The 175,519-nt window shown below is 64.3% G+C and carries 155 protein-coding genes; 83 read left to right on the forward strand and 72 right to left on the reverse strand.

Annotated elements, in window-relative coordinates; genetic code table 11:
* The coding region (locus ABWY06_RS22455) for a retention module-containing protein (protein ID WP_353927811.1) at window positions 1-2,347 on the reverse strand (2,347 nt) is incomplete at its 3' end.
* A gap of 480 nt (window positions 2,348-2,827) precedes the next feature.
* Between ABWY06_RS22455 and ABWY06_RS22460 the strand changes: the two genes are divergently transcribed.
* From ABWY06_RS22460 to ABWY06_RS22470, 3 genes are read left to right on the forward strand one after another with little or no spacing between them, the layout of a single operon-like run.
* The gene (locus ABWY06_RS22460; RefSeq protein ID WP_353927812.1) at window positions 2,828-4,183 is read left to right on the forward strand and encodes a TolC family outer membrane protein; all 1,356 of its coding nucleotides are present in this window, start codon (window positions 2,828-2,830) and stop codon (window positions 4,181-4,183) included.
* A 4-nt stretch (window positions 4,184-4,187) separates the two neighbouring features.
* A complete protein-coding gene (locus tag ABWY06_RS22465) occupies window positions 4,188-6,383 on the forward strand; it encodes a type I secretion system permease/ATPase (protein WP_353927813.1) in 2,196 nt (731 codons plus the stop codon).
* A complete protein-coding gene (locus tag ABWY06_RS22470) occupies window positions 6,370-7,722 on the forward strand; it encodes an HlyD family type I secretion periplasmic adaptor subunit (protein ID WP_353927814.1) in 1,353 nt (450 codons plus the stop codon). The genes ABWY06_RS22465 and ABWY06_RS22470 overlap by 14 nt, the downstream gene beginning before the upstream one ends.
* Here the strand turns inward: ABWY06_RS22470 and mmsB are convergent.
* The 6 genes from mmsB to ABWY06_RS22500 all read right to left on the reverse strand — a co-directional run bounded on the left by mmsB (window position 7,672) and on the right by ABWY06_RS22500 (window position 14,806).
* Window positions 7,672-8,613, reverse strand: coding sequence for a 3-hydroxyisobutyrate dehydrogenase (gene mmsB / locus ABWY06_RS22475; RefSeq protein ID WP_353927815.1), 942 nt, complete (start codon window positions 8,611-8,613; stop codon window positions 7,672-7,674). The genes ABWY06_RS22470 and mmsB overlap by 51 nt on opposite strands.
* A gap of 130 nt (window positions 8,614-8,743) precedes the next feature.
* A complete protein-coding gene (dspII, locus tag ABWY06_RS22480) occupies window positions 8,744-9,847 on the reverse strand; it encodes an enoyl-CoA hydratase/isomerase DspII (RefSeq protein WP_353927816.1) in 1,104 nt (367 codons plus the stop codon).
* Between the two features lie 52 nt (window positions 9,848-9,899).
* Window positions 9,900-10,718 carry an enoyl-CoA hydratase gene (locus ABWY06_RS22485; RefSeq protein WP_353927817.1) on the reverse strand — a complete coding sequence of 273 codons (819 nt, stop codon included), beginning with the start codon at window positions 10,716-10,718 and terminating at the stop codon, window positions 9,900-9,902.
* Between the two features lie 50 nt (window positions 10,719-10,768).
* Complete coding sequence (locus ABWY06_RS22490) at window positions 10,769-11,932, reverse strand: isobutyryl-CoA dehydrogenase (protein WP_353927818.1); 1,164 nt, start codon at window positions 11,930-11,932, stop codon at window positions 10,769-10,771.
* 6 nt (window positions 11,933-11,938) lie between these two features.
* Window positions 11,939-13,186, reverse strand: coding sequence for an ABC transporter substrate-binding protein (locus ABWY06_RS22495; RefSeq protein WP_353927819.1), 1,248 nt, complete (start codon window positions 13,184-13,186; stop codon window positions 11,939-11,941).
* Window positions 13,187-13,312: 126 nt separating this feature from the next.
* Window positions 13,313-14,806 (reverse strand): CoA-acylating methylmalonate-semialdehyde dehydrogenase, encoded by a 1,494-nt coding sequence (locus ABWY06_RS22500; protein ID WP_353927820.1) that lies wholly within the window; start codon window positions 14,804-14,806, stop codon window positions 13,313-13,315.
* A gap of 222 nt (window positions 14,807-15,028) precedes the next feature.
* Here ABWY06_RS22500 and ABWY06_RS22505 point away from each other — a divergent pair, with 222 nt between their 5' ends.
* The 4 genes from ABWY06_RS22505 (at window position 15,029) to ABWY06_RS22520 (ending at window position 19,056) form a co-directional block, all read left to right on the forward strand.
* On the forward strand, window positions 15,029-15,910 hold the full coding sequence (locus ABWY06_RS22505) for an AraC family transcriptional regulator (RefSeq protein ID WP_353927957.1): 882 nt from the start codon (window positions 15,029-15,031) through the stop codon (window positions 15,908-15,910).
* 309 nt (window positions 15,911-16,219) lie between these two features.
* On the forward strand, window positions 16,220-16,861 hold the full coding sequence (locus tag ABWY06_RS22510; RefSeq protein WP_353927821.1) for a LysE family translocator: 642 nt from the start codon (window positions 16,220-16,222) through the stop codon (window positions 16,859-16,861).
* 52 nt (window positions 16,862-16,913) lie between these two features.
* On the forward strand, window positions 16,914-17,375 hold the full coding sequence (locus ABWY06_RS22515; protein ID WP_353927822.1) for a hypothetical protein: 462 nt from the start codon (window positions 16,914-16,916) through the stop codon (window positions 17,373-17,375).
* Between the two features lie 295 nt (window positions 17,376-17,670).
* Window positions 17,671-19,056, forward strand: coding sequence for a S28 family serine protease (locus tag ABWY06_RS22520; protein WP_353927823.1), 1,386 nt, complete (start codon window positions 17,671-17,673; stop codon window positions 19,054-19,056).
* Between the two features lie 39 nt (window positions 19,057-19,095).
* Here the strand turns inward: ABWY06_RS22520 and ABWY06_RS22525 are convergent, their stop codons facing one another.
* Window positions 19,096-20,016 carry a LysR family transcriptional regulator gene (locus ABWY06_RS22525; protein WP_353927824.1) on the reverse strand — a complete coding sequence of 307 codons (921 nt, stop codon included), beginning with the start codon at window positions 20,014-20,016 and terminating at the stop codon, window positions 19,096-19,098.
* Window positions 20,017-20,216: 200 nt separating this feature from the next.
* Here ABWY06_RS22525 and ABWY06_RS22530 point away from each other — a divergent pair, with 200 nt between their 5' ends.
* Window positions 20,217-21,071, forward strand: coding sequence for a type 1 glutamine amidotransferase domain-containing protein (locus tag ABWY06_RS22530; protein WP_353927825.1), 855 nt, complete (start codon window positions 20,217-20,219; stop codon window positions 21,069-21,071).
* A 31-nt stretch (window positions 21,072-21,102) separates the two neighbouring features.
* Here ABWY06_RS22530 and ABWY06_RS22535 read toward each other — a convergent pair whose 3' ends face one another.
* From ABWY06_RS22535 to ABWY06_RS22555, 5 genes are all read right to left on the reverse strand, one after another.
* Window positions 21,103-22,224 carry a tryptophan 7-halogenase gene (locus tag ABWY06_RS22535; RefSeq protein WP_353927826.1) on the reverse strand — a complete coding sequence of 374 codons (1,122 nt, stop codon included), beginning with the start codon at window positions 22,222-22,224 and terminating at the stop codon, window positions 21,103-21,105.
* Window positions 22,217-24,295, reverse strand: coding sequence for a LodA/GoxA family CTQ-dependent oxidase (locus ABWY06_RS22540; RefSeq protein ID WP_353927827.1), 2,079 nt, complete (start codon window positions 24,293-24,295; stop codon window positions 22,217-22,219). The genes ABWY06_RS22535 and ABWY06_RS22540 overlap by 8 nt, the downstream gene beginning before the upstream one ends.
* A gap of 10 nt (window positions 24,296-24,305) precedes the next feature.
* Window positions 24,306-25,721: a hypothetical protein gene (locus tag ABWY06_RS22545; protein WP_353927828.1), complete on the reverse strand. Its 1,416-nt coding sequence runs from the start codon at window positions 25,719-25,721 to the stop codon at window positions 24,306-24,308.
* A gap of 511 nt (window positions 25,722-26,232) precedes the next feature.
* Window positions 26,233-26,640 carry a PaaI family thioesterase gene (locus ABWY06_RS22550; protein ID WP_353927829.1) on the reverse strand — a complete coding sequence of 136 codons (408 nt, stop codon included), beginning with the start codon at window positions 26,638-26,640 and terminating at the stop codon, window positions 26,233-26,235.
* A gap of 84 nt (window positions 26,641-26,724) precedes the next feature.
* Window positions 26,725-27,591 carry an HDOD domain-containing protein gene (locus tag ABWY06_RS22555; protein WP_353927830.1) on the reverse strand — a complete coding sequence of 289 codons (867 nt, stop codon included), beginning with the start codon at window positions 27,589-27,591 and terminating at the stop codon, window positions 26,725-26,727.
* Between the two features lie 75 nt (window positions 27,592-27,666).
* Between ABWY06_RS22555 and ung the strand changes: the two genes are divergently transcribed.
* Window positions 27,667-28,386 carry a uracil-DNA glycosylase gene (ung, locus tag ABWY06_RS22560; RefSeq protein ID WP_353927831.1) on the forward strand — a complete coding sequence of 240 codons (720 nt, stop codon included), beginning with the start codon at window positions 27,667-27,669 and terminating at the stop codon, window positions 28,384-28,386.
* Here ung and ABWY06_RS22565 read toward each other — a convergent pair.
* The 5 genes from ABWY06_RS22565 to ABWY06_RS22585 form a co-directional block, all read right to left on the reverse strand.
* The gene (locus ABWY06_RS22565) at window positions 28,383-29,282 is read right to left on the reverse strand and encodes a DUF6279 family lipoprotein (RefSeq protein ID WP_353927832.1); all 900 of its coding nucleotides are present in this window, start codon (window positions 29,280-29,282) and stop codon (window positions 28,383-28,385) included. The two genes, ung and ABWY06_RS22565, sit on opposite strands and share 4 nt — an antisense overlap.
* Before the next feature lie 113 nt (window positions 29,283-29,395).
* Window positions 29,396-30,415, reverse strand: a complete 1,020-nt coding sequence (locus ABWY06_RS22570; protein WP_353927833.1) for an AbrB family transcriptional regulator — start codon at window positions 30,413-30,415, stop codon at window positions 29,396-29,398.
* Window positions 30,416-30,425: 10 nt separating this feature from the next.
* Window positions 30,426-31,934 (reverse strand): tripartite tricarboxylate transporter permease, encoded by a 1,509-nt coding sequence (locus ABWY06_RS22575; RefSeq protein ID WP_353927834.1) that lies wholly within the window; start codon window positions 31,932-31,934, stop codon window positions 30,426-30,428.
* 1 nt (window position 31,935) lies between these two features.
* Window positions 31,936-32,382: a tripartite tricarboxylate transporter TctB family protein gene (locus ABWY06_RS22580; RefSeq protein WP_353927835.1), complete on the reverse strand. Its 447-nt coding sequence runs from the start codon at window positions 32,380-32,382 to the stop codon at window positions 31,936-31,938.
* A gap of 105 nt (window positions 32,383-32,487) precedes the next feature.
* On the reverse strand, window positions 32,488-33,468 hold the full coding sequence (locus ABWY06_RS22585) for a Bug family tripartite tricarboxylate transporter substrate binding protein (protein WP_353927836.1): 981 nt from the start codon (window positions 33,466-33,468) through the stop codon (window positions 32,488-32,490).
* Window positions 33,469-33,902: 434 nt separating this feature from the next.
* Here ABWY06_RS22585 and tctD point away from each other — a divergent pair, with 434 nt between their 5' ends.
* Window positions 33,903-34,574: a two-component system response regulator TctD gene (tctD, locus tag ABWY06_RS22590; RefSeq protein WP_353927837.1), complete on the forward strand. Its 672-nt coding sequence runs from the start codon at window positions 33,903-33,905 to the stop codon at window positions 34,572-34,574.
* Window positions 34,567-35,979 carry a two-component system sensor histidine kinase TctE gene (gene tctE / locus ABWY06_RS22595; protein WP_353927838.1) on the forward strand — a complete coding sequence of 471 codons (1,413 nt, stop codon included), beginning with the start codon at window positions 34,567-34,569 and terminating at the stop codon, window positions 35,977-35,979. Before tctD ends, tctE begins: the two co-directional genes overlap by 8 nt.
* 26 nt (window positions 35,980-36,005) lie before the next feature.
* Here tctE and ABWY06_RS22600 read toward each other — a convergent pair whose 3' ends face one another.
* The 3 genes from ABWY06_RS22600 to ygfZ all read right to left on the reverse strand — a co-directional run bounded on the left by ABWY06_RS22600 (window position 36,006) and on the right by ygfZ (window position 38,791).
* A complete protein-coding gene (locus tag ABWY06_RS22600) occupies window positions 36,006-36,770 on the reverse strand; it encodes a substrate-binding periplasmic protein (protein WP_353927839.1) in 765 nt (254 codons plus the stop codon).
* Window positions 36,771-36,898: 128 nt separating this feature from the next.
* A complete protein-coding gene (locus tag ABWY06_RS22605; protein WP_353927840.1) occupies window positions 36,899-37,735 on the reverse strand; it encodes an HDOD domain-containing protein in 837 nt (278 codons plus the stop codon).
* A 114-nt stretch (window positions 37,736-37,849) separates the two neighbouring features.
* Entirely contained in the window at window positions 37,850-38,791 is a 942-nt protein-coding gene (ygfZ, locus tag ABWY06_RS22610) for a CAF17-like 4Fe-4S cluster assembly/insertion protein YgfZ (protein ID WP_353927841.1), read from the reverse strand.
* 118 nt (window positions 38,792-38,909) lie between these two features.
* On the opposite strand from ygfZ, the gene ABWY06_RS22615 reads away from it, so the two are divergent.
* Together ABWY06_RS22615 and ABWY06_RS22620 are read left to right on the forward strand one after the other, a co-directional pair.
* A complete protein-coding gene (locus tag ABWY06_RS22615) occupies window positions 38,910-39,164 on the forward strand; it encodes an FAD assembly factor SdhE (protein ID WP_353927842.1) in 255 nt (84 codons plus the stop codon).
* A complete protein-coding gene (locus ABWY06_RS22620) occupies window positions 39,148-39,600 on the forward strand; it encodes a protein YgfX (RefSeq protein ID WP_353927843.1) in 453 nt (150 codons plus the stop codon). Before ABWY06_RS22615 ends, ABWY06_RS22620 begins: the two co-directional genes overlap by 17 nt.
* Here ABWY06_RS22620 and nadB read toward each other — a convergent pair.
* On the reverse strand, window positions 39,569-41,185 hold the full coding sequence (nadB, locus tag ABWY06_RS22625) for an L-aspartate oxidase (protein ID WP_353927844.1): 1,617 nt from the start codon (window positions 41,183-41,185) through the stop codon (window positions 39,569-39,571). The genes ABWY06_RS22620 and nadB overlap by 32 nt on opposite strands.
* 364 nt (window positions 41,186-41,549) lie before the next feature.
* On the opposite strand from nadB, the gene rpoE reads away from it, so the two are divergent.
* From rpoE to pdxJ, 11 genes are all read left to right on the forward strand, one after another.
* On the forward strand, window positions 41,550-42,131 hold the full coding sequence (rpoE, locus tag ABWY06_RS22630; RefSeq protein ID WP_353927845.1) for an RNA polymerase sigma factor RpoE/AlgU: 582 nt from the start codon (window positions 41,550-41,552) through the stop codon (window positions 42,129-42,131).
* Window positions 42,132-42,163: 32 nt separating this feature from the next.
* Complete coding sequence (locus ABWY06_RS22635; RefSeq protein WP_353927846.1) at window positions 42,164-42,769, forward strand: RseA family anti-sigma factor; 606 nt, start codon at window positions 42,164-42,166, stop codon at window positions 42,767-42,769.
* A gap of 7 nt (window positions 42,770-42,776) precedes the next feature.
* A complete protein-coding gene (locus ABWY06_RS22640) occupies window positions 42,777-43,727 on the forward strand; it encodes a MucB/RseB C-terminal domain-containing protein (RefSeq protein WP_353927847.1) in 951 nt (316 codons plus the stop codon).
* A 183-nt stretch (window positions 43,728-43,910) separates the two neighbouring features.
* Window positions 43,911-45,335, forward strand: a complete 1,425-nt coding sequence (locus tag ABWY06_RS22645) for a DegQ family serine endoprotease (RefSeq protein ID WP_353927958.1) — start codon at window positions 43,911-43,913, stop codon at window positions 45,333-45,335.
* 150 nt (window positions 45,336-45,485) lie between these two features.
* The gene (lepA, locus tag ABWY06_RS22650; RefSeq protein ID WP_353927848.1) at window positions 45,486-47,285 is read left to right on the forward strand and encodes a translation elongation factor 4; all 1,800 of its coding nucleotides are present in this window, start codon (window positions 45,486-45,488) and stop codon (window positions 47,283-47,285) included.
* Window positions 47,286-47,292: 7 nt separating this feature from the next.
* Window positions 47,293-48,147 carry a signal peptidase I gene (lepB, locus tag ABWY06_RS22655; RefSeq protein ID WP_353927849.1) on the forward strand — a complete coding sequence of 285 codons (855 nt, stop codon included), beginning with the start codon at window positions 47,293-47,295 and terminating at the stop codon, window positions 48,145-48,147.
* Between the two features lie 74 nt (window positions 48,148-48,221).
* A complete protein-coding gene (locus tag ABWY06_RS22660) occupies window positions 48,222-48,599 on the forward strand; it encodes a DUF4845 domain-containing protein (RefSeq protein WP_353927850.1) in 378 nt (125 codons plus the stop codon).
* A complete protein-coding gene (gene rnc / locus ABWY06_RS22665) occupies window positions 48,596-49,285 on the forward strand; it encodes a ribonuclease III (RefSeq protein ID WP_353927851.1) in 690 nt (229 codons plus the stop codon). The genes ABWY06_RS22660 and rnc overlap by 4 nt, the downstream gene beginning before the upstream one ends.
* Window positions 49,278-50,180 (forward strand): GTPase Era, encoded by a 903-nt coding sequence (era, locus tag ABWY06_RS22670; RefSeq protein ID WP_353927852.1) that lies wholly within the window; start codon window positions 49,278-49,280, stop codon window positions 50,178-50,180. The genes rnc and era overlap by 8 nt, the downstream gene beginning before the upstream one ends.
* A 112-nt stretch (window positions 50,181-50,292) precedes the next feature.
* Window positions 50,293-50,991, forward strand: a complete 699-nt coding sequence (gene recO / locus ABWY06_RS22675; RefSeq protein WP_353927853.1) for a DNA repair protein RecO — start codon at window positions 50,293-50,295, stop codon at window positions 50,989-50,991.
* Window positions 50,984-51,730, forward strand: a complete 747-nt coding sequence (pdxJ, locus tag ABWY06_RS22680) for a pyridoxine 5'-phosphate synthase (RefSeq protein WP_353927854.1) — start codon at window positions 50,984-50,986, stop codon at window positions 51,728-51,730. The genes recO and pdxJ overlap by 8 nt, the downstream gene beginning before the upstream one ends.
* A gap of 58 nt (window positions 51,731-51,788) precedes the next feature.
* Here pdxJ and cmoB read toward each other — a convergent pair whose 3' ends face one another.
* From cmoB to lon, 5 genes are all read right to left on the reverse strand, one after another.
* The gene (gene cmoB / locus ABWY06_RS22685; RefSeq protein WP_353927855.1) at window positions 51,789-52,748 is read right to left on the reverse strand and encodes a tRNA 5-methoxyuridine(34)/uridine 5-oxyacetic acid(34) synthase CmoB; all 960 of its coding nucleotides are present in this window, start codon (window positions 52,746-52,748) and stop codon (window positions 51,789-51,791) included.
* Entirely contained in the window at window positions 52,745-53,488 is a 744-nt protein-coding gene (cmoA, locus tag ABWY06_RS22690) for a carboxy-S-adenosyl-L-methionine synthase CmoA (RefSeq protein ID WP_353927856.1), read from the reverse strand. The genes cmoB and cmoA overlap by 4 nt, the downstream gene beginning before the upstream one ends.
* Before the next feature lie 68 nt (window positions 53,489-53,556).
* On the reverse strand, window positions 53,557-54,126 hold the full coding sequence (locus tag ABWY06_RS22695) for a hypothetical protein (protein WP_353927857.1): 570 nt from the start codon (window positions 54,124-54,126) through the stop codon (window positions 53,557-53,559).
* 86 nt (window positions 54,127-54,212) lie between these two features.
* Complete coding sequence (locus ABWY06_RS22700) at window positions 54,213-54,611, reverse strand: protease inhibitor I42 family protein (RefSeq protein WP_353927858.1); 399 nt, start codon at window positions 54,609-54,611, stop codon at window positions 54,213-54,215.
* 123 nt (window positions 54,612-54,734) lie between these two features.
* Complete coding sequence (lon, locus tag ABWY06_RS22705) at window positions 54,735-57,113, reverse strand: endopeptidase La (RefSeq protein WP_353927859.1); 2,379 nt, start codon at window positions 57,111-57,113, stop codon at window positions 54,735-54,737.
* 313 nt (window positions 57,114-57,426) lie between these two features.
* On the opposite strand from lon, the gene ABWY06_RS22710 reads away from it, so the two are divergent.
* The 7 genes from ABWY06_RS22710 (at window position 57,427) to ABWY06_RS22740 (ending at window position 63,906) form a co-directional block, all read left to right on the forward strand.
* The gene (locus ABWY06_RS22710; RefSeq protein ID WP_353927860.1) at window positions 57,427-58,179 is read left to right on the forward strand and encodes an AraC family transcriptional regulator; all 753 of its coding nucleotides are present in this window, start codon (window positions 57,427-57,429) and stop codon (window positions 58,177-58,179) included.
* A gap of 169 nt (window positions 58,180-58,348) precedes the next feature.
* The gene (locus ABWY06_RS22715) at window positions 58,349-59,044 is read left to right on the forward strand and encodes a methylamine utilization protein (protein ID WP_353927861.1); all 696 of its coding nucleotides are present in this window, start codon (window positions 58,349-58,351) and stop codon (window positions 59,042-59,044) included.
* Window positions 59,031-61,382 (forward strand): putative bifunctional diguanylate cyclase/phosphodiesterase, encoded by a 2,352-nt coding sequence (locus ABWY06_RS22720; RefSeq protein WP_353927862.1) that lies wholly within the window; start codon window positions 59,031-59,033, stop codon window positions 61,380-61,382. The genes ABWY06_RS22715 and ABWY06_RS22720 overlap by 14 nt, the downstream gene beginning before the upstream one ends.
* On the forward strand, window positions 61,379-62,239 hold the full coding sequence (locus tag ABWY06_RS22725) for a DUF3034 family protein (protein WP_353927863.1): 861 nt from the start codon (window positions 61,379-61,381) through the stop codon (window positions 62,237-62,239). The genes ABWY06_RS22720 and ABWY06_RS22725 overlap by 4 nt, the downstream gene beginning before the upstream one ends.
* A 2-nt stretch (window positions 62,240-62,241) precedes the next feature.
* Window positions 62,242-62,661: a group I truncated hemoglobin gene (locus ABWY06_RS22730; RefSeq protein WP_353927864.1), complete on the forward strand. Its 420-nt coding sequence runs from the start codon at window positions 62,242-62,244 to the stop codon at window positions 62,659-62,661.
* A 204-nt stretch (window positions 62,662-62,865) separates the two neighbouring features.
* Window positions 62,866-63,315 (forward strand): hypothetical protein, encoded by a 450-nt coding sequence (locus ABWY06_RS22735; RefSeq protein WP_353927865.1) that lies wholly within the window; start codon window positions 62,866-62,868, stop codon window positions 63,313-63,315.
* Between the two features lie 141 nt (window positions 63,316-63,456).
* On the forward strand, window positions 63,457-63,906 hold the full coding sequence (locus tag ABWY06_RS22740; RefSeq protein WP_353927866.1) for a hypothetical protein: 450 nt from the start codon (window positions 63,457-63,459) through the stop codon (window positions 63,904-63,906).
* Between the two features lie 129 nt (window positions 63,907-64,035).
* Here ABWY06_RS22740 and ABWY06_RS22745 read toward each other — a convergent pair whose 3' ends face one another.
* Window positions 64,036-64,407 (reverse strand): VOC family protein, encoded by a 372-nt coding sequence (locus ABWY06_RS22745; RefSeq protein WP_353927867.1) that lies wholly within the window; start codon window positions 64,405-64,407, stop codon window positions 64,036-64,038.
* Window positions 64,408-64,509: 102 nt separating this feature from the next.
* Window positions 64,510-65,199: a helix-turn-helix transcriptional regulator gene (locus ABWY06_RS22750; RefSeq protein ID WP_353927868.1), complete on the reverse strand. Its 690-nt coding sequence runs from the start codon at window positions 65,197-65,199 to the stop codon at window positions 64,510-64,512.
* Between the two features lie 341 nt (window positions 65,200-65,540).
* On the opposite strand from ABWY06_RS22750, the gene putA reads away from it, so the two are divergent.
* Together putA and putP are read left to right on the forward strand one after the other, a co-directional pair.
* Window positions 65,541-68,735 (forward strand): bifunctional proline dehydrogenase/L-glutamate gamma-semialdehyde dehydrogenase PutA, encoded by a 3,195-nt coding sequence (gene putA / locus ABWY06_RS22755; protein ID WP_353927869.1) that lies wholly within the window; start codon window positions 65,541-65,543, stop codon window positions 68,733-68,735.
* Between the two features lie 167 nt (window positions 68,736-68,902).
* Window positions 68,903-70,390 (forward strand): sodium/proline symporter PutP, encoded by a 1,488-nt coding sequence (gene putP, locus ABWY06_RS22760; RefSeq protein WP_353927870.1) that lies wholly within the window; start codon window positions 68,903-68,905, stop codon window positions 70,388-70,390.
* Window positions 70,391-70,649: 259 nt separating this feature from the next.
* Here the strand turns inward: putP and ABWY06_RS22765 are convergent, their stop codons facing one another.
* Window positions 70,650-71,459, reverse strand: a complete 810-nt coding sequence (locus ABWY06_RS22765) for a DUF1206 domain-containing protein (protein WP_353927871.1) — start codon at window positions 71,457-71,459, stop codon at window positions 70,650-70,652.
* A 278-nt stretch (window positions 71,460-71,737) separates the two neighbouring features.
* Here ABWY06_RS22765 and ABWY06_RS22770 point away from each other — a divergent pair, with 278 nt between their 5' ends.
* Complete coding sequence (locus ABWY06_RS22770; RefSeq protein WP_353927872.1) at window positions 71,738-73,171, forward strand: iron-containing redox enzyme family protein; 1,434 nt, start codon at window positions 71,738-71,740, stop codon at window positions 73,169-73,171.
* Between the two features lie 109 nt (window positions 73,172-73,280).
* On the forward strand, window positions 73,281-74,246 hold the full coding sequence (locus ABWY06_RS22775) for a methyltransferase (protein WP_353927959.1): 966 nt from the start codon (window positions 73,281-73,283) through the stop codon (window positions 74,244-74,246).
* On the opposite strand, the gene ABWY06_RS22780 is transcribed toward ABWY06_RS22775, so the two are convergent.
* Together ABWY06_RS22780 and ABWY06_RS22785 are read right to left on the reverse strand one after the other, a co-directional pair.
* Window positions 74,243-78,421, reverse strand: coding sequence for a CheR family methyltransferase (locus ABWY06_RS22780; protein ID WP_353927873.1), 4,179 nt, complete (start codon window positions 78,419-78,421; stop codon window positions 74,243-74,245). The genes ABWY06_RS22775 and ABWY06_RS22780 overlap by 4 nt on opposite strands.
* A 265-nt stretch (window positions 78,422-78,686) precedes the next feature.
* Window positions 78,687-79,241, reverse strand: coding sequence for a magnesium transporter (locus ABWY06_RS22785; protein WP_353927874.1), 555 nt, complete (start codon window positions 79,239-79,241; stop codon window positions 78,687-78,689).
* A gap of 442 nt (window positions 79,242-79,683) precedes the next feature.
* On the opposite strand from ABWY06_RS22785, the gene ABWY06_RS22790 reads away from it, so the two are divergent.
* Together ABWY06_RS22790 and ABWY06_RS22795 are read left to right on the forward strand one after the other, a co-directional pair.
* Window positions 79,684-79,908 (forward strand): VF530 family protein, encoded by a 225-nt coding sequence (locus ABWY06_RS22790; protein ID WP_353927875.1) that lies wholly within the window; start codon window positions 79,684-79,686, stop codon window positions 79,906-79,908.
* A 145-nt stretch (window positions 79,909-80,053) separates the two neighbouring features.
* A complete protein-coding gene (locus tag ABWY06_RS22795; protein ID WP_353927876.1) occupies window positions 80,054-80,569 on the forward strand; it encodes a hypothetical protein in 516 nt (171 codons plus the stop codon).
* 98 nt (window positions 80,570-80,667) lie between these two features.
* On the opposite strand, the gene ABWY06_RS22800 is transcribed toward ABWY06_RS22795, so the two are convergent.
* On the reverse strand, window positions 80,668-80,898 hold the full coding sequence (locus tag ABWY06_RS22800; protein WP_353927877.1) for a DUF3820 family protein: 231 nt from the start codon (window positions 80,896-80,898) through the stop codon (window positions 80,668-80,670).
* A 118-nt stretch (window positions 80,899-81,016) separates the two neighbouring features.
* Between ABWY06_RS22800 and ABWY06_RS22805 the strand changes: the two genes are divergently transcribed.
* Window positions 81,017-81,697, forward strand: a complete 681-nt coding sequence (locus ABWY06_RS22805; protein ID WP_353927878.1) for a TIGR04283 family arsenosugar biosynthesis glycosyltransferase — start codon at window positions 81,017-81,019, stop codon at window positions 81,695-81,697.
* Window positions 81,698-81,727: 30 nt separating this feature from the next.
* On the opposite strand, the gene ABWY06_RS22810 is transcribed toward ABWY06_RS22805, so the two are convergent.
* Window positions 81,728-84,829, reverse strand: coding sequence for a transglycosylase domain-containing protein (locus tag ABWY06_RS22810; protein ID WP_502948239.1), 3,102 nt, complete (start codon window positions 84,827-84,829; stop codon window positions 81,728-81,730).
* Window positions 84,830-85,434: 605 nt separating this feature from the next.
* Between ABWY06_RS22810 and ABWY06_RS22815 the strand changes: the two genes are divergently transcribed.
* Window positions 85,435-85,977 (forward strand): cysteine hydrolase family protein, encoded by a 543-nt coding sequence (locus ABWY06_RS22815; protein WP_353927879.1) that lies wholly within the window; start codon window positions 85,435-85,437, stop codon window positions 85,975-85,977.
* 147 nt (window positions 85,978-86,124) lie between these two features.
* Here ABWY06_RS22815 and metR read toward each other — a convergent pair whose 3' ends face one another.
* Window positions 86,125-87,045 (reverse strand): transcriptional regulator MetR, encoded by a 921-nt coding sequence (gene metR, locus ABWY06_RS22820; RefSeq protein ID WP_353927880.1) that lies wholly within the window; start codon window positions 87,043-87,045, stop codon window positions 86,125-86,127.
* A gap of 15 nt (window positions 87,046-87,060) precedes the next feature.
* A complete protein-coding gene (locus ABWY06_RS22825) occupies window positions 87,061-87,666 on the reverse strand; it encodes a hypothetical protein (RefSeq protein ID WP_353927881.1) in 606 nt (201 codons plus the stop codon).
* 92 nt (window positions 87,667-87,758) lie between these two features.
* Here ABWY06_RS22825 and metE point away from each other — a divergent pair, with 92 nt between their 5' ends.
* Entirely contained in the window at window positions 87,759-90,059 is a 2,301-nt protein-coding gene (gene metE / locus ABWY06_RS22830; RefSeq protein WP_353927882.1) for a 5-methyltetrahydropteroyltriglutamate--homocysteine S-methyltransferase, read from the forward strand.
* A 195-nt stretch (window positions 90,060-90,254) separates the two neighbouring features.
* A complete protein-coding gene (locus ABWY06_RS22835) occupies window positions 90,255-91,292 on the forward strand; it encodes an alpha/beta fold hydrolase (RefSeq protein ID WP_353927961.1) in 1,038 nt (345 codons plus the stop codon).
* Between the two features lie 14 nt (window positions 91,293-91,306).
* Here the strand turns inward: ABWY06_RS22835 and glpD are convergent, their stop codons facing one another.
* Both glpD and ABWY06_RS22845 read right to left on the reverse strand, forming a co-directional pair.
* Window positions 91,307-92,833 carry a glycerol-3-phosphate dehydrogenase gene (glpD, locus tag ABWY06_RS22840; RefSeq protein WP_353927883.1) on the reverse strand — a complete coding sequence of 509 codons (1,527 nt, stop codon included), beginning with the start codon at window positions 92,831-92,833 and terminating at the stop codon, window positions 91,307-91,309.
* Between the two features lie 161 nt (window positions 92,834-92,994).
* Window positions 92,995-93,753 (reverse strand): DeoR/GlpR family transcriptional regulator, encoded by a 759-nt coding sequence (locus ABWY06_RS22845; protein ID WP_353927884.1) that lies wholly within the window; start codon window positions 93,751-93,753, stop codon window positions 92,995-92,997.
* Between the two features lie 251 nt (window positions 93,754-94,004).
* Here ABWY06_RS22845 and ybaK point away from each other — a divergent pair, with 251 nt between their 5' ends.
* The 3 genes from ybaK to ABWY06_RS22860 all read left to right on the forward strand — a co-directional run bounded on the left by ybaK (window position 94,005) and on the right by ABWY06_RS22860 (window position 97,227).
* Window positions 94,005-94,475 carry a Cys-tRNA(Pro) deacylase gene (gene ybaK / locus ABWY06_RS22850; protein WP_353927885.1) on the forward strand — a complete coding sequence of 157 codons (471 nt, stop codon included), beginning with the start codon at window positions 94,005-94,007 and terminating at the stop codon, window positions 94,473-94,475.
* Between the two features lie 48 nt (window positions 94,476-94,523).
* On the forward strand, window positions 94,524-96,014 hold the full coding sequence (gene glpK / locus ABWY06_RS22855; protein WP_353927886.1) for a glycerol kinase GlpK: 1,491 nt from the start codon (window positions 94,524-94,526) through the stop codon (window positions 96,012-96,014).
* A gap of 142 nt (window positions 96,015-96,156) precedes the next feature.
* The gene (locus ABWY06_RS22860) at window positions 96,157-97,227 is read left to right on the forward strand and encodes a GGDEF domain-containing protein (RefSeq protein WP_353927887.1); all 1,071 of its coding nucleotides are present in this window, start codon (window positions 96,157-96,159) and stop codon (window positions 97,225-97,227) included.
* Here the strand turns inward: ABWY06_RS22860 and ABWY06_RS22865 are convergent.
* The 3 genes from ABWY06_RS22865 to ABWY06_RS22880 form a co-directional block, all read right to left on the reverse strand.
* On the reverse strand, window positions 97,209-98,318 hold the full coding sequence (locus ABWY06_RS22865; RefSeq protein ID WP_353927888.1) for an ABC transporter ATP-binding protein: 1,110 nt from the start codon (window positions 98,316-98,318) through the stop codon (window positions 97,209-97,211). The genes ABWY06_RS22860 and ABWY06_RS22865 overlap by 19 nt on opposite strands.
* The gene (gene argF / locus ABWY06_RS22870; RefSeq protein ID WP_353927889.1) at window positions 98,315-99,235 is read right to left on the reverse strand and encodes an ornithine carbamoyltransferase; all 921 of its coding nucleotides are present in this window, start codon (window positions 99,233-99,235) and stop codon (window positions 98,315-98,317) included. The genes ABWY06_RS22865 and argF overlap by 4 nt, the downstream gene beginning before the upstream one ends.
* 464 nt (window positions 99,236-99,699) lie before the next feature.
* The gene (locus tag ABWY06_RS22880; RefSeq protein WP_353927890.1) at window positions 99,700-100,278 is read right to left on the reverse strand and encodes a hypothetical protein; all 579 of its coding nucleotides are present in this window, start codon (window positions 100,276-100,278) and stop codon (window positions 99,700-99,702) included.
* Window positions 100,279-101,496: 1,218 nt separating this feature from the next.
* Between ABWY06_RS22880 and ABWY06_RS22885 the strand changes: the two genes are divergently transcribed.
* Both ABWY06_RS22885 and grxD read left to right on the forward strand, forming a co-directional pair.
* Entirely contained in the window at window positions 101,497-103,602 is a 2,106-nt protein-coding gene (locus ABWY06_RS22885; protein ID WP_353927891.1) for a molybdopterin oxidoreductase family protein, read from the forward strand.
* A gap of 98 nt (window positions 103,603-103,700) precedes the next feature.
* Window positions 103,701-104,027 carry a Grx4 family monothiol glutaredoxin gene (gene grxD, locus ABWY06_RS22890; RefSeq protein WP_353927892.1) on the forward strand — a complete coding sequence of 109 codons (327 nt, stop codon included), beginning with the start codon at window positions 103,701-103,703 and terminating at the stop codon, window positions 104,025-104,027.
* Between the two features lie 67 nt (window positions 104,028-104,094).
* On the opposite strand, the gene bfr is transcribed toward grxD, so the two are convergent.
* Both bfr and ABWY06_RS22900 read right to left on the reverse strand, forming a co-directional pair.
* Complete coding sequence (gene bfr / locus ABWY06_RS22895) at window positions 104,095-104,565, reverse strand: bacterioferritin (protein ID WP_353927893.1); 471 nt, start codon at window positions 104,563-104,565, stop codon at window positions 104,095-104,097.
* 200 nt (window positions 104,566-104,765) lie between these two features.
* Window positions 104,766-104,981 (reverse strand): bacterioferritin-associated ferredoxin, encoded by a 216-nt coding sequence (locus ABWY06_RS22900; RefSeq protein WP_353927894.1) that lies wholly within the window; start codon window positions 104,979-104,981, stop codon window positions 104,766-104,768.
* A gap of 252 nt (window positions 104,982-105,233) precedes the next feature.
* Between ABWY06_RS22900 and ABWY06_RS22905 the strand changes: the two genes are divergently transcribed.
* Window positions 105,234-105,836, forward strand: coding sequence for a peroxiredoxin (locus tag ABWY06_RS22905; RefSeq protein ID WP_353927895.1), 603 nt, complete (start codon window positions 105,234-105,236; stop codon window positions 105,834-105,836).
* Between the two features lie 70 nt (window positions 105,837-105,906).
* On the opposite strand, the gene rnt is transcribed toward ABWY06_RS22905, so the two are convergent.
* A complete protein-coding gene (rnt, locus tag ABWY06_RS22910) occupies window positions 105,907-106,581 on the reverse strand; it encodes a ribonuclease T (protein ID WP_353927896.1) in 675 nt (224 codons plus the stop codon).
* Window positions 106,578-107,624, reverse strand: a complete 1,047-nt coding sequence (gene pyrC, locus ABWY06_RS22915; protein WP_353927897.1) for a dihydroorotase — start codon at window positions 107,622-107,624, stop codon at window positions 106,578-106,580. Before pyrC ends, rnt begins: the two co-directional genes overlap by 4 nt.
* A gap of 128 nt (window positions 107,625-107,752) precedes the next feature.
* On the opposite strand from pyrC, the gene ABWY06_RS22920 reads away from it, so the two are divergent.
* From ABWY06_RS22920 to gloA, 3 genes are all read left to right on the forward strand, one after another.
* Complete coding sequence (locus ABWY06_RS22920) at window positions 107,753-108,721, forward strand: flagellar protein MotY (protein WP_502948240.1); 969 nt, start codon at window positions 107,753-107,755, stop codon at window positions 108,719-108,721.
* A gap of 116 nt (window positions 108,722-108,837) precedes the next feature.
* Window positions 108,838-110,055, forward strand: coding sequence for an argininosuccinate synthase (locus ABWY06_RS22925; RefSeq protein WP_353927898.1), 1,218 nt, complete (start codon window positions 108,838-108,840; stop codon window positions 110,053-110,055).
* Between the two features lie 89 nt (window positions 110,056-110,144).
* The gene (gene gloA / locus ABWY06_RS22930; RefSeq protein ID WP_353927899.1) at window positions 110,145-110,537 is read left to right on the forward strand and encodes a lactoylglutathione lyase; all 393 of its coding nucleotides are present in this window, start codon (window positions 110,145-110,147) and stop codon (window positions 110,535-110,537) included.
* 69 nt (window positions 110,538-110,606) lie between these two features.
* On the opposite strand, the gene ABWY06_RS22935 is transcribed toward gloA, so the two are convergent.
* Both ABWY06_RS22935 and ABWY06_RS22940 read right to left on the reverse strand, forming a co-directional pair.
* The gene (locus tag ABWY06_RS22935) at window positions 110,607-110,999 is read right to left on the reverse strand and encodes a hypothetical protein (protein WP_353927900.1); all 393 of its coding nucleotides are present in this window, start codon (window positions 110,997-110,999) and stop codon (window positions 110,607-110,609) included.
* A gap of 158 nt (window positions 111,000-111,157) precedes the next feature.
* Window positions 111,158-112,363 carry a benzoate/H(+) symporter BenE family transporter gene (locus ABWY06_RS22940; RefSeq protein ID WP_353927901.1) on the reverse strand — a complete coding sequence of 402 codons (1,206 nt, stop codon included), beginning with the start codon at window positions 112,361-112,363 and terminating at the stop codon, window positions 111,158-111,160.
* 214 nt (window positions 112,364-112,577) lie between these two features.
* Between ABWY06_RS22940 and ABWY06_RS22945 the strand changes: the two genes are divergently transcribed.
* Entirely contained in the window at window positions 112,578-113,963 is a 1,386-nt protein-coding gene (locus ABWY06_RS22945) for an aminotransferase-like domain-containing protein (RefSeq protein ID WP_353927902.1), read from the forward strand.
* A 17-nt stretch (window positions 113,964-113,980) separates the two neighbouring features.
* Here the strand turns inward: ABWY06_RS22945 and ABWY06_RS22950 are convergent, their stop codons facing one another.
* From ABWY06_RS22950 to metG, 9 genes are all read right to left on the reverse strand, one after another.
* Window positions 113,981-114,163: a PA3496 family putative envelope integrity protein gene (locus ABWY06_RS22950; RefSeq protein WP_353927903.1), complete on the reverse strand. Its 183-nt coding sequence runs from the start codon at window positions 114,161-114,163 to the stop codon at window positions 113,981-113,983.
* Window positions 114,164-114,267: 104 nt separating this feature from the next.
* Window positions 114,268-114,906, reverse strand: coding sequence for an endonuclease III (gene nth / locus ABWY06_RS22955; RefSeq protein ID WP_353927904.1), 639 nt, complete (start codon window positions 114,904-114,906; stop codon window positions 114,268-114,270).
* Complete coding sequence (locus tag ABWY06_RS22960) at window positions 114,903-115,568, reverse strand: Rnf-Nqr domain containing protein (protein ID WP_353927905.1); 666 nt, start codon at window positions 115,566-115,568, stop codon at window positions 114,903-114,905. The genes nth and ABWY06_RS22960 overlap by 4 nt, the downstream gene beginning before the upstream one ends.
* Window positions 115,565-116,203, reverse strand: coding sequence for an RnfABCDGE type electron transport complex subunit G (locus ABWY06_RS22965; protein ID WP_353927906.1), 639 nt, complete (start codon window positions 116,201-116,203; stop codon window positions 115,565-115,567). Before ABWY06_RS22965 ends, ABWY06_RS22960 begins: the two co-directional genes overlap by 4 nt.
* Complete coding sequence (locus ABWY06_RS22970; protein WP_353927907.1) at window positions 116,200-117,174, reverse strand: RnfABCDGE type electron transport complex subunit D; 975 nt, start codon at window positions 117,172-117,174, stop codon at window positions 116,200-116,202. The genes ABWY06_RS22965 and ABWY06_RS22970 overlap by 4 nt, the downstream gene beginning before the upstream one ends.
* On the reverse strand, window positions 117,158-118,423 hold the full coding sequence (gene rsxB, locus ABWY06_RS22975; protein WP_353927908.1) for an electron transport complex subunit RsxB: 1,266 nt from the start codon (window positions 118,421-118,423) through the stop codon (window positions 117,158-117,160). Before rsxB ends, ABWY06_RS22970 begins: the two co-directional genes overlap by 17 nt.
* Complete coding sequence (locus ABWY06_RS22980; protein ID WP_353927909.1) at window positions 118,420-118,989, reverse strand: Rnf-Nqr domain containing protein; 570 nt, start codon at window positions 118,987-118,989, stop codon at window positions 118,420-118,422. The genes rsxB and ABWY06_RS22980 overlap by 4 nt, the downstream gene beginning before the upstream one ends.
* A 291-nt stretch (window positions 118,990-119,280) precedes the next feature.
* A complete protein-coding gene (locus ABWY06_RS22985; RefSeq protein WP_353927910.1) occupies window positions 119,281-120,084 on the reverse strand; it encodes a DUF4349 domain-containing protein in 804 nt (267 codons plus the stop codon).
* Window positions 120,085-120,108: 24 nt separating this feature from the next.
* A complete protein-coding gene (metG, locus tag ABWY06_RS22990; protein WP_353927911.1) occupies window positions 120,109-122,151 on the reverse strand; it encodes a methionine--tRNA ligase in 2,043 nt (680 codons plus the stop codon).
* A gap of 161 nt (window positions 122,152-122,312) precedes the next feature.
* Between metG and apbC the strand changes: the two genes are divergently transcribed.
* Window positions 122,313-123,407 (forward strand): iron-sulfur cluster carrier protein ApbC, encoded by a 1,095-nt coding sequence (gene apbC / locus ABWY06_RS22995; protein ID WP_353927912.1) that lies wholly within the window; start codon window positions 122,313-122,315, stop codon window positions 123,405-123,407.
* 294 nt (window positions 123,408-123,701) lie between these two features.
* On the opposite strand, the gene ABWY06_RS23000 is transcribed toward apbC, so the two are convergent.
* The gene (locus tag ABWY06_RS23000) at window positions 123,702-123,911 is read right to left on the reverse strand and encodes a cold-shock protein (protein ID WP_353927913.1); all 210 of its coding nucleotides are present in this window, start codon (window positions 123,909-123,911) and stop codon (window positions 123,702-123,704) included.
* A 314-nt stretch (window positions 123,912-124,225) separates the two neighbouring features.
* On the opposite strand from ABWY06_RS23000, the gene dcd reads away from it, so the two are divergent.
* From dcd to ABWY06_RS23015, 3 genes are all read left to right on the forward strand, one after another.
* Complete coding sequence (gene dcd, locus ABWY06_RS23005; protein WP_353927914.1) at window positions 124,226-124,792, forward strand: dCTP deaminase; 567 nt, start codon at window positions 124,226-124,228, stop codon at window positions 124,790-124,792.
* Between the two features lie 157 nt (window positions 124,793-124,949).
* A complete protein-coding gene (locus ABWY06_RS23010; RefSeq protein ID WP_353927965.1) occupies window positions 124,950-125,192 on the forward strand; it encodes a hypothetical protein in 243 nt (80 codons plus the stop codon).
* 319 nt (window positions 125,193-125,511) lie between these two features.
* Window positions 125,512-125,742 carry a hypothetical protein gene (locus tag ABWY06_RS23015; RefSeq protein WP_353927915.1) on the forward strand — a complete coding sequence of 77 codons (231 nt, stop codon included), beginning with the start codon at window positions 125,512-125,514 and terminating at the stop codon, window positions 125,740-125,742.
* A gap of 4 nt (window positions 125,743-125,746) precedes the next feature.
* Here ABWY06_RS23015 and pdeM read toward each other — a convergent pair whose 3' ends face one another.
* The 7 genes from pdeM to ABWY06_RS23050 all read right to left on the reverse strand — a co-directional run bounded on the left by pdeM (window position 125,747) and on the right by ABWY06_RS23050 (window position 134,687).
* Window positions 125,747-126,403, reverse strand: coding sequence for a ligase-associated DNA damage response endonuclease PdeM (pdeM, locus tag ABWY06_RS23020; protein WP_353927916.1), 657 nt, complete (start codon window positions 126,401-126,403; stop codon window positions 125,747-125,749).
* A 46-nt stretch (window positions 126,404-126,449) separates the two neighbouring features.
* Window positions 126,450-129,032: a ligase-associated DNA damage response DEXH box helicase gene (locus ABWY06_RS23025; protein WP_353927963.1), complete on the reverse strand. Its 2,583-nt coding sequence runs from the start codon at window positions 129,030-129,032 to the stop codon at window positions 126,450-126,452.
* Window positions 129,033-129,127: 95 nt separating this feature from the next.
* Window positions 129,128-130,828 (reverse strand): ATP-dependent DNA ligase, encoded by a 1,701-nt coding sequence (locus tag ABWY06_RS23030; protein WP_353927964.1) that lies wholly within the window; start codon window positions 130,826-130,828, stop codon window positions 129,128-129,130.
* Window positions 130,825-131,865, reverse strand: a complete 1,041-nt coding sequence (locus ABWY06_RS23035) for a ligase-associated DNA damage response exonuclease (RefSeq protein ID WP_353927917.1) — start codon at window positions 131,863-131,865, stop codon at window positions 130,825-130,827. Before ABWY06_RS23035 ends, ABWY06_RS23030 begins: the two co-directional genes overlap by 4 nt.
* Before the next feature lie 92 nt (window positions 131,866-131,957).
* Entirely contained in the window at window positions 131,958-132,785 is an 828-nt protein-coding gene (gene nadE, locus ABWY06_RS23040) for an NAD(+) synthase (RefSeq protein ID WP_353927918.1), read from the reverse strand.
* A 10-nt stretch (window positions 132,786-132,795) separates the two neighbouring features.
* Entirely contained in the window at window positions 132,796-134,001 is a 1,206-nt protein-coding gene (pncB, locus tag ABWY06_RS23045) for a nicotinate phosphoribosyltransferase (protein ID WP_353927919.1), read from the reverse strand.
* Window positions 134,002-134,003: 2 nt separating this feature from the next.
* Entirely contained in the window at window positions 134,004-134,687 is a 684-nt protein-coding gene (locus ABWY06_RS23050) for a nicotinamidase (protein WP_353927920.1), read from the reverse strand.
* A gap of 116 nt (window positions 134,688-134,803) precedes the next feature.
* Here ABWY06_RS23050 and ABWY06_RS23055 point away from each other — a divergent pair, with 116 nt between their 5' ends.
* The 17 genes from ABWY06_RS23055 to ABWY06_RS23135 all read left to right on the forward strand — a co-directional run bounded on the left by ABWY06_RS23055 (window position 134,804) and on the right by ABWY06_RS23135 (window position 156,055).
* Window positions 134,804-135,499, forward strand: a complete 696-nt coding sequence (locus ABWY06_RS23055; protein WP_353927921.1) for an NUDIX domain-containing protein — start codon at window positions 134,804-134,806, stop codon at window positions 135,497-135,499.
* Window positions 135,500-136,071: 572 nt separating this feature from the next.
* Window positions 136,072-137,439 (forward strand): hypothetical protein, encoded by a 1,368-nt coding sequence (locus ABWY06_RS23060; protein WP_353927922.1) that lies wholly within the window; start codon window positions 136,072-136,074, stop codon window positions 137,437-137,439.
* Between the two features lie 761 nt (window positions 137,440-138,200).
* The gene (locus ABWY06_RS23065) at window positions 138,201-139,586 is read left to right on the forward strand and encodes a hypothetical protein (RefSeq protein ID WP_353927923.1); all 1,386 of its coding nucleotides are present in this window, start codon (window positions 138,201-138,203) and stop codon (window positions 139,584-139,586) included.
* Window positions 139,587-139,720: 134 nt separating this feature from the next.
* Window positions 139,721-141,052, forward strand: a complete 1,332-nt coding sequence (locus tag ABWY06_RS23070; RefSeq protein WP_353927924.1) for a hypothetical protein — start codon at window positions 139,721-139,723, stop codon at window positions 141,050-141,052.
* Window positions 141,053-141,159: 107 nt separating this feature from the next.
* On the forward strand, window positions 141,160-142,449 hold the full coding sequence (locus tag ABWY06_RS23075; protein WP_353927925.1) for a hypothetical protein: 1,290 nt from the start codon (window positions 141,160-141,162) through the stop codon (window positions 142,447-142,449).
* A 107-nt stretch (window positions 142,450-142,556) separates the two neighbouring features.
* Window positions 142,557-143,846, forward strand: coding sequence for a hypothetical protein (locus tag ABWY06_RS23080; RefSeq protein ID WP_353927926.1), 1,290 nt, complete (start codon window positions 142,557-142,559; stop codon window positions 143,844-143,846).
* Window positions 143,847-143,966: 120 nt separating this feature from the next.
* Window positions 143,967-145,250, forward strand: coding sequence for a hypothetical protein (locus ABWY06_RS23085; RefSeq protein ID WP_353927927.1), 1,284 nt, complete (start codon window positions 143,967-143,969; stop codon window positions 145,248-145,250).
* Between the two features lie 126 nt (window positions 145,251-145,376).
* Complete coding sequence (locus tag ABWY06_RS23090) at window positions 145,377-146,642, forward strand: hypothetical protein (RefSeq protein ID WP_353927928.1); 1,266 nt, start codon at window positions 145,377-145,379, stop codon at window positions 146,640-146,642.
* Window positions 146,643-146,754: 112 nt separating this feature from the next.
* Complete coding sequence (locus ABWY06_RS23095; RefSeq protein WP_353927929.1) at window positions 146,755-148,176, forward strand: hypothetical protein; 1,422 nt, start codon at window positions 146,755-146,757, stop codon at window positions 148,174-148,176.
* 89 nt (window positions 148,177-148,265) lie between these two features.
* Complete coding sequence (locus ABWY06_RS23100) at window positions 148,266-149,603, forward strand: hypothetical protein (protein WP_353927930.1); 1,338 nt, start codon at window positions 148,266-148,268, stop codon at window positions 149,601-149,603.
* Window positions 149,604-149,728: 125 nt separating this feature from the next.
* Window positions 149,729-151,036, forward strand: a complete 1,308-nt coding sequence (locus ABWY06_RS23105; protein ID WP_353927931.1) for a hypothetical protein — start codon at window positions 149,729-149,731, stop codon at window positions 151,034-151,036.
* A 15-nt stretch (window positions 151,037-151,051) separates the two neighbouring features.
* Window positions 151,052-152,524 carry a hypothetical protein gene (locus ABWY06_RS23110; protein ID WP_353927932.1) on the forward strand — a complete coding sequence of 491 codons (1,473 nt, stop codon included), beginning with the start codon at window positions 151,052-151,054 and terminating at the stop codon, window positions 152,522-152,524.
* 143 nt (window positions 152,525-152,667) lie between these two features.
* On the forward strand, window positions 152,668-153,018 hold the full coding sequence (locus tag ABWY06_RS23115) for a hypothetical protein (protein WP_353927933.1): 351 nt from the start codon (window positions 152,668-152,670) through the stop codon (window positions 153,016-153,018).
* Between the two features lie 31 nt (window positions 153,019-153,049).
* Complete coding sequence (locus ABWY06_RS23120) at window positions 153,050-153,667, forward strand: hypothetical protein (protein ID WP_353927934.1); 618 nt, start codon at window positions 153,050-153,052, stop codon at window positions 153,665-153,667.
* Window positions 153,661-153,948 carry a hypothetical protein gene (locus ABWY06_RS23125; RefSeq protein ID WP_353927935.1) on the forward strand — a complete coding sequence of 96 codons (288 nt, stop codon included), beginning with the start codon at window positions 153,661-153,663 and terminating at the stop codon, window positions 153,946-153,948. Before ABWY06_RS23120 ends, ABWY06_RS23125 begins: the two co-directional genes overlap by 7 nt.
* Window positions 153,949-154,004: 56 nt before the next feature.
* Window positions 154,005-155,393, forward strand: coding sequence for a hypothetical protein (locus ABWY06_RS23130; RefSeq protein ID WP_353927936.1), 1,389 nt, complete (start codon window positions 154,005-154,007; stop codon window positions 155,391-155,393).
* Window positions 155,394-155,578: 185 nt separating this feature from the next.
* The gene (locus ABWY06_RS23135) at window positions 155,579-156,055 is read left to right on the forward strand and encodes a hypothetical protein (RefSeq protein WP_353927937.1); all 477 of its coding nucleotides are present in this window, start codon (window positions 155,579-155,581) and stop codon (window positions 156,053-156,055) included.
* 216 nt (window positions 156,056-156,271) lie between these two features.
* On the opposite strand, the gene ABWY06_RS23140 is transcribed toward ABWY06_RS23135, so the two are convergent.
* From ABWY06_RS23140 to ABWY06_RS23150, 3 genes are all read right to left on the reverse strand, one after another.
* Window positions 156,272-158,770 carry a penicillin acylase family protein gene (locus ABWY06_RS23140; protein WP_353927938.1) on the reverse strand — a complete coding sequence of 833 codons (2,499 nt, stop codon included), beginning with the start codon at window positions 158,768-158,770 and terminating at the stop codon, window positions 156,272-156,274.
* Window positions 158,771-159,037: 267 nt separating this feature from the next.
* Window positions 159,038-159,235 (reverse strand): SEC-C metal-binding domain-containing protein, encoded by a 198-nt coding sequence (locus ABWY06_RS23145; protein WP_353927939.1) that lies wholly within the window; start codon window positions 159,233-159,235, stop codon window positions 159,038-159,040.
* 6 nt (window positions 159,236-159,241) lie between these two features.
* Window positions 159,242-159,739 carry an LEA/WHy family protein gene (locus ABWY06_RS23150; RefSeq protein WP_353927940.1) on the reverse strand — a complete coding sequence of 166 codons (498 nt, stop codon included), beginning with the start codon at window positions 159,737-159,739 and terminating at the stop codon, window positions 159,242-159,244.
* A gap of 335 nt (window positions 159,740-160,074) precedes the next feature.
* Between ABWY06_RS23150 and ABWY06_RS23155 the strand changes: the two genes are divergently transcribed.
* A complete protein-coding gene (locus ABWY06_RS23155) occupies window positions 160,075-160,641 on the forward strand; it encodes a hypothetical protein (protein ID WP_353927941.1) in 567 nt (188 codons plus the stop codon).
* A gap of 432 nt (window positions 160,642-161,073) precedes the next feature.
* Here ABWY06_RS23155 and ABWY06_RS23160 read toward each other — a convergent pair whose 3' ends face one another.
* A complete protein-coding gene (locus tag ABWY06_RS23160; protein WP_353927942.1) occupies window positions 161,074-161,556 on the reverse strand; it encodes a YchJ family protein in 483 nt (160 codons plus the stop codon).
* A gap of 5 nt (window positions 161,557-161,561) precedes the next feature.
* The gene (locus ABWY06_RS23165; RefSeq protein WP_353927943.1) at window positions 161,562-162,059 is read right to left on the reverse strand and encodes a DUF6231 family protein; all 498 of its coding nucleotides are present in this window, start codon (window positions 162,057-162,059) and stop codon (window positions 161,562-161,564) included.
* Between the two features lie 273 nt (window positions 162,060-162,332).
* Here ABWY06_RS23165 and ABWY06_RS23170 point away from each other — a divergent pair, with 273 nt between their 5' ends.
* Both ABWY06_RS23170 and ABWY06_RS23175 read left to right on the forward strand, forming a co-directional pair.
* Entirely contained in the window at window positions 162,333-162,611 is a 279-nt protein-coding gene (locus tag ABWY06_RS23170) for a DUF1145 domain-containing protein (protein WP_353927944.1), read from the forward strand.
* A complete protein-coding gene (locus tag ABWY06_RS23175) occupies window positions 162,604-163,368 on the forward strand; it encodes a collagen-like protein (protein ID WP_353927945.1) in 765 nt (254 codons plus the stop codon). Before ABWY06_RS23170 ends, ABWY06_RS23175 begins: the two co-directional genes overlap by 8 nt.
* 154 nt (window positions 163,369-163,522) lie before the next feature.
* On the opposite strand, the gene ABWY06_RS23180 is transcribed toward ABWY06_RS23175, so the two are convergent.
* The gene (locus ABWY06_RS23180) at window positions 163,523-163,987 is read right to left on the reverse strand and encodes a CopD family protein (protein WP_353927946.1); all 465 of its coding nucleotides are present in this window, start codon (window positions 163,985-163,987) and stop codon (window positions 163,523-163,525) included.
* Between the two features lie 101 nt (window positions 163,988-164,088).
* Here ABWY06_RS23180 and dinG point away from each other — a divergent pair, with 101 nt between their 5' ends.
* The 3 genes from dinG to ABWY06_RS23195 all read left to right on the forward strand — a co-directional run bounded on the left by dinG (window position 164,089) and on the right by ABWY06_RS23195 (window position 170,082).
* Window positions 164,089-166,233 (forward strand): ATP-dependent DNA helicase DinG, encoded by a 2,145-nt coding sequence (gene dinG / locus ABWY06_RS23185; protein ID WP_353927947.1) that lies wholly within the window; start codon window positions 164,089-164,091, stop codon window positions 166,231-166,233.
* A gap of 73 nt (window positions 166,234-166,306) precedes the next feature.
* The gene (locus ABWY06_RS23190) at window positions 166,307-168,892 is read left to right on the forward strand and encodes a beta-galactosidase (RefSeq protein ID WP_353927948.1); all 2,586 of its coding nucleotides are present in this window, start codon (window positions 166,307-166,309) and stop codon (window positions 168,890-168,892) included.
* 47 nt (window positions 168,893-168,939) lie between these two features.
* Window positions 168,940-170,082, forward strand: coding sequence for a serine hydrolase domain-containing protein (locus ABWY06_RS23195; protein ID WP_353927949.1), 1,143 nt, complete (start codon window positions 168,940-168,942; stop codon window positions 170,080-170,082).
* Between the two features lie 330 nt (window positions 170,083-170,412).
* On the opposite strand, the gene ABWY06_RS23200 is transcribed toward ABWY06_RS23195, so the two are convergent.
* On the reverse strand, window positions 170,413-171,162 hold the full coding sequence (locus ABWY06_RS23200) for a helix-turn-helix domain-containing protein (protein ID WP_353927950.1): 750 nt from the start codon (window positions 171,160-171,162) through the stop codon (window positions 170,413-170,415).
* Window positions 171,163-171,312: 150 nt separating this feature from the next.
* On the opposite strand from ABWY06_RS23200, the gene ABWY06_RS23205 reads away from it, so the two are divergent.
* From ABWY06_RS23205 to pdxH, 4 genes are all read left to right on the forward strand, one after another.
* Window positions 171,313-171,582: a YiaA/YiaB family inner membrane protein gene (locus ABWY06_RS23205; RefSeq protein ID WP_353927951.1), complete on the forward strand. Its 270-nt coding sequence runs from the start codon at window positions 171,313-171,315 to the stop codon at window positions 171,580-171,582.
* Window positions 171,583-171,592: 10 nt separating this feature from the next.
* On the forward strand, window positions 171,593-172,300 hold the full coding sequence (locus tag ABWY06_RS23210) for a PspA/IM30 family protein (protein ID WP_353927952.1): 708 nt from the start codon (window positions 171,593-171,595) through the stop codon (window positions 172,298-172,300).
* Window positions 172,301-172,909: 609 nt separating this feature from the next.
* Window positions 172,910-173,944, forward strand: coding sequence for an OmpA family protein (locus ABWY06_RS23215; protein WP_353927953.1), 1,035 nt, complete (start codon window positions 172,910-172,912; stop codon window positions 173,942-173,944).
* A 40-nt stretch (window positions 173,945-173,984) separates the two neighbouring features.
* Complete coding sequence (pdxH, locus tag ABWY06_RS23220; RefSeq protein ID WP_353927954.1) at window positions 173,985-174,629, forward strand: pyridoxamine 5'-phosphate oxidase; 645 nt, start codon at window positions 173,985-173,987, stop codon at window positions 174,627-174,629.
* Between the two features lie 15 nt (window positions 174,630-174,644).
* Here pdxH and ABWY06_RS23225 read toward each other — a convergent pair whose 3' ends face one another.
* Window positions 174,645-174,896, reverse strand: a complete 252-nt coding sequence (locus ABWY06_RS23225) for a hypothetical protein (RefSeq protein WP_353927955.1) — start codon at window positions 174,894-174,896, stop codon at window positions 174,645-174,647.
* A gap of 164 nt (window positions 174,897-175,060) precedes the next feature.
* Between ABWY06_RS23225 and ABWY06_RS23230 the strand changes: the two genes are divergently transcribed.
* Window positions 175,061-175,519, forward strand: a 459-nt coding sequence (locus ABWY06_RS23230) for an outer membrane lipoprotein (protein WP_353927956.1), incomplete at its 3' end; no start/stop codon positions are given.

A 175,519-nucleotide genomic window follows, 5' to 3' on the forward strand; every position in this document is an offset into this window, starting at 1 on the left:
TGTTAACGATCACGGTGCCGTTGGACGCCTGGGTGCCCAGGGCCCAGATATTACCGCCGTCAGCCGAAGGCGTGTCGTTGCCGGCCAGGGTGCCGTTAAGCACCTGGTCTTCAGTCGCTTGCACCGTATCGGCTACCGCTACCGGCAGGTCATTTACAGCAGCCACATTGACGGTGACCGTTGCGGTGCTGACGTCGCCATTGGCGTCGGTAAGGCTATAGGTAAAGCTATCCGCACCGTTGTAGTTGGCGTTGGGGGTGTAGGTGAAAGTGCCGTCGGCATTCACCACGACGATGCCGTTGGACGCCTGGGTGCCCAGGGCCCAGACGTTACCGCCATCGGCGGACGGGGTGTCGTTGCCGGCCAGATTACCGTTCAACACCTGATCTTCGGTGGCCTGGACGCTGTCCGCTACTGCTACGGGCAGATCATTGACCGGAGCCACATTGACCGTCACGGTCGCGGTGCTGATATCGCCATTGGCGTCGGTAAGGCTATAGGTAAAGCTATCCGCACCGTTGTAGTTGGCGTTGGGGGTGTAGGTGAAGGTGCCGTCACTGTTAACGATCACGGTGCCGTTACTGGCTTGCGTGCCCAGGGCCCAGATGTTGCCGCCATCGGCGGACGGGGTGTCGTTGGTTGCCAGGGAGCCGTTAAGCACCTGGTCTTCGGTGGCTTGGAGGGTATCGGCCACCGCCACTGGCAGGTCGTTCGGCGGAGTGCCTGGATTAACAGTCACGGTGACCGTGCTGCTGGCGGTGCCGCCTTTGCCGTCGCTGACGCTGTAGGTGATGGTGTCGTTGCCGGTAAAGCCGGTGCTGGGTGTATAGCTCAGGGTGCCGTTGGGGTTGACCACCACCGTGCCGGTGGCCGCACTGGCGCCGGTCACGGTCAGGGTGTCGCCATCGGGGTCGCTGTCGTTGTTCAGCACATTGACGGTCACTGGTGTGTTTTCGTCAGTGCTGGCGCTGTCGGCCACGGCGGACGGTGGAGTATTGGTCACAACCGGCGGTAGGCCTGGGTTCACCACAATGGTGACTGTCGCTGTGCTGACGTCACCGTCGGCGTCGGTAAGGTTATAGGTGAAACTGTCCGACCCGGAAAAATTCGGGTTCGGGGTGTAGCTAAAGGTGCCGTTGGGATTGACCACCACCGTGCCGTTGGCCGCCGAAGTGTTCAGCGTCCAAAGATTGCCGCCATCTGCCGACGGATTGTCATTGCCCGCCAGGTTGCCAGACACGATCTGCGCCTGGGTGGCCTGCACCGCATCGTCGACCGCCACCGGTGTATCGTCCTGAGCGCCGACATTCAGGGTCACGGTGGCGATGCTGACATCGCCGCTGGCGTCGGTCAGCGTATAGGTAAAGCTGTCCGTCCCATTGAAGTTGGGGTTCGGGCTGTAGCTGAAGGTGCCGTCGGGGTTGACCACCACAGTGCCGTTGGCGGCCGGTGTGTTCAATGCCCAGCGATTGCCACCATCCACCGAAGGGCGGTCGTTGCCTGCCAGGGTACCGCTGAATACTTGGTCTTCCAGCAGTTGTACGTTGTCATTGACGGCCAGCGGCACATCGTTGGCCGGGTTGACCGTGACAGTGACCTGGCTTTGGGTTACCCCGCCTTGGCCGTCGCTGATGGACAGCGTAAAGCTGTCATCGCCGTTGAAGTCGGCATTCGGGGTATAGATAAAGCCGCCGGTGCTGGTGTCGAGTTGCAGCGTGCCATTGCTTGGCGCACCGACCAAGGCATAACTGAGGCTGTCGCCGTCGGCGTCACTGGCCAGGACTCGACCCGCGATCGCCAGGTCTTCGTCGGTCACCAGGCTTTGGTCCGCGGCGGTCGGCGCGGTGTTGGCGGCCTGAACCGCAGGGTCGGCGCCATCGCGTTCGTCGCTGCTTTCACTGGCGAAGGCCAGGCCTTCGGTCTCGTAGCCGATAGTCGGGTCGACGTTGCCGGCGGTGGCATCCAGCAGCACGAAGCTGTTACTGCCTCCGCCATTGCCAGCACCGCCACCACCTGCACCCGGGCCTGCCGCCGTCGGGGCAAGGGTGGCCGTCGGGTCGGCGCCGGCGGCAATGGCGGCCTGGGTCTGTGCGACGCTTTGCAGCGTGTCTGCCGTCGGAGGCGTGACCCCTTGGCTGTCCTCGGAGGCGGACCATTGGCTGTCGCGTCCCAGGTCGAGGGTGCGGCCATCGGCCAGCTCGACGCTGATCATGCTGTCGGCGCCGGTGACGACCTGCTCGCCCAGGAAAATGCGATCACCCTCGATCAGCAGGCGCCGGATGCCTTCGGCCGATACCGCGAACACCTGACCGATTATGCTTTTGACGATCCCGACGACCTGATTCATGGGTGGCGCTCCGAGGGCAAATGCTGAATGTCCCTACTGCGGATAAATGCAGCTCAGGCCAGTGAATTTTGATGCGCAACCAAGACTAGACGATTCCAACCTAAAGAAAGGTTGACGTCAAAATTATGTCTTTTTATCGCTTCACGTAATAAAGGGTCAAAGTCTTGACCTGTTAACTTATATCCTAAACAATCACCTCGGCAATGTCACTTCGACATCACTGGGCGCAGCGAAGCGCCTGATATACGGTCATCGCGGAATTTTCTTTGCCCCAGGCTCCGTTGCATCCCATATGGGACTACCTTGTGCGAGGCCAATCGGCCAGACGATTGCGCCAGGCATACGGGTGGACTCGGACCGCTCAACCCGGGTTGCCTACGGACGTCCGGAAGCATGCATAGGCGCGATTGCGAGCAACGTCCACAAACACACTTGTCGGCATGGCTGAAACAGACCTGAATTACCACAAGGAACCTGAGTATGCGTTTTCGTTTTTTGTCATTGTTGCCTTTCGCGTTGTCCTTCAGTGTTCAAACCCATGCACAGAACCTGCAAGCCGCTATCCAAAAGGCTCTGGACACCCATCCTGAAATCCAGGCGGGCATGCACAGCCGTCTGGCCGCCGATCAACAACTCAAGGCTGCCCGTGGCGGCTACCTGCCGAAAGTGGACGTACTCGCCGGTTACGGGCGCGAAGGCACCGATGACACCTCCACTCGTGCCGCCGGTGGCAGCGATCATTGGCAGAACCTCAATCGCAGCGAATCGAGCATTCGTCTGCAGCAGATGGTCTTCGATGGTTTCGCCACGGCCAGTGAGGTGGGGCGTCAGGAAGCCACGGTCAATGCCCGGGCGTTCAGCCTGAAAGGCACCGCCGAACGCACCGCGCTGGACGTGGTCCAGGTGTACCTGGACGTGCTTAAGCGCGACGAACTGGTGCGCCTGGCGCAAGACAACCTGAGCAGCCACGAGCGGATTTACGATCAGATCACCTTGCGCAGCGAGCGGGGTGTGGGCCGCCTGGCCGACCTCGATCAGGCCGAAGCCCGTCTGGCCCAGGCCAAGAACAACCTGATCACCGAGCAGACCAACCTGGCGGACGCCCGCACCAACTATTTCAGCGTGGTCGGAGAGGAAGCCGATCAATTGGAGCCTCCGGCAGGCCTGGCAGGGCAGTTACCGGAAAGCCTGGCGGACGCGCGTCGTGAACTGCTCGAGAACAGTCCGGTGCTGCGTTCGGCCGAATCCGATGTGGTCGCCACCGAGCAGCAGTACGATGCGGCGAAATCGACCTTCTATCCCCGCTTCGACGCCGAGTTGTCACGCAACGCCGACAACAACATTGATGGGGTCGATGCACACTCCAACGAGTGGCAGGCCATGCTGCGCATGCGTTACAACCTCTTCAGCGGCGGCAGCAACAAAGCCGATCTGGAAGCCAAGTCCTACCAGATCAACGAGGCGCTGGATATTCGCAACAATGCGCTACGGACCCTCAACGAGGAACTGGGCCTGGCCTGGAACGCACTGGGCAATGCCCGCCAGCAGGTGCCGGTGGCTCGGCAATATGCCGACTACAGTGTTCGGGTACGCAACGGTTACCAGAAGCAGTTCAGCCTCAGCGAGCGCACCTTGCTCGACGTACTGGACAGTGAAAACGAGCTGTTTACCGCTCAGCGGCGCCTGACCGAATTGACCTACCTGGAGCTGTTCACCCAGTATCGTATCAAGGCGGTGACCGGTGCACTGCTCAAGAGCCAGTCGGTGGTCGCGCCGCTGGCCTCCAATGCAATGAGCGAGGTTCGCACCCGGGTGGCCTTGCCAGGACTGAAGTGAGCCAATGAGTTTGCCGCCCGACACAGAAGGTCTCGCGCCCAGTCCCCTGGATCCCACGCCCAATGTAGAGCGCAATGATCCGCGCGGCTGGCATGACGATCCCCTGCTGGACAGCTTGCTGATGCTCTGTGCGCTGCACGGCAAGGCGGCCAGCCGTGCCTTGCTGACGGCTGGCCTGCCGCTTCCCGAGCAACGCTTGAGTGCCGAACTGCTGCCGCGCGCCGCGGAGCGGGTGGGGCTGCAGGGGCGCCTGATGAAACGGGTGCTGGCCCGTATCCCGCAGATCGCCATGCCGGCGTTATTGCTGTTGCGCGACGGCCGTTGTGCGCTGTTGCTGGGCTGGGACGAGGCGGGCCTGGCGCGCCTGATGCCCAGCGAGACCGAAGGCGGTGAGGTGCGGGTTTCCCGTGCGACCCTGGAGCAGGATTACGCGGGGCTGGTGTTCTTCGCCCAACCGCGCCATCGCTTCGATTTGGGGCATCAGCGGCTGATACCCCGGACCCAGGCCTGGTTCCGCGACACGCTGAAGCTCTCGCGCTGGTTGTACGCCGATGCCGTGGCGGCCAGCCTGCTGATCAACCTTATCGCGCTGGCTACACCATTGTTCGTGATGAACGTCTATGACCGGGTGGTACCCAACCAGGCCGAAGCAACACTCTGGGTGCTGGCCCTGGGTATTTCCGGGGCCTTTATCTTCGACCTGATTTTGAAAACCTTACGGGCGCTGTGCCTCGACCTGGCCGGCAAGAAAACTGACCTGATCGTTTCCGCCACCTTGTTCGAACGGATCATCGGCATGGACATGCGCGGTCGACCGGCACGGGTCGGCAACTTTGCGCAGAACATCCACGAGTTCCAGGCGCTACGCGACTTCCTCTCGTCGTTGACCCTGACCAGCCTGATCGACCTGCCGTTCACACTGCTGATCCTGGTGGTGATCGGGGTACTCGGCGGGCCACTGGTGTGGGTCGCGGTGCTGGCTTTCCCGTTGACCCTGCTGCTCAGCTGGGCATTACAAAAACCCCTGGCCGAGACCATCAATCGCACCCTGGTACTGGCCGGCGAGCGCCAGTCGACGCTGATCGAAACCCTGGGCGGACTGGACGCGGTCAAGGTGAACAACGCCGAGAGCGAGCGTCAGCACCTGTGGGAACAGACCATCGGCACCCTCAGCCGCCTGGAATTGCGTGCCAAGCTGCTGTCCACCCTGGCGATGAACCTGACCCAGCTGCTGCAGCAAATGGCCGGGGTGGTGGTGATAGTGGTCGGGGTTTACCTGATCCTGGACAGCGAGCTGAGCGTCGGCGGCCTGATCGCCTGCTATATGCTCACCAGTCGGGCGCTGGCGCCGCTGGGCCAGCTGTCGGGCCTGGTCACCCGCTACCAGCAGGCGCGCCTGACCATGGTCAACGTGGACCAGATGATGGGCCTGCCGCAGGAGCGCCATCAGGACAAACAGCCGCTCAAGCGCCAGAGCCTGCAAGGCTCGGTGGAGCTGCGTGGGGTCGACTTCAGCTACCCCGGGCAACCCATGGCCTCGCTCAACGATATCAATATCGCCATCCGCCCCGGCGAGAAGATCGGCATAGTCGGCCGCAGCGGTTCAGGCAAGAGCTCTCTGGCCAAGTTGCTGGTCGGGCTTTACCAGCCCAGCGCCGGCAGCGTGTTGGTGGACGATGTCGATATCCGCCAGATGGATGTTTCGGACCTGCGGCACAACATCGGCTATGTGCCCCAGGATATCCAGCTGTTCAGCGGCACCCTGCGTGACAACCTGGTGACTGGCGCGCGTTATGTCGAGGATGAAACCGTGCTGCGCGCCGCCGAACTGGCCGGCGTGCACGAGTTCGTTCGCCTGCATCCCCAGGGCTACGATCTGCAGGTGGGCGAGCGCGGCCAGCAGCTGTCCGGCGGCCAGCGGCAGAACGTCGCCCTGGCTCGGGCGTTGCTGCTGGATCCGCCTATCCTGCTGCTGGACGAACCGACCAGCGCCATGGATAACGCCGGTGAGGACCGCCTGAAGCAGCAGCTGTCGCGTTACTTGACCGACAAAACCTTGCTGTTGGTCACCCACCGGGCCTCGATGCTCAGCCTGGTGGATCGACTGGTGATCATCGACAAGGGACGGATCATTGCCGACGGACCCAAGCAGTCGGTCATGGCCGCGCTGAAAAAGGGGCAGGTCAGTGTCCGTGATTAATGCCTTGAAAGCCTATTTCGCCGGCCGCGACGAGCAGAACGCCCAACCCTTGCCCGAGGTCAGCAAGGCGTTGATCGAGGACGCGCCACGGGTGGTGCGCCTGACCATCTGGGCCATGCTCGGGTTTGTGATTTTTCTGTTGGTGTGGGCGCATTTCGCGGTGGTCGAGGAGGTCACTCGCGGCGTGGGCAAGGCCATTCCCTCGACCAAGCTGCAAAAAATCCAGAACCTCGAAGGCGGTATCGTCACCGAGCTGTTCGTCCGCGAGGGGCAGATGGTCGAGGCAGGCGCGCCCTTGCTGCGCCTGGACGATACGCGCTTCGCCTCGAATGTCGGCGAGACCGAGGCCGATCGGCTGTCCTTGCTGCTGCGCATCGAACGCCTCAGTGCCGAGATCGAACAGCGCGAATTGAACGTCCCTGAAGAGCTACGGGCCAAGGCGCCTGGCCTGGCCGACAGCGAGCGGGCGCTGTTCAACAGCCGCCGTCAGCAGTGGCTCGACGAGGTGGCGGGCTTGCAGGAGCAACTGATCCAGCGCCAGCAGGAGCTGCGCGAATTCGCCTCCAACCGCGAGCAGTACCGCAGCAGCCTGGCATTGCTCGACCAGGAAATTCGCATGTCCGAGCCGCTGGTGGCCGAAGGGGCGATTTCCCAGGTCGAGGTGCTGCGGCTCAAGCGTGCTCAGGTGGAGAATCGCGGGCAGTTGCAGGCCATTACCCTGACGATCCCCCGTGCCGAGTCCGCCATCAAGGAAGTCGAACGCAAGATCGACGAAACCCGCGGGCGCTTTCGCAGCGAAGCCTTGACCGAGCTGAACGAGGCCCGTACCGACCTGAGCAAGACCGAGGCCAGCGGCAAGGCGTTGGAGGATCGGGTCAACCGCACGCTGGTCTCATCACCGGTGCGCGGCATCGTCAAGCAGTTGTTGGTCAATACCATCGGCGGCGTGATCCAGCCGGGCAGCGACCTGGTGGAAATCGTGCCGCTGGGCGAAAACCTGCTGGTGGAAGCGCAGATCCGTCCCCAGGACATTGCTTTTCTGCATCCCGGGCAGGAGGCGATGGTGAAGTTCACCGCCTACGATTACACCATCTACGGCGGCTTGTCGGCCAAGCTTGAGCAAATCAGCGCCGATACCACCACGGACGAGGATGGCAACAGCTTCTATCTGATCAAGCTGCGGACCGAAAAAAGCCACCTGGGCACGGCACAGAGCCCCCTGTTGATCATTCCCGGCATGGTCGCTTCGGTGGATATCATCACCGGCAAGAAAAGTATCCTCAGCTATCTACTCAAGCCCATCATTCGCGGCCGTGCCGAGGCGTTGCGCGAGCGCTGAACCGGCGCCGGGACTGTAGAGTTTCTGCACCGCGGAAAAGTCCAGCTGGCCATGACCCTGTTGCAGCAGTTCACCGTAGATACGCAGCGCCAGATTACCCATGGGGGACTGGCTGGCGCTGGCCTGGGCGGCTTCCTGGGCCAGGCCGAGGTCCTTGGCCATCAGCGCCGCCATAAAACCTCCGCTGTAGTCCCGTGAGGCCGGGGCGTTGGCCATCACCCCGGGCCAGGGGTTATAGCGTTCCAGCACCCAGTTACCACCTGAACTCTGGCGCATGATCTCGGCCAGGATCTTCGGCTCCAGGCCATTGGCCACGCCCAGGGCCATGGCTTCGGCAGTGCCGATCATCTGCACGGCCAGCAGTTGGTTGTTGCAGATCTTCGCCACCTGACCCGCGCCGTCGGGGCCGGCATGAAAGATATTGCTGCCCATGATGTCCAGCAACGGTCGCGCGCGGTCCAGTGCCGCGACCTCGCCGCCCACCATAAAGGTCAGGGTCCCGGCGGCGGCCCCGGCCGTGCCCCCGGATACCGGCGCGTCCAGCAATTCGACACCCAGCAGGGCTGCGGCGGCATGCACCGTACGCGCCGAGGCCGGGGCGATGGTGGAACACTCCAGCACCAGGCTGCCGGCCTGGATAAACGCCAGCAGACCATTTTCGCCCAGGTACAGCTCCTCGACATGGCGGCTGGCGGGCAGCATGCTGATCACCACCTCGGCGCCCAGCACAGCGTCACGGGCGTCGGTCGCGGCACGCGCGCCCTCTGCCGCCAGGCTGTCGATGGCGTCGGGCTGCAAATCGAAGACGCTCAGTTCGAAGCCGGCCTTGAGCAGGTTGCGGGCCATGGGCAAGCCCATATGGCCGAGACCGATAAACGCGATGCTTTTCATTGTTGTTTTCCTCGCATAAAGCGTCGATTGAGGGTGGCCTGTACCCTGCAGGCAGGCCGCCGTGGGTGAGCCCAGTGTAGAACCGTGCCTTTCTCGGGCCAGCCGTGGGCGCGCCGGCGCCCGGATTGCGTCAGAGCTCGGCCAAGGGGTGCGGCCCGTCCCAGGTGGGGGCGAAGTGCGCCTCGATCACCGCCTCCGGCAGGCTGGCCACATCCGGCCAGTGCCAGCGCGGGGCATGGTCCTTGTCGATCAGGCGCGCCCGCACCCCTTCGGGGAACTCGGGGTGACGACAGCAGTTCAGGCTCATCGCGTACTCCATGCGAAATACCTCGGCGAGCGACAGGTGGCGGGCGCGATGGATCTGTTGCCAGATCAGGTGCGCGGTCAGCGGGCAGCCTTCGGCCAGGGTCTTGCCGGCGCGAGCCAGCAGGCTGTCCTCACTGCCCTGCAAGGCGGCGAGGGCGCGCCAGGCGCTGGGCAGGTCGGCGACGTCGAGCAGCCTGTCGATCTGCGCCTTGCGCGGCATCCACTGGGCCTCGGGCAGCTGCGGGAGCGCTTCGTGCTCCAGGGCCTTGAGCAGGCTGTTGAGTTGCACGGCGGTCTGCTCCTGCCAGTTCAACTGCACCAGGCCCGCGAGCAAGGCGTCCTGCTGCTCGTCGAGCAGGAAGCGGTCGGCCAGGTCCAGCTGCAGGGCGTCGTTGGCGTTGATCTGGCTGGCGGTCAGTCCCAGAAACAGGCCCATGCGGCCGGGCAGGCGCGCGAGGAACCAGCTGCCACCGACATCCGGATACAGGCCGATATTCATTTCCGGCATCGACAGCCGACTGCTCGGGGTGACGATACGGATCGCGGCACCCTGCATCAGGCCCAGGCCGCCGCCCAACACATAACCATGAGCCCAGCAGATCAGCGGCTTCGGGTAGGTGTGCAGGCGATGGTCGAGGCGGTACTCGTCGGCGAAAAAACGGGTCGCCAAGGCCGGTACTTCGCCAGGTTGCTGCAGGCAATGTTGCGCCAGGGTGCGCACGTCGCCGCCGGCGCAGAAGGCCTTGGCCCCTTCACCGCGCAGCAGCACGCAGACGATGTTCGGGTCCTGGGCCCAGGCCGCCAGCCGCGCATCGAGTGCTTCGATCATCGGCAGGCTGAGGGCATTCAGGCTCTGCGGCGCGGCCAGGCTGGCGATGCCGACCCGGAAGCCATTGGCGCAGGGGATTTCTTCAAAGGTGACGTTCATTGGCAACCCCGAATCGGACGGACGGACGGACGCGGCGCACGCGCGCCGCCAGCTACTTGTTGCGCCACTGTGGGTCGCGTTTTTCCAGAAAGGCATTGACCCCCTCGCGGGTGTCGTCGGCATCGAACAGGTCGACGAAACATTCCCGCTCGCGGGGCAGCCAGCTATTGGGGCCACGCTCGCGCGCACCTTGCAGCAGCGGTTTGATGGTGCGTACCGCCACCGGGCTCTGGCGCGCGACCTTGGCCGCCAGCAACAGGGCATGGCCGCGCGCTTCGCCGCTGTCGACCACCTGTTCGACCAGACCGATGCGCAACGCGGTTTCGGCGTCGACCCGTTCGCCACAGAGGATCATGCGTTTGGCCCAGCCTTCGCCAATCAGCCAGGGTAAGGCCTGGGTGCCGCCGGCACAGGGCAGCAGTCCGACCGTGGCTTCCGGCAGGGCCATCTGGGCCTGGCGTTCGGCGATGCGAATGTCGCACGCCAGGGCGCATTCCAGGCCGCCGCCCATGGCGTAGCCGTTGATGGCGGCGATCGAGACGCCGCGAAAATCGCGCAGGGCCTCGAAGGCTTCGCCGAAGCGCTGGGCCATTTCCCGGGCGCGGGCCTTGTCGCCATCGGCGAACAGGTTGAGGTCGGCCCCGGCGCTGAAAAACTTGCCGCCCTGGCCGGTGATCACCAGGGCATAGATTTCATCGTCACGGTTGAGGTGTTCGACCAGTTGCTTGAGGCCGATCAGCGAGTCGCGGTCCCAGGTGTTGGCCGGTGGATGATCGATGGTCAGCAGGGCGGTGTGCCCGTGTTTCTCCACCGTCAGTTTGTGGGTCAGGTCGAACAGACCGGGCTGATAGGCTTCCACGGCGTGGCTCATAAGGGTCCTCTTTGGCGGCGGGCGCAGCGATTGGATAGGTACATCAGCGTCTACAGCAGCCGATCGAGCATGCCGCCTTGGTCCAGCAGGCGGCGGGCGATAATCACCCGCATGATTTCATTGGTGCCCTCGAGGATCTGGTGCACGCGGCTGTCGCGCACCCAGCGCTCGAGTGGGTAATCATTCAGATAGCCGTAACCGCCATGAAGTTGCAGGGCTTCGTTGCACAGCTCAAAACATTGGTCGGTGGCGAAGCGTTTGGCCATGGCGCAGTACAGGCTGGCTTCCGGGTGCTGGTGATCGACCTTGTGCGCCGCCAGGCGCACCATCTGCCGGCTGGCGGTCAGTTGGGTGAGCATGTCCGCCAGCTTGAACTGCAAGGCCTGGAAGCTGGCCAGCGGCTTGCCGAATTGCTTGCGCTCCTCGACGTAGCGCAGGGACTGTTCCAGGGCCGCCTGGGCGGCACCCAGGGAGCAACTGGCGATATTGATGCGGCCGCCGTCCAGGCCCTTCATCGCATAGACAAACCCCTGTCCCGCTGGGCCGATGCGATTGCCGGCGGGAATACGCACGCCTTCGAAGGTGATGGAGCGGGTGGGCTGGGCGCGCCAGCCCATCTTCAGTTCGTTGCGGCCGTATTTGACCCCGGGCGCGTCGGCCGGTACCAGGAAGCAGGAGATGCCCTTGGCCCCCTCGTCGCCGGTACGGGCCATGACGATCAGCACATCGGTCGAGCCGGCGCCGGAAATGAAACACTTGCTGCCGTCGATGACGTAGTGGTCATCCTCCAGGCGTGCCCGGGTACGCAGGTGCGCGGCGTCGGAGCCGGCATCTGGCTCGGTCAGGCAGTAGGACGCCAGCAGCTCGCCGCTGATCAGGCGCGGCAGCCAGCTGTCCTTGAGCGCCTGGTCGGCGAAGCTGGCAAGCATCCAGCTGGCCATGTTGTGAATGGTCAGGAACGCGGTGGTGGCCACGCAGCCGGCCGACAGCTGTTCGAAGATCAGCGAGGCCGACAGGCGCGACAGCCCGAGGCCACCGTCGGCTTCGTCGATATAGAGCGCCAGATACCCCTGGTCGGCAGCCTGGCGGATCACCTCCAGCGGAAAGTGGTGGTCGCGGTCCCAGTCGGCGGCATGGGGCGCCAGCTCACGGGTGGCAAACGCCCTGGCACTGTCGACGAGCAGGCGTTGTTCATCACTGAGTTCGAAGTTCATAAACCCTCACTGTAATAAGGTGGATTTCGCGGCGGCACGGCGTTCGCTATGCCATTCGTCCAGACTGGGTGCGGCCTGGGCGCCTTCCATACGATCGACTATTTCAAAATAGTCCTGCTTGAACGGGTCTTTCATCACTTCGCCGCGGGGTTTGACCTTCACCGCGTAGACGGTCTGCACGTTCTGGTGGTCGAACGCTCGCCATTCCTGGCGGCCCTTGAGCAGGCTGTAGCTGTGGCCTTCCAGCGCCTTGATCAGGGCTTCGCTGTCCAGGCTGTTGCTGCGCTTCGCCGCGTCGGCCCATTGGTAGACGATGCTGTAGGCAGAGGCGGCGGAGCTGGAGGGGTAGCCCTGGTAACGCTCGCTGTAGTTTTTCACGAAGGCCTGGCCCTCGGTCGATTTTTCCAGGGCCGGTACGCGCCAAGTCCAGGGTTCGGTGCCGATCACGCCGGCCATCAGGCCGGGGCCAGCCTGCTCGATGATGCTTTGCGTAAGGTTCGGCGCCACGATCTGCAGGCGTTTGTTCAGCCCGAGTTTCTCGGCGATGCCCATGGCGCGCACCAAGTCCTCGCCGAACAGCACCAGCACCAGCACATCGGCCTGGCTGTTCGCGGCCTGATCCAGCGCCTGCTGAAAATCCGCCAGGTGCGCGCCAGGGAAGGGCACCTTGAGCCCCGGATGGCGACTGCTGTCCTGGCTGTGGGTGGTCTGGCGCAACGAGCTTTCGGTGGTGGTGCCCCAGGTATAGTCGGCGGTGACGTAAAAGTAGTTTTTATTCGGCAGGGTCTTGTTCAGGTACTGGCCAAGCACGCGGGCGCTCATCCAGGCGTTGTTGCACTCGCGGAACATGTAGCGGTGGCCGTCCTTGCCGGTGGTGTCGTTGGAATAGGTCAGGGTGCCGAAGTACAGCAGGCCACGCTCTTTGGCGCGGTTGCCGGCGGCGATGGCCACCGCGCTGGAGGCGCCGCCAAAGAGCATGACCGCGCCTTCATCGGCCAGTTTGTCGACATTGCGCACGGCTTTTTCCGGGCGCGAGGCGCTGTCGCGGCTGGCCAGCCGCAGCGGCCGGCCGAGCACGCCGCCCTGGGCATTGAGCTCGTCGATGGCTAGCAGCGCACCGCGCATCTGGGCCACGCCTTCCTCCTTGTAGTTACCGGTGCGCGGGTAATTGAGGCCCAGGGTAATAGGCTCGGCAGCCAGGGCACCGGCGTTCAAACCGAGCCAGAGAACCAGGGCCAGGGTCTGTCGTTTCATGGGTGCTCTCCTTGTTGTTTTTGGAAAGGAGAACTTGTACGCCGCCGCGCCGCGCTGCGGCATCCTCTTTTGGTCGTACTGTGCGTCTTGTCGCACCTCGATTCCGTCAGCGCTGGCGTCACGGGCTTATTTCAACTGGATAGTCATGTTCGGTCCGCTGACTGGGGCATCGTCGAACCAGCGGCTGGTCACCGTTTTAGTCTCGCTGTAGAAACGCACCGCCTGTTTGCCATAGGCATGCAGGTCGCCATAGAAGGAGCCCTTCCAGCCGGTGAAGGAGAAGAACGGCAACGGCACTGGAATCGGCACGTTGATGCCGACCTGGCCCACTTCCACTGCATGCTGGAACTGCCGCGCCGCGCCGCCGGAGCGGGTAAACAGGCTGGTGCCGTTGCCGTAGGGGTTGTTGTTGACCAAAGCGATGGCCTGTTCCAGCGTCTCCACTTCCAGACAGATCAGTACCGGGCCGAAGATTTCCTCGCGATACAGGCTCATGGTCGGGGTCACGCCCCGGAACAAGGTCGGGCCCAGCCAGTTGCCGTCCGGATAGCCAGCCACGGTGCAATGGGAACCGTCCACCAGGCACTCGGCGCCTTCGGCCTTGCCGGCGGCAATCAAGTGCAGCACGCGCTGTTTGGCCTGCGGGCTGATCAATGGCCCATAGGCCGCCTGGGGATCCTGCCAGTGACCCGGGCGCAGTTCGGCCATCTGGCTGGCCAGTTCGTCGATCCAGGCGCGCGAGTCGCCGACGAAGACCGCGGTGCTGATCGCCATGCAGCGCTGGCCTGCGGCGCCGCAGCTGGCACCGATCAGGTTGCTCAGCACTTGGTCCTTGTGCGCGTCGGGCATGATCACCATGTGATTCTTGGCTCCGGCAAAGGCCTGCACCCGCTTCAGGTGGGCGGTGCCGGTGCGGTAGACATGCTGGCCGACCGGGACCGAACCGACGAAGGAAATGGCACGGATATCCGGATGGGTCAGCAGCGCATCCACTTGTTCGCGCGCGCCGTGCAGGACCTGCAGCACCCCCGCGGGCGCGCCGGCCTCGATAAACAGTTCGGCCAGGCGGTTGGGTGTCAGTGGGTCCTGCTCTGAGGGCTTGAGGATAAAGGTGTTGCCGCAGGCGATGGCCAGCGGAAACATCCACAGTGGAATCATCGCCGGAAAGTTGAAGGGGGTGATACCCACGCATACGCCCAAGGGTTGCATCCAACTGGCGGTGTCGATTTCACGGGCGACGTTCTCCATGGTCTCGCCCATCATCAGGCTGGCCACGTTCGCCGCGTGCTCGACCACCTCGATGCCACGCCAGACGTCGCCTTTGGCATCGGCCAGGGTTTTGCCGGTTTCCCGGGCGAGGATCTCGGCCAGCTCGTCATGGTGCTCCTTGAGCAGGTGCTGGTAGCGCAGCATCAACCGCGCACGCTCGGAAATCGGTACTTCACGCCAGCTGAGGAAGGCGTTCTTGGCACTGGCGATGGCCGCTTCGATTTCTTCAGGGGTGGCTTTCGGCGCCCGCGCCAACACGTGCTGGGTGGCGGGGTCGGTCACGTCGATCCATTCCCGCGAGCGGCTTTCGCTCCACTCACCGTTGATCAATTGCGGCAGTACCTTGGTCATCGCACCCTCCGTTCGCTGGGTTTTTATCGTTTATACCGGTTGGCCGCGCTGCTGTGGATTGACGATCTTGGTCAGTGGATGGATTATCTTGTGATTTAGTGCTTGGTCATCCATGCTCGCTGCCGCCCCTCAATTGCTGTCTATTAGCCAGTAGGCTGTGCATGCCGAGGTTGTACGGCCGGGTGACTTCGCCCAGGTGTTACCCTGGGATGGAGAAATGCCATAAGCGAATCGGTGGAAACCTCCAACTGGCCCTTGCCACCCCAAGGCGTGCGCTTTATCACAGCGCCGCTGTTGCGCCGTGACTTGTCGCAGCATCCGGTGGCGGCCGGCTGTTACCCCCTGGCCTTGGGCTTCTACCCCGAGGCGGTGGGTCATCGTATGCACCGCCCGGCGCCCGAGGATCATCTGCTGCTCTATTGTCGCGCCGGCCAGGGCTGGGTGCAGACCGACGAGGGGCGACTGCAGATCGGGGGCGGCGACCTGGTGCTGCTGCCCAAGGGCCGCGCCCATGCCTACGGCGCGGACCCCGACTCACCCTGGACGCTGTACTGGGTGCATTTCGCGGGCACACTGTGCGACGTCCTGTTGCAGCCGCTGGGCCGTGGGCCGCGCTGGCGGATCGGTGTGCTGCCACGGCTGCTGGCTGAATTCGATGCCCTGCTCGGGGTGCGCCGCCAAGGGCTGTCGTTACCGCATTTCATCCATGCCGCCCTGCAGTTGCAGACCTTGCTGGCGTCCCTGGCGGTGCTGCCGGTCAGGGCGCAGCTCAAGTCTGGACGCAGCCTGGATGTGCAGGCGGTGCAGGCGGTGATGCGTGCCCATCTGCATGGTGCGCTGAACCTGGATCAACTGGCGGCGCAGTTCAACTTGTCGCGGTTCCACTTCGCCAAGACTTACCGCGACCTGACCGGGCAAGCGCCGATTCAGGCTTTTATCCAGCTGAAAATGGCCCATGCCTGCCGCCTGCTGGACGAAGGCGGTCAGGCGGTCCGGCAGGTCGCCGAGCAGCTGGGGTATGAGGATGTCTATTACTTCTCCCGGCTGTTCCGTCAGGTCGTCGGCATGGCGCCCAGCCATTACCGGGCCTTGCACCGGGGATAGTGGCTGAAGGGGGGCCATCAGTGGAGTCTGGCTGAATACATCGACCTGCTGGTAATCGAACTGGCTCATGGGCGATGGACTGGCGGTGAAAAATGAGTGCCAACAGGCGCATGCCCGTTCAGTGCATGCACATGAATGCACGGTGCCCAGGCGCGGCTGCGAACGTGCTAGGGCCTGTGGAGATTGTGCGCACGGCTGCGCCTTTGACTAGTGTCCACAGGCCCTGAACGGTCGTGATTCTGCTGCTGGACAAAGCCAGGCGGGCTCGCGCATCGTGTCGTGGTTCAACCTGGCCAGGACCTGTGATCCATGAATCCCGATACCCTGCTGGCGTACACGGCCGTTGCCGCCCTGGCCATTCTCAGTCCCGGACCGGCCATGCTGCTGGCCTTGCGCAACGGCATGAGTTTTGGCGTGCGCTCGGTGGTCTGGTCATCCCTGGGCAATATATCGGCGCTCTTCTGTTTGTCCGCCGCTGCCATGCTGGGGTTGGGCTTGCTGCTCAAGTCGTCGGCGTTGCTGTTTGGCCTGGTGAAAATTCTCGGTGCGCTGTACCTGTTTTACATCGGTTGGCGACATTTGTTCGGGCGCGCCTCGGTGTTGGGTCACAACCCTGAGCCTGAGGCCGTGCCGCGGGTGCCCAGCCGCTATCGGTTGTTTCGCGAAGCCTTTCTGATTGCGGCCTTCAACCCCAAACCCATCTTGTTTTTCACCGCGCTGTTTCCCCAGTTCATTCAGGCGCAATCGCCGTTGATGCCGCAGTTTTTTGCCCTGACGGGCATTTTTATGGGGCTGTCCTTTGTTACCTTGCTTGGTTATGCCTCGGTTGCCGCGCGGGCTCGCCGTCTGTTGCGGCGCGGGTCTTTCAGCACTTGGTTGAACCGCGCGGTAGGGACGGTGTTTATCTCTTTTGGGGTCGGCTTGCTGACCCTGCGCCGCACATTCGGTTGAGGTGGGCAGGTCGTCCCGCCGCTATTTTTGTTCGATCCTCGAGGAGCCCTGCATGATTCCGCTTTTCTGGTACCGCTGGTTATTGGCTGCCATCGTCGGCGTGATGCTGTTCGGCCTGAGCATGCTACTGACCCCCAGTCTGATCCGGCAGTTTTTCAGCCTGCTGCTGTATGCCACGCCAGGGGCCATCGAGAGCCGTTTTGGCGGCGATGCCAATGCCTATATCCAACTGCTGCACGCCATACTGGGCGCGGTGTTGTTCGGTTGGGGCCTGGCCATGCTGCTGATCCTGAGGGGGCCGTTTCGTCGCGGCGACTCCTTTGCCTGGACGCTGCTAGCGCTGCCGTTGTTGGCCTGGTACCTGCCCGATACATTGTTCTCGATCGCCAGTGGGTTCTGGCAAAACGCGGTCTTCAATACCGCATTCGCCCTGCTGTTCGGCGTGCCGCTGGCCGCCACCCGTCGCCACTTCAGGCTAACGGCGCCACCCTTGGCGGCGGCCCCGGCCCCATAACGACTCGATTGGCGGCCACTGCTGGGCCGCGGCCCGGCATGGCCAGCGGCGCCATGGGGCCTGGACGCTTATCCAAAGTATTGGCTGCACGGACAGGATCCTCGTCTATGCTCCTGCCGCGCCTTCGGGTGCACGGAAGCCAGACCCCCTTACCCAGGGTGTCTCACTGGACTCCAGGCAGGGAGTAGCCACGCGGCCTGGTCGACCCGCAAGGGGCCGACGGGTTTGCCAACGCAGGCTGATAAAGGCTGCTGCGTGCTTGGATACGGACATCACCTCAAAAAGGTTATCAAGGATGCTTACAAGAAAGCCGTACTCGTTTTTCCTCGCCCTGATCGGTTCCCTGTTCTTCGCCTCTGTCAGCCAGGCCGCGCCGGACCCTTCGGACGGCATACTGGAGTACCTGCAGTCCGTGCCCGGCATGGAAGTCGAGGAACTGCGAAACCCGCCCACCGACTATCGCTACCTGCTGTTGCGTTACGAGCAGCCGATCGATCACCGCAACCCGTCCCGTGGGACCTTCAAGCAACGCATGGTCCTGCTGCACAGGTCGGCCGCGGCCCCGATGGTGCTGGCCACCAACGGTTACGATATCCCGGTCAATACCTATCGTTACGCCCTGACCCGGGTATTGGGTGCCAGCCAGCTGAAGGTCGAACACCGCTATTTCGCCGAGTCGACCCCAGTGCCCCAGGACTGGCGCTACCTGACCATTGAGCAGGCGGCCGCCGACCATCACCGTATCGTCCAGGCAATTCGTCCCTTCTACAGCGGTAAATGGATTTCCAGCGGCGCGAGCAAAGGCGGCATGACCGCCATGTACCACCGGCGTTTCTACCCCAATGACGTCGATGGCACCCTGGCCAACGTGGCCCCGCAAAGTTTCGGCCGCCTGGACGTACGCTACTCGCTGTTCCAGGAAAACGTCGGCTCCGCGGCCTGCCGCAATGACCTCAAGCAGTACCAGCGGCAACTGCTGACCCGTCGCGAGACCATGAAGGCCTATATCCAGAACTACGCGGTCGAAAACAGCAAGACCTTCAGCATGCCGCTGGACCGGGTGCTGGATCTCACCGTCGGTGAGCTGTACTTCCAGTTCTTCCAGTATGGCGACCTGGCCAACTGCGCGAAAATTCCCGCCAGTGCCGCCAGCGACAAGGAACTGTTCGACTTCATGGTGGCCTGGGGACCGTTATCGTCCATGGACGACGCAGGTCTGCTGCAATACGAGCCCTACTTCTATCAGGCGATTACTCAGCTCGGCTATCCGAGCCTGCTGACCCAGCACCTGCGCGACCTGTTGAAGTACGATCCGAACGATTACAGCGCCTATGTACGCGCCTGGCCGCGCCAGCGCTTCGACCATAATGCGATGTGGGACATCGCCTACTTCGTCGCCCAGGCGACCACCAACACCATGATGATCTATGGCGACATCGATCCCTGGACGGCCGCGGCGTTTTTCATGCCCAATTCCACCGCGCGCAACACCCGGACCTTTATGGTCGCTGGTGGCAACCATGGCGCCGACCTGCCGGCGTTGAACGAGCAGGACCGGCAGCAGGCCTACGGCATGCTGGAGCAATGGACCGGGGTCAAGCCTATTGCCCCGCCGATGATGCTCAAGCCCGAGTCGATTGGCGAGGAGTCCGAAGAGTTCCGTCTGCGTCGACCGCTCTAAAGCCTTACCGTCCGCACCGGAGTCACTCCGGTGCGGCGTCTATTCCCCGCCCGTCCGAGCGGACGTCTGGGTCAGCATAAAATCGATCAAACGGCGGGCTGCCGCGGACAGTTGCCGGTGCGGCGCGTAGAGGATCGAGAAGGGCCGCGAGCCACCCTCGAGCTGCGGCAGCACGCGTACCAGCCTGCCCTGGCGAATCCGCTCGGCGACGATAAATTCATAGGTCTGGCAGATGCCGAGCCCCGCCTCGGCCAGCGAGACCGTGGCCAATACATCGTCGAAAACCTGCACGGCGCCACCGGGCAGCCACTGCACCGCCTGTTCGCCCTCACCGAACAGCCAGGGAGCGACCTTGCCGGTGCTGGGCATTACAAAGGGCAGGCAGGCATGCTCGGCCAGGGCGGCCAGGTCCCCGGGCATACCGGCGCGCGCCAGATACGCCGGTGCCGCGACCAGGCACAGCGGTGCGTCCTCCAGCCGACGTCCCACCAGGCCGCTGTCGGGCAAGGCGCCGAGGCGGATCGCCAGGTCGACGCCTTCGTCCACCAGATCGACATTGCGATTGCTGATGCTGACGTCCAGGCGAATCCGCGGGTACTCCAGGGTAAAGTGGGCGAGCAGCGCTGGCAGCCGATAGTGACCGTAAGTGGTCGGTACGCTCAGGCGCACACGGCCGCTGAGTTGCCCCTCCTGGCCCTGGATTTGTCGTTCGGCCGCCTCGATCAGCGAGAACGCGGTGCGGGCCTGCTCCAGGTACAGCTGGCCGGCGTCCGTCAGGCTGAGACGGCGTGTGGTCCGCCGCAACAACTGGGTACCCAGACGGGCTTCCAGCCGGGTGATGGCCCGGCTGAGCACCGACGCGGTGGTCGCCAGTGCCACCGCGGCCGCGCTCAGCGAGCCTTTTTCCACGGCAGCAAGAAAGGCCTCGATATCGCCCAAGTGATCGAATCGTCGCGTCATCTTGGCCTCTGGAGAATAAGTGATTTGCAATTAACTGAGTTTATAGCCGTAAAAGCGGTAAATACACTGGGCCCTGGTCACGCACACGCCATGGTGAGTTCACCGTCATTCCCGCGAAGGCGGGAATCCGGGGCCTGCATGGTGACTGGGTGCTGGCTAAATGAAGCTGGAAACACCTTACCCGCTATCAAGGAATCGAAATGAACCCCCGTAACTCCCTAGGCCGCATGGCCCTCGCCACTGCCCTCGTCGCCGCAACTGCCGGCGGCGCCCAGGCCGCCAATGTGCTGGTCGTGCTGTCGGACGCCAGCGCGCTGGAGCTGCGCGATGGCCCGCTATTTTCCACCGGTTTTTACCTGAACGAGCTGATGCAGCCGGTCAAGCTGTTGCAGGACGCCGGGCATCGGCTGACCTTCGCCACTCCCTTGGGCAAAGCCCCGAGCCTGGATCGGGCATCGGTGGACGCAGCCTATTTCGCGGACGATGCGGCCAGCCTCGCCACTCACCAGGCATTGCTCGATCGCCTTAAACTGATCTCGGCCAGCGAGTCGCCGGTGATCAGCCTGTCGCGGGTCGAGCAGATTGGCTACGGGCAGTTCGACGCCGTCTATGTGCCGGGTGGCCATGCGCCCATGCAGGACCTGCTGACGAGCCGGCCCCTGGGCAACTTGCTGCGCGCCTTTCACGCGGCGGGCAAGACCACCGCGCTGGTTTGCCACGGACCGATCGCCCTGCTGTCCACCTTGGCGAAGGCCGACGACTTCACGCGCCAGCTGGCGCAGAGTGGGCGAGCCGAGGCACCCTCTGACTGGATCTATGCCGGCTACCGCATGACGGTGATCAGCAACCAGGAGGAGGAACTGGCCAAGGCGCAGCTCGCCGGTGGCACGATGAAGTTCTATCCGCAAACGGCCCTGCAGCAGGCGGGCGGCCACTACGGCAGCAATGCCTCGGCGTGGGCGCCCTTTATGGTCGTCGACCGTGAACTGATCACCGGGCAGAATCCGGCCTCGGCGCTGCCGGTGGCCAAGGCCTTGCTGGAACGCCTGAAATAAGCGAGCCCGGGGTGACCTCGGGTGGTCGCGTTCAGACGCGGGCCTGGCGCGCCAGCCAGAACGGTGAGTCTGGCCAACGGCGTTCCTGGCCATAGAAATAACTGCGCATCTGGCGGAACTGGTCATAACGCTGTTCGACCTGTTGCACGTAGGTTCTGGCGTCGCTGTCATCGTCCCGCATCCAGCCGGCGATCACCCCGGCGGCGGCCAGCCCGTCTTCCAGTGCCTTGTGCACGCCCCGCGCCATTAACGGGTCGAAGCTGGCCGCGGCGTCGCCCACCGCCAACCAGCGCGGGCCGATGAGGGGCTCCAGTCGACAGGACGGGGCGGTGCTGAGGATCATCTGCGCAGGCTGGAAGGCATGACCCTGGAGGTCGCGGGAACAGTGCCGAGTGGCCGCGAGCAGGTTCAACCAGCGCCGCCAATCGCGCGCACCCCGGCTGCGCAAGCTCGGCCGGTCGCAGGTCAGGGCGATGCACAGGCGCTCGCCCGGCAGGCTGGCACGGTACCACCAGCCATATTCCACGGCCTCGAGCAGGGTCAGGCGGCTGGCGGCGGTGTCGGCTGGACGGCTGAAGAAGCCCTGCAGACTGATCAACTGGTCGAGTTCGAGTTTCCGTGCGCCGAGCCGCCGTGCAAGGTGCGCCGGCTGGCCGCTGGCATCGATCAGGTAGTCGGCGCGCACTTCGTGACCATGGCGTTCGGGGCCGTGCAACACCACCCGGTAGCCATCCGCTGTGGCAGTCACCGCGCCCAGGCGGCTGCGGCTAAGCAGCGTCGCGCCCCGTGCACGTGCCTGCTCGCAGAGCCAGCGCTCGAAGCGCTGGCGGTCCAGGTGCCAGCCGCTGCCATGGGGGTTGCCGAGAAAATCGTTGTGGCCCAGCACGTCGCTGCCCCACAGCGAACAGCTGCCCAGGCAGCGCTCATGGCCCTGTTGCTGGAAGGCCGGCCACACGCCAAGGCGGTCGAGCAGCAGGCGGATATCGGGTGGCAGGCTTTCGCCCACCCGCGGCCGCCCATAGTCGCCGGCTTCGACAATCACCACGCCATCGATGCCCCGTTGCGCCAGCGCCAGGGCACTGGCACAGCCGGCCGGGCCGCCACCGATGATGGCCACCCGGCAGCGGACAGGCGCCGCTGGCGCCTCAGGCATTGCTCGACGGCGCCACGCTGTTGGGCCAGGGCACCACGGGGTCGCCGCCGTCATCCAGCTGGCTCTGCACTTCCAGGTAGTACTGGGCACTGAAGGGGCCGCCCTGGGCCGGGTCGATGGCCGACCCCTGGACCACGATGCCAATCTTGTGCCAGTTCTCCAGCATGCCGATGCGCTCCTGGTAGCGGCCCACTTCGGACGGGTCGAAAGGCTGGGTCTGGGTGCCACTGCCGCGCACCGAGAAACGTTGCGCCGGCAGGGTGCTGCCGGTCAGGTCCTTGGCCACGTAGACCGCCACTGGCCGCTGCGCCGGCCAGGACCAGTAGAGGGTGTTGTTGAACGCCGGCAGGGGATCCGGTTGGTGGGTGGCGCAGGAGTTGTAGTCGGTGTGCCAGGGCAGGGCCATGAACTTGGAGGCATCGCCCGGCTCCAGGCCCGGGCTGCCGGGCAGGGTGTCGATGGGACTGCTGTCGCCCAGCGGATTGTTCTGGATATTGGGCGTGTACCCGGCAGTGAGGAACGCCTGGCCGGTGCTGGCCTGGCTGTAATCCAGCGGCTTGGGCTGAATGCGGAAGGGCCCGGTGCCGGAGGTTTGCCAGTCCTGCACATAGAGCGCCGGATCGCGGACGATAAACGTCAGGTCGATGCCGGGGCTGAAGCGCCCGCCCAGGCAATTGACCAGCATGGTCTTGTCCAGGTATTCGCCCTCGTTAAGCGGCAAGGTCGCCGTCGGGCTGTAGGCCTTGGCGTTCCATTGGCTCAGGTAGAAGTACTGGGTCTTGCGTAGCACCAGGAAGGACTGGCCGGCGTCCCCCAGCGACAGCGGCATCAGGCGGCCGTTCTGCAATTGGTCCGGCTGGTTGGGATTGCGAATGAAACCCAGACCGCCCAGCACGGTGCTGGCCGGGTCATCGGTCGGCTGGATGTCGTCCACCGTGCCATGGGCGGTGGCGCCGGTGATGCTCAGGTTGGTGTTCCAGTGCTGCATGGCGGCGCTGCGAAAGATCGGAAAGACCTCGTCGGCGAAGGAGGGCTGATAACTGGTCTGGTACGCGCCATTGCTGAACAGGTTCGGTTGCAGCGCCAAGTGGCGAACCCAGACGTCGTGCAGGTCATCCCACAGCGACACGGCATTCAGGGTTTGCGGGGCATAGGCCGGGTCGGTGGCGGTGACCCAGGCGTGGCCCTGCACCGCCTGGGTGCTGCCGTCGCTGAACTGCAGCACGGCATGGACCGGGCCGTCACTGCCGTCGTCGAACCAGCCGTCGTTGTCGATATCGCTGCCCAGCGGATAGGGTTGGCCGGTCGCGGGGTCGAGCATGCCGCAGGCGCGGCCATAGCCACCGGTCACGATCAGTCGGCCATAGGCGTCGGTTTGCAGCTCGCCGAGGCTGTCGATCGGCCCGTCGGGGCAGTCCATATTGGCAAAGTGATTGGCCGGGAAGGATTGCGGGTAGTTCGGCCACCGCACCACGCCCTGTCCATCCACCCAACTGCTGGCCAGGGTGCCCTGGTTGAAGGCCACTGGCGCTGCATTGGCGCCCTGCACGGTGCGCGGCCCCGGGTCGATCACCAGTTGGGCGAGGCGTTGCGGGTCATTGATGTCGCTGGAGAAGGGCGCGGTGTCCTTGTTGCGCAGGGGCGGCACCAGGCCGTTTTTGTAGTTATCGATGCCCAGGTCTTCGGGAATGATGTACCAGTTGGATTTCTTGTTGGCCAGGTGTACGGTCCAGATAATGGCGCTGACCGTCTTGCCGTCGACGCTGCTGCCGATGCGGATCTCGGTGCCGGCGACGCCCATGGGATAGGTTTCGCTGGCCTGGGCCGGGTAGGCATAGATTTTGAACCGGGCGGCCTGGCGTTTCAACGCGCCGCTGGCGTCGCGCAGGTCAGCGGAACTGACCGGGTCGTTTTCACTGCCCGGTTTGACCGGCAGGCCACCGGTGGTCGAGCCACTGCCGCCCGGCAGCGGCAAGGCGGCCTGGGTCGTGGGTTCCAGGTAGAACTCGGCGCTGTTGCCGACCCGGGCGAAGCCGATCGCGGGATGAATGCGGAAGTTGCTGGTGCTCATGCTCGGCGCCTCAGGGGTTCGGCATGGCTTGCAGCCAGGCCTGGTAGTTGACGATAAAGTGCGACAGGTTAAGGTGCTTGCCGCTGACGCTTTGCCCGGAGGTGCCGACCGTGACCGTGTGCACGCCGGCGTTGTGGCAGGCGAAACAGTTGGCATCCTGGGTAAAGGTTTCCATGCTGGTATTGGCCAGTTGCAGCGAGCCGATCTGGCGGTTGCCCGGTGCCATGGCTGCACCGTTGGCGCCCGGGATATCGTCGTTGCCGGTGGTCCACTGGGCGCCGACCAACTGGTAATTGGCCCAGACGCTGCCCGATTGCTGGCTGGCGACGCTGGCGTTGAGGCTCTGGATATTGCCGATGTTGTCCGCGGTGCCGCCGCCGAAGGGCACCTGACGGCAGACGCTCACCGTCTGCAACGGGTTGTTCACATCGAACTGGTTCTGGATCGCCAGCGGGCTATTGGGCGTGTACAGCGACCAGGGCAGGCCACTGAGCGGATCACTGCCGCTGGCCGGCACCTTGCTGCAATCCGGCGCATTGGCCTTGTGCTCGAAGGTGGCCCAGATGAACTCGGGGTGATCCTTGACCACCCCGACCACGTGCATGCCGATCAGCGCCAGCTGGGCACGCTGGGTCTTGCCGGAGTTGTCGCTGATCTGGCCATTGACCAGGGTCACCACCGGCACCGCTTGCTCCTCGGTGTGGAAGTGCTGCGCGGCATTGGGGATAAAGGTCTGGGTCGGCTGGCCGTTGCTGTCGAGGAACGCCGCGACGCGCCAGGCCAGTTTCAACTCCAGGGTATTGATCGGGAAATCCTGCCCGGTCGCGACGCCCTTGAGCCCGGTGAGGCTGTAGAGCTGGTTGGCGGTGACGAAATTCCAGAAGTCCTGATTCAGCAGGCCGGTGTAGTAGACGACGTTGCCCGCCTGGTCGATCAGCACCTGGGCGCCCGGCCCGGCCTGGAAAATATCCTTCGCATCCACGCTCTGGCTGGATTTGGCGACCCGCGCCAGGATGCGCGGTTGCTCGCCGGCGGCCCGCCCCGGGTAGGGCGTGGCGCCGGGGCCACCCGGGCGCAGCAGGGCGGTCGGGCTGGCCAGGGTCTCGAAGTTCAGCGGCGCGCCGTCGGTGCCGCTGCTGGGTTGACCGAGCCACAGGAACATCTGATAGGCCCACTGATGGAAGGCACAGTTGTTCAGGGTGCCGCTGAGCGGAAAGGCGTTGCCGTCGGGGAAGGGTGTCTTCGGAAACCAGCCGGGCAGGGCCTCGCAACTGCTGGCGGGCGCCGCCGCTGTGGCAACGACGGCCGCGGTCGGCACCGGCGCCGGTAAATCGGGGGGCGTGCTGGCGGTGGGGCTGCAGGCCGCGAGCAACAGGGCTGGCAGCAGCCCGCTGACGCGGCGGGCACAATTAAGACGCGTAGGCATGACGTGCATTCCTCATGGCAACGGAACGAGGGCAGCGGCAGGTTGTGACGCTGCTGTCTGGGAGCGGCCGTCCGCCGGGTGACGGACTGGCGCTCGCCGTGGAATCAGACGAGCTGTCGAGGTGGGGATGTTCCGTGGGCGGCACGGCGGCGCTGAAGGCGCGGAGTCTTCGCGGTAAGCACGGGTAGAGCGGCGAGACGAAAGGCGAAGATGCAATCCTGCATGCTGTCTGTCCTTTACCGGCGCAGGTCGTAGGGCCTGTGCTCGAGATGCCGCGTAGGCGGCCTGGTCGGAACTCCACCAGGGGAGGCGAGAGGCGCACTTCCCAGAAGTGGCTGCGCCGCCTGCAACGAGTTGGTGGAACTTCTGGCGACAGGGGCCCGATCCGATCCAGCGTCCCTGCCTGAGGTCAAACCTAGCTGGCAATTGCACCTCGTCAAGCAGGCCGTGGGACAAAACGATGGGGAAATTTCGGGCCCGGGGCTGAGCGGCCCGCGCCCTTGCGCCAGGCTTAAACCCGGGCGATGGTGGCCAGGCCGGTGGCGATGATCTTTTCCTGACCTTCGCGCAGGGCGAACACATCGGCGCGCACCACCACCTGGCGTTGGCCGGCCTTGATCACATCGCTGCGGCAGACCAGCTTGTCGCCCAGGGCAGGGGCCAGCAGGTTGACCTTGTACTCGGAGGTGACCACGTCGCCGACCAGCGAGGCGGCGGCCCAGGCGCAGGCGCTGTCGATCATGAAACCAACCACCGCGCCGTGGACGAAGCCATGGTGCTGGGTCAGGGCCTGGCGCGGCAGGATGCTCATCTCGATATGCCCGGGCGCGAACGCATCGAGCTCGAAACCGATCAATTGGGCGAAGGGCGAGTGTTGCAGCGCCTGTTCCAGGCGCTCACGGGTCAGTGCGGTGTCCATGGCGATGCTCCATTGAGGAGCGGCCAGTGTTGGGCGCTCTTCGTTGGCCGAGCAATCAGTATCCAGGACCGTGATAGAGACGCATCAGGCACCGCGGGATTTGACACCGAGCAGCTTGAGCCAGAACGCCGCCTCGTCCAGCAGCTGCGTGCGCAGTTCCTGGTCGAAGCGCAGCGGCGCGGGCAGGTTCGGGAACAGCCGCAGCAAGGCTGGGCTGGCCGCCAGTTCCTCCGCCGGCAGGGCATCCTGGCGCAGCAGGCTGGCGACCTGTACCAGATCGGCCAGGCTCGCGGCCGCGGCAGTGCGCTGCCAGTCGGTGCGGTGACGGGCGACATCGATCATGCCGGAGGGTTGTTTCCAGGCGGTCAGCACAACCGCGCCGATCGGCCCGGACAGCTGGTCACAGAGCGCCTGCAGGTCGTCCTCGGCGCGGGAGTAGTTCGGCCAGCGTTCCAGTTCGGCCAACAGCGGCAGGCTGCCGATGTCTTGCAGCAAACCGGCCAGCAGCGCGTCGTCGACGCTGCACAGCGCGCTGCGGGCGGCCAGGCAGGCACTGAAGGCCGCGCGCTCCAGGGCCGTCTTCCAGCGCGCGCGAAACACCCGCTGCAGGGGCAGCTCCTTGCTGATAAAGAGGTTGCGTGCGCTAAAACCCAGCACCAGGTTGTTCAGTTTTTGCGTCCCCAGGCGCGCCAGTACGTCGCGCAAGTTGTGGCACGGCTTGGCACTTGTGAGCAGCGGACTGTCGGCGAACTGCATCAAATAGGCGGCCAGTGGCGGGTCGCTGGTGATCACCCGGCTTAATTGCTCCACCGAGGTGCGTGGATCGTCCAGCAGGCTGCGGATGCGCAGGGCATTCTCCGGCATCTGCGGCACCTTGGCTTCGCCTTTGAGAAAACGGTTGTAGAGCGTAAAACGCAAGGCGTCGGTGGTGAGGGGGGCGTCGGCGGCCATGGGCGATGGGACTCGGCAATTGACAAGCGGGCCAGGCTTTCCTAGGGTGCGGCGGCTATGTGCCGAGGACCCAAGATGACCATAGACAATGATCGTATCAAACTCGAGCCGGGCTGGAAGGCCGCCCTGCGCGAAGCGTTCGAAGCGCCCTATATGGCGCAGCTGCGGGCGTTTCTGCAGCAGGAAAGCGCTGCCGGCAAGGAGGTCTATCCACCGCGGCCGCTGATATTCAACGCGCTGAACCTTGCGCCGTTGGAGCAGGTCAGGGTGGTGATCATCGGTCAGGATCCCTATCACGGTCCGGGTCAGGCCCATGGCCTGTGCTTTTCCGTGCCGCCCGGAGTGCCCGCGCCGCCTTCGCTGGTGAATATCTTCAAGGAACTGAAACGCGACCTGAACCTGGAAATCCCGCGCCACGGTTGCTTGCAGGCCTGGGCCGAACAGGGCGTGCTGCTGCTCAATACCTCACTGACGGTCGAGCGCGGAGTCGCCGGCTCCCATGCCAAACAGGGCTGGCAGCTGTTCACCGACAAGGTGATCGAGGTGGTCAGTGCTAACCAGCCACGCCTGGTATTTATGCTCTGGGGGGCCCATGCGCAGAGCAAGGAGCGCCTGATCGACACCCACAAGCACCTGGTACTGCGCTCGCCCCATCCTTCGCCGCTGTCGGCGCACCGGGGTTTTATCGGTAACGGCCATTTCAGCCGGTGCAACAAGTTCCTGCAGCAGCATGGGCTGGCGCCGATCGACTGGCGTCTGCCGGAACCGGCCGCCGCGCAGGACCTGCCGCTTTAGAAGGGCAAGGTTTGGTCCTTCACCACCAGCGCCGGGCGGTCGCCGCAGCGCAGCTCACTGAAGTCCTGGCGGACTTGGCGTAGACGTGCGCGCAGGTGTTCGAGCTGGTCTGGTCTGGCGTCCTTGATCAAGTCACTGAACAGGCCGATAAAGGCTTGCCGGGAATGTTGGAAGGCAACCCGGTACTGGTCGTCCTGCAAGGTTTCGGGCTCCGCCAGCAACCGCTGCAGGCGCTGCGGGAAGTCCGCGGCCTGGCGTTGTTGCAGGGCTGCGAACAGTTCGGCCTGCCAACGGGCCCGATCCTCCAGCCACAGGCGGTTCTGTTCGCCCTGGCCCTGGGACCAGCTGCGAATACGTGTCTGCTGCGCCGGGTTGAGGCCTCCGAACCAGGGCTTCAGGCGCTTTTCCAGGCGCTCCTGGCGCTGTTCGATCTGTTCGGGCAGCGGGGGCTCCAGGTATTTGTCGCGCAGCTCCTGGTGCTTGTCGTGAATCGAGGCTTGCAAATCGGCGACCTGCTCGGCGCTTAAACCGCGCACCAGCTCCACCAGGGTCGGGCTAAGGCGATCGGCCACCCGCCGTTGGGCGCCACTGAGGGCCTCGAGCTGTGCGGCCACCTGTTGCTGGCCGGTGCGGCCGCTGCCCAGCAATTGATCTGACTGATCGAGCCAGTCGAGGTAGGCCGGCAGCTCGGTGCGGCAGTGCCATTCGAGGTGTTCGGCCAGGCGCTGGTCGAGCCAGTCCTTCTGCTGGGGGTCGAGGTCGACATAGTCGTTCACCCACCAGGGCACCAGGGCGTCCAGATTACGGTACGCCAGGCCGATCCGGCTGCAGCCGGTGACCAGCAGGCTGAGGCCAAGCAGGCAGATCAGGCTGTACTTCAGAGGGCGAGCAGGCATCGATACGGGTTCCAGAAGACTGCAGACCCTAGTTCAGAGCCCGGTGCTGGCGGAAAATTCGACCGGACTGCCGCGCCATCGGTCAAATGGCGACCCTGGCCCCGGCGCTGGGGTCAGTCGGCCAGCCATTGCCACAGGCGAAACAGCGGCTCGGCGAGAAACATTACCAGGAACAGGCGCAGCACCTGGACGGCGGTGACCAGCGCCACCGACAGCTGCAGGGCCTCTGCCGTCAGGCACAGTTCGGTGATGCCGCCGGGCATCATGCCGAGCATCAGGGCGCCGCGATGTTCCTCCAGCAGCCATCCCAGGAGCTGGCCCAGCAGCCCGGCGGCGAGCATGGCCAGCAGGCTGAACAGCAGCACACGTAGCAGAAAGCCCGGTGCGTGGCGAAAAAAATCCCGGTCGAAATGGCAGCCCAAGGCACAGCCGATCAGCCATTGGCCGACCTGGCCCAGCTCCGCTGGCAGCGCCAGGTCGAGGTCGAAGAGCACACTGGCCAGGGCGCAGAGGGTCAAGGGGCCGAGCATCCAGGGGTTGGGCTGGTTCAGCTTTTTCCACACCAGTGCCGACAGCGCACTGGCCGGCAGCAGCCAGGCCAACCAACGCCAGTCGGCCGGGGCGGCGGCAAGGGTTTCGACCGGCGGCAGGCCCCAGGTGAACAGCGCCGGAATCAGCAACACTACCAGCAGCAGGCGCAGGCTGTGGGCCGCGGCGACCCGGGCCGGCTGTGCGCCGTGGCGCAGGGCGAGGTTGAGCATTTCGCTGGCGCCGCCGGGCATGCTGGCGAAAAAGGCGGTGGCGCGATCGACCCCGCTGCGGCGCAGCAGGACGATGCCGATCAGGCTCAACAACAGAGTCGCGCAGGCGCCCAGCACCACCAGGGTCAGATGCTCGAGCAACTGCTCAAGCACGTCGCCGGTAAAATGCAGGCCAATCGCGCTCGCCACCAGCCATTGCCCGGCGGGGCGCCCGCCGGGCACTTCGAGAATCAACCTGCCACTGCAGCGCACCAGCATCACCGCCAGCAGCGCCCCGATAAGCCAGGGCAGCGGCCAGCCCGCCAGGTTGGCCAGCTGGCCCCCGGCGGCGCCCACCAAGGGGGTGGCCCACCAGCCCCGCCAGTTTCTCATGCTCGCAGGGTCAGGCCAGCGCCGCTTTCGGGCTGCCGCGCCGGCGCCACCAGCGGATGCCCGGCAGGGCCAGCATCAACCCCACCAGTGCCCAGAGGCTCAGGGTAATGGGGCTGCCCCAGAGGATGCTCAGGTCGCCGGCGGAGATCGACAGGGCACGACGCAGGTTGTCTTCCATCATTTCGCCGAGCACGAAGCCGAGGATCAAGGCTGACAGGGGGAAGTCCAGTTTGCGCAGCAGGTAGCCGAATACCCCGAGCCCGATCATCAGTACCAGGTCGAAGGTGGTGCTGTGGACCGCGTAGACGCCGACCAGGCTGACCACGGTGATGGCCGGTACCAGGATCCAGTTGGGCACGCTGAGCATGCGCGCGAACAAGCCGACCAGCGGAATGTTCATCACCAGCAGAATGAGGTTACCGATAAACAGCGAGGCGATCAGGCCCCAGACCACGTCCGGCTGTTGCTCGAACAGCAGGGGGCCGGGGGTGATGTTGTACAGGGTCAGGGCGCCGATCATCACCGCGGTGGTACCGGAACCGGGTACGCCCAGGGTCAGCATGGGAATCAGCGAACCGCAGGCCGAGGCGTTGTTGGCCGCTTCCGGTGCCGCGACGCCGCGCAGGTCGCCCTGGCCGAAGGTGCCGCTATCCCCGGCGATGCGCTTTTCGCTCATATAGGTGATGGCGCTGGCGATGGTCGCGCCGGCACCGGGGAGCACGCCGATGACAAAGCCGGCCAGGGAACTGCGCACCGTCGACCACCAGGTGAAGGCGAACTCCTTGGCATTGAACAGCATGCGCCCGCTGGCTTTGACCGCGACCTGGCCGCTGTGGGTTTGCTCCAGCATCAACAGCACTTCGCTGACGCTGAACAGACCGATCACCACGATAACGAACTGGATACCATCGGACAGGCTGACGCTGTCGAAGGTGAAACGGTAGACGCCGGTGGTGGAGTCCACCCCGACCGTGGCCATGGTCAGGCCAATCAGCGCGGCCATCAGGGTCTTCACTGGCTTGTCGCCGACCATACCGCCCAGGCAGGCGATGGCGAACACCATCAGCACGAAGTACTCGGCCGGGCCGAAGGCGATGGCCCATTTCGCCAGCAGCGGGGCGAACAGCACCACCCCGCAGGTGGCGATGGTGCTGCCGATAAAGGAGCTGACGGCGGACAGCGACAGGGCGACCCCGGCCTTGCCCTGGCGCGCCAAGGGGTAGCCGTCGAGGGTGGTCATGATGGCCGCGGCATCGCCCGGCACGTTGAGCAGAATGGCCGAGATACGGCCGCCGTATTCGCAGCCCAGGTACACCGCGGCCAGCAGGATCAGCGCGGTTTCGGGCGGCAGTCCGAGGGCGAAGGCCAGGGGCAGCAGGATCGCCACGCCGTTGATCGGCCCCAGGCCGGGCAGCAGGCCGACTATGGTGCCGACAAAGGCGCCGAACAGCGCCATCAGCAGGTTGATCGGGCGCGTGGCGACATCGAAGCCTTGCATCAGGAAAGTCAGGGTTTCCATTTCAGTTCTCCACGAACGTTTCAAGCAGGCCGAGCGGTAGCGGCACGTCCAGCAGGTAATCGAACAGCCCGTACAGCAGCACGCCCATGGCGATGCCGCTGGCGGCCGAAGCCAGCGGCCGGCCGTTGTACAGCAGCCCCAGGCCGAAGCCGGCGAGGGCGGTGCTGAGCACGAATCCCAGCGGCTCGAACAGCAAGGCATAGGCCAGCAGCGCGGCGATGCCGAGCATTACCTTGCGGGCCAGCGGCCAATCGATGGCCGGCGTCGCCTCGTCGCTGGGCTTGCACAGCAGCCACAGCGCGCCGGCGCCCATCAGGGCCAGCAAGAGCAAGGGGTAGGCGCGGGGGCCGACCGGGTCGTATTCGAAGGGGGCCTTGAAAGTCCAGGCGAGGATCGCCAGGGCAACACAGAGCAGCACCCAGGCTGCGGAAAACAGTCGGACGTACATGGGGAAAACCCTTGTGGGGAGCGGTGGGGCCCAGGCATCGACGTGCGTGCCTGGGTCTGCTCGATCAGGCCTGGCCGCGCCTTGGGAGCGGGCGCGGCGCCGGCGCTATTGGGTCAGGCCGAATTCGCCGGCCAGGCTCTTGTACTGTTCGACCTGCTTGAAGACATAGGCTTCGAGCTCGGCACCGGTCAGCGTCAAGGGGAACAGGTCGCGCTGTTCGCGCAGGGCGGCGAATTCGCCGTTGGCCAGCAGCTGCTGGAACTGCTGCTGCCACCAGGCGAACTGTTCGTCGCTGACTTCGGGTCCCATGTAGAAGCCGCGAATCACCGGCCAGCTGATGTCGTAGCCCTGTTCCTTGGCCGTCGGCAAATGGTTTAGTCGACCGGGCAGGCGTTCGTCGGCGAGCACGGCGAGCACGCGGATCTTGTTCGCCGCCAGTTGCGGGGTGACTTCACCCAGGCCGCTGCTGGTGACCTGCACATGGCCGCCGAGCATGGCGGTGAGGGTCTCGCCGCCACCCTCGAACGCCACGTAACGCAGGTTCCTCGGGTCGATGCCGGCCAGTCGGGCGATCAGCGCGGTCTGCATCCAGTCCTGTCCGCCAATGGTGGCGCCAGCGCCGAAGACAATACTCGAGGGGTCCTTTTTCAAGGCCTCGACCAGGTCGTTGAGGTTCTGATAGGGCGAGTCGGCACGCACGGAGATGGCACCGTAGTCGGTGCCGATACCGGCCAGCCAGCGCACGGCCTTTTCGTCGTAGCGACCGAACTTGCCCTGCGCCAGGTTGAGCAGCGATCCGGAGGAAAACGCGGTAATGGTGCCAGGGTCCTTGGCCCGCTGGGCGACGACCGCGTTGTAGGCCACGGCGCCGACCCCGCCGGGCATGTAGGTGACCCGCATGGGTGCCTTCAGCAGACCGGCGTCTTTCAGGCCGATCTGCGCCAGCTTGCAGGTCAGGTCGAAGCCGCCGCCAGGCTTGGCGGGTGCGATGCATTCCGGGCGTTTCGGTTCGCTGGCAAATAGCTGGCTGGCGAAAACCAGGCAGCTGGCGGCCAGGGTGATGCGACTCAGGGCAGTGCGTTGCATGGCGTGTCCTCTTGGTTCTTATTGTATCGAGCGACTCGGCTGCGCGGGGCAGGGCGAGCGGTCTTGGTAGGCCGTCTGGGCTATAACGCAGAGGGAGGCGCAGGCCACCCCGCGCAAGCAGTGCACAAGGGAGGGGCGGTCAAGAAGGTGCATGCGCGCCATGCCGGCGACGGCACGGTAAGCAATGGCGAATGGCGGAAACGCGTCATACCAGGGACCCTATTTATTGTTGTTGTCCGATGCAGTGCCGGGGCGACGGGCTGCAGGTGCGGGTGGATCGAGCCACCTGATCGCAGGCTAAGCCTTCAAGCTTTCACCAGGCTTTCAGTGCCGAAATTATTCACCCGCGATGCTCTACGGGCTGCAGCCAGCGTTTGACTGGCGGCTGTACACTGTGGGATTGCTGGGCCACCGGTCCGCGCGGGGAGATGAGGGTGCGAATTCTGTTGGTCGAAGACCATCCGCAACTGGCGGCCAGCGTGGCTCAGGCCCTCAAGGCCCAGGGCTGGACCCTGGATGTGTTGCACGATGGCGTGGCCGCCGACCTGGCCCTGGCCAGCGAGGCGTATGCGCTGGTCATCCTCGATGTTGGTTTGCCGCGCCTCGACGGGTTTGCCGTGCTGGCGCGCTTGCGTGAGCGTGGAAGCACGTTGCCCGTGCTGATGCTGACGGCGCGCGGCGAGGTGAAGGATCGCGTGCATGGGCTGAACCTCGGGGCCGATGATTACCTGGCCAAACCCTTTGAACTGAGCGAGCTCGAGGCGCGGGTCAAGGCGCTGTTACGCCGCAGCGTGCTGGGCGGCGAGCCGCAGCAACGCTGTGGCACCCTGGTCTACGACCTGGGTACCCGGCGTTTTGCCTTGGGCGGGACGGTGCTGACGTTGACCGCCCGGGAGCAGTCGGTGCTCGAGGCGCTGATCGCCCGCCCTGGACGGGTCATGAGCAAGGACCAACTGGCCGCCCAGGTCTTTGCCCTGGAGGAAGAGGCGAGCGCCGAGTCCATCGAGATCTACGTGCACCGCCTGCGGCGTAAGCTCGAGGGCAGCGCGGTACGCATCGTCACCTTCCGCGGCTTGGGCTATCTGTTGGAAGCCTTCGGTGATTAAGGTCGGCAGCCTGCGCGGTCGGCTGCTACGGCGGCTCGCGCTGCTATTGACCAGCATCCTGCTGCTGAGCAGCCTGAGTGCCTACTGGAGCGCGCGGCGCGCGGCGGACACGGCCTATGACCGAACGCTATTGGCGTCGGCCCGGGCGATCGCCGAAGGCCTGTCGGCCGACGCGGGCCAGCTGCAGGCCGACGTGCCCTATATCGCCCTGGATACCTTCGCGTATGACAGTGGCGGGCGGATCTACTACCAGGTCCTGGACCTGCAGGGCAGGCTGGTATCCGGCTACGAGGACCTGCCCGCGCCGCCGCCGGGTACCCGGCGCACAGATGACTACCCGGCCTTGGCCCACTTCTACGATGCACGGTACCGGGGCCAGGGGGTGCGAATGGTCAGCCTGCTGCAGCCGGTCAGCGAGCCGTCGCTCAACGGCATGGCGCAGATCCGGGTCGGGGAGACGCTGGGCGCGCGGGAGCGGCTGGCCCGCGAACTGCTGATCGGAACCCTGTGGCGCATGGGGTTGCTGGTCGGCAGCGCGCTGGTGCTGGTTTGGCTGGCGGTGAGCGCGGCCCTGCGGCCACTGGACAGCCTGCGCCAGACAGTGGCCGGGCGGGCCAGCGATGACCTGCGGCCGCTGCCGGAAGGCGACTTGCCCCGTGAGTTGCGTCCGCTGGTCGAGGCGCTGAACCAGTTCAATGCGCGCCTGCGGGGATTGTTCGAGCGCCAGGCGCAATTTATCGCCGATGCCGCCCATGAGTTGCGTACCCCGCTGGCGGCGTTGAAGGCCCGGCTCGAGTTGGGGTTGCGAGCGCAGACGCCGAACCAGTGGCGCGAGACCCTCGAGGAAGCCGCCCAGAACTCTGACCGGCTGACCCAGCTGGCCAATCAGTTGCTGTCCCTGGCCCGGATCGAAAGCGGTGCGCGAGCCATTGCCGAGGGGGGCGCGCAGCGCCTCGACCTCAGCCAGTTGGCCCGGGAACTGGGCATGGCGTTGGCGCCTCTGGCGCACGGGCGCGGGGTGTCCTTGGCCCTGGAGGCGCAGCAGCCGATCTGGCTGAGCGGCGAACCGACGCTGCTCAACGAGTTGCTCTGCAACCTGCTGGACAATGCCCTGGCGCATACCCCGCCGGGAGGCTCGGTGGTGCTGCGGGTATTGGCGCCGGCGGTGCTGGAGGTGCAGGACAACGGTCCGGGGATTCCCCCCGACGAGCGGGAGAAGGTCTTTGAGCGCTTCTATCGACGCAGCCAACAGGGAGCGGGGGCCGGCCTCGGGCTGGCCATAGTCGGCGAGATCTGCCGCGCCCATCGGGCGCAGATCAGCCTGCATGACGCGTTGCCGAGCGGGTTGTGCGTGCGGGTTGTGTTCGCGGCCGAGACCTCGGCGCAGGCAACCCGGGAAGGCTGAGGCTGAGGCCAATGCTCGCGTCGAGGTCAGGGCGGCGACAGGGGCGGTTGCTGCAGTTCGCGCAAATACTGATCGATCTTGCCGCTCTGACGCAGGCGCGTCAGGCCACGATTGAACCGGCGCATCAAGTCGGCGTTGCCGGCCACCTGGCGCGACAGCAACAGGTGCATGGGGTCCAGGCGCAAGGGGGTCGGGTGAAACCCTAGCTGGGCGCGCTCGGCACTGCTGAATTCGTGGAAAAAAATATCCGCCGCCACTTCCTTGGAGATGGGGAACAGGTCGATGCGACCAGCGAGGAGCATATGCAGCCCCTGGTTCTCATTGCTCAGCCGTTGCACCTGTAAATTGCCGCTGGCTTCGGCCTGCTGGAAGGCTTCGCCGTAGTCGTAGTCCACCGCGGCGCCGATGCGCAGGCCCTTGAGGTCATCGATGTGCTGCCAGGTGAACGGCCGGTCCTTGCGGTGGAACAGGTAGTAGCCGCTTTCCAGCACCGGGTCGCTGAGGAAAAAGGCCGCCTCACGCTCAGCATTGCGCAGCCAGACCGCGCTGCCGGCGCTCTGCCCCCGTTCGGCCAGGCGCAAAGCGCGAGCCCAGGGGTAGAACTCCCACTGCACCTGCACGCCCTCGAGGGCAAAGGCTTCGGCCACGATACGTGAGGCGACGCCTTGGTGGGGCAGCTTTTGACCCAGGTAAGGGGGCCACTCGCCGTTGGTGAGACGAACGACCTCGCTGGCGCCAAGGGGGCTGAAAAGACTGATTGCCGCGCAGAGCAACCAAGCAAGAGGGCGCATGAGCATTGGCCTGAACCGGACTTTGGTGTCAGTTTAGGGCCTGTTAACACTATGCGCACGGTCGCGGCGCCTGTGGCGAGTGTCCACAGGCCCTGGTGGCCGGTCGCTCGATGCGCCCGGTCAGGCTATTACTGCAGCATGCTCATGGCGGCTTCCATCGCCGCGGAGAGGTCCTCATCGGCCGTCATGTCCAGACTGGGTTCCAGGCCCAGCTTGCCAAATGCCGGGATCTGGCTCCAGTCCAACTGGGTCAGGGGGTGTTCGCTGCCGAGGTAGCTCTGCAGGGTCGCCACCTGGACGATGTCGACATAGTCCACCTTGGCCGAGTCGCGACTGAAATTCAGGTATTGGCTGGGCACCATGGCGATCAGCTCGGGGAATTCCCAGGTCCGCAGGATCTTGTCGCCAATGATCGGATGAATCTTCTCGATCACGTGGTTGAGGCTGATGGAGTCGGATAACAACTCGTTATGTTCCTCGGCGTACGTCAGGATCGGCAGTACGCCGATTTGATGCACCAGACCGGCCAAGGTGGCCTGGTCAGGCATCAGGCGGGTGTAGTGGCGACACAGCACGTGGCAGATGCCGGCGATCTCGGTGCTTTTGTTCCAGACCTCACGCATCTTGCGGTCGACCACATCGGAGGTGGCCTGGAACATCTGCTCCATGGCCAAGCCGGTGGCCAGGTTGCAGGTGTAGTTGATGCCCAGGCGGGCGATCGCCATCTGCAGGTCGGTGATTTCCTTGTTGGTGCGCAGCAGCGGGCTGTTGACCACCTTGATGATTCGCGCAGTCAGGGCGGCGTCATTACCAATCACTTTGCTGAGGGCTGGAATGCTGATGTCGGGGTCTTCCGCCGCCTCACGGACCTTGAGCGCGACTTCCGGGAGGGTGGGCAGCACCAGGTCATCGTTATCGATGGCCTTGATCAGTTCCTCTTGGACTTTTTCGGCAAGTTTGCTCATGGACGACTCTCTACAAAACGCATGCTATGAATGGGTGGCCTAAACACCAGTGTAGTGATTCGGCCAGTGAAAACGGTAGTGCGCTGAGATCCGGAGGGCGAACCCAGCGTCCTGTCAGTGCTGTATCTCGCGATCGCGGTCCAGCGTGTAGGGCAGGTCCAGCAACTGCAATGTCGGTCCGTCCCCGCTGGACAGGTGGATGCGAGCGTCGGCCACCGCATCGGCCTGAAGCACCGCCAGCAACTCGACACCGTCGTCCGTCAGGGCGGCCAGCACCACTTCGCCGATGCTGCTGCCATGCACGGGAGAAAACAGTTCTGTTCCGGGCTCCGGCAACGCCGTGTCGTGTAGCGCCAGGCGATACAGGCGCCGTTTGAGTTTGCCCAGGTACTGCATGCGCGCGACAATTTCCTGGCCGGTGTAGCAGCCTTTTTTAAAACTGACCGCACCCACGGCCTGCAAGTTAAGCATCTGCGGGATAAACAGTTCGTAAGTCGCCGCGAACACCTGACCGATGCCGGCACGCACCTGGACCAGCAGCCACTCGTTCAGCGGCGCCTGCCGCAGCGTTGCCTGTAGCCGCGTCTCGATTCCGCTGGCTGACTGGCTGGGGACCCAGAGTTCGCTGCGCCGCGCGTCCAGACGGATTGCCAGCAGGCCGTCGTGGCGAGCCACTGCGTTGGCCTCGGAGGCGAGCGTCAGGCCCAGGTCCAGCAGGCTGGCATCGGCGTCGAACAGGCCAAAACGCGTCCATTGGTCACTGGCATCGCTGAGTTTGGACTTGGAAAACACTGCGTACTTGTTCAGGTCGGCCAACTGTCGGGGGACCAGTTCTCTGTCCATCGCCAGCAGGAAACCGTCGGCATCGCCGACTATCCTGAAGCTCGACAGCATGCGGCCCTTGGGGGTACAGCGGGCGCCCAGGCTGGCGGTGGTCTCGTTGAGGTACTTCAGGTTGCAGGTCAGCTGTCCCTGGAGAAAGGTGCTGGCATCGGCCCCGCGCACGGCGAGCAGGCCTTCATGGGACAGAGAGGAAAAAAAAGCGGAGTCGGCCATGGGGGTCGCAGAGTGGTGGACTGGGGCTCCATCATAGGGCCGTGCTTCGGGCTTGTCAGCGGGTGCCGGTAAGTGGCGGACGCCGCTATACTGCCGGCCCACTTCAAGGAGCCGTTTCATGGTCGACCCTATCGAACTCAATCGACTCTTCTGGCACAGCCGCCGTGGCATGCTGGAGTTGGATCTGCTGCTGGTACCCTTTGTCCGCGAGGTCTATCCGCACCTGGACGCTGATGACCGCGAGCGCTACCGCAAGCTGCTGACCTGTGAGGATCAGGACATGTTCGGCTGGTTTATGCAGCGTGTGGAGCCGGATGATCCGGATCTGCTGCGTATGGTGCGGATGATCCTCGACCGTGTTCAGCCCCAGTGATGGCTTCGAGTGCCACTGGCGACCCTCGCGGCGCTTGCTGATTAGTTACCTGATGGCCCAGGCGGCCGCGGGGGTGGCGGTGCTGAGCGCCGCGCTACCGGCTTTGGTCCTATTGGGCGGTGTGCTGGGGTGCCTGGCGCATGCCAGCTGGGTGCTGCCGCGGACCCTCTGGCTGAGCAGCCCGAGCGCGTTCCGTGGCCTGCGCCTGAATGCCCAGGGGTGGCAGTTGTGGAGTGCGCGCCGGGGCTGGCAGGCGATTCGATTGGCGCCCGACTGCGTGGTTCTGCCCGGCCTGGTGGTCTTGCGCTTTCGTCTGGCCGCCGAACGGCGGGTGCGCAGCCTGTGCCTGCTAGGCGACAGTCTGGCGGAGACGGAACACCGTCGGCTGCGGGTGCGGCTGAAATTCAGTCGCCATAGGTGGGCGGCCGCAGGATAGTGTCCAGCGCCTGCGGCAGCAGGTCCGGGTAGTCCAGGGTGAAATGCAGGCCTCGGCTTTCATGGCGCTGCATGGCGGAGCGAATGATCAGCTCGGAGACCTGGGCCAGGTTGCGCAGTTCGATAAGGTCGCGGCTGACCTTGTAATTGCTGTAGAACTCGTCGATTTCATCCAGCAGCAGGCGCACCCGATGTTGGGCACGCTGCAGGCGTTTGTTGGTGCGCACGATGCCCACATAGTCCCACATAAAGCGCCGCAGCTCGTCCCAGTTGTGCGCGATGATCACATCCTCGTCCGAGTCGGTCACCTGGCTGGCATCCCAGCTGGGCAGCTCCGCGGGAATCGGCCGGTCCTGCAGGCGAGAGAGGATGTCGGCAGCCGCGGCTTGGGCGTAGACGAAGCATTCGAGCAACGAGTTGCTGGCCATGCGGTTGGCGCCGTGCAGCCCGGTAAAACTGGTTTCGCCAATGGCATACAAGCCCGGGACATCAGTCTGTCCGCGCTGGTCGACCACCACGCCGCCACAGGTGTAATGGGCCGCGGGCACCACGGGGATAGGCTCGCGGGTGATGTCGATACCAAAGTCCAGGCAACGCTCGTACACGGTGGGGAAATGATTCTTGATGAATTCGGCCGGTTTGTGGCTGATATCCAGATAGACGCAATCGACCCCCAGGCGCTTCATCTCGTGGTCGATGGCGCGGGCGACGATATCCCGCGGCGCCAACTCGGCGCGCGGATCGAAACGATCCATAAAACGCTGGCCGTTGGGCAGCTTGAGCAGGGCGCCTTCGCCGCGCAGTGCCTCGGTGATCAAAAAGCTCTTGGCTTGCGGATGGTACAGGCAGGTTGGGTGGAACTGGTTGAACTCCAGGTTGCCGACGCGACAACCGGCACGCCAGGCCATGGCGATGCCGTCGCCACAGGCGCCGTCCGGGTTACTGGTATAGAGGTAGGCCTTGGCCGCGCCACCGGTGGCGAGTACTACGAAGCGAGCGTGAAAGGTGTCCACCTCGCCGTTGGCGCGATTTAGCACATAGGCGCCCAGGCACTGCTGTCCTGGCAGGCCAAGTTTGCGCTCGGTGATCAGGTCGACGGCGACCCGTTGTTCCAACAACTCGATATTCGGGCGTCGCCGGGCTTGTGCCAACAGCGTATTGAAAATAGCCGCGCCGGTGGCGTCGGCGGCATGGATGATACGCCGATGGCTGTGGCCACCCTCGCGGGTCAGATGGAATTCGAAGCCACCATCCTCACGGGCCGTTTCGTCATCACGGGTGAAAGGCACCCCTTGGTCGATCAGCCACTGGATGGCTTCGCGGCTGTGTTCGACGGTAAAGCGCACTGCGTCTTCGCGGCATAACCCGCCGCCAGCGTTGAGGGTGTCCTCGACATGGGATTCGATGGTGTCGGCATCGTCCAGCACTGCCGCCACACCGCCTTGGGCCCAGTAGGTCGAGCCATTGGCCAGGTCGCCCTTGCTCAGAACGACGATACGCAGTGACGCCGGAAGGGTCAGCGCCAAGGTCAGGCCCGCGGCGCCGCTGCCAATGATCAAGACGTCCTGCAGGTAATGATGGCTCATGTCCAGGTTCCGCGAAAAGGCGGCCTCTAGTATATAGGTGGGGGGCGCTGCACAATAGTCGCCTTATGACACTCTTGGCGGGGTGAGGAACTTTTTAAGTCTTTAAGGTTTCTAAGGCGGTTAACCGCCGGCCAGCCCCGTCGTGCCATGCCCTTTTTTCTGTGGGGGCCGCGGTCGGGGTGGAGTGGGCAAAGACATTTGCACAGCCGTCGAAAGGTTGGGTTGTGCCATTCCGTGCAGGACAAGTTCGTGTCTGCAGGAAGCTTGTTGGGAGGGGAGAACTTTTGCGCAAGGTCCGAGTCTATTTTTCCAGGCCGATTACCTTGCTGGCGCAAAACTCCTCCGAACCTATTGAGGAGTTTCCATGCTAACCCAGGAAGAAGATCAGCAACTGGTCGAGCGCGTTCAGGCGGGTGACAAGCGCGCTTTTGATTTATTGGTGCTGAAATATCAGCACAAGATTCTCGGTTTGATCGTACGGTTCGTGCATGACACTCACGAGGCTCAGGATGTCGCCCAAGAGGCTTTCATCAAGGCCTATCGGGCGCTCGGCAACTTTCGCGGTGACAGTGCGTTCTATACCTGGCTCTATCGTATCGCCATCAATACGGCGAAGAATCATTTGGTCTCGCGAGGGCGGCGTCCGCCAGACAACGATGTGAGTGCCGAGGATGCGGAGTTTTACGACGGCGATCACGCTCTCAAGGACATCGAATCGCCGGAGCGGCTGATGCTGCGCGATGAAATCGAAACCGCCGTGCACCGTACCATTCAGCTGCTGCCGGAAGATTTACGCACGGCGTTAACCCTGCGTGAGTTCGATGGATTGAGTTATGAGGACATTGCCAGCGTCATGCAATGTCCTGTCGGAACCGTGCGCTCGCGTATTTTCCGGGCGCGGGAAGCAATCGATAAAGCCTTGCAGCCGTTGTTGCAAGGTGTCTGAGACAGCGGCGTTAGCCAGAGAGAGGAACCGCCATGAGTCGTGAAGCCCTGCAGGAGTCGTTGTCCGCGGTAATGGACAATGAAGCGGATGAGTTGGAAGTGCGGCGAGTGCTCGCGGCCTGCGAGGATGACGCGCTGCGTTCCACTTGGTCGCGTTATCAGGTCGCTCGTGCGGTCATGCGCCAAGACCTGCTTGAGCCGCGGTTGGATATCGCAGCCGCCGTTTCGGCGGCCTTGGCCAGCGAGGCTGCACCCGCCAAGGCTAAGGCAGCAGCGGCTGGTGCCTGGGCAGGCTGGAGTCGTTTGGCGGTGGCCGCCTCGGTGACCGTGGCGGTCCTGGGTGGGGTTCGTCTTTACAATCAGGATGCGGTCGAGGGCATGCAGCAGGTCGCCCAGCAAGTACCTTCGTCGGCCTTGGCGCTGCCGCAGGCACAGGGTCCCGCCGTGTTGGCCGGTTACAACATAAGCGCGGCGCAGCCTTTGCAAAGCCCGTTGGTTAACGCCTCTAGCCAGTCACGAGTTGGCTGGCATGAACTGAGGTTGCCGGCGTATCTGCGTCAACATGCGCAGCAGGCCAACAGCACTGTTACCGGCAGCTCGTTGCCATACGCGCGGTCGGCGAGCCTGGAAAACCGCTGAGCGTTGTATGCGTCCGCTGCATCTGTGGCTGTTGCTGGGAGCTGGCTGGGTTTTGCCCAGCCAGGCCGCCGACGTCGAGTATTGGCTGGATCGCTTGGCCGGTGCTCAGCAACTGAGTTTCGTCGGCAGTTTTGCCTATGAGCGTGACGGAGCCTTTTCGACCCATCGCCTTTGGCGGCAGGTAGAGCCTGATGGTCATGTGCGCGAGCGTTTGCAGCAACTCGATGGGGAAGGCTTGGAAATTGTCCGCGAGAATGGGCAACTGCTGTGTTCAAGCCATGGGCAACCGTTACAGGCCGCCGGTGCCTCTGCGAGTGCCCCCATAGGTGTGGCGCAGCACTTGCAGGTTGCCCGCTTGACCGAGGGTTACACCCTGCGGTTGCAGGGTGCGACGCGTGTCGCCGGGCGCGACGCCGTGGTGCTGAGCGTGTCGCCACGGGATCAGCACCGTTATGGTTTGGAACTCCACCTGGACTCGGCCACCGCGCTCCCCTTGAAGTCACTCTTGCTGAATGAGAAAGGCCAATTGCTGGAGCGTTTGCAATTCGTCCAGTTCGAGCCTCAGGGCGAGACGCCGATGGCTCGGCAGGCACTGGTCCCCGGTACGGACTGCCGGCCCGCAGAAACCAGTGCACTGCAAAGTTCGGCAGCGTCGGGTGGCTGGCATGCTGCTTGGTTGCCGCCGGGTTTTGCACTGGACGGCGCGATCGCCGAAAGCTCCCTGACTTGGCTGCGGTATAGCGATGGATTGGCGCATTTCTCGGTCTTTGTGGAGCCTTTGCGAGGGGCCGTGGCAGATGATGTGCGCAGCCAGTTCGGACCTACTGCGGCAGTGTCCAGACGTATGAAGGTCGAGCAGGGTGACGTGATGGTAACGGTCGTGGGTGAAGTTCCGCCCGGAACTGCTGAGCGAGTAGCCCTGTCGGTGCGTGATGACGGGGTTGCTGTGGCGCCTTGATGTGTTGGTTTTCAAGGACGCATGGAAGTACTCAATGCGTCGTTGAGCGGTAGATCCCCGCGGCACGGTCCGGGGCGGATCTGCGGACAATAGCGCTGATTTTATGTGATGTTGTAGTGCTCGCCGAGGTTGTGGCCACGGTCGGGTTAATTATTGGTCGTTCTGGATGGGAACTGAATGTCGATGCCTAGCCTGAAATCTTACCTTTCACTGCTGGCGGCGTTGGTGCTGGTGGGCCAGTCGCTGGTGGCCCGTGCCGAATTGCCGGACTTTACCGACCTGGTCGAGAAAGCGTCCCCGGCCGTGGTCAATATCAGCACCCGGCAAAACCTGCCCGAGCGCGCCATGACCGGTCAACCTTCGGTGCCTGACCTGGAGGGCGTGCCGCCGATGTTTCGCGAATTCCTCGAGCGCAATCAGCCCCAGGTACCTCGCGCTCCCGGTGGTGGACGCCAACGCGAGGCGCAATCCCTGGGGTCGGGGTTTATCATCTCGTCCGACGGTTATGTGCTGACCAACAACCATGTGGTGGCGGATGCGGATGAAATCATCGTGCGCCTGTCAGATCGCAGTGAGTTGGAAGCCAAGCTGATTGGGGCGGACCCGCGTACCGATGTGGCGTTGCTCAAGGTGGAAGGCAAGGACTTGCCGATCGTCAAGCTCGGCGAGTCCGACGACCTCAAGGTTGGAGCCTGGGTGTTGGCCATTGGCTCGCCCTTTGGTTTCGATCACTCGGTGACTGCCGGCATCGTCAGCGCCAAGGGTCGCAGTCTGCCCAATGAAAGCTACGTGCCTTTTATTCAGACTGATGTGGCGATCAATCCAGGCAACTCCGGTGGGCCATTGTTCAATCTGGAGGGTGAGGTGATCGGCATCAACTCGCAGATTTTCACCCGCTCCGGCGGTTTTATGGGCTTGTCCTTCGCCATTCCGATCACCGTTGCCATGGATGTCGCCAACCAGCTCAAGGATGGCGGCAAGGTCAGTCGTGGCTGGCTCGGGGTGGTCATTCAGGAGGTCAACAAGGATCTGGCCGAATCCTTCGGTCTGGAGCGGCCAGCCGGTGCGCTGGTCGCACAGGTGCTCCAGGGCGGGCCAGCTGACAAGGGGGGGCTGCGCGTGGGCGACGTGATCCTGAGTCTGGACGGCAAACCGATCATCATGTCCGCCGACCTGCCGCACTTGGTGGGTGGTCTCAAGGCGGGCAGTAGCGCACGTTTGGAAGTGGTGCGTGAAGGTACCCGCAAGACACTGGACGTGACCATTGGCGCGCTGCCGGATGAAGGTGCTGAGATCTCGCCGGCTGAAGCGGCGGGGGCTGAGCGCAGCAGTAATCGTTTGGGTGTTTCTGTGGTCGAGTTGACCGCCGAGCAGAAAAAAGGACTGGATCTCAAAGGTGGCGTGGTGATCAAGGAGGTGTTGGAAGGTCCTGCCGCGCTTATCGGCTTGCGCCCGGGCGATGTCATCACCCACTTGAACAATCAGGCCATCGATACGGCGAAGACTTTTGCCCAGGTCGCTCAGGAATTGCCGAAGAACCGTTCGGTCTCCATGCGGGTGCTGCGTCAAGGGCGAGCGAGCTTTATCACCTTCAAACTGGCCGAATAGCCCGCGCGCGGGTCGGAAAGGGCGGCTGAGGCCGCCCTTTTCATGCCTGCGGTTCAGCGTCCAGGCGTGACGCATCGGTCGCCAATCAGGTACACTTCCCGGCTATTTTTCGGCGGGCAGTCTGCCTGCGGCCTTTCTGAGTGTTGATCCGTGAGTGACCTGAGTCATATCCGTAATTTTTCCATCATCGCCCATATCGATCATGGCAAGTCGACCCTGGCTGACCGCTTCATTCAGATGTGTGGCGGCCTGTCCGAGCGTGAAATGGAAGCCCAGGTCCTGGACTCCATGGATTTGGAGCGCGAGCGTGGGATCACCATCAAGGCCCACAGTGTCACGCTCTATTACACGGCGCGCGACGGCAAGACTTACCAGCTCAACTTCATCGATACGCCGGGGCACGTTGACTTTACTTATGAGGTGAGTCGTTCGCTGGCCGCTTGTGAGGGGGCCTTGCTGGTGGTGGACGCCGGTCAAGGCGTCGAGGCACAGTCGGTGGCCAACTGTTACACCGCCATTGAGCAGGGGCTGGAGGTGATGCCCGTGCTCAACAAGATGGACTTGCCCCAGGCCGACCCTGACCGCGTCAAGGATGAAATCGAGCATATTATCGGCATCGATGCGGCTGACGCCGTGACGTGCAGTGCCAAAAGTGGCCTGGGCGTGGATGAGGTTTTGGAGCGTCTGGTACAGACCATTCCCGCGCCGACCGGCAATATCGAGGACCCATTGCAGGCCTTGATCATTGACTCCTGGTTCGATAATTACCTGGGCGTGGTGTCGTTGGTACGGGTTCGCCATGGCCGGGTAAAAAAGGGCGACAAGATTCTAGTCAAATCCACCGGCAAAACGCACTTGGTCGATAGCGTGGGCGTTTTTACCCCCAAGCACACTGAGATGGGCGATCTGAAGGCCGGCGAAGTGGGCTTTATCATCGCCAGCATCAAGGATATCCATGGGGCGCCCGTAGGCGACACCCTGACGCTGAGCTCGACCCCCGATGTCGCCGTGCTGCCGGGTTTCAAACGGGTTCAGCCGCAAGTTTATGCCGGGCTTTTTCCAGTCAGCTCTGAGGATTTCGAGGATTTTCGCGAGGCGTTGCAGAAACTCACGCTGAACGATTCGTCCTTGCAATACTCGCCTGAGAGTTCCGATGCCTTGGGCTTCGGCTTTCGCTGCGGTTTCCTCGGCATGCTGCATATGGAGATCATCCAGGAGCGCCTGGAGCGCGAATACGATCTGGATCTGATCACCACCGCGCCGACCGTTATTTTTGAAGTCTTGATGAAAAACGGTGAAACAATCTACGTCGATAACCCGTCAAAGCTGCCTGATCAGGCCTCGGTCGAGGACATGCGCGAGCCTATCGTGCAGGCCAATATCCTGGTGCCCCAGGAACACCTGGGTAACGTGATCACCCTGTGCATCGAAAAACGCGGTGTTCAACGTGATATGCAGTTCCTCGGCAATCAGGTGCAGGTCCGCTACGATCTGCCAATGAACGAAGTGGTGCTGGATTTCTTCGATCGACTGAAATCCGTCAGCCGGGGTTATGCGTCGCTGGATTATCACTTCGATCGTTACCAGTCGGCCAACCTGATCAAGCTGGATGTACTGATCAATGGTGAAAAAGTCGATGCCCTGGCGCTGATCGTGCACCGTGATAACGCTCACTATAAAGGGCGGGCATTGACCGAGAAGATGAAAGAGCTGATCCCGCGGCAAATGTTCGATGTCGCCATCCAGGCCGCCATTGGCGGTCAAATTGTGGCGCGCACGACCGTCAAGGCCCTTCGCAAAAACGTCTTGGCCAAGTGTTATGGCGGTGACGTCAGCCGTAAACGCAAACTGCTGGAAAAGCAGAAGGCCGGTAAAAAACGCATGAAGCAGGTGGGCAGCGTGGAAATTCCACAGGAAGCCTTCCTCGCCGTGCTCAGGTTGGATGGCTAGGAACCCTATGTCGATCAATTTTCCGCTGATACTCGTCATCGCCGTTGCGGTTTCCGGCCTGCTGGCGCTGTTCGATCTGGTTGTACTGGCGCCGCGTCGGCGCGCGGCGATTGCTGCATACGAGGGGCAGATCGCCGAGTCCGACCCTCAAGTGCTCGAACGCCTGAACAAAGAGCCGTTACTGGTTGAATATGGCAAGTCGTTCTTCCCGGTCCTGGCCATAGTGCTGGTGCTACGGTCGTTCCTGATCGAGCCGTTTCAGATTCCGTCGGGTTCGATGAAGCCGACGCTGGAGGTCGGTGATTTCATCCTGGTCAACAAATTTGCCTACGGCATCCGTCTGCCGGTGCTGGATACCAAGATCATCGAGGTCGAGGACCCCCAACGCGGTGATGTGATGGTGTTCCGTTACCCCAGTGACCCGAATATCAACTATATCAAGCGGGTGGTGGGTCTGGCCGGTGACGAAATCAGCTACAGCAGCGAAAAACGCCTGTATATCAACGGTCAGCCTGTCGCCGAACAACTGATCGGCGAAGAGCCGGGTTCACTGGGTAGTGTGCAGTTGTATCACGAGAAACTCGGTGAGGTGGAACATCAAATTCGCAAGGAAATGGGCCGCTATCGCCGCGAGCCTGGGACGGTGTGGACGGTGCCCGCCGGGCATTATTTTATGATGGGTGATAATCGGGATAACTCCAATGACAGTCGTTATTGGAATGATCCGAAGATTGCCAAGGATGTGCTGGGCATGGTCCCGGATAAAAATATTGTCGGTAAAGCCTTTGCGGTTTGGATGAGCTGGCCGGATCCGAAGCTGAGTCACCTGCCGAATTTTTCCCGGGTTGGCTTGATTCATTGATTGTGCAATGTAAATGCGCGTAGACGCTCAGGCGCTTGCAGCCCCTAAAAAGTAATAACTCGACGAGGTTGGCCATGATAGTTCCACATTCGCAGAAAGGTATGTCGGTGTTTGGTTGGCTGATGACGCTGGCTTTCGTGGCTTTTCTCGCCAGCGCGCTATTCAAAGTGGTTCCGCACTATCTGGACTATATGTCGCTGGATAAGTTAATTCTCTCGGTTGAGGCTGACAAGGCGGCGGAAGTGCGCAGCGCTGGCGAGTTCTATAATCATATTGCCAAGGGCTTGATCATCAACAATATGCGTGACTTGGATTTAAAAGAAGCGCTTAAGATCAAGCTTGAAAATAATGAGTATTTGGTTCACCTGAAGTACGAAAAACGTGAGAATTTGATAGAGAATATCGACTTGGTCACCCGTTTCGAAAAAGAATACCGCGTGCGCATGCCGTGAGTGTTTCGTTAAGTCGCCTCGAGCGACAGCTTGGTTATACCTTCAAGGACCAGGAGCTGATGCTGCTGGCCCTGACCCACCGCAGTTACGCCGGGCGCAATAACGAGCGCCTGGAGTTTCTCGGCGATGCGATTCTCAATTTCGTGGCCGGTGAAGCGCTGTTTCTACGCTTTCCGTTGGCACGCGAGGGCCAGTTGTCGCGCTTGCGGGCCCGTCTGGTCAAGGGAGAGACCCTGGCGATCCTGGCTCGCGGCTTTGACTTGGGTGACTACCTGCGGCTGGGGTCGGGCGAGCTGAAAAGCGGCGGTTTTCGCCGCGAGTCCATTTTGGCCGATGCCCTCGAGGCGCTGATCGGCGCCATCTACTTGGACGCCGGCATGGAAGCCGCGCGCGAGCGGGTGCTGGCCTGGCTGACCTCCGAACTGGAAAGCCTGACCCTGGTCGACACCAACAAGGATCCGAAAACCCGGTTGCAGGAATTCCTGCAGTCCCGGGCCTGTGAACTGCCGCGTTACGACGTGGTGGATATACAGGGTGAACCGCACTGCCGTATCTTTGTGGTCGAGTGCCAAATCACCTTATTAAATGAAAAGACCCTGGGGCAGGGAGCCAGTCGCCGCATCGCCGAACAGGTCGCCGCGGCTGCCGCCTTGATTGCCCTGGGTGTGGAGAACGGCAATGACTGATTCACCGGCAACACGCTGCGGTTACGTTGCCATCGTCGGCCGGCCCAATGTGGGCAAGTCCACTTTGTTGAACCATATTCTCGGTCAAAAGCTGGCGATCACCTCGCGCAAGCCCCAGACCACCCGGCATAACATGCTGGGCATCAAGACCGAAGGGGCGATTCAGGCGGTCTACGTCGATACACCGGGCTTGCACAAGAACGGTGAGAAAGCGCTTAACCGCTATATGAACAAAACCGCTTCGGCAGCCCTCAAGGACGTCGACGTGGTGATCTTCGTGGTCGATCGCACCCGTTGGACCGATGAAGACCAGATGGTGCTCGAGCGCGTGCAGTATGTGCAGGGTCCGGTGTTGATCGCGATCAACAAGACCGACCGGATCGAAGACAAGGCCGAGTTGATGCCGCACCTCGAGTGGTTGCAGCAGCAGTTGCCCAAGGCCGAGATCGTGCCGATTTCCGCGCAACAAGGGCACAACCTCGATGCGCTGGAGAAACTGGTGGCCGAGCGTTTGCCCGAGAGCGAGCATTTCTTTCCGGAAGATCAGATCACCGACCGCAGCAGCCGTTTCCTGGCCGCCGAGTTGGTGCGCGAAAAGATCATGCGTCAACTGGGAGCCGAGTTGCCCTACCAGATCACGGTCGAGATCGAAGAATTCAAGCAGCAGGGCAAGACCTTGCATATCCATGCCCTGATTCTGGTCGAACGCGACGGACAGAAGAAGATCATCATCGGCGACAGCGGTGAGCGGATAAAGCGCATCGGCACCGAGGCACGCAAGGATATGGAGGTGCTATTCGACTCCAAAGTCATGCTCAACCTCTGGGTCAAGGTCAAGGGTGGCTGGTCCGACGATGAACGAGCGCTGCGCTCGCTGGGCTATTCCGATATCTGACTCGAGGCGGCTTGACCCGCCCGACCGAGCCTTCGGCGGGGCAGGCCAGTGCCCTGGGTTGCGACCTGAGCCCGCCTGGCCCTGTCCGCCCACCTGACCGGACCTGCCTGCCATGACCGATCGCGCTTTGCCTGCCTATGTACTGCACAGTCGGGCCTACCGCGAAAGCAGCGCGCTGGTGGACCTCCTGACCCCTCAGGGGCGCTTACGCGCGGTGTTGCGTGGGGCGCGGGGCAAGGCCGGTACCCTGGCCAGGCCTTTTGTGCCGGTGGAAATCGAACTGCGCGGCCGTGGTGAGCTGAAGAACATCGGTCGCATGGAGAGTGCCGGCATTCCCCAGTGGCTGCACGGCGAGGCACTGTTCAGTGGGCTCTACCTCAACGAACTGCTGATCCGCCTGCTTCCCGCCGAGGATCCTCACCCCCAGGTATTCGACCACTATGCCGCCACCCTGGTGGCGCTGGCGGCTGGCCGCCCACTGGAGCCGCTGCTGCGTGCCTTCGAATGGCGAGTGCTGGACGAACTGGGGTATGGTTTCGCCTTGGACCAGGACTGCAGCGGCGCGCCGGTGGTCGCCAGCGGTCTTTACCGCTTGCGTGCGGAGGTTGGGTTGGAGCCAGTGGGGCATCTGCAGCCGGGGCTTTTCCAGGGGCGCGAGCTGTTGGCCATGGCCGACGCTGACTGGACGATTCCCGGAGCCCTGGCCGCCGCCAAGCGGTTGATGCGCCAGGCCCTTGCCCCTCATCTCGGCGGTCGACCGCTGGTCAGCCGCGAATTGTTTATCACCCTGAAGGAGCCCCCCCGTGACTGAAGCCAAGCGAATCCTGCTGGGCGTGAACATCGACCACGTCGCCACCCTGCGCCAGGCCCGCGGCACCCGCTACCCGGACCCGCTGAAGGCTGCGCTGGATGCCGAGGAAGCCGGCGCCGACGGCATCACCCTGCACCTGCGCGAGGATCGTCGGCATATCCAGGATCGCGATGTGCGCATCATGCGCGAGGCGTTGCAGACCCGGATGAACTTCGAGATGGGGGTGACCGAGGCGATGCTGTCCTTCGCCGAGAGCCTGCGTCCGCAACATGTTTGCCTGGTGCCTGAGAGCCGCGCGGAGCTGACCACCGAAGGCGGGTTGGATATCGCCGGCCAGGAGGGGCGTATTCAGGCCGCCGTGCAGCGGCTCAATCGGTTGGGCGGCGAAGTGTCGCTGTTTATCGATGCCGACGAGCAGCAGATCGAGGCCGCCAAACGGGTCGGCGCGCCAGCGATCGAGTTGCACACCGGTCGGTATGCCGATGCCCAGACCCCCGCCGAGGCGGCGATCGAGCTCGAGCGGATTCGTCACGGTGTGGCTTTCGCCTTGGACCAGGGGCTGGTGGTCAATGCCGGTCATGGCCTGCACTACCATAACGCCGAGGCCGTGGCCGCCATCGCCGGTATCAACGAGCTGAACATCGGCCACGCCATAGTCGCCCATGCCCTGTTTGTCGGCTTTAAAGCCGCAGTGGCGGAAATGAAACAGTTGATCGTGGCGGCGGCCGACCGCCGCTGACCGCCGTTTTCCGACTATCGCCCTGGCGCATCCTGCGCCGCCAGGGAGCCCGCGGCCGTTACGGCTTTCTCGCCACCATGACCGCGCGCATGGGGGCGGGCAGTCCCTCCAGTGTGCGCGAGTGATCGCCGGGGTCGAGGAAGTCCGGCAGCGACTGGTAGCGCATCCAATCGGTGCTGCGCTGTTCTTCGACACTGGTCACGCTGACATCCACGCAGCGCACGTCTACCAGGCCGGCGCGCTGCAGCCACAGCTCCAGGGCTGCCACCGAGGGCAGAAACCAGACATTGCGCATCTGCGCATAACGGTCTGGCGGTACCAGCACACAGTTGACATCACCTTCGACCACCAGGGTTTCCAGGACTAATTGACCGTCCTTGACCAGGCAGTCCTTGAGCGCCAGCAGATGGTCGATCGGCGAGCGGCGGTGGTAGAGCACGCCCATGGAAAATACGGTGTCGAAGCCCTGCAGTTTTTCCGGCAGCTCTTCCAGGGCGAACGGCAGGTGCCAGGCCGGTAGATCCGGCAAGTAGCGCCGCAGGGCCTGAAACTGGCAGAAGAACAGCCAATTGGGGTCGATCCCTATCACTGCGCGGGCACCGGCGCCGAGCATGCGCCATTGGTAGTAGCCGTTTCCGCAGCCGACATCCAGCACCCGTTTACCGCGCAGGTCCAGGTGTGGGGCGACCCGTGCCCATTTCCAGTCCGAGCGCCATTCGGTATCGACCGGCACGCCGAACAACTCGAAGGGGCCTTTGCGCCAGGGTGACAGACCCATTAGCGCTTGTCTCAGTTGCTCCTGGGTGTCTGCCGTGCAGGGGGCTCGCAGCGTCACCCCCCCGGCCAGATCGATGCTCGTCGGCTGCAGGTCGGGCAGGGCGTGCAACGCGCCCTGCCAGCGCTGCAGGTCGCCGTGGCCCACGGCCATTTTGCTGTCCAGCTGTTCTTGCAGCTCGCTGGCCCATTCGGCCAGGGGCGTGCCCGCGAGTTCGCGCACCAGCGCGCCCAGGTCGATCATGGCAGGGCCACCAGCGAGGCGAAATTCAGGCATTGGAACCAGGGCACCACGCGGCTGAAGCCGGCCTGCAACAGGCGTTCGCGGTGTTCCTCCAGGCTGTCGGGCAACATCACGTTTTCCAGGGCGCTGCGTTTCTGCGCGATTTCCAGCTCGCTGTAGCCATTGGCGCGCTTGAAGGCGATATGCAGGTCGGTCAACAGGGCCTGTTCCCCGGGGTCGGTGAAACGCAACTTCTCCGACAGGATCAGTGCTCCGCCAGGCATCAGGGCCTGGCGTATCCGCGTCAGCAACGGCAGGCGCTCGGACGGCGCGATGAACTGCAGGGTGAAATTCAGCGCCACCAGGGAACAGGGTTGGAAGGCCAGGTCCAAAATATCCGCTTCGATCACCTGCACCGGCAGCAGCTCCTGGAACATGGCGTCCTGGGCGTGCAGGTACTCACGGCAGCGCTCCACCATCGCGGCGGAGTTGTCCACGGCCAGCACCCGACAATCCTCGACCCGTACATGTCGGCGCAACGCCTGGGTTACCGCGCCCAGCGAGCTACCCAGGTCATAGAGCAGGCTGTGCGGCTGGGCGAACTGGGCGGCCAACACGCCGATGTTTTCGACTATGGTCGGGTAACCCGGCACGGAGCGCTTGATCATGTCGGGAAAGACCCGGGCCACATCCTCGTTAAAGGCGAAGTCCTGAACCTGGGGCAAGGGGTGCGCGAAAATACGGTCGGGTTCTTGGCTCACGGGCATTCCGGTGGCAGTGACGAAAAGGCCGGCATTTTAGCCAACCGCGGGCATTAGCCATACCGCTGTCACTTCAACTGGTCGGAAAAAAACTCGCCGGCCCCCTGCAGTGGGCCGAGCGGGTTATTGCGCACCTCGCTGCGGCGAATGTTCGGTTCGCCGTTGCTGACCTTATGCACCAGGGTATCGTCGACCATGACAAACACGCTGCGAAAGGACCAGCCCTGTACTTCGCGGTTCTTGCGGAAATTCAGCACGTCGGCCCAGAAGCTACCGACTCGCTGGCTATCGGATTTGGACAGCTCGAAGGCATAGCCGCTGCAGCGTTCCTTGGCTTCCAGGCAGCGCATCAGACCATCGGGCAGATAGTCAATGGGTATGTTGGGCTGGATAAACATCTGCCGCACGTCGATAAACGACAGCATGCGGCCGTTGCCGTTGACCAGGGGGTCGAAGCCCAGCTTGAACAGCTCCGTACGGGTCGTGCGTCCTGGGACGGCCTGGGCGTAGCGAATCTCGGCATCCAGGTAGCTGTCGAAGGGCGAACTGACTTCGGCCTGCTCGCTGGGCAGCAGGCTGCTGCAGCCGCAGAGCAGAACGGGCAGGCTCAACACGAGGCGACGCGCAATCATTGGCATGGAGTCTCGTCCTGGGTGGTGGAGCGTCCTGACGCGGTGGAAGGCCTGTGGCCGTGGCAACTGCTCGGCCGGGCGCCCTAGGGCACCTAGCGCACCTGGATCGGGCAGTCGAAGGTTTCTGCCGGGGGCAGGTCGGTTTCCCACGGGCGCCGGTACTGCAAGTGCAAGCGACCTTCCCCCGCGGTCTCGGCCTGAAAGCGCCAGGTCGACTGCCCGGCACTGCCGACCAGGCCCACGTCTTCAGGGTTGCTGTACACCTCCGGCCCCAGGCTGCGCAGCAGCGGTGTCGCCGCGTCGGCCAGTTGCCAGCGAAAGCCGGTGGTCGGGTTGCTGGGCAGCACGAGAATCAGGGTTTGCTGGGTTCGGATCTGCAGCGGGCATTGCGCCTGCGAATCCACTTGCAAGGTCTGGCGGCTGCTGGAGTGCTGGGCGCAGGCGCCCAGCAGGCTCAGGCCAAGGGGAAGCAGCAGTCGGGCGGCGGTCATGGGCGCTCCTTGAAGGTCGGCTTTGGCCAGGATAGCGCAGATCGCCCCGGCAGTCGGTCGTTCGGGGCCGACAGGTCGCCGCCGATAACCCGCCCCGGCACCCGGGCGGGTCTACTGGCTCGCTCAGTGAAACAAGACCTTGGCCACATCGGCGAAACGTTTGGCGAAATGCACGGTGATGCCGTCCTTCAGGTAGTCCGGCAGTTCGGCGAAGTCACCCCGGTTGGCGTCTGGCAGAATCAACTCGAAGATCTTCTGGCGGCGGGCGGCGATCACCTTCTCCCGTACCCCGCCGATGGGCATGACCTGCCCGGTCAGCGACAGTTCGCCGGTCATCGCCAGGTTTTTCTTCGGTGCCTGGTTGCGCGCCAGGGACAGCAGGGCGCTGGCCATGGTGATCCCCGCGCTGGGGCCATCCTTGGGCGTGGCGCCATCGGGTACGTGCAAATGGACAAAGGCCTGATCGAAGAAATTCGCATCGCCGCCGAATTGCTTGAGGTGCGAGGCCACGTAGCTGTAGGCGATTTCGGCCGATTCCTTCATCACTTCGCCCAGTTGCCCGGTCAACTTGAAGCCGCGGTTAAGGGTATGGATGCGGGTGGCCTCGATCGGCAGCGTGGCGCCGCCCATGCTGGTCCAGGCCAGGCCGGTGATCACGCCAGTCCCGGAAAGCACCTGTTCGCTGCGAAACACCGGCACACCCAGGTACGCCTCCAGGTCCTTGGGCCCGATCTTCACCACCTGTTCAGGGTCGTCCAGCAGTTTGACCACCGCCTTGCGCACCAGCTTGCTCAGCTGTTTTTCCAGCTGACGCACGCCGGCCTCGCGAGCGTAGCCGTCGATCAGGGCCTTGAGCGCGGCATCGCTGAGGCTCAGGCGGCTTTTCTCGACCCCGGCTTTGGCCAACTGTTTGGGCCACAAATGGCGCTTGGCGATGCCCAGTTTTTCTTCGGCGATATAGCCGGACAGCCGGATCACTTCCATGCGGTCCAGCAGCGGTCCAGGAATCGAGTCCAGGGTGTTGGCGGTGCAGACGAACAGCACCTTGGACAGGTCCAGGCGCAGGTCCAGGTAGTGGTCGAGAAATTCCGCGTTCTGTTCCGGATCCAGGGTTTCCAGCAGTGCCGAGGCGGGGTCGCCCTGGTAGCTGCTGCTGAGCTTGTCGATTTCGTCGAGCATGATCACCGGGTTCATCACCTCGACTTCCTTCAGGGCTTGTACCAGCTTGCCGGGCAGGGCGCCGATATAGGTGCGTCGATGCCCCTTGATCTCCGCTTCATCGCGCATGCCGCCGACGCTGAAGCGGTAGAACGGACGGCCCAGGGTTTCTGCGATGGATTTGCCGATGCTGGTCTTGCCCACACCCGGTGGCCCCACCAGCAGCACGATGGAACCGGCGATCTCACCCTTGTAGGCGCCGACCGCGAGGAATTCGAGAATGCGCGCCTTGATGTCGTCGAGGCCAGTGTGATGCCGGTCGAGCACTTCGCGGGCATGCTTGAGGTCGAGTTTGTCCTGGCCATGGACGCCCCAGGGAATGGCGGTGGCCCAGTCCAGGTAGTTGCGGGTGACCGCGTATTCCGGCGAGCCGGTCTCCAGGATCGACAGCTTGTTGAGTTCCTCGTCGATGCGTTTGCGCGCCTGCTCGGGCAGCGTCTTGCCCTCCAGGCGCTGGCGGAACTGCTCGCTGTCGGCGCTGCGGTCGTCCTTGCTCAGGCCCAGCTCCTGCTGGATCAGCTTGAGTTGCTCCTTGAGAAAGAACTCACGCTGATGCTTGCCGATTTTCTGGTTCACTTCGGCCGACAGTTCATGCTGCAGGCGGGCAACCTCCACCTCGCGCCGCAGCAGCGGCAGGACCTTTTCCATGCGCTTGAGCATCGGCACGCAATCGAGCACCTGCTGCAGTTCGTCGCCGGGTGCGGTGGTCAGCGCCGCGGCAAAGTCGGTGAGTGGCGAGGGATCGTTGGGGCTGAAGCGGTTCAGGTAGTTTTTCAGCTCCTCGCTGTACAGCGGGTTGAGCGGCAGCAGCTCCTTGATCGCGTTGATCAGGGCCATGCCGTAGGCCTTGACCTCGTCGCGCGGGTCCAGCACCGCAGCGGGATATTCCACCTCCGCCAGGTACGGCGGTTTGCGGCTGAGCCAGCCGCGGATACGCACACGCGTCAGCCCTTGGGCGACGAATTGCAGTTTGCCGCCTTCCTGGGCCGCGCTGTGTACCCGCACCACCGTGCCGTGTTCAGGCAGTTCGTCAGGGTCGAACCCGCCTTGGTCGGGGTGTGGCTGATCGACGAAAAACAGCGCCAGGTTCTTGTGTTCGGTCTTGCCCACCCGCTCCAGGGTTTCGGCCCAGGGGCTGGGGTTGACGATCACGGGCAGCACCTGCCCGGGGAAAAACGGACGGTTGTGCACCGGCAAAATATACAGCTTGTCTGGTAACCGCTGGTTGGGCAGGACAAGGCCCGTGGCGGCAGAAATCTGGTCGTCGACTGTCTGGTCGTTCATGCGACACCTTGCGCTTGAGTGATGTTGGGTAGATGGGGCAGCGGCCGGACCTTTTCAATGCACGAGCTGCGGCGATTGGCGGTCGGCCTGTTCACAGGCCGCCCAGGGACGCTTTTTCGCTTCACAAGTCGTTCGGTGCCCGGGCCGCTGTGCGCTGGCGCCTGGCCCGCGACGGCCTTCATGGCGGGCCGTGCGGCGACAGTGGCAAAATTATGGCCATGGCCTGGGTGCCACCATCGGTCAGTCGAGGTGACGGCGAGCCTCGCAACTGGTTAAAGTGCGCACTTATGCGTAACGCCGTTCTGGTATTTCGATGTTCAGCACCCGTCTGATCCGCCTGGACGACCAGGCTCATATCCATGCCCACGACCACCATCAACTGGTGTTGTCGTTGTCCGGCCGCGCGGAATTCGAAGTCAACGGCCGGGGCGGCGAAGTCTGTCGCATGCGCGCCTGCCTGGTTCCCGGGGATGCCGATCACGAGTTCGCCGGCATGGGCGATAACCGTATGCTGATCATCGACCTGGACGAGCAGCACAGCTCGGCCCAGGACCTCGAGCTGCTCGGTCATCTGTTCGACACGCCGCGTTACCCCGCGCTGGACGCCGATTTCCAGAACCTGCTCAGTTACGCCGGTGCCGAATTGGCCCGCTACGGCAGCGATCCGCTGTTGGCCCGGGCCCTGGGCGGCCTGCTGCTGCGGGCCTTGCACCTGCGCCTGTTCGATGAGGCGGCGCCGCGGTCAATCGGACCGCTGGACGTCGGCCGCCTGGATGCCTATATCGATCAGCACCTGGCCCGACGTATCCATGTGGCGGAACTGGCGCAGGTGGCTTGCCTTAGCCCCAGCCACTTCCATGCGCAGTTCAAGGACAGTGTTGGACTGACGCCGCACCAGTACCTGCTCAAAACCCGCCTGGACCGCGCCGCTCGTTTGCTGCGCGAAAGCCCGCTGCCGCTGATCCGGATCGCCGAGGAGTGCGGCTTCTCGAGTCAGAGCGCCTTGACCACGGCCATGCGTCGCTACCTGGGGTTGACCCCCAAGCGCCTGCGCGGCGCTGACTGACCTCCCTGTTTTACTCGCCAGCATCAGGCCGCATCGCCTGCCAGGCTGCTTGAAAACGTGATCTTCTCCACGTGGCGGGCTACGCTGCTGAAAAGCTGACAAGATCAGGTCGCCAGGCGGGCATGGATTTCTCGGCGTGTCGCGCAGCCACTCGGCACGGGTAGTGAGCATGATCAAAGCGCTTTTTTCGCGGTGCGGTGGTTTGTGCCGGGGCCTGCTGGGCCTGCTGATGCTGGCGGCGTTACCGGCCTCGGCCGGCACCCTGCACGCCGAATTGGTCGACCGTCAGGGCCAGCCTCTGGCCGATGCGGTGGTCAGCCTGCGTGGTCCCCTGGGGCAGCCCGGCGTCGTGCCCACGGCGATCATGGACCAGGTCGCTCGGCAGTTTGCGCCCAGTGTGCTGGCGGTGCGCTCGGGCACCCGGGTGTCTTTCCCCAACAGCGACAATATCCGCCATCAGGTGTATTCCTTTTCGCCGAGCAAACGCTTCGAGTTGCGCCTGTACCAGGGCACGCCCAGTGAACCGGTGCTGTTCGACCAGCCCGGTGTGGTGGTGCTCGGCTGCAATATCCATGATTGGATGGTGGGCTACGTCTATGTCACCGACGATCCCTGGTTCGCGGTCAGCGATGACCGCGGCCAGTTGCGCCTCGACGCGCTGCCGGCCGGTCGCTACGCGGTGACACTCTGGCACCCCGGGCTCAAGGACCGTATACCGCTGGCAAGTGGGGAAGTGGTCATGGGCGAACAGGACCTGCAACAGCGCTTTGCGTTGGCGCTGGTCACCGATGCTGTCGCCCCTCCGACGCCGGCGGCGAGCGCGTTCGGCGAGGCATTCAGGAAAGCCACCCGTGCGCCCGAGTAACAGTTTTCAGGCGCGAATCGCCACGGTGCTGATCCTGCTGTTGGTGGCGGTTATCGGTGCGTTGTATTTCGCCGTGCAGGTCGCCACCCAAGTGGCCGTGCGCAATCAGGCCAACGAGCAATTGGAGGTCGGCACCCGGGTGTTTCAGCAGTTGCTCGAGGTGCGCGGCAACCAGCTGCAAGGCGCGGTGCAGGTGCTGGCCGCCGATTTCGGTTTTAAGGACGCGGTGGCCAGCGGCGATGAAGCGACCCTGCGCTCCGCCTTGGCCAACCATGGCGCGCGTATCCAGGCCAGCCTCATGCTGGTGGTGGGCCTGGACGGGCAGTTGCAGGTCAGCACGGGCCAGACCATCGATGCCGCCGCCGCCGCGCGTTTAGCTCGCTACCTGGGCGGGGCGGGGCGTGGAACCTTGCAGGTCGGCCTGGTACCTGTTGAGCAACAACTCTATTTGCTGGTGGAAACCCCGGTCCTGGCGCCGTTGCCGATCGCCCGCGTGGTAATGGGCTTTCAGGTGGACGCGGCGTTGGCCGAGCAGATGCGCGAGTTGACTCACCTTGAGCTGACCCTGGTCTCGCTGATCGACCAGGAACCGGTACAGTGGCTGAGTACCCTGCCCGAGGCGGCCCGGGACGAGCTGCAACGCCGTGCGCGGGCGCCGTCGCCGGGCCAGCTCGAGCAGGCGTTCGAATGGCAGGGTGAGCGTTATATCGGCACGCAACGGGTGTTGGCGCGCGAGGCAGATTTTGAGGTGCGCGCCCTATTGTTCAAATCCCTTAACCAGGCCGAGCAGGCGTTCGCGCCGCTGGACCGGAGCATCCTGGGGATCGCCCTGGTGGCGCTGCTGGCGTCGCTGGCGGGCGCCTTGCTGCTGGCGCGCGGTATGTCGCAGCCGGTGCGGCGGTTGGCCGAGGCCGCGCAGCGGATCGGTCAGGGCGACTATCAGGAACCCCTCGAGCTGCACCGCCGCGACGAGCTGGGCCAACTGGCCAGCGCCTTCAACCGGATGCAAGCCGATATCGCCGAGCGCGAGCGGCAGTTGGCCCACAACGCCTTGCATGACAGTTTGACTGGGTTACCCAACCGCACCCTGGCGATCGAGCGCTTGGGCAGCGCGATCACGGCGGGGCGGCCGGTGGCGCTGTTGTACCTGGGAGTCGGCAATTTTCGCTCGGTCAACGAAAGCTGTGGCCCCGGCGGCGGCGACCTGGCCCTGCAGCAGCTCAGCCGACGCTTGCAGGCCACCTTGCGCCCCGGTGACAGCCTGGCGCGGCTGGTGGGCGATGAGTTTCTGCTGCTGCTGGAGAACACCGAAAGCGACAGCGCGGTGGCCAGCGCGGACCGGCTGCAGCAGGTGCTGCTCAAACCCCAGCGCATTGGTAGCGTGGACATCGCCCTGGACTGTCGCATCGGTATCGCGGCCTACCCGACCGATGGGGCAACCCCGGACGACTTGCTGCGCCGCGCCGGCATCGCCATGCAGGACGCGGCCCAGTTGCCCGGCCGTTTGCAGGTCTATCAGCAGGGCCGTGACGACGCCCATGCCCGGCAGATCGGGCTGATCCGTGACCTGCGCCGGGCCGCCAGCAACGGCGAATTGCAACTGCATTACCAGCCCAAATTGGATATCCGCGCCGGCCGGGTGCGCCAGGCCGAAGCCCTGCTGCGCTGGCAGCATCCCCATTACGGCATGGTCTCGCCGGGCGAATTCATTCCCCTGGCCGAACGTACCGGCAGCATCCAGAGCCTGACCCACTGGGTCATCGAGCAGGCCATGCAGCAGTTGGCCGAATGGAACGGCCGTGGGTTGCACGTGCAGCTGTCGTTGAATATCTCGGCGGACGACCTGCTCAGCATCGACCTGGCCGAGCGGGTCAGCCGGCTGCTCGGTCAGTATCGGGTGGCCGCCGAGCAACTGATTTTTGAGATCACCGAAAGCGCGGTGATGCAGGACCCGGAGTTCGCCCTGATGGTGTTGCACAGCCTGCGCGCTTGCGGCATCAGCCTGTCGGTGGACGACTTCGGCACCGGTTACTCGTCCCTGGCCCACCTCAAGCGCCTGCCGGTGCAGGAGCTGAAGATCGACCAGTCCTTCGTGCGCGACCTGGATGAGACCAGTGAGGATGCGGTGATCGTGCGCTCGACCATCGAGATGAGCCACAACCTCGGGCTCAAGGTGGTGGCCGAGGGCGTCGAGCTGGAACGCAGCCTGCGCCTGCTGGAACGCTGGCAGTGCGACACGGCCCAGGGCTACCTGATCAGCCGGCCCCTGACCGCCAGCGCCTTCGAGGCCTGGGTGGCGCAGCCGCTGCACGCACAACTGGAGCGAGTGCACTCATGAGGATTTTCCGGCCCTGGATTGCCGTGCTGCTGCTGTGCGGTGCCCCGCCGGCCCTGGCCGAACAGGGGCGTCTGCTGGCGACGGGGGGCGCCAGCAGCCTGGAGGGCGCGGCGGGTGGCGGTATCACACCCTGGGCGGTGTTGGCCGGTTATGGCGAGCAAGGCGAGTGGGGCGGCCAGGTATTCGCCACGCGCGTCGAGACCGCTGACTATCGCCTCGACGTGGCCGGGCTGGCGGTGGCCTACGACAACCGTATCGAACTGTCCTTCGCCCGCCAGCGCTTCGACCTGGGCACTTTGGCGCGCCAGCTGGCCCTGCCGGACGACAGCCTGAGTCAGGATATTCTCGGGCTCAAGCTGCGGCTGTTCGGCGACCTGGTCTATGACCGCCTGCCCCAGGTGTCCCTGGGGCTGCAGCACAAACGGCAGAAGGATTTCCGCGTGCCCGGCCTGGTCGGGGCGCAACGGGACGAGGACAGCGAAGCCTACCTGAGCGCCAGTCGGCTCGTGCTCGGCGGCGCCTTTGGCTACAACCTGTTGCTCAACGGGGGCCTGCGCTACAGCCGGGCCAACGAGCTCGGCCTGCTGGGTTTTGGCGGTGACCGGCGCGACCGCCACAGCCTGCTCAAGGAGGGCTCGCTGGCGGTGCTGTTCGATCCGCGTTGGGCGGTAGGGGTCGAGTACCGGGAGAAGCCGGACAACCTGAGCTTTGCCGGGGAGAGCGATTGGGCCGACCTGTTCGTCGGTTACTTTCCGAACAAGCAGCTGTCGCTGGTGCTGGCCTACGCCAAACTCGGTGAAATCGCCGGCCTGGACCACCAGGACGGCGTCTACCTGTCGTTGCAGGGGAGTTTCTGAGTATGCGCGGCTGGCTTTTCTGGGGCCTGCTAGGGCTGGCCGGTTGTGCGCAACCGCCGGCGCAGGGCGACAGTCTCTATCGTGCCCTGGGCGAACAGGCGGGCATCGGCCGTATCGTCGAGGGCATGTTGTTGAATATCGCCGACGACCCGCGCATCGTCCGGCATTTTACCAACATCGATATCCAGCGCCTGCGTGACAAGCTGGTCGAGCAGTTCTGCGTCGAGGCCGGCGGGCCCTGCGTCTACAGCGGGGACAGCATGGAGGAAAGCCATAAGGGGCAGCAGCTGACCCGTGGCGATTTCAACGCGTTGGTGGAGAACCTGCAGGCGGCGATGAGCGCCGAAGGGGTGCCAATACCCGTGCAGAACCGGCTGCTGGCGCGCCTGGCGCCCATGCGCGGGCAGATCATCGAAAGGTAGCGGTGGCGCTGCCGGGTTGACCTGCAGTCTGTGCTTCACCGCCCCGACAGCTTGGGTCCGGGCCACCCTTCACATCCTGGAGGGCCCACCCTATCCAGGGCCCACCAAGTGGATTAGATTGCAGCCCCAATAGGGCGCCCCGTGGACGCGTGTTCCATGCCTCGGCGGCCCCGGTCATTCGCCCGAACTCAGGAAATCCAAGTTATGAATCGCAAAACCATTTTCGTGGGTCTGTTTTGTGCCGCCGCCCTGGTTGGCTGTGGCGACAGCGAGCAGAGCCTGTCGGAAAAAGCCGGCAAGGTGGTGGGCGAGGGCGTGACCGGCTTCTTCTCCGGCGTCGGCAGCGGCGTCGATGAAAAGATGGTGGTCGAAACCGAACTGGGTGAAGGCGCGACCAAGGCCGGCCTGGAGCGCACCACGTCCAAGGCCAGCGGTATGGCCGACTCCGAGAAAAGCTTCAGCGTTTACCTGGTGGCCCATAAGGCGTTCAAGGGCACCTTGATGGCCAAGGCGCAGAACAAGGATGGCCAGGAAGTCGGCCGTTCCAAGCTCGAGGTCGACTTGAAAGAAGGCGACGCCGACTACCAAGTGTTCGTCTTTAACTCGCAGATGGACAGCCAGCTGGTGCATAAATACATCATCGATACGCTGTAAGCGGCTTCGTACGGCGAACAATCGTACGGGTCATACCCGCGAAGGCGGGTATCCAGTGCGGCCGCTCGCACTCGGTATGATGGCGGCGGCAACCGACCTGGTTCAGCATGCAATACGTTCTGTCAGGAGCGCGGCGTCGCTGTGCGCAATGCTCCAGGCTCGGGCCTGAACAAAGGCATCCAAAGTCCGATGGAGCTGTGGATAAATTTAGGGAGTGGTATGAAACCAAAAAATCGAACTCTGGAGATCGGCTTCGATGTAATTTTTGCGGTAGTGCCTGCCTTGTTTTTTATGCCGTTTGTGTTAACCGGAATCCTTTGGATGGCGCGTGCTCAATCGTTCTCGGTTGAGGAGTTTTTAACGCTGGCAATAATGTTTAGCGCGATCCTGGCAACCGCCGCGTTGCTAATCGGCGTGTGCCGAAAAGCAAATAACCCGGAGGTCATCCAAACCGATTTTGTAAGGATTGGGACGTTCGTCGGCTCAGCGGCCTGCCTAATAACACTGGTCGCCGGTGTGTTCAATGGTGTCTGGGTAGCCTTGGTGCTGGTCTTCCCGATTTACATTGGGAGCAAGTACTTTCGCTCTTGAACGCCACTGTAGCTCGTTGACTCTTCACGCCGCTTATTGGCAACCGCTTAGCATTACCCAAGCCTGTAATTGACGACACGGGGTCGAGAGTTGTGCTCTCGACGCCAGCAAGCATTGTCTCGCAGGGCCCTAACCCTCCGACAACGCATAGACCCGCAGGCGATGGCCGTCCGGGTCCAATGCGACAAAGGTATGGCCAAAGTCCAGGGTGGTCGGGGCCTGGGCGATGACCAGGCCGCGGGCTCGCCAGGCGTCGTGCAGCGCCTGCACCTGGTCGTTGTCGCTGACCGAGAAGGCCAGCTCCCCACCGCCGGCGCCGACCGTGGCCGCCGGCTCCACTGTATGCCGTGACCAAAGGCCCAGCTGGCTGCCGCTGTGCAGGACGAACAGGGCAAAGGTCGGCGAGGCTTCCACCGGGGTCTTGTCCAGCAGCTCGCTGTAGAAGGCCGCACTGGCAACCGGGCTGTCGACATACAGGATGGTCATATTCGGATCGGTCATGCTCGCAGGCTCCGTGAAAAGAAGGGACGTGGCCGGGACAGAGATATCCGGCTGGTCGCCATCCTAGTCCCGGCTGCTGACAGCTTCTGTCAGCAGTGGCACCTATTGCGCGGCAATGCCCTGACTCTCCCGCCAGGCTTTGAGCAGGGCCTGGCGTCGGCCCGGGTAACGTTGCTCGCAGGGGGTCAAGGCGCGGATGCGGTCGGCACGGAAGTGGCGGAAGCCCTGGCGCAGCTCGCACCAGCCGACGACCACCCGGGTCTGGTCGAAAAAGCCCAGGGCGAACGGCCAGATAACGCGCTCGGATTCGTCGCCCTTCAAGTCGCAATAGCGCAGCTGCAGTTTGCGTTCGCCACGAATGGCCTGGCGAATCGCCGGTAGATGCGGGTCGGCCGCCGCCTGGGACGTGCCCGGGCCGATCAGCAGCGCAGTATCGTCCAGGGTCGCGCGCAGCGGGCTGGGCAAGACCGCGGCAATCTTCGCCAAGGCATGCCGCGCGGCGGCGGCCAGGCGTTCATCGCCGCGATCGGCGACCCAGCGTGAGCCGAGCACCAGCGCTTCTATTTCGTCCTCGGTAAACATCAGTGGCGGCAAGGTGAACCCCGGCCGTAGCAGGTAGCCCAGGCCCGGCGCACCCTCGATCTGGGCCCCCTGTTGCTGCAGGGCGGCGATGTCGCGATAAAGGGTGCGCAGGCTGACGCCCAGTTCCGCGGCCAGCGCGGTGCCGGTCACCGGATAGCGGTGCAGGCGCAGCATCTGCAGCAGGTCGAGCAAGCGTTGAGCGCGCGGCATAAGGTTCCAATGGAAGCAAGCGGACGCCCTATCATCCGGCAGCGGGCCGGTACGGGGAACCGGGATTTTGCGCGCCTGTGCGGTAGTCACCCAGACAGTCCCCGGCAAAATACGGCGGCGACTGGATTCAAACGGCTGTTCGCCGATAGTTCCCCGGCTGGAGCTTTGTGCAAAAACTCCAGAGCTTTGCGCAAGAATCCGGCGGTCCCAAGCCTCTACATTCGATCATCCACTCTTGCGGCGTATCGGCTTGGCCGACGCCTATTGGTTCGGCTGCGGTAAATGAGCTAGACCCATAGAGTGCTTCCCACTACCACCGTCTCCACAAGAGGATAGGCGTGATGTTTAAAGCCAGTCACGTCTTGCAGGATGAGTTCCTTACCCGGATCTCCTCCCAAAAGGCCGCCGATTTTTTCCCCGTCATCAGCGCCAATTACAGCGTCGACGAAGCGGCCTATCTCACTGAGCTCCTCGAGCTCGCCGATCCCGGTGCAACGGGTATCGCCGCGATTCGCAGCGGTGCCCGGACGTTGATCGAAGACGTCCGCAGCCGGGACAATGCCGTCGATACCCTCGACGCCTTGCTTCGTCAGTACAGCCTCGACACCCAGGAAGGGCTGATGCTCATGTGCCTGGCCGAGGCTTTGCTGCGGGTACCGGACGCCGCCACGGCGGACGCCCTGATCCGTGACAAGTTGAATGCCGCCGAGTGGGACCGCCACCTGGGCAAAAGTGACAATGTACTGGTCAATTTCGCGGCCTGGGGCCTGGTGATGACCGGCAAGGTGGTCAACCTGGACGGCGCCACCCACGCCCGTACCGGTGCCGGCAAGCCCGGCAGCGTGCTCGGCCGTCTGGTGCAGCGTTCGGGCGAACCGGTGATCCGCGCGGCGATGAACCAGGCGATGAAGCTGATGGGCAAGCAATTCGTGCTGGGCCGCACCATCGCCGAAGCGCTGAAAAACGGCCGTCCCTGCCGCGAGCAGGGTTATACCTATTCCTTCGACATGCTTGGCGAGGCGGCGCTCACCGTCGCCGACGCCGAAAAATACATGGCCGACTACCGCAAGGCCATCGACACCGTCGGTGCCGAGCCCCAGGTGGGCCGCGCGCCGAAACCCTCGATCTCAATCAAGCTGTCGGCCCTGCACCCGCGTTACGAAGTGGCCCAGCGCGAGCGCGTGCTCACCGAGCTGTTCGCCAACGTCCGCGAGCTGGCGATCCGCGCCCGTGCCCTGAACGTCGGCATCTCGGTGGATGCCGAGGAAGCCGACCGTCTCGAGCTGTCGCTGGAACTCTACGAAAAACTGATGCGTGACCCGGCGCTGGCCGGCTGGGGCGAGTTCGGCCTGGTGGTCCAGGCTTATTCCAAACGCTGCCTGCCGGTGCTGGTGTGGCTATGCCTGCTGGGCAAGGAGCTCGGCGCCAAGATGCCGCTGCGCCTGGTCAAGGGCGCCTACTGGGACAGCGAGATCAAGCAGTCCCAGCAATGGGGCCTGGACAGCTACCCGGTGTTCACCCGCAAGGAAGGCACCGACACCTCCTACCTGGCCTGCGCCCGTTACCTGCTCAGCGAGCACACCCGCGGCGTGATCTACCCGCAATTCGCCAGCCATAACGCGCACACCGCCAGCTGCATCCTGGCGATCGCCGCCGAGCAGTCCAGCCCGCGCGACTTCGAATTCCAGCGCCTGCACGGCATGGGCGACGCGCTGTACGACACCATCATCGAGAAGCACCGCAAGACGGTGCGCATCTACGCCCCGGTCGGCGCGCACAAGGACTTGCTGCCGTACCTGGTGCGGCGCCTGTTGGAAAACGGCGCGAACTCGTCCTTTGTGCACCAGTTGGTGGACCCGAGCATTCCGGTGGAGTCCCTGATCGATCACCCGGTGACGCAACTGCGCAAGTTCGAAAGCCTCGCCAATGACAAAATCCCCCTGCCGCCGGCGTTGTTCGGTCCGGCGCGGAAAAACTCCCAAGGCCTCAATATGAATATCCAGCAGTCCTGGCAAGCGCTCGAACTCGCCTATCAGCCGCACCTGACCCGTCAATGGACCGCCGCGCCGGTGATCAACGGTAAAACGCTGGCCGGCACCGCCGAAGAGGTGCGTTGCCCCTTCACCCTGAAACAGGTGGTCGGTTCGGTGCAGTTCGCCAGCGCCGCCCAGGCCGCCCAGGCGATGGACGCCCTGGCCGCGGCCTGGCCACGCTGGAATGCCACGCCGGTCGAGCAGCGCGCGGCGATCTTCGAGCGGGTCGCCGACCTGCTGGAAACCCACCGCGGCGAGCTGATGGCGCTGTGCACCCTGGAAGCCGGCAAAACCCTCCAGGACGGCATCGACGAAGTGCGTGAGGCGGTGGACTTCTGCCGTTACTACGCCCAGCAGGCGCGTTTGCGCCTGGGCCGCGAGGAGCTGCAAGGGCCGACCGGCGAGCGCAACGAGCTGTTCCATGAAGGCCGCGGCATCTTCGCCTGCGTCAGCCCGTGGAACTTCCCGCTGGCCATCTTCCTCGGCCAGATCAGCGCGGCGCTGGTGGCGGGCAACTGCGTACTGGCCAAGCCGGCCGAGCAGACCAGCCTGATCGCCGCCCGTACCCTGGAGCTGCTGTTCGAGGCCGGTCTGCCCAACGACGTGATCGCATTCCTGCCGGGCGACGGCGCGACCCTGGGCGGCGTGTTCTGCCGTGACGCGCGCCTGGCCGGTGTGTGTTTCACCGGTTCGACCGACACCGCGCGCATCATCAACCGCCAGCTGGCCGACAAGGCCGGCCCGATCGCCGCCCTGATCGCCGAGACCGGTGGGCAGAATGCGATGATCGTCGACTCCACCGCCCTGCCGGAGCAGGTGGTCAAGGATGCCGTGCAATCGGCCTTTACCAGCGCCGGTCAGCGCTGCTCGGCGTTGCGCGTGCTCTATGTGCAGGCCGACATCGCCGAACGGGTCCTGGAGCTGCTCAAGGGTGCCATGGCCGAACTGAAGATCGGTGCCACCAGCGAGCGGGTCAACGACGTCGGCCCGGTGATCGATGCCGAAGCCAAGGCCGGTCTGGTTGCCCATATCGCCCAGCTCAAGGGCGAGGGCAAGCTGATCGCCGAGGCGGTGCTGCCGGCGGGCCTGGACGGTCACTTTATCGCCCCGGTGGCGTTCGAGATCGGTGGCATCGACGAACTGAAGAAAGAACACTTCGGCCCGATCCTGCATATCGTGCGGTTTCAGGCGGCGGACCTGGACAAGGTGGTCGCGGCGATCAACGCCACCGGTTACGGCCTGACCCTCGGTGTGCACAGCCGCAACGAGGAGACCGCCAAGCGCATCGAGGCGCAGGCGCGGGTCGGCAATCTGTACGTCAACCGCAACCAGATCGGTGCCGTGGTCGGCGTGCAGCCGTTCGGCGGCTGCGGCCTGTCCGGCACCGGCCCCAAGGCCGGCGGTCCCAGCTATCTGCTGCGGTTCGCCAACGAACGAACCACCTCGGTGAACACCACCGCGGTTGGCGGCAACGCGTCGCTGCTGTCCCTGGGCGATGCCTAAGCAATAAGAAAAACGGGCGGCGCTCTGTGGAGCGTCGCCCGTTTTGTCATTAGAGGGTTAGCCATAACCCCGTTCAGGTGCTCCCGCCCATGCGGGTGCAGTACACCCACTAGAGCGCGGCTTCGTGCACGCGGCTCCATAACAACAAATGCGAGGGGAAATCCCCAATGACTGCCAGTACCCCCATGTTGATCACCTTCATCGTGTATATCGCGGCGATGGTCCTGATCGGTTTGATTGCCTACCTGCGGACGAAGGATTTTTCCGACTACATCCTGGGCGGTCGTAGCCTGGGCAGTTTCGTTACCGCGCTGTCGGCCGGTGCCTCCGACATGAGCGGCTGGTTGCTGATGGGCCTGCCGGGCGCGGTGTACATGTCCGGCCTGTCCGAAGGCTGGATCGCCATTGGCCTGATCGTCGGTGCCTACCTGAACTGGCTGTTCGTCGCCGGGCGGCTGCGGGTGCAGACCGAACACAACGGCAACGCATTGACCCTGCCGGACTACTTCACCAACCGCTTCGAGGACACCAGCAAGGTGCTGCGGATTCTCTCGGCTGTGGTGATCCTGCTGTTCTTCACCATTTACTGTGCGTCCGGCATCGTCGCCGGTGCGCGCCTGTTCGAAAGCACCTTCGGCATGTCCTATGAGACCGCGCTGTGGGCCGGTGCCGCGGCGACCATCGCCTACACCTTTATCGGTGGTTTCCTGGCGGTCAGCTGGACCGACACCGTGCAGGCCACGTTGATGATCTTCGCGCTGATCCTCACGCCGATCGTGGTGATGATCGCCACCGGTGGTGCGGACGCGACCTTCGCCGCCATCGAGCTGAACGATGCCACCAACTTCGACATGCTCAAGGGCGCCAGTTTCGTTGGCGTGATCTCGCTGATGGCCTGGGGCCTGGGCTATTTCGGCCAGCCGCATATCCTCGCGCGTTTTATGGCGGTGGATTCGGTGAAATCGATTCCGGCGGCACGCCGTATCTCCATGACCTGGATGATCCTGTGCCTGGGTGGCGCGGTCGCCGTGGGCTTCTTCGGCATCGCCTACTTCGCGGCGCACCCCGAGGTGGCCGGTCCGGTGGTGGAAAACCCGGAGCGGGTGTTTATCGAGCTGGCCAAGCTGCTGTTCAACCCCTGGATCGCCGGTGTGCTGCTGTCGGCCATCCTGGCGGCGGTGATGAGCACCCTGAGCTGCCAGTTGCTGGTCTGCTCCAGCGCCCTGACCGAGGACTTCTACAAGTCGTTCCTGCGCAAGGGCGCCAGCCAGAAAGAACTGGTGTGGGTCGGTCGTGGCATGGTGTTGCTGGTCGCCCTGGTGGCCATCGCCATCGCCTCTAACCCTGAGAGCAAGGTTCTGGGCTTGGTGTCCTACGCCTGGGCCGGTTTTGGCGCTGCCTTTGGTCCGGTGGTACTGATCTCGCTGCTGTGGAAACACATGACCCGCAACGGCGCCCTGGCGGGCATGCTGGTCGGTGCCCTGACCGTGATCCTGTGGAAGAACTTCCTCGGCCACCTGGGCCTGTACGAAATCATTCCGGGCTTTGTTTTCGCCAGCCTCGCCATCCTGGTGTTCAGCCGGATCGGCGCGGGTGCTTCGCCCAGCATGTTGAAACGCTTCGACCAGGCGGAGAAGGAGTTCCGCGCCGCCTGATCGTTTGACCGAATCGGGTTCCCGGCGGGTCGCCCGGGAACCTTGGGTCGAGGGCATTAACGCCTTCGGCAGTGCGTGTGACCGATAGTGCTTCGCCGGTCCACTCCTTGGGGTGGGACCGGCTTTTTTTATTGGGCAGGTTTGGTTTTTTTTCGGCCCGTGGCCGGGGCTTCAGAAATGGTGCTATCGGCAGGCGCAGGGTGGATAACGCGCTTCTTAGCCACCGACAGGCGGTTGGCGCAGGGCACTTGCAGCAGCTTCACAGGGTGCCTGGGGTGACCGCGGCCAGGTCGATACGTCGCCACAGGGCCTGGGCGACGCTGTAGCAGGCGAAAGCCAGCAGGCCCACGCCAATCGCCAGCAGTAAAGCGCTGCCGGCCGGCAGCGCCTGCAGTGCGGCGAACACCTCCTGCAGACCCGGTGGATCGGTGGGCTTGTAACGACGGCTACCGGCCACCAGCAAGGCGGCGATGACCAGAAAGACGCAGCCGCGGGCGAGCAGACCCGTTCGGGCAACCGGACGCACCCAGCGCATCACGCGTTCATCGGCCTGGAAGTAGCGCACGAAATCCGCCGTCCAGCTCTTGACCAGGTGAGCGATCCCGACGCCCGCGGGCACCAGCGCAACGGCGTACAACAGCAGGTTGGAATGGTCCCAGCCCAGCAGGCCCTGCAAGGCGTCCTGGCCCGAGCCGGCGTTTTTCTCCGCCCCGAGATCCTTGAACAGCAACCGGGCGGTGAACAGGGCCAGCATCAGGTGCACCCCGGCGCTGGCCAGCAGGCCGCCGCGCACCACCAGCCCCTTCAGCTCATGTCCGTGGCAATCGCTGTCGCCAATCGCCTGGGCCAGGCGCCAGGCGCTGAAGGACAGCAGGCCCACCAGCATCAGCCCCAAGAGGATTTCGCCCGAAGGCTGCTCGAGCAGCGTGCGCAACGCGCCCTTGGCGTCTACGGTGTGTTCGGATCCCGTGGCCGCAGCGATCGCGAAACAACCGACGATCAGGTACACCAGACCGCGGGCCGCATAACCGCTGCGGGCCAGCCCGGTCACTGCTGGACTTACCTGCATAATCTTCACTGCCTCTTGCATATTGTTTTTGGGGGAAGCTGTTTCGCCTTTACCCTGGACACTGTGCCCGGGCTGGCAAGGGGTAGAGCAGCGAAGCGGCGCGGGAGTTCAGGCCAATTCGCCCGCGGCGGCCGCGCCCAGGCAGGGCTGACAAGGCGGCTGAACGGGTCGATCGCCACTGACTAGGGAGTTGCGCTGCGGCCCGTTGTCACCCGGATGGAACCCTAATTCACGGGGGCTGCCTATGGGTTACACAGCCTTGGTCAGAGTCGTTACCCATGCAGTCCTCCCTTGCCAGCCCCTCCCCGTGCTCCGCGTCGAATGTGTACTCCACTCGCGCCGAATCCAGACCGCTTTACCAGCAGTTATTGACGCCAGCGGCCCCTGGGGGACAACCGAGCGCAGAGACTCTGGAGGCCGCGCGTGCCTATCTGCAGGCGCGCCTGGAAGAGGCGTCAGCTCTGCCCATGGACGCGGCGGACGAGCTGCCTGAGACGTTGGCGGCCGTGCCCGCCTGGATGGAGGCCAACCTGACGCGGGTCGGCCAGCAGTATCAGCAGTACCTGGCGGCGCGCAAGGCGGGCGCCGCGCCGCGTTATTTCTCCAGCAAGGCCCATGCCCTGTATTTCTTGCGGGCGGTGGCACCCACCAAACTGGTGGATGGCGCCTGGCTGTACGGCCTGCTCGCGCACTGGCAGGACCCGCGGTTTGCCGGCTTGATCCGTACCTATCTGGAAGAATTGGGCGAGGGCCGTCCAGAGCAGAACCATGTGCGGTTGTACCGGCAGTTGCTGGCGGCCAATGGCTGCGAGGATGCCGACGATCTGGACGACCCCTACTATGTCCAGGGCGCCATTCAGCTGGCGCTGGCCTACCAGGCCGAGCACTTTCTGCCAGAGCTGATCGGCTTCAATCTGGGCTACGAGCAATTGCCGCTGCACCTGATGATCTGTGCATACGAGCTGAGCGAGCTGGCGATTGATCCCTACTATTTCACCCTGCACGTGACCGTCGACAACGCGGCCAGCGGGCATGCGCGTTTGGCCCTGGACGGTCTACTGCAGGCACTGCCGCAGCTGGGTGACCGCCATGGATTTTACCGGCGGGTGCGCAATGGTTATCGGCTGAATGCACTCGGGGTCAGCACCCTGGCAGCGATTGAGGGCTTCGACCTGGAGGCCCAGGTGCACGGGGTGCTGGCGCGCAAAAGCCGGATCGGTAAACAGATGCACGGGGATTTCTGCCGGTTCGGCGAGCGGACGGTCAATCAATGGTTGGCCGACCCTGCCGAGATACCGGCGTTTCTGCAGCAACTGCAGGCCCAGGGCTGGATCAAGCGCCACCGGGATCCGGCAGAGAGTCGGTTCTGGCAGTTGATCCAGGGCCCGAAAGCCGCGATGTTCGGGGTCTTCAGTGGCTACGAGCAGGCGTTGATCAAGCAGTGGATCGCCGGTGATTGGTCGCCCGTGTGCGCGCCACGCCGCCGGGTGCCCGCCAGGGGAGGAGCGACCGGTCCCACAGCCATCGACCCGAAGGCGCCAGCCAGTGATTTCGACAGTGAGGAGCGCCTGCTCGAACAACGCCTGGCCGGTCTTGCCGACCCGCGGGCGCGGATGACGGCGTTGATCCCGCTGCTGGCGCCGCACCGGCATGACCGTCCCGTGGGGTTGCTGGCGACCCGCTTGTTCGTGCAGGGGCTGGCAAGGTCTTAACGCGTGCCGTGATGGCCGATCTCTCAGGGAGTTTTTTGCAATGGGTACGATCCTCAATCGCGCACTGGCGTTATCCACCCCATCGATGCCAGGCGGCGAGCAGGAGCGCCTGGCGTTGGACAGCGCCCGGGATGTGGCGCTGCTGCGCCTGGGCATGCTGCTGCAACGCGAGGGCTACCGCTTCACTTGCGTAACGCCGGCCACCCACGCCCGGGTCAATGGCCGTCCCGGTAATCGTTGGGCCAGCGACCTGGCCGGTGTCTTCGGCTGGAGCCGGGCCTTTGGTCCCGAGGCGGTGAGCGCCGAGGTGCTGGCCCTGATGCGCCAGGCCGATATCCTGCTCAAGGGGGAGGACGGCTGGCGCAGTCGGGTGCGTTTTTCCACCTTGGGGCCGCACCTGTTCGTGCACTCGGCTTACCCCACGGTGCAGGCCGATGCGGTGTTTTTCGGCCCGGACAGCTACCGGTTCGCGGCCGCCATCGAGGCCCACCGCAATGGCCGCGAGAGGCCGGTGCGGCGCGCGGTGGACATCGGCTGCGGCGCCGGCCCCGGCGCATTGCAAGTGGCGCGCCTGTGGCCGGATGCCGAGGTGCTGGCACTGGATATCAATGCCGAGGCGCTGCGCTATACCCGCTTGAATGCGGCGCTGGCGGTGGCCGGTCAGGTCCGGGTGGTGGCCAGCGATCTCCTGGGGGCCGTGGACGGAGCCTTTGACCTGATCATCGCCAATCCACCCTATATGGCCGACCCGCAGGCGCGGGCTTACCGCGACGGGGGCGGCACGCTAGGCGTTGAGCTGTCGGTAGCCATGGTCGAAGCGGCATTGCCGCGCTTGGCGCCCGGTGGCAGCCTGTTGCTGTACAGCGGTGTCGCCATCCTGGCGGGCGTCGATCCCTTTATCGAACGGATCGCGCCGCTGCTGGGCGACAGCGGCCTGCGCTGGCATTACCACGAGGTGGACCCCGATGTGTTTGGCGAGGAGTTGGATGAAGCGGCCTATACCCAAGTCGACCGCATCGCTGCGGTGGTCCTCGAGGTGACCCGGTTTCGGGGCGCGCTAGCCGAGCCGGGCTAGGGCTTGGGAGGCGGTTGCCGGCGCACGTCCAGCTGCTCGATCAACTCGATCAGCGCCTCCAGGCTTACCGGTTTGTTCAGGTACTGGGTGAATCCGGCGTCGAGTGCTTTCTGGATATCCTGGGCCCTGTGGTGACCGGTCAGGGCGATGGCCGGCACCTGGCTCAATGCCGGTAGCCGGCGCAGTGCGACGATCAGCTCGCCACCGTCCATGTCCGGCATGTCGATGTCCGACAGCACCAGGTCAAAGGCGTTACTTTGCGCCGCCAGCAGGGCCTCGGCGCCACTGATCGTGCTGGTGACCTGGGCGTGCTCCATCTCCAGCAAGGTGCGCAGCACCTCCAGCACCTCAGGCGAGTCGTCGACCATCAGTACCCGCAGCTCCCGCAGTTTGCCGACCCCCTGGCCCGCGGCGCCCTTGGAGGCCTCAGGGGAGGGCGCATAGAGCGGCAGGCGCACGCTGAAGAGGCTGCCCTGGCCCACCCCAGCGGAATCGACCTGCACCGAGCCGCCATGGGCTTCGGTCAGCTGACGCACCAGCGCCAGACCGATGCCCAGGCCTTCCGGGTGCCGCCGGTCAAGCCGCCCCCGGGCCTGACCGAACAGGTCGAAAACGATGGGCAGCGACGCCGGGTCGATACCCTGGCCGTTGTCGCGGATATCCAGGCGCGCCATGCCGCTGTCGGTCTCCGTACTCAGGGTCAGGCTGATCCGCCCACCGGCCGGGGTGAATTTCAGGGCATTGCTTACCAGGTTCCAGAAGATCTGCTCGATGCGGATCAGGTCGCCATCCACCACCACGGGTTCCTCATCGTCGGGCAGCGTCAGCGTGGTGCTCAGTTCACTGGCGTGGGCCTGGCTGTCGAGCGACTCGACAAAACCCTCGAGCAGCTTGTTCAAGTCCACCGGTGTACGGTTGAGTCGCAGCTTGCCCGTGCGCAAGCGCGACAGGTCGAGCAGGTCGTCGATCACCCGAGCCTGCGTGCGCACCGCCGCCACGATGCTGCTGGCCGCGCGATGGGCCAGTGGGGTGTCCTTGACCTTTGGCAAACGCGACAACAGCTCGGCATTGAGCTGGATCAGGTTGAGCGGTTGCCGGAGCTCGCGGGACAGCACGGCGAGGAACTCATCCTGCCGCGGGTTCGGCGCCTGGGCGCCCTCCAGGCCCGCGCGGCGCACGAGGTCTTGGCGGTGTCGCCGGGTCAGGTCGCGGGCGATCTTGGCATAACCCTGGAGTACCGGGGACGCCTGTGGCCCCGTGGGCGACACCGCACCCAGTAGCGGGGTCACCACGCTGCCGCAGTACACCCGCGTGCCGTCCTGACGCAGCTGCCAGCGTTCATCCTCGGCGCGGCCCTGCTCCCGCGCGCGTTGCAGCTCCTCGGCAGGGGCGTTGCGTTTGCGGTCTTCGGGCAGAAACAACAGGGCGCTCGAGTGGCCCAGGGTTTCATGTGCCGCGTAGCCGAACAGCAATTCGGCGCCGCGGTTCCAGCTGGTGATCTGGCCCTCGGTGTCGAGGGTGAGGATGGCGTAGTCGACTGTGCTCTGCGCCACCATGCGCATGTGCTCCTGGCCCGCATGGAGCCTTTCCTCGGCCAGGCGTCGGCGGGTGATATCGATAAAGGTCAGGCCGATGCCATCCGAGCTCTCGTCGTTGGTGTGGTAGGGCACCATGCGCGCGATGTACCAGTGCCCACTGAGGCTGCTCACCTCGCGTTCCAGCGCTTGCGACGAACTGAGCGTGTGCTGGGCATCGCTGGCAAGGCTGTCGTAGGTCAGGTGGTGGGTAATATCGAGCAAGGAGCGGCCGGCGTCCGTGGCGATGATATTGAAGATTTCGCTGGCCCGCGGCGTATACCACTTGATCCGCATCTGACGGTCGAGGAACACCGTGGCGATATCGGTGGCGGTGATCAGGTTCTGCAGGTCGTTGTTGAGCCGATCAGTTTCTTCCACCTTGTATTTAAGCTCGTGGTTGACCGTCAGCAGCTCCTCGTTGATCGATTGCAGCTCTTCCTTGCTGGTTTCGACTTCCTCGGTGATGGAGCGCAGTTCTTCGTTGATCGCCTGCAGCTCCTCGTTGGAGGCCTTGAGCTCCTGATTGGAGAGATGGGCCTGCTCGATGGTCTCCTGGAGCTGTTTCTGGGTCTGCTGCAGCTCCTCCTCCAGTTGCTTGAGCAAACGGCTTTGGCCGTGCTCGCCGTCCGCCTGGCCCTCGCCGTCGAGGCTGTCCTCGACCTCGTCGAACAGCACCAGGAACAGCTCGCTTTGGCTGTCGCGGAAGGGCCGTACCACCATGTTGATATACGCGGCGCCCTCGTCGCGCTCAAGGTGGACCCGGCGCGCCTCGACGCTGCGGCCAGAACGCATGGCCTGGTACAGCGCTGTGCGCAGCTCCAGGCGCAGGTCGGGGTGCACCAGCAGCAGCAGGTTGTGCGACGGCTCGCCACCGGCGTAGCGCAGAAACTGCCCGGCGCGCTCGGACAGGTGCACGATCTGCCCGTCGTGGTCGACTATGACGCTGGACGGCGCATACTGGTCGAGCACCTGCCGGTGCAGCGTGGCGACGGCCGTGCGGTGCAACTGGCCGGGTTTTTCCAAGGGCGCCGGGGGCAGGGTCGGCAAGGCTTCGGCCTTGACCAGCGGCTGAGCGCGGGGCATCGCGGCCGCGGTCTGGCTGCGGTACAGGCGGTTTTTCTTGTCCACGGGGATAAACAGCTCATTGCAGATATCCGCGGACTCCGAGCTGCCGAGAAACAGGTAGCCCCCCGGCACCAGGGCGAAATGGAACAGCCGCAGGATTTCCCGTTGTACCTCGCGGTCCAGGTAGATCAGCAGGTTGCGGCAGCTGATCAGCTGGAGTTTGGAAAACGGCGGGTCGCGCAGCAGGTTATGCACGGCGAACAGCACCTTCTCCCGCAGTTCCTTTTTGATCCGATAGTGATTGTGTTCCTTGCTGAAAAAATTGCGCAGCCGCGAGGGGGCTACGTCGGTGATGATGGCCAGCGGGTAGATGCCGGCCCGGCCCACTGCGATGGATTGTTCATTGATGTCGGTGGCGAACAGCTGGACCTTGCAGGGCCGCCCGACGAGCTCGGCCTGCTCGCACAGCAGCATGGCCAGGGAATAGGGCTCTTCGCCCGTGGAGCAGCCCGCCGACCACGCCCTGATCTCGCGCACTTCGCCGTCGGCGGCCTCGAACAGCTGCGGCAGCACATCCCGCTCCAGGGCGTCGAAGGCTTCGCGGTCACGAAAGAATTGGGTCACGCCGATCAGCATGTCGCTCAACAGCGCCACGGTTTCCTCGGAGTGCTGCAGCAGGTGGTCGCGGTAGGCGGGCAAGTCCGTCACCCGGTTGACTTGCATGCGCCGCTCGATGCGGCGCAGTACTGTGGCGCGCTTGTAGTGCTGGAAATCGTGGCCGGTGCGCTGTTGCAGCAGGTTGACGATATCGGCCAACGCCGCTTCGGCCGCCGCTTCTGCAGCGTCATTGCTCGGCGGCAACACCTTGACCTGCTCGGCGATGTCGCGCGGTAGCCAGATGGCCCTGGCATTGCTCCAGATATCCAGCAGTTTTTGCGGCATCTCGGCGGCGGGCAGTATCAGGTCGGCTTGCCCGGTGGCGATGGCGTTGCGCGGCATCTCCTCGTACTCGGCGTCGTCAGGACTTTGCACCAGGGTCAAGCCGCCTTGTTCCTTGATCCGCGCCATGCCCACCGAGCCGTCAGTGCCCGTGCCGGTCAGGACGATGCAGTAGGCGCGTTGCTGGTGAACGTCGGCCAGGGTGCGGAAGAACAGGTCGATGGCGATGTGCCGACCCTGCACCGGGTCGGCTTCGCTGACGCCCAGGTGGCCATCGCTCATGACCAGGTTCAACGCGGGCGAGATGATATAGACATGATTCTTCTCGATCGGCAGCTGCTCGGTGACCTGAACCACCGGCATCCGGGTGACCCGCTGGAGAATCTTGTCGGCATTGCTCTCGTGGCGTGGCGACAGGTGCAGGATCACCACAAAGGCCATGCCGTTGTCGCTGGGCATGTTTTCGAAGAAACGCCGCAGCGCCTGCAGGCCGCCCGCGGAGGCACCGATGCCGACGACCGGGAAATCCAGTGGGTGGGGCACCTGTTCAGGCGTTTTGTGGGGTACAGAAGTCGATTCAATGGTGTTGCTCATGCCAGTCCCTTGTTAAACGTGGCGACACTGATTCGTTCATCCATTTGCTAGGGATATCCGCAGTACGGCAAGGTTCCCTGTCCGACGGAAGTTTGGCGGTTGAACCGCGGGCGCGCGGGAATGACCACGCTGGTCCGCGCCGGCGTGCGGAAACCGTCGAGGCACAACGGCCCGAACCTGGTAAAAGCCAGGTTGGTGCTACCGAATCAGCCGTCGGGCGCCATTGCAGGGCCCCAACCGCGGCCGCCGTCGGCCTCCTGGTCGTTCAAATCATTTGCCGGAAGCGGTTCCAGCCGTGCTGCCAGAGCACTAGCCAGTAGGGCGTGGCTGGCCCTATCCCGGCTAATTGCAGGCGCGGGTACTGTTGCAGTACTTGGTCGAGTTGAATCTCCTCGCGGGGGGATACGTCGACGAACAGCACGTGTTTACCCTGGCGCAGGCTCTTGGCGAACTGGCGGAACTGCCGGTTGGGTCGCTGCAGGCCGAAGAACCCTCCTTCCCAGGTACAAAAACCCAGCAGGATGCCGGCCAGCAAGAGGAATGGTCCCCAGCCCGCCAGGGTGTCGGTCCAGCCGGCCAGGTAGGGAATCAGCAGCGCCAGGCTGGCCATCACCACTCCAATCAGGGCGCCGCGCACACTGCTGCGGATCACGTCGCGCTTGAGCAGGGACGGCACGCTGTGCAGGCGGTGGCGCTGCACCTCGGCATTGCGCTCGGTCAGCACATGGATCTGCTCGAGGCGCAGGCCGCGGTTTTCCAGTTCGCGCTCGATGCGCTCCAGCTCGTCGAGGTCGTCGCTGATGTAGTAGTGGCGGTTCATATCGCACCTCCCGGGTGTGATGGGCCCCGGCGCAGGGGCTGTTTGGCGAGAGACCACGGCGTTGTCTGTTAGCTCCGTAATTTTCGCATTGAGGTCGCTGCAAGGATCGAAGCCACTCGCCAGGCGCGATAGCCCGCTTCGATAGCCACTATCGAGGCAAGTGATTACCCCGCCCGCTGGGCCTTGGTTAACATGGCCACAGCTTGTAAAGGGCGCCTGCGCACCGCCCGAGGCCGCCGCTCCGTCGATGGCCGATCCGTTGAACAGTGTTTGCCTCTCATTTTGCTTCTGCTCCTTGGCCCGCCACCGTGCGGGCCTTTTTTATGGACGGGCGTCTTGGCTGATGTCGCCGACGTGCGCGGGCCTGCTTGAACGCGGCGGCTTTGCGTTCTGCTGCCGCTCCTCTAAGCTGGCGGGCTGTTTCCTTGCGCCGAGAGCCGCCGTGACCGAATCGCCGAAAAACCCGCTGCATGGGATCACCCTGGAAGCCATCCTGACCGAACTGGTGGCCCAATACGGTTGGGACGGGTTGGCCCAGCGCATCGATATCCGCTGCTTCAAGAGCGACCCCAGCATCAAGTCGAGCCTGACCTTCCTGCGCAAGACGCCCTGGGCGCGGGAAAAGGTCGAGGCGCTGTTTATCAAGCAGCGGCGGGTGCCGCGCTGAGTCGTTCGGTGGTGCGGGGCGGCCTATGGTCTTGCCCTGTAGACCGCCGCGGCCTCCTTGATGCGACAGCGGCCTGGCCTGTTGCCATACTCTGTGCCGCTGCCGCCGTGCGCGGTTACCTACCCTCAGATTCAGGAGCTGATCGATGCCGGGTCACTTAAGGTTTTTCGCTGGTGCAGTGCTGGCCGCCGGCCTGTTGAGCAGCGCCCATGCGGCGCCAACCTGCGCGGCGCAGTCGCCGGCAGCGGTGGCGCAGCAGCTGCAAGCCGAGCATTACTTTTTTTATGTGGAACCCGAACCGGCCGCTGCGCTGCTCAGTCCGCGCCTGCTGAAGCTGTTGCGCGACGATGCGGCGTGCACCGAACGTGAGCAAGGTATCTGTGCCCAAGGCTCTGACCCTTGGCTGGATGCCCAGGACGGTGAGATGGGCCAGCCCCTGACGTTCAAGGAAACGGCCAATGACGGCACGCGAGCCGAGTTGGTCCTGGGCTTTCCCTTTGTGCTGGACCCGGAACATCCTGTCCAACGCCAGTCGCTGCTGCAGTTCGTAAAAACCGCCGGCTGCTGGCAGCTGGACGACTTGCAGGGCCCCGAGCAGCGCACCTGGCTGGGCGAGCAGCTGAAGACTTGGGCTGCGCAGTACGGCGCCGCTGGCGAGTGACCTAGAGGGATAACGGTTTATATCCACCGACCGGACTAAGGCGTCATCCAAACGCCTGCAACCGGCTGAGTCCATTTCATTTCGACGATTGAGCTGCTCTATCTGTCGATCGATGGCTTTTTTAGCCGCAGCGGTGTCAGCAGCTCCGACAGGCCGTTATGGTCGATCTCCTGCATCAGCTGCAGCAAACGGCCGATCTCGCCGGCGGGAAAGCCCTCGCGGGCGAACCAGTTGAGGTAGGGACCGGGCAGGTCGGCCAGCAGCCGACCCTTGTACTTGCCAAAGGGCATTTCACGGCTGACCAGCAGTAACAGGTCTTCGGCTTGCATGGCGGGGAGGGTCCTGAGGGCGCAACGAGGGATAGGCTTGTAGTTCAGCAACCGCGCGAGGGTCAAGCGCGTATCCTGGTATTGTGCTGCACTCACTCGACCTCCAGGTAATGCGCCGGTGTCCGTCCCCACGCTCAGCATCATCATCCCGGTTCTTAACGAGGTCGAGCAGCTGCCCGGGGTGATCGAGCAGCTGGCACCGCTGCGGGCACGGGGCGCCCAACTGATCCTGGTAGACGGCGGCAGTACCGATGGTACTGCGGCATTGCCACGTGTGGGCCTGGAGTGGGTCGAATCGGCGCCCGGCCGGGCGCGACAAATGAACGCCGGGGCGGCATTGGCACGTGGGGAGGTGCTGCTGTTCCTGCATGCCGACACCTGCCTGCCCGCGGACGCCGATGACCAGGTGGCGCGGGCCCTGGTCGACGACCGTTGCCTGTGGGGACGGTTCGACGTGCGCATCGCCGGTCGCCCCTGGATGCTGCCGGTGGTGGCGTTTCTGATGAACCAGCGGTCGCGGCTGAGCGCGATCGCCACCGGCGATCAGGCGATCTTCGTGCGCCGTGCGACCTTCGAGACCCTGGGCGGTTTTGCCGAGCTGCCGCTGATGGAAGATATCGAACTGTCGACGCGGCTGCGACGGTTGTCGGCGCCGGCCTGTCCACGCGGCCCGGCTATTACCTCGGGGCGCCGCTGGGAGCGTCGCGGCGTGTGGCGCACCATCTGGCTGATGTGGCGCCTGCGCTGGGCCTACTGGCGCGGCGTGCCGGCCAGCCGGATTGCCGAGGCCTATCGCTGAGAGGGCCGTTGCCTACGCGGGGAATTGCCGTTACCGGCGGCTCGCTTGGGACGGTGGTATGGGCAGGCTGCAGCCCGTGCTGCTGCCCGTACCCAGGAACGGCAGCAGGACCGGTGCCATGCCCTTGAGCACCTGCACCGGCAGGGCGGAGGTGAAGCGGAAATTCTCCGCGGCTCGCCCCGGTACAAAGGCGGTCAAGGTGCCGAAATGCCGGGGTCCCAGGTAAAAGACGAAGGTGGCGGTGCGGTTGATCGCCCGGGACTGCAGCACGCGTCCGCCCGGACCGACGCTTTGGATGCGGTTGTCGCCGGTGCCGGTTTTGCCACCCACTGCCAGCAGCTGGCCGTCCGCCAGGGTAAAGGTGCCTTGCAGGCGCCGCGCGGTGCCGTTTTCCACCACCTGGGCCAGCGCCAGGCGCAAGGCCGCCGCGACCTCCGAGGGCAATACCCGTTTGGCCTGATGGGTGTCGCGGCCCAGCAGGGTTTCGTAGGGGGTGTCGGCGGCGAAATGCAGGCGGTCGATGCGCACGCTGGGCAGGCGCAGGCCATCGTTCTGGATGATACCCATCAGCTCGGCCAGTGCCGCGGGGCGGTCACCGGAGCTGCCGATGGCGGTGGCCAGCGACGGCACCAGGTGCGCGAAGGGGTAACCGACTTGCTGCCAGCGGCGGTGGATGTCGAGAAAGGCTTCGACCTCCAGCATGGTGCGGATACGGCTGTCACGGGCGCTCTTGTGGCGGGTCTTGTACAGCCAGCCGTAAACCTCCTGGCGTTCGTTGTCACTGGCCGCCACCGCTTCGCTGAAGGTGGCCTCCGGGTGCTGCAGGAGGAAACCCAGCAGCCACAGCTCCAGCGGGTGGACCCGGGCGATATAGCCCTGGTCCGGCAAGCTCCAGGCCCCGGGGCCGTATTTCTGGTACAGCTCGGCCAGGCGTTTGTCGCTGAATTTTTCCTGGGGCAGATAAGCGTGCAGAAAAGCGCCGAAGGTGGCCTGGTCCGCGTCAGGCATCAGGTAGCGGTGCACGGCGCTGAGGCGGGTGGCCGTGGGGCGCAGCCCCTCGAGAAAGGCACTCAGGCGCTCCTGGGTGCCCTTGCCCTGGTACTTGCGCCAGAAGCGCAACAGAAAGGTGGTGCCTTCTCGGTCGGCGAAACGGCTGAGGTAGGCCTGGCGGCGAGGATCCTGGTCATCCTTGAGCAGCTCGGCGCTGTTGCCCGGGGCCTGGTAAATGCTGTAGCGGACCAGGTCCCGCATCAGCCGGATAAAGGGCAGGTTGATCGACTCGCGCAGCGACTCGTGCAGGGTCGGGTTGCGCCCGTTATCTTCGCGGCGAAAATTGTTGAAACTATGCAGTCCGCCGCCGGTGAAAAATCGTTCGGCCGGGCTCGCCGAGTAGCGCCGTTGCAAGGCGGCTTCGAGCATGGCCGGCAAACCCCGCTCGGTCTTGCTGCCCAAGTAGTCGATGGCCCAGCGGGTCAGGCGGTCCTGCTCCGCCACGTCGACCTGGCGCAGTTGCGCTGCTGTTTGCGTGGCATAGCGCTGGTGCAGCTCGGCGATGACGCCCAGGTAATGGGTCAGCACCCGCAGTTTGGCGGTTGAGCCCAGCTCCAGCTTGCTGCCTTCGTTGATATCGAAGGGCTGGTCGGTGCTGTCGGTTTGCACCCGAACTCGCGAACCGTCGCTGGTGCGTTCGAACAGGGTGAAGCTGTAACGCACCTCGCGGGTTTTTTCCGCAGAGAGCAGGCGTTCGCCGAACAAGCCGACCTGCTCGGCGAACGCCGGGTCGGCCAGCCGCTGCAGGTAGTCACTGACGCGCTGCTGCAGGTCGCCGTTAAGCGGGCTGATGGCGGCCAGGTCGAGGCGGTCGAGGTCGTAGAGCGGACGGTCGAGCAAACTCGACAAACGGCTGCGGGTCAGGCTGATGCCCTTGTTGCCCGCCACCGGCTGCAGGGTGGGGTTCTGCAGCCAGTCGCGAAACACCAGTTGTGCCTGCAAGGCGGCGTCGCGTAGTGCCGGTTCGAGCAAACCTCCTTGGGCGAGCAAGCGGATATGGCTGTCGGTCAGTTCGGCCAGCGCCTGGCGACCTTGCGCCAGGTAATAGGAGGGGCGCCGCTGGGCGATCATCAGGGACAACACCTGGCGCAGCGCCAGGCCGCGCTCGGCGGGGCTGGCGTTGGAGGCGCGAGCGGGATCGAGCAGGCGATTGACCTCGGCGAAGTCGGCGCCGTACCAGACCCGCAGGCCTTCGGCCAGGCCGTGGACTTCACCGTGCCCGGGTACCGCGGACAGCGGCACGCTGTTGAGGTAGTCGCGCACCAGCTGCCTGCGCGTCGCGAGGGTGAGGGGGCCGGCCAGGTAAGCGCGTACGCTGGCCGAGGTCATCTGACGGAGCTTGTCGCCCGCGGACAGGGTGCGGCCATCGACCGCGTGGCGGTATTTTTCCAGTTGCGTGGCCAGGGTGCTGCCGCCAGCGGACTGATCCTGGCGCCCCAGGGCCTTGCCCACTTGCGAGAGCGCGGCCTTGGCGAAACGCGGCCAGTCCACCGCCGGGTTGGCATGGGGCCGTTCGGCGTCGAGCAGGCCGCGATTCTCGATAAACAGCAGGCTGTTAACCACCAGCGGCGGGATATCGGCGAACGCTTCATACAGGTGCTGCGGGTAGTGGAACTGGTACAGCGGCACGCCCCGGCAGTCGTCGATGGTCAGGCCGCTCTGGATCTTTTCCTTATAGGGCACGAACAACCCTTGGCGGGCGTAGGCCAGCAAGGGCTCGGAGAAACGCACCTGCTGCTCGATCAGGTAGCCCCGCCGTTGCAGCCGTTCGAGCATGCCGGGCAAATAGGCATAGCCCAAACGTTTGTCGAAGGGACCGGCCTCGGGAAACAGCAGCCGCTCGCTGGCGCCGGCGGCCAGTTGGTAATCCAGCGCCGCCGCATAACGACTCAAGGCCCAGGCCTGTAGCTGTGAGCTGTGCATCTCCTCGCGCGCCGCCAGGACCAGGGTGGCCAGCAACAGGAGTAACAGCAGTCCGGTGCGCCGTCGCGATTTTTTGCCGGGCCTGGACCCGGCGGGGTCGGACAGGGCCGCAGGCGCCAGGGCGGTATGGGTAGGGTCGGATTGCCGCAATATGCCCATGTTCGCTACGCCCTGCTGGTATTGCTCGATTCAAGCATAGTCGTCGACCCAGCCTTGCAGGGGGCGATCGCGGTCGTCGCTGCACCTTGATGGCAGGTGGCACATTTCCATTTCCCGATGAGACCGCACGGCCCGTCATGGGCCAGTGCAACCCAGCCGAGGTCCAGCAGTGGCGGCAGGGCAGCAGTTGAGGCCGTTGGGGCGGTGATCAATGGGAAAACGGCAGCTCGGGAGGGGCTCCCGAAACGGACAGGCCGCGGCGCGGGCCACGAAACGGATCGGGTCGGTACTGCATGCAAGGCTCGGTCGGTTTGTTGTTTGTTTATCGTTGATGAGTCGATCTGCATCTGTGTAACAGAGACCCTGGGGCGGCAGGAGGTTCCGGACCTGTCGTCGGGCGGGGGCTCAACCGACGAACTGTCGGGGTACTTGCGCGGGTGTTTACGGACCGTCGAGCGGGCCGGTTGCGACGGCCTGGCGCGCCTCTGTAGGGCCAGGGGCCCGTCTTCGCGGCAACGTGACTCGCGATGGTGATGTCCACAGGTCCCAGTCTCGCCTGGCTGATGGATAGGGTAATCTGACGCTTTGGCCGACCAGGAGGCGGGATGGGACAGGCATTGTTGATCGTCGATGTACAGGCGGGACTTTTTCTTTGCGAGCCGGCGCCCTACCAGGCCCAGGCGGTGCTCGAACGCATCAATGGCCTGGCCGCGCGCGCCCGTGCCCAGGAGGTGCCGGTGTTGTATATCCAGCATGATGGTCCGCCGGGTTCGGGCCTGGAGCCGGGTTGCCTGGGCTGGCAGCTGCACCCGGGTTTGCAGCGCGATGAGCGGGATCGGGTCGTGCGCAAGAGTGCCTGCGATGGCTTTCTCGACACGGAGCTGGCCTTGCTGTTGAGTGAACTGGACGTGCAGGAGCTGTTTATCTGCGGTTATGCGACCGAGTTTTGCGTCGACACCCTGGTGCGCCGCGCCGCCAGCGAGGGGTTCGCCGTGCGCCTGGTGGGCGATGCCCACACCACCAAGGACCGTCCGGTACTCAAGGCCGAGCAGATCATCGCCCACCACAACTGGCTGTTGGCCGAGTTGATTCAGCCTCAACGGCCGTTGCAGGTGCTGCCCGCGGCGCAGGTGGTGTTCCGGCGCTAAAGGCCGCGTCCCGAGGGCGTGGTTGCCCGGTGCCTTCGCCGAGCCTAGGGGCAAGCCGATGGTCTGGCCGCGCAAACGCAGCGCACCGGCCAGGTTGCCGCGCCCGTCCAGGACCGGCGGTGGCGCCCACGGGGTGCTGGCGCACGCTTAGCCGCGGGCCGCGCTGACCCCTTCGAGGTTGGCGAAGGAGGTGTCCTTGGCCGTCAGTAGAAAATCGCGCATAAAGGGCGCGTCCAGCATATCGGTGCGGATCCCGGCGTAGAGGGTGGCGAACAGGCCCTTGTCACCCAGGCGCTTGGCGGTGACGTAGCCCCGGGAGCTGTATTCGTGCAGCGCCCAGTTGGGCAGGCCGCAGACGCCGCGCCCGCTGGCCACCAGTTGCATCATCATCACCGTCAGTTCAGAGGTGCGCACCTGCGCCGGTTCGACCTCGGCTGGTTCGAGAAAGCGGGTGAAAATGTCCAGGCGGTCGCGTTCCACCGGGTAGGTGATCAGGGTCTCGCCGCCAAGATCCTCGGGTTGAATGTAGGCCTTGCCGGCCAGGGGGTGCTGGTTGGCCACCGCGAGCATGGCCTCGTAGGTGAACAGCGGCACATAGGTGATGCCCGCCAGCTCCAGTGGGTCGGAGGTCACCACCAGGTCCAGGTCGCCGCGCGCGAGGGCCGGTAACGGGGCGAAGGAAAAGCCCGAGGCCAGGTCCAGTTCGACCTCCGGCCAGGCGTCACGGAACTGGTCGATGGTCGGCATCAGCCACTGGAAACAGCTGTGGCACTCGATGGCCATATGCAGCCGTCCCGCAGTGCCGCCGGCCAGACGCGCCAAGTCCCGTGCGGCGGCCCGCAGTTGCGGCAGCACCTGGTCGGCCAACTGCAGCAGGCGCAGGCCGGCGCTGGTGAACCGCACCGGCTTGGTCTTGCGCACGAAGAGCTGCATGCCAAGGCGCTCTTCGAGCTCCTTGAACTGGTGGGACAGCGCCGACTGGGTGAGGTGCAGGCGTTCGGCGGCTTCGACCAGGCTGTCCGCTTCGCGCAGGGCGTGCAGGGTCTTCAGGTGACGCATTTCCAACATGGGAAAACCTCGCGTTCAAGGAGTGGCTACTGTGAGGCAGGGGCTTAGGGCCTGGCGCAGGCCCGCCGGGTCGCCGGGCAGACGAAATTCACCGGTCAATGCGGGCTGTCCGGGCTCGGCCGCCGACAGCGACAGGCGCAGCGTCTCGCCCCGCGCCGCGTCGCTCATCCAGGCGGTCAGGTCCGCGGCGGCGGGCGTCATGCCGAAGGCGAAGACCGTGCCCACTTGATAACGACCTGCTTGGCGAAATGCCCCGTTGACCGCATAGCGGTGACCGGCCTGGGCGCCGAGGGCCAGGCGCAGGGGGCCGTGAGCGGTGGCATCCGGACCCTCGAAGGCATCGACGGCAAAACCCAGTTCGGTGGCGGCGATCTGCAGCTCGAGGCCGAGGGTCCGTGCCCCCGGGTGGCAACTGAGCATCAAGGTGGCTGGGCTCTGGTAGGGCAGGACGGACGCCAGGCCGGGCAGGCGAGCGGTCTGCATGGGGTTGCCGGGCTGCGGCTGCTCCAGCAGCCACAGCGGCTGCTCGGCGGAGGCCACGGGGGCGGCGGCGAATACGCCGGCGCTCCAGCCCGTGGCCAGGCAGCCGAGAAGAAACGGCGATAGCAGGCGATCTTGCATGAAAAATACTTGTGTTGGTCTGGAATAGGCTGAGTTTGCCTCATGTGCCAGTGCCTGTCGACAATACGCCATCATTTGAATGGAGCGATGGCATGGCACTGGCACACACCCTCGGTTATCCCCGCATCGGACAGGACCGTGAACTGAAAAAAGCCCTGGAGGCCCATTGGCGGGGCGAGCTGGACGAGGCCGGGCTGCGGGCCGCGGGGCGGGCATTGCGGGCCCGGCATTGGCAGGCCCAGCGGGAGGCGGGCATCGACCTGCTGCCGGTGGGTGATTTTGCCTGGTACGACCAGGTGTTGAGTCATTCCCTGGCCTTTGGCGTGGTTCCGTCGCGATTCCTGCCCGCCGGTGGCGTGCCCACCCTGGACACCCTGTTCGCCATGGCCCGCGGCCGTGAGGAGGGGGCCGACGGTTGCTGCGGCGGTGGCCATGCCCAGGAGATGACCAAGTGGTTTGATAGCAACTACCACTACCTGGTGCCGGAGTTCAGCGCCGATCAACAGTTCCGGCTGAGCTGGGAGCAGCTCTTCGAAGAGGTCGACGAGGCCCACGCGCTGGGGCACCGGGTCAAGCCGGTGCTGATCGGTCCGCTGACCTACCTGTGGCTGGGCAAGGTCAAGGGTCCAGCCGGCTTCGACAAATTGGCCCTGCTCGAGCGCTTGTTGCCGGTCTACGGTGAGATCCTCGAGCGGCTGGCCGCCCAGGGCGTGGAGTGGGTGCAGCTGGACGAGCCGATACTCTGCCTGGACTTGCCGCTGGAATGGCGCTCAGCCTTCGAGCGGGCCTACAACCTGCTGCAGTGGTCGCCCCTGAAAAAACTCCTGGCCACCTATTTTGGTGCGCTGGAAGACAACCTCGGACTGGCCGTGGGGTTGCCGGTGCAGGGCTTGCATATCGACCTGGTGCGCGCGCCGGAGCAGTTGCCGCAGGTGCTCGACCGGTTGCCGCGCTACAAGGTACTGTCCCTGGGCGTGGTCAATGGGCGCAACGTCTGGCGCTGTGACCTGGAGGCCGCGCTGGCGACCCTGCAACAGGCCCAGGCGCATTTCGCCGACAACCTCTGGGTCGGCAGTTCCTGCTCGCTGTTGCACTGCCCGGTCGACCTGGACCGGGAAGAGCACTTGGACGACGAGTTGCGCGGCTGGCTGGCCTTCGCCCAGCAAAAATGTGCGGAGATCGCCCTGCTCGCCACTGCCCTGGGCGATCCCAACAGTGCCCGTGTGCAGCAGGCCCTGGCCGAGAGCAGGGCCGTGGGTCAGGCCCGCACGCAGTCCCGACGCATCCACGATCCCGCCGTGCAGGCGCGGCTGGCGGCGGTCGAGCCGGCGCACAGCCAGCGTCGCTCAGCCTATGCCGAGCGCAGCGAAGTGCAACGGCGGGTCCGGCCGCTGCCGCTGTTTCCCACCACCACCATCGGCTCCTTTCCGCAGACCCCGGCGATCCGCCAGGCTCGCCAGGCGTGCAAGCAGGGTCGCCTGTCGGTGGCCGAGTACACCGCCGCCATGCAGGGCGAAATCCGTCAGGCGGTGCAGTTGCAGGAGCTGTTGGGGCTGGATGTGCTGGTGCATGGCGAGGCCGAGCGCAACGACATGGTCGAGTACTTTGCCGAGCAGCTGGACGGCTACGCCTTTACCCGTTTTGGCTGGGTCCAGAGCTATGGTTCGCGTTGCGTCAAACCGGCGTTGATCGTCGGCGACCTGAGCCGGCCGCGGGCCATGACCCTGGACTGGATCCGCTACGCCCAGGGCCTGACCGAGAAACCGCTGAAGGGCATGCTGACTGGTCCGGTGACCATGCTGATGTGGTCCTTCGCCCGCGAGGATCTGCCGCGCGAGACCCAGGCGCAGCAGTTGGCGCTGGCCCTGCGGGACGAAGTCTGCGACCTGGAAGCGGCCGGCATCGGCATCGTGCAAATCGACGAGGCGGCTTTTCGCGAAGGACTGCCACTGCGTCGGGCGCACTGGCCGGCGTACCTGGAATGGGCCACCGAGGCCTTCCGGTTGTGCGCCAGCGGGGTGGCTGATGCGACGCAAATCCACACCCATATGTGCTACAGCGAGTTCAACGACGTGATCGAGGCGATCGCCGCCCTGGACGCCGATGTCATCAGCATCGAGACGTCGCGCTCGGACATGCAACTGCTGGAGGCTTTTGAAACCTTCAACTACCCCAATGCCATCGGCCCCGGGCTGTATGACATCCATTCGCCCAGGGTGCCGACGCGGGCGGCGATGGTCGAGCTGATCCACAAGGCCGTGCGGCGCATCCCGGCCGAGCGGTTGTGGATCAATCCCGATTGCGGCCTGAAGACCCGTGGTTGGGCGGAAACCGAGGCGGCCCTGAGCACCATGGTCGCGGCGGCCCGCGAGCTGCGCCGGCAGTTCGCCTAGGGCCGGTGGACACTACCCGCACGGCCGCGCCGAACCTGGTTGGGCGCGATACGGCGTTACGCGTCGCTCATTTGGAATGACCGCCGGGCGCCGTTCATCAAACTGTCACCGGTTTGTGGCAGCGCGCGCGGCGGACTGTCATCACACTCGCGCTCTACTGGGGATCTGCGTGTGGGTGGTTTTATGGCTAGACCGATGGTTGCGCTGCTGGGGTTGCTGTTGACCGGATGGTTGGCCAGCACTACCGTCGCGGCGGCGCCGCGTTGCGACCTGCAGGCGCCAACCCTGCTGGCCGAGGTGGGTGAGGTGCGCCTGGCGTACCAGAGCATGGGTCGTCCCGGTGACCCGACCCTGCTGCTGGTGATGGGGTTGGGCGGGCAACTGGTGGACTGGCCAGACGAGGTGCTGCTGGCCCTCTGCGAACAGGGGCTGCGGGTCATTCGCTTCGACAACCGCGATGTCGGGCTGTCCGTCTGGGTCCGGGCAGTACCGCAAGCCAGCCTGACCTACCAGGTGGTGCGCTATCGGCTGGGTTTGCCGCTGTCGGCCCCCTATAGCCTGCGTGACATGGCCGGCGACGCGCTAGGCCTGATGGATGCACTGGGCGTTGAATCCTTTCATGTGTTGGGCGCCAGCCTGGGGGGTATGATCGCCCAGCACCTGGCGGACCGGGCGCCGCAGCGGGTATTGAGTCTGACCCTGCTGATGACCAGCTCCAGTGCCCCCGGTCTGCCGTCCCCCACGCCGGCGCTGTTGACCTTGCTGGGGCGGCGCGACGCGGCCAACCGGACATTGGCGCTGGAGCAACAGGTCGACCTGCTAACTGCGCTGGGCAGCCCGCGGGTGGCGGATGATCGTGCGGCGCTGCGGCAACAGGCGCGTCAGGCCTATGCGCGGGCATTCAACCCCGCGGGCGTGGAGCGCCAGTTGATGGCGATTCTCGCCGAGCCGAGCCGTGTGGCCTTGCTTGAGCGCCTGCGGATGCCGACCCTGGTGGTGCACGGTACGGCCGACCCGTTGTTGCCGGTGATGCATGGCGTGCACGTGGCGGCCCATATCCGGGGCAGCCAACTGGTGTTGATCCCGGGTTTGGCGCACCGCTTCCAGGCGGCTTTCAAGGCGCCGCTGCTGGCGGCGGTACTGCCCTATCTCAAGGCCCAGCAGGCCCGAGGCCTGGACCTCAGGGAACGACTGGCGGCGCGCCCCGAGGCGACGACTGTGGGCGCGTTGTGAACGGATTTGCGCGTTCAGGCAGCGTCGACGCGGTCCGCCAACGGGTGTTCGAGCAGGTACTGGCTCAAGCGTGCCTGCTGCGCGGGGGTCATAAACAGGCCGAGTTTGGTCCGGCGCCAGAGAATGTCCGCCGCTTCACAGGCCCACTCCACACGGCGCAGGTACTCCACTTCCCGGGCATACAGCTCGCCACCGAGGTGTTCGCCCAAGTCCTGGACCGATTGCACTTGCTCCAGCAGTTGCCAGGTGCGCTGGCCATAGGTGCTGGCCCAGCGCTGCGCCAGGCTGGCCGACAACCACTCGAAGCGCGTCAGCAGGGCCTGTGACAGCGCCGCTGGGCTGCCCATTTGCTCGCCGCCAGGCAGGGCTGCGGTAGCCGTCCAGCTGGGCCGAAGGCCCGGATAGAACGACTGCAACTGCGCCATGGCCGATTCCGCCAGCTTGCGGTAGGTGGTCAGTTTACCGCCGAACACCGACAGCAAGGGCGCTTCGCCGCTGCCACCCGAGAGCGACAGGGTGTAGTCGCGGGTCACCGCCGACGGATCATCGGATTCGTCATCGCACAGTGGTCGCACGCCGGCGTAGGTGTGCAGGATATCGCCGCGGGCCACCTGGCGCTTGAAGTGCGCGTTGACCACGCCGAGCAGGTAATCGGTTTCCTCTTCGCTGATACTCACCAGGGCCGGGTCGCCCTGGTATTCCCGGTCGGTGGTGCCGATCAGGGTGAACTGGCCGAGGTAAGGCATGGCGAAGACGATGCGCCGGTCCTCGTTCTGCAGGATATAGGCCTGTTCGCCCTCGTACAGCCGTGGGACCACGATATGGCTGCCCTGGATCAGGCGAATGCCGTAGGGCGACTTCAACTTCAAGTCGTCCTTGATAAACCGGGCCACCCAGGGGCCGGCGGCATTGACCAGGCCGCGGGCACGAATGCTGAACTGGCTGCCGTCCGCACGTTCGAGCTGCAGGTGCCAGAGCCCGTCGGCGCGTTGCGCACTGAGGCAGCGGGTACGGGTCTGTACCTGGGCGCCCTGCTCACGGGCGGCCATGGCGTTGAGCACCACCAGCCGTGCATCGTCTACCCAGCAGTCGGAATACTCGAAGCCCTGGGTGATTTCGGCTTTCAGCGGGCTGTCGGCCGCGAACCGCAGGCCATGGGAGCCCGGTAGCTTCTCGCGCTTGCCCAGGTGGTCATAGAGAAACATGCCCGCGCGGATCAGCCAGGCCGGCCGCAGGTGGGGACGATGCGGCAGGACAAAACGCATGGCCTTGACGATATGCGGCGCCTTGGCCAGCAACACCTCACGTTCGGCCAGGGCTTCGCGGACCAGGCGAAACTCGTAATGCTCCAGGTAGCGCAGGCCACCGTGGATCAGCTTGCTGCTGGCCGAGGAGGTGTGCTGGGCCAGGTCATCCTTTTCGCACAGGTAGACCGACAGGCCGCGCCCCGCCGCGTCGGCGGCGATCCCCACGCCGTTGATGCCGCCGCCAATTACCGCGAGGTCATAGAGGTCGGCGACTGGATGGGGTTGGGGTAGCATTTTCGAACCTCGCTATCTCGGATCTGAACTTAAAATGTTCACTTTCGAAAATGGTAGCCCAAGGCAACGCCCTTGACCAGCACCATGTTCGGATTCGCGCTGGCTGGTTCACAAAAAAGCTGGGTCGGCCTGGCCCCGATCCTCGTGCCCGGTGCCGGCACTCAGACCAGGTCGAGGTGGATCTTGTGCTCGTGCAGCAACTGGCTGATGGCGGCGGGTGGGGCGCTGTCGGTGAAGAGCCGGTCGATCAGGCTGAGCGAGCCCAGGCGGACCACCGCGTTGCGGCCGAACTTGCTCGAGTCGGCGGCCAGTATCACCTGCCGCGCGTTGTCGATGATGGCCTGGGAGACTCGGACTTCCTGGTAGTCGAAGTCCAGCAGGCTGCCGTCCTCGTCGATGCCACTGATGCCCATCAGGGCGAAATCGACCTTGAACTGCTGGATAAAATCCACGGCGGCTTGGCCAACGATGCCGCCGTCGCTGCGCACCGTGCCGCCTGCCACCAGCACCTCGAAATCCTGCTTGTCGCTGAGTTGCGCGGCCACGTGCAGGTTGTTGGTGATGATCTTCAGACCGCGGTGGTTGAGCAGCGCGCGGGCAACGGCTTCGGTGGTGGTACCGATGCTGATGAACAAGGACGCGTGATCGGGTATCTGGCTGGCAATCGCCTCGGCGATGCGCTGCTTTTCCTCACGCATCAGTCCGGCGCGCATGGTGTAGGCGGTGTTCTGTGTGCTCGAGGCCTCGCTGGCGGCGCCGCCGTGGGTGCGCCGCAGCAGGCCGAGTTCGGCGAGCTGGTTGATGTCGCGGCGAATGGTCTGGGGCGTGACGGTAAAGGCGCAGGCCAACTCGTCGATGCTGACGTAGCCGCGTTCGCGCGCGAGGTCGAGAATGTTCTGCTGCCGGGGGGCTAGGCTCATGAAGGCCTCCTTGGAATGCGCGGCAGTATACCGTCAGTTGGCCTGTTCGATGCAGGCTAGCGGAGGTTCGGCACCGTATCGTTCGAGGCGCCCGCGTAAGGGCCTTGCTGGTGGCGCCGCCGCATGCCGGGCCAGAGCCCTGCGTCGGGATTTTAGTGACCGCTGCGCCGATTCTGCACGGCAGGTGCTGCTGGCCGAAGACTTTTCCGCTAAGGTACGTCGATCCTGTCCGCCGATTTTCACATTCGAACATGACGCCTGCCATCGACCTGTTGAAAAAAGCCCATGCCGAGCATCGGGTGTACAGCTATGAGCACGACCCCAAGTCGAGTTCCTATGGCCTTGAGGCTGCCGAGAAACTGGGCCTCGACCCGGCACGGGTGTTCAAGACCCTGCTGGTGGTCAGCGAAAAGGGCGAGCTGTTGGTGGCCGTGGTGCCGGTCGCTGGTAGCCTCGACTTGAAAGCGTTGGCCCAGGCGGCGGCGGTAAAGAAATTGGACATGGCCGATCCACACGTCGCGCAGCGTTCCAGCGGTTACCTGGTCGGCGGTATCAGTCCCCTGGGCCAGAAAAAGCGCCTGCGGACCTTTATCGATGCATCGGCCCAGGCGCTGCCCAGCCTGTTCGTCAGTGCCGGTCGCCGTGGCCTGGAAGTGGAACTGCCGGCGGCTGTGTTGGCGCTGCACACCCAGGGCCACTTCGCCCACATTGGTCGCGGCTGAGCGTCGGCCGCTTCTCAACCCTGTTTGCCAGAACAATAAGGAACACCGATGCCCCAGTACCTGCTCGCCATCGACCAAGGCACCACCAGCAGCCGTGCGATCATCTTCAACGCCGAGGGCCAGCCGCTGGCAAGGGCTCAACAGGAGTTCCAGCAGTTTTTCCCCCAGGACGGCTGGGTCGAGCACGATGGCGAGGAGCTCTGGCAGAGCACGCTCAAGGTCTGCCGCGAGGCACTGGCGCAGAGCGGCTTGGACCCGGCGGCGATCGCGGCGATCGGCATCACCAATCAGCGCGAGACCACGCTGGTGTGGGACGCGGCCACTGGCGTGCCGATTCACCCGGCCATCGTCTGGCAGGACCGACGCACGGCGGATTACTGCGCCGGCCTGAAGGCCGCCGGGCATGAGGCGCTGGTGGCCGGCAAGACCGGGCTGTTGATCGATCCCTATTTCTCCGGCACCAAACTGCGCTGGATCCTCGACAACGTCGAAGGCGCGCGCCAGCGTGCCGAGCGTGGCGAGCTGCGATTCGGCACGGTCGACAGTTTTCTGCTCTGGCGCCTGACCGGCGGCCGCTCGCACAAGACCGACGCGACCAATGCTTCGCGCACCTTGCTGTTCAATATTCACAGCCAGACCTGGGATGCGGAGCTGCTGGCCCTGTTCGAGATACCGGCCGGCCTGCTGCCGGAGGTCCTCGACTGCGCGGCGGACTTCGGCAGCATCGAGCCGGATTGGCTGGGTGCGGCCATTCCCGTGCTGGGCATGGCCGGCGACCAGCAAGCGGCGCTGATCGGCCAGGCCTGTTTCAGTCCCGGCATGGTCAAAAGCACCTACGGCACCGGCTGTTTTATGATTCAGAACACCGGCAGTACGCCGGTGACCTCGAAACACCGGCTGTTGACCACGGTCGCCTACCGGCTCAATGGCCAGGTCACCTATGCGGTGGAAGGTAGCATCTTCGTCGCGGGCGCCGCGGTGCAGTGGCTGCGCGACGGCATCAAGCTGATCAGCCATGCCCGCGACAGCGAAGCGCTGGCCGAGCAGACCGGAGATGCCTGCGGGGTTTACCTGGTACCGGCCTTCACCGGCCTCGGCGCCCCCTATTGGGACCCCAAGGCGCGAGGGGCGATCTTCGGGCTGACCCGCGACACCGGCATCAAGGAGATCGTCACGGCCGGGCTGCAGTCGGTGTGCTACCAGACCTGCGACCTGCTCGAGGCCATGCGCCAGGATGGCGCGGCGGCGCCCAGCGCCCTGCGGGTCGATGGGGGCATGGTGGAAAACAACTGGGTCATGCAATTCTTGGCCGATATCCTCGGGGTCACGGTGGAGCGACCGCAGGTCACCGAGACCACGGCCCTGGGGGTCGCGTACCTGGCGGGCCTCAAGGCGGGGCTGTTTCGCGACCTTGAGGAGATTTCCGGCCACTGGCAACGTCAGCAGCGTTTCGCGCCGCGCATGGACGCCACCCATCGCCAGCGCTTGTACGCCGGCTGGTTGGACGCGGTGAAACGCGTGCGCAGCGGCGAGCAGTAGGACCGCCTGACGTTCGATATGCCAGCCTTCCGTTCAGCGAGGCTGCAGGTCCGGCGTGGCGCGCAGTCCAGCCAGCGCGCCCGGTGCGGCACGAGGACGGGTGACCACGTATACTGCGGCGACTTTTTACCAAGGAGCGGTTATGCAGCCCTCTCGTAATCAGCTGTTGCGCATCCGCCGCACCCTGATGGCCAGCAGCGCCTCGTTGTTGCACCTGCTGCTGTGCTGGCTGGCCTATGCCGGCGGCTTTATGCAACTGAGCCTGGCGGGCATGGGGGTGCTGAGCTTCGTGGTCTGCGCCAGTTGCCTGGTAATGCTGCTGCTGATGTGGTTGAACCTCAACCTGCGCTTCCATGATCCCAGCCTGACCCTGCCGCAGATGGCCTGGGCCATCGCTCTGGTGTTCGTGACGGCCTATTTTGCCGACGGCCAGCGTTTCCTGTTCCTGATGATGGCGTTGATGGCGCTGATGTTCGGCGCCTTTTCCCTGGACCTGCGCGGTTTCGTGAAGATCGGACTGTTCACCACGATTTGTTACGGCCTGTTGGTAGGCGCCCTGGCTCGGCGCGACGGGGCACTGGAGCTGCGCGTCGAAGGGCTGCAAGCCATGGCATTTTTCGTGCTGATGGCCGGCATGTCGATGCTCGGGCTGGAGATGAGTGGTCTGCGCCGTACGCTGCAGGAGCGCAATCGCGATCTCAATCAGGCCCTCGAGCGCATCCAGCAGCTGGTGATTACCGACGAGGTGACGGGGCTGTACAACCGCCGCTTTGCCCGTGAGCTGCTGGCCCAGCAAAAGGCCCTGGCGGACCGCGGCACCTACCGCTTCGTGCTGTGCATGATCGAACTGGACCACTTCAAGACGGTCAACGAGCGCTATGGCCACACCGCGGGTGAGGGCGTGTTGAACCAGTTGGCGCGGCACTTCGAGCAGGCCATTCGCGATGTGGATTTCGCCGCGCGCATCGGTCACGAGGAGTTCTTGCTGGTCTTGTCGCAGACCGATATCGCCGGGGCGCTGCAGATGCTGGAGCGCCTGCGCGAAGCGATCGCCGGGCAGCAGTGGCAGGGATGCCCTGAGCTGCACCTGACCTTGTCCGTCGGCGTCAGTGGCTATTGCACGCCAGAGCCCTGGGCCCAGTCCCTGCAACGCGCCGATCACGCCCTGCAAAAGGCCAAGGCGGAGGGCCGCGATCAGGTGGTGGTGCTGTAGCGGCGCACACCTGATTCGCCCAGATTGAGCTGGGCCGCCACGCTGCCCGGTACCGGGAAGACCACCAGATGGTCGGCGGCGACCCGGATGCCGACCTGGTGACCCGGCAGATGATCGGCATGACTGGGAAAGATCGATTCGAGCTGGCTGCCGGTGGGCAGTTGCAGCCGGTACAGCGTCGCGGCGCCCAGGAACGTCTTGCCGACGATCAGGGCCTTGAGCGGGCTGTCCGGGGCGTAGACGATGTCATCCGGGCGCAGCAGCACATCCACGGCGCTGCCGATCGGCCAGGTGTAGGCACGGTTGCCGCGGATCAACCCAAGCTCGGTCTGTACCGAATCGGGGCTCAGCAGCTGGCCGCGAATAAAATACCCCTGGCCGATAAAGCTGGCGACAAAGGGCGTCAGCGGCTCATGGTAGAGGTTGTAGGGTGTGTCCCATTGCTGCAGCCGACCCTCGTGAAACACCCCGATATGGTCACTGACGGCGAAGGCTTCTTCCTGGTCGTGGGTCACCAGGATCGCGCTGGTGCCGCGTGCCTTGAGGATGTCGCGGACCTCATGACTCAGGCGCCGGCGCAGTTCCCCATCGAGGTTTGAAAACGGCTCGTCGAGCAGCAGCAGGCGCGGCTCCGGCGCCAGGGCGCGGGCCAGGGCGACCCGCTGCTGCTGGCCGCCCGAGAGTTCATGGGGGTAGCGATTACCCAGCGCGCCGAGCTTGACCAGCTCCAGCAGCTCGGCGGTGATGCGCGCCTGGTCCGGGTGCTGGCGAATGCCGAAGGCGATGTTCTGCGCCACGCTCAGGTGGGGAAACAGCGCGTAATCCTGGAACACCATGCCGATGCGGCGTTTTTCCGGGGCCAGGGTAAAGCCGGGGCTGGAAATCACCTCACCGGCCAGCTGGATCTCGCCTTCCAGCACCGCTTCGAAGCCGGCGATGGCGCGCAGCGTGGTGGTCTTGCCGCAGCCGGAAGGCCCCAGCAAACAGCCGATATCGCCCTGGTTCAGGTGCAGGTTCAGGCCCTGCACCACGCGCTGCGCGTGGAAGCCACAGGCCAGGTCGCGCAGGTTCAACAACAGGGGCTGGCTCATGCGTGCTGGTACGCCGGGTCGATCAGGAACTCCAGCAGCGCCTTTTGCACATGCAGACGGTTTTCCGCCTGGTCCCAGGCCACGGCGCGTGGATCGTCCAACAGGTCGAGGCTGATTTCCTCCCCCCGGTGGGCCGGCAGGCAGTGCATGAACAGCACCTCGGGCGCCGCCTGGTCGAGCAGCGCGCGGGTCACCTGGTAGGGGTGAAACAACGCCAAGCGCTGATCGGCCTCCTGCTCCTGGCCCATGGAGGTCCAGACATCGGTGCTGACCAGATGGGCGCCTGCGACCGCCTCGCGCGGGTCGCGCACTATGCTCAGGCGCCCCGCGGCCCGTTCGACGAAGACCGGGTTGGGTTCGAAACCTTCGGGGCAGGCGACCCGCAGCTGGAAGTCGAACTGCACGGCCGCCTCGATGTAACTGTTGCAGACATTATTGCCGTCGCCGATCCAAGCCACCGTCTTGCCGGCAATGCTGCCACGCTGTTCGACGAAGGTCTGCATATCGGCCAACAACTGGCAGGGGTGCAGGTCGTCCGACAGGCCATTGATCACCGGTACCCGGGAATGCGCCGCAAAGGTGGTCAGGGTGCTGTGGGCAAAGGTGCGGATCATCATGCCGTCAAGCATGCGCGACATCACGATGGCCGCGTCGCCTATGGGTTCGCCGCGGCCCAGTTGGGTGTCGCGCGGGGACAGGAAAATCGCCTGTCCGCCCAGTTGGATCATGCCGGCCTCGAACGACAGGCGGGTACGGGTCGAGGCTTTTTCGAAGAGCATGCCCAGCACCCGATTTTTCAGCGGCTCGAACACCACGCCGCGGTTTCGCAGGTCCTTCAGCTCGATGCCGCGACGAATCAGGCTTTGCAGCTCCTGAAACGTGCAATCCATCAGCGAGAGAAAGTGCCGTGCGCTCATAATGACTACCTTTTGACAGCGGGGGCGCAGGTTCGGGGTCGGTGTAATGCAATAACGGACGGAACCTGCGGCAGGGGGCCGCACAGTGCGACGAAACGGGGAAGACGCGATCTTATAAGGAAATGTCGCACTGTACTAGTGCGGGCCTCAGTGGACGCGGTGTACAGCAGGGCTCGGCATTTGCTTGTACCCATTGCGTACCACTTGGGAGTTTATCTAGCTCTGCCAATACGACGTGGAGCTGAGCCACTTGGCGTACGTCGAGAGCAGCATTTGTACACTGGGGCCAAGCTGGTTGGCAATCAATGCGGGCTGGGTGCCTGGCCACTGACGCTGGGCCGCCGGGAGGGCAGCATGTCGACCTGCCGGGCGCGCGGCTAGCGCGCAGGGCACGAGGACTGCGCCGAACACACCGTGTGTGGTCAGGTCACGATAGGCCGAAAAGTCAACGGTTGCGCATGACGTTAACCCGCGGGCTCAGCGCTGCACATGATGGTAAAGCGATAGTGGGTGTCTACCCCGCTGCACTCCACGGGCAAGTTGGTTTTGCTCAAAACGAATTCGAACGCCGGTTCGAACCCGCCTTCGCGCCGGACCTCACCGCCCAGGATTTCCACTTGATACCAGCCGTTCTCCACTTCGATGGTGGGCCTGCCGGGTTGCTGCAACCTCCTGAGCAATTGGTCCACGCTGTTGGGCGTGAAATGTTGCAAAATCGGCCATGTAAAGAGCTGAACCCGGCGGTGCGCCACCTGCAGCGCATAACCGCTGCGGCGATGCTGGAGTCGACTCTCGGGTTTGAGTAATTCAGGGGAGGAGGGGGGGAGGGTGAACAAAATGGTGTAAGGGAGGTTCTCGATGCCCGCGAGCGGGATTATCACTCCTTCACGCACCGCCTTGTCGCCGCTTTCGCCAGACACGAACTCGCTGGCCAGATCGTCGCTGAGCTGCTGCTGGTCCTTGAAGCGTTGAAGCAGCAACAGGTCGCCGACTATGAAGTAATCGGTCAGGTCGTTGAGGACTTCCGAAAAGACATATTGCATGGGCCATCCGTGTAGGCCGCTAGGGCCGGTTGAGGCCAGCGTCTGGCCCGGCGATGCAAGAAGTGAGTGGCTACAGTCCCGTGCTGGGTTCCCCCTGGCGGGCATGACGAAAGAGCGCTTTCGCGGGCACAATGGATGCACGCCCGCAAAGGCGTGGCCCGGCACCGGGCTCGAGGCCATCCGCCATTCTGCCCACTCAGGCGGGTATCCTGGCCTGATTCAAGCGCTGCCGCCTATACTGGCGATGTATTCTACGACAGATTGTCAGGGCCCGCCGGGTGCCGCGACAAGGTGGAGAGTCAACAGGCTTAGGCGAAGCTCAGCACTGCCACGTGTTTCGGGGAGAGGCCGCGAGTGCTGCCGAAGGCCTGTCGGTAAGCTATCCACACATGCAGGCCGAGGCACGGATTGCGGGACTCCGGTTCCAGTGTGAATTGGGTTTGCTAGGCAGAGGTGCAGGACAGGGCGTTAGCGGTCCGTGGCCCTCTACCAGGGCCTGTGGACACTGGCCGCACGTGCCCTGTGGGAGGCGTCCCCTCGCGCTGAAGGCGGTCAGGCTATCGGAGTGGTGTACAGGGATCACCCCACCACAGCTTCGGCCCGAGGGCGGGCCTCCTGCCCAATGATGTTGTCGACGCGTGCCAATCGACACTGTCCCGCCTTGCTGCGCTGCCGGACGTTGCCGCTCGGACACCCGCTTGATTACTCGGTGGGGGTTTAATCCTCCACTTCAGTGGAGCGCGGGACGCATGAGACTGGCGGCGCTGCCTGCAGTGACTGCGCGGCCGCCCTCAGAACCTTTTGCTGCATTTTTCGGCGCTACCATGCTGTTCTGATAGGCCCACGGCCCGGATTTCGGTGGCCAAATCGTCGGTAGAGTCCTAGAGTGTTGCTTGGGACACCGGAAGTCCATGTAACGTGTCTAGCTCAGCCCTTGGCCTCTCACAAAGCGCATGGCCAAGGGCTGACATTTTCTCGCTCCACCTTCTCTTAACCCCTTGAACGGCCAGTCCTGCAGGCTGAATACCGCCGGCACCCCGCTGTGCGCGGTTGTTCAGGGCGATCGCTGGGAGGCGGGCGCCGCTGCCAGTGCCTATTGGCTGGCCTGATGCCGCTTGATTCATGCGGCGAACGCTGATGGCCGGCGCTCCGGAGGAACGCCATAGTGCTGGTTGGGCGGCTCCGGTACCGGCCCACTCCACCACAAGAGGCCAGGCCATGACCACGACCCTTCACCACCGTGCTTGCCATCTGTGCGAAGCCATTTGCGGCCTGACCATCGAGACCGCGCTACAGGCCGATGGCAGCCAGCAGATCCTGTCCATCAAGGGCGACCCCCAAGACAGCTTCAGCCGCGGCCATATCTGCCCCAAGGCGGTGGCCCTGCAGGACATCCAGGCCGACCCCGATCGCCTGCGCCAACCCATGCGGCGTGTGGGGGACGAATGGCAGGCGATGGAATGGCAAGAGGCTTTTGAGCTGGTCGCCAGCCGCCTGGTCGAGATCCAGGCCCGTCATGGGCAAAACGCCGTGGCGGTCTATCAGGGCAATCCCAGCGTGCATAACTACGGGTTGATGACCCACAGCAATTACTTCCTGGGGCAGCTAAAAACCCGCAACCGCTTCTCCGCCACCTCGGTGGACCAGTTGCCCCATCACCTCGTGAGCTTGCAGATGTACGGGCACGGTCTGCTGCTGCCGATTCCGGATATCGACCAGACCGACTTCATGTTGATCCTGGGGGGTAATCCCCTGGCGTCCAACGGCAGCCTGATGACGGTGCCGGACGTGGAAAAACGTCTTAAGGCCCTCAAGGCGCGTGGCGGCAAGCTGGTAGTGGTCGATCCTCGCCGCAGCGAAACGGCCGGCATCGCCGATCAACACCTGTTCGTCCGCCCGGGGCAGGATGCCGCGTTGCTGTTCGGCCTGCTCAATACCCTGTTCGAGGAAGGCCTGACCCGCGCCAGTGCGCTGCCGGTGGCCGGGTTGGCGCAGGCGCGCGAGGCCATCGCGGGTTTTACCGCAGAAACCATGAGCGTCCGCTGTGGCGTGCCGGCCGAACAGATACGCCAACTGGCCCGCGACTTCGCGGCCGCGGACAAGGCGGTCTGTTATGGGCGCATGGGCGTTTCCACGCAGGCGTTCGGTAGCCTTTGCCATTGGTTGATCCAGCTGATCAACCTGGTCACCGGCAACCTCGATCGGGTCGGGGGCGCGCTGTGCAACGAGCCGGCCATCGACATGGTCAGCAAGACCTCTGGCGGCCATTTCAACCGTTGGCAAAGTCGTGTGTCCGGCTTGCCGGAATATGCCGGCGAACTGCCGGTGGCGGCCCTGGCGGAGGAGATGCTGACCCCCGGACCCGAGCAGGTTCGTGCGCTGGTCACCGTGGCGGGCAATCCGGTGTTGTCCACGCCCAACGGGCGCCAGCTGGAGCAGGCGTTGGACGGCCTGGAATTCATGCTCAGCATCGATTTCTACATCAACGAAACCACCCGCTACGCCGATGTGATCCTGCCGCCCACCGGGCCGCTGGAACACGACCACTACGACATGACCTTCAATATGTTCGCGGTGCGCAACGTCACCCGCTTCAATGAGGCGGTGCTGACCAAGCCAGCCGGGTCCCTGGACGACTGGGAAATCTTTATCGGCCTGGCCAAGGCCTTCGCCACCCGCAATGGCACCGAGTTGAAGCCAACCCTGGCGCCGCAGCAGATGGTCGACATGGGCCTGCGCCTGGGCCCTTATGGCGACCAGGCCGAGCGGCGTCTGTCCCTGGCGAGCGTGCGCGAGTTTCCCCACGGGATCGATCTCGGGCCGCTGAAGCCCAATTTGGCGCTGCGCCTGAAGACCGCCTCGGGCGCCATCGAGGCGGCGCCGGCACTGTTTCTCGGTGACCTGCCGCGTTTCGCCGGGCAGCCGTTGCCGGGTGCCGATGAATTGGTATTGATCGGCCGCCGGCATGTGCGCAGCAACAATTCGTGGATGCACAACTACCACCGCCTGGTCAAAGGCAAGCCACGCCATCAGCTGTTGGTGCACCCCGATGACCTCGGTCGGCGCGGGCTGGTCGATGGCCAGCGGGTGCGGGTGCGCTCGCGGGTCGGCACGCTGGAGGTCGAGGTGGCCGCCAGCCTGGAGATGATGCCCGGCGTGGTCAGCCTGCCCCATGGCTGGGGTCATGCCCGGCCCGGGGTGCAGTTGGGCATCGCCTGTGCACAGCCCGGCGCCAGTGCCAACGACCTGACCGACGAGCGTCAGCTCGACCTGTCCGGCAACGCGGTGCTCAACGGGGTAGCGGTCGAAATCGAGGCCGCGTGAAGTCGACCGATGGCAGGTGAGCCAAGCCCCTGCCTTTCCGTTACAATGCGGCCACCGTGCCGACCCGTGAGTCGGAAAGTTCAGTGCCGAGGTGTTCCATGGATATTATCGAAACCATCAAAGAGCAGATCGCCAACAATACGGTTCTGCTGTACATGAAAGGCTCGCCAAATGCGCCGCAGTGCGGCTTTTCGTCCAAGGCTTCCCAGGTGGTGATGGCCTGTGGCGAGAAATTCGCCTATGTCGACATCCTGCAGAATCCGGAAATCCGCGCCAACCTGCCCAAGTACGCCAACTGGCCGACTTTCCCGCAGCTGTGGGTCGGCGGTGAGCTGGTCGGCGGCAGCGACATCATGACCGAGATGTTCGAGAAGGGTGAGCTGCAGAGCCTGATCAAGGACGCGACCCAAAAGGCCGGTGCCTGAGTCGAGTCGCTGTATAAAAAAACCCGCCTCGGCGGGTTTTTTTAGGGGCGCGGGTCAGGCGCCGGGCTTATTCGCCCATTTGCGACTGCAGGTAGTTGGCCAGCCCGACCTTGCCGATCAAGCCCAGCTGGGTTTCCAGCCAGTCGATATGGTCTTCCTCGGAGCAGAGGATGTCTTCCAGCAGCTCGCGGGTGGCGTAGTCGGCGATGGTCTCGCAGTAGGCGATCGCCTCTTTCAGGTCGATCAGCGCCTTGTGCTCGACTTTGAGGTCACATTCGAGCATTTCCTGGGTGTTTTCACCGATCAGGATCTTGCCCAGGTCCTGCAGGTTGGGCAGGCCCTCGAGGAACAGGATGCGTTTGATCAGCTTGTCCGCGTGTTTCATCTCGTCGATGGACTCGTGGTACTCGTGTTCGCCGAGTTTTTTCAGGCCCCAATCCTCGTACATGCGTGCATGCAGGAAGTATTGGTTGATTGCGACCAGCTCGTTGCCGAGGATCTTGTTCAGATGCTGGATGACTGTCTTGTCGCCTTTCATGTCCGTAGCCTATTGCGCGAAGAGGTGAATAAGCATGAATAGTGACCCCGCGTTATTTGGCTGTCAAATCTAAGTGTTTGAATTTAAAGGTAAAATTAATCTGAATACGAATGTTTGAGTTCCGCATTTTGCGGCTAAGTGCTTGAATTTCAGGCATTAAAAAGCCGGGCAGGGTGCCCGGCTTTTCTGAACAAAGGTGTTTAGGCCGCGACGAATTCCGCGAAACCCGCGGTGCGTTGGCCGTTGTGCACCTCGCTCAGGGTGTCGCGTACCACCTGCTTGGCCAGGCAGGCGCATTTGCCACACTGGCTGGCCACGCCCAGGGTCTCGCGCACGTCCCGGTAGCTGCAGCAACCTTCATAGATCGCATCGCGGATTTGACCGTCGGTAACACCTTGGCAGAGGCAGACGTACATGCGGAAGTCTTCGTAAGAGGGCTTGTGGCAAAGATACTAATGTTAATGAGAATGCTTGTCAAAGCTGTAGAGGGTGTTTCGTCGGTTTCCCCCGCCCAGCGGCGACGGCAATGGATCGTGCCCGCACCGTGACTCGGCGGTCAAAAGCGGTGGGCGAGGGTGAAAACCCGGGTGTATCATTGTTCGCCCTTGCGGAACGGGCCTGCCCACCTTTGGCCGGCTCGCGCCCCTCATCACTTCAGGAGAAATCGTATGAGCGTACTCGTAGGCAAAAAAGCCCCGGACTTCGACGTTGCGGCCGTGTTGGGCAGCGGTGAAATCGTCGAGAGCTTCAGCTTGTCTTCGGCCATCAAAGGCAAGTACGGCCTGGTGTTTTTCTACCCGCTGGACTTCACCTTCGTTTGCCCCTCCGAGCTGATCGCCCTGGACCACCGTATTCCGGACTTCCAGGCGCGCAACGTCGAAGTGATCGGTGTGTCCATCGACTCGCACTTCACCCACAACGCCTGGCGTAACACACCGATCAACCAGGGCGGTATCGGCCCGGTCAAGTACACCCTGGCCGCCGACGTCAAACACGAAATCGCCAAGGCCTATGATGTCGAGTCCGACGACGGCGTGGCCTTTCGCGGCGCCTTCCTGATCGACCTGAACGGCGTGGTGCGTTCGCAGATCGTCAACGACCTGCCGCTGGGCCGTAATATGGACGAGCTGCTGCGTCTGGTTGATGCCTTGCAGTTCACCGAAGAACACGGTGAAGTCTGCCCTGCCAACTGGAAAAAAGGCGACAAGGGCATGACTGCCTCGCCGGAAGGCGTGGCGTCGTACCTGTCGGAGCACGCCAGCAAGCTGTAACCGCTGGCGAAAAAAGAACCCGGCCTAGGCCGGGTTTTTTATGCGCGGGGCGCGGCACCGACGCGCGCCGTCAGTCGGCGAAGTCGTCCCAGCCGCCCATTTCCTTCCAGCGGTTGACGATGCCGCAGAACAGCTCGGCGGTCTTTTCCGTGTCGTAGCGGGCCGAATGGGCTTCGCGACCATCGAAGTCGATGCCGGCGGCCTGGCAGGCCTTGGCCAGCACGGTCTGGCCGTAGGCGAGGCCGGCGAGGGTGGCGGTGTCGAAGCTGGAGAAGGGGTGGAAGGGGTTACGCTTCATGTCCAGCCGGGTGATCGCGGCGTTCAGGAAGCCCAGGTCGAAGCTGCTGTTGTGCCCGACCAGAATGGCCCGTTTACAGCCGTTGGCCTTGAGCGCCTTGCGCACGCCACGAAAGATGTCAGTCAGCGCAGTTTCCTCGCTGACCGCCATGCGCAGCGGATGGTCCAGCTTGATGCCGGTGAATTCCAGTGCCGCGGCTTCGATATTGGCGCCGACGAAGGGTTCGACCCGATGGAAATAGGTGTGTTCGGGGAACAGGAAGCCTTTTTCATCCATGCCCACGGTGACTGCGGCAATTTCCAGCAAGGCATCGGTGGCGCTATTGAAACCACCGGTCTCGACGTCGATGACCACTGGCAGGTAGCCGCGAAAGCGCTGCGCCATGGGATGCTGCGAGCCACCACCGCCGGAGCCGCTGTGTTCGTCGTCGTAATGTTCTTCGCTCACGGGTGGTTCTCCTGCAGGCGCCAGCGTAGTGTTTCGCCGGCGCGCAACGGTATGACGGTGTGCTCGCCCAACGGCAGGCAAGTGGGGGCGGTCCAGTCTTCACGGACCAGGGTGATGCGATCGGTGTTGCGCGGCAGGCCGTAGAAGTCCGCCCCGTGCAGGCTGGCAAAGCCCTCCAGGCGCTCCAGCGCACCGCGTTGCTCGAAGGCTTCGGCATACAGCTCGATGGCCGCGTAGGCGGTGTAGCAGCCGGCGCAGCCGCAAGCGGCTTCCTTGGCGTGCTGGGCATGGGGCGCCGAGTCGGTGCCGAGGAAGAACTTCGGATTGCCGCTGGTTGCCGCGTCCAGCAGGGCGTCCTGGTGCACGTTGCGCTTGAGGATCGGCAGGCAGTAGAAGTGCGGGCGAATACCACCGACCAGCATATGGTTGCGGTTGTACAGCAGGTGATGGGCGGTGATGGTCGCCCCCACATTGGCCGAGGCTGACTCGACGAACTGCACGGCCTCTCCGGTGGTGATGTGTTCGAACACCACCCGCAGGGTCGGGAAGCGCTCGACCACCCGGCTCAGGTGCTCGTCGATAAAGACTTTTTCGCGGTCGAATACGTCGATTTCGCCGCGGGTGACTTCACCGTGCACCAGCAGCGGCAGGCCGACCTCGGCCATCGCCTCCAGTACCTCGAAAATCTTGTCGACGCTGGTGACGCCCGAGTCGGAGTTGGTGGTGGCGCCGGCCGGGTAGAGTTTGGCCGCATGGACGAACCCCGAGGCCTTGGCGGCGCGCACGTCGGTCGCGCGGGTCAGGTCGGTGAGGTAGAGTACCATCAGCGGCTCGAAACGGCTGCCGGCCGGCCGCGCGGCCAGAATGCGCTGGCGATAAGCATCGGCTTCCTCGGCATTGCGCACCGGTGGTACCAGGTTGGGCATGACGATCGCGCGGGCGAAGGTGCGCGCCACGTCGGCCACGGTGTGCGGCAACAGCGCACCGTCGCGCAGGTGGATATGCCAGTCGTCGGGACGCAGCAGGGTCAAGTGGTCGGACATGGGGTATTCCAGGCGGGTAAAACGTGCCCGAATGCTACCGGAAAAGCCGGGTTCGGGCACCCGCTATCAAGTTTTCCGGGCCGCGACCGATACCCCGGCAACTGTTGTGTCTTTCCGTGGAGCCTGCCGTGCGCCAGCCCTGTCCGACCCTGCTCTGCCTGCTCGCCAGCCTGCCGCTAAGCCTGCCCCTGTGGGCCGTCAGCTTTCAGACGCGCCTGGAAAAAGTCGAGTGGAAGGTCGAGGGCGACCAGTTCGAGTGCCGCTTGTCGCAGCCGGTCACCGACTTTGGAGTGGGTGAGTTCGTCCGCCGCGCCGGTGAGCAGGCTACCTTCCGCCTGCAGGCCCGTGAGCGCTGGATGGGGGCAGGGTCCGCAACGCTGCTGGCAGCGGCCGCGCCCTGGCAGCCGGGTCGTGGCGACATCAACCTGGGCTCGGTGCGGGTCGCCGACGGCGACGTCCCCTTCAACAGTTCCCAGGTCCAAGCCGGCCGGCTGCTGACTGGGTTGATGGAAGGCCGCAGCCCCTTGATTCGCCACCGTACCGAGCAGGGTGGCGACAGTCTGGAAGTCCGCCTGCTGCCCGCGCGTTTCAACAAGGCCTATAACGACTACCTGGGCTGCACCGCCAAGCTGCTGCCGGTGAACTTCGACCAGATCAAGCAGGTGCAGTTGGCGTTTCCCGACGGTGGCACCGAACTCAGTGCGCTGGCCCAGGCCAAGCTGGACATCATTGTGCAGTACCTCAAGGCCGATCCCAGCGTCAACCGCTTCAGCCTCGACGGTCACTCGGACAACAGCGGCAATCGCCTGACCAATCGCGAGCTGTCGCGGCGTCGGGCCTTGGCGGTGCAGGACTACCTGAAAGCCCATGGCGTGGCGGAAGAGCAGATCACCCTGCGGTTCCACGGTGAGCGTTACCCGCTGGTGCCCAACACCAGTGAAAGCAACCGGGCCAAGAATCGCCGGGTCGGCCTGCGCCTGGAACGGGCCGCCGAGGCGCCGGTGGCGCCGGCCTCCACTCCCGAGCCCACGCCGGCGCCGGCGCCGGCGCCGGTACCGGCGCCGAGCGCCAAGGCCGATCCGGCGGCGACCTCCTGAGGCTGAGCACGGGGTAAACCGTCGCTTCATCGTCACAAGCTGTCGCGCCCCTGTAAAAGAAGCGGCGCGGTCGGTAGAATCGGGGGTTTTCCGAACAACCCCCGTGGAGTGATGGCATGGCCGACGTAAACAAGGTAGTCCTGGCGTATTCCGGTGGCCTCGACACCTCGGTGATCCTCAAGTGGCTGCAGGACACCTATAACTGCGAGGTGGTGACCTTCACCGCCGACCTCGGTCAGGGCGAAGAAGTCGAACCCGCGCGCGCCAAGGCCAAGGCCATGGGGGTCAAGGAAATCTACATCGACGACCTGCGCGAAGAGTTCGTCCGTGATTTCGTCTACCCGATGTTCCGTGCCAACACCGTCTACGAAGGCGAGTACCTGCTGGGCACGTCCATTGCCCGACCGTTGATCGCCAAGCGCCTGATCGAAATCGCCAATGAAACCGGTGCCGACGCCATTTCCCACGGCGCCACGGGCAAAGGCAACGACCAGGTGCGTTTCGAATTGGGCGCCTATGCCCTGAAACCCGGGGTTAAGGTGATCGCCCCCTGGCGCGAGTGGGACCTGCTGTCGCGGGAAAAACTGATGGACTACGCCGAAAAGCACGCGATCCCCATCGAGCGCCATGGCAAGAAGAAATCGCCCTATTCCATGGACGCCAACCTGCTGCATATCTCCTACGAGGGTGGGGTGCTGGAAGACACCTGGACCGAGCACGAAGAAGACATGTGGAAGTGGACCAAGTCCCCGGAAGCGGCACCGGACCAGGCCACCTATATCGAGCTGACCTACCGCAAGGGCGACATCGTCGCCATCGACGGCAAGGACATGAGCCCGGCCACCGTGCTGGCCGAACTCAACCGCGTGGGCGGCGAAAACGGCATCGGTCGCCTGGACATCGTCGAGAACCGTTATGTCGGCATGAAGTCCCGGGGCTGCTACGAGACGCCCGGCGGTACCATCATGCTGCGGGCGCACCGCGCCATCGAGTCGATCACCCTGGACCGTGAGGTGGCGCACCTCAAGGACGAGCTGATGCCCAAGTATGCCAGCCTGATCTACACCGGTTACTGGTGGAGCCCGGAGCGCCTGATGCTGCAGCAGATGATCGACGCCTCCCAGGCCCACGTGAACGGCGTGGTGCGCCTCAAGCTGTACAAGGGCAACGTCACGGTCATCGGGCGCAAGTCCGACGACTCGCTATTCGATGCCAATATCGCCACCTTCGAGGAAGACGGCGGGGCCTACAACCAGGCCGACGCAGCGGGCTTTATCAAGCTGAACGCCTTGCGCATGCGCATCGCCGCCGGTAAGGGTCGCACGCTGTTCTGATAAGCTGTTCGCGCCTGCCAAGCCCCGGCCTAGTGCCGGGGTTTGCGTTTATACGCCCGGCACGCCGGGCACCTGTTGAGGAACCTCCGATGAGACTGCTGCACACCATGCTGCGCGTCGGCGATATGGACAAGTCCATCGCCTTCTACACCGAAGTGCTGGGCATGACCCTACTGCGGCGCAAGGACTACCCGGACGGTCAGTTCACTCTGGCCTTCGTCGGTTACGGCGACGAGGCCCATAACAGTGTGATCGAGCTGACGCACAATTGGGGTGTCGACGCCTACGAACTGGGCACTGGCTACGGCCATATCGCCCTGGAGGTGCAGGATGTCTACCAGGCTTGCGAGGACATCCGCGCCCGCGGTGGCAAGATCAGCCGCGAGCCGGGCCCGATGAAGCACGGCAGCAGCATCCTGGCCTTTGTCGAAGACCCGGACGGCTACAAGATCGAACTGCTGTCGCCCAAACGCAGCGACTAGCGGCGCCACACCGCTGAGGTGTCATTGGATATACGCCTCGTTATTACGCGTGGTGCGGTGTGCCCTCGCCTACGCATACAGTCCCAGGCTGGCCAGCACGGCGGCGCCGAGCAGGCCCGCCCAGCCCGGGTGCTTGCCGCGGGTCCCGACAAAGATCAGCAGCGCACTGGCGAGCAGCGCGGCAATGATGATGCCAGTGATAAAGGTCGATGCCGACGGGCTGGACGCCGGCAGTGCCAGCCAGGTCAGTATGGCGGCCATGCCCCAGCCCAGCAAGCTGACCATATGCCAGCTGGCCCACAGGATGCGCACATGCGCCTCGTGCAGGATATCCCCGCCATGGGTCGGGATGCTCGCCCCTGCCTTGCGCATGCGGCGGAAAACAAGCCGCTCACCGAGCAGCGAATGGACCAGGCCGACAACGACGGTAAGCGCCGCTGCCGCGATGAAATAGCCGTTCATAAGGGGGCTCGCCGGGGGGCCGTAAAGGTGGTGCCTACCCTAAAGCAGCGTGGCGGGTTCACGCAAAGTTATCCGCTGCAGCCTGGCATCACTGGCCCGGTGATCTGTGTGGGCGGGCGGAACGCCTGGACCGTGCGCTGTTGCGTCCCTTGCCGGCATCAGGGGACTGTTCCGGCAGGCTGGGCGAGCGGCGCCCGGGCACGGGTGGCGCTCAGGATAAAGTGGGCGGCGATGCCGAACAGCAACCCCCAGAACGCGGCCGCCAGGCCGAGAAAACTCATGCCCGAAGCGGTCACCAGAAAGGTGATCAGCGCCGCTTCCCGTTGTTTTTCATCGGCCATGGCCGTGCTCAGGCCACTGCTGATCGCCCCGAACAGCGCCAGCCCGGCGAGGGCGGCGATCAACTCCCTGGGTAAGGCGGCGAACAGCGACGCCAGGGTGGCGCCGAAGATGCCCATCAGGATATAGAACAGCCCGCAGGCGATGCCGGCGATATAACGTCGCTGCGGCGCCTCATGGGCTTCGGGGCCGGTGCAAATGGCGGCGGTGATGGCCGCCGGGTTAAGCCCGTGGGCGCCAAAGGGTGCTAGCAGCAGCGAGCCGAGGGCGGTGACCGCCATGATCGGCCGGGCCGGCGTGGCGTAACCCGCCCCGCGCAGCACCGCCATGCCGGGCACGTATTGGCCGGTCAGGGTCACCAGGGCCAAGGGCAGGCCGATATTGAGCACGGCGTTCCAGCTCCAGCTCGGCGCGATAAACAGTGGCGTGGCGAACTCGATCTGAATGGCGCCGCCATTGAGCGTGCCGAGGGCCGCGGCCACCGTGCAGCCGACCAGTAGCACGGCCAGGATCGCGTAGCGGGGGGACAGGCGTTTGGCGATCAGGTACGCCGCGAGCATGCTGAGAACCAGCAGCGGTTGCAGCTCGATGGAGCTGAACAGGCCCACGCCGAAACGGAACAGGATGCCCGCCAGCATCGCCGCGGCGATGGCCCTGGGCAGTCGCCGCATCAGGCTGTCGAACGCGCCCGAGAGCCCCACCAGGGCGATGATCAGCGCCGCCACCAGGTAGGCACCGACCGCTTCGGCCAGGCTGACCGTGGGCAGCAGCGCCACCAGCAAGGCGGCGCCGGGGGTCGACCAGGCGGTGATCAACGGGATGCGCAGGCGCCAACTGAGCAGCAGTCCGGTAAGGCCGCTGCCGATGGAGATGGCCCAGATCCAGGACGATATTTGGGCGTCGGAGAGCTGGGCGGCTTGTGCCGCCTGGAAGACGATGATCAGCGGGCCAGCATAGGAAATGATCACGGCGATCAGGCCGGCGATCACGGCCGACAGCGAAAAATCCTGACGAAGGGTCGACATGGGTGCCTCGAGCATGGGGAGGCACCGAAATGCCGATTAATTCGATAAATTGAATCGATTCAATTTGAGTGTAATTTTATTTATTGAATCGATGCAATAGGCGATATGCTCATAATGCTTCGCTGGCCGTCCAGGGTCGCCGCCGGCCCAGGGGGGCGGAGCTCGTGGGGCGCTGTGATAAACTGCGTGTCTTCAAAACAGGGATCGAGGGTTTATGTGGGTTCCGCGCTTCTCCGAGCACAATCAGCCGATGTACCTGATGGTCGCCCAGGCGCTGGAGCAGGATATCGCGCGTGGCGTGCTGGTCGGCGGTGAACGCCTGCCGACGCTCAAGGCGCTGGCCGCGGCCCTGGACGTGACCCCCGGCACTATCAGTCGGGCCTACGAGGAAGCCCAGCGGCGGGGGCTGGTGGTCGGCGAGGTCGGCCGCGGTACCTTCGTCAGCCAGCGCCCTGCCATGCGGGGTGATGCTCCGGCCGCCGAAGGCCGACTCGACCTGCCGAGCGCCCAGTTGGATCTGTCGGTGATCAAGCCCCACGGCGCGGTACTGGAGTCCTGGTTACGCGAGGCATTGATGCGCCTGGCGCAGAGCGAGGACCTGACCCGCTCCCTGGATTACGCCCCCGAGGGCGGTCATCCGCTGCACCGCGAGGCCGGGGCGCACTGGCTGCGAGGGGCATTGCCCGAGGCGCGCTGGCAGCAGGTGGTGATCACCGCCGGGGCGCAGCATGGCCTCCTGGTGGCCATGAACGGCCTGACCCGCAGCGGCGACCTGATCCTCTGCGAGGCACTCTGTTATCCCGGCATCATTTCCCTGGCGCACCACAGTGGCCGACGCCTGCAGGGCGTGGCGATGGACGAGCAGGGCATCCTGCCCGAGGCGCTGCGCGAGCGCTGCCGGCAGGAGAAACCGGCGCTGCTGGTGTGCGTGGCGACCTGCCAGAACCCGACCACGGCCATCATGTCCGAGGCGCGGCGGGCAGAAATTGCCGAGATCGCCCGGGAATTCGATTTCCTGATCCTGGACGATGATATCTACGGCTTTCTCGCGCCGACGCCGCTGCGGCCCCTGGCGTCCTTTGCCCCCGAGCGCTCGGTGTACCTGACCAGCCTGTCGAAAAGCGTCGCGCCGGCGCTGCGCATCGGTTATCTGCATGGGCCGCCGGAAACCCTGTCGCGGCTCAACGCCATGGTGCGCAGCAGTGTCTGGATGCCCTCGCCGCTGATGGCGCAGTTGGCGACCCAGGTGATTGCCGAAGGCTTGGGCACGCAGCTGATGGCGGTCCAGCGGGAGGAAGCCGCCGCCCGCCAGGCCATTGCGGCGCAGGTGTTTCAGGGCTTGCAGGTGCGCAGCCAACCCAACAGCTACCACCTCTGGCTGACCCTGCCGGAGCCCTGGAGCTGTGATGAGTTCGCCCTGCTGGCACGGGCCAACGGGGTGACCTTGCTCAGTGGCAGCCAGTTTTTCGCCGAACGCAGCACCAGCACCCGCGGGGTGCGCATCGTGTTGATGTCACCGACCAGTCGCGACGAGCTGCGCTTCGCGCTGACCCGCCTGGCCAGCATGCTGGCCTCGGCAGAGCCGCGTCTGTACTACTGAAAAAAGGGGGAGAGGGGTTAGAGGTCGAAGTCGTATTCGGCCAGTTGCTTGTTCAGGCGACGTTCTTCGAGCAGGTTGTCGATGATGCGACGTTTGGTCAGATTGGTTTTGGCGACCTCAACCGGTGCCTCGACCGCCTCTTCCGACTCCTCAGCGGCGAAGTCCTCTTCCAGTTCGATTTCTTCTTTGCCAGTGCTCATAAAGTTGCTCCAGGCTAGGGGGCCATTTGCGCACCTTATAACGGCAAATTCAGGGCGGGTAAAAAAGTTATTTTCAATCGATGTTATTAGTTTTTAATACTGGCTCAATCGATTGCTGTCTTGTCCCGGTATTCGCACAGGTCTTCGATCCGGCAACTGCCGCAGCGGGGCTTGCGCGCCTGGCAAACGTAGCGACCGTGCAGGATCAGCCAATGGTGGGCATCGAGCAGGTATTCCTTGGGCACGAACTTCACCAATTTGTGCTCCACGTCTACCACGTTCTTGCCGGGCGCGATCCCGGTGCGGTTACTGACCCGAAAGATATGGGTGTCCACCGCCATCACCGGGTGGCGAAAGGCGGTATTGAGCACCACGTTGGCGGTCTTGCGTCCGACGCCGGGCAAGGCTTCCAGGGCCTCGCGGTTATCGGGCACCTGGCTGGCGTGTCGCTCGATCAGCAAGCGGCAGGTTTCGATGACGTTCTTCGCCTTGCTGTTGTACAGGCCGATGGTCTTGATGTACTCGCTCAGGCCTGCCACGCCCAGGGCATAGATGGTTTCCGGGGTATTGGCCACGGGGTACAGCTTGGCCGTCGCCTTGTTGACCCCGACATCGGTGGCCTGTGCCGAGAGGATGACCGCGATCAGCAGTTCGAACGGTGAGGCGTAGGCCAGTTCGGTTTTCGGCTCGGGATTGTCTTCGTGCAGGCGCCGGAAGATCTCCCGGCGTTTGGCGGCGTTCATGGCTCGACCTTTTCGGCGGCGGTAGAAGGGCAGTGTCCCGCACCGGCCTGGGCGCGGGAACGAAACAGGGCATTGTTCAGCGCCAGTAACAGGCCCAGCAGCAGCAATGCGCCGGGAACCGTGGTCAGCAGGCCAATGGCGTGGCGCGAATCGAACAACGTGACCTGCCAGCCCGCGGCGGCCGGGCCGAACAGCCAGTGCATCTGGCTCAACAGCAGTCCTTGGCCAAAGGCTTCGCGCAGCGCGCCGAGCAGCAGCGCGACCAGGGCAAACCCCGCGGCCAGGCGCAGCCCCCAGCCCGCGGCCGCCAACGTCCGCCGCCGGTCCAGTTCGCCGCTGCCGCTCAGCAGCAGGCCGTGCAAGGCCAGTAACGGCAGATAGGCGGCCAGCGCCTGGTGCAACTCCAGGCTCCAGGCCTGCACAACCAGGTCCGCGCCGCTGGCCAGGGTCGTCGCCAGCAGCAGGGTCAGCGGCCAGCGCGCGCCGGCGCTCAGCCGCGGCGCCAGCAGCGCCTGCAAGGTGCAGAACAGGATCAGCACGGGCGCGGTGACCAGCGCCAGGCCAAGCGCCTTGGCCAGCGAGTCGCTGGCGCCGAGCAGGCCCGCCAGGCTCAGCATCGCCAGGCTCGGCAGTGGCCAGGCAGTGTGGCGCTGATCATTCATTGGCCTGCTCCCCCCTCACCCAGCAACGGCTGGCGATGCCGGTCGAAGTAGCGCAGGGCGCGGTGTACCGCAGCGACCACCGCCCGTGAGGTCAGGGTAGCGCCACTGATCTGGTCGAAGCTGCCGTGGTCGGCCTTGAGCGCCCAGCCTGCCTCGTCGGGGGACCGCAGCGAGCGGCCGGAAAACCCCCGCAGCCAGTCGCTGCGCTGTGGCTCGATACGTCCGCCCAGGGCCGTGGTTTCCTGGTGGGCCAGCACCGAGACGCCCAACAGCCGGCCGTCCGGAGTGATCGCCACCAGCAGCTGGATCGGCCCGCCGTAACCCTGCACCGCGTTGACCTGCAGCAGCACCGCCGTCGGTTGTCCGTGCAGACGCGCCACAAAGGCCGGTCGTGGCGGCTGGTAACCGAGCAGCTCAGCCTCTTCCGCCAACGGACCCTCGCCCAGCGACAGCGGCTGCGCCAGGGGTTGGTTGTCATAACTGGCGGGTGGCAGCACGGCCAGCAGCCGCTGCGTTTCGGCGGCCTGCCGCAGCTGGGCCAGGCGTGGCGCGCTGCAGTGCTGCAGGACCAGGGTGCCGCCCAGGCAGATCGCGCCCAGCAGCACCAGCGTCAGCCCAGTCTTGATGGGGCTCATGGCGCCGCCGTTCCCGGGCGGCCCTGGCCATGGCGCTGCAGGGCCGGCACCGCCAGGTTCATCAACAGCACGGCGAACGCCAGGCCATCGGGGTAGGCGCCCCAGGCACGGATCAGGTAGGTCAGCACGCCGACGCCGACGCCGAACAGCAGGCGCGCCCGCTGGCCCTCGGGGCCGGAGACCGGCTCGGTCACGATAAAAAACGCGCCGAGCATGCTGGCCCCGGAAAACAGCTGCAGCAGGGGCGAGCCGTGGGAGTCCGAGCCGCTGCCGTTCCAGAACAGCAGGCTCATCAGGAACAGGCCAGCCAGCATGCCGGCCGGTGCGTGCCAGCCAAACAAGCGGCGCTGCAGGAGGAACAGGCCACCGAGCAGAAAGGCCAGGTTGACCCATTCGCTACCACGACCCGCCAGGTGGCCAAAGGCTGGGTGGCCGCAAAACAGTTCTTCGATCGTCCGGCTGCGGTCCACCCGCAGCACGTCCAGCACGGTCGCCTGGGCCCAGGCGTCGGGCAGGTCGGCGCTGACGAAGATCTGCTGCAGCGCGGCGCCCAGGCCCGCCGCATGGGGTGCGGGCCACTGGCTCATCTGCAGCGGGAAGGCCAGCAGCACTATGGCGTAGCCGAGCATGGCCGGGTTGAACGGGTTGCGCCCCACGCCCCCGAACAGCTGCTTGCCGAGCAGGATCGCGGCGCTGGCCGCGGCCAGCGTCAGCCACCAGGGGGAATAGGGCGGCAGGGCCAGGGCCAGCAAGGTGCAGCTGACCAGGGCGCTGCCGTCGCTCAGGGCGCTGCGTGGCGAGCGCCGCCGCAGGCGCTGGGCCGCGGCCTCCGCGGTGAGCCCGGCCGCGGCGGCCAGCAGCAGGGTGATCAAGGTGCCCCAGCCATGGAGTGCGAACAGGGTCAGGCCACCGGGCAGTGTCGCCAGCAGCACTAGGCCCATGGCGCGCTGCGTCTCAGTCGTGGCGGGCATAATCGGCCAGTTGCTGTTGAACGGTGCTCAAGCGGGCCTCGGCGGCCTGCAGCTGCTGCGGGTCCGCGGCGACCAGGCGCTGCAGAGTGCTGAGTTCGGCGCGGGCGTAGGCCCGCTCGGTTTTCAACGCGCGCAGGCGTTCGTCGACCGGGGCCTTATCGATGCGCTGCAAATCCGGAGGGGGTTTGCCGCAAGCCGCTTCGGCGGCATGCAGCGCCTGTTCGGCCTGCCGCAGGGCCGCACCCAGGGTGAGCAGCTCGGCGGCCGGCGCCGCGGCGCTCTGGGCTTTTTTCAGGTCCGCGCGTTTAAGCGCCAGCTGGATCTTGGCCCGTTTCAACGCAGAGTCGTCGACCGCTACTGGCGTGCTGGCGGGCGCGGCCGCCAGCAGGCCGGCCAGATGCTGCTCGGCTCGATCCAGCGCCGTATGCAACTCGGCGAGCTGGGCGTGCTGGGCCGCGGTCGGCGGCGAGCCGAAGGCCTTGTAGGATTTGTTCAGCTGCGCGCGGGTCATGGCGGCCTCGACCTTACCCTTTTTCAAGCCGGCCTCGTCGCTGGCCGGTGCCGGCTGGTCCGGGATTAGGTTGGCCTGGGCGGCTTTCTGCGCCTTGACCCGGGCGATCGCCGCTTGCACCGGGTCCAGCGCCGGGCTCGCCCCGAGAGTATTTTGCGGGCCACGCGGCTCGGCGCGGGCCAGGCGTTGCGCGGCCCGCTGCTCTCCCTCGCGCTGCAGGCGTGCCTGGCGCTGCTGGAAGCGCCGCCGGGCCTGGTCGCGTTTGGCGGTGCGGGCGCTCTTTTCCTCGGGGCTGCCGGCCAGGCCGCCGACCACCGCTACCACCGGCTGGGGCGTGCGCAGGGGCAGCGGGTGCATTTCGATACAGTCCACCGGACAGGGCGCCACGCAGAGGTCGCAGCCGGTGCACTCGTCGATCAGCACCGTGTGCATCAGCTTGGCCGCGCCGAGAATCGCATCCACCGGGCAGGCCTGGATGCACTTGGTGCAACCGATGCACTCGGCCTCGCGGATATAGGCCACCTGGGCCGGGGCTGCGCCGCGCTCCCGATCCAGGGGAATGACGGGTACGCGCAGCAGGTCGGCCAGCGCCGCCAGGGTTTCCTCGCCACCGGGCGGGCATTTGTTGATCGCCTCGCCCGCGGCGATGCCCTGGGCATAGGGCAGGCAGCCCGGGTGGCCACATTTGCCGCATTGGGTCTGGGGCAGCAAGGCATCGATGGCCGGGATCAGGTTCATGGCCTGCCCATCCCGGCGAAACCAAGCAAGGCCACGCCCATCAGTCCGGCGCTGAGCAGCACCATAGGCGCGCCTCTAAAGGGCAAAGGCACGTGTGCCGGGTCGATGCGCTCGAGCAGGTCGGTATACAGCAGCAGCACCAGCCAGAACCCCAGCCCGCCACCCAGGCCCCAGGCGAGGGCCTGGACCAGGGAGGCGTCTGGCGCCTGTAACGGCCACCCGAGCAAGCCGCCGTTGAGCAGGATCAGCGGACCCAGGCCGTCGACTGGCAGGGCCGGCCGCAGCCGCCGCAACAGGGCCAGGCAAGGCCCGATCAGAACGGCGGCGCTGCTCAGCACGGCCCAGGTGCGCAGCGACTGCGCCTGCAGCGGTTGCAGCAGCCAGAGGTCCAGCAGCAGCGCCAGCGGCAGGGTTAACGCCAGCACCAGGCTGGTCGCCAGGCCGAGGGCGTGCAGCCGCCCACGCGGCCCGGTGGCGCGCAAAGCGGGGTCGATGCCGAGCGGCACGAGCAGCGCCAGGTTGTTGGCCAGCGCGGCGCCAATCAGGGCCAGGAGGAAGTCGCTCATCAGCGTGCTTGGAGGTTTGCCAGGAAAGAGCGGGTCATTATCCGGGCGCGCGGGCCGCGGTACAACCGCGCCCGGCCGCCGGCCAACCGCCGCCCAGTGTCAGTAGGCCATGCAGGCGGCATTGATCAGCCCGACGCAGAGGGCGATGCCGGACTGAGCCTGCCACCCGCCGGGGCATTGCCTCGCAGGCGCCGCGGCTGCTGTAGCGGTTGCGATAAACAGTGCCAGGGTGCAGGACGGCCATCAGCACGCCGCCGGTCAGCACGGTATTGATCACTACCTGGGATTTCTTCATCGCTTGTCGCTGATGCGGGTGCGGGTGGTTTTGCGCCACAGCCAGCGCAGCAGCAGGGCCAGGGGAAACAGGACCAGCACAAAGGGCAGTCCATAACCGATCACCTGCAGCGCCTGGGCGGCGCCTTCGGTGACGTCGTCGGCCAGGCCGGCGGCCGCATCGCCCAGGCGCGACAGGCGGCCTGCCGGCGCGGCGTTAAAGGCCAGGGTCAGCAGGTTGGTCTCCAGGCGGCGCTGCTGCTGGGCGGCGTCCTGGTGGGTGGCGGCCAGTTGCACTTCGACCTCGGCCAGTTCCTTGGCCAGGGCCAGCAGGTCACTGACGCTCAGGTCCTTGCGCGCCTGATAACTCAGCAGGGTGGCGTGCTGGCGTTGCAGGCGCTGCTCCTGTTGCTGGGTATCGCTCACCGCCTGGGCCAGGTCCTCGGCATGGGTACGGCGATTCTCCTGCTGGCCGCCCTCAGTGGCCAGCGCCAGCAGCGGTTCGACCCCTTCGGGCACGATACGGACCCTAAGGCTGGCATCCCGATAGCGCCCGTCGTTCTGTTCGATGGCCAGCAGTTCGCAGCGGCCAAAACGTTCATCGGCGCAGGCCTCGCGCAGGGTCGCCAGGCGTGGCGTTATGGCTTCCTGGGCCAGGCGGATGCCCACCTCGTGTTCGTAGGCCAGGTAGGCGCCGGCCTTGGCGCGTTCACCCATAGCACCGCCGGCGGTTTCCTCGCTTTTTTGCGAACAGCCCGCCAGCAGGCCCAGGCTCAGTAACGCGCAGCCAGTCCAGAGCCGGCTTCCCTTTGCAACCTGCATCGCGGGTTTCCTTGTGCGAACGGCTTACTTGACGCGCTGGCCGGGTTTGGCGCCGGCATCCGGGCTCAAAAGGTAGATCTCGTTGCCGCCTGGGCCGGCGGCCAGCACCATGCCCTCGGAGACGCCGAATTTCATCTTGCGTGCGGCCAGGTTGGCCACATACAGGGTCAGGCGACCTTCCAGCTGGCTGGGGTCCGGATAGGCCGCCTTGATGCCGGAAAAGACGTTGCGTTTGGCATCGCCGATATCCAGGGTCAGGCGCAGCAACTTGTCGGCGCCTTCGACGAATTCGCATTTTTCGATCAGCGCAATGCGCAGGTCGACGGCAGTAAAAGCATCAAAACCGATTTCGGCGGCCAGCGGATCTTTAGTCAGTTCGCCGTTGCCGGCGGGGGCGGCAGGCGCTTCGCTGCTGGCCAGGTCTTCTTTCGAAGCGTCGGTCATGGCGTCCACGGCTTTCGGGTCGATACGGGTCATCAGCGGCTGGAAGGCGTTGAGCTGATGATTGGCCAATAGGGTCTTGTGGTCGTCCCAGGTCAGCGGCGCCACGTTGAGGAAGGCTTCGGCGTCGGCGGCCAGGTTTGGCAGCACCGGCTTGAGCAGAATCACCAATTGGCGGAACAGGTTGATGCCCAGGGCGCAAATGGCCTGCACCTCGTCCTGCTTGCCGTCCTGCTTGGCCAGCGACCAGGGCGCCTTGTCGGCGATCCAGGCATTGGCGCGATCGGCCAAGCCCATGATCTCCCGCATGGCACGGGCGAAGTCGCGGGCCTCGTAGGCCTCGGCGATGCTCGGCGCGGCGGCCAGGAAGGCATCGGTCAGCTCCGGCGCGGCATTGCCGGCCACCAGGCGGCCGTCGTTGCCCTTGTGGATAAAACCGGCGCAGCGGCTGGCGATATTCACCACCTTGCCGACCAGGTCCGAGTTGACCTTCTGCACAAAGTCCTCGAGGTTCAGGTCCAGGTCGTCGACGCCGCGGCCGAGCTTGGCCGCGTAGTAATAGCGCAGGTACTCGGGCGACAGGTGATCCAGGTAGGTGCGCGCCTTGATAAAGGTGCCGCGGGACTTGGACATCTTCTGGCCATTGACCGTCAGGTAGCCGTGCACGTTGATCGCGGTGGGCTTGCGGTAGCCCGCGCCTTCGAGCATGGCCGGCCAAAACAGGGCATGAAAGTTGACGATGTCCTTGCCGATGAAATGGTACAGCTCGGTGCCGGAGTCCTTGGCCCAGAACGCGTCGAAGTCCAGCTCAGGGCGGCGGGCGCAGAGGTTCTTGAAACTGGCCATATAGCCGATCGGCGCGTCCAGCCAGACATAGAAGTACTTGCCTGGCTCGTCGGGGATCTCGAAGCCGAAGTAGGGCGCGTCGCGGGAAATATCCCACTGCTGCAGGCCGCTATCGAGCCATTCGGCGATCTTGTTCGCCACCGCGTCCTGCAGGCTGCCGCCGCGGGTCCACTGCTTGAGCATGGCCTCGAAGTCGGGCAGCTTGAAGAAGAAATGCTTGGAGTCTTTCAGCACCGGCACGGCGCCGGAAATGGCCGAGCGGGGATTCTTCAGCTCGGTGGGTGCGTAGGTGGCGCCGCATTTTTCGCAGTTGTCGCCGTACTGGTCTTCGGTAGCGCATTTAGGGCAGGTGCCCTTGATAAAACGGTCGGCCAGGAACATGCCTTTTTCCGGGTCGAAATACTGGGTCACCGAGCGCGTGGCGATATGCCCGGCGTCACGCAGGCGGGTGTAGATCAGGCTCGACAGCTCGCGGTTCTCGTCCGAGTGGGTCGAATGGAAATTGTCGAAATCCACCAGGAAACTGGCAAAATCGGCGCTGTGCTCGGCCTTGACGTTGTCGATCAGTTGCTCGGGGGTGATGCCTTCCTTTTCCGCGCGCAGCATGATCGCCGAGCCATGGGCGTCGTCCGCGCAGACGTAGATGCACTGGTTGCCGCGCAATTTCTGGAAGCGTACCCAGATATCGGTCTGGATATATTCCAGCATATGGCCCAAATGGATCGAGCCGTTGGCATAGGGCAGGGCGCTGGTGACGAGTATCTGGCGGGCTTCGGACATGGGATCGGCTGCGCTGGGAATACAAAGAAGGTCGGCAACTATATAGGGACGGCGGGTTTTTTTCACCCGCCGCGCGGGCCCAGCGCACGTCCGACTCCCGGCGAAGGTGCGTCTGGAGTAGCATGAGCGCCATTCTTTTCCCGCCTGCCAAGGATCCCTCCATGTCCACAGTGAGCCGTCAAACGGTGGAAGCCGTGTTGCGTCAATACACCGACCCGCACCTCAACCAGGACCCGGTCAGCGCCGGCTGCGTGCGCGAGATCGCCATCGACGGCGACCGCGTGCGGGTGCGCCTGGAACTGGGCTACGCCGCCGATCTGTTCAAGGCGGGCTGGGCGCAAATGCTCGGCATGGCCTTGGAGAACCTCGAAGGGGTGAAGAGCGCCACGGTGGAGATCCAGTCGGTGATCGCGCCGCACAAGGCCCAGACCCAGGTGCCAGCGCTGGCCAATGTGAAAAATGTGATCGCCGTGGCGTCCGGCAAGGGCGGCGTGGGCAAGTCCACCACGGCCGCCAACCTGGCCCTGGCCCTGGCCCGCGAGGGCGCCCGGGTCGGCATCCTCGATGCCGATATCTACGGCCCCAGCCAGGGCATCATGTTCGGTATCCCGGCTGGCACCCGGCCGCAGGTCAAGGATCAGAAATTTTTCCTGCCGATCCGCGCCCATGGCGTGGAAGTGATGTCCATGGCCTTCCTCACCGACGACAACACGCCGATGGTCTGGCGCGGGCCCATGGTGTCCGGTGCCTTGATCCAGCTGGTGACGCAAACCGCCTGGGGCGACCTGGACTACCTGATCGTCGACATGCCGCCGGGCACCGGCGATATCCAGCTGACCCTGGCGCAGAAGGTGCCGGTGGCGGGCGCGGTGATCGTCACCACGCCACAGGACCTGGCGTTGCTGGACGCGAAAAAAGGCGTGGAGATGTTCCGCAAGGTCAATATCCCGGTGCTGGGCGTGGTGGAAAACATGGCCGTGCATATTTGCTCCAATTGCGGCCATGCCGAGCACCTGTTCGGCGAAGGCGGTGGCGAGAAACTGGCCACTGAGTTCGGCGTCGAGCTGCTGGCCTCCATGCCGCTGTCGATGATGATTCGCCAGCAGGCCGATGGCGGTACCCCGACGGTGATGGCCGAGCCGGAGTGCCAGATCTCCATGGTCTACCAGGAGCTGGCGCGGTTGGTCGGTGCGCGCCTGGTGCTGCAGGAAGCAGCAGCCGTGGCCATGCCGAGCATCCAGGTGTCGGACGACTGATTCGCGCCACGCTGGGCTGTCGCTGAACGGCGCGCCGAGGCTATATCAGGCATAAAAACCCGCCCGAGGGCGAGGTTGTTCAGGCGTCGGGTGGATAACGGTGTGCTTATCCACCGGTCCGCGCGGTGGATGGGCAAGGCGTCATCCCCCCTAGGATGGCGCGCCATCGGACGGCGGTACCCCTTTGCATACCGCGCGGTGTTGCTGGACGCCCTCCTTGTCCACAACAAATTTCAGGCATAAAAAAACCCCGCCCAAGGGCGAGGTTTTTCAGCTCAGCAGAGCAGGGGGTATTTAAACCACCTGAACTTCTTCAGCTTGCATGCCTTTCTGGCCTTTAGCAGCCACGAAGGAAACAGTTTGGCCTTCTTTCAGGCTTTTGAAACCTTCGCTCTGGATAGCGCGGAAGTGCACGAACAGGTCTTCACCGGATTGTGGGGTGATGAAGCCGAAGCCTTTTTCATCGTTGAACCACTTAACGGTACCGGTTTGGCGATTAGACATGGGATTGCTCCTTGTACAAAGTTTGAGGACAGCTCAGGAAAAGCCCTGAACGAGACTGAGTGCAAAGAGTAAAGGGAGTCGCGGTGATAGTTGGATCTAGATCTAACTTCAATTTCGATTCTCGGTGACACAAGCAGCACAGTGGGGCCACCTTACTCGCTTTTTTTCGGCAGCGCGAGCCGCTGGCAAAATGTTCCTGAGTTTTTTCGACTGGCGGCGCCATCCATCGCGTCCGTCCGTGACCTTTGAACCCGGTGGCCGGCCCCGGTAAGATGCCAGCAGTTTTTCACCCCACGTTATTCAGGACCGCCGCCATGAGCATCAAATCGGATAAATGGATTCGCCGCATGGCCCAGGAGCACGGCATGATCGAGCCCTTCGTCGAGCGCCAGATGCGTGGCGAAGGTGCCGAGCGGCTGATTTCCTTCGGGGTGTCCAGCTACGGCTATGACGTGCGCTGTGCCGCCGAATTCAAGGTCTTCACCAATATCAACTCGGCTACCGTCGACCCGAAGAATTTCGATGAAAAGAGCTTCGTCGATGTCACCAGCGACGTCTGCATCATCCCGCCGAACTCCTTCGCCCTGGCGCGCACCGTCGAGTACTTCCGGATTCCCCGTAACGTCTTGACCATCTGCCTGGGCAAAAGCACCTACGCGCGCTGCGGCATTATTGTCAACGTGACGCCGCTGGAGCCGGAGTGGGAAGGCCACGTGACCCTCGAGTTTTCCAACACCACCACCTTGCCGGCGAAGATCTACGCCAACGAAGGGGTGGCGCAGATGCTGTTCCTCGAGTCGGACGAGGAGTGCGAGGTGTCGTACAAGGATCGCGGCGGCAAGTACCAGGGCCAGCGTGGCGTGACCCTGCCCAGGACCTGACTCTCCCGGATCGCTCTGCTGTGGTCCTTGCCGCGCGGGGCCGGTGCGCAGGGTGGGGTACTTGCAGGCCAGAAAAAATGGAATTGTCGCGCCGTACGCACACTCTATGACTTGAGTCCCGGCCCGCCGCGGGCCGCCCATCATGGAGCGTAGAGCGATGAACACCCCAGGCCTGATCGACCCTTGCAGCCCGCCGCGATTCGCCGCGATGTTGGCCATCCAGGCAGCGTCGGACGTGCATGACTCCTGGCCAGAAGAAACCGGTCGCTGGCTGGCCGGTGGTATCCCCGGCCAGCCCGGCCCCGATACGCCCGCCGAGCCCGGCCTGCCACCCGAACAACCGGCCGAGCCGGGCAGTCCCACCCTGCCGGACCAGCCGCCACCGGCGCCGGTGGTATAGGTTCGAGGCAGCCTGCGCAGTTGGCGCAGCTCCTTGGCACCAGCGGCGGGCTGTCGCTGGACAGCCCGCCTAGGCCGCCCTATGGCGCGCAAAAAAAATGCAAAAAAAAGGCGCCTAAATCAGAAGGCGCCTGGAGAATCAGTACGATGCACAGGTTCTGAGTGAGCCCTGGGGGGAAAGTTCAGGGATTCCGCGGAATTTGATATTTATTTGCCATTATCTCGCCTCGCCCTCGGCAATACGAACCGCCTGGCGCAGGCAGGCTCTAAGCTGGATCAGGTCCGGCGTCAGCTGGACCCTTTGCCTGGAGAACCGCCCGATGACGCAGTGGACCATTGCCTACACCAAGGACAACAACACCTCGACCCTGCACCTCCAGGCCGCGCAAAAGCCCAGCCTGGACCAAGCGGTGGCGTTGCTGCGGGCTCACGCCGAGCGTGAGTACGAACCCCTGGACGCGACGGCACAGGACAACGACCTGGAAGGGCCCGCGCAAGAACTGTTGCAGCGCTTCGGCATCACCATCACCGGGATTGCGCGGGAGGAGTGACGGGTCACTCGACGGCCCATACCTGATTGCCACCGACCACGAAGATCCGCTGTCCGGGCCGTTTTTCCAGGGTCATGGCCCCGGTGAAACTGCCGAAGGCGGGCAGCAGGCTGACCCGCTCGCCCAGGCAGAAGCAGGGCAGGCGCAGTTGCTGGCGGCCGCGGCCGGTCAGGCGATAGGCCGGGTGCACATGCCCGGCCAGCACGTGCTGGGTCGGGTGCTTCTCGGGTTCGTGTTGCAGGGCAAAGGGGCCGATTGCCCAGGGCTCTGCCCGTACGTGGATCCCCAGGGATTCTGGCGGATCGCCGGCGCGCCGGTCATGGTTGCCGCGAATCAGGGTGATCTCCAGGGCCGGGTGGCGCTCGCGCCAGGCGTTCAGGGTGTCCAGCAATGCTGTGGTGCGGCCTTTGGCGGCATGCAGGAAATCGCCGAGAAACACCAGCTGGCGGCTGGGATAACACTCGAGCAACCGGTCCAGGCGCTGCAAGTCGCGCGCGGTGGTGCCCTCGGGCACGGGCTGGCCAAGCAGGCGATAGGTCGCGGCTTTACCGAAGTGGATATCGGCGATCAGCAGCATCCCTTGCTGCGGCCACCAGATGGCCTTGTCGGGCAGCAGCCAGAGTTCGGTATCGGCGAGTTGAACAGCCAGATGGGTGGTCATCGCCTTAGATTAACCCGCCTGTGCGTACGGCTGATGGGCAGATCCCTCACGGTGCGGGGCGCTGCTTGGGCTTCGGTCGGCCATCCTTGCCTTGGCGCGGCGCGCGCGGCTTCGACCGCTGGGTCTGCTCGATGGCAAAGGGGCTGTCGTCCGCCGGCAGGTTGTTCGCAGGCCCGGCGGCCCGTTCCAGTTGCTCGACCATGCGGCGGATGCGGTCGGCGAGTTTTTCCGAGCTGAGGCTTTCGCGAAAGCGCTCCACCAGCAGCGGAAAGGCCAAGGGGGTCGCGCGTTTGATCAGGCACAGGTGCAGCTGCTGGCCCTGCATGCGCGCCAGGACCTGGTCCAGGCGCCCGATTTCCAGCTCCTGGCGCAGCACCTCCTGTTGGGCCTGAGTCAGCAGCAGGTTACTGGGGTCGTACTGGCGAAATACGTCGAAAAACAGCCCGCTGGACGCTTGCAGCTGGCGCGCGCTTTTGGCCGCGCCGGGGTAGCCGGAAAACACCAGGCCGGCGATCCGGGCGATCTCCCGGAAGCGCCGACGCGCCAGCTCGCCGGCGTTGAGGCTGGCCAGCACATCGGTCAGCAGGTCGTGGCGGTCGAACAGCGCGGGCGTCAGCAGCGCCGGAAAATCCAGCGCGGTGGCTGACAGCAGCTCCAGCCCGTAGTCGTTGACCGCAATGGAAAAGCTCAGCGGTTGCGCGCGGGCGAGGCGCCAGGCCAGCAGGCTGGCCAGCCCCAGGTGCACCGAGCGGCCGGCGAAAGGGTAGAGAAACAGGTGCCAGCCTTCGCGGGACTTGAGCACTTCGGCCAGCAGACGGGTCGGCGTGGGCAGCGCGGACCAGTGCTGTTGCACGTCCAGCAGCGGTTTGAGCAGGCGCATTTCCGCGCTGGCATAGTCGCCGCGCTCGGCAGCACCGAGTTGCGCCACCACGGCAGCGGCCAGTTCGCTGGACAGCGGCATGCGCCCGCCATTCCAGCGCGGCACGGCGGCTTTTCTGCCGCCGCTGCTGCGCCGGACATAGGCGGTCATGTCCTCCACCCGCACCAGCTCCAGCAGGCGGCCGGCGAACAGGAAATGGTCACCGGGCCGCAGGCGGGCGATAAAACCTTCTTCCACCGTGCCCAGCGAGCCGCCGCCTCCACCCTTGCTCCAGTACTTCACGGTAAGGCTGGCGTCGCTGACGATGGTGCCGATGCCCATGCGGTGACGGCGCGCCAGGCGGGCGTCGGGTACCCGCCAGACGCCCTCGGCGTCCGGCTCGGCGCGCCGGTAGTCGGGGTAGGCGGTCAGCGAATGGCCGCCATGGCGCACGAACGCCAGGGCCCAGTCCCATTCGGCGGCGGTCAGCTCGCGGTAGGCCCAGGCGCTTTGCACCTCGGCACGCAGGGCCTCGGCTTCGAAACCGCCGCCCAGGGCCATGCTGACCAGGTGCTGGACCAGCACATCCAGGGGCTTTTCCGGCGAGCGCCGGCCTTCCACCGCGCGCGCCGCCACGGCCACCTGCACCGCGGCGGCTTCGAGCAGCTCCAGGCTGTGGGTCGGCACCAGGGTGATGCGCGAATCGCGTCCCGGGGCGTGGCCGGAGCGGCCGGCCCGTTGCATCAGGCGCGCCACGCCTTTGGCCGAGCCAATCTGCAGCACCCGTTCGACCGGCAGGAAGTCCACCCCCAGGTCCAGGCTGGAGGTGCAGACCACCGCCTTTAAACGACCGTCTTTCAGACCCGCTTCGACCCAGTCGCGCACCTCGCGGGACAGCGAGCCGTGGTGCAGGGCGATCAAACCGGCCCAGTCCGGGCGGGCGCCCAGCAGCGCCTGGTACCAGATTTCTGCCTGGGCGCGGGTGTTGGTGAACACCAGGCTGTTGCTGCAGCCGTCGAGCTCGGCCACCACCTGGTCGAGCATGCGCAGGCCCAGGTGGCCGGCCCAGGGAAAACGCTCGAGGGTCGGCGGCAGCAAGGTGTCGACCCGCAAGGTCTTGCCCAGTTGGCCCTGCACCAGGCGACCGACTGGCATCAGCGCTTCCAGCGCATGGGGCTGGTTGCCCAGGGTGGCGGACAGGCCCCAGACCACCAGGTCGGGGCGCCACAGGCGCAGCCGGGCCAGCGCCAATTGCAGCTGCACGCCGCGTTTGTTGCCCAGCAGTTCGTGCCATTCGTCCACCACCAGCATGCGCAACGTGGCAAAGGTCGCCTGCGCATCGGCACGGGTCAGCAGCAGCGTCAGGCTTTCCGGGGTGGTGATCAGGGCGCTGGGCAGGCGTCGGCTCTGGCGGGCACGCTCGGCGCCACCGGTATCGCCGGTGCGCAGGCCGACGCTCCAGGGGATGTGCAGTGCATCCAAGGGTGCCTGCAGGGCCCGCGCGGTGTCGGCGGCCAGGGCGCGCATGGGGGTGATCCACAGCACCGTCAGCGGCGCAGGTACTGTTTTGCCTTTGCGCTGCGGCACGCGGGTCGACGCCGACTTGGCGAAGCGGTTAAGAGCCGCCAGCCACACCGCATAAGTCTTACCGGCGCCGGTGCTGGCGTGCAGCAGGCCCGACTCGCCGCGCTTGACCGCCTGCCAGACGCTGCGTTGAAAGGCGAACGGCGTCCAGCCCTGGAGGGCGAACCAGCGTCGCGCGGGGGACAGGAGTGGGTGTGGGGTGCCGCCGAGCGCCAGCGCCGAGGGCCTGTTACGGTCCTGGTTCGTGGCAGCCGACTCGGCGGCAGTACTTTGCTCGTCTCTCACAGCAGACCCTGCAAGGTGGCCAGGGTATCGGCCTCCTCGATCTGTTTGTCCTGGCGCCAGCGCAGCATGCGCGGAAAGCGCACGGCGACGCCGCTCTTGTGCCGCTTGGACAGGGCGATACCTTCGAAGCCCAGCTCGAACACCAGGCTGGGGGTGACGCTGCGCACCGGGCCGAATTTTTCCACCGTGGTCTTGCGGATGATCGCGTCGACCTGGCGCATCTGCTCGTCGGTCAGGCCCGAATAGGCCTTGGCGAAGGGCACCAGCTGGCGTTCGCCGGGCGCCGCCTCGTCCCACACGGCGAAGGTGTAGTCGCTGTAGAGGCTGGCGCGGCGGCCATGGCCACGCTGGGCGTAGATCAGCACGGCGTCGATGCTGAAGGGGTCGACCTTCCATTTCCACCACAGGCCCTGGTCCTTGGTGCGGCCGACCCCGTAAAGCGAGTCGCGGCGTTTCAACATCATGCCCTCGACCCCCAACTGCCGCGAGGCTTCGCGTTGGCCGGCCAGGTCGGCCCAGTCGGCGCCGTGGAGCAACGGCGAGAGGCGCAGGCGCGCAGTGGCCGCCTGCTGCGCCAACTGCTCCAGCTGGCCGCGCCGTTCGTGCTGCGGGCGGCTGCGCCAGTCCAGGCCCTGCCACTCCAGCAGGTCATAGGCCAGCAGCACCACCGGCATCTCGTCCAGCAGCTTGCGGCTGAGGGTCTTGCGGCCCAGGCGTTGCTGCAGCAAGGCAAAGGGCTGGATGCCGAAGGCTGCCGGTAGGGTCTGGGCCGGGGGCATGGCCAATGGCAGCGGGTCGGGGTTGACCGCCTCGGGTTCCCTCCACACCACCAGCTCGCCATCGATCACCGTGCCGTCGGGCAGCCGCTGCAGCAGTTCCTGCAGTTCGGGAAAGCCCTCGGTGACCAGCTCCTCGCCGCGGGACCAGAGCCATAGGCGGCCGTCGCGCTTGACCAGTTGCGCGCGGATGCCGTCCCATTTCCATTCGATCAGCCAGTCCTGCGGCGGGCCCAGCACGGCCTCGAACTGCTCCGGTCGCTGCTGCAGGGAGTGGGCGAGAAAAAACGGGTAAGGCTGGCCGCCGCGTTGGGCGTGTTCGTCCTCCGATTCTGCGGCGATCAGGGCGCGGTAGCGCTCCGGGCTGGGCCGGTGCGCCAGGTCGGTGTAGCCCACCAGGCGTTGGGCCACGCGCTTGGCATCGATCCCGGCCAGGCTGGCCAGGGCGCGGGTCACCAGCAGCTTGGAGACGCCGACCCGAAAGGCGCCGGTGATCAGCTTGAGGCTGACCATCAGGCTGACGCGGTCCAGCTGCGCCCACAGCGGCGGCAATCGCTCGGCCAGGGCTTCCGGGGGCAGGCCGCGCAGCGGCAGCAGCTGGTCCTCCAGCCAGTAAGCCAGGCCGCGATCGGAGCCCTGGGGCGACTCGGGCAGCAGCAAGGCGATGGTTTCCGCCAGGTCGCCGACCGCCTGGTAACTCTCTTCGAACAGCCACTCGGGCAGGCCCGCGACTTGCCCGGCGAGGGTGCGCAGCACCCGGGTCGGCACCAGCTGGCGCGGCCGACCGCCCGCCAAAAAATACACCGCCCAGGCGGCATCGGCGGCGTCGGCAGTGGCGAAATAATCCTGCAAGGCTTGCAGCTTGGCGTTGCTGGAGGTGGTGGCGTCGAGGCGCGCGTAGAGTTCGGCGAAGGCTTTTATGACGTCGGCTCCACGGCGTGGGCTTGGGTTTTTTCGGCGCTGGCGTCGTCATCCTCGTCGCCGTATTCGGTCTGGAAGCCCTGGGCGTCCAGGCCGTTCTCGCGCAGGTGACGGACCAGCACATTGACCTGGCCGTGGGTCACCATCACCCGCTCGGCGCCGGTCTGCTCGATGGCCCACAGCAGGCCCGGCCAGTCGGCGTGATCGGACAAGACAAAACCACGGTCCACGCCGCGCCGACGGCGGGTGCCGCGTAGCAACATCCAGCCGCTGGCGAAGGCGTCGCTGTAGTCGCCGAAGCGGCGCATCCAGCTGCTGCCACCGGCGGAGGGCGGCGCGATGACCAGGGCCTGGCGCAGGCGCGGATCGTTCTTTTGCAGCTCGCCGACGTAGGTGGTGTCCGGCAGGTGGATGCCGCCCTCGCGGTAGACCCGGTTCAACGGCTCGACCGCACCGTGGGCGAGGATCGGCCCGATGCTGGCGTCGATGCCATGCAGGATGCGCTGGGCCTTGCCGAAGGCGTAGGCGAACAGCACGCTGGCGCGCCCGGCAGCCGCGTTGGCGCGCCACCACTGATCGATGTCGGCGAACACCCGGGCCTGGGCCGGCCAGCGGTAGATCGGCAGGCCGAAGGTCGATTCGGTGATAAAGGTGTGGCAGCGCACGGGCTCGAAGGGCGCGCAGGTGCCGTCCGGTTCGACCTTGTAATCGCCGGACGCGACCCAGACCTCGCCGCGGTACTCCAGGCGCACCTGGGCCGAGCCCAGCACATGGCCGGCGGGGTGGAAACTCAGGGTAACGCCGTGGTGATCGAGGCGTTCACCGTAGGCCAGGGTCTGCAGGCGCAGCTCGGCGCCCAGGCGCGCGCGCAGGATGCCGGCGCCGGGCGTGGCGGCCAGGTAGTGGCCGTTGCCGGTGCGCGCATGGTCGCCATGGGCATGGGTGATTACGGCGCGCTCGACCGGGCGCCAGGGGTCGATGTAAAAATCGCCGGGCGGGCAATACAGGCCTTCGGGCCGGGCAATGACCAGATCCATGACAACGCCTGAACGGGGAGGGTAAAGCTAGGAGCCCCGCAAGCCCGATTAGGTTCGGCCGGTTTGCCCGACCGAATCCGTTTCGTGTCCGATCAGGGGGTCAGGGGCAGTTCGCGTTTATGCCGGGTGTTGTCGTAGGCGCGGCTGATCAGCTGGTAGGCGCGCTCGCTGACGGCCTGGCCGTGGAGGAAGGCGTCGATCTCGACGTAGGTCACGCCATAGGCGTCTTCGTCGGGCTTGCCCGGGGTCAGTTCTTCCAGGTCCGCGGTGGGCACCTTGAACACCAGGGCGTGGGGTGCGCCGAGGTCTTCGGCGATCGCCCGGACCTGGTGTTTCACCAGGCCGCTGAGGGGTGCCAGGTCGCAGGCGCCGTCGCCGAACTTGGTGAAAAAGCCCATCACCGCTTCGGCGGCGTGGTCGGTGCCGATCACCAGGCCGTTGTGGGCATTGGCGATGGCGTACTGGGCGACCATGCGCATGCGCGCCTTGATATTGCCCATGACAAAATCGTTGCGCGCCGGCTCCAGCAGGCCCAGGGCGCGGGTCTGGCCGGCGAGGCCGCGTACCGCGTCGGCGATGTTCACGGTGTGCACATCGTCGGCCTCGATAAAGTTCAGCGAGGCCTGGGCATCGGCCTCGTCCTGCTGCTGGTGATAGGGCAGGCGCACGGCGATAAAACGGTAGGCCGGGTCGCCGGTCTGCTGGCGCAGTTCCTCCACCGCCAGTTGCGCCAGGCGCCCGGCTGTCAGCGAGTCGACGCCACCGCTGATGCCCAGCACCAGGGTCTTGAGGCCCGCGTGGCGCAGGCAGTCCTGGATAAAGGCCTTGCGCCGGGCGACCTCGGCGCGCAGGGCGGCCAGATCGGCGAAGGGCGGCACGACCTTGAGGTCGGCGGCGATGCTGGCTTGCAAGCTGTCCATACTCGGCTCCTTATCCCGCTTGATTGACGCGGAAAACATGTCGCAGATAGGCGACGAAATTGTCGTCATGGCATTGGGTCTTGCCCGGTGCGTCGGAAATCTTCGCCACCGGCTGACCGTTGCAGGCGGTCATTTTAATCACGATGCTCATCGGCTCGACACCTGGAATGTCGCAGGTCAGGTTGGTGCCGATGCCGAAACTGACATTGATCCGCTGATGCAGGGCGCGGTAGATCTTCAGCGCCCCGGGCAGGGTCAGGCCGTCGGAGAACACCAGGGTCTTGCTCTGGGGGTCGATGCCGAGGGCCTGGTAGTGGGCGATGGCCTTCTCGGCCCAGACCAACGGGTCGCCGGAGTCGTGGCGCAGGCCGTCGAACAGCTTGGCGAAGTACAGGTCGAAATCGCCGAGAAAGGCATCCATGGTGATGCAGTCGGTCAGGGCGATGCCCAATAGGCCGCGGTACTCGCGGACCCAGCAGTCCAGCGCGGCGCTCTGGCTGTCGATCAAGCGCGGGCCCAGTTGCTGGTGCGCCATCAGCCATTCGTGGGCCATGGTGCCGATGGGCTTGAGGTCGTATTCGCGGGCCAGGTGCACGTTGCTGGTGCCGACGAAGCGGCCGGGGAAGTCGCGCTTGAGGATATGCACCATCTCCTCGTGGACCCGGTAGGAAAAGCGCCGGCGGGTGCCGAAATCGGCCAGTTGGAAGCCGGCCAGCTCGTCGACGCTGGCCTCGCCCTTGAGCCAGTCGAGTTTGCCGTACAGCCGCTCGCTGGCCTGCTCCAGCAGCACCTCGCGGTAGCGGTAGCGATTGCGCACCTCGCTGACGATGGCCAGCAACGGCACCTCGAAGAGGATCACGTGCAGCCAGGGACCGCGTACCCGAATGCACAGCTGGCCGCCGTCGATGCTGCTCTGCACATAGCGCAGGTTGAAGCGGAACAGGCTGAGGAAGCGGATGAAGTCGGGCTTGAGGAAGGGGATGCGCTGCAGAAACGCCAACTGGTCGGCGGTCACCTCGATCTCTGCCAGGCGCTCGATTTGATGGCGGATCTCGGCCAGGTAGGGGCGCAGGTCCTCGCCATTGCGGCAGCGAAACTCGAATTCGACCTCGGTATTGGGGTAGTTGTGCAGCACCGCCTGCATCATGCTCAATTTGTAGAAGTCGGTGTCCAGCAGGTTCTGCACACTGCGCTCGGCAAACACGCTTTCACCCATGCTCAATTCTCCAAGGCCGCGGCGAGCGCGGTATCCAGTACGTCGAGGTTTGCGCAGAGCACGATGCCGGCTTCACGCATGTCATTGCAGGCCGCATCCGCCGTGTCCACGGCGATGGCGCGACAGGCCGGCAGCAGAACATACACGGCAAAGCCGGCGCGGCGCAGTTGCAAGGCGGTGGTCTTCACGCAGTAGTCCAGCGCCAGGCCGCCGACCAGTACGTGGCCGACCCCGGCCTGGCGCAGGAACTCTATCACTCCGCTGCTGCGCCGTTCGGCCAGGTCGTGGTAACAGGCGCCGAAGGGGTGCAGGTCCGGCTCGACACCTTTCCATACGAAGAAGTCATAGTCGATGGGCGCGGGCAGCCCGTCCAGCAATTCGAAGCCGCGGGTGCCCGGCACGCAGTGGCTGACCCAGGTCAGGTTGGCATTGGCCAGCGGCAGGGGCGCGAGCATCTCGCTGTGCCGCTCGACCACCCAGTCTGCCTGTGGACTATGGGCATCCTTGCTACCGACCCGCAGCTGGGCGCGGCGTGCCAGTTGGTCGAGGGCCGGCACTATCTGCTCGCCGCCGGCCACCGGCAATTCATCCGGGCAGAGTGGGGTAAAGCCTTTTTGCGCATCCACATCGAAACTGGCGATTTTCATCGGAGTATCCTCCTGGCGGGTCTTGGCTATATATTCCATCTGATGAAATATATAGTCAACCGGCTTTTCAAGGATCATGGGAAAAGATGAGAATTAGTCGGCATGCTGGAATATAGGGAGGGTCGCCGAGCGGGTGGCCCCGGACAGGAGGTGCGATGAGTTCCGCCGAAGTGCTGGCCAGCGTCGATATCGTCGCGCTGCGCCTGGATTGCGAGGCCCAACTGGAGTTGCTGGTGCTGCGTCGGCCGCGGGCGCCGTTCGCCGGGCAATGGGCCTTGCCCGGGGTATTGGTCAACGGCCGTAGCGCCGATGTCAGTCTGGAGGCGGCCGCAGCGCGCGCCTTGGCCAGTAAGGCGCGCCTGCAACCGGCCTACCTGGAGCAGGTCGCCACCCTGGGCAATGCCGTGCGTGATCCCCGGGGCTGGTCGTTGAGCACCTTCTACCTCGCGTTGGTGCCGCCCCAGGCCCAGGTCGAGGGCGAGGACCTGCGGTTTGTGCCGCTGGCCGAAGTGCTGCAGGGGCGTCTGCCCTTGCCCTTCGACCATCTCCACCTGGTGCGCCAGGCCGGCGAGCGCCTGGCCAGCAAGGCGGTCTACAGCGGGGTGCCGCTGTACCTGCTTGAGGAGCACTTCACCGTGACCGAGGCCTTGGCCGCCTTCCAGGCCTGCATCGGTCAGCCCGTGCAGCACACCACCTTGCGTGGGCGGCTGGAGCGGATGAAAAGCGAAGGCTGGATCCTCGATACCGGCGAGAAAAACCAGCCCCGGCGCGGCCGCCCGCAGACGGTATGGCGTCATACCCCCCGGCAGTCCCAGGGCGTTTTCACCTTCGATCGCAGTGTGCTGATCTAGGCGTTGTAAGCGGTTTCCTGACCAAATTTACAGTTGCGGGGCTGGTGGGGCAGGGCGCGATTTGCAATGCTCCAGCGCATTGGAAGTGCGGGTCCGGCCTGCCGGATCGCCCGCCACACAAACCGCCCTCGAGCGGTTAACGGGAAGTTGCTGTGCCCTACAGGATGTGAGCTCAGGATGTTTACACCAGCATTTAGACGCAGCCTAACCCGTCCCTTCAGCCCCTCCCTGGCGTGCCTTCACGGGCTAGCGGTTGGCCGGTGCCCGAACAGCCAGGGCTTGGCGCTGACCATCGCCGGCTTCACTCCCGGCCCCATTCCCCTGTTCGACCCGCCTGGGCCTGGCTGGCCTCGGGGCAATGCCTTGCGGACGCTCGTCTAGCCTCGCTCCGCGCGCCTCACGCCTGATTCCACCGTTGTTATCGAAGCGCCCTGATGCAGGGCCGCTCCCGGTCCGTCTGTTGGCGGGACGGCCGGGTGCGGCTCGCGTTTGTCATCGGGTGCGGCCTTGTTAACTCCACCACCCGACCCGCTCGGCGGGTCATTTGAAGCCCAAAGGAAATGAGCCCCACCATGCCAAATCTCTTCCGAAAAAACGCCCTGGCCAGCGCCTGCGCCGTGCTTGCCACCTCCGCCGGCCTGCTGGCCAGTGTGCCGGCCCAGGCCGTCAGCCTCAGCACCACCGGCGAAGGCCAGGTACTGATTTTCCCCTACTACACGGTGCGCGGCGGTAACGACACCTCTGTCGTGGTGATCAACGGCAGTGCTCAGGGCAAGGTCGTGTCGGTACGTATGCGTGAGAGCAAGAATGGCCGTCCAGGGATTGACTTCAAGGTGTATCTGGCGCCGCACGACAGCTGGACGGGCACCCTCACCGCGACGGCCAAGGGCGCCAGGCTGGTCAGCGCGGATAAAACCTGCACAGTGCCGAAAATCCCGGCGAAGGGCGTGGACCTCACCAAGATCTTTCAGTTTCCCGACGATGGGGCCGGCGTTAGCGAAGAACGTAACCGCGAAGGTTACCTGGAGGTCATCGAGTTGGGCGTGGTGACCAATGCCGCGGTCCTCGCCGACATCACCCCCGTCGGAGCGGCAGCACCGGCGTGCACGCCGGTGCTGCACGGCGATATGTCGGCCCAGGCCGGTGACCGGGCATTGGCGCCGCCCAGCGGTGGTCTGTCAGGTTCGGCCACCCTGGCCAATGTCAGCCGCGGCACCGAGCTGGGCTACGCGCCAGTGGTACTGGAAGGCTTCTCCGAGATGAATCTGTGGTCGGTCCATAACGACGCTGACCTGCGCATGGCTAACCCTGCCATCAGCCTGGTGCTGGACAAGCAACGGCCGATCATCAGCCATTGGGTCCAGGGCGAAGATGCCGTTTCTGCGGTACTGATGAGCCAATCCCTGCGCAATGAATTCGACCTGGACCCTGGCACAGGCAAGGGGACCGACTGGGTGGTGAACATGCCCACCAAGCATTACTACGTCCAGTCAGCCGCCAATCCACTTCCCACCCAGGCGCCTTTCACCACGGCCTTTAATGCCAAGGGGGCCTGCGAATACCAATACCCAGACGACGGATTGTTCTGGAACCGGGACGGAGAAACGGATTATCAAATACCCACCCCCGGCCGGCCACTGCCTCCTGCGCTCTGCTGGGAGTCCTCGGTCCTGACCTTCAACGGCTCCAACGTACTGGCGTCGGCCAACCGTTATGACCTGGAGACACCCTACAGCCAAGGGGTGCCCTTCAGTAACGGCTGGACAGAGATCCTGTTCAACGCTCCCGGTCAGCAACTGGTGTCGCTTGAGGGCCATGTCTATAACGGCTTGCCGGTGACCGGCTTCCGCGTGCAGGACCTTGGCAAGGGGCGCCTGTCCAGTTATGGCGGCACCTTCGAGCACAGCTATGTCCGTGCGATCGAAACCACCACCCCCTGATGCGGATTGCCTGGCCGCGTCGCTCGCGGGCGACGCGGCCAGGTGCCCGTACAGCGATTCAATCCTGGCCTGAACGCCGCTCCGGCGGCGTTCAGGCCAGCCTCACTTGATCCCCGTATTGCGCGGCCGTTTCACTGTCGATGGTGGCGAAACCTGCCGCCTTGGATGCAGGCCGCTTGTAAAAAATGTAAAAAATACTGTGCGAAAAGTCTGATTTATCGATCATTAGCCGTAACTGTGCTGGTCTTGTCTTAGGCGATTTGCCATGATCCAACGCATTCATGCTACTGCGGGTTACCGACGAGGTAACCCCTGATCGCCCGGGACCTGCACCGCCGTCACGCTCGACGTTATTCATTGTCAGTAAAGCCCAGGGGCGGCCATGCCGGCAGTCCGTGCTCCTAGAGCGGGTTTTACAGTGCCCAAAAGGATATGAGCCTCGATGTCGATCTTCCGCCAATACCCGCCCCCCCGCGCCCTTGATGGCGCCGTTAAGCTCTGTGCGCAAGGATCTTCTGCGGCCTGCTGCGTGCCGCGGGGCGGTCTGGGATAAAGTCCTGCCTGGTCGGTCGCCGCGCGTTTCGTTGAACGTGCCGCGTGAGGCCATCCATGCATCCCCGAACAAACACCGCCCGCCCGATTCGAGGCGGCCACCTGTAGCCCGTACGCCTGCGTGGCAAGCCTGCACAGCGGCGGCCTGGTCGGTGTAGCGACCTATTATTATGCGACCCGCGCCGGGCCGCCCAGCAGGACGCAGGATCATGACCTTTATGCTCACCCGCCTTTCCACCCTCAAGGTCCTCGCGTTGCTGGGTGTGGCTTCGATCTCCTTACCGGCCCAGGCGGTCAATGTGAGTACCGATGGCCTCGGCCAGGTGTTGATCTACCCCTATTACACGGTGCGCGGCGGCCACGACAGCTTTGTGTCGGTGGTCAACCGCACTGACCAGGCCAAGGTCGTGCAGGTGCGTCTGCGGGAAAGCCGCAACGGCCGCGAGGTGCACGCCGTCAAAGTGTTTCTGGGTGCCCATGACCAGTGGACCGCCGGCATCACCGCGACCGACGACGGCGCCAAGTTGTTCACCGGCGACCAGTCCTGCACCAGCCCGGCCATTCCCGCCGGCGGTGTGCCGCTGAGCAACGCACGTTTCGCCTCGACAACGGTCACCCCCGGTTTGGTGCAGGAGGGCGGCGATGGTGCTGGCCGCGAGCTGGATCGCACCCGTGAAGGCTATATCGAGGTCATCGAACTGGGCGTTCTCAGCCACCCGGCGACGCTGGCTACCCTCGACTTATCAGCCTGTAGCCAGGTGCTATTGAGCGCGGATATGGGGGCACAGGCCGGCAACAAGGCCCTCTCGGCCCCCAGCGGCGGCTTGCTGGGCAGCGGCACCCTGATCAATGTAGCGGGCGGCATGCAGTACAGTTACCGACCGGTGGTGCTCGACGCGTTCGCCAACGTCAATCTCTGGTCGGTCGACGGGCCCGACCTGCGCGCGGCGACGCCCAAGGTCAGCCTGGTACTGGATCAGGGCCGGAGCATCAGCAGCACCTGGCCCAAAGGCGAGGATGCGGTCTCGGCCGTGTTGACCCACGCCACGTTGCTTAACGATTTCGTGCGGGAATTAGCCACGGACTCAGGCACCGATTGGGTGGTGACCATGCCGACCAAACACTACTACGTGCCAGTGGCCACGGAGGGGGTGCGCCCCCCGGTGCAGCCTCCGTTCGGGGTTGCTTTTACCCAGTACGGTGCCTGTGACTTGGTCGATACCAACAAACGGATACTGGCGGTCAACCGTGAAGGCAAAGCCGAATATGTCGATGGCGAAGGATTTCCGCAACCGCGGCCGGTCGTTTTTCCATTGCTCTGCTGGGAAACGACAGTGATGAGCTTCGCCGATCCCGGGATATTGGGATCGCTCGGGGAGGACGGTATCGACCCCAGCTGGGAAAATGGTTGGGCGCGTTATGCCTTCGGCAAACCCTATCAAAAACTGACCTCGCTGGAAGGCCATGTCTACCGAGGCCTGCCGGTCACGGGCTTTATGGTGCACAACTTCGTCAATGGCGACGTCAATGGCCTGCAGTCCAACTATGGTGGCAACTTCGACCATAAATACACCACTGTTATCGACCTACCCTGAGCGCGCCAAGCTGTCACCGTCCGGACCGCTCTGCAGCGGCGCAGGGCTTCTATCACGTGCCGCCTGGATACTGAAATGCCCGTTGTCCGGCCAGTCTGCCGGCCTCCAACAGCCCAATGGAAATGAGCCGAACCATGCGAAATTTTATTCAGCGAAACCCTCTGGCCACTGCCGTTAGTGCACTGGCGACCCTGACCGGCCTGCTGGTCAGCGCGCCGTCCCAGGCCGTGAGTATTAGCCAGGATGGCCTGGGCCAGGTGCTGCTCTACCCCTACTACACGGTAGAGGGTGGCTACGATACCGGGGTGTCCGTGCTCAATAGCACAGATCAGCCCAAGGCGGTGTCGGTGCGTTTTCGGGACGCGCAAAACGGCCGCGGGAACATTGTCTTCAAGCTGTACCTGGCGCCACACGACATGTGGACAGCGGCCATCACCACGACCGGTGGGGGGGGCAAGCTGATCACGGCGGACAAGAGCTGCACCTGGCCAAAAATTCCGGCGAGCGGGGTTGAATTCGGCGAGTTCGGTGGTTTGGCGTCCGAGGGCAGTTTCGAAGTCATCGAGCTCGGTGTGGTAACCAGCGCAGCCGTCGCAGCGCAGGTCACTCCTGGTGCTTCCTGCGACCTGCAGGGCATCGACATGGCCGCATCTGCTGGCGCCACCGCACTGGCGCCACCGAGCGGTGGCCTGACAGGCAGCGCGACCCTGATCAACGTCAGCGGCGGTGCCGAGTACAGTTACGAGCCGGTGGTGCTGGACGGGTTCTCCACGGCCAATCTCTGGTCGGCGGAAGGCCCCGATCTACGTGCGGCGACACCCAAGGTAAGCCAGGTGCTGGACAAGGGCCGGGCCATCACCAGCACCTGGTCCAAGGGTGAGGACGCGGTCTCGGCCTTGCTGATGCGTGCGTCCCTGCGCAATGACTTCGTGCTGGAACCCACCACCAACTCAGGTACCGATTGGGTGGTCGGCATGCCGACCAAGCATTACTACGTCAATACGGACAATCCCGCTGCTCCGTCATTCAGCGCACCGTTCGGCAAAGCCTCTTTTACCGCTGACATCTGTGAATACTACGATCCAGAAAGCGCGCTGCAGTGGAACCGGGAAGGTAACAGCTATATCCCGATCCACTTCGGCGCTAGGCAGCCCTGGGAATCGGCGCTGTGCGGGGAAACCTCGGTGCTGACCTTCGAAAACTCCAATGTCTTGGGGTCGACCCAGAGCGTTAACCAGGACGCCTATTACGACTGGCAGGGCAACGGGTTCGTCAATGGGTGGATGGAAATAGCCTTTGATCAGGATGCCCAACGGCTGGTTTCGCTGGAAGGTCATGTCTATCAGGGCCTGCCGGTGACCGGTTTTATGGTGCACGACTTCGTCAACGGCAACGTCGGCGGCTTGCTGTCCAACTACGGCGGCAACTTCGAGCATAAGTACACCACGGTGATCGAAACGCCCTGATGGTTCGGTCCCGAGGCGTCCGCTCTGGCGCGGGCGCCCTTGGGTGGCACCATAGATTAACCTGCGGCCGCTCTGACGGCCTCGAACCGAAATTCCAGGGTGTACCCATGATGAAGTCTTTGCTGAAAACCCCCTTGGCTGGCGCCTGTGCGGCGTTAGCGACCCTGACCGGCCTGCTGGCCAGCGCACCTTCCCAGGCCGTGAGCCTGAGCCAGGATGCCCAAGGGCAGGTGTTGCTGTACCCCTATTTCACCGTGCGCGGCGGCACCGATACCTACCTGTCCCTGCTCAACGGCAGCAATAAGCCAATCCTGGCCTTGGTTCGGTTTCGTGCCAGTGCCGACAGCGCCAAGGTTTACGAGTTTTTGCTGTGGCTGGCTGCCCGTGACCAATGGACCGGGGGGGTGACCGCCACGGCCGGCGGGGCGAAGCTGATTTCATCCGACCAGTCCTGTGCCAAGCCCAGCATCCCCGCAGCCGGACTGGCTTTCGCGAGCGAGGGTTCAAGCGAGGCCGCGATGGATATCACACGCGAGGGTTCGTTCGAGGTCTTCGAACTGGGGGAAGTCAAGTACCAAGCCATCATCGACGCCTTGCAGCCGCCCACGATCACAGACAAGCGCTCCTGCACCTGGACGGTTACCCCTGGCAGCGAAGCGCTCGGCCCGCCCACCGGCGCGTTGTCCGGCACCGCCACGCTGATCAATGTCGCCGCCGGTACCCAGTACAGCTACGAGCCGGTGGTGCTCGATCAGTTCAGCGACCGCACTCTGTGGGCAGGCGCCACGCTGGCCGACGCTAACCCTCCTACCAGCCAGGTGTTGGACAAGGGGCGCGTGGTCACCAGTACTTGGGACAATGGTACCGATGCGGTCTCGGCGGTGCTGATGCATACCTCGCTGATCAACGAATTCGTCCTGGAACCCACTACCTTGTCGGGCACCGATTGGGTGGTGAGCATGCCCACCCAGGAGCGGTACCGGAATGACCCGTTCCTGTGGCAGACGCCCTTCGCCGCCGGTAAATGCCAGTATCAGATGCACCCCTACGATCTGCCTTATTGGAGCCGTGAAGGGATATCTGACGATGTGGAGATCTGGATGACGCCTCCACCGGCAACGCCGATGATCTGCAACGACGTCTCGGTGCTGACGTTCAATAACTCCAATTTGCTGGGCTCCATCCACGGCGAGAACCTTGAAACCAACCTGGACAACGGCTGGGCCGAGTTCGCGTTGGAGGGCAAATTGGTCTCCCTCGAAAACCATATCTACCACGGCTTGCCGGTGACCGGTTTTATGGTGCACGACTTCGTCAACGGCAATGTCGGCGGGCTGCTGTCCAACTACGGCGGCAACTTCGAGCATAAATACACCACGGTGATCGAAACGCCCTGATGGTTCGGTCCCGAGGCCTCCGCTCTGGCGCGGGCGCCCTTGGGCGGCACCATAGATTAACCTGCGGCCGCTCTGACGGCCTCGAACCGAAATTCCAGGGTGTACCCATGATGAAGTCTTTGCTGAAAACCCCCTTGGCTGGCGCCTGTGCGGCGTTAGCGACCTTGACCGGCCTGTTGGCCAGCGTGCCCTCCCAGGCGGTGAGCCTGAGTCAGGATGCCCAAGGGCAGGTGTTGCTGTACCCCTATTTCACCGTGCGCGGCGGCACCGATACCTACCTTTCCCTGCTTAACGGCAGCAATGCGCCCATCAAGGCCTTGGTGCGGTTTCGTGCCAGTGCCGACAGCGCCAAGGTTTACGAATTCGTCCTTTGGCTGGCTGCCCGCGATCAATGGACCGGGGGCGTCACCGCCACGGCTGGCGGCGCGAAGTTGATTTCGGCAGACAAGTCCTGCGCTCAGCCAAGCATCCCGGCGGCCGGGCTGCCTTTGGCTGGCGCAGGCTCAAGCGAGGCGGCGATGGATATCACGCGCGAGGGGTCGTTCGAAGTGTTCGAACTGGGGGAGGTCAAGAACCCAGCCATCATCGACGCTCTTCAACCCCCCACGATCACGGACAAGCGTTCCTGCACCTGGACGGTCACCCCGGGCAGCGAAATACTCGGCCCGCCCTCCGGCGCATTGTCAGGTACGGCCACGCTGATCAACGTCGCCGCCGGCACCCAGTACAGCTACGAACCGGTGGTGCTCGACCAGTTCAGTGACCTCTGGCTGTCGCAAGACGTGACGCTGGCCGACGCTAGCCCCGCTACCAGCCAGGTGTTGGACAAGGGGCGCGTGATCACCAGTACCTGGGGCGTCGGCAGTGACGCGGTTTCGGCGCTGCTGATGCATGCCTCGATCATCAACGAATTCGTCCTGGAACCCACCACCTTGTCGGGCACCGATTGGGTCGTGAGCATGCCCACCCAGGCGTGGTACCGGAATGACAAGTTTGTTTCCCAGACGCCCTTCGCCGCTGGTAAATGCCAGTATCAGATGCACCCCTACGATTTGCCCTACTGGAGCCGCGAAGGGCAATCGAACGATGCGGAGATCGTGATGACGCCTCCACCGTCAACGCCGATGCTGTGCAATGACGTCTCGGTGCTGACCTTCAATAACTCCAACCTGCTGGGCTCGATCCACGGCGAGAACCTGCAGACCACCCTGGACAATGGCTGGGCCGAGTTCGGGCTGGAAGGCCAGTTAGTCTCCCTGGAAGGTCATCGTTACAAGGGCTTGCCGGTCACCGGCTTTATGGTGCACGACTTCGTCAACGGCAACGTCGGTGGGCTGCTGTCCAACTACGGCGGTAACTTCGAGCATAAATACACCACAGTCATCGAAGCGCCCTGACGCAGTGCCCCGGCCGGTCCCGCCTCAGGGCCGACCGGTGACTGCGCAATCGGCCGCTGCAAATTTGCCCGACCCGGTCAGTTGGCCGGTCCGATCAGCCCAATGGAAATGAGCTTGCCCATGTCGAATTTCTTCCGGAAGAGCCCCCTGGCCAGCGCCTGCGCTGCATTGGCAACCTTGACTGGCCTGTTGGTCAGCGCGCCGTCCCAGGCCGTGAGCCTGAGCCAGGATGGCCAGGGCCAGGTCCTGCTCTACCCCTATTACACGGTGCGTGGCGGCAGCGACACTTACCTGTCGTTGCTCAACAGCAGCGACGTTCCAATCCTGGTCACGGTGCACTTTCGCGCCAGCACCGACAGTGTGCTGACCTTGAAGCTCGACCTGTACCTGGCCGCCCACGACCAATGGACCGGGGGCGTCACCGCTACGGCCGACGGGGCCAAGTTGATTTCCTCGGATCGATCCTGCACCGAACCGAGCATTCCCCAGGGCGGATTGCCCCTTGAGCTCAATCGTCCGAACGAGGATGTGATGGATGTCGTCCGCGAGGGGTCCATTCAGGTCTTCGAACATGGCGAGATCGTAAACCCGGCGATTATTGCCGCCATCAGTCAGACCGGTGGGGCGCCGTCCTGCAATCTGGAACCCACCCCGGGCTTGGCGTTCTTTGGCCCGCCGACCGACGCCCTGTCCGGCACCGCCACCCTGATCAATGTTGCCGGCGGCACCCAGTACAGCTATGAACCGGCAGTCCTTGAAGACTTCACCTCCGAGCCCTTGTGGCTGTTCGGCACGCTGGACGATGCGCAACCGGCGGTCAGCCAGGTGCTGGACAAGGGACGGGTGATCACCAGTGCCTGGGAGCGCGGCAGCGCCGCGGTGTCGGCGGTGCTGATGCATGCCTCGCTGACCAACGAGTTCGTCTTGGAACCCACCACCCAGTCAGGTACCGATTGGGTGGTGAACATGCCCACCAAAGGCTGGCACCAGCAGAGTTATGGCGTTTTCGAGCCGCCATTTGCCGCCGACAAATGCCAATATCAGTTCGCCGATACTGTGGTTTTCAGGGACCGCGAAGGTCGGCCGAACGATGACGATGTTTCAACAGGTACCCCTGCGGACGTGGCACCGGTGATGTGCAATGACGTCTCGGTGCTGACGTTCAATAACGCCAACCTGCTGGCCTCGGCCCACAGCGAAAACCTGGCTGTCAATCTGGACAACGGCTGGGGCGAGTTCAAGTTCGAGGGTGAATTAGTGTCCCTTGAAGGGCATCGTTATAAAGGGCTGCCTTTGATCGGCTTTATGGTGCACGACTTTGTCAACGGCAATGTTGGCGGCTTGTTGTCCAACTACGGTGGCAATTTCAACCACACCTACACGACTGACATCAAGACACCCTGACAGCCGTCCGCTTGGCGCCAGCGAACACTGCGTTTGATATTGCTGGCGTCGAGGCTCCAGGCGTTACCCATCGTCACCTTGAGTTCGTTGGCTGGTTTTCTGCAGCCAAAGGACGTGAGCGAGCTCATGCCAAATCTTTTCCAGAAAAACTTCTTGGCCAGTGCATGCGCCGCATTGGCGACCTCGACCAGCGTGCCTGCCCAGGCCGTCAACATGAGTCAAACGGGCCAGGGCCAGGTGCTGATTTTTCCCTATTACACAGTGCGCGGTGGCCACGATACCTATCTGTCGCTGCTCAACAGCAGCGATGTGCCAACCTTGGTCACGGTGCGGTTCTGGACCAGTATCGATAGTGTGCGGGCCTCCAGTTTTGACTTGTATCTGGCGCCGCACGATCAATGGACCGGAGGTATCACCGCCACCGTCGGCGGGGCGAAGCTGATCTCCTCCGACCGCTCTTGCACTGAGCCAAGCATTCCCCACGGCGGGTTGCTGTTGGGGCTTAATCTCCCGCCCGACTATTCGATGGATATCGTCCGCGAGGGCTACCTCGAAGTCTTCGAAATCGGCGAGATCAAGGATCCGGCGATCATTGCCGGCATGAGTCAGGCCGCCGGGTCGCCCTCCTGCAATCTGCGGCCCACCCCCGGCTTCTTCGCTGCTCTCGATTCGCCGACAGGTATACTGTCCGGCACTGCCACGCTAATCAATGTCGCCGGCGGCGCCCAGTACGGCTATGAGCCGGTGGCCCTGGAACATTTCTCTCAACCTTCCGACATACTATGGACAGGCGTCACTTTGGCCCACTCGGACCACACCAGTCAGGTGCTGGACAAGGGACGCGTGGTCACCAGTACCTGGGAGCGCGGCATTGACGCGATCTCGGCGGTACTGATGCATGCCTCGATGAGCAATGAGTTTGTGTTGGAACCCACGACGTTGTCGGGTACCGATTGGGTGGTGACCATGCCCACCAACGTTGATTACCCGTCTGTTGCCCCCCCCTTTGCCGCGGGCAGGTGCCAATTTGAGTTTGTCGGCGATGCAACGGTCAGGGACCGCGAAGGCCGGGCGAGTAAATTTAATCTACCCGTGGAGTCCCCGCTCGTTGCGCCAGCCGCGCTGTGCAATAACGTCTCGGTGCTGACATTCAATAACGCCAACCTGCTGGCCTCGGCCCACAGCGAAAACCTGGGTGTCAGCCCGGACAACGGCTGGGCCGAGTTCAAGTTCCAGGGGGCGTTGGTGTCCCGCGAAGGCCATCGCTATAAGGGCCTGCCGGTCATCGGTTTTATGGTGCACGACTTCGTCAACGGTAATGTGGGTGGGCTGTTGTCCAACTACGGCGGCAACTTCGCGCATAAATACACCACGGTGATCGACGCGCCCTGAGGCGATGCGCCTGCCAGTCCCGTCTCTGGGGCCTGGGCAACCGGCCGTTGTAGCACCTGTCCGCCTCGGTCAATTGGCCGGTCTTATCAGCCCAATGGAAATGAGCCTACTCATGCTGAATTTTTTCCAGAAAAAAAACCTGGCCAGCGCCTGCACCACGCTGGTGAGCTTGACCGCTCTGCTGGCCAGTGCGCCGGCCCAGGCGGTTAACCTGAGTTCGAACGGTCAAGGCCAGGTCCTGATCTACCCCTATTACACGGTGCGTGGCGGCCACGACAGCTACCTGTCGGTGGTCAACCGCACCGACCAGGCCAAGGTGGTGCAGGTGCGCCTGCGGGAAGCGAGGAACGGTCGTGAGGTGCTGGCCGTCAAAGTGTTCCTGGCCGCCCATGACCAATGGAGCGCGGGTGTCACCGCGACTGCCGACGGCGCCAAGCTGTTCACCGGCGACCCGTCCTGCACCAGCCCGGCCATTCCCGCCGGCGGTGCGCCGCTGAGCAACGCGCGTTTCGCCTCGACAACGATCACCCCAGGGCTGATGTCAACGGGCGGCGATGGCGCCGGCACCGAGCTGGACCGCACCCGTGAAGGGTATATCGAAGTCATCGAGTTGGGCGTGCTCAGCCATGCGGCGACCCTGGCGACGCTTGGCGGCGAAAGGGGCTCAGCCGCCTGCAGCCCGGCGCTACTGAGCGCCGACATGGGCCCGCAAGCCGGTGCCCGGTCCCTGTCGTCCCCCAGCGGCGGTTTGCTCGGCAGCGGGACTTTGATCAACGTGGCGGGCGGCACCGAATACAGTTACCAGCCCGTGGTATTGGACGGGTTCTCCAACGTCAATCTGTGGACGGTTGAGGGGCCGGATTTGCGCGCGGCGACACCGAAGATCAGCCTGACGCTGAACAAGGGGCGGGCCATTACCAGCACCTGGTCCAAGGGCGAGGACGCGGTCTCGGCCGTGTTGACCCACGCCAGCCTGTCCAATGACTACGTGCTGGAACGGAGCACTCAGTCGGGCACCGATTGGGTGGTGACCATGCCGACCAAACACTACTATGTGCCGGTTATCGACGATGTCCCGATAATGCCGTTGCAACCGTTCAAGCCTTTCGCCAGCGGTTTCAACGGGCAGGCCTGCAACTGGGTGCACGATACTGACCGGCTCAATCCCTGGGACCGAGAGGGGCGGGAGGCAGGCGGTGGCGATGTGGATTTTGCCACCCGCCCGCCCTACAACCCGCTCTATTGCTGGGAGAGCTCAGTAGTGAGCTTCGGAACAAGCGTACTCGGCTCACTCGCGCGGACCGAAAATACGGGTGATGTAGGTTGGCATCCCGAACAGATGAATGGCTGGGGCGAGCAGCGCTTCCGCGAACCCCACCAGCAGCTCACCTCGCTCGAAGGCCATGTTTACCGCGGCCTGCCGGTCACCGGTTTTATGGTGCACAATTTCGCCAATGGCAATGTTGGTGGGTTGCTGTCCAACTATGGCGGCAATTTCGATCACAAATACACCACGGTGGTTGAAACGCCCTGATGGTCCCCCCTGCGGCGTCCGCTCAGACGGCGCCGGATGTCGCTCTCCGGCCGTGTTGACGGCCTCGAACCGTAATCCCGAGCATATCCATGTCGAAATCTTCTCTGCCCCCGCCCTTTGCTGGCACCTGTGCTGCCCTGGCGACCCTTGCCGGCCTGCTGGCCAGCGCGCCGGCCCAGGCAGTCAATCTCAGTCAGACCGGCCAGGGTCAGGTACTGATCTTTCCCTATTACAGCGTCCACGAGGGCAACGATACCAACCTGTCGATCGTCAATCGCACCGACCAGGCCAAGGCCGTGCTGGTGCGTTTTCGCGAGGCCCGGCAGGCGGACGCGGTATTGACCTTCAGCCTGTTCCTCGCGGCCCATGACCAGTGGGTGGGTGCGGTCACCGCGACGGAAGATGTCGCCAAGCTCATATCGGCCGATCCCTCCTGTACCCTTCCAACGGTGCCGGACCAGGGGTTGGAGTTCGATCGTCGTCTTGAGGCGATCTCAGGGGACGGTGAGCGCGAGGAGTCACGCACGCGCTCGGGCTATATCGAGGTGATCGAGATGGGCGTGGTCAGCGATCCGACCGTGCTTGCCACGCTCAGTGGCAGTGGGGCGCAGGGGAGTGCGCGACGGTGCGATGTCTCGCTCCTGAACCGTGATATGGGGCCGCAACAAGGTGTCAGGGCGCTGTTACCTCCCAGCGGCGGTTTGACCGGCGGGGCGACCCTGATCAATGTGATGGCGGGCACCGAGTACAATATCGAGCCAGTGGTGCTTGAAGATTTCTCGAGCATCAACTTATGGCCTAAGGATTTTTCCTTCAGCACCGATTTACCCAACCTGAGCTCGGTGAACCCCAGAACCAGCCTGGTGCTGGCCAATGGCAAAGCGGTGCGCAGCACCTGGGACCAAGGCGAAGACGCGATTTCAGCGTTATTGATGCACATCAGCCTGGTCAACGAGATCGTGCTGGAGCCGTCCACGCAATCGCGAACCGACTGGGTGGTAACACTCCCCACCCGGCATTTTTATGTTTCCAGTGCGCCCGACTCGGCAAGGGCTCCCTTTACCCTGGATTCGGGCGCTGGCCGCCTATGCCAAGCGGCGCGCGAAATTACCCGCAGCCGCGATGCCGCGATCGCGACTGCGCCCTTGGCTCATCGCCTGTGCTGGGGCACTACCAATGTGTTGCCGTTCGACTACGACAGGTATCAGCATTTAACCGATCGTTCGTTTGTCTTCACCAACGGTTGGGGCGAGCTGATGTTCGACAACAACAGCGAACTGGTTTCCCGGGAAGGTCACCTTTACTACGGCCTGCCGGTGACCGGCTTTATGATGCACAACTTCGTCAATGGCAATGTAAACGGGCTGCTCTCCAATTACGGCGGCAACTTCCAGCACAAATATACCACGCTGATCGAGGCGCCCTGATGCGCCGTTCCCGGTGGCCCCACTTCAGTTGGGGCGGTTGGCGGATGGTGCAACGCGCTTTTGAAACACCTACTCGAACGGTCGCTTGACCCACCGTCAACGTCCCCGTCGTACTGAGGCTGGCCATGCTGAATTATTTACAGAAAAACCCCTTGGCGAGCGCCTTCAGCGCATTGGCGACCTTCACCGGCCTGCTAACCAGCGCGTCGGCACAGGCGGTGAGCTTGAGCCAGAACGGACAGGGCCAGGTGTTGATCTACCCCTATTACACGGTGCGTGGCGGCACTGACTCTTACCTGTCCGTGCTCAACGGCAGCGATATCCCGACCGTGGTCATGTTACGGTTCCGCTCGGCTTCATCGATCTATAACGTGATGGACAAAGTCGATGAGGTGCGGTTGGTTACTTTGTATTTAGACGCCCACGACCAATGGACGGGAGGTGTCACTGCTACCGCCGAAGGAGCGAAGCTAATATCCTTCGACCAGACTTGCACCCATCCACGTGTTCCGCAGGGCGGGCTGCCCTTCGTTATAGAGCGTCCTGAAAGGGCGCCGATGGACGCCACCCGCGAAGGCTTCTTCGAGGTCATCGAGATGGGGCGAATCCAGGATCCAGTCATCCTCGCTGCTATCCGCCAAACCGGTGGCGCTCGATCTTGCACTTGGGAAGCAACACCAAGTTTTGTAACACTGGGTATGCCTACCGGGGCACTGTCGGGTACCGCCACGCTGATCAACGTTGCCAACGGTACGCAGTACAGCTATCAGCCCGTAGCCTTGGAGAATTTTTCCGACGAATTTGTGGCCTACGGCGGCTCACTGGACCACGCTAAACCCGCTGTCAGCCAGATACTGCATAGAGGGCGAGTGGTCACCAGTACCTGGAATTTAGGTTCCAACGCCGTCTCGGCGGTACTGATGCATGCCTCGATGATCAACGAGTTCGTGCTGGAATCGACAACTTTGTCGGGTACAGATTGGGTCGTGACGCTGCCCACCAGAGATTTTTACAATCTCGGCAAAAATGTCTACCGGGCGCCCTTCGCCTCCGCGCAGTGCCAGTACCAGCTTGCGCCCAATAATTTGCGCTACTGGGACCGCGAAGCCCGCTCCGATAGCCTTGAGACTCAGTTCGGCACTAGCCTACCTGCCACGTCAACGCTGTGTGGGGACGTCTCGGTGCTTACGTTCAACAATTCCAAGCTGCTGGCGTCTGCCCATAGCGAAAATCTGGAGACCAGCGTGGTCAATGGCTGGGCAGAGCTCAGTTTCGAGGGCCAGTTGGTGTCCCGTGAAGGCCATATTTACCGGGGGCTGCCTTTGACTGGTTTTATGGTACATGACTTCGTCAATGGCAATGTTGGTGGGCTGCTGTCCAACTACGGCGGTAACTTCGATCACAAATACACCACGGAGATCGATGTACCCTGAGGGTGCTCCGTCGTCGTGCACAACGTCCGTGCAATGGACAAAGAAATTCGAACCCGGCCAACGGGCTGGTTTCAGCCTCGAGCAAACATGAGCCTACCTATGCCACAGTATTTCCATAACCACTCACTGCGCGCTTGCGTAGCTGTGGCGACCTTCACCGGCCTGCTGGCCAGCGCGCCGGCCCAAGCGGTCAACCTGAGTCAAACTGGTCAGGGCCAGGTGCTGATTTTCCCCTACTACAGCGTGCGCGGCGGTACGGATTCCTACCTGTCAGTGATCAATAACACCGACCGCACCAAGGCGCTGTCGGTTCGTTTGCGCGAAAGCCGCAATGGCCGCAGCGTCAGCAGCCTGACGCTGTTCTTGGCACCTTTCGAAATGTGGACCGCGGGGGTGACCGCCACCGCCGAAGGCGCCAAGCTGATCACCACCGACCGCTCCTGCACCAGTCCGCGCATTCCACCGGAAGGCCTGGCACTGAGCAACGTGAACTATACCGGAGCGGTGGTGGCCCCCGGGTTTGTCCAGCAAGGCAATGACGGCGGCGATACCAGTCTCGACCGGGTCCGCGAAGGTTTTATCGAGGTGATCGAATTAGGCGAGGTGACTTCGGCATTCGCCGACCAACAAGGTTTGTTCCCGTATGGATTCAATGGACTCCAGCCATGCAATGCCGTCGAGCTGGATCGAGGGCCCTCGGCGGGCGCCAATGCCTTGGCCGCGCCCAGTGGCGGGCTAAGTGGTTCGGGCACGCTGGTCAATGTCGCCGGGGGCAGCGAATACAGCTATGAGCCGTTGGTGCTCGACGATTTTTCCGACCAGAACCTGTGGCCGGCCAGTCGGGCGCAGCTGAGCTCGGCGACCCCGAAGATCAGTCGGCTATTCGACCGCGGTCGTTTGATCACCAGTACCTGGACACGGGGCGAGGACGCCGTGTCAGCGGTGTTGATGCGATCCAGCCTGACTAACGAGTTCGTCCTGGAAACGACCACCCTTTCCGGAACCGATTGGCTGGTGAATATGCCCACCAAACACTATTACGTGCCGGTGGCCGGTAGTACCGCAAAGGCTCTTCCGCCGTTCGCCGGCGCATTTTCAAACCAGGGAGCCTGTCAATTCTCCTACGGCGATGTGCAGCTTGTGGGACGCGAGGGAGAAGCGCTCACGCCAGAAGTGTTCCTAGAGCCTCAGACCCTGTTGTGTGGCGAAACCTCCGTGCTGACCTTCAACGGCTCGCAGCTGCTGGCCTCGGCCCATGGCGAAGCGGTGGGCGTGAAGGATGGCGCTGCTGGCAGCAATGGTTTCGGCCGGCTCGACCTCGGACTCAACGGCGAGGCGATGGAGTCCCTCGAAGGCCATGTTTACCGCGGCTTGCCAGTGAACGGCTTTATGGTTCGCGACTTTATCAACGGCAATGTCAACGGGGTGCTGTCCAATTACGGCGGCAGTTTTGCCCATAAGTACCAGACGGATATCACGACGCCTTGAGCGCGGGCCCTGGTCCGGTAACAGACGAGAAATTCGGGAGCCGGCCAACAGGCCGGCCTCACCCTTGAGTAACCATATGCTTACCCATGTCACAGTGTTTCCATCACCTGTGTCTGATGCGCGCCAGCCTTGCTTAGGCGACCTTGACCGGCCTGCTGGTTAGCGTGCCGTCCCAGGCCGTGAGCCTCAGCCAGGGTGGCCAGGGTCAGGTGCTGATCTTCCCCTACTACAGGGTGCGCGGTGGCTACGATACCGGCTTCTCCTTGCTCAACAGCACCGATAAGCCAAAAGTCTTGACGGTCCGCTTTCGTGAGGGCGAGTACGGCGAAGAAACCCAGGCTTTCAAAGTGTTTCTCGCCGCCCATGACCAATGGACCGCGGCCATCACCCCCACCGGCCGATGGCAGCTGTACCGAGCCATCTTTGCCATCGGCCGGTGTGGAGTTTTTGAGCACAAAATGCTGGCCCCCTGGCTACACGGGAGACCGGGATGAGACGCGTGAGGGCAGTTTCGAAGTAATTGAAATGGGGGTGGTGACCCACCCAGGCATCGCTCAGGACCTGACCGTTGTAGATGGAGAGGCTAAGTGCGAAACGACAATGGTGTTGATGAGTCCAAGTGCCGGCGCATTTGCATTGGCACCGCCCAGTGGTGGGCTGTCGGGTTCGGCGACGCTGATCAATGTGGTGCAGGGTACCGAATTCGGCTATGCGCCGGTGGTGCTGGATAATTTTTCCGATCAAAACCTCGTACCCCGTGGTTCGATGCTCCAAACGGCTGACTTAAATATGGCAACGCCGAAAACCAGCTTGGTATTTCACGAAGGTAAAGCCGTTAGCAGCACTTGGCCGTTTGGAGTAGACGCCGTATCTGCAGTTCTGATGCATGCCTCGTTGCGCAACGATTTCGTGTTGGAGCCCATTACGCAGTCGGGAACTGATCGGGTGGTGTCGATGCCCACCCGGATGTACTACTACGGTTCCACTGGCAGGCCCAATCCGTTTGGACGGACCATGTCCAGTGGCGGCGTCTGTGAATACAAGTTTACGCCATCCGGCGCGCCGCTTTGGGGACGGGAAGGGGAGCCTGAGGGCGCGCTGGCACCGGACTCGCCCTTGCTCGCCACGTCCATCCGGTGCTGACGTTCAACGGTTCCAATGTGCTGCGCTCGGCATTCAGCGCCAATTTGCCGACCCGCCTCGCCAATGGCTGGATGCAGATCAGGCCTGACGACGTCTTTGGCGACCTGCCCGACGAACAGGTGCCGAACAAGCTGGTGTCGCTTGAGGGCCATGTCTACCGGGGGGTGCCGATGGTGGGCTTTATGGTGCACGACTTCGTCAACGGCAACGTCGGTGGCCTGCTGTCCAACTTCGGCGGCAACTTCAATCATAACTACACCAAGGTTATCCAGATTCCTTAAGTCCTATTGCCGGGGTCGCACCGGCCACACCCGGCCACATCACAAGGAGGTTATCGATGATACTTAAAGCTAGAAACGGCACAGCGCTCAAAGTGTTGGCATTGCTGGGCGTGGGTCTGGCCGCGCTGCCCGCCCAGGCCGTCAGCTTGGCCGCGGACGGCCTGGGGCAGGTGTTGATCTACCCCTATTACAGCGTGCGTGGCGGCAACGACACGCACCTGTCGGTGCTCAATCAGACCGATCAGCCTAAGGTGCTCTCGGTGCGCCTGCGGGAAAGCCGCAACGGTCGCGAGGTCAGCAGCCTGACCCTGTTCCTGGGGCCCCGGGACGAGTGGGTCGCCGGTATCACCGCCACCGCCGACGGCGCCAAACTCTATAGCGGCGATGCCTCCTGTACCCGACCGGTGATCGCCGCGGGTGGGATGGCGTTGACCAACCTGTTCATCGGGGGCGGCGCCCATAGCAGCGGATTCGATGACTCCGGTCAGGACGGCGACGGTAGCTCGCCGGACCGGACCCGCGAGGGGTATATCGAAGTGATCGAGCTGGGGGTAATCGACGACCCGCTCCTGGCGCTACAGGTGACGGTGCAAGGCCTGCAGGCACCCTGTCGCCTGACGGGCGAGCCCATACCGCGACTGACCGGTAGCCGGGCCCTGGCCCCGCCCAGCGGTGGGCTGGCCGGTAGCGCGTCGCTGATCAACGTGGGCCAGGGCAGCGAGTACAGCTATGAGCCTGTGGTGCTGGACGATTTTTCCCAAATCAACCTTTGGACGGGCGACAGGCTGCCCGACTTGGGCGCGGCTAATCCACCGATCAGCCAGGTGACGTTCCAGGGGGAAAGCCTGACCAGCACCTGGGCCGAGGGGATAGATGCGGTATCTGCGGTGCTGATGCGCGTTTCGCTGCTTAACCAGGTGGTGCTGGAGCCCACCACCCTGTCGCAGACCAGTTGGGTGGTGACCTTTCCCACCAAACACCACTACGTACCCGTCGGACGGCAAGGGCCAAAGCCACGGGGCCCGTTCAGTAGTATCTTCGGCGAGGGTGGTGCGTGCGAGGCCGTCTACCAAGGCATCGGGGTGAATTTTCCACTGAACGACCGCGAAGGCGTTCCTGTGGTCGACCCGCGACCCAATCCGGGGCCTGACCTAAAGTGGCCCATGCTGTGCCGGGAAGCCACGGTCCTGGCGTTCAATGGCTCCACCCTGTTGACCTCACCCGTTGCCGAGTCGCTGGTCGCCAGCTACGACAACGGCTGGACGCAACTGGATTTCGACAATGAAGTGCATTCGCTGCGTTCGCTGGAGGGGCATGTATACCGGGGGCTGCCGGTCACCGGGTTTATGCTGCGCAACTTCGTCAATGGCAATCTCAACGGTGTGCTGTCCAATTACGGTGGCAGTTACAACCACAAGTACCTGCGCTCGATTCAACGCAACTGAGGCCACAGGATGGCAGGTGGTGAGGTCGCCGCCCGCGGATGGACGAGATCGCCTGCCAGCAGCGAGGCCCGCGTAGCGCTTCTTTGGAAAAGTCGGCCTGAAGGTTCTAGGGTAGAGACACACCCGGCGAGGCTATCACCCGCGTCGTCGGTTACATCGGCAATCACACCAAGGATGGAGTGCATATGCTTATCGACAATACGGCCCTGCGGGCCTTCACCGCGCTGGGGGTGCCCGGCGCCGGGCTCTTGCTGATCTACGTCGTCGCCAATTGGCTGCGCCCGGGCTCGCTGGTCATCAGCGAAGGTTGGACCGCTCCGAGCGCGTTGGCCATGGTGCTCAGCGCAGCGATCATCCTCTACCGCATCGTCAGTCCGGTGCCGCCCCCGACGGCGTCAAACCCGGGGCCTGTTTCCATCAGCCTGCCCCATGCCGCCAGTTTCCAGCAGATGGCGGATACGCTGGCGGGCACCTCGCGGGTCGAATACCTGGGGTTCACCCCAACCGAATTGGACGCCCGCCTGGCGCCGCGTCACGTCCAGGGTGTGGACACGGCCGCCGCCCTGGAAAACCTGGGGATTGCCGCGAGGCTGCAGGTGCGGCCCTTTACGGTGGAAACGCCGATGCCGGGGCGGATTGTGCTAAGGGTCAAGGATGCGTGAGTTTTTCATCTAACAGCCTTGGGTAAAGCGGCGGGTTGGCGCTGCACGGCGCGCCGAGACCGCCCTACAGGCAGACTCGCTGGACCTGACGAGGGCCGAAAAAAAGGCAAAAGAAAGGGCGCCTGAAAAGGCACCCTAAAAAACTGCTATGGAGTAAGTCCGAAGGATCAGAGCCTTGGTTGGCTTATAGGTTCCAAGGGCTCCGACGGACGGCGACTATTTGCTCGGTATTAGCACCAGGCGTTGGCTGCCATACGTCTTGTCGAGATTCTGCGACTGGAACGGAAAGGTCATCAGCAGGCCTTTGCGGGCTGCATCGATGCCATCGACGTAGTGGGGGCTGGCCGGGTTGCTGGATTGCCCCGGGCTGTTGACGCCCATCATGGGTTCGGGGCGCGCGAAATCCACCAGCAAACGGGTGGCCGACACGGCCTGGGCGTCGAAGTCCTGGCCCCAGTGAGTCGCCGCCAGGTTCAAGGTGCTCTGGTCACCGCCTGCCGGGTAAGGAGGTACCGCCGCGTTGGGCTGCGTGCGGTTTGGGTCGCTCCAGGCAGAGCGGTGCAGTTTGCCCCATTGCCAGCCTTTGGCGTCGTCGCCCAGGCGGGTTTCCAGCAGAGTCACCGCGGCGGCCAGGCTGCGGGCCAGTATCGTCGCCTTGTCTTCCTGCTGCGGCGTGCTCCGGTCGTTCCAGAACGGACTGTCGTCACGGCCGAGCAGATGGTCGGCCTGGCTCGAATAGGACAGGTCGGCACTGCGCACCAGGGCCTGCCAAGCCGAAGAGGTTTCCGGGCCCAGCTCGTCGAGGAACGTCTGGCGCGCACTCTCGTGCAGGAAGGCCTGGTACAGCGCGGCATCGCCCGAGCTCGCCGACAGCTGGCCGTCGAACGCCAACAGCCGGGCCAGGGCTGTCTGGGCCTTGCCGCTTTCCGCAGGGGGCAGCGCCTGGATCGCCCGCTGCAGTCCCGGCGCCAGGCCCGGTGCCTTGAGCAGGGTTTGCAGCTTGCCGACGAATAGCGACTTCTGATCGTTCTGCAGGGCGATCATGCTCGGCGTGTCCTGTTTGCCGCGCGCGGCCAGCTCGGCGAGTCGTTCGGCGCGCTCGGGGGCGTGCCAGGAGTTGGACAACTGCATGCCGTAACCATGGGGTACGCTGCGTTGGTTGGCACTGCCCAGCCAACCCTGTGGTGGATCCTGGTCATAGGGATGAAGCATCGGGTCGGCATAGCCGTCCCAATCGTAGCGGCTGTCCCAGCCGGGCGACGGCAGCAGGCCGATGCCCGCGCGCCGGTTGGGGTAGCGGCCGGTGACCTGCCAGCCAATGTGCTGGGCGTCGGCGAAGATCAGGTTTAACGGCAGCGCCTGTACCTCGCGGGTGGCCTCGAAAGCTTGCTCCACCGAGCCCGCACGGGACAGGGCAAACCAGGCGTCCAGGCTCTGGTCGCCGTCCAGCGTGGCCGTCTGCAGGGCCAGGCCGTAGCCACGGGACAGTTGCATGGCCTGCCGCGGGTCCTGGCGTTCGCCCAGCAGCGAGTTCAGCAACGGGCCATGGCGGGTTTCGAAGATCCGCTCACGCACCGGCCGCTGACCCTTGATAAAGAAGGTTTCCTGGCGTTCGCTGGCACGCTGCCATTTGCCGTCGGACAGGTACAGCAGCTGGTCACCCTGGGGTTTGATCTGCTCGAGAAACAGGTCCTGGTTGTCGCCAGTGACTTGGCTCATGCTCCAGGCCAGTTTGCCGTTGAACCCGGCCAACACCATCGGCAGGCCCGCCAGGGTGACGCCGGCCGCCTGGAACTTCGGCGAGCGGATCTGCACGAAATTCCACGCCGCGGGCATCGACAGTGGCAGGTGCAGGTCGTTGCCCAGCAGGCTTTTGCCACTGCGGCTATTGGCGGGCGCGATGGCCCAGTTGGTCGAAGTCGGATTGCCGAGCAGCCCGAGGTCGGCGACCTGGGTGAGGGTGCGCTCGACGCTTGCCAGCCCCGGGAGTTGCCCGTCGAGGGCCAGCCCGCGAAGCTTTTCCGCTTCCGCCAGGGGCAGGGGCTCGTCGGGGTAGGTGGGGGTGAGCCAGGCCACTTGCTCGGCCCCGACTTTCTGGGTCATGACCAGGGCCGCGAGCTCTTCCTGCAGGTTGCCTGCCTGGCCGAAGTTCAACAGGCAGAACAGCAGCACCGAGTCCTGGGCTTTCCAGTAGGCCGGTTTATGGCCCGCGTCCGCCAGGTCGCTGGGCAGCTTGCCCTGGTAGCGGAACAGGTAGGCATTGACGCCCCGGGCGTAGACCTCGAAGAAATTTTTCATCCGCGGCGAGGCAGTCTGGTAGAGCCTGTCCGCACTTCGCTTGAGGTTGAGGGTGCGCATAAAACGGTCGATGTCCAATGCACCGGGACCGTTCAACTCCGCCAGGCGACCCTCGGCCAGCAGACGCAAGCGCACCATCTGGCTCAGGCGGTCGCTGGCGTGAACGAACCCCAGGGTAAAGAGCCCGTCATGAAAGGTGTTGGTTTCGATCAGCGGCATGCCCAGTGCATTGCGGCGGACGACCGCGCTCTGTGCCAGCCCTTGCACGCGCAGCGTGCCCTGCTTGGGCAGCAGGCTGTTGGTATCGCCACCGGCGAGAAACAGTTGGCAGCCGGCCAGGCCGAACAGCGCGGTACCGGCACCGAGGCTCAGGCGCAACAGCGGGCCAAACAGGGGACGAAACAGGCGCAATCGCATTCGACGGGCTCCTTTGCGGGCTGGCGTTGGGGTACGGGGAGGCTGCTGGGGCGAGCCGCGCTTGTCGAGCCGGAGCCAGTCGACCGGGACTGTCCAGCGCGCGGCAGGCTAAGGTAGTGAGCCTGGCGCCTCCTGGCAAGCGCCGTGCCGACCGAATCGGCAGGGCCAACGTGGCGCGGCCGGTCGTGGCGCAGCCGAACGCGGCCCGATCACTCAGGGCGCCAGGCGCCTAGGCCTGGCGCAGCGGGCGCGGGTCGCTTTAGCCTGTCAGGCGCCGTGGCACTTCTTGAATTTCTTGGCGCTGCCACAAGGGCAGGGGTCGTTGCGGCCAACGTCTTTCAGCGCGTTGCGCACCGGTTCCTGGCTGTGACCGCAGTCGGGGCCGTGCACGTGGCCGGGGTGATCATGTCCGTGATCATGGTCGTGGTTACAGTCGGGACCGTGGACATGGGGTTCTTGGCTCATGGGGTACTACTCCGGAATGAAATCGCCGGGAATTATCTCGCCATTTCGCGCGACGTGCACGTCGCGTCCGAACAACATCCCGGTTTTTACCTCGCCCACCAGGCGGTAGCGTATCGGTTCGTCGGGATTTTCCAACGCCTTGACCAGCTGGCGGACATGCCGCCAGAGGTTGGTTCGCACCGGCACCTCGAACACCTGGCGACCGTGCGCCGGCACGGTAAACCACTGGTCCGACTCACCCTCGGCGAGTTTCACCTCGTTCAGGTGCACGCTGTACACCAGCCCGCGGACGGGCAGGCTCATGTCGTTGGGGTTGTCGATGCGAAAACGCAGAACGAACTTCTGCTCGGTGAGCTTGGCCTTGATCACATCGACCTTGAGCAGGCGCACATCCGGATTTTCGAAATCGCCGGTCACCCAGGTGGAGCATCCCGACAGGCCTGAAAGCAGGCCGAAGAACAGCATTAGGCTGAGAATTCTTATCATTTGCGCCTGAGAAAACATTTCAGTGCTCCGCTTGAGAACCCAGTGTAACAAGCAAGTGCTTGGCTGCAACCAGGAACTGCCTACGCTCGTCTCGATCCGCTCTATCCAGGGCCTTGCACGGTGACTTGCGGACATTGCGTGGGCCGAGTTCGCTGAAGACGCCTGCTGGTTAGGACCACGACAGTGGAGGGGGAGTGCAGGCTGGCCCCTGTGAGGTTTTTCACGAGTCGCCGGTGCGCGCCGACCGTACAAGAATGACCGCTGTCGCAGTTACGCTTTATTTAGCGCCGCCGCTGCTGAATAGGCGCAAGACCTGCGCCATACTGGGCGCTGATTCGGACAGGAGTGTGACCATGAGTCGCTACGAGATCGCCTTTTCCGGCCAGGTACTGCCCGGCGCTGAGCTGGCACTGGTGCAGGCCAACCTGGCCAAGTTGTTTCAGGCCGACGCCCAGCGCATCGCCCTACTGTTTTCCGGCCGGCGCATTGTCATCAAGAGCAACCTGGATGCGGCTGGCGCGGAAAAATACCGCGCGACCCTGGAGCGGGCCGGTGCCCGGATCGAGGTGGTCGCGTTGGACGCTGAGGAGCTGATCGAGGAAATCGAACTGGCCCCGCCCCCTGCCAGTCCGGCTGCGCCGGCTCCAGCGGTGGTGGCGTCGGCAATGCAGCCGAGTTCGGCGGCACGCCTCAAGGTGGCGCCGCGGGACGAGTACATGGCCGCGTTCGTCGAGGTGGACGCTCCGGATTTCGGCATTGCGCCCGTGGGTGTCGACCTTCAGGACGCACGGCCCGCCGCCCAGCCCCCTGCCGTGGATTTTTCGCAGTTCAGCCTGGCGCCGGTCGGCAGTGACATGGGCGAGATCAAGGCCAAACCGGCCGGTCCACCTCCGGACACCTCGCACCTGAAGCTGCAATAACAGCGCCTATGCCCCGTAGGAGGGGAGGGGCCACCCAGGTCGGGCCGCGTAGATTGAACACAGCCAAAGCCCACAAGGCCCAATCCGGCCCTCCACGCGGCCATCGACTGGATTCCCGTCTACGCGGGAATGACGAAAGAGCGATCGTTCCCACGCTCCGCGTGGGAATGCGGCCCCGGACGCTCCCGCGTCCATCCACCCAGATCAGGACCGGGCCGGCCGCGTGGGTTGAGCGTCGCGATACCGGTCAACGACGTCCATAACGCCAACCCTGGGCCTCTGCGTGGCCACCGACTGGATTCCCGCCTGCGCGGGAATGACGACAATGTGCCTTCGCGGGAATCACGACAGAACGATCGTTCCCACGCTCCGCGTGGGAATGCGTCCCCGGACGCCCCCGCGTCCTTTTGCCCGATTACGTGCGGCCCCACCCTAGTTGCCGTGGGCAAACCCGGCGCAGCATTTCTTGAATTTGACACCGCTGGCGCAAGGGCAGGGGTCATTGCGCCCGGCCCTGAGGGGCACCGTGGAGTCGATGAAGTACCAGCGTCCGGCAATCTGGACAAAGGCGGAGCGTTCGCGGTGGGCGTGTTCGCCAGCACCGTCCCGCCAGTGCACGACAAAACTGACCCAGGCATGTGGCGGCTCGCTGGCGACGGACTCGGCCGTCTCGACCTGCAAGCCCAGCCAGGTGCTGTCGGCACTCCAGGCGGCGATGGCGGCGCGGTCCAATCCTGCTTGCTGGGCGGGCAGGGTGGTCGCCAGCAGGTAGTCGATCTGTCCCCGTGCATAGGCGCTGTAGCGCGAGCGCATCAAGGTCTCGGCATCTGGCGCGACGGCGCCGGCGTGGTAGCGCCCGCAGCACCGCTCGAGCGTGTCGGGGCGGCCGCAGGGGCAGGTCTGCTCGAACGACATGGGCATTACCACCAGTACTTGCCGTAGTTTTCCGGATTGGCCCAGAACTTGGCGTTCAGCCAGTCAGGCACCTGTTTGTAATCGAGCAGGTCGTAGGTGAACAGGCTCAGGGTTTGCTCGCCGCGTTGAAAGCGTTCACTGGCTTGCAGGGCCAGGGAGAAAAAATCGGTGTCCAGCCAGGTGCTGGCCTCCAGGTCGACCAATACCGCGATACGGCTGGCGTTGAGGTTGCGGATACCGCCGAGCAACTCCAGCCCGGCTTTTTTTGGCAGGTGTTCCAGGCAATCGGCGATCAGGGCCAGGTCGAAGCGTTGCCCGGCCAGGTCTGCTGGCAGTGAGCCTGGCGTCGCATGGGCCACCTGACTGTCCGGGTGCGCCGCCTGAAAGGCCGCCACGCTTGGCGGGCTGCTGGCCCCTAGGACCAACAGGCGCTGGGGGGCATAACGTTCGAGCAGGGCGGCCAACGCCTGCTGGGGCGTGCGAACAGAGCGGTTGTCGGGCATGGGGTAGACCTCGGGCCGGGCAGTAGGGTGGCGGGGCGGACTCGCAGGGCCGGGCTCGAGCGGACGACGCCAGGCCTCGGCACCTGCAGTGGCGGGCGCCAGTGTCGGTTTTTTTGCCGGTGGTTCCAAGCAGATTCCATCTTCCAGGGGCGCCCGCGCCGCGCCGTTCGCCGGTGCCTGCCCCTGGCCACCCGCCTTTGTCATGCCAGCATCTGGCCCTGTTGTGGGGATAGCGGTTATGGTGCGGCAAACAATAAATCACAAGGGGGCGGCATGAAGGTGTTTTTGGGGTTCGGCAAGGGCTTGGTTCTGCTGTTCTGGGGGGCGGTGGTGGTCAACCTGATCGAGCCGTTCGCGCGTCCGTTCGGCGAAGGGCTGCATCTGGCCGGTGGACTGGTGCTGGTCGCCCATGTGCTCGAACTGCTGCTGTTCAATGGCCGTTTCAAAGGCCGTGCAAACCCTGCCCTGGACCGTCTTCAGGTGCTGCTGTTTGGCGCCTTTCACCTGTTCCCCTTGCTGAAGCCGCGCGCGCCGGAGATCGACCATGCGTAAATTGTGTCTATTGGCGTTGCTCTGCAGTCCGTTGGCCTGGGCCGATGGGCAATTGAAGGTGGAGGCCAATGCCTTGCTGCGCCTGCCGGCCAGCCAGGCCTCGGTAACCCTGGAGCGCCTGGAAATCGCCGACCATGGCACCCTGCTGCTGCCGGCCAGCCTGACCGAATTGCGCGTTGGCGAGTTGCTGCTGGGCAATGACGCGCGTATCGCCCTCGCACCGAGCGACCAGGGTTTCCACCTGCAGGTGGCGCGTGGCCAGATCAACGCCGGCAGCCATATCAGCGCCCGAGGCGCCCCCGGCACGCTGGAAAAACCGCCGACGGCGGGGCGCAACCTTAGCCTGCGCCTGGAGCAGGTGGCGGTCACCGACCTCAGCCTGGATGCCCGTGGCGGCCGTGGTGCACCAGGTTATCCGGGCCTGGATGGTGCTGGCGGCGAGGCGGCTGGCTGCACCTGGGGCCAGGCCAGCCGAGGGTACGATGGACAGTTAGGCGGCGACGGTTCGATGGGGGCGCCCGGTGCCCGGGTTCGCCTGGAAGTGCCCCAGGACTTCGACGTTGAGCGTATTCGGGTGACAGTGGACGGTGGCGCCGGTGGCCCTGGCGGCCGCGGTGGCCTGGCCGGACCGGGCGGGGAAGGCAAAGGTTGCCTGCTTTACCGCGCCGAAGGGGCGCGTGCCGGACGTGCCGGCGAGGCGGGCCAGCCCGGCGCGCCGGGTCTGGCCGGTAGCGTGGAGGTGGTGCGCGTCGAGTAGTTGCGTCCGCCCGCTCCTTGTACGAGACGCTACAGCCCGATCCGCGGGCAGGGCTAGTAGATGCCGTGTTACTCCTGGAAGAACAAGCCCCTGTTCAGCGAGGACGTAGGGTGGTCTCGGCCCGCCGTTCAGGGACAGCCCACCCTGTAAGGCCTTAGAACGTCGGGCGCGCCGCCGCGACGGCCACCAGGGTCAAGCCCAGCAGCAGGTTAAAACCCACCAACCGGCGGATCCGGCCCAGCGCGGCGCCGCCCGTCGGCCAGTCCTGGGCGTTCAGGGCGCGGCGCAGTTCCGGCAGCTGCAAGGCCTGGATGCGAATAAACAGCGCCAGCATGGCCAGGTACAGGCCCATCATGATCTGTATATAGCGGGGGGCGCCGTCGAGCCCGCCAAACGACAGGTGCAGCATGCCCACCCCGGTAATGGGCAATACCAGCACCGCGGCCCAGACCCAGACGAAAAAGCGTCCGAACACCTCGAGCCACAGGCGCAGTCGCTGCGGCGCGTCGAGGACAGTTACCGCGGCGGGGCGCAGCACCATCCAGGCGAAGAACATGCCGCCGACCCAGATCAGGGCAGCCAGCAGGTGCAGGGTGTAGACGGCGGCAAAAGGCGTCATTCAGTAATCTCCGGTCGGCGGTGGGCGAAACGCGCGCTATCATAGCTGCCCGGTTAGACTACTGAAAATTTATCCAGCCTTTGATGGCGCCCGCAGACTCCATGCTCAGCACCGAACTCAAATCACAGATTCAGGGCGCGTACTCGCGTTTTCTCGAAAGCAAAAGCCTGAAACCGCGCTACGGCCAGCGGCTGATGATCGCCGAGATCGCCAAGGTGCTCGGCTCGATCAAGGTCGACGACGAAGGACGGCGCGCGGGCGAGCCCGCGGTGGTAGCGGTCGAGGCCGGAACCGGCACGGGTAAGACGGTGGCCTACAGTCTGGCGGCCATCCCCACGGCCAAGGCCGCTGGCAAGCGTCTGGTGATCGCCACGGCCACCGTGGCGCTGCAGGAACAGATCGTCTTCAAGGACCTGCCGGACCTGATCCGCAACAGCGGCCTGAATTTCAGCTTCGCCCTGGCCAAGGGCCGCGGGCGTTACCTGTGCCTGTCCAAACTCGACCTGCTGTTGCAGGAAGGCCATGCGCAAAGCGCCACGGCGCAGCTGTTCGCCGAAGAGGGCTTCACCATCGCGGTGAACGAGGACAGCCAGAAACTGTTCACCGCCATGATCGAAAAGCTCGCCGGCAACCAGTGGGATGGCGACCGCGACAGCTGGCCCCAGGCTTTGGAAGATCCGGACTGGGCGCGCCTGACCACCGATCATAGCCAGTGCACCAACCGCCATTGCCCGAACTTCCAGCAATGCGCCTTCTACAAGGCCCGTGAGGGCATGGGCAAGGTCGACGTCATCGTCACCAACCACGACATGGTGCTGGCCGACCTGGCGTTGGGCGGCGGCGCGGTGCTGCCCGATCCGCGCGATACCCTGTATATCTTCGACGAGGGCCATCATCTGCCGGACAAGGCCATCGGCCATTTCGCCCACTTCACCCGCCTGCGCTCCACCGCCGACTGGCTGGAGCAGACCGCCAAGAACCTGGCCAAGCTGCTGGCGCAGCATCCCCTGCCGGGGGACCTGGGTCGGCTGATCGAGCAGGTGCCCGAGCTCGCCCGGGAGATCAAGACCCAGCAGCAGTTTATGTTCAGCGCCTGCGAGCAGCTCGCCGATTTCCAGGCCGGTGAGGATATGCAGGGCCGCGAGCGGCCGCGTCACCGTTTTGTCGGGGGCGTGGTGCCCGAGCATATGCGCGAGATGGGCATCGAGCTGAAAAAGGGCTTTTCCAAGCTCAACGACCTGTTTACCCGCCTGACCGAATTGCTCAAGGAAGCCATGGACGGCGAGGCCAGCATCGGTATCGCCAGTCATCAGGCCGAGGAGTGGTACCCGCTGTTCGGCAGTTTGCTGGCCCGGGCCCAGGGCAATTGGGAATTGTGGACCGCCTTCACCGCCGAGGACCCCGAGGACAGTCCACCCATGGCGCGTTGGCTGACCCTGGCGGAGAGCGGCTCGCTGTTCGATATCGAGGTCAACGCCAGCCCGATACTCGCCGCCGAGACCCTGCGGCGCAACCTGTGGAATGTCGCCTATGGTGCCCTGGTGACCTCGGCGACGCTGACGGCGCTGGGCACCTTCGATCGCTTTCGCATGCGCGCCGGCTTGCCCCGGGTGGCGGTGACGGCCGTGGTGCCGAGCCCCTTCCACCATGCCGACGCGGGTGTGCTGCGGGTCCCGGACCTGAAGGCCGACCCGCGGGATGCGGCCGCCCATACCGCCGCGATCATTCGCGAGCTGCCGGGCCTGGTCGAAGGGTCGCGCGGCACCCTGGTGCTGTTTTCCTCGCGCAAGCAGATGCAGGAAGTGTTCGACGGCCTGGAGCGCGACTGGCGCAAACGGGTATTCATCCAGGGCAACCTGTCGAAACAGGAGACCCTGAACAAACACAAGGCGCGGGTCGACGAAGGCGAGTCCAGTGTGCTGTTCGGCCTGGCCAGTTTCGCCGAAGGCGTGGATTTGCCCGGCGCCTATTGCGAACACGTGGTGATCGCCAAGATTCCCTTTGCCGTGCCCGATGATCCGGTGGAGGCCGCGTTGGCCGAATGGATCGAGGCCCGCGGCGGCAACCCTTTTATGGAAATCGCCGTGCCCGATGCCTCGTTGCGTCTGGTACAGGCCTGCGGTCGCTTGCTGCGCACCGAAGAAGATCGCGGCACCATTACCCTTTTGGATCGGCGGGTGGTCACCCAGCGTTATGGCAAGGCGATACTCAACGCCCTGCCGCCGTTTCGCCGAGAAATCACTTGAGACCTTTACCGAACGCATCTTTGCGCGGTCAAGGGGTCTAGTCTACTGGCTGGTCGTCTAGGAGAGCCTGTACATGCTGTGCCGTTCGTTGCCCGTTGTCGTTGCCCTGTTGGGTCCGTTGTTGGCTGCGCCCTTGTGCGCCGCCCCCGCCGGCCAGCAAACCCTGTTCAATTTCATCAGCCCCACCGATGTGGTGCAAGTCAAGACCCAGGACGCCAGTTTTCCCCAGCTGACCGCCGAAGCCACCGCCGGGGGCGAGATCCTGCGCCGGGTGGTGTTCAACGCGGCCGCACATCCGAGCTTGCAGATGACCCCGCAGAACGGCGTCTGGGACTGGTCCAAGGCCGGTGCCATGAGCCTGTATGTGCAGAGCGGCATGGACTGGGCGCTGACCCTCGAAGTGCGCATCGAGAGCCGCGACGGCAAGGTGCTGAGCAGCCGTATCGCGCTGCCGGCCGGCCCCGCGCAGACCTTGCTGGTGCCGCTGCAGGCGACCTCGCCGACGGCCCAGGGCATGCGCGCCGGCCCGCCCATGCCGTGGAACCACGAAGGCCAGCCAGTGCTGCTGGCGTCCCTGGTCGAAGGCGAACTGGATGCCAGTCAGGTCAGCTCCGTGACCCTGTCGCTGAGCCAGCCGGATGTACCGCAGAGCATCCTGGTCGGGCGTTTTGGCGTGCGTGAGGGCACGGCGGCGCAACAGGCGGCCTATACCGGTATCGTCGATACCTTCGGCCAGTTCAGTCGCGGCCAATGGCCGGAGAAGATCAAGACCGTCGAGCAGCTGAAAACCGCTGCGGGCAAGGAGCAGGCGCAACTGAAAACCTGGTTGGCCGAACCGAACCAGCTCGACCCCTATGGTGGCTGGCTGCAGGGACCCTCCTTCGAGGCCAAGGGCTTCTTTCGCACCGAGAAAAAAGACGGGCGCTGGTTTTTGGTGACCCCCGACGGCCATCCGTTCTTCTCCCTGGGCGTCAACGCCGTCACGGCCAACCAGAGCCAGACCTATATCGAAGGCCGCGAGTCGATGTTTGCCGCGCTGCCGACTGCTGGCGAGCCGTTGGCCGCCTATTACGGCAGCGCCGACAGCCGCCGCAACACCGGCGCGAACAAGGGGCGGGCGTACGCCCAGGGCCGTTGGTACGATTTCTACCGCGCCAACCTGCAACGCACGCTGGTGGACCCCGCTTGCCTGGAACCGGCCAAGCCGGTCACGGCGGCCGCTACTCCTGCTGCTGCGCCCGCTGACAAACCGGCCGCCGCTGCCGCGCCGCCGGCCATTGCCGCGGCGACCCCAGCGGTGGCAGCCACAGCGGCACCTGCGCCTTGCCCGAGCGAGACCTTCGATAACCAGCGCTGGACCAGTACCGCACTGGATCGCCTGCAGGCGTGGGGTTTCAATACCCTGGGTAACTGGAGCGATGCCTCGTTGGGCAATGCCAAGCGCATACCCTTTACCGTGCCGCTGTCCATCAGCGGCGATTACCAGACCATCAGCACCGGCCTGGATTGGTGGGGCGGCATGCCTGATCCCTTCGATCCGCGCTTTGCCATGGCCACCGAACGTGCCGTCGCTATCGCCACGCGTGATCATCGCGACGACCCCTGGGTTCTCGGCTATTTCGCTGACAATGAATTGGCCTGGGCCCATCCGGAAGCAGGCCCGCGTGGTCGCTACGCCTTGGCCTATGGCACCCTGCGCTCGACCACCGACGTGCCGGCCAAACGCGCGTTCCTGAAAATGCTGCGCGACAAGTACCGCAACCAGCAGGGCTTGTCCCGCGCCTGGGGCATCGAGCTGCCGGCTTGGGAGCTGATGGAAGACCCAGGTTTCGAAGCGCCGCTGCCGAGTGCCGAGTACCCGGCCATCGAGGCGGATTTCCAGCGTTTCCAGCGCCTGTTCGCCGACACCTACTTCAAGACCATCGCCGACTCGCTGAAGTGGCACGCCCCCAATCACTTGCTGCTGGGCGGTCGTTTCGCCATCAGCACGCCCGAGGCTGTGGCGTCCTGTGCGCAATACTGCGATGTGCTGAGTTTCAACTTTTACACCCGCGAGCCCCAGCACGGCTATGACTTCGAAGTATTGCGCGCCCTCGACAAACCCCTGCTGGTGGGGGAGTTCCACTTCGGCTCGCGGGACCGCGGGCCGTTCTGGGGCGGTGTCAGCGAAGTCTACAAGGAGGAGGAGCGCGCGCCGGCCTATGCCCACTTTATCGAGCGGGCCCTGGCGGAGCCGCAGATCGTCGGTGCCCATTGGTTCCAGTACCTCGATCAGCCGGTCACCGGCCGTTTGCTGGACGGCGAGAATGGCCACCTCGGTTTGGTCGGCATCACCGACCGTCCCTTCAATGGTTTTGTTGAGGGCGTGCGCAAGGCCAATCGGGCGGTCGGCCAGGGGCTGATCGCCCCAGTCGTGCTACCGGTTGCCGAGCCTGCTGCCAAACCTGTGGAAGCGCCGGCCAAACCCGTCGAGGCTCCGGCGAAACCCGCTGCTGAAGCGGCCAAGCCGGCCGCCGCACCGGGTACGCCCGCCGAAGCCCTGGCCAAACCGGCTGCAGCGCCGGCTAAACCCGCCGAGGCTCCGGCTAAACCTGCTGCTGAACCGGCCAAACCGGTCGAAACCCCGGCTGCCACGGCGCCGGTCGTACCGAAACCCTGACGACGTCGCCGCGGGGCTTCGCTCCCGCGGCGCCTAAGGACGAACCCATGCTGATCCAAGGCTTTTTCGACCTCAAATTCGAAGCGCTGAAAGATGCATTTGCCGCGCTCTTCGACAATTCCCAGGAGCGCGGTGCCGCGCTGTGCGTGCAGATCGGCGGTGAAACGGTGGTCGACCTCTGGGCCGGTACCACCGACAAGGACGGCCAGGAGACCTGGCACAGCGATACGCTGCTCAACCTGTTTTCCTGCACCAAGACCTTTACCGCGGTGACCGCGCTGCAACTGGTCGGCGAGGGCAAGTTGCAGCTGGACGCCCCGGTAGCGGATATCTGGCCCGAGTTCGCCGCGGCCGGCAAGGAGCGCATCAGCCTGCGCCAGTTGCTGTGTCACCAGGCGGGCTTGCCGGCGCTGCGCGAGTTGCTACCCGCCGAAGCCCTCTACGACTGGTCGGCGATGACCACCGCCCTGGCGGCTGAGGCCCCCTGGTGGACCCCGGGCGAGGGCCAGGGTTATGCGCCCATCACCTACGGCTGGCTGGTCGGCGAATTGCTGCGGCGGGTCGAGGGACGCGGGCCCGGTGAATCGATTGTGGCGCGGACGGCGCGGCCCCTGGGCCTGGATTTTCATGTCGGCTTGGCCGAAAGCGAATTCCCGCGGGTGGCGCATATCTCCCGTGGCAAGGGTAATCAGGGCGATGCCGCCGCGCAGCGCCTGCTGAAGATGATGAGCGAGCCGACCGCCATGGGCACCCGGGCCTTCACCAACCCGCCGTCGATCATGACCAGCACCAACAAGCCCGAGTGGCGGCGTATGCAGCAACCAGCGGCCAATGGTCACGGCAATGCCCGCAGCCTGGCCGGTTTTTATGCCGGCCTGCTGGACGGCCGCCTGCTGGAGCCCGAGCTGCTGGCCGAGTTGACCCGCCAGCACGGGGTCGGTGAAGACCGTACCTTGCTGACATCCACCCGTTTCGGGCTCGGCTGCATGCTCGACCAGCCGACGGTGGCCAATGCCACCTATGGCCTCGGTCCCCTTGCATTTGGTCACCCGGGCGCGGGCGGCTCCACAGGTTTTGCCGATCCCGAACGGGACCTGGCCTTTGGGTTCGTCACCAACACCCTGGGCCCCTATGTACTGATGGACCCCCGTGCCCAGCACCTGGCCCGCGTATTGGGTGAGTGCCTGTAGCTACGGCGCGTCTGTAGGGCGGCCTCGGTACGCTTGGCGTACCCGCCCGCGACACCCCGCCTGGCGCCCTGTAGGTAGCTTGCGCCTTGCCGATCGGCGAATTAGCTGCTGTTGGGGGGAGGGGTGGTCTCGACGCGCCGTTTGGCGCCGGCCCACTCTGTTTGGCCGTGGCCTGCCTTCCTCTTCCCCCGCGCTGTACTGCCATCGGCGAGTACAGCCTAGCGCCACCGAGGCAGGCCTTGCCGAAGCGCCGTAAGGCGGGTGCAACCCGCGAATCGAAGCGGCCCGGGTGCTATCGGTGACACGCCGCTGCCCGTGTGTCCTCGGGCTTCAAAAGGGCTTGTCCAGCCCCGGCCGACGCCATTGGGTAAAGGCCGCCAACTCCCAGGGACGCATGGCCAGCACCAGGCTGGTGCCGTGACGTTGCTCCAGGTCGAGCGCTGCGTCCTCGTCGCGCAAGGTGCTGAATTCGCGGGCCAGGCGCTCCATTTTTTGCTGCAGCAGGGCGTTGCTGCTGCGGCTGAGCATGCCGGTCAGCACCAGGCGCAATTCACCGGCTCCGTCGAACGAGGACTGGAAAAATTCCTGCTGCGCCTGGCGTTCGAAAAACCGCTGGATGGGGCCGGCCGCGCGCCAGGTGAAGTCCGCCGAGACTTTCAAACGCACCCGATTGCGTGGTTGCAACTCGATAAAACGCATGCGATCGAGCTGCGCCAGCAGCTGGATCAACTCGGCCGGGCTGAAGGTATAGGTCATCAGTATCTGCTCGAAACGCCAGCGGTTGAGCAGCGCCAGGGCGACCAGCAATAGCCGCAGGTCGGCCACCAACTGCTGCTCCTGGTCCTCGCCCAACTGGTGGATTCGCTCCTGTTCTTCGGCCAGTTGTGCCAGGTCGGATAACGCCAAGCCCACGACCTCGCAGACGGCATCCAGTTGCTTGAGGCTCATAGTGAATTCGGAGAACCAGCGTTTAAGGGTGGGTTCCGACAGCGCCAGTTGGCTGGCCAGTTGCCGGTAGGTGATGCCGCGGACTTTCAGTTGCTCCTTGAGCACGCCGATCAATTGCCGTGAAGACGCCATGGGTTATCCGGGGAACGATGGTCTGTTTATACATAAGTATCGTATTTCGATACTGGTTGGTAGGTTCTAACAAGACATCCGCCGTTTTGTTTGAATGGCCGATACCTTCGGAGGGATGCTTAACCCGCCTTAACCCTCAGGAGACACAGCATGAACCCCGATACGCAACGCAACTCGACGTCCTGGCTGTTCTTCACCAAGGCGTCCTTTGCCATTTCGCTGCTGGCCACCACCCTCGGCATCATCTTTATGCCGACGGACCTGACGACCAAGGGTTACCTGGCGTTGTGCGGGCTGTTTTTGGTCAATTCGACCATCACCCTGTCGAAGACCCTGCGCGATCAGCACGAAGGCGAGCGGTTGATCAACCGCATCTCTGAGGCCAAGACCCAAAAAATCCTCAAAGAATTTTCCGAATAAGGAGCCTGCGATGAACCTCTGGATGAAGCTCGGTAGTTTGTTCCGCGGCCAGGCCCGCGAATCCCTGGAGAGGGTGGTGGATGCCAATGCCTTGTGCATTCTCGACCAGGAACTGCACGATGCCGATGCGGCACTGTTGGCTGCCCGCCAGCAGCTGACCCTGCTTTGCGCGCAACGGGTCGGGCATGAGCGTGAGCGTGCTGCCCAGCGCCAGCGCTTGCAGGAACGGGAGCAGCAGGTACAGGCGGCGTTGCAGCGCGAGAATGAAGCGCTGGCGCTGGAGGTGGCCGAGCAGGTGGCGCTTCTGGAAACCACGCTTGGCCAGCAGGACACGCAGATCGACCGGCTGGTTGCTCAGGAACTCAAGCTCAAGGAGCGCATGCGCACCAGTGCGCGGCTGATTCAGGAGCACCGCCGTGAACTGGTGCTGGTTCGCGCCACGGCCAGTGCCCAGCGGGCCAGCGCGATGATCGGCAGTCACCAGGAGCAGATCCATAGCCGGGTAGGTGCCATGCAGGAGTCGTTGGCGCGGATCAAGGCGCGCCAGCAGTCGTTTGAGGATCAGGAACAGGCCGCGCAGACCCTGTTGGACGAGGAGCAGTCCGGCCCGCTGGAACGTCGACTGCAGCAGGCGGGCATCGGTGGTCAGGGCGCGGTCAGGGTGCTCGAGCGTCTGCGCGCCACCCAGCTTGCTGCCGGGGGGTTGGCCAAGGCGTAGCCGAGCCTGTGCTCGTGCAAGAAACCTTCGGGGGACAGTGCGCCTCGGCAGTGAGGCCTGCCTTGATGCGCGGTATGGACGGTCTTGATGCGAGGGGGAGGGCGGCCTCGGTGCGTTGTTCAGCACCAGCCCGCCGCGGCGGACCCGCTTGTCTTGCGTTCCGCGCGTCCGCGGGTATCAAGCAATCAGTTGGGTCGCCAAGAGCGGATAGCGCATTCACTCCTCGTGACTGCGAGGAAGCCTGGGCTTTTGGCGGATTACGCGGCGCGGCAGGTGCAGAGGGGTGTGCCAGGCCGGCGTTTTGCGCTGCTGCCCCACCCTCCGCAACGCGCGCTCAACCTCCTTGCTCTGGCTGTCCGTCCAGCGCGCGAAGCGCGGCGCGGCTTGTTCCTCGGCAAATTTTTATGGTATTTGAGGGGCGGTTCACGGCATTGTGCAGATCGTGGCGTGGCAATTAGAAGAAGCGCGCAGCTGCCGCGGCAGTTTATTATTCATTGGGTTGGCAGCCTGCCGGTTTGGCAGGGCGTGCCGCGGATCACTTAGAACATCTATGCAGCGGGCTGCCCGGCCGGCTTTTATTTCTATTTTTATCTTTAATGTTGGAATTCCATGCCCAGACTCATCGCTTTGTCCCTGTGCCTGACACTTGCCGGATGCGCCCATAACGCCGCCGATAAAACCCAGACCTCTGAAGCCGATGCCAGTTGGTGGCCCTTCTCCAAACAAGCCCCCGCCGCGCCAGCCACGGCCGCCAGCGCGCCGCCCGCCAGCCCTGCCGCGGCACCGGCACCGGCATCCGTTCCGACCAGTGCCTCGGCTGCCAAGGCACAAGCGCCAGTAGCCAAGACACAGGCCAACGCCCCGGCTGTCAAGGCTCAGGCACCGGCTACCAAGGTTCAAGCAGCGGCTGGCAAGGTCCAAGCCCCCGTGGCCAAGGCACAACCTCCTGCACCCGCACCTGCTGCCGTGACGCCGGTTGCCGTCGAAAAAGCGGTGGAATCCGAGACGCTCGCGGAGATGGTGACCACCGTCCCGCCGGCGAAAGCCGCCAGTTCCTGGTGGTGGCCGTTCGGCAATAGCCCGGCCAAACCCGCAGCAGCCAAGGTCGTCCCCTTGCCGCCAGTGGCAGAGACCCGTGCCTGGTTGGACAACTACGAACCGCGCCTGCGCGAGGCGATCAAGGGCAGCCGTTTCGAGCTCGAGCGCCGGGACAATCTGCTGGTGGTCACCGCGCCGGTGGACAGCGCCTTCAACCCGGATCGGCCAAGCATGCTGCTGCCGGTCACCCTGGGGCCCTTCAGTCGCGTCGCCAAGCTGGTGGAGCAGGACAAGCAGATCGCCATTTTCATCCTCGGTCATGCCGACAGCACTGGCGCGGCGACCCGCAACCGTGAGCTGAGCCAGGAGCGCGCCAAGGCGGTCACGGCCATCTTCCGTCTCAGTGGCTTGAAGCGGGATCGATTGATGGCCCAGGGCCTGGGTTCGGACATGCCGCGCGCGGCCAACGACAGCGTGCAGGGCAGGGCCCTGAACCGTCGGGTGGAAATCCTGCTGAGTTCGCCGCAAACCATGCGGGCCTTGATTGCTCGCTACAACCAACCGGTCCCCGTCACGCAAGTGGTTGCCGCAGATCAAGCCAAGTAGTGCCTCGCCGGGTAAGCTAGGGTTTTGCGAGGAAATTGCCATGCAGACCCTGGCCGACATGCGCCGCGACTATGTGCGCGACGGATTGAGCGAAACCCAGGCCCCCGCCGAGCCGTTTGCGTTGTTCCACCAGTGGTTCGAGCAGGCGCGACTGACCGAGCAGCCTCCGGTTGAACCCAACGCGATGCACCTGGCCACGGTCGATGGCCAGGGCCGTCCCCACTGCCGTGTCCTGTTGCTCAAGGGGCTCGACAGTCGCGGCTTCACCTTCTACAGCAATTACGACAGTGCCAAGGGCCAGCAACTGGCGGCGCATCCCTATGCCGCCATGACGTTCTTCTGGCCCGGCCTGGAGCGCCAGGTGCGCATCGAAGGGACGGTCGAGCGGGTTAGCCCCGAGGAGTCCGACGCCTACTTCCAGGTCCGCCCGCTGGGCAGTCGACTGGGGGCCTGGGCGTCGCCGCAAAGCCAGGTGATCGCCGACCGCGACGTGCTGGACGAACTGCTGGCCGAGACCCAGCGGCGCTTTCTCGATCAGGCTCCGCACTGCCCCGAGCATTGGGGCGGCTACCGGCTGCTACCCGAGCGCGTCGAGTTCTGGCAGGGGCGACCGAGCCGTCTGCACGACCGCCTGAACTACCGGTTACAGGACCAGGCCTGGTTGCGGGAACGCCTCGCGCCTTGAAGGCGGCGCACGCGTTCAGGGTTGTGGCGGCGGTTCGCGGTCGTAGGCGGCTGCGCCTTCCTCCAGCCAGCGCTGCAAGTCCCGCCGCTTGATGCCCTCGGCCCGTGCCCGGGCCAAACGTTCGAGCAGGTAGGCGCGTTTTGCCGTGTCCGCACCGGCCAGCGACAGCGCCAGGTCGCGGTCCATCCAGCGGCGGATACGCAGGTACAGCCAGCCGTGAAAGTACAGGCCGGCCAGGGTGGTGATCACAACGATAAAGTAGTCCATGGGCGTCACCCTAGCGGATCGGGTGCTGACGAGCAAAGGGAGCCGCGCACGCCCCACTGCCGTCGACGGGTTCGCGCCACTGACGCATTTTGTCAGCCTCTGGGGGTGGTACTCGCGGGGGTTGTGGGTCTATAAGAAGACTGCCAATCATCTGGAGAGCCGACATGTTCAAACCTGGGGTGTTGACCTGTTTCGCCGCCGCGCTGCTGGCCCTGGCGGGGTGCCAATCGAGCCTGACCGGCGACAGCTATTCGCGCGAGGAGGCGCGTGCCGTGCAGATCGTGCGCCTGGGCACCATTGAGTCCCTGCGGCCGGTCAAGATCGAGGGCACCAAGACGCCCATAGGCGCCGGCGCCGGCGCGGTTATCGGTGGCGTCGCCGGTAGCACGGTCGGGGGCGGCCGCGGCAGTGCAGTGGCTGCGGTGATCGGCGCGGTCGCCGGCGGCTTGTTGGGCGCGGCAACCGAAGAAGGCCTGACGCGCACCCAGGGCGTCGAAATCACCGTGCGCGAGGACGACGGCAGCCTGCGCGCCTATGTTCAGGAAGTGCAGGAGAACGAGATCTTCCGTGTCGGCGAGCGGGTGCGGATCAATACGGTCGACGGCACCAGTCGCGTCGCCCAC

Source organism: Pseudomonas sp. (assembly GCF_040514055.1).
Taxonomy (GTDB): Bacteria; Pseudomonadota; Gammaproteobacteria; order Pseudomonadales; family Pseudomonadaceae; genus Aquipseudomonas.

What these genes read in the sequence shown, in the direction of transcription:
- ABWY06_RS22970 (WP_353927907.1), bottom strand. Translation starts at nt 117,174, where the DNA reads ATGCCCGCCACGACTGAGACGCAGCGCGCCATGGGCCTAGTGCTGCTG.
- gloA (WP_353927899.1), top strand. Translation starts at nt 110,145, where the DNA reads ATGAGACTGCTGCACACCATGCTGCGCGTCGGCGATATGGACAAGTCC.
- nadB (WP_353927844.1), bottom strand. Translation starts at nt 41,185, where the DNA reads ATGAGCCATCATTACCTGCAGGACGTCTTGATCATTGGCAGCGGCGCC.
- ABWY06_RS22860 (WP_353927887.1), top strand. Translation starts at nt 96,157, where the DNA reads ATGCAGCCCTCTCGTAATCAGCTGTTGCGCATCCGCCGCACCCTGATG.
- ABWY06_RS22575 (WP_353927834.1), bottom strand. Translation starts at nt 31,934, where the DNA reads ATGGAAACCCTGACTTTCCTGATGCAAGGCTTCGATGTCGCCACGCGC.
- ABWY06_RS22835 (WP_353927961.1), top strand. Translation starts at nt 90,255, where the DNA reads ATGGTTGCGCTGCTGGGGTTGCTGTTGACCGGATGGTTGGCCAGCACT.
- ABWY06_RS23080 (WP_353927926.1), top strand. Translation starts at nt 142,557, where the DNA reads ATGATGAAGTCTTTGCTGAAAACCCCCTTGGCTGGCGCCTGTGCGGCG.
- ABWY06_RS22555 (WP_353927830.1), bottom strand. Translation starts at nt 27,591, where the DNA reads ATGGCCGCCGACGCCCCCCTCACCACCGACGCCTTGCGTTTTACGCTC.
- ABWY06_RS22770 (WP_353927872.1), top strand. Translation starts at nt 71,738, where the DNA reads ATGCAGTCCTCCCTTGCCAGCCCCTCCCCGTGCTCCGCGTCGAATGTG.
- ABWY06_RS23000 (WP_353927913.1), bottom strand. Translation starts at nt 123,911, where the DNA reads ATGTCTAATCGCCAAACCGGTACCGTTAAGTGGTTCAACGATGAAAAA.
- ABWY06_RS23060 (WP_353927922.1), top strand. Translation starts at nt 136,072, where the DNA reads ATGCCAAATCTCTTCCGAAAAAACGCCCTGGCCAGCGCCTGCGCCGTG.
- ABWY06_RS23010 (WP_353927965.1), top strand. Translation starts at nt 124,950, where the DNA reads ATGAACACCCCAGGCCTGATCGACCCTTGCAGCCCGCCGCGATTCGCC.
- ABWY06_RS22935 (WP_353927900.1), bottom strand. Translation starts at nt 110,999, where the DNA reads ATGAACGGCTATTTCATCGCGGCAGCGGCGCTTACCGTCGTTGTCGGC.
- ABWY06_RS23095 (WP_353927929.1), top strand. Translation starts at nt 146,755, where the DNA reads ATGCTGAATTTTTTCCAGAAAAAAAACCTGGCCAGCGCCTGCACCACG.
- metR (WP_353927880.1), bottom strand. Translation starts at nt 87,045, where the DNA reads ATGTTGGAAATGCGTCACCTGAAGACCCTGCACGCCCTGCGCGAAGCG.
- lepB (WP_353927849.1), top strand. Translation starts at nt 47,293, where the DNA reads ATGTCGATCAATTTTCCGCTGATACTCGTCATCGCCGTTGCGGTTTCC.
- ABWY06_RS23015 (WP_353927915.1), top strand. Translation starts at nt 125,512, where the DNA reads ATGACGCAGTGGACCATTGCCTACACCAAGGACAACAACACCTCGACC.
- cmoB (WP_353927855.1), bottom strand. Translation starts at nt 52,748, where the DNA reads ATGATCGACCTGGGCGCGCTGGTGCGCGAACTCGCGGGCACGCCCCTG.
- ABWY06_RS23105 (WP_353927931.1), top strand. Translation starts at nt 149,729, where the DNA reads ATGCTGAATTATTTACAGAAAAACCCCTTGGCGAGCGCCTTCAGCGCA.
- ABWY06_RS22545 (WP_353927828.1), bottom strand. Translation starts at nt 25,721, where the DNA reads ATGCCTACGCGTCTTAATTGTGCCCGCCGCGTCAGCGGGCTGCTGCCA.
- ABWY06_RS22490 (WP_353927818.1), bottom strand. Translation starts at nt 11,932, where the DNA reads ATGAACTTCGAACTCAGTGATGAACAACGCCTGCTCGTCGACAGTGCC.
- putP (WP_353927870.1), top strand. Translation starts at nt 68,903, where the DNA reads ATGACTGCCAGTACCCCCATGTTGATCACCTTCATCGTGTATATCGCG.
- ABWY06_RS22715 (WP_353927861.1), top strand. Translation starts at nt 58,349, where the DNA reads ATGATCAAAGCGCTTTTTTCGCGGTGCGGTGGTTTGTGCCGGGGCCTG.
- ABWY06_RS22810 (WP_502948239.1), bottom strand. Translation starts at nt 84,829, where the DNA reads ATGGGCATATTGCGGCAATCCGACCCTACCCATACCGCCCTGGCGCCT.
- ygfZ (WP_353927841.1), bottom strand. Translation starts at nt 38,791, where the DNA reads ATGGCCGACTCCGCTTTTTTTTCCTCTCTGTCCCATGAAGGCCTGCTC.
- ABWY06_RS22795 (WP_353927876.1), top strand. Translation starts at nt 80,054, where the DNA reads ATGCCGGGTCACTTAAGGTTTTTCGCTGGTGCAGTGCTGGCCGCCGGC.
- ABWY06_RS22905 (WP_353927895.1), top strand. Translation starts at nt 105,234, where the DNA reads ATGAGCGTACTCGTAGGCAAAAAAGCCCCGGACTTCGACGTTGCGGCC.
- ABWY06_RS22585 (WP_353927836.1), bottom strand. Translation starts at nt 33,468, where the DNA reads ATGCAACGCACTGCCCTGAGTCGCATCACCCTGGCCGCCAGCTGCCTG.
- rpoE (WP_353927845.1), top strand. Translation starts at nt 41,550, where the DNA reads ATGCTAACCCAGGAAGAAGATCAGCAACTGGTCGAGCGCGTTCAGGCG.
- putA (WP_353927869.1), top strand. Translation starts at nt 65,541, where the DNA reads ATGTTTAAAGCCAGTCACGTCTTGCAGGATGAGTTCCTTACCCGGATC.
- ABWY06_RS23215 (WP_353927953.1), top strand. Translation starts at nt 172,910, where the DNA reads ATGCCCAGACTCATCGCTTTGTCCCTGTGCCTGACACTTGCCGGATGC.
- grxD (WP_353927892.1), top strand. Translation starts at nt 103,701, where the DNA reads ATGGATATTATCGAAACCATCAAAGAGCAGATCGCCAACAATACGGTT.
- ABWY06_RS22950 (WP_353927903.1), bottom strand. Translation starts at nt 114,163, where the DNA reads ATGAGCACTGGCAAAGAAGAAATCGAACTGGAAGAGGACTTCGCCGCT.
- ABWY06_RS22980 (WP_353927909.1), bottom strand. Translation starts at nt 118,989, where the DNA reads ATGAGCGACTTCCTCCTGGCCCTGATTGGCGCCGCGCTGGCCAACAAC.
- ABWY06_RS23075 (WP_353927925.1), top strand. Translation starts at nt 141,160, where the DNA reads ATGATGAAGTCTTTGCTGAAAACCCCCTTGGCTGGCGCCTGTGCGGCG.
- ABWY06_RS23100 (WP_353927930.1), top strand. Translation starts at nt 148,266, where the DNA reads ATGTCGAAATCTTCTCTGCCCCCGCCCTTTGCTGGCACCTGTGCTGCC.
- ABWY06_RS23205 (WP_353927951.1), top strand. Translation starts at nt 171,313, where the DNA reads ATGAACCCCGATACGCAACGCAACTCGACGTCCTGGCTGTTCTTCACC.
- ABWY06_RS22710 (WP_353927860.1), top strand. Translation starts at nt 57,427, where the DNA reads ATGTTCAGCACCCGTCTGATCCGCCTGGACGACCAGGCTCATATCCAT.
- ABWY06_RS22815 (WP_353927879.1), top strand. Translation starts at nt 85,435, where the DNA reads ATGGGACAGGCATTGTTGATCGTCGATGTACAGGCGGGACTTTTTCTT.
- nadE (WP_353927918.1), bottom strand. Translation starts at nt 132,785, where the DNA reads ATGGACAGCTTGCAAGCCAGCATCGCCGCCGACCTCAAGGTCGTGCCG.
- ABWY06_RS22580 (WP_353927835.1), bottom strand. Translation starts at nt 32,382, where the DNA reads ATGTACGTCCGACTGTTTTCCGCAGCCTGGGTGCTGCTCTGTGTTGCC.
- ABWY06_RS22540 (WP_353927827.1), bottom strand. Translation starts at nt 24,295, where the DNA reads ATGAGCACCAGCAACTTCCGCATTCATCCCGCGATCGGCTTCGCCCGG.
- ABWY06_RS23055 (WP_353927921.1), top strand. Translation starts at nt 134,804, where the DNA reads ATGAGTTCCGCCGAAGTGCTGGCCAGCGTCGATATCGTCGCGCTGCGC.
- ABWY06_RS22785 (WP_353927874.1), bottom strand. Translation starts at nt 79,241, where the DNA reads ATGAACCGCCACTACTACATCAGCGACGACCTCGACGAGCTGGAGCGC.
- ABWY06_RS22925 (WP_353927898.1), top strand. Translation starts at nt 108,838, where the DNA reads ATGGCCGACGTAAACAAGGTAGTCCTGGCGTATTCCGGTGGCCTCGAC.
- ABWY06_RS22735 (WP_353927865.1), top strand. Translation starts at nt 62,866, where the DNA reads ATGAATCGCAAAACCATTTTCGTGGGTCTGTTTTGTGCCGCCGCCCTG.
- ABWY06_RS22460 (WP_353927812.1), top strand. Translation starts at nt 2,828, where the DNA reads ATGCGTTTTCGTTTTTTGTCATTGTTGCCTTTCGCGTTGTCCTTCAGT.
- ABWY06_RS23210 (WP_353927952.1), top strand. Translation starts at nt 171,593, where the DNA reads ATGAACCTCTGGATGAAGCTCGGTAGTTTGTTCCGCGGCCAGGCCCGC.
- mmsB (WP_353927815.1), bottom strand. Translation starts at nt 8,613, where the DNA reads ATGAAAAGCATCGCGTTTATCGGTCTCGGCCATATGGGCTTGCCCATG.
- ABWY06_RS22750 (WP_353927868.1), bottom strand. Translation starts at nt 65,199, where the DNA reads ATGCCGCGCGCTCAACGCTTGCTCGACCTGCTGCAGATGCTGCGCCTG.
- glpD (WP_353927883.1), bottom strand. Translation starts at nt 92,833, where the DNA reads ATGCTACCCCAACCCCATCCAGTCGCCGACCTCTATGACCTCGCGGTA.
- ABWY06_RS23120 (WP_353927934.1), top strand. Translation starts at nt 153,050, where the DNA reads ATGGGGGTGGTGACCCACCCAGGCATCGCTCAGGACCTGACCGTTGTA.
- ABWY06_RS23200 (WP_353927950.1), bottom strand. Translation starts at nt 171,162, where the DNA reads ATGGCGTCTTCACGGCAATTGATCGGCGTGCTCAAGGAGCAACTGAAA.
- ABWY06_RS22515 (WP_353927822.1), top strand. Translation starts at nt 16,914, where the DNA reads ATGATTCCGCTTTTCTGGTACCGCTGGTTATTGGCTGCCATCGTCGGC.
- bfr (WP_353927893.1), bottom strand. Translation starts at nt 104,565, where the DNA reads ATGAAAGGCGACAAGACAGTCATCCAGCATCTGAACAAGATCCTCGGC.
- ABWY06_RS22730 (WP_353927864.1), top strand. Translation starts at nt 62,242, where the DNA reads ATGCGCGGCTGGCTTTTCTGGGGCCTGCTAGGGCTGGCCGGTTGTGCG.
- ABWY06_RS22865 (WP_353927888.1), bottom strand. Translation starts at nt 98,318, where the DNA reads ATGAGCCAGCCCCTGTTGTTGAACCTGCGCGACCTGGCCTGTGGCTTC.
- ABWY06_RS23195 (WP_353927949.1), top strand. Translation starts at nt 168,940, where the DNA reads ATGCTGATCCAAGGCTTTTTCGACCTCAAATTCGAAGCGCTGAAAGAT.
- argF (WP_353927889.1), bottom strand. Translation starts at nt 99,235, where the DNA reads ATGAGCGCACGGCACTTTCTCTCGCTGATGGATTGCACGTTTCAGGAG.
- apbC (WP_353927912.1), top strand. Translation starts at nt 122,313, where the DNA reads ATGTCCACAGTGAGCCGTCAAACGGTGGAAGCCGTGTTGCGTCAATAC.
- glpK (WP_353927886.1), top strand. Translation starts at nt 94,524, where the DNA reads ATGCCCCAGTACCTGCTCGCCATCGACCAAGGCACCACCAGCAGCCGT.
- ABWY06_RS22660 (WP_353927850.1), top strand. Translation starts at nt 48,222, where the DNA reads ATGATAGTTCCACATTCGCAGAAAGGTATGTCGGTGTTTGGTTGGCTG.
- ABWY06_RS22800 (WP_353927877.1), bottom strand. Translation starts at nt 80,898, where the DNA reads ATGCAAGCCGAAGACCTGTTACTGCTGGTCAGCCGTGAAATGCCCTTT.
- ABWY06_RS22465 (WP_353927813.1), top strand. Translation starts at nt 4,188, where the DNA reads ATGAGTTTGCCGCCCGACACAGAAGGTCTCGCGCCCAGTCCCCTGGAT.
- ABWY06_RS23135 (WP_353927937.1), top strand. Translation starts at nt 155,579, where the DNA reads ATGCTTATCGACAATACGGCCCTGCGGGCCTTCACCGCGCTGGGGGTG.
- metG (WP_353927911.1), bottom strand. Translation starts at nt 122,151, where the DNA reads ATGTCCGAAGCCCGCCAGATACTCGTCACCAGCGCCCTGCCCTATGCC.
- pdeM (WP_353927916.1), bottom strand. Translation starts at nt 126,403, where the DNA reads ATGACCACCCATCTGGCTGTTCAACTCGCCGATACCGAACTCTGGCTG.
- ung (WP_353927831.1), top strand. Translation starts at nt 27,667, where the DNA reads ATGACCATAGACAATGATCGTATCAAACTCGAGCCGGGCTGGAAGGCC.
- ABWY06_RS23165 (WP_353927943.1), bottom strand. Translation starts at nt 162,059, where the DNA reads ATGCCCGACAACCGCTCTGTTCGCACGCCCCAGCAGGCGTTGGCCGCC.
- ABWY06_RS22525 (WP_353927824.1), bottom strand. Translation starts at nt 20,016, where the DNA reads ATGACGCGACGATTCGATCACTTGGGCGATATCGAGGCCTTTCTTGCT.
- lon (WP_353927859.1), bottom strand. Translation starts at nt 57,113, where the DNA reads ATGAACGACCAGACAGTCGACGACCAGATTTCTGCCGCCACGGGCCTT.
- ABWY06_RS22825 (WP_353927881.1), bottom strand. Translation starts at nt 87,666, where the DNA reads ATGCAAGATCGCCTGCTATCGCCGTTTCTTCTCGGCTGCCTGGCCACG.
- ABWY06_RS22605 (WP_353927840.1), bottom strand. Translation starts at nt 37,735, where the DNA reads ATGAGCAAACTTGCCGAAAAAGTCCAAGAGGAACTGATCAAGGCCATC.
- ABWY06_RS22900 (WP_353927894.1), bottom strand. Translation starts at nt 104,981, where the DNA reads ATGTACGTCTGCCTCTGCCAAGGTGTTACCGACGGTCAAATCCGCGAT.
- ABWY06_RS23150 (WP_353927940.1), bottom strand. Translation starts at nt 159,739, where the DNA reads ATGTTTTCTCAGGCGCAAATGATAAGAATTCTCAGCCTAATGCTGTTC.
- ABWY06_RS23090 (WP_353927928.1), top strand. Translation starts at nt 145,377, where the DNA reads ATGCCAAATCTTTTCCAGAAAAACTTCTTGGCCAGTGCATGCGCCGCA.
- ABWY06_RS22940 (WP_353927901.1), bottom strand. Translation starts at nt 112,363, where the DNA reads ATGTCGACCCTTCGTCAGGATTTTTCGCTGTCGGCCGTGATCGCCGGC.
- ABWY06_RS23180 (WP_353927946.1), bottom strand. Translation starts at nt 163,987, where the DNA reads ATGACGCCTTTTGCCGCCGTCTACACCCTGCACCTGCTGGCTGCCCTG.
- ABWY06_RS23175 (WP_353927945.1), top strand. Translation starts at nt 162,604, where the DNA reads ATGCGTAAATTGTGTCTATTGGCGTTGCTCTGCAGTCCGTTGGCCTGG.
- ABWY06_RS22695 (WP_353927857.1), bottom strand. Translation starts at nt 54,126, where the DNA reads ATGCCAATGATTGCGCGTCGCCTCGTGTTGAGCCTGCCCGTTCTGCTC.
- recO (WP_353927853.1), top strand. Translation starts at nt 50,293, where the DNA reads ATGACCGATCGCGCTTTGCCTGCCTATGTACTGCACAGTCGGGCCTAC.
- ABWY06_RS22640 (WP_353927847.1), top strand. Translation starts at nt 42,777, where the DNA reads ATGCGTCCGCTGCATCTGTGGCTGTTGCTGGGAGCTGGCTGGGTTTTG.
- ABWY06_RS22780 (WP_353927873.1), bottom strand. Translation starts at nt 78,421, where the DNA reads ATGAGCAACACCATTGAATCGACTTCTGTACCCCACAAAACGCCTGAA.
- ABWY06_RS22550 (WP_353927829.1), bottom strand. Translation starts at nt 26,640, where the DNA reads ATGGACACCGCACTGACCCGTGAGCGCCTGGAACAGGCGCTGCAACAC.
- metE (WP_353927882.1), top strand. Translation starts at nt 87,759, where the DNA reads ATGGCACTGGCACACACCCTCGGTTATCCCCGCATCGGACAGGACCGT.
- ABWY06_RS22495 (WP_353927819.1), bottom strand. Translation starts at nt 13,186, where the DNA reads ATGAAACGACAGACCCTGGCCCTGGTTCTCTGGCTCGGTTTGAACGCC.
- ABWY06_RS22520 (WP_353927823.1), top strand. Translation starts at nt 17,671, where the DNA reads ATGCTTACAAGAAAGCCGTACTCGTTTTTCCTCGCCCTGATCGGTTCC.
- ABWY06_RS22885 (WP_353927891.1), top strand. Translation starts at nt 101,497, where the DNA reads ATGACCACGACCCTTCACCACCGTGCTTGCCATCTGTGCGAAGCCATT.
- ABWY06_RS22635 (WP_353927846.1), top strand. Translation starts at nt 42,164, where the DNA reads ATGAGTCGTGAAGCCCTGCAGGAGTCGTTGTCCGCGGTAATGGACAAT.
- ABWY06_RS23070 (WP_353927924.1), top strand. Translation starts at nt 139,721, where the DNA reads ATGCGAAATTTTATTCAGCGAAACCCTCTGGCCACTGCCGTTAGTGCA.
- ABWY06_RS23190 (WP_353927948.1), top strand. Translation starts at nt 166,307, where the DNA reads ATGCTGTGCCGTTCGTTGCCCGTTGTCGTTGCCCTGTTGGGTCCGTTG.
- ABWY06_RS22565 (WP_353927832.1), bottom strand. Translation starts at nt 29,282, where the DNA reads ATGCCTGCTCGCCCTCTGAAGTACAGCCTGATCTGCCTGCTTGGCCTC.
- pdxH (WP_353927954.1), top strand. Translation starts at nt 173,985, where the DNA reads ATGCAGACCCTGGCCGACATGCGCCGCGACTATGTGCGCGACGGATTG.
- ABWY06_RS22765 (WP_353927871.1), bottom strand. Translation starts at nt 71,459, where the DNA reads ATGCAGGTAAGTCCAGCAGTGACCGGGCTGGCCCGCAGCGGTTATGCG.
- ABWY06_RS22510 (WP_353927821.1), top strand. Translation starts at nt 16,220, where the DNA reads ATGAATCCCGATACCCTGCTGGCGTACACGGCCGTTGCCGCCCTGGCC.
- ABWY06_RS23050 (WP_353927920.1), bottom strand. Translation starts at nt 134,687, where the DNA reads ATGGAATATATAGCCAAGACCCGCCAGGAGGATACTCCGATGAAAATC.
- ABWY06_RS23160 (WP_353927942.1), bottom strand. Translation starts at nt 161,556, where the DNA reads ATGTCGTTCGAGCAGACCTGCCCCTGCGGCCGCCCCGACACGCTCGAG.
- dinG (WP_353927947.1), top strand. Translation starts at nt 164,089, where the DNA reads ATGCTCAGCACCGAACTCAAATCACAGATTCAGGGCGCGTACTCGCGT.
- nth (WP_353927904.1), bottom strand. Translation starts at nt 114,906, where the DNA reads ATGAACGCCGCCAAACGCCGGGAGATCTTCCGGCGCCTGCACGAAGAC.
- era (WP_353927852.1), top strand. Translation starts at nt 49,278, where the DNA reads ATGACTGATTCACCGGCAACACGCTGCGGTTACGTTGCCATCGTCGGC.
- dspII (WP_353927816.1), bottom strand. Translation starts at nt 9,847, where the DNA reads ATGAACGTCACCTTTGAAGAAATCCCCTGCGCCAATGGCTTCCGGGTC.
- ABWY06_RS22535 (WP_353927826.1), bottom strand. Translation starts at nt 22,224, where the DNA reads ATGCCTGAGGCGCCAGCGGCGCCTGTCCGCTGCCGGGTGGCCATCATC.
- ybaK (WP_353927885.1), top strand. Translation starts at nt 94,005, where the DNA reads ATGACGCCTGCCATCGACCTGTTGAAAAAAGCCCATGCCGAGCATCGG.
- ABWY06_RS23035 (WP_353927917.1), bottom strand. Translation starts at nt 131,865, where the DNA reads ATGGATCTGGTCATTGCCCGGCCCGAAGGCCTGTATTGCCCGCCCGGC.
- ABWY06_RS22985 (WP_353927910.1), bottom strand. Translation starts at nt 120,084, where the DNA reads ATGCAGGTTGCAAAGGGAAGCCGGCTCTGGACTGGCTGCGCGTTACTG.
- pyrC (WP_353927897.1), bottom strand. Translation starts at nt 107,624, where the DNA reads ATGTCCGACCACTTGACCCTGCTGCGTCCCGACGACTGGCATATCCAC.
- ABWY06_RS23155 (WP_353927941.1), top strand. Translation starts at nt 160,075, where the DNA reads ATGAGTCGCTACGAGATCGCCTTTTCCGGCCAGGTACTGCCCGGCGCT.
- ABWY06_RS22700 (WP_353927858.1), bottom strand. Translation starts at nt 54,611, where the DNA reads ATGACCGCCGCCCGACTGCTGCTTCCCCTTGGCCTGAGCCTGCTGGGC.
- ABWY06_RS23225 (WP_353927955.1), bottom strand. Translation starts at nt 174,896, where the DNA reads ATGGACTACTTTATCGTTGTGATCACCACCCTGGCCGGCCTGTACTTT.
- ABWY06_RS22965 (WP_353927906.1), bottom strand. Translation starts at nt 116,203, where the DNA reads ATGAGCCCCATCAAGACTGGGCTGACGCTGGTGCTGCTGGGCGCGATC.
- ABWY06_RS22745 (WP_353927867.1), bottom strand. Translation starts at nt 64,407, where the DNA reads ATGACCGATCCGAATATGACCATCCTGTATGTCGACAGCCCGGTTGCC.
- ABWY06_RS23170 (WP_353927944.1), top strand. Translation starts at nt 162,333, where the DNA reads ATGAAGGTGTTTTTGGGGTTCGGCAAGGGCTTGGTTCTGCTGTTCTGG.
- ABWY06_RS22945 (WP_353927902.1), top strand. Translation starts at nt 112,578, where the DNA reads ATGTGGGTTCCGCGCTTCTCCGAGCACAATCAGCCGATGTACCTGATG.
- ABWY06_RS22570 (WP_353927833.1), bottom strand. Translation starts at nt 30,415, where the DNA reads ATGAGAAACTGGCGGGGCTGGTGGGCCACCCCCTTGGTGGGCGCCGCC.
- ABWY06_RS23140 (WP_353927938.1), bottom strand. Translation starts at nt 158,770, where the DNA reads ATGCGATTGCGCCTGTTTCGTCCCCTGTTTGGCCCGCTGTTGCGCCTG.
- ABWY06_RS23130 (WP_353927936.1), top strand. Translation starts at nt 154,005, where the DNA reads ATGATACTTAAAGCTAGAAACGGCACAGCGCTCAAAGTGTTGGCATTG.
- ABWY06_RS22845 (WP_353927884.1), bottom strand. Translation starts at nt 93,753, where the DNA reads ATGAGCCTAGCCCCCCGGCAGCAGAACATTCTCGACCTCGCGCGCGAA.
- ABWY06_RS22485 (WP_353927817.1), bottom strand. Translation starts at nt 10,718, where the DNA reads ATGAGCCACGCCGTGGAAGCCTATCAGCCCGGTCTGTTCGACCTGACC.
- ABWY06_RS22600 (WP_353927839.1), bottom strand. Translation starts at nt 36,770, where the DNA reads ATGCGCCCTCTTGCTTGGTTGCTCTGCGCGGCAATCAGTCTTTTCAGC.
- ABWY06_RS22530 (WP_353927825.1), top strand. Translation starts at nt 20,217, where the DNA reads ATGAACCCCCGTAACTCCCTAGGCCGCATGGCCCTCGCCACTGCCCTC.
- rsxB (WP_353927908.1), bottom strand. Translation starts at nt 118,423, where the DNA reads ATGAACCTGATCCCGGCCATCGATGCCTTGCTGCCCCAGACCCAATGC.
- ABWY06_RS22960 (WP_353927905.1), bottom strand. Translation starts at nt 115,568, where the DNA reads ATGAATGATCAGCGCCACACTGCCTGGCCACTGCCGAGCCTGGCGATG.
- ABWY06_RS23085 (WP_353927927.1), top strand. Translation starts at nt 143,967, where the DNA reads ATGTCGAATTTCTTCCGGAAGAGCCCCCTGGCCAGCGCCTGCGCTGCA.
- ABWY06_RS23145 (WP_353927939.1), bottom strand. Translation starts at nt 159,235, where the DNA reads ATGAGCCAAGAACCCCATGTCCACGGTCCCGACTGTAACCACGACCAT.
- dcd (WP_353927914.1), top strand. Translation starts at nt 124,226, where the DNA reads ATGAGCATCAAATCGGATAAATGGATTCGCCGCATGGCCCAGGAGCAC.
- ABWY06_RS22500 (WP_353927820.1), bottom strand. Translation starts at nt 14,806, where the DNA reads ATGACCAAGGTACTGCCGCAATTGATCAACGGTGAGTGGAGCGAAAGC.
- ABWY06_RS22725 (WP_353927863.1), top strand. Translation starts at nt 61,379, where the DNA reads ATGAGGATTTTCCGGCCCTGGATTGCCGTGCTGCTGCTGTGCGGTGCC.
- pncB (WP_353927919.1), bottom strand. Translation starts at nt 134,001, where the DNA reads ATGGGTGAAAGCGTGTTTGCCGAGCGCAGTGTGCAGAACCTGCTGGAC.
- ABWY06_RS23065 (WP_353927923.1), top strand. Translation starts at nt 138,201, where the DNA reads ATGACCTTTATGCTCACCCGCCTTTCCACCCTCAAGGTCCTCGCGTTG.
- ABWY06_RS22615 (WP_353927842.1), top strand. Translation starts at nt 38,910, where the DNA reads ATGGTCGACCCTATCGAACTCAATCGACTCTTCTGGCACAGCCGCCGT.
- ABWY06_RS22645 (WP_353927958.1), top strand. Translation starts at nt 43,911, where the DNA reads ATGCCTAGCCTGAAATCTTACCTTTCACTGCTGGCGGCGTTGGTGCTG.
- ABWY06_RS22880 (WP_353927890.1), bottom strand. Translation starts at nt 100,278, where the DNA reads ATGCAATATGTCTTTTCGGAAGTCCTCAACGACCTGACCGATTACTTC.